We start from the raw sequence: 226,885 nt of genomic DNA, 5'->3' as shown, positions 1-226,885 counted from the left end.
ATGTGCCAGCGGTTGTCTGAGGCCGTGCCGCCCGCGAGCTCCGCGAGACGGCGCGCCAGCCGGTGACGATCCTCGGCCGGGCGGAATTTACGCAGGGCCGCGTCCAGCTCGGACGCGAGACCGGTGAGCTGTTCGAGCCGTGCCTGCGCCCGGTCGCGCTCGGAGACGCGGGAGCCGTGCTCCCGCTCCGCGTGGTCGTGCTCGCCCGTCAGGACGGGCAGATCCGGGGCCTCCTCCCGCGCCGCCGCCACCAGCTCCGGATCGGCGAGCACGCTCTCGACCGTGGCCCGCTCGGCGTCGAGGTCCCGCAGCCGCTGGGCCATGGCCTCGCGATCCTCCCGCATCCGGACGGCCGCGGCGGCGTGCTCCACGCCGGCGAAACCGGCCTCGGCCGCGGCTCGCTCGGCCTGTTCGCGGGCCGTCGCGCTCTCGGCGGCGGCGACGGCGGCGGCCCTGGCGGCGTCGGCGGCCTCCCGGATGAGCGCGACCTCGTCGAGCAGCCGGTCGAGCCGGGCGGCCAGCGTGGCGTCCCGGCCGCGCGCCTCGTCCACGATCGCGGCCAGCCGTCGCTCGTCGGCCACGAGACGCTCCCGGCGGGCGCGCACCTCGGCCAGGTCGAGCGCGACCCGGCCGCCGCGGGACGTCAGCTCCTCCATCTCGGCCGCCAGCCGGCCACGCTCGGCGACCAGCGACTCCTCCCGCGCCGCCAGGGCCCGGGCCTCCGCGAGGCGCCGCTCCGCCCGCGCGACCAGCGCCCCCTCCCAGCCACTCTCGTCGTCCATGTGCTCGGGCGCTGCCTCGATACGGTCGGGGTCCGGGCCGTCGACGAGGGCGCCCGCTTCGGGATCGACGTCCCGCAGGGCCGCGGCGAGGCGGGCCCGCTCCGCGTCCAGGGCCTCGACATGGGCGCGGGTCTCGGCGATCCGGCCGGCGGTCTCCGTGGCCCGTTCGCGTGCCGCCTCCAGGTCGGCCGCCAGGCGGTCCGCGTCCGCGGCGAGCGCCGGCTCCTCGTCCGCGGCCGCGCGCAGGGCGTCCAGCTCCGCGCCGGCCTCGGCGAGCGCCGTGGCAGCGGCCTCCTGCGCCAGCCCGCCGGCCTGACCGGCGGCGCCGTCGAGCCGCGACGACAGTCCGGCGACCCTCGTCTCCGCCTCCTCGCGGGCTCGCTGGGCGGCCTCGAACGCCTCCTCGGCGGCGTGCTCGTCGTCGGCCGTGGGGGCGCTCTCGGCGGGCTCGGCCGGGGCCGGGTGGTCGACCGAGCCGCAGACGGCGCAGGGCCGGCCCTCCGCGAGCCGCGCCGCAAGCTCGGCCGCCATGCCCTCGATCCGGCTCTGCCGGACCGCCTGGAGCCCGTCGCGACGCTCCTGGGCCACGTCGACGGCCGTTCGGCGGGCCTGCTCCGCCTCCTCCAGCTCGGTTGTCAGCGCGTCGCGCAGCTCGGCGGCCGCCAGCCGCTCTGCCGCGGACCGGCACGCCGCCTCCAGCGCGGGGATCCGGGCCGCGCTGTCCCGCGCGCCTCTCACCCGCTCCTCGGCCGCGGCCAGCAGGGCGGGCAGCTCGGCCTGGGCCGCGAGCGCCGCCCCCTCCGCCTCGGCCAGCCGTTCCAGCTCCGCCTGAAGGGCCGCCGCCCGCTGGGCGGCCTCGCGCAGGCGGACGGCGGCGTCGCGCGCGGACGTCAGGCCGGGGACGGCCGCCGCGGCGAGCCGGGCCTCCTCCAGCCGTTCCTCGGCCCGGCGGCGCTCCTCCGGCAGGACGGCGAGGCGCTCGGCCAGGCGCGCCTCCTGCTCGACCAGGCCGGCCAGCGCGGTCGCCGAGGCGTCGAGCTCCTCGCGCATCTCCCGCAGCCGGGACTCCTCGGGGAGGACCTGCCGCACCCGGCCGATCTCGTCGCGCCGCTGCCGCTCCAGCTCCGCCAGCAGCCCGGCCAGTCGTTCGCCCTCCGGCCGTCCCACGTCGCCCTGGCCGTCCTGGCCGCCGAGGTCCGCGCGGCCGCCGGAGGCAGCGGGGGCGCCCGAATCCCCCGAACCGTCCGCGCCGTCCATGCCGGCGCCGGCGATACCCGGCCCGTGTCCTCCCACCAGCCCGCCCTCGTACGGCCATCCGCTCGCCGAGGAGGCGACGTCAGGCCCGGCGACGCCGTACCCGTAACGTTCGGATCCCGCACTCGCGACGCCCGCACCCTCGGGGCCCGGGCGGTGGCCGGCGGGGAGGGCACGCTGCGCTGCGTCGGCGGCGAGGCTCCTCGCCTTGGCCGCGGCCTCGGCGCGCTGCTCGGCCTGGCGGATCAGCGGGAGCACGCGATCGGCCCGGATCGCCTCGTCGAGGATCGTCTCCAGGTCGGCGCGTTCGTCGGCGGCGGCGTCGAGCTCCTGGCGCCGGGTGAGGGCGGCGGCATGGCGTCTGCGCCGGTCGGCCAGCGCCTGACCGTCGGCGAGGCGTGCGCGGGCGACGAGCAGCGCCGTCTGGCTGGCCGCGGACGCCTCGGCGGCGCGGGCGAGCTCTCCCTGCGCGAGGCCGAGCACGGCGTCCGCCCAGGCGGCGGGGTCGGCGGCGTCCTCGGGCAGCGGCAGGCCGGCCCCGGCCGCGCCGCGCATCCGGTCGAGGACGGACTCGACGCGCTGGCCGAGCTCCTGGCGCTCACGCCCGGTCTGGGTGCGGTGCTCGGCGAGCCACTTCTCCACATCCGTGAAGATCTTGACGGAGAACAGCTTCTCCAGCAGCTTCCGCCTGTCGTCGCCGTCGGCCCGCAGGAAACGGGCGAACTCGCCCTGCGGCAGCATCGCCACCTGGCAGAACTGGTCGGCGTTCATGCCCATGAGGTCGCCGATCAGGTGCCCGGCCTCGTCGCTGCGCGTGCTGCGGGCCGTCCAGGCGCCGGTGAACTCCTCCAGCAGGACCTTGGCCTTCTCCTCGACCAGGCCCTCGCCCCTCAGCTTGGGGCGCATCCAGGCGGGCGAACGGGTGACGCGGAAGCGCCGCTCGCGGATCGTCACCTCCAGGACCACGGACGGCCCCCGATCGGGGGGCGCGTGGTCGCACCGCAGCGACCGGGCGCTGTCGCGCTGCCCCGGCACCTGGCCGTACAGGGCGTAGCAGACGGCGTCGAGGACGGTGGTCTTGCCGGCGCCGGTCGGGCCGTGGATGAGGAACAGGCCCGCCTCGCCGAGCGCGTCGAAGTCCACCTCCTCGGTGCCGGGGAAGGACCCGAAGGCGGTCAGCCGCAGCCGGTGCAACCTCACGTGGCCTCCCTAGCCGCGCTCACGCGCTCTCCCTGATCCTGCAGGCCTCGACGGCCTCTCTGAGCAGGCGCGTCTCGGCCTCGTCGGCCTCCTCGCCGCGGACCTCTCGGACGAAGTCGACGGCCACGTCGATCTCGGCGCGCCCGGCGAGCGGGACAAGACGCGCCGCCTGCGCCGTCGCGCCGTCGGGCTCGAACGCGAGCGCCAGCGTATGGGGGAAGCGCCCGCGCAGCCGCTCCATCGCCTCCCGGGGCCGTACGGGATCGGTGAGCGTCACCTGGAGCCAGTGGTCCTCCACCCCCGCGTGGCGGGGGTCGGACAGCAGGTCGTCGATGCGGCCCCGCAGCCTGCTCACCGGCCGGGGCACGGGCGCGGGGACGAACTCGACGCCGTTCGCGTCGAGGTCGACGAGCCACGACCCCTTGCGCTGGCCGGCCTCGGAGAAGGAGTACGCGATCGGGGAGCCCGAATAGCGCACGGTCTCGCTCATCGTCTGCCGCCCGTGGAGGTGGCCGAGGGCCGCGTAGTCGACGCCGGAGAACGCGGCGAGCGGCACGTGGGCGACGCCTCCGACGCTGATGTCCCGCTCGCTGTCACTGGCCTCGCCTCCGGTCACGAACGCGTGGGCCAGCACGACCTTCCGCCGGGCGGGATGGGCTCTGACGCGGTCCATGGCGTACGTCAGGGCGGCGGTGTGGCTGCGCTCGGCGAGCTCCCACGGCCCCTTGACGATCTCGGGCTCGAGGTAGGGGATGCCGAAGAACGCGACGTCGCCGACGACGACGGGCACCCATGCGCGGCCGGGGTCGGTGCGCAGGTGCACCCGCTCCATGAGGTCGGCCCCGAAGCCGAGCCGTACGGCGGAGTCGTGGTTGCCGCTGATGAGCACGGTGTGCACGCCGAGCGCCTTGAGACGGGCCAGCGCCTCGTTGCAGAGTGCGACCGCGTCGACGGGCGGCAGCGCGCGGTCGTAGACGTCGCCGGCGACCACGACGACGTCGACCCGCTCCTCCCGCGCCGTCTCCACGAGGTGGTCGACGAACGCGGCCTGGGCGCTCAGGAGGCTCTCCCGGTGGAACGACCGGCCGAGGTGCCAGTCGGAGCTGTGCAGGACGCGCATGTCGCAGGAAGCTAACAGGTCCCTCCGACAAAAGTGGTCCCAATGATCCCACTGGCGGTCGCGATCCCGATCGAGTAATGACTTAGCCTGGATTCGGTAAACGGATGAGCCATGGGGGGCGGCCTCATGAACGTCGGCCGGGGCGCTCTCGGCGTGATCGCCGGTGTGCTGATGGTGACCCTTGCCGCGCTCGGCCACCTGCTGTCGCCTCCGGCCTTCGACCCGCCTCCGCTGTCGGCCTCGCCGGCGTTCCGGTCCCTGCCGGCACAGCCGCCCGCCGAGGTGCGGCACGTCGACGCCTCGGCGAGGTTCCGCACCGAGACGCTGACGGTCCCGGCGCGCGACGAGACGCTGAAGGCCACGGTGCGCACGCCGCTCACGCCGGGCCGGCATCCCGCGATGGTCTTCGTGCAGGGGTCGGGCTCCGGCGACGGGGCGGAGTTCACGCAGCAGGCCGAGTGGCTGGCCGGGGCGGGCATCGCGACCATCGCCTACGACAAGCGCACGGTGGGCTACAACTTCCGCAACCGCGACTTCTCGCTGCTCGCCGACGACGCGCTCCGGATGCTGGACGTGCTGCGGCGGCGGCCCGACGTCGACCCGTCCCGAACGGGCCTGTGGGGGGTCAGCGAGGGCGGCTGGGTCGTCCCCATCGCCGCCGCCGAGGACAAGGACGTCCGGTTCGTCGTCCTCGTCTCCTCGCCGAACGTCTCCCCCATGCGGCAGGTGGCCTGGGCGCTCAACGAGCAGTTGCTGCGGCTCCACGCCCCGACCGGCGTGCGCGACCTGCTGACCCGGGCCATGGGCGGCGTGGGCTTCGACTTCCTGCGGTACGACGGGGTCCCGGCGCTGCGCGGGATCACCCAGCCCGTGCTCGCGCTGTACGGGACGATGGACCCGAGCATCCCGTTCGTCGAGAGCACCGAGACCCTGACCGGCGCACTCGACGAGGGCGGCAACCCCGACTACACGATCCGGTACCTCGCCGGCGCCAACCACGCCATGCGCCTGAACGGCGGGGCGTTCGCGCCCGGCTACCTGCCGACGCTGGCCAACTGGATCGGGGGCCTGCCGGGCACCGCCGCCCCGTCCCTGCACCTCGCGGGCGAGACGCCGGTGCAGCGGTTCGAGGCGGCCGACGTGCCCGCCGCGCCGTGGTGGGGCGAGAGCACGTTCCTGTGGCTGACGCTCTGCCTGGCCGCGGTCGGCTACGTGGCGGCGCCGGTGACCGAGATGGTCGTCCGGCTGCGCGGGCGCGACCTGCGGCTGCAGACGAACGCCCACCTGTGGCCCGCGATCCGGCGGCGGCTGCGCCGCATGGCGTGGACGGGCCTCGGCGAGTTCGCCGCCGTCATGGCGTTCATCACGCTGATCGTGCTGTTCTCGGTCAACCAGGCCGGCGCGTGGCCCGCCGTCCAGGCCGGGTGGCTCGTCGTGCGGATGCTCGCGGTCGTGATGCTCGTGCAGGAGGTCACGACCGTGGCGGCCGTGCTGGCCGGGCTGCGGGACGGGTGGCAGCCCAGCCGCTGGGAGAAGACGGTGCTCACCGGGGTCCTCGGCGGGACCGGGCTGCTGCTGGTGACCGCCGCCTACTACGGCCTGTTCGGCATCCCCTGGTGACGTCTTCCCTGCGGCGCGCCCCGGGGACGGAGGACGCCGCGGCGGCCTGAACCGGCGTACGCCGGGCGGCCGCTCCCCCGCTACGGCGATCGGCGGGTCAAATGCCGGTATGGACTCGCCCCGGTCCCTCCAGTGCGCGGCCCCGCCGGGCGGCCGCCCTCTTCAATTGCGACATGGTGACCGTGTCGACGAGAAGGGCGGCCGCCCTGCTTGGCTGGGTGGGGCTGTCCGTGGTGCTGCCGGGCGCCGCGCACCTGCGGGCCGGATGGCGGCGCACCGGGCTCGTCCTGATGGGCTCGTACCTGACCGTCCTCGTCTGCCTGGTCGCGGTGTCCGCGGGGGCCGACGCCGGCCTGGCGGGACGCGTGCTCGGCTGGCTGACCCAGCTCGCCGTGGCCGCCCTGGCCTGTGCCCTGGCCTGGTTCTGCCTCGTCGTCCACTCGTACGCGGTGCTGCGTCCGGGGAGGCTGCCGCGGATCGGCCAGGTGCTCACGGGCGCCGTCGCGGGCGTCCTGGCCGTCGCCGTCGCGACGCCCTTCGCATTCGCGGCGCAGTACCTCGCCGTCTCCCAGCGCACCCTCGACGCGGTCTTCGCGGGGCGGGACCGCGCCGCCGGCGGGACGGGGGACCCCTGGGACGGACGCGACCGCGTCAACGTGCTGCTGCTCGGCGGCGACTCGGGCGCCGACCGGGTCGGGATGCGCACCGACAGCATCAACGTCGCCAGCGTCGACGTCCACACCGGGCGCACCGTGCTGCTCGGCCTGCCCCGCAACCTGGAGCACGTGCCGTTCCCGCCGGGCAGCCCGATGGCCCTGCGCTTCCCGTACGGGTTCACGCTGCCGGAGTACAAGCCGGGCTGGCGGGAGGACCTGCTGTTCTCCGTCTGGCAGTACGCCGAGGAGCACCCCGAGCTGTTCGGCGGACGCGAGCACATGGGCGCCGAGACCCTCAAGGAGACGATCGGCTACATCCTGGGCATGCGGATCGACTGGTACGCGCTGGTCAACATCGGGGGCTTCGCCAAGATCGTCGACGCCCTGGGCGGGCTGGTCCTCACGGTCGACCGGAACATCGTGTACGGCAAGTACGACGAGGGCGTCGTGCCCGCGGGCACCCGCAGGCTGACCGGAGCCGAGGCGCTCTGGTACGCCCGCTCCCGCACCTACAGCGACGACTTCTCCCGTATGCGGCGGCAGCGCTGCGTGCTCGGGGCGCTCGTCAGGCAGGCCGACCCCGGGACCGTCCTGAGCCGTTTCACGCAGCTGGCCGCCGCGACCCGGACCATCGTGCACACCGACATCCCCCGCCCGATGCTGGAGGCCCTGGTGCCGCTCACGGCCAAGGTCAAGCAGGCGGGGGTGACGAGCCTCCAGTTCATCCCGCCGGTGATCAACACGGCGTACCCCGACTGGGACCGCATCCGCCTGCTGACCGCCCGGGCCATCCGGCAGTCGGAACGGCCCGGCCAGCGGCGGCACCGTCTCGACCCGGGCACCGAGCAGGCCGAGCCGACCGCCACCCCGGTGGACGAGGGCTGCGGCGCGGTCTGACACGCCTCTCAAGGCCCGGCGCGCGTCGGGCACGGTTCGAGGGCTTCGGACGCGGAACGGGACCCGTGGGCGTCGGGCACGGTTCGGGGGACGCGTTTGACGCGGTCGAGGGTCAGACGCGGAAGGACTCGCGGGCCAGGCGGCGCACCCGCGTCTCGTCGACCGTGTGGCCGAGGCCCGGCTGGGTGAGCGGCACGGCGACCACGCCCCCCGAGGCGTCCACGGGCGGGAGGACGACCTGTGCGCTGCGGGGCGGCTCGGCCACGTCGCTCGGCAGCGTGCACCCCGGCAGGCTCGCCACGGCCACCGTGGCGGCCCTGGCCAGGCCCGCGCCGAGGCCTCCGGCGCAGACGATGTCCCAGCCCGCGTCCACGGCCCGGTCGTGGGCCCGGCGCACCGCGCCCAGCGAGCCGAACACGGCCGGGCGCAGCAGCAGCGCGCGGCCCGCCTTGAGGCCGACCGCCTCGTCGAGCTCGCCGACCGTACCGACCTCCACCGCGACGGCGGCCGAGACCCGGTCCTGCAGGTCGGCGCTGGTCAGCAGGTCCTTGAACGGGCGCTCGATGGCCACGACGCCGTACGCGTCCAGGGCCTCGAGCTGGTCGATGTCGGTGTAGGCGCCGCGCCCGTCCACGGCGATGACGAGGCCGGGATAGGCGGCCCGGACGGCCCGTAGCGGCTCGACGTCCCACCCGGGGTGCACGTCGAGCGTGACGTGGCCGTACCCCGCGCAGACATGCCGGTTCACCCGGGCGACCATGCTCTCCAGCGAACGGTCGGCGCTCAGCCGGACCGTGGCGATCAGCGACGTGCGGGTCCCGCCGAGGGCGTGGGAGAGCGGGACGCCGTTCATCCGGCCCCACAGGTCCCAGCAGGCCATGTCGCCCGCGGCGCCGCCGGGGATCGCCCCCAGCTCGGACGGGTGCTCCCAGTCGACGCCCACCAGGGCGGGCAGCTCGCCCTCCAGCCGCTCCCCGTGTCCCGGCTCGACGACCTCGCCCCAGCCCACCATGCCGCCGTAGTCAGTGATCTTGACCAGGACGGTCTCCGGACGCCTGCCGTACGGCAGGGTCATCCTGAAGACCTCGAGCTCCCGGACACGCGGCAATGGATCCCCCTTGTGGCTAGACCTCCATGGTGCCCGGTGCCCGGCGATGCTCAAAACGCCCGGCGGCGACCGTGCCGGTCACGGCCATGAGGACGAGGAGGCCGAAGCAGGTCAGATAGACCACGGGGGTGCCGCCGAAGGCGGCGAACAGCGCGCCCGTCAGCGCGACCGCCACGATGGAGAACACCGATTCGCCGATGCTCAGCGAGGCGCTGTTCTTGCCCTCCTCGCCGGGGGCCGACAGCTCCAGGACCAGCACCGACAGCGTGGGGAAGACCAGCCCGATGCCGAGCCCGGCCACCATCCATCCCCCGAACGCCACGAGGATCGGCACCTGGTGGAACACGGTCGTCGCGGTGACCGCGATGCCCGCCGCGATCAGGGCGGTGCCGAGGCGCAGGGTGAGCACGCGGGCGTCGGGGCGGCGCCCCTGGATCCAGGAGCCGAGCGACCAGGCGATCGCGCCGCCGGTGAGCGCGAGGCCCGACTGCGCCGTGGTGAGGCCGCGCTGCTGGGTGAGCGTCAGCGGCACGAACACCTCGGCGGCGAAGAACGCCCCCGCCGCCAGGCCGCGCAGGGCCACCACGGCGGGCAGCCCGCGCGCGATCCGGAGCGCGCCGCCCGGCAGCAGCCTCGGCAGCGCCAGCGCCAGCACGGCCAGCCCGGTGACCACGAGGGGAAGCCCGGTGGCCGGAGTGCCGCTGCCGTACTGGAGCAGGGCGGCGCCGACGGCGGCCAGCGCGCCCCAGGCGAGGCGGGGCAGGAAGGCCCTGCCCATGCCCTCCCGGGACGGCGACCCGCCCGAGGGCATGCCGTGCCACATGACCAGGGCGGCCGGCGCGGCGAGGACGGCGACGCCGAGGAAGATCAGCCGCCAGGTCCACCGCTCGGCCACGATCCCGGTGATCGCCGGGCCGACGACGGACGGCAGCACCCACGCGGCCGCCAGCAGCGAGAACACCCGCGGGTGCATCGCCGCCGGGTACACCTGGGCGACCAGGACGTACAGGGCGACGTTGAACAGGCCGCCGCCGAGGCCCTGGAGGAACCGGCCCGCCAGGAACACCTCCATCGTCGGCGCGAGCCCGGACACGGCCAGCCCGGCGATGAAGCCGCCGACACCCGTCCACAGGGACGAGGCCGGGCCTCGCGCGTCGCTCCAGCGGCCGCCGACGACGGTGGCGATCACGTTGGCCGCCAGGCCGCCGCTGAAGGCCAGGCCGTACAGGTGGTATCCGTGCAGCTCCCGGCCGACGAGGGGCATGGCCGTGGCCACCGCCAGGTACTCGAACGCGACGAGCATGACGAGGGCGACGATGCCGACGCTCATGGCGCGGTACCGGCTGGCGAAGACCGGAGGAGCGGTCACTACCGAAGTCACGTTTCGGACCTTACGGATCAGGACCCGCGCGAGGCCATCGGAATTTGGTCGTAGGACCTCCGTTCGATCGCCGCCGCCATCAGGTCGGGGAACGCGTCCGGCGTGCAGGCGAACGCCGGGACGCCCATGGCCGCCAGCGCCGCCGCGTTGTCGTGGTCGTACTGCGGCGTCCCTTCATCGGACAGGGCCAGCAGCACGATCACCTGGACGCCCGCCGCCGTCATCGCCGCGACCCGGCGCAGCATCTCCTCCCGCACGCCCCCCTCGTACAGGTCGCTGATGAGCAGGAAGATCGTGTCGGCCGGCCGGGTGATCAGGCCCTGGCAGTACGCGATGGCCCGGTTGATGTCGGTCCCGCCGCCGAGCTGGGTGCCGAACAGGACGTCCACCGGGTCGGTCAGCTGCTCGGTGAGGTCGACGACGGCCGTGTCGAAGACGACGAGCGAGGTCCGCAGCGAGCGCATGGACGCGAGCACCGCCCCGAACACGCTCGAGTAGACGACGGAGGCCGCCATCGAGCCGCTCTGGTCGACGCAGAGCACCACCTCCCGCTGCACGGCCTGCCGGCGCCGTCCGTAGCCGACGAGCCGGGACGGGACGAGCGTGCCGCGATCGGGCAGGTAGTTCTTCAGGTTGGCGCGGATCGTGCGGTGCCAGTCGATGTCGGCCGCCCGCCGGGGCCGGTGCGTCCTGGCCGACCGGTCGAGCGCGCCCGTCACGGCCGCCCGGGTGCGCCGGGCCAGCCGCGCCTCCAGTTGGGCGACGACCCTGCGGACCACGGCCCGCGCGGACTCGCGGGCGCGCTCGGGCATGAGGCGGTTCAGCGACAGGAGCGTGCCCACGAGGTGGACGTCGGGCTCGACGGCCTCCAGCATCTCCGGTTCGAGGAGCAGCCGGGTCAGGTCGAGCCGTTCGATGGCGTCCTGCTGCATGACCTGGACGACGGTCGAGGGGAAGAACTCCCGGATGTCCCCCAGCCACCGGGCCACCCTCGGGGCGGACCCGCCGAGCCCGGCGCCGCGCTCGCCCCCGCCGTCGTACAGGGCGGCGAGCGCCGCGTCCATCCGCGCGTCGGCCCCCTCCAGGCCGCCCGCGGCGGCGCCGCCGAGCACCAGCCGCCACCGCCGGGCCCGCTCGTCACGCTCCGGCTCGCCCATCACGCCCTCCTCCGTCGGCCGTTGTCCACGCGCGTCCGCCCGTGCCCGTCGTCATGCCTTCCCCAGGATCTCGAGGACCGTCCGCACAGCGCCCGCAGCCAGGTCGTCGTCGTACGCTGCGGTCTCCGGGTCGGGCGCGACCGGGCCGGACCGGACGCGGTCGCCGATCATGCGCCTTTCGGGCGGTGCGAAGGCCCCGAACGTCCGCCGCAGCAGGGGCAGCACGTCGACGAACGCCTCCGGCGAGAGCCCGGTGAGCCACCCGTCCACCGTGGCCAGCAGGCGGGCGTCGTGCACGAGCAGCAGGCCCCCGCCCGACAGGAAGCCCTCCATCCAGGACGCCGCCCGCGCGGGCGGGTTGCCCGGCGACATCGCCCGCGCCATCCGCGTGGCCACGTCGTCGCCCTCCGGGAGCGCGCCGGCGTCGAACAGGATCCGCACGACGCGGCCTTCGACGAGGCCCGGCAGGCCGGCCCGGCCCGCGATCCCCGCCAGGGTCGGCAGCCAGCGGTCGGTCTCCATGAGCGCCACGGCGCCGTGGACCCCGTCGATCAGCGCGAGCATCTCCCGCGCCGAGTCGTCGTCGAGCCCGGTCAGGGCCGGGGACAGGCCCGCGCAGATCCGGGCGAGCAGCGACTCGGCGATCGGGCCCAGCCCCTCGGTGCCGCGAACGTCGCCGTACCGGTGGGCCCGCACGAGCGCGGGCAGCGCCGCCATCAGGTGGCGCACCTCGCTGTCGAGCGCGGCCCTGTCCTCGATGGCCCGCAGGACCCGGGGCAGCGCGTCGGGCAGGTGCGCGAGCAGGCAGCGCTCGACCAGCGCGGTGAGCTCGTTCAGGTGGGGCGAGGCCGACAGGTCGCGGGCGCGCGCCGACGCCGCGCCCTCGACCGTGGTCCCCCAGGCGGCCGCCTCGATCAGCGCCACGTCGAACTCGGGACGCCACTCCAGCGTCCACGACTCCCGGAACGTGCCCTTGCCCCGCGCCTGCCGGGTCGTCCCCCACGGGACGCCGAGCATGCCGAGGCGGTGCAGCAGGCGGCTCCGTTCGAGGTCGAGGGGCTTGCGCAGGTCGAGGTCGTGCTCGCGGGACAGCGCCTCGGGCTTGAGCCGCACCCGCCGCTGCTCCTCCCGGAGATGCCGCTGCAGCGGGACCATCGGCGTCGAGTCGGGGACGTGCCCGAGCCGCTCGCCCACCACCATCCGGCGCCCGATCAGCTCCACGGCCAGGTCGTCGCCCTCGCACAGCACGGCCCTGGCCGCCTCGGTGACCTCCGAGAGACCGGCGAGCGGCCGGCCGCGCAGCGCGGCCAGGCTGACAGCCAGCCGCACCGCCTCGATGACGTGGGCGGACGAGACCGGCAGACCCTCCTCCCGCAGGACGTGGGCGGCCCGGGTCAGCCACCGCTCGATGGGGCGGCGCGGGCTGGCGAACAGGTGGTCGTACCAGCCCGGGGAGGCGACGCCCGCGCCGTAGCCGCCGGCGGCGGCCAGCCTCCCGTGCGTCCACGGCACCCAGGTCATCGCGACCTTCACCTTGGGCAGGCCGCGCAGCAGCCGTTCGTCCCGCGCGGCGGGCGGCAGTTCGGTGAGCGCCGGCAGGTGCCAGGCGCCGCAGACGACGGCGATGTTCCGGTGGCCGTCCCGCACGGCCTTCCTCAGGACGGACCGCATGTACGCCTCCCGGAGCGCCTCGGTGCCGTCCGCCACGTGACCCTCGCGCACGGCCGTCATCGCCTCGGCGACGACGTCGAGCGTGCCGGTCTCCCCCCGATGCTCGACCAGGTCCTCCCACCACCGCTCCGGGTCGTCGTACCCCGCGGCCTCCGCCAGCTCGCCGATGGGGTCGCGGAGGACGGGGTCGGCGTCGAGCGCCAGAGTGTGGGCGGCGGGCAGGTCGCAGAAGCGGACCTCGACCCCGGCCTCCACCGCGTACGCGATCGCCTGCCATTCCGGGGAGAAGACGGCGAACGGCCAGAAGGCGGCCTTCGACGGGTCTCCCGGCACGTGGGCGAGGAGTGCTACCGGCGGCCGCATCTCGGGGTCGGCGGCCAGCGGCACGAGGGCGTCCGCCTCCGGCGGCCCCTCGATGAGCACGACGTCCGGCCGCAGCCGTTCGAGCTCCGCTCGGACCGCCCGGGCCGAGCCCGGACCGTGGTGGCGCACGCCCAGGACCGCGATCGCGGGCTCCTCGCCGCCCGCCCGCCTCGCCCCCGCGACGCCCCGCACCCGTCCGCCACCCTCCGCGTCAACGGCATCGGTGGCGGTGGCGCCGGCCGCGGGGGTGGTCACGGCGGCGGCTATGGGAGTGGCCGCGGCGTCGGCGGCCAGGGTCGGCACGCCGGTCCTGGCCGGCGCGAGCGTCGCCGGGGGTGAGTCCGTCCCCTCAGGTGCCCGCGTCTCCACGGGCGAGTCCGTCCCAGCTGGTGCGCCGGTTCCGTGGGGGACGGCGGCGTCAGCTCGCATCGCGGCAGGCCCGGTAGAAGTCGCGCCAGTCCTCCCGGTCGCGGACGACGGTCTCCAGGTACTCCTGCCAGACCACCCGGTCGGACACCGGGTCCTGCACGACGGCGCCCAGGATGCCGCCCGCGACGTCGGCCGGCCGCAGCACGCCGTCCCCGAAGTGCGTGGCGAGCACGACGCCGCTGGTCACCACCGAGATCGCCTCGGCGGTGCTGAGAGTGCCGCTCGGCGACTTGACCTTGGTCCGGCCGTCGGCGGTGACGCCGGAGCGCAACTCCCTGAAGACGGTCACCACCCGGCGGATCTCCTCCAGCCCCGCGACGGCGTCGGGAAGCTCGAGCGACCGGCCGAGCTGGGCCACCCGGCGGGCGACGATCTCGACCTCCTCCTCGGCGCTGGCCGGGACCGGCAGGACGACGGTGTTGAAGCGCCGGCGCAGCGCGCTCGACAGGTCGTTGACGCCGCGGTCGCGGTCGTTGGCCGTCGCGATGACATTGAAGCCCTTGGCCGCCTGGACCTCCTCGCCCAGTTCGGGAATCGGCAGCGTCTTCTCCGACAGCACGGTGATGAGCGCGTCCTGCACGTCGGACGGCATCCGGGTCAGCTCCTCCACCCGGGCCAGCCGTCCCTCGGCCATGGCGCGCATCACCGGGCTGGGGGTCAGCGCCTCGCGGGAAGGGCCCTCCGCGAGGAGGCGGGCGTAGTTCCACCCGTAGCGGACGGCCTCCTCCGCCGTGCCGGCCGTGCCCTGGACGAGGAGGGTCGAGTCGCCGCTGACGGCCGCCGCGAGGTGCTCCGACAGCCACGTCTTGGCGGTCCCCGGCACGCCGAGCAGGAGCAGGGCCCGGTCGGTGGCGAGCGTCGCCACCGCCACCTCGACGATGCGCCGGGGGCCGATGTACTTGGGGGTGATCTGGCCGCCGTCGCCGAGGACGTACGTGGTCACCGCCCAGGGCGACAGGCGCCAGCCGGGAGGGCGCGGCCGGTCGTCGGTCTTGGCCAGGATCGCCAGCTCGTCCGCGTACTGGTCTTCCGCGTGCGGGCGCAGAACGGTGGTCACGAAAGCTCCTTCGTCATGTCGAAGCGGAACCGCAGGATCGCGGCCAGCTCGGGGACCTCGTGGGCGCGGGCGTGCACAGCGGGGTCGAGCCGCTCCCCGGCCAGCCTGATCAGCTCACCGGCGTTCCACGGCTGCGTCTCGGCCGTCTCCACGATCTTCTTCAGCACGGCCTTCGTCAGCTGAGGCCCCCAGGGCCGCGCCACGCCGCCCAACATCATGATCATCTGGCCGTCGACCTGCTGCCCGCGCACCAGCTCCGCCGCGCGGTTCGACTGCTCCTCGGGCGGCAGGACGGCCAGCAGGTCGGTGAGCGGCTCGGCCTCGAACAGGGCCCGGGCCCACTCGGCGTCGCGCTGGAGGATGGCCGCCCTGGTCCAGCCCATCCTGACCTCGCGCGCCCAGTCGCCGAGCGGGAGCCGGACGACGGCGCCGGGGGCGAGGCCGACGTGAGCCCTCCAGAAGGACAGCGGGGTGTGCGCCACCACCTGCTGGAGCCACCACCCGCGCTGCGCCATCCCCGCCGGCGGCCGGGCCCGGACGCCGTCGCGCTCCATCGTGCTGTCGCACGCCTTCGGCGGCTCGGCGCGCAGGCCCCGCCCCTCCGGCCGTACGAGGCGGCCGGCCCGCTCGGACATGCGCCGTCCGAGACGCGAGCCGGGCAGCCGGGTGAGCAGGTCGGCCGCGGCCTGCCTCACCTCCCGGCGGCGGTCGTCGAGCGCCGCCTCCAGGAACGGCTCGTCGTCCATCGTCAGTCCGGAGGCGAGGATGGCCACGAACGCGGCGCGGTCCTCCGGCGTCTCGGCAGGCCAGCCGCGTCCGAGCAGGTCCCGGGCGGCGCCCGGGTCCCGCTCGCGCAGCGCGGCCAGGAACGCCCGGCGGTCGCCGCTCGTGCCGAACTCCCACACCTCCGCGGGCGGCACGTGGGCCGCCTCCTCCAGCAGGTAGGCCCACGCATCGTTGAGCCCGGCCAGCCAGCGGCCACGGGCGCCGGTCACGGCCGCGAGATGGGACCTGACGGACCGGTCGCGGGCACCGAGGTCGAGCAGCCCGGGGATGAGCCGTGCCGGGACCCGGACGCGACGCGAGGCCGCGACCTCCAGCCATTCCGGCAGCAGCCGGGCCTGCTCGCCCGCCAGCATGCGGGCCAGCCGGTCGCCCGCCTGGGCCGACACCGCGGGCAGCGTCTCCTCCGGCGCGGGCGCCGGCGGCCGGCCCCCACGCGGCCGCCGGCCTGCCCGCATGCGCACGGTCTGCACGGCGGCCTGCTCCAGCAGGTCCTCCGGCGCGACCCCGCGCCTGTCGGCGCCCACCAGCGCGGTGGACACCAGCTCCTCCCACGGCATCCGTGCGCCGCCGGACCCCGCCGCCCCTGCCGGACCGCCCGGCCCCGCCGCTACCGCCGCGACCGGCGCCGCATCCCCCGCGGGTCTCTCCCGCTCGCGGCCTGCCCCGAGCGCACCGACCGGCCCCGCCGCTACCCGCGCCGCGCCCTCCGCGGGTCCTTCCGGCTCGCGGCCTGCCCCGAGCGCGCCGGCGGCGGGCGGGGGCGCCGATTCCTGCTGTGAGGTCGTCATAACCGCACCACCTGGCCCTCGTCGTCCCATGTCGCGAGCGGCCGCAGCCCTCGCGGCGTCCATTCGGCCGCCACCGTCAGCGGGTGGCCGCCGGAGACGGCCATCAGCCGCCAGGGGGCCCCGGCAGAGGGGTGCAGCGGCAGCAGGTCGCCCTCGTCGCCCACGAGTCCCTCGGCGGACGGGACGACGTCGGCCAGCACCACCGGCCAGGAGTCGGCCCACGGGTCGCCCGCGAGCACCTCGGCGATCAGCGCCGGTATCCCGGCGACCTTGGTCCCCGGCGGCGGCCCGGCCGCCACCCGCCCGTACCGCTCCGCCACGAGAGCCCGCAGCGGGGACGACCCGGGGTAGAACGTGAGGTCGGCGTCGATCGTCGTGCCGGGGACGAGCGAGGCGTCGAGCGCCTGCCCCACCGGCGCGAACGACAGGACCAGCGCCATCCGGCCGGTCCCCCGACCGGCGAGCCAGACCCTGCGGGCGACGAGGCGGTCCTGCTCCTCGTCACGGCTTCCGACGACGTCCCAGTGGTCACGGACGGGCGGCGACGCCAGCACGCTCTCCCGGGACACCGGGAACCCGACGCGGGAGCGGACCGTATCCCGCAACCCCCCGGGTAGCGCCTCCGCGCGGCGGTGCGCCACCGCGAGCAGGTGGAGCAGCGCGTACTCCTGCAGGAGCAGCCCCGGCCACTCCTCGCGCGCGAGCACCCGTGACAGGCGGGCGACGACGCCGGCGGCGCCGGGCGCCTGTGCGTCGACGAGCCGCCGGGCCAGGCCGTCCCACTCCGCGAGCCCCGTCTGCGGGGTCTGCGCGACGCCCTGGGCGATCTGGTCGCGCAGCCACCGCTCCAGCTCCGACAGCCCGGCCGCGACCCTGCTCTCACGCTGCTCGGCCGTGCTCCGTCTCGCCGCGGCCGCCGCGCCCCCGCCCCGGGCCTCGCCCGCACCCGGCCCGGACGGCACGACGGCCTCCGCGTCGTCCGCGGTGTCCGCGGACGCCCCGGCATCCGGGGGCGCGGGCTTCTTCTCCGCCCGGGCGCGGCGCTGGTCCAGCCATTCGGCGACCCACGCGGTGGGCTCGTCCGCCTGGGGGACGCCGTCCGCCGACCACAGGAGCAGCAGCCCGAGCGCGTGCTTGCACGGGAACTTGCGGCTGGGGCAGCTGCACCGGTAGGCGGGCTCGCCCAGGTCGACACAGGCCCGGTACGGCGTGGCCCCGCTGCCCTTGCACTCCCCCCAGACGACGCCCGGAAGGGCGCCCGCGCCCGACCACTTCCCGGGCGCGCTCACACCGGCGGCCGCCCGCTGCGACGCCGCGTCGGGCACCAGCGCGAGGACCTGGTCCCGGCTCCACCGTTCGATCACGCTCCGCACACTAGCCAGCCGCTCCGACAAAACCCTTTCCCCCAGGTCAACGCCATGACGAGCGGTCTTGTCGGTGCCTGCTGACATGCTTGTCCCATGACTGAGATCCCCTCCGACAACTACTCCCCGCAATGGCAGGGCGGCTCCCGTCTGGAGCTTCCGCTCGTGGGCGACGAGCGCGAGATCCTCACCGCCTTCCTCGACTGGCACAGAGAGACGTTCGCGGGCAAGTGCGCGGGAGTGCCGCCGGAGCGGCTGTCCGACAAGAGCGTGCCGCCGTCGGGCCTGAGCCTGCACGGTCTCGTCCGCCATCTGGCGGGCGTGGAGCGGTGGTGGTTCCGCATCCAGTTCGCGGGAGAGGACCTGCCCCTCCTCTATTACTCCGACGACGATCCCGACCAGGACTTCGACGACCTCGGGGGCGACGTCGACGAGGCCTTCGCGGTGTGGCGGGCCGAGTGCGAGCGGTCACGGGAGATCGTCGCCGCGACGCCGTCCCTCGACGCCACTGGGGTCCAGCGGGCGACCGGACGGCCCATCTCCCTGCGGCGCATCCTCGTCGCCATGATCGCCGAGTACGCCCGGCACAACGGCCACGCCGACCTGCTCCGCGAGCGCGTCGACGGGAGGACGGGCCAGTGACGGAGGGCCGCGGGGGCGCAGGAAGGCCGGGAGGCCGTATCGGTGCCGCGTGACATACTCACCAGCGTGATGGCGCGAAGCGCGCAGAAGGTGCTGATCGGGCGGTCTGGTGAGCTCGACCGGCTGCTGGGCGTGCTCGACGCCGCGGCCGGCGGTCTCGCCGGTGTGGCGCTGGTCGGCGGCGACGCGGGGATCGGCAAGACCCGCCTCGTGGGCGAGCTGTGCGACCTCGCCCAGAGGCGGGGAATCGTCACGCTGATCGGCCAGTGCGCGGAGCTGGGCGACGCTTTGCCGTACCTGCCGCTCGCGGACGCCCTGCGCGGCGCGGCGGCCGATCCGGGCAACCCGGTCGGCCGGGCGGTCGAGGCCCGGCCCGTGCTGCAGCGCCTGCTGCCCGGCGGCGACCCCGGGCCGGCCGACGCGACGGCGGGCGCCCTCGCGCAGCAGCGGCTGTTCGGCTCGGTGCTCGACATGCTCGCCGAGGTCGCCGCCGACCGTCCGGTGCTGTTCGTGTTCGAGGACCTGCACTGGGCCGACCGCTCCACGCGCGACCTGCTCGTCTTCCTCACGCGCATGCTGCAGCGGGAGCGGGTCTGCCTGGTCGGCACCTACCGCACCGACGACCTCCACCGGCGTCACCCGTTGCGCCAGGTCCTGGCGGAGCTGCAGCGGCTGCCACTGGTCACCGGCATCGAGCTGCGGCCGCTGGGCGACGACGAGATGACGGAGTACCTGTCCCTCCTCAGCGACACCTTCGGCAGCGAGGGGAACGACGGGATCCCGGTCGGCGGGGTGGTCGAGCGGGCGGGTGGCAACCCGTTCTTCGCCGAGGAGCTCCTGGCCGCCGCCGAAGACCACACGCGGCTGCCCGGCACGCTCGCCGACCTGCTGCTCGCCCGGGTCGAGACGCTCTCCGACACGGCCCGCCAGGTGCTCAGAGTGGCCGCCGTGGCGGGCCGCCGGGTCGACCACGACCTGCTGCGCGCCGCGAGCGGTCTGGCCGACCTCCCTCTGGAGGAGGCGCTGCGCGAGATCGTCTCGCGCCGCCTGCTCACGACGGGCCGCGACGGGTACGCCTTCCGCCACGCGCTGCTGCAGGAGGCGGTCTACGACGACCTGCTGCCCGGAGAGCGCACCCGCCTGCACACCGCGTTCGCCGAGCTGCTCGCGGCCGAGGGCGGCTCGCCGGCCGAGCTGGCCCACCATTACCTCGCGAGCCACGACCTGCCCGCCGCGCTGCGGGCGTCGGTGGAGGCGGGCCGGCTGGCCGTGGAGCTCGGCGCGCCTGCGGAGGCCCACCGGCACTTCGAACGCGCCCTGGAGCTGTGGGACAAGGTCCCGGACGCCGAGTCCCTCGCACGCGAAACCCGGCCGCGGATCGCGCTGGCCAGCGCCGCCGCCGCGGCCGACAGCGGCGACTACCATCGGGCCGTCGCCCAGCTCCGCCGCCTGCGCGAGCACCTCGACGACCCGGCCCTGCTCGCCCGCACCAACGAACGGCTGGCCTACTACCTGGCGGACGCCGACGGCGACCGGGAGGAGATGACCCGGGCCGCGCGGGACGCGGTCGGGCTCGCGTCGGAGAGCCCCCTGCTTGCCCAGGCTCTCGCGACCTATGCCCGCACGCTGTACTACCTGTACGAGGTCGGCGAGGCCCGGGCCACGGCCGCCCGTGCGCTGGAGGTCGCCAGGGCGACGGGCGCCCCCGACGCCGAGACGAGCGCGCTGGTGTCGCTCGGGCTGATCGAGGAGGAGACCGGCAGCGCCGCCCGCGCCGAGGAACTGCTGGCCCGCGCGACGGTCCGTCTGTCCGGAGACCTGTCGATCGACCTGCGGGCCCGCTTCAACCACGCCCGCGTGCAGTACGAGCGGGGGGAGCTGCGGGCCGCGGCGGAGATCGTGGAGGCGGGGGTCGAGCTCGCCCGCGAGACCGGGCTCACGTGGAGCACCTTCGGGACCGACATGCGGTTCCTGCAGTACCTCATTCATTACGCCGACGGCGACTGGGACGCGGCCGAGCGGCTGGCCGCCGGTTTCGGTGTGCGCGTCGGCACCCGCGCCGAGGCCACCTTGTCGTCCTTCGCCCTGTTCGTCGAGGTCGGGCGGGGCCGCCCCGGCGCCGACGAGCGGCTGCGCTGGCTCTCCCGGTTCTGGTCCGACGAGCTGGTCACCTACATGGCCCGTGCGATGGCGGCCGAGCTGGCTCTGTGGCGGGGCGACCCGGACACCGCGCTGGAGCACGTCGACGCGATCATCTCGGTGCTGGAGCCGTTCGACCCGGGGCTGATCCGGATCGCGGCGACCGGGCTGTGGGCGCTGGCCGACGCGGGACGGTCCGGTGAACGCGCGGACGACCTGCTGCGACGGGCCCGCTGGGCGGCGGCGAACGGCCTCGGCGGCCCCCGCGCGGAGCTGGGCCCGGAGGGCAGGGCGTGGCTGGCCAGGGCCGAGGCCGAATGGCATCGCGCCGCCGGCACGGCCGTGCCGGGCGTCTGGCGCAGGTGCGTCGAGGCCTTCGGATCCGGCTTCGTCTACGAGGAGGCCCGGTCGCGGTGGCGGCTGGCGCAGTCCCTGCTGGAGGCCGGCGACCGCGACGAGGCGCACAGCGAATGGCGGCGGGCCCTCGCGGTGGCCGACGCGCTCGGCGCCGAGCCGCTGCGCGGGGCGCTCACCGAGCTGGGGCGCCGGGCCCGCTTCACGGAGCCGGGCGACGACGCGTCCCCCCGGCCGCTGGCCGCCCTGACCAGCCGGGAACGGGAGGTGCTGGCGCACGTCGCGGCCGGCCTGCCCAACCGGGAGATCGGCGAACGGCTGTTCATCTCGCAGAAGACGGTCAGCGTGCACGTCTCGAACATCCTGGCCAAGCTCGGCGTCACCAGCCGGGGCCAGGCGGCGGCCGTCGCCCACCAGGAGGGCCTCACCGCCACTTCCCCGGACGGCCAGGCCCCCGCGAGGCCCGGCCGCCGCGCGTCGCGATGACCGGCGCTCACGCCGCCGGGCACCGCGGGGGAAAATGCTGTGTAATCGAGACGCCAGACAGAAAACATTGCGGAGGTCAACGGTGACTCGGCAGATCGTTTCCGTCGTCGGGGGCGCGGACGCCGCCTCCGGCGCGCCCTACTCGTCGATCAACCCGGCACGGCCCGCGGAGACCGTCGCGACCGTCCTGCTCGCCGGCGCCGACACCTTCGCGTCCGCGTGCCGTACCGCCGCCGCGGCGCAGCGGGAGTGGGCGCGCGTGCCGGCGCCGGTGCGCGGCCGGGTGGTCGCGTCCATCGGGCGGCTCGTCGAGGCCAACACGGAGGCGCTGGCCCGGCTGGTCACCGAGGAGATCGGCAAGCCGTACGCCGAGGCGCTGGGCGAGGTGCGGGAGATCGTCGACACCTGCGACTTCTTCCTCGGCGAGGGCCGCCGCCTGTACGGGCAGACGGTGCCGTCGGAGATGCCGGACAAGAGCCTGTTCACGTTCCGGGTGCCGGTGGGCGTCGCGGCGATCGTGACGGCCGGCAACTTCCCGGTCGCGGTCCCCTCGTGGTACCTGGTGCCGGCCCTGCTGTGCGGGAACGCCGTGGTGTGGAAGCCCGCCGAGTACGCCGCGGCCTCCGCCCACGCCCTCTACCGGCTGTTCGCGGCGGCCGGGCTGCCCGACGGCGTGCTGAACATCGTGTTCGCCGACGGCCCCGCCACGTACGAGGGGCTGGACCGCGCGCTCGGCGAGGGCACCGTGCAGAAGGTGGGCTTCACCGGTTCCAGCGCGGTCGGCAGGGCCGTCGGCGAGCTGTGCGGGCGGCACCTGCAGTCGCCCTGCCTGGAGCTCGGCGGCAAGAACCCCATGGTCGTCATGCCCGACGCCGATCTCGACCTCGCGGTCGAGGGTGCCCTGTTCGCCGGGTTCGGCACGGCCGGCCAGCGGTGCACGTCGCTCGGCACCGTCGTCGTCCACGAGGACGTCCACGACGCGTTCCTCACCCGGTTCGCCGAGGCCGTCCGCGACGCGAAGATCGGCGACCCCAACGGCGACGTGCTCTACGGCCCGCTGCTCGACCACAAGTTCGCCGAGCGCTACGAGGAGTACCTGGGCTGGATCCAGCCGCACCACACCGTCCTGCCGGGGCCCACCGGCCGGATGGACGGCGACGGCCTCTACTACCACCCGGTGATCGTCGACGGCCTCCGCCCGGACGACCGGCTGTTCCTTGAGGAGACGTTCGGCCCGATCGTGGGCGTGACGACGTTCCGCGACCTCGACGAGGCCATCGAGCTGGCCAACCGTCCCGGGTACGGCCTGTCGTCGTCGATCTACACCTCCGACCCCAAGGCCGTGTTCCGGTTCAGGGAGGGCGTGTCGGCCGGCATGGTCAGCGTGAACAACTCGACGTCCGGCGCCGAGGCCCATCTGCCGTTCGGCGGGAACGGCAAGTCGGGCAACGGGAGCCGGCAGAGCGGGATGTGGGTGCTCGACCAGTTCACCCGCTGGCAGGCCATGAACTGGGACTACTCCGGGCGGCTGCAGAAGGCCCAGATGGACGTGGCCGACATCACCCCCGACCTCGGCTTCCGGCTCTGACGACCCACCCGAACGGAGCCGACCCGCGACGACGGCGGCCGGGGGGCGCCCTCCCGCGGCCCCCGGCCACGGGAACGGCCGCGGACATGGAAGAAGGCCCCGGATCGCTCTGAAGCCCGGCCCCGTGAGGGGCGCGGTTCCTCGGAGCGTCCGGGGCCTGTGCTGAGCCGCCCCTGCGCACGGGGCGTCCCGTCGGTGCGTGCGGGGCTGCGCGGCCTGATCCGCCGCGCAGCCCGCCGCCACCATCTGGGTCAGGAGGGGTCGGGCCCTCGCCGGCCGTCGTACCCGAGCAGCCGCATCGCGACCTCCGGGTCCATCGCGGCCGCCAGCAGTTGTGCCCGCTCGGCAGCCCGGTCCCTGGCCTCCTCGGCCTGCCGGCGCCCGGACTGGTGGGCCCGCACCAGCAGCACGGCCACCACGATGCCGCCGACGACCGCGACCAGCGCGAGCGTCAGGACGATCGCCGGGCCGGTGGGCACGCCCTGCGCCGCGCCCGTGGCGGACGAGCCGTGGGCGCCGCCCAGGATCGCCAGCCCGACAAGCACCAGCGCCACGACCGCCACGACGACCCCGACCACGGCCCACAGGACGCCGCGCGACCTGCGGCGTGGGCGCGCGGGAGGCGGCCCGAGCAGCGGCGGCGGAGGCGGCGGGGTTCCCGCGCCGCTCCAGGGGATGAAGTCCGGCGGGACCGGCTGCATCGGCTGGATGACGTGGCCGCCGCCGTTGTACGAGCCGTTCGGCTGGGCCGGGGCGAAGACGGGCGGGCCGCCGACCGGCGCCACCACGACCGCCGCCTCGACCGCGCGCTGCGCGGGCAGCGGCAGCTCGATCGGGACCGTGCTGTGGCTGCGGTGCGCCTCGACCGCGGCCGTGTGGTAGGCCTCGATCTCCTCGTAGAAATCGTCGGAGTTGTAGACCGTGCCGTCGATGAGCGGGCCGACGCGGCCCTCGATCACGGCCACCACGTCGTCGCCGTTCAGCGTCTTGTGCTGTTCGAGGGCGTGCGCGACCGTCAGCACGGACCGCCGGTTCTCCCTGATCAGCTCGGCCGTCTTCTCCAGCAGCTGGGCGAGGTTGAACTCGATGCGCTCGGGCAGCATGTCCGGCACCATCTCGTCGCGCCGGGCCGCGGGGCTGCCGGTGAAGCCGGTCCCGCCGCCGCCCGGCTGCGGCTGGGACGCCTTGCCCTCGCGCAGCCCGAGCTCCTGCAGCGCGGGCAGCGACGCCACGCCGATGCCCATGCCCCAGACGGCCTCCATCAGGCCGGTGATCATGGTGGCGGACTGCAGGTCGCCGGAGACGCCCGAGGAGTTGTCCTCGCCGAAGAACATCCGCTCCCCGGCGAGTGAGGCGAGGGACACCATGATGTCCGACTCGTACTCCGACTTCCACCGGGTGAACTGGTCCTCCGGCTTGATGCTGGCGACCATGCCGAGGTAGTCGGCGCCCTTCTCGATCGTCGCGAGGTCGATCTCCAGGTGCTGGCGCGTCCGGTAGGCGACCACGGCGTGGCACGCCTCGTGCACGGCCACGGCGTGCCGCTCACGCTCGATGTACTCGACGTCCTCCGGCGGCCCGAGCTGCTTGAGCCGCTTCGCCCGCATGACGTCCGACCAGGTGATGACGTCCCGGCCGTCGCGGATCGCGGTGATCAGGGACTCGTTGACGAGGTCCTTGATCGTCGCACCGGTGGCGTACGGCGTGATGGTGGCGAGCTTGTCGATCTGCTCGTCGGTGAGATCGTGCCGAACCTTGTCGAAGTACCCCTTGTACGTCCGGATCCGGCCCGCCTTCGACGGGTAGCCGACCTTGTAGATGCGGTCGATGCGGCCGGGGCGCAGCAGCGCCTCGTCGAGGGCCTCCGGCAGGTTGGTGGCCATCATGATCAAGATGCGGTACTTCGGCGGCGGCTTGGGCCGCATGCCGAGCAGTCGCCGCACGTGCCGGTTGATGAACCCGCGGGGCTTCTTCAGACCGGAGATCTCGGTGAGCAGGGCCTCCAGCGTGCCCATGCCGCCACCGCCGCCGCCCATCCCCCCGCCGTACACGAGCCGGTTGACGAACGCGCCGGTGCGGGAGACCCCGGGCGACGCCGGGGCGGCGGCCGCCGTGGCCCGCTGCCCGAGGACCCGCCGGGTGTGCGGGTCGAGGTAGGCGAAGCCGTTGCAGCCCGCGTCCTCGAACGGCGCGGGGACGGAGCGCCCCCAGCCGCCGGGACCGCCCTGGGCGAGGGCGCCGCGGTTGCCGAGCGAGTCGGCCTCGTCGAAGAACACGATCACGCCGCCGTACCGGAGGGCCAGCTTGCGCAGCTTGCGGAACAGCGACTTGACCTTGAGCACGCCGACGCCGAAGAACATGTTGATGAACGCGCCCGGGTCGACGAACACGTACGGCTTGCCGGTGGACCCGGCGACGGCCTCGGCCATCAGGGTCTTGCCGGTGCCGGGCGGGCCCCAGAGCAGGATGCCGCTCGGCACGTAGCCGCCCTTGGCCTCGATCTCGTCGGGCTTCTCCAGGAAGACGATGTTCTCCTTGACCCGCTCGACCACGTGGTCCTGGCCCCACACGTCGGAGAAGCGGGTCTTGATGTCGTCGGGGAAGTAGACGTCGACGCCGCCCCGCGAGAGGAACCAGAAGATCGCGACGAACTGGCCCACGGCCAGCAGCATGAGCAGCACGACCTGCAGGAGGGTCGGGAGGAAGCCCCAGACCGTGGCCGGCACGTTGAACAGCGCCTCGAGAGGCGAGACGCTCTGCACCTTGCCGAGCACGAGCGCGATGACGACGATCGCGACGGCCCACTTGATGGCCCGCGCGATGCGGTACCGGTTCCAGTCGTTGAAGCGGCGGTGCGTCCAGCGGTTCCAGCCGCCGAAGACCCCGTGGGTCCAGAAGCGGTGGTAGCCCGCGGAGCGCTCGCTGATCAGGAAGTGGATCTGGCGGACGACCTCGAGGCCGGCGAGGCAGAGGATCCAGGACGAGTCCCGCACGGTCAGCAGGAAGGCGTCCGACAGCGGGATGATCCCCTGATAGGTGGCCGTGGTGTTCCACACCAGCACGCCGAAAGCGACGGCGAGCAGGATCAGGAACTTCGTCCTGTCCCACAGCGCCAGTCGCTTTCTGGTGAAGGAATCGCGGTCCTCAGGTCCGGACCCCGGCTCACGAAGCCCCTCAGGGTGGTACTGCGGTGGGAGGGCCGTGCTCATATAAGGGGCTCCTTCATTGGTTAAGAAGGCGCTTGACCTTGAAGGACTGCGCGATGTTGTCTATTTCGGTGGCCCGCTGGCGGTAACACGTCGCCGAGCAGCGGATCAGGAGCGTGGAGATCTGGGTGCCGTCCGCGGACAGGTAGGCGGTCTCGTCGAACGTCTGCACCGGGCCGTCGAGGAGCTGGAAGTTGAAGACGCTCCGGACGCCGCGAACCCCCTCCTGTGCCGGGAGAACCTGGTCGGCGAGCAGTTCGAAGTTCTTGAACGGGTTCTCCGGGTTCTCCTCCAGTTGCTGGCGGTCGGTGTCGGACATCGCCACCGGAAGCCCGATCGAGTTGCGCAGCACGTTCAGCGAGACCTGGTTCTGCTCGCTCTCGCTGAGCTTGTGCACCTTGGCGAACACGAACGGCTGGTCCTCGGTGCCCGACGACCCGCTCAAAAGGTGGTCGACCGACGGCTCCGCGTGCGCGTCGAAGGCGACGATCCAGTTCGACTGCTTCTGCGCCTGCGCCGTCGCCGAGTCCGGATCGCCGAAGAGCTTCGAGTCGAGCGTCTTGCGGTCGATCTCGCGCCACGCCGCGGGCACCTTGAAGTAGGTCTCCCCGTCGTCGTCGCGCACGTATGTGTATTGAGGGCCGGCACAGCCGGAGAGCACGAGGGCGGCCACGACCGTACCCATGGCGGCTCCCACCACCCCGGACCTTACCCGCGGTCTTTCCACTAGGGCGCAACCTCCGCTTTGCGGGTCTACGAGGTAGTAGTGCCCGTTTTCCAAGTATCCATCTCACGGCAACCCGACGCCATCTTGGAAAACTTGACCAAATCTTGCCCGAATACTGGCTCGTTTTGTTACACGATCACGGAATCGCCGTCAAGTTTGGCACCGAATGCTTGACTTCTCAAGAAATGACAGGTTGATCATAAACCGGGTCCCGCCCGGAGCGCAGCGACCCGCGTCCGGCGCGCCGCGCGGCCCGGACGTCCGCACGCCCCGGCGGCGGCGGCGCGGGCGCGCCGCCAGAAGTCCAGAGGTGGCCTCCCTGTCCGCCGTTCCGTCCCTACAAATTACGCGCCCCCGCGAGGTGGTGACCTCGTCACCGATGCCGATACCCATCCCTGCGGCGGGGAAAAGCGTTCGCGCCGCATCCAGCACGTACGAAGAGAATCGAGAGCCCGTTCCGGGGTCGTCGCCCCTCGGGCCGGCTGTCGCGTCTGTAACGAGTTGCTGCGTGGAACACGACATCTTGATGCAACTCGTCAGGAACATCGCGATCGACCGACGCGGAGGGCAGGAGAGCATGAAGCAGGTCTTCGGGGGAGACGGCACCGGCGAGCGACCGGACGGCTTCTTCGGAATGACGATGGAGCGCATGTTCTCCGAGGTCTGGTCACGAACCGTGCTGTCGATGCGGGAACGCCGGCTGCTGCTGCTCGGCCTGCTGGTCGGCGAGGGCCTCGACGACGTGATCGAACTGCACCTCGACACCGCGCTGCGGAACGGGGAGCTCACCCCGGACGAGCTGCGGGAGGCCGTGGTCTTCCTTACGCTCTACACCGGCTGGCCCCGGGCCGCCAGGCTCAACGCCCAGGTCGAGGAGCTGATCGCGCGCACCGCCCGCACCTAGCGGCGCGCCACCGCCCGCACCTGGCGACGCGGATCGGTACGCTCCCGGCATGCCCACCGCACTCGTCACCGGCGCCACGGCCGGGATCGGCGCCGCCTTCGCCCGGCGCCTGGCCGCCGACGGCGTCTCGCTCGTCCTCGTCGCCCGCGACCGGGAGCGGCTCGCCTCCTCCGCGGAGGCGCTGCACAAGCGCTACGGCGTCGAGGTCGAGACCCTGCCGGCCGACCTCACGCTGGACGAGGGCCTGGCCGCCGTCGAGGAGCGGCTGCGCTCCGGCGTGGACCTGCTGGTGAACAACGCGGGCTTCGGTCACCGCGCCGGCTTCCTCGACGTCCCCGTGGCCGACGAGCTGCGGATGCTGCGGCTGCACTGCGAGGCCGTGCTGCGGCTGACCCGCGCCGCGCTGCCGTCCATGATCGCGAAGGAGCGCGGGTACGTCGTGAACGTCGCCTCTGTCGCCGCGTTCTTCACCCGCGGCACCTACAGCGCCTCGAAGGCCTGGGCGGTGAACTTCAGCGAGTCCGCCGCGGCGGAGCTCGCCGGGACCGGCGTACGGGTGATGGCGCTGTGCCCGGGGTTCGTGCGGACCGAGTTCCACGAGCGGGCCGGCATGGACGTGTCGGGCATCCCGCGCTTCCTGTGGCTGCGGGCCGACCGGGTGGTGGACGAGGCGGTGCGCGACCTCGCCCTCGGCCGGTGGGTGAGCGTGCCGTCGGCGCGCTACAAGCTGATCACGGGCGTCGGCAGGTACGTCCCCCGCCGGCTCGCCGGCGCGGTGTCCCGCCGGATCGGCCGCCGCTGAGGGTCGTGCTCGCGGCGGCCGTCCTCACAGCCTCTCCACGTTGGCGCCGCGGCAGCGGTCGCGGGTGTCGAAGACGAAGCGGCTCGCCCGCTGGACCCGGTCGTAGTCGAAGCAGTCGTCCCCGCTGAGGACGACGACGGCGTCCGCCCGGGCGAGCTCGGCGTTGGCGGGCTCGACCAGCTCGATGCCCGCCGGCAGCAGGAGGTCGGCGGCGCCGGGGTCGGCCGCCCGCACCCGGGCGCCGAGGCGGCACAGCGCCTTCGGCACCTCGATCGGCGTCAGCCCGAGCAGGAGGATCCTGCTGCCCCGGATCGAACGGCAGCGGCGGTTGAGCGCCCGGCCGAGCCGGGCCACGACCTCGTCGGCCATGTGCTCGTTGACGTCGTTGGCCAGCTCCACCAGGCGGAAGGTCCGGTCGCCGCCGCGGCGCACCCGCCAGGGCAGCAGGGAGGCGTCCAGCGGCAGGCAGGGGGCGTCGAGTCCGGGCGAGGGCGCGAACCGCAGGTAGCCGAACGGCCGGGTCGAGGCCGCCTCCACCGCCTCCCAGGCGTCGACCCCGAGCTGGGCCGCGAACAGCGACACCTCGTTCGCGAGAGCCGTGTTGACGTGGGTGAACACCGTCTCCAGGAGGCCGGCGAGCTCGGCCGTCCGGGGCGAGGAGACCGGGACGACCTCCCGCACCAGCCGTCCGTAGAAGGCGGTCACCCGCTCCAGCGCGGCCGGGCCGACCCCGGAGACGAGCCGGGGGATGTTGGCCAGACGCCAGCGCGGGTTGCCCGGCTCGCGGCGCGCGGGGCTGTAGCCGAGGTGGAAGTCCTCCCCCGGCGCCAGGCCCGACCCGTCCTCCAGCAGCGGCCCCAGCCACTCCTCTGTGGTGCCGGGGTACGCGGTGGACTCCAGGACGACGGTGGCGCCGGGGCGCAGCAGCGGGGCGATCCGCTCCCCCACATCGGTCAGGGCGTCCAGGTCGGGCGCGCCGCCGCGCATCCGCACCGGGACGGTCACCGCGCACACGTCGAAGTCCGCGGCGTCGGCGTAGCCGGCGGTGGCGGTGTAGCGGCCCGAGGCGTGGGCGGCGGCCAGGGCCGACTCGTCGGCGCCGTCGCAGGGCTCCCCGGCGTTCAGCCGTTTGACGAGCCACTCGTCCGCGTCGACGCCCACGACCCGGAACCCGGCCTCGACCGCACGCATCGCCAGGGGCAGCCCGGCCGCGCCCTGGCCGACGACCACCAGCTTCTCCGACATGGGGACGACTGTAGGGACGCGGCGGCGGCGCGGCCCTCATTGCCCGACTCGCCGGGTGTAAGGCTTGGGCACGGATAGGGAAAAGTCTTTCCCGTCGGGGTCCGGACGCCCGGTGGCGGGTCGTACGGCGGGCTAGCTTCTGCCACATGATCAGGGAAGAGCCTGCATGAAACCGGACGACCGGATTCGTGTCATGGAGATAATCGCCCGGATGAACGTCGGTGGCTCCGCCACCCAGGTCGCCGGGCTCTGTGAGCGACTCAACCCGGACGAGTTCGACCACCGTCTGTACACCGGGCACGTGGACGGCGGCGAGGGCGACCATCTGCGGCTGCGCGACACGGCCATCCCGGTCCACCACATACCGGGCCTCGGCCGGTCGATCCGGCCGATCGACGACTACCGGGCCCTCCTGCGCCTGGTCAGGGCCATGCGGGCGTTCCGGCCCCACATCATCCACACCTGGACCACCAAGGCCGGGGCCCTCGGCCGTGTCGCGGCGCGCGCGTCCGGCGTCGGCGCGGCCCGCATCCACGCGTTCCACGGCCACCAGTTGCACGCGCACGTCCCGGGGCTGCGGCGGCGGGTCTACGTCCGCGCCGAGCGGCTCCTCGCGCCCATGACCGACCGGCTCGTCACCGTCGGGGCGCAGGTCCGCGACGACCTGCTCGCGGCCGGCATCGGCCGTCCCGAGCAGTACGTGGTGATCCCGCCGGGCGTGCGGCTCGGCCCCCTTCCCACCCGCGCGGCCGCGCGGGAGGCGCTCGGCCTTCCGCTGGACGCGCCCGTCGTCGCGTACGTCGGGCGGCTGAAGAAGATGAAGCGGCCGGACCGGTTCGCCGAGGTGGCCGCCGAAGTGCTGGAGCGCGTGCCCGGCTGCCGGTTCGTCGTGTGCGGCAGCGGCGCGCTGAAGGAGGACATGGAGCGCGCCGTCATGCCGATGTGGGACTCCTTCCGCCTCCTCGGATGGCGCAGGGACGTCGAGACCGTGTACGCGGCGGCCGACGTGGTGCTGCTGACCGGTGACAACGAGGGGACCGCCGTGTCGCTGGTGGAGGCCGGCATGGCCGGGGTGCCGGTCGTCGCCACCCGGGTCGGGAGCGTCGCGGAGATCGTCCAGGACCGGCGCACCGGGCTGCTCGCCGGCCCCGACGTGGAAGAGCTGGCCGGGCACACCGTCCAGGTGCTGCTCGACCCCGGCCTCGCCCGGCGCATGGGTGAGGCCGCCCGGCGGTGGACCACCCGGGCGTTCGGGGTGGACCGGCTGGTGGCCGACACCGAGGCGCTCTACCGCTCGCTGCGGGGGGCCGCCCGGGCCGGGGTGGGCAGCCGATGACGGTCCTCGCCGCGGCGGCCGTCGCCTTTCTGCTGGCCGCCCGGTTCGCGGGCGCCGCGCGCCGCCGGGCGCCCTATCTCGCGGGGACCGCGGCCGCCGCCTCGGCCGCGCTGGCCCCCACGGCCGTCCTCGCCGCGGCGGGGCAGGCCGACCGCAGGGTGACCGCGATCGCGCTGGCCGCGGGCGCCGTGGCCGCGCTCGGCGTCATCTGCGAGGTGGGCGGGCTGCCGCTCGCCGTACGGGTCATCGTCGAGTCGGTGGCGGCGGGCGGCGTCGTGCTGTGCGGCGTGCAGGTCACGTTCACCGGCGACTGGTGGGACGGACCTGTGACCGTGATGTGGCTGGTGGGGGCGACGAACGCGTTCTGCCTGCTCGACCGGGTCAGGGGCGCGCTCACGCCGGTGACCGCGGTGACGGCCGCCTTCCTCGCCGGGACGGCGCTCGTGCTGGGCGACCCGGGCCCGGCCGCGCTGCTCGCGGCCCTGTGCGGCGCGTGTCTCGGGTTCGCCGTCCCGCGGGGCGCCGGGGCGCGCATGGGCGCGTCGGGGGCGCTGTTCTCCGGGTTCGTCCTGGCCGCGGGGGCGACGGCGCTGACCGCGGGCCGCGACGCCGGCACGATCGCCGCCGGGCTGCTGCTCCCCGCGTTCGTGGCGATCGTCGGCGCGGGCGCGTACGGCACCCGCCGGCTGAGCCGGGCGGGGCTGGGACCGCGGACGGTGGCGGCCGTGCTGACCGGGCTGTCGGCGGTCACGGGGACGGCCGGCCTCGCGGTCGCGCTGGGCGTCCTTCCCGCAGGGGCGGCCGCGGCGGCCTGCGCGCTCGGCGGGGCGGCCCTGGTGGCCGTGTGGCGGGCGGCGGGAGCACGGCGCGGGCCCGCCGGGAGCCCCGTCCCCACGCTCGTGAGGAGGGGGTGAGCTCCGGGCGGGCCCGCGTCCCGTCGTGAATCAGCGGCCGACGTTGGCCTCGTGGCCGATCGACAGGCCCGAGTCGACGTCGAAGAAGTGCAGGTTGTGGGTGTCCACGACCAGCTCGATGTCCTGGCCGGGACGGACGTGGCTGCGCGCGTTGACGCGGGCGGTCCACAGCGACTTGTCGCCGGTCAGCGGCAGCGTCGCCTCCTCCTCGTCTCCGTCGTGCGCGGCGGCCACGGTGTCCTTGTGCTCGACCGGCGGGGCGTCGATCGTGAACAGGACGTTGATCTCGGAGCCCAGCTCCTCGGTGACGTTCGCGCGGACCGGGATGCGCACCCAACCGCCGGAGTTGCCGTTGGCGGAGGTGGAGTCCTCGAAGTCGGACGGGCGGATGCCCAGGATGATCTTGCGGCCGACGTAGCGGTCGAGGCCCGGCTTCTCGGCGAAGGTCGAGTCCGGCACGGGCAGCTTGTAGCCGGCGAAGGCGACGGCGGCGCCGCCGTTGTCGCGGACCAGCTCGGCGTAGGTGAAGTTCATGGCCGGGGAGCCCATGAAGCCGGCGACGAACAGGTTGACCGGGTCGTCGAACAGGTTCTGCGGGGTGTCCACCTGCTGGAGCACGCCGTCGCGCAGGACGCAGACGCGGTCGCCGAGGGTCATGGCCTCGACCTGGTCGTGGGTGACGTACACCGTGGTGACGCCGAGGCGCTCGTGCAGCTGGTTGAGGGAGGCGCGCATGGAGACGCGGAGCTTGGCGTCGAGGTTCGACAGCGGCTCGTCCATGAGGAACGCCTGGGGCTCGCGGACGATCGCGCGGCCCATCGCGACACGCTGGCGCTGACCACCGGACAGGGCGGCCGGCTTGCGCTTGAGGTACTGCTCCAGGCCCAGCATCCGGGCGGCGTCGTTGACCCGCTTCTGGATCTCGGCCTTGGGCATCTTGCGGAGCTTGAGGCCGAACGCGAGGTTCTCCTCGACCGTCATGTGGGGGTACAGCGCGTAGTTCTGGAAGACCATCGCGATGTCGCGGTCCTTGGGCGGGAGGTGGTTGACCACCCGGTCACCGATGAGGATCTCGCCGCCGCTGATGTCCTCCAGGCCGGCGATCATCCGCAGGGCGGTGGACTTGCCACACCCTGACGGGCCGACCAGCACCATGAACTCGCCGTCCTTGATCTCCAGGTTCAGGCCGTTCACGGCCTTCACCCCACCCGCGTAGATCTTGTCGACGTTGTTCAGAACGATAGAAGCCATGCCAGTCCTTCGCACTTCCGGAACAGGGGGAAGGTGGATACGTTTTCAGAACTTTCCCCCCAAGTGCCATCTACTGTCAAGATTCCGGTGGCGCGAGCGATGGAACTCTGCTGGAATCGTTTCCATGAGCGGTCCGATCTCACGCAGGGTCACCATCAAGGACGTGGCGGAGGCGGCGGGCGTGGGTGTGGCGACCGTGTCCCGGGTGCTGTCCGGGGGCTCGGCGAGCGCGGAGACCCGCGAACGGGTGCTGGCCGCCGCGGCCCGGCTCGACTACCGGCCGAGCGCGCTCGGGCGCAACCTGCGCCGGCAGCGGACGGGCGGCATCGGCCTGCTGGTCCCCGACGTCACCGACACGTTCTACGCCCGCCTCGTCGACGGCGTGCTGTCGTGCGCCCGCTCGTACGGCGAGCCGGTGACGGTGGGGGTGACCGGGGACGACCCCGAGCGGGAGGCCGAGCTGATCGGCACGCTCATCGAGCACAGCATGGACCGGGTGATCGCGGTCCCCTCCGGCGACGGGGAGACGTGGGCGCCCGCCCTGCGGTCGGGGCTCAACCTGGTCTTCGCCGATCGCCGGGTGCGGGCCGACGTGCCGAGCGTGGTCGCCGACGACCGTTCCGGGGTCCTGACCGCGGTGGAGTACCTCGTGGGCCTGGGACACCGGAGGATCGCGTTCCTGGCCCGGCACGGGCAGTCGCAGCGGGTGGCGGCGTTCACGGGCGCCCTCGCGGCGCTCGGGCTGCCGGCCGACCCGGAGCTGGTCGTGCACGCGCGGGCCAGCCGCGACTCGGCCTACGCGGCGGCGGCGGGCCTGCTGCAGCACCGGCCGGACGTCACCGCGGTGCTGGCCGGCGGCAACGTCCTGGGAGAGGCGGCCGTGCTCGCGGCCCGCGAGCTGGACGTGCGGATACCGCGGGACGTGTCCCTCGTGATGTTCGACGACGTGCCCTGGGCCGAGCTGTGCTCCCCGCCGCTGACGGTGATCGCGCAGCCCGCCCAGGACATCGGCTACCGCGCCGCCGAGCTGGTCTTCCGGCAGGGACGCCGGCCGCCGACGGTCACGCTGCCCACCGAGCTCGTCGTGCGGGCGAGCTGCGGGCCTAGGAGATGACCTTCTCGACGGCCTCGACGACCTCGGGGTCCTCCGGCTCGGTCCTCGGGCGGAACCGGGCCACGACGTCGCCGCCGCCCGACAGCAGGAACTTCTCGAAGTTCCACTGCACGTCGCCCGCCTCGCCCGAGGCGTCGGGGACGGCCGTCAGCTCGGCGTAGAGGGGATGGCGGCCCTCGCCGTTCACCTCGGTCTTCTCCAGCAGCGGGAAGTCCACGCCGTACGTCGTGGAGCAGAACTGCTGGATCTCCTCCGCGGATCCGGGCTCCTGTCCGTAGAACTGGTTGCACGGGACGCCGACGACGGTGAACCCGCGGCCGGCGTACGTCTGCTGCAGCCGGACGAGGCCGGCGTACTGAGGGGTGAGGCCGCACTTGGACGCGACGTTGACGATCAGGGCCGCCCGGCCGCCGAGAAGCGTGCCGAGGGTGGTCCGCTCGCCGTCCAGGGTGGTCACCGGGATCTCCAGAGCGCTCATGGCGCGACTCTACCCATCGGTAAACGGAGGGTCGCCACAAGGGCCGCCCCCGGGGCGCGGACGGCAAAGAACTGTCCGGGAGGCGTCGCCGTTGCGGCGCCGGAGCCGTCCCGGCGTATTTCAATCCGGCCAGAGGACCCGTCGCGGCGCCTCCCGGAAGTTCATGTGATCCGGTGCAGGCCGAGCGGGCGGCCGCGTCCACGCCATGGACGCGTCACCGCCGCGGCGGGCGCGTGCGCGCGCCCGCCCCCGCACGCGACCCGACGACAAGGACCGATTTGGACAGCAGAAGCGTTCTACGCGGCACCGTCGCGACCGCCATCGCCTGCGCCCTCGGCGGCGCCGGGAGCGTCGCGGCGTGGGCCGGGGCGTCGGCCGGACCGGCCACGCACCTCGGCGTGTGGAAGATGCGCGTCACGCCGGTGACCCAGAAGATCCGGCGGGCCCCTACGAAGGTCCGCAACAAGGCCTACGCCTTCCGGATGGTGACCAGGCGGGCGTGGTCGGGCGACCAGTTCCAGTGCCTGGACAGCCTGTGGACCAGGGAGAGCAACTGGGACCACCGGGCCTTCAACGAGGGGTCCGGCGCCTACGGGATCCCGCAGGCGCTGCCGGGCAGCAAGATGGGGTTCGTGGCCCGGGACTGGCGCTTCAACCCGCAGACCCAGATCAGGTGGGGGCTGCGGTACATCAGAGGCCGCTACGGCTCGCCGTGCGGCGCCTGGGGCCACTTCAGGTCCCACAACTGGTACTGACGCGGGAGGCGCCCGGCGCTCAGGCCCGGGCGTCTCCCCTGCCGGCGCGCTTCGCCGCCCGCACGGACATCGCCTGCACCAGCAGTTCGAGCCCGAACTCGAACTCCTCGTCGTGGTCGCACTCCACCAGGTACGGGGAGAGCTCCCCGACCACCGGGAACAGCGCGGGGTCCACCTCCGCCACCGGGACGTCGGGCCGCACCGGGGCGAACGTCGGCGTGACCCCCACCTCGCGCAGCAGCGACCCGACGACGTACGCGATGAACATGCGCAGCATCTGGACCGCCTCCCTGCCGTCGAACCCGGCGTCGAGCAGCGTCGACAGCGCCCGCTCGACGGGAAGCAGCCCGGCCGTCGACCGCAACTGCCGGCTGACGACGACCATCGTGGAGCGCGGGTAGTGGTGGGCGATCTGCCGGAAGGCCCGGGCCTGGATCCGCACCCGTTCGGTCCAGTGGGCCGCCGGGTCGTCGGTGAACTCCACCTGGGACAGGACGGACTCGGCGACCGCGTCCAGCAGGGCCGACTTGTTCGGGACGTGGTTGTAGAGCGACATCACCCCGACGCCCAGGTCGGCCGCGATCCTGCGCATGGAGACCGCGTCGGCGCCCTCCCGCTCGATCAGGTCGATGGCCGCGTCGACGATCCGTTTCCTGCTGAGCATGACGAGATTCTCCCCCACCTGTTGACGCACGTACAGCGTACGTGCCACGCTCGCAGGTGAACGTACGGTGTACGTCTAGGAGGTCCCGTGTCGACGCACGAGCTCTACACGATCCCGGCCGAGCTGTCCACGTGGGACGTGTCGATGACCGGCGCGGCCCGCTTCACCTGGGAGTACGACGACGGCCGGGACCGCATGCTCGCCCTGTACCAGAAGGGCAAGGACAAGCAGTGGGACTCCGTCAAGCGGATCGACTGGGGCCTCGAGGTCGACCCGTACGACGTCCTCGGCATCCCCGACACCACCATCGCGATCTACGGCACGCCGCTGTGGGACCGGATGGACGAGCGGCAGCGCAAAGACGTGCGCAGGCACGGCGCGGCCTGGCAGTTCTCCCAGTTCCTGCACGGCGAGCAGGGCGCGATGATCTGCTCGGCCCGGATCGTCGAGTCGGTGCCCGACCTCGACGCGAAGTTCTACGCCGCCACCCAGACGATGGACGAGGCGCGGCACGCGGAGACGTACGCCCGGTTCCTGCAGGAGAAGGTCGGGCTGGCCTACCCGATCAACGAGCACCTCAAGGCGCTGCTCGACAGCACGCTCGGCGACTCGCGCTGGGACATGCCCTACCTCGGCATGCAGGTGCTCATCGAGGGCCTCGCCCTGGCCGCGTTCGGCGTGATGCGCGACATCACCACCAAGCCGCTGCCCAAGCAGATCCTCGCGTACGTGATGCAGGACGAGGCGCGGCACGTCGCCTTCGGGCGCATGGCGCTGCGCGACTACTACCGGAACCTGTCCGAGGGCGAGCTGCGCGAGCGCGAGGACTTCGTCATCGAGGGCTGCTACCTCATGCGCGACCGGCTGCGCGGGCGGGAGACCTGGGAGAACCTCGGCCTGTCCCGCCCCGAGGTCGACGAGGCCATGGAGTGCGTCGACCGGTCGGAGTACCTGCGGCTGTTCCGGTCGCTGCTGTTCAGCCGCATCGTGCCGTGCGTCAAGGACATCGGGCTGTGGAGCCCCCGGCTGCAGAAGGCGTACGCCGACATGGGCGTGCTCGACATGGCCGGGCAGAGCCTCGACGCGCTGATGAGGCAGGACGAGGAGATCGCCGAGACGATCGACGCCGAGCGCTTCGCCCAGGAGGAGCGGGAGCGCCGCGAGGAGGTCGCGGAGACGATCGCCGCGGCGCAGGACACCTCCTCCGCCTGAGCCGCGACCGCGTCCCGGCCGGCTCAGGACGCCAGCGTGATCACGAGCACGAGGGCGCCGGCCGCCACGCAGAGCGCGCCCAGCCAGGCGAGCCGGACGTCGAGCCCCGGGTCGAGCGTCCTCCCCTCGACGAGCGCCCGCTCCACATGGCGGTAGCGGACGCCCGTGCGCACCAGCAGGACGGCGCCGGACAGGGCCGCCAGCACGAAGGGCACGGTCACCGCGCCCGCGACTCCGTGGCGAAACGCCGCCCCGGCCGCCCCCAGCCCGCACCCGGCCAGCGCGGCGGCCGCGCGCACCCAGGCCAGGCGGGTCCGCTCACTGTGCAGGCCGGGCCCGCCAGGGGTTCCGGGACGCGTCCGCGGACCGGTCATTTGGACAGCAGGATCAGGACGAGGGCGAGGACGGCCACCCCCGCCACGCCGTACCCGACCATGGGCGCGAGGGCGGGCGGCGGGAGCGGCTCGTCCCGGCGCAGAGCGCGCTGGATGTGCCGCCAGCGGGGGTACGCCGTGGCCGCGGCGACGGCCGCCAGCAGCACGAGCACGACGGCCAGCAGCGTGCGCACCCAGGGGACGAAGACGGTCGCGGGGACCACCGCCATCGCGATGCCGCCCGCGCTCAGGGCGAGGGAGGTGCTGATCCAGGTGAGGAACGTGCGCTCGTTGGCCAGCGTGAACCGAGGGTCCGGCTCGTTGCCTTCCATAGCGGAAGGTTAGATTCGCCCCTTTACCCCTAGATTTGGCGGGTTGCCGCAACCCGTGGGCGGATCAGATGCAGGCGTCGCTCACCTGCTTGAGGTAGCGGGCGCCGTCCGTGGCCACCCGCTCGGCGGCCTGGGCGGCCGACTCCGCGTCGCGCACGTCGAGCTTGCCGAGCCGGTCGGACAGGCCCTGGAGGGCCTCCTTCAGCGAGGTGTCGGCGGCCTTGGCGGCGATGTCGTCCAGCTTGGCCGCGCCGTCCTTGAGCTTCTGGCGCATCGCCTCCGGGTCGTTCACCGTCGCGCCGATGTCCTTGATCGTCTGGGTGACGGCCCTCGTCGCCTCGGCGCAGGTCTGCGCCTTGTCGGCGGTGGCGCAGCCGGAGACGAGCAGCGCGGCGGTGGCGGCGACGGCGGCGAGCGGGAGGAGTCGCATGGCCGAAACCCTACCCAACCCACGGCAGGCCGGAGCGGTGCTCGCAGGCCGTAGCATCGGCGACATGGGGATCTGCGAACACATGGTCAACACCGCCGAACCGGAGCCGCGCACGCCGGAGGGCTGCGAGGAGTGCCTGCGGGCCGGCACGCGCTGGGTCCACCTGCGCAAGTGTCTCGACTGCGGGCACGTCGGCTGCTGCGACTCCTCTCCGGGCCGCCACGCCACCGCCCACTTCAAGGAGGCGGGGCACCCGGTGATCCGCTCGTACGAGCCGGGCGAGGAGTGGCGCTGGTGCTTCGTGGACCAGCGCCTCGGCTGATCCACCGGCATGCACAGGTTTGATCCAACAGCCCGCGCGGGCGTGATCCACCGACATGCACAGGTTTGATCCAACGGCCCGCGCGGGCCTGATCCGCCGGCCCGCGCGGGGGCCGGTCACCGACCCGTTTTCGCCGTGCGGGGGTCAGCCGCGTTCGAGCGTGGCCTCCTCGAAGTCGAGCTCCTGCATCACCCGGTGGAGCACCTCGTCGTCGATGCGCCGCTCGTCGCGCAGGCGGACGAACACCTCGCGCTCGGCCGCCAGCATCTCCCTGCGGAGCCGCCGGTAGAGGCTGGCGGGCGTCTCCTCCCCCTCAGGGCCGGTGCCGCCTCCCAGCCGCTCCCAGGCGTGCATCGCCCGGCGCTCGGCGCGGGTGCGCAACTGGTCCACGACCTCCTCGTGCACCTCGTGGACGCCCTCGGCGGTCAGCTCGTCGAGCCGGGCCAGCGCGGCGGCCGCCGCGGCCTGCTGCGCGCCGGCCTCGGCCAGGTCGTCGGCGTACCGTTCCCGGGCCGTCGACACCCCGACCTTGCGGATGAGCCAGGGGAACGACAGCCCCTGGACGATCAGCGTGCCGATGACTATCGCGAACGTCAGGAACAGCAGCAGGTCGCGCTTGGGGAAGTTCTCCGGGAGGCCGAAGGCCGCGGCGAGCGACACCACGCCGCGCATCCCCGCCCAGCTCGTCAGGACCACGTTCTGCCAGGGCGGCGTCTTCGGCTCCCGCGCCCGGACCCGTTTGGACAGCATCCGGGGGAAGTAGATCGCGGGTGGCACCCAGACGATCCGCAGCAGGACCACCAGGAGGAACAGCACGACCGCGTAGGTGACGACCGTTCCCAGCGGCTCGGCCGTGAGCCCGCCGATGACCGGGCGCACCTGGAGGCCGATGAGCGCGAAGACGATCGACTCCAGCACCAGGTCGACCACCTGCCAGACCGCCCCCGACAGCAGCCGCGTGCCGTACGACGTGCGGCTCAGCTCGTGGCCGAGGTAGATCCCGACGATCACGACCGAGATCACGCCCGAGGCCCCCGCCGCCTCCGCCCCGAGATAGGCGGCGTACGGCACGAGCAGCGAGACGCCGTTCGCGATCAGCGGATCGGTCAGGCGGCGCAGCACGGCCCCCGTGACGTACGCGACGGCGAGGCCGATCGCGACGCCGGCGCCGGCCGCGACGACGAACTGCCTGCTCGCGTCGAGCAGGTCGACCGCGCCGCCGAGGAGGGCCCCGACGGCCACCCGGTAGGCGGTGAGCGCGGTGGCGTCGTTGAACAGGCCCTCGCCGACGAGGACGGTCAACGCGCGGCGCGGAAGCCCGAGCTTGCGGCCCACGGCCACGGCCGACACGGCGTCGGTCGGGGCCACGATCGCCCCGAGCGCGAACGCCGCCGCCAGCGGCAGCTGCGGGATCAGGGCGTGGGCCGCGAAGCCCATGGCCACGGTGGTGAACAGGACGAGCCCGACCGCGAGCAGCCCGACCGGCCGCCGCGCGTCGCGCAGCCGCAGGTAGGAGCTGTCCAGCGCGGCCGAGTAGAGCATCGGCGGCAGGAACACCGACAGGACGATGTGCGGGTCCAGCCGGTAACTGGGGACGCCCGGGACGTAGGACGCGACCAGGCCGGCCAGGACGAGGAGGAGCGGAGCCGACCAGCCCCGCCATCGTGCGACGCCCGCGACCGCCAGCGCGCCGGCCGGGAGCAGGAGGAGCTGTAACGCCGTTGACGTGTCCATCAATCGACGAGATTACTTACAGCTGAGACCCCAAATGTCCCCGGCCGGGTCCCCGGCGCGCCGGGCGACGCTGTCCATCCGGCTCGGCGGCGCGCCAGGCGACGCGGATCCGGCGGGCTTATCGCGCAACCGCCGGCCGTGGATCCGGCCGGCGGCGTCCGGCTGGGTCACCAGCCGCGCGCGTCCTCCCACGTCTCCGCGCGGTGGTCGGCCCACTGCTCGACGGGCTGGTCCACGGGCGGCTCGACCCGGTGCTCCCTGCGGGGCTCCGGCCGGAGCCGCTCGCCGGTGCTGTACATCGGCTCCTGGACGTACGGTCTGACCTGTCCCAGGCCGAGGGGGTCGCTGGGGTCGACATCGGCCCCGCCCGCCGGCTGGTGCTGGGGGGCCCACTGCCCCTGGGGAACCTGCTGCGGCGGCGCCACGGGCCGGCCCGGCTGCGGCGCGCTCCGCGGCCCGGCCTGGGGGACGCCCTGGCCGTCCATCGGGCCGTACTGGGCGTTCTGCGGAACCTGCTGAGCCGCCGAGGACGCGACGAGACGGTCCTGCACGGGGGCCCCGCGGGCGACGAGGACGTCGTTCGGGCCGAGCGTGGCGGCCGCGGGCTGATACGGCTCGGCGTACGGCTCCTGGGGATAGGACTCCATCGACGGCGCCGGAGCCGGGACGGGCGGCCGGGCGTACTGCCCGGTCCCCGGATAGTCCGGATAGTCGGGGTAGTCCTGATAGTCGGCGTGGGCCGGACGGGCGTAGCCCTCCCGCTCCTGGGCGTACGGGTCGTGGACCTGCGTCGCGTACTCCTCGGGGGCCTGGGCCGCCGGGTAGTCGTCCTGCACGGCGTACCCGTCGTGCCCCTCGCGCGCCTGGTAGACGCCCTCGGGAGCGGGGAACGGGCCGGTCCCGGCGTCCTCGTCCTGGAGGTGGCCGCCGGCCTCGTGGAATCCCTCGTCCAGGGTGTCGATCAGGCGTCCCACATCGCTCATGGGCATACGGAAACTCGCCGTGCACATCTCGCCCCGCCACAGGCTCAGCACCAGCGTGCCGTCGTGCCAGGTGACGCGGAGCACGCGGTCTTGCCCGCGCGCGTCGAAGAACACCTCACCGAACGATGGCAATGGGACAACTTCCGACATGGCAGACATAGTGCCTTTACCTGCCCTTATCCGTCCACTCGACCTCGGGGAAACCCTTGCGAAAGTCCGTTTCGTACCTCTTTGCCGTTTTATCCGCGGATCGCCGTTGACCAAATGCGCGTGACATTCAGTGTGCCATGTGCGGCAGGCGGGGGTTCCTGGAACGCCAGGATGTGGTGGGACGGTCACGCACCGGTTGTCGGTGCCAGCGGGTAGCGTTCTTCCGTGCCCAAGGACCGTCCGGAGCTTCCGCCCGTCGAAGAACTGCTCACCGCCGCGGTGACCGGGCTCGGGGGGGCCGAGCGCCCCGGGCAGGTGAAGATGGCCCAGGCCGTGCGCGACGCGATCGAGTCCGAGGAGCATCTGGCCGTCCAGGCCGGCACCGGCACCGGCAAGTCCCTGGCCTACCTGGTCCCGGCGATCCGGCACGCCGCGGATCGCGGCAAGGCCGTGGTGGTGTCGACCGCGACGATCGCGCTGCAGCGCCAGCTCGTCGACCGCGACCTGCCCAGGCTGGCCGACACGCTGGAGGGGCTGCTGCCGCACCGGCCGGAGTTCGCCATCCTCAAGGGCCGCCGCAACTACCTGTGCCGGCACAAGATGAGCGCGGGCATGCCGGAGGACGAGGACGACCAGCTCTTCGACCCCCGCGAGGTGAGCGCGACCGGGCGGATGGTGCAGCGGATCCAGGAGTGGGCCAACGACACCGAGACCGGCGACCGCGACGAGCTGGTGCCCGGGGTGAGCGACCAGGCGTGGCGGCAGTTCTCGGTGACGGCCAAGGAGTGCCTGGGCGCCCAGCGGTGTCCCAGCGGCGCCGAGTGCTTCGCCGAGCTGGCCCGCGAGCGCGCCGGCGAGGCCGACGTCGTGGTCACCAACCACGCGCTGCTCGCGATCGACGCCATGGAGGACCTGCTCGTCCTGCCGGAGCACGACGTCGTGGTGGTCGACGAGGCCCACGAGCTGACCGACCGGGTGACGTCCGTGGTCACCGACGAGCTGTCGGAGTCCACCGTGGGGCTCGCGGTGCGGCGGGCGGGGCGGCTCATCGAGCAGGGCCTCGCCGACCGCCTCCAGGAGGCGGGCGAGGATCTCCAGGCGTTGCTGGCGGTGGCCCCGGCCGGACGCGTCGACGAGCTCCCCCAGTCGCTGGGGCTGACGCTCGCGCTCGTCCGCGACGCGGCCTTCGCGTGCATCACCGCGCTCGGCCCGCGCAACAAGGACCGGGGATCGGGCGCCGACGACGTGGAGAACGCCGGCCTGCGCAAGGCCGCCTTCACGGCCCTCGACGAGGTCCACGACACCGCGCAGCGGATGCTCGACGCCTTCGGCGCGGAGTCCGAGGTGGACCGGGCCGAGGTGGTGTGGCTGGAGGCGGCTCACCAGCAGGGCCGCGTCCGCGTCCCTCCCACGCTGCGGGTGGCGCCGCTGTCGGTCGGCGGCATGCTGCGCGACCGGCTCTTCGGCGACCGCACCGTGATCCTGACCAGCGCCACGCTCGCGCTCGGCGGCACCTTCGACGGCATGGCCCGCCAGTGGGGTCTCGGCAAGGACGGCTGGACCGGCCTCGACGTCGGGTCGCCGTTCGACCATCCCCGGCGGGGCATCCTCTACGTGGCCTCGCACCTGCCGCAGCCCGGCCGGGACGGGCTCCCGGAGGCGTACGTCAACGAGATCGCCGAGCTGATCGAGGCGGCCGGAGGCCGGGCGCTCGGGCTGTTCTCGTCGATGCGGGCCGCCAAGGCGGCGACCGAGGCGCTGCGGGAGCGGCTCGACGTGCCGCTGCTGTGCCAGGGCGACGACTCGACGTCGCTGCTGGTCAAGCAGTTCGCCGCCGACCCGGCGACCTGCCTGTTCGGCACGCTGTCGCTGTGGCAGGGCGTCGACGTGCCCGGGCCGTCGCTGACCCTCGTCCTCATCGACAGGATCCCGTTCCCGCGGCCCGACGACCCGCTGGCCTCGGCCCGGCAGCGCCACGTGGCGGCGACCGGCGGCAACGGCTTCATGTCGGTGGCCGCGACGCACGCGGCCCTGCTGCTGGCCCAGGGCGCCGGCCGGCTCCTGCGCTCGATGGACGACCGGGGCGTGGTCGCCGTGCTCGACCCGCGCCTCGCCACGGCCCGCTACAGCGGCTTCCTGCTGAGCTCCCTGCCGCCGTTCTGGCGGACCACCGACCCGGCCAAGGTCCGCGACGCCCTCCGCCGTCTCGGCGCCGACGGCTGAGCGGTCAGGGCAGGGCGGTCACGGGGTCGCCGACGGACACCACGCCGGGGGCGCGTGGGACGAGCCGGATGCCGAACCAGGTCTTGCCGTCCCACCGGCGGTGCCGGGCCAGGGTGCGGATCGGCTCCTTGCCCTTCACCGCGGTGTCCGGGTCGATGGTGGTGACGGCGCAGCGGTCGCAGATCTCCGACACGCGGAACTCCACCTCGCCGATGCGCACCTCCTTCCACTCGTCCTCCCGGTACGGCTCGTCGCCGTCGATCACGACGTTGGGGCGGAACCTGGCCATGGCCAGCGGCTCGGGGGCCTCCTCCCCCCGTTCGGCGGCGCCCTCGGCGATCCAGTCGTTCAGCAGGCGCAGCGAGGCCCGCGTGGTCAGCAGCAGCGGGGCGTCCCAGGCGAAGCTGACGATCTCGCCGGGAAGGCCGCCGTGAGCGGGGTCGATGGACCGGCGGCGGGGGTCGTCCAGCCACACGAGCCGGGCGGGCACGCCGAGCAGCCGGGTGAACCAGTCGTCGGCCGCCGGATCCGCGCTCACGGCCCGGTCGAGCCCGGAGAAGCCGACCGGCACCGTGTCCCCCGCGGCCGGCGGAACGGTCAGGCCGGGCATCCCGGGCGCGGTGAGCGACAGCCCGCCGTCGTCGAGGTTGCGGGCCGTCACGGTGACCATGCGCGGGTACTCGCCCAGCCACAGGTTCTCGCCGTCCTCACCGATCACCGCCCATCGACGGTCGCCGTCGAGCCCCCACGGTTCGACACGGACCCGGTCGGCCGGTAGGCCAGCAGCCGACTTGAGCGGATAAATCCGGATATCGGTGAGCTGCATGATCCAAGGATACGGCGCGAGGCCTTTCTGTGAGAGCGCTCACACAGGTGGCGGACGACTCCACAACCCCCTGCACGTCCGCGACGCCCCCGGCCAGGAGGCCGGGGGCCACGGCTCCGGGGGAAGCCGCCACGGACGCCCGCCCGAGCCGGCCGCGCCCGCGGACGGCCGGGCCTTAGGCATGAGGTGAGGGGCAACCGCCCGAGTCAGCCGCGCTCGCGGGTGGCCCGCTCCCAGGGCGTGAGGTGGGGACGCTTCGGGTCGAGGCCGTCGCCGGAGGAGGTGCCGCGGATGCGGCGGCCGATCCAGGGACCGAAGTGCTCCCTGAACCACTGGGCGTCCTCGCGCAGCTTGGCGCGGGGGTCGACCCGCTCGCGCGGCGGCCAGGTCATCCGCCAGTCGTCGTCGCCCGGAACGCCGAGGACGTGGAGGACCTTGGCGGCGACCAGGCGGTGGCCGACCTCGTTCATGTGCAGCCGGTCGCCGCTCCACGCCCGCCAGTCGCGCAGCCCCTGCATCGACCACATGTCCACCAGGTGGCAGCCGTACAGGTCGGCGATGGACCGGACGTGCATGAAGAAGACGGCGAACTTGCCGCGGGCCCGCCGCATGATGGGGGTGTCGCGGGGGTCGGTGCCGGTGAACAGGACGACCTCCGCGCCGCTCGCCCGCAGCTCGCGCACGGCGGCGGCGACCTTCTTCGCCATCCGGTCGGGGTCGCTGCCCGGCCGGATGAGGTCGTTGCCACCCGCGCAGAAGCTGATGAGGTCGGGCTTCATCTCGACGGCCAGGGGCACCTGGTCCTGCACGATCTGGTCGATGAGCTTGCCCCGGACGGCCAGGTTGGCGTAGCGGAAGCCGGGCTCCGTTAAGGCGAGGCGCTCGGCCACCCGGTCGGCCCACCCCCTGAACCGCTGGACCTCACCCAGGCCCCCCACCGGCCCGTCCACGGGCGGGTCGTTGAGACCCTCGGTGAAGCTGTCCCCGACCGCCACGAACGACGTGTAACCCATCGACCCCGCCTTGCCTCGAACGATGCTCTGTTACTCCCCAGTATCCGCGATGGCCCTGAGAGCCAGCTCATAGGACCGCAGTCCGAAGCCCGCGATCGTCCCGGTCGCCACCGCGGCCACGACCGAGGTGTGGCGGAAGGTCTCCCTGGCGTTCGGGTTGGAGATGTGCACCTCGACCAGCGGCGCCGTGCGCTGCGCGATCGCGTCCCTGAGGGCGTACGAGTAGTGCGTGAACGCGGCGGGGTTGAGGACGACCGGCGTGCGGGTGTCGGCCGCCTCGTGGATCCAGCCGACCAGCTCGGCCTCGTCGTCGGTCTGCCGGACCTCGACGGACAGGCCGAGCTCGCGCCCGGCCTCGCGGCACAGCGCGGACAGGTCCTCGAAGGTCTGCGCGCCGTACACGTCGGGCTCCCGGCTGCCGAGCCGGCCCAGGTTGGGGCCGTTCAGCACGAGCACGGGCCTCATCGGGCCACCTCCCGGAAGGCGGTCTCGAGCAGCTCCTCGGACGGGTTCTCCAGGCGGCCCGGCTTCCCGACGCCGTCCAGCACCACGAACCGCAGCACCGATCCCCTCGCCTTCTTGTCGACCCGCATGTGCTCGCGCAGCTCGGGCCAGGCCTCCTTGCGGTACGCCGTGGGCAGGCCCACGGCCTCCAGGATCCAGCGGGTGCGGTCGACGACGTCCCTGCCCACCCGGCCGTCCAGCCGCGACAGCTCGGCGGCGTAGACCAGGCCGATGGCCACGGCCTCGCCGTGCCGGATGTGGTAGTCCTCGACCCGTTCGATCGCGTGGGCCAGCGTGTGGCCGTAGTTGAGGATCTCGCGCAGCCCGCTCTCGCGCAGGTCGGCGCCGACGACGTCGGCCTTGACCTGGATCTTCCGCTCGATGAGCTGCCGGGTGTGCTCGCCCTCCGGCGTGCAGGCCCCGGCCGGGTCGTCCTCGATCAGCATGAGGATGGTGGGGTCGGCGATGAAGCCGCCCTTGATGATCTCCGCGAGCCCGGCCACGTAGTCGGGACGCGGCACGCTCACCAGCGTGGCGAGGTCGCAGAGCACGCCCGCGGGCGGGTGGAAGGACCCGACGAGGTTCTTGCCCTCGGGGGTGTTGATGCCGGCCTTGCCGCCGACCGCGGCGTCCACCATGGCCAGCAGCGTCGTCGGCACGTGGACGACCTTGACGCCGCGCAGCCAGGTGGCGGCGGCGAAGCCGGCCAGGTCGGTGGTCGCCCCTCCCCCGACGCCGACCACGGCGTCCGACCTGGTCACGCCGTACCGCCCGAAGGCAGACCACAGCTCGGCGGCCACCTGGACGGTCTTGGCGGCCTCGCCGTCGGGCACGGGCAGGGAGACGACCTCGTAGCCGGCGGCCTCCAGCGCCCCGCAGACCGGGCGGCTGATCTCGGGCAGCCCGGCCGGGTGGACGACGGCGACGGTCCGCACCCCCGGGCCCAGCAGGCCGGGCAGCTCCGACAGCACGCCGGTGCCGACGACCACGTCGTAGGGGCTGTCGCCCCGCACGGGGATTCGCGTGGCGGTCACAGCGCGGCCGCTATCTCTGAGGCGACGTCCGCGGGGTCGCGGTCGTCGGTCGCGACGGTGATCGCCGCCAGGCGCTCGTAGATGGGGCGGCGCTCCTCCATGAGCCTGCGCAACTGGCTGCGCGGGTTGAGCACGAGCAGCGGCCGGGCCGAGGCGAGGCCGACGCGCTTGACGGCCTGGTCGAGCCCGACCTGGAGGTAGACGACCCGGCGCCCGGCGAGGAGGTCGCGGGTGGCCTCGTGCAGGATCGCCCCGCCGCCCAGCGACAGCACGCCCTCGTGGGTGTCGAGCGCGGTCCGCACGGCCTCCGCCTCCAGCTCGCGGAACCTGGCCTCGCCGTCCTCCACGAACACGTCGCTCACCGGCTTGCCGGCGACGGCCTCGACGTCGCCGTCCGTGTCGCGGAACGGCACGCCGAGGCGCTCCGCGAGGAGCCGCCCGACCGTGGACTTGCCCGAGCCGGGCGGGCCGATGAGCACCGCGGCCGGGCCTTGAGACGCCGATTGCATGATCACAGACCTTATTACTTGATGACCAGGGACGAGAGGTAGCCCGCCAGGTTGCGCGCCACCTCCTCGACGGAGTCGCCGCCGAACTTCTCCACCGCCGCGTCGGCCAGCACCAGGGCCACCATGGCCTCGGCGACGATCGCCGCCGCGGGCACGGCGCACACGTCGGACCGCTCGTGGTGGGCCTTGGCCGCCTCCCCCGTCAGCACGTCCACGGTGGACAGCGCGCGGGGCACGGTCGAGATCGGCTTCATCGCGGCGCTGACGCGCAGCGGCTCGCCGTTGGTCATGCCGCCCTCGATGCCGCCGGCGCGGTTGGTGATGCGGCGGACGCCCTCCGGCGTGTTCTCGATCTCGTCGTGCGCCCGGGACCCGGGGCGGCGGGCGGTCTCGAAGCCGTCGCCCACAGCGACGCCCTTGATGGCCTGGATGCCCATGAGCGCGGCCGCGAGGCGCGCGTCGAGCCGCCGGTCCCAGTGGGTGTAGCTGCCGAGGCCGGGCGGGAGGCCGTAGACGACCACCTCGACGACGCCGCCGAGCGTGTCGCCGTCCTTGTGCGCCTTGTCGATCTCGGCGACCATGGCGGCGCTCGCCTCCGGGTCCACACAGCGCACCGGATCGGCGTCCACGGCGGCCATGTCTCCGGGGCCGGGCAGCACGTCGCGCGGGGCCGTCGCCTCGCCGATCGCGACCACGTGGCTGACGACGTCGACCCCGAGCGCCTGCTTGAGGAAGCTCCGCGCGACCTGCCCCAGCGCGACCCGGGCGGCCGTCTCGCGGGCGCTGGCCCGGTCGAGCACCGGGCGCGCGTCGTCGAAGCCGTACTTCTGCATGCCGGCGAGGTCGGCGTGGCCGGGACGGGGGCGGGACCGCGGCGCGTTGCGCGCCACGCCCTCCAGCAGCGCGGGGTCGACCGGGTCGGCCGCCATCACGGTCTCCCACTTGGGCCACTCGGTGTTGCCCACGCGGATCGCCACGGGCGAGCCGAGCGTGCGGCCGTGCCGGACGCCCCCGGAGATCGTCACCGCGTCCTGCTCGAACTTCATCCGCGCCCCGCGGCCGTAACCGAGCCGGCGGCGGCGCAGCGCCTCGTCGAGCTGGGCGGTCGTCACCTCCACCCCGGCGGGCAGGCCTTCCAGGATCGCGAGGAGCTCGGGGCCGTGCGACTCCCCGGCCGTCAACCAGCGCAACATGGTGACAAGTCTTCCATGCGTCCCCCAGTGCGGTGTCCCCCTGACACTCCCGTCATCACCCCTGAACGGGCAGCAGCACACCCGCGAGGGCGCCCGCGAGCATGAACGGGCCGAACGGGAACTCGCTGGTCCGGGTGCCCCGCCCGGTCAGCAGCAGCCCGACCGCGTAGACGGCGCCGAGGACGTAGCCTCCGATCCCGGCGACGACGGCGGCCTGGACCCCGACCGCCCCGGTGAGCAGCCCGACGAGGCCCGCGAGCTTCACGTCGCCGAGGCCGAGACCGGTCGGCCTGATGAACCACAGCACCGCGTAGAGCGCGCCGAGCACGCATCCGCAGGCCAGGGCGGTGAGGAACCGGCCCGACGGCGCCAGCAGGGCCAGCACGACGGGGTAGGCCGGGAGCGTGACCGCGTCGGGCAGCCGCCAGGTCCGCACGTCGATGACGGCGAGCGCCGCCCCCGCCGCCACGGCGCAGAACCAGGCCGCGAGGACCCATCCGCCGGGCACGCGCCAGGCGACCAGCCCCGCGGCCGCCGCCGTCGCCCCCTCCACCAGGTAGGGCGGGCGGGGCAGCGGCACGGTCGCGGCCGCCGCGCGCAGGGCGTCGGCGGCCTCGCGCCGGTGGTCGCCGGGGTCGGCCCCGAACCCGGCCGCGAACGCCCGGGCGTACGACCCGGCCACGAGCCCGAGGACGACGGCGGCGACGATGAGGAAGGCCACGCGCCCGACCCTAGCCCCCTCCCGGCGAGCGGAGCCGGGCCCCGCTTCCGCCTGTGGACAACTTCCCCGGGCCGGTCCTTCGCTGCTCGGGGCGGAAGATCGTCAGGCGCACGGCGCGGACCGTCCATCGCCGCTCGGGGCGGACCGTCAGGCGCGGCGACGCAGACCTGCGGCCTCGGGGTAGAGGGCCGTCAGGCCTGGCGACGCGGACCTGCGCGCATCGGGGCGGAGGACCGTCAGGCGCGGCGGCGCGGCCACCAGGCGCGCCGGCGCCCTCCCGCCGCCTCGCCCGCCTCCGCCTCGCCCGGCTCCGCCGGGACCTCGCCGATGCGGGCCACGGTCACACCGGGGGCCGAGGCGACGAGCCGGTCGAGGGCCGCCGGGTCGCGCCTGGCCTCCTCGACGGCCGCGAGGGCCTCCAGCATGCCGCCCTCGACGACGAACGGCACGGGCCCGGCGACGTCGATCACGACCGCCGCGGCGTTCTCGTGCCGGGCGGCCTGGCACACCTGTGGCGTGGTGACCTGCACAGGACGGGCGTCGGGACGCCACCGCGCCATGGCGCCGGCCCCCGTGAAGGCGATCACCGCCTCCCGCCCGTCCCTGCCGACGAGTTTGGGGAGGGCCATCTCGCTCTCCTTCTCCTGCCGCAGGCCGTGCTCCCCCACCTCGGACTCGGTGAGGAGCGCGACCACCGGCACGAGCAGCCGGGTCCCCGCGAGGGCGGCCAGGACGTCGGCGGCCCCCGCCGTACCGGCCTGGAAGGCGGACAGGGCCGCCGCGACCGCCGCGTCGGCGGCGCCGTCGTCGTCGGGTCGCAGGGGCTGCGGTATGGCCGGCACGTTCCGCGAGCCTACCCTCTGAGGACGGCGGGCCCGCCCGCGGCGTCAGCCCAGGTCGGCGATGGCGATGACGGGGCCGCCGCCGGACGGCCCCTGGTGCACGGCGGCCACCGAGACGAACACGGCCGGGTCGCCCGTCACGGACGCCGCGACGCCGCCGACCGTCGCCTTGATCTGGCGGTGCCAGTGGACGTCGGAGTCGTCGAGCATGATGTTGCGGCGGCCGCGCACCCGGCCCGAGGGGTCGGCCTCGCACTTCATGAACAGGTTGACCAGCCGGCCGCCGAGGTCGCTCGGGTGCGGGCGCTCGGGCAGCTCGATCCCGGAGTCCCGGACGGCCTCCCAGATGCCGTCGGCGTCCAGGGCGTCCTTCATGACGGAGTGCCCGGCGCGGTAGCGGCCGCCGATGCCGCGGACGTTGCCCACGACCACGATCTGGGCGCGGTCGAGCTCGACGCCGCTGGAGCACGAGGCGACCGACGAGTAGAGGGACAGGTCCTTGTGGATCTGCTCGGCCGCCGGCATCTCGATCTCGCCGAGCGCGACGGCGATGCCGAGGGCGGTGGTCGAGTTGGAGATGTCCATCGACTTCAGCGTGTCCTCGGTGACCACGGTCCGGCCGCGCTCCTTGGCGTCCGTGATGGTCGAGAGCGTGAGCAGCGGGGTCTTCGTCTGCACGTAGTGGACGTCGGCGGGGTCGTCGATCCCGGCGATCTTCATGGCCTCCCGCACCCCGGCGGCCACCTTCTCCACCATCGCGGGACGGCCGATGTCCTCGGGGAGGATGACCTCGCTCATCGCCACGCCGACGCTCAGCCGCGGCTCGTCGGTACGGACGGCCTGGGCCGGGTCGACGGTCGCGAAGATCGTGGCGTGCGGGCTGAGGACGCCGTCGGTGCCGCCCGACCAGACCAGGGGCACCTGCTTGACCTCCTCGGGCGTGCGCGTGCCCTTGGCCAGGAGCACCTCGCGGAAGGCCCGGTCGGCCAGGATCCGCGTGTAGTCGTTCACGCCGCCGTTGCCCTCGGTCTTGCCGATCACCGCGAGAACGCGGTCGGCCTCGATCACGCCGTCGTCGATGAGCTTCGCGAGCCCGGAGGCGTCGGTCACGCTCTCGATGGCGACCTTCCGCACCTCGATCGGATCCGGCATCTAGTTCTCCACCCCTCTGAATACCCTTGTCCCGATATTTCCTGATAGCGCCTCGCCGATGTGCTCCAGCGAGGTGATCACGGCCCGCTCCCCGCCGTCCTCGGCGAAGCGCAGCGCGGCCTCCACCTTCGGGCCCATGCTCCCGCTCGCGAAGTGCCCGGCCGCCTGCAGGGCCCGCAGCTCCGCGACCGTGACCGCCTCGATCGGCCGCGCACCGGGCGTCCCGAAGCCGGCGACCGCGTTCGGCACGTCGGTCGCGATCACGAGGTCGGTCGCCTGTACGGCTCTCGCCAGCGCGGCGGCCGCCAGGTCCTTGTCGACGACCGCCTCCACCCCCTCCAGGGCGCCGTCCGCCCCGCGGACGACCGGCACTCCCCCGCCGCCCGCCGCGACGACGGTGTACCCGGCCTCCATGAGGGCGATCGCGGCGGAGGCGTCCAGGATCTCGACCGGGGCCGGGGACGGCACCACGCGGCGCCAGCCGCGCTCGAACCGCCGCCAGGTCTGCCCCTGCCGTTCGGACCGGCGCGCCTCGTCCTCGCCGAAGTACTGCCCGATCGGCTTCACGGGGTCCTGGAAGGCGGGGTCGCCGGCGTCCACCAGGGTGCGGGTGACGACGGCCGCGACCCGCACGGGCTCGGGCGCGAGCGCGCGCTCCAGCGCGTTCATCATGAGCGTGCCGAGCGTCCCCTGCGTCTGCGCGACGCACCAGTCCAACGGCACCGGCGGCACGACGTGGGCCGCGAGCTGGTTCTTCAGCAGGATGTTGCCGACCTGGGGCCCGTTGCCGTGCGTCAGCACCACCTCGTGGCCGGCCCTGATCAGGCTCGCGACGTGCTCCATCGCCCGGCCGATCGCCCGATGCTGGTCGTCGGGGGACGCGCTCCCGTCGGGAGCCGTCATGGCGTTGCCGCCCAGTGCGATCAGTACGCGTCCGCCCACACCGCGAAGCTATCCAGCCGCCACGGCGCGTACATTGGCGACTGTCGCCCACCCCGTCCCGTTTCGTCGGCAACAATCACCAAGGCGCCCGCGACCGGGCGAGATCACCGATGTGGACCTTTTCCCGCCCGGGTATATCGCCCGGCCCCCCGGAGGCGGCACAATCTCCGCGTGCCCCCCGAGAAGCTGGAACCCGACGAGATGGGCGCCGCCTTCGCCGCCAGGCGTGAGCTCGGCCCGCAGTACGAGCTCGAGCTCGCCGAGTCGCTGGTCGAGCGCGTCAACGCGGTGATCGACGCGCGGCTGGCCGAGCGGAGGACGCGCCGCCCGCCGCTCGACTGGGCCCAGATGACCCTCGGCCTGGGCTCGCTGGCCCTGTCGGTGCCCCTGGTCGCGATCCTGGCCACCCAGGGCGGCGGCACGATCGGGTTCATGATGGTCTTCGGCGTGGTCGCCTTCGTCAACCTCGCCTACGTCCTGACCCGCGCGCTGCACCGGCGGGACTGACCGCGCCGCCATGATTCGCCGCTCCAGGAACGGCGGGCCCGCCGCGTGATCGACCCTCCCGTCGGCCAGGACGTCGGCGCGCCCGAGCCACGCGTGCGCCCCGGGCTCACCCACGAACGCGTCGGCGTGTTCGCCGACGCCATCTTCGCCATCGCCATCACGCTGCTCGCGCTGGAGCTGCCCCGGCCGGAACGCGAGGACTACGCCCGGCTGGGGGCGTTCCTCGGCGACCACGCCAACTCGTTCGTGGCGTTCGCCATCGCGTTCCTGATGCTGTGGTTCACCTGGAGGGCCCACCACAGCCTGTTCGACCAGATCACCCGGGTGTCGCAGCGGGTGCTCGCGCTCCACGTGCCGCTGCTGTTCTTCGTGGCGTTCCTGCCGTACACGACGTCGGTGTTCGGGGAGGCGACGGGGCTGCCGGACGAGGCGGCGGGGGGCCGCGCCCTCGCCATCGCGCTGTTCGCCGCCAACGAGGCGATCCTCATGCTGTGCCAGGGCGCGATGATCGCCGTCGTGCTGCGGCAGGGCCTCCAGCGGCCGGACGCGAACCTCAGCCGGCTGCGGACCGAAGGCTGGGTCGACTGGGTCGGCGGCGTGTACTGGTTGCTGACGGCCGCCGTGAGCGGGCGGGCGGCCGAGTACGTGCCGTTCCTGTGGCTGGCGACCCCGCTGATCGCCTTCGGCGTCGCCCGCGTCGTCGTCGTCCTGCGCCGGCGCCGCTGACGGCCGCAGGCCTCAGCCGCGGAGAGCGCGCAGGCGGGCGGCCGCCTCGTCGATGACCTCGTCCCGCTTGCAGAAGGCGAACCGCACGTACGCGCGGCCGCGAGAAGGGCGGTCGTAGAAGACCTGCGTCGGGATGGCGACCACCCCGGCCAGCCCGGGCAGCCTCCCGGCCAGGTCGAGCCCGTCCTCGAAGCCGAGCGGCCGGATGTCGGTCTGCACGAAGTAGGTGCCGGACGGGCGCAGCACGCCGAACCCGGCCTCCTCCAGCCCCGCGACGAGCCGGTCGCGCTTGGCCTCCAGCGCCGCCCGCTGCCGTGCGACCCACTCCATCTCCTCGCGCAGCGCGTACGCCACGGCGGTCTGCCAGGGCGCGCTCGAGGTGAACGTGAGGAACTGCTTCACCGCCTGCACGGCGGCGACCAGCGGCGCCGGCCCGCAGACCCAGCCGGTCTTCCACCCGGTGACGCTGAACGTCTTGCCCGCCGAGGAGATCATCACGGTCCGCTCACGCATGCCGGGCAGCGTGGCCAGCGGGATGTGCTCCACCCCGTCGAACGTGAGGTGCTCGTAGACCTCGTCGGTGATGGCGATCAGATCGCGCTCCCGGCAGACCCGGGCCACGGCCTCCAGCTCCTCGCGGGTGAAGACCGTCCCGGTGGGGTTGTGCGGGGAGTTGACGAGGATCGCCCTGGTGCGGGGCCCGATCGCGGCCTCCAGCTCGGCCGGGTCGAACGTGAAGCGGCCGGCGTCCACCCGCAGCGTGACGGGCCGCCGCACGGCCCCGGCGAGCGAGACCGCCGCCGCGTACGAGTCGTAGTACGGCTCGAACAGGACCACCTCGTCGCCCGGCTCGCACAGGGCGAGGACCGCCGCCGAGATCGCCTCGGTGGCGCCGACGGTGACCAGCACCTCCCCGTCCGGGTCGTAGGCCAGGCCGTACCACTGCTTGCGGTGGTCGGAGACGGCCTGCCGCAGCTCGGGCAGGCCGGGGCCGGGCGGGTACTGGTTCAGGCCGCCCCTGACGGCCTCTGCGGCGCGCTCCAGCATGCGCTCGGGCCCGTCGGTGTCGGGGAAGCCCTGGCCGAGGTTGATGGACCCGGTGTCCACGGCCAGCTTGGTCATGGTGGCGAACACGGTCGTGCCGAACTCCCGCATCCGCCGCACCAGCGGCCCGCCGCCCGCGTCCGCCCCGGTCGCCTCGCTCAGCTCGCTCACGTCCGTCACCTTATCCGGCGCCCCGGCGGGCTCCCGTCAATGGACCGGCCGCCCGTGATCGTGGTGGACTTGCCCGCATGGACGGACCCCCGCCGCCCGGCCGCATCCGCTCGCTCGACGCGCTGCGCGGCTTCGCGGTGTGCGGGATCATGCTGGTGAACACCTGGCAGCACACCGTCCAGGCCGGGGGACGCACGTCCATCGACTGGGCGATGGACAACCTCGCCCAGAGCCGCTTCTACCCCATCTTCTCGTTCCTGTTCGGGGTGGGCTTCGCGCTGTTCCTCCAGTCCGCCGGGCGGCGCTCCGACCGGCCCCGGCTGGTGCTGCTGCGGCGGCTCGCGGTGCTGGCCGTCATCGGCCTCGCCCACCGGATGCTCGACCCCGGCGAGGTGCTGCTGCCGTACGCGGTCCTCGGGGCGGTGCTCCTGCTCCCGGCGAGCCTGCTGCCCGCGCCGGTCGTCCTGCTGCTCGCGGCGGGGGCCACCGTCGCCGCCCTGCTCGGCGGGGAGCCGTACGTGCTGATCGCGGCCCTGTTCCTGCTCGGCCTGGCCGTCGTCGGATACGGCAGGGCCGAGCGGCCGGCCGGTGGCGGGGTGTTCGCGGCCGCCGCGGCGGGCGCCGTCGCCTTCACCTGGTGGTGGAACCACGACCCGCCCGGCGGGGGCGTCTACCAGGCGGCGGCGCTGTGCGGGGCGGCCGCCTACGCGACCGGCCTCCTGCTGCTCGCCCGCCGGGCCGCGGTGCTGGAGGCGCTCGGCCGGATGGCGCTGACCCACTACCTGACCAGCACGTTCGTGATCCTGGCGGCCATGCCGCTGCTGCTGGCCGACTCGTCGGGGGCGGCCGTCCTGACCGTGACCGCGGCGACGCTCGCGGCGCAGGCCGTCTTCAGCCGCTGGTGGCTGGCCCGCTACCGCTACGGGCCCGTGGAGTGGGTGTGGCGCCGCCTCACCTGGTGGGGTCCGGTCCCCAACCGGCACACTGGGAGCCGTGACACGCGTAGCGCTCTGCCAGATCCCAGTGGCCCACGACCCGAAGGCGAACCTCGAGGCGGCGCGTGAGGCGCTCGCCCGGGCCCGCGGCGCCGACCTCGCCGTCTTCCCCGAGGCGACGCTCACGAGGTTCGGCCGGGGGGTCGCGGAGGTGGCCGAGCCGCTCGACGGGCCGTTCGTGACCGGGCTGGCCGAGGCGGCGCGCGAGCACCGGATCGCGGTCGTCGCGGGCGTGTTCGAGCCCGCCGGGGACGGAAGGGTGGCCAACACGGCGGTCGCCCTGGAGGCGGACGGGTCCCTCGCCGCGGCCTACCGGAAGATCCACCTGTTCGACTCCTTCGGCGCCGCGGAGTCGGCGCTGGTCACCGCCGGGGACACCCCGGTCGTCGTCCCGCTCGCGGGCCTGCGGCTCGGGCTCATCACCTGCTACGACGTGCGGTTCCCCGAGCTCGCCCGCGCGCTGGTCGACCAGGGGGCCGACGCGTTCGCCGTCATCGCGGCCTGGGGCTCCGGCCCGATGAAGGAGGAGCACTGGACGACGCTCGTGCGCGCCAGGGCCGTCGAGAACACGACGTGGACGGTCGCCGTCGGCCAGGCCCCCAACCCCGAGGCGCCGGACGGGTTCGGCATCGGGCGCAGCATGCTCGTCGACCCGATGGGCGTCGTGCGCCACGACCTGGGCCCCGGCCCGGCCGTGCACGTGGGCGAGATCGACCCGGCGGTGACCGAGAGCGTGCGGCGGACCCTCCCGTCTCTCGAACACCGCCGGCTCGGAGTCCGCAGATCGTAAACTTGCCCCCATGAACGAGCGAGGCGAGCGAGGCGGCGGGTGCCGCGCCGCGTCCGCCCCCGCCCCGTCGGCGCGGCCCCGCTTCGGGCCGCCGGGCCGGGAGGCGGCATGAGCGAGCCGGGGCACAGGACCGAGATGCAGAAGGTGATCCCGCCGCGGCTGCTCGTGCCGTACCTGTCGGGCAAGCGGACGATCATCTCCGGGTACGTGTACCGCGTGCAGGACTGCGGGGGCCTCGCCTCGCCGGCCGCGCTCGTCGAGGCCCTCGACCTGTGCTTCGAAGGATCGGAGCTGACCCCCGAAGTGCCCGAACTGTACGTCCTGCGGTGGTTCGCCCGGGACATCGACACGTACGTCGTCCCCTACGGCCCGCACATGGGCGGGGATTGGAGCGATTCACCGCCGTTCACCGGGAACGGGTTCACGGCGTCGCGCGAGCAGGTGGTCCCGCAGTTCCACACGATGCCGATGCCGATCCCGGCGGGCGCGCGGATCGTGCACCTCACCGCCGCGGGTGAGCGGCCCTTCGCCGGGTACGACGGCCTGACCTGGCGGCGCGCGTCATGAACGAGGCCGAGCCCGTGGGGCTGGGGTTCATCGCCCGCTACCGCGACCAGACGTACGCCGCGGCCGTCGGCCCGGACAGCGACGACGTGGTGCTGTTCAGCGAGTCGCCGGAGGCGGGCTTCGCCAAGGCCGGCGGCTACTGGCGGCTCCGGGTGCGGCGGACCGACCTGGAGGGGCTGACGCTGCTGCGCACCGTCGGGGCGTTCGGCGGCGAGCCGTGCCTCGTGCTCGACGAGGACGACGCCGACGGCCTGCACATCGCCTACACCGGCCACAGCGGCATGAAGGCCGAGGCCCTCGGCTACTGGCTGGTCGACCACGGGGCGTACGAGGTCGTCGTCCCCCGCGAGGAGGTCCACTCCATACGGGTGGAGCGGATCCCGGTGCCCACGTCGCGGGATCAGGACCCGAGCGACCTGTAACGGGCGAACCGGGCGGCCAGCCGCTCCGCCGGGTCCCGGTCGAGCAGGCCGATGATCTCGTACTCGAGCGTCCTGGCCACCCGGGCGCAGAACTCCTCCGGCTCGTACGCAGCGTCGGGGCGCTCGGGGACGACCCGGTCCACGATGCCGTCGCGCCGCAGGTCCGCGGCCCTGACCCCCTGGGCCGCAGCGATCTCCGAGGCGAAGTCGACGGTCCGGTAGAGGATGGCCGAGGCGCCCTCCGGCGGCAGCGGCGACAGCCAGGCGTGCTGCGCGCAGACCACCCGGTCGGCCGGCAGCAGCGCGAGGGCGGCGCCCCCGGCGCCCTCGCCGAGCAGCAGGCACACCGTCGGCGCGTCGAGCATCACGAGGTCGGCCAGGCACCGGGCGATCTCGGCGGCGAGGCCGCCCTCCTCGGCGGCCCTCGACAGCGCGGCGCCCGCCGTGTCGATCACCGTGACGAGGGGCAGGCCGAGCTCGGACGCCAGCCGCATGCCGCGGCGGGCCACCCGCAGCCCCGCCGGGCCGAGCGCGTTCCCGGCCCGCTGCCGCCGCCGGTCCTGACCGAGGACCACGGCGGGCGCCGCGCCGAACCGCGCCAGGGCCAGCAGGAGCCCGGGGTCGTCCTCCCCGGTCCCCGTGCCGTGCAGCGGGGTGACGCCGGTCGCGCCGAGCTTGAGCAGGCTCCGCACGCCGGGCCGGTCGTCGCGGCGCGAGCGGGAGACGGCCTCCCAGGCCGGGACGTCGTCGGCGGACTCCTCGGGCTCCGGCCCGCGCTCCAGGCCCCTCCGCGGGGCGCAGAGCACCGACAGCGCCCGGATGGCGATCTCGCGGGCGTCCTCGGCCGACACCACGGCGTCCACCAGGCCGTGGGCGAACAGGTTCTCCGACACCTGGACGCCGCGCGGGAACGAATGGCCGTACAGGGCCTCGAACACCCGCGGGCCGAGGAAGCCGATGAGCGCGCCCGGCTCGGCCGCGGTGACGTGGCCGAGCGACCCCCAGGACGCGAACACCCCGCCCGTCGTCGGGTGGCGCAGGTAGACGACGTACGGCAGGCCGGCGGCCCGGTGCGCCCCGACGGCGGCGGTGATCTTCACCATCTGGGTGAAGGCGAGCGCGCCCTCCTGCATCCGGGTGCCTCCGCTCGCGGGGGCCGCGAGCAGCGGGAGGTGTTCCGCCGTCGCCCGCTCCACGGCCCGCACGAGCCGCTCCGCCGCGGCGACCCCGATCGACCCCGCGAGGAACGAGAACTCGCAGGCCACCACGGCCACCCGGCGGCCGTCCAGCAGTCCCTCCCCGGTGACGACGGACTCGTCGTAGCCGGTCCGGGCGCGGGCGGCCGCCAGGTCGGCGGCGTACGCGGAGCCGGGTTCCGCCCGGTCCGCCGGCGGCTCGTCCCACGACAGCCAGGAGCCGGGGTCGAGCACCGTCGCGATCAGGTCGCGGGCGCCCGGCCTGCTCATCCCGGGTGCTCCGGCGCGCCGGCGGCCGTCCTCACGCCGGCCGCTCCCGCTCGGCCAGCCAGGCGAGGACGGCGGCGGTGTCCTGGCCGAGGCCCGGAGGCGGCGTGTGGCCCTCACCGCCGCCGCTGTCGCCTCCCTCGAACCGCAGCGGGGGGCCGGGAAGCTCGATGGGCCCGAGGACGGGGTGGTCGACGCTCACGACCAGGCCCTGCGACCTCACCTGGTCCCAGGCGTAGACCTCGTCGATCGACCGGATGGCCCCCGCAGGCACGCCGAGCTCGGCCAGCGCGGCCAGCCAGTGGCCCCGGTCGTGGACGGCCAGCGCCTTCTCGATGTCCGCGATCAGCTCGTCCCGGTGGGCGAACCTGTCCCGGTTCGTCGCGAACCGGGGCTGCTCCGCGTCGATGCCGAGCAGCCCGGCCACCTTGCGCCACTGCCCCTCGTTGGCCACCGCGAGCTGGATCATCCCGTCCGCGCAGTGGAAGGCCCCGTACGGCGCGATCGATGCGTGGTGGTTGCCGCCGGCCTCGGGCACCTTGCCGCCGACCGTCCAGGCCGTCCCGTGGTAGGAGTGCACGCCGACGACCGAGGCGAGCAGCGACGTCCGCACCACCGTCCCCCGGCCGGTGCGCTCGCGCTCGTACAGGGCCGCCGCCACGCCGTACGCGCCGTGGATGCCCGCGAGGAGGTCCGCGATCGAGGCGCCCACCCGGTACGGCTCCTCGGGCGAGGGCCCGGTCAGCGACATCAGGCCCGCCTCGCCCTGGGCGATCTGGTCGTACCCCGGCCGGCCGCCCTCGGGGCCGTCGTGGCCGAAGCCGGTGATCGAGAGGATCACCAGCCGGGGGTTCAGCTCGTGGAGGCGCTCGACGGGGAAGCCCAGCCGGTCGAGGACGCCGGTGCGGAAGTTCTCGACGAGCACGTCGCTCTGCCGGACGAGCCGCTCGACCAGGTGACGGCCCTCATCGGACTTCATGTCCACCGTGATCGACCGCTTGTTGCGGTTGGCCGCCAGGAAGTAGGTGGAGATGTCGTGGCCGGGGCCGACGAACGGCGGCCCCCACCCCCGGGACTCGTCCCCCTCCGGATGCTCCACCTTGATCACGTGAGCGCCGAGGTCGCCGAGCATCTGCGCGCAGTGCGGCCCGGCCAGCGCCCGGGACAGGTCGAGGACGACGATTCCGCTGAGGGGTCCCTGCACTGCCGGCCTCCTGGAGTCCGTGAACGAGCGCCCTTCGCTCTTCACGGCAAGCCTGCCAGGTCAGGCCGCCGGACGGCACCCTCGGTACGGGGTTCCGATCACCATCGGAACCCCGTACGCCCTCCGTCACACGTCACGGTGACGGGTCCCCGCGCGCCGCCCGCGCCACTGGTCCATCAGCCGGTGGACCCGCTCCCGGTTGCGAGGGTCCCGCGCCATCGTCTTGACGCGTTCGACGCCTTCACGGCCCTTCTGGCTCTGGAAATACTCCTTGATGCGCTGGACTATCGACGCCATCTGTCCTTCACCGTCCCTTTTCGCCGGTTATGTAATCCGGCTACCCGCCTGAGGGACGGCCAATCATCGGCGTATCCGGGCGTGTGCGGTGCGTGGCGGTTACCGTGGGTGTCGCGGCGGCGATCGGAGGGGACACGGGCGTGGGAGCAGTGGCACCAGGCACGGGACCGCTCTCGCCCGGCTTCTCCGGCATCTCCCCCGAGCCGATGAGCCGCTTCGTCGCCGAGGTGGAGCACGCCCGGGGCGTCATCGGGGAGCGCGCCGAGGCCGTCCGCCGGGTCCTCGCCGCCCGGGGACTCCCGGCCGCCTCGCTCGGCCCCATCGGCGAGGCCGAGCGGTGGCTCGACGAGCGGCTGCCCGACCTGCGCAGGCGGCGGGAGATCGCCGCCGGCATGGCCCGCCTGCCGTCCTGGTCCCCCGGCGCCCTCCTGCCGTACGAGGAGGGGGACCTGCCCTCCCCCGTGGAGGCGCGGCGCCTCGGCGGCGAGCTCGCCGTGGCGTACCGGGCCGTCGACTCGGGCGCGCTGTTCGACCCCGGGCTCGACGAGAAGTACGCGAAGATCGTGCGGACCCTGGCCGAGCACGTCGACGACCCCGAGTTCACCGCGGCCTTCTTCGCCGCCATCGGCGCCCGCCGGACCGTCGAGCTGCCGGGGCGGCTGCGCCGGGGGCTGGAGGAGGGCGTCGAGGAGGCGGTCGCCACCGTGAGCCGCGCCCTGGGCTCGGCGGTGAGCGGCGGGGCGGCGGTCCCCGGCTTCGCGGCAGTCGCGCGGGCCCTCCAGGTCACCGCCGAGGGAGACGACGACCGCCGGGGCGTGGGCGACCTGCTGTCCGGCGGCCGCTTCCCCACCGAGTGGGTCGCCCAGGTCGTGGCGGCCCAGGCGTTCCTCCCGCACGGAGGCCCCTCCGGCGCGGCCCTCGCCCCGTACCTCGACGCGCTGGCCCGCCACCCCGCGGCCGCGCGGCTCGCGATGTGGAGCGTCACCCGCGACGCCCCGCGGCCGCCCGACGCCCTGGGACGGCTGCTGTCCCCAGTCCCCGCGCTCGCCCGCGTCGACCGCCGGCCCGACCTGGTGACGTTCCTCCGTGAGCTCGACGCCCGGGCCGGGCGGGACGACGCCTCCGCCGCCGCGTTCGGGCGGCTGCTCGCCGCGGCGTCCGGCGCGTACGACGAGAGGGACGGCGCGCACAGCGACGTCGCCGCCCGGTTCGCGTTCGCGGTCATCACCGGCGCGGCCCGCTTCCCGTTCGCGCCGCCGGCTCGCGTCCACCTGGCCGAGATCGCCGGGTCGTACGCCACCGAGATGACCGAGGGCGCCGACCTGGGCGACGACAACCAGTTGCTGCCGAGCGCGTTCGGGCCCGTGCGCTCGCGCATCCCCGGCCTGCGTCCCGCGTTCCGGCTCAGCCCTGAGGACACGTTCCGCTTCCTGCTGACCTTCGCCGGCGACGCCGCGGCCAGGGCGCCGTTCGACGCCGGCATGGGCGACCTGACGCTGCGCCTCGTGAAGGAGGGCGTCCCGGCGATGCGCGCGGCCGGGGACCCCACCCGGCTGGACGACCTCTTCGCGGCGCTGGGCAACGTCCGCGGCTTCGAGCTCGGCGCCGCGGAGAAGCTCGGCCGGCCGATCGACGACCGCGCCCAGGCCGCCCGGAGCGACTGGAGCTTCGGCTACGGCAGCACGCTGGGCATGGCAGGGCTGGCCGTGCCGGGAGGCATGTACGGCGCCATAGCGTGGACCGCCCTCAGCATGGGATGGTCGCTCCTCGACACCTACCAGGACGACCCGCCAGGCGAGGTCGGCAAGCTCCGGGACATGGACGACCGGGAGACCCTCGGCCGCCGGCATTCCGTCGCTCAGATGCTCATGGACGCCGGCTTCCCGGCGAAGGTGCCGCCCACGGAGTTCCAGGCCTCCCTTCCGCCCGGCGTATCCGTTGCCGACTCGGACGGCCGCCTGCGCCCCTTCGTGGACATCCTCCAGTCCGGCCCCCGCTCCCTCCGCGCCCTCGACCAATGGTTCATCACCAACGGCATGGGCAGCCAGGACAACAATTCGCTGGGGAAATCGGCCAAGCGCCTCGCAGACGTCTTCAATGGAGGAAAGGACACCAGCGAGGTTCGGGCGCGCTACCTCAGCTAGGCATCACCGGCTCAACCGGAGGCAATCAGTCTCGCCAGTAACAGAGTAGATGCCCCTTTGGGGCGAATCCAGAATAAGGTGCGTCCGGCTTTCAGCGTCGGCGGCCCGAATAGGTTCACCCGGCCGTGGTTCGCCAACAAGCTGGTAATGGCCCACCTTGTTCAGCGCGCCCACCATGGCGGTGCGGAGAATGTAGGAGCTCGTGCTCCCAGCGGTGTCCAGCCCGGTCGCCGCGAACGTCCGCCTAGCCCTGCCCTCGCCGCAGGCGACGTCCTTTCCGCCCGCATCGGTAACTCGGACATCTACTGCGTCCCGTTCCTTCAATAGTTGGAGAATGTGATTTTTCAGTGTTTGGCCGGCTTGGGCGGCGGTGGGGGTGTCATCTTCGGTACAGGCGACCGGTGCGAAAGACACCAATGCCAGTACGACGGCGATACGGCGAAGGCGCACGGAAACGGACAGGCCGGGCATCGTCTTCGCCTCCATGTCTGGCCGGCATCATCTTGAGCACACATAATCTCAAGGAGAACCCGCGCGCCACCATTATTCGCCGCCGCAATGGAGGAGTACCGGCTTGGCCACTCACGACGACCTGGTGCCGAATCCACGGCGTCGGGAGCTGGAGGCGGCGCTGGCGGCGGTACGCGAGCACCTCCACGTCCTGGAGACAGCCCTCGACGCCGCCTGCGCGCAGTTCGGCGGCGAGGCGGTGTGGGTGGGGCCTGCCGCCCGGGCGTTCGGCGACGAGCTGCAGGGCAGGCGCGCCCGGCTCAGGGCCGCCGCACGACAGGTGCTCGCCGAGCTGGAGGCCGAGCTTCGCGCCGCTCCCAGCCACGTGCCCAGAACGGCGGCCGCCGCCACAACCGGCTGGGCCTGACCACCTCCCGACGAGGGCCCGCATACCAAGCCCCAAGCCGCTCTGCATGCCACGCCCCACGCAGGCTGGGCACGCCGAGGCCCCTGCCGCTCTCCTCGCCGCGTAGGCCAGGGAGGCGGCTGGGGGCGCCTCACCAGCCGGCGGGGCGGGGAGGGTCGGCGGGCTGAGGGCGTGCGCGCAGCCACCGGAAGAGCGATCGGGCCGCTCTGCGCGGGTCGGTGTGGATCTCGCGCCGGAACTCCAGTTCAGGGGGGTCGCGGAAGACCACCGCGTACCGGTTCTCGCCCCACAGCGACACGGAGGCGTGCCACTGCGCCTGCTCGCCGCGAGGCCGGACGATCATGTAGGTGTTGTCCGCCGGGTGCAGCTCCTCGACCAGCACCGCGAGGGCCACTCGCGAGGGGTCTGCGACCCGGTACCCGTCCTGAGTCCGGGCACAGTACTTCGCCGCCGCCATCCCATCGGCCCCTTCTCGAGTCGGGCAGCGGCTCAAGCATGACGTAGGAGCTCCTGGTCCGGAGGCCGTTATCGCAATCTTCCGGCCCCACGAGGGCGGCGGCCTCTTAGGATCGGTTTCGAAGTCCACTATCTGACGATGTGTCGCACCCGGACGTGCTGTGAGGTCTCCAGTGAAGGGTTCATCGATCGCGAAGAACCTGAATACCGGAGACTTCGTGGCCACCTCATCGGTGACGAGGCGGTCGACCTTACCTATGCGCAGTGGGCGCGGCTGGAGCCGCTGCTGCCTGCGCCGAGCAGACCAGGGCGGCCGTCGAAGTGGACCAAGCGGCAGCTCATCGACGAATCCGGTGGCGGGTACGGGTCGGGGCTCCCAGGGTAGGACGTTCCGGAGTACTACGGCTGCTGGCAGGCCCGGCCGACGCCACCAAGCTGATCAGCAGGCAGGTCGGAGTTGAGTCCACCATCGTGTGGTGCCCACCAGCACGCGGCAGGCGCGCGCCGCGGGGGTACCCGCCGGCCGACGCCGGGCGGAGTGAGCATTGCGTAGCCGTGGGATCAGGCACCATCCCGAACCTCGCCGATCGCTTCGCCGCGCGTCTGGGCGCGACCAGGTACGACAAACTCCCCGTCCGCTATCAAGCCCGCCCTTTTCATAACCGCGATCAGGCTTTGAGTCAGGCCCTACAGCAGGTCGACATCCGCGTGGGGGGCGCCGCCGGAGAGGGTGGGATAACCGGCGCCGCGGTCGAAGAAGGCGGCCGGACGGGCCGCGCGCAGCTCCGCCCGCAGCTTCCCGGTCGCCTCGGCGTCCACCTGGGGGTCGCCCGCCGGGCCCGTCAGGACGACGCCGTAGTCCTCACGCGCCCCCTCGGGTGAGACCTTGCCGTCCCGGACGTCGGCGGCGACCTTCTCGGCCGGCCGGTCGTACGGGGAGCCCCAGCCGCCGCCCCCGGTCGTCCGGACCCGGATGATCTCGCCTGCCCGCACCGGGAAGTCGTCGACCAGGCCCTCCATCTCCTCGCCGTTCACGGTCACCTGGAAGGGGCGCCCGGCTCGGCCACCGTTAACGCCCCAGCACGACAGGATCGACCGGTCGGCGATGGACATGAAGGACGCGTCCCGCAGCATGCGGATGTGCTTGTCGTACCCGAGCCCGCCGCGGAACTCCCCCGGCCCGCCGCTGTCGACGGCGAGTCCGAGCCGCTCGACCCGGAACGGCCAGCGGGCCTCGGCGAACTCGACCGGGATGTTGCGGGAGTCGGGGACGATGTGGATGGTGTCCTCGCCGTCGGCGTACCAGCGGCCGCCGGAGCCGCCGCCGAGGACCTCCCGCATGAGGTACGGGCCGTCGTCCGACTCGCCGTACACGCCGGTGTAGCGGATCGTCTCCTGGTCGGCGGGCATGCGGCCGCCGGTGGCCTTGGCCAGTACCCCGGCCAGGACGCCGAGGAGGCGGAGGATCACGAACGTCCGGGCGTTGGTGGGGGCCGGGAAGATCGGGGTGAGCAGCGTGCCCTTCTCCGGGAACACCGTCGTGATCAGCGGCACGACGCCCTCGTTGACGTCGAGCTCCGCCATCCGAGCCGGAGTGTCGGCCAGGTTGCGCAGGATCGGGGCGAGCCACTTCTTCAGGAAGACCCCGTCGGCGTAGTCGCCCGCGTGGTTGATGGGCCCCTTGGCCTGCGGCGAGGTGCCGGTGAAGTCGATGGTCAGCGGCGGGTCGGCCGCGTGGTCGACCGTGAGGGTGATCCGCTGGGCGTGCAGGCGGGGATCGTCGACGCCGTCGTGCTCGGCGTAGTCCTCCCAGACGTGCACCCCCTCGGGGATCTTCGACAGCAGCTCCCGGCGGAACGTCTCGGTGGTCTTGGCGATGATCGCGTCGAAGCAGGACTCGACGGCCTCGCGGCCGTACCGGTCGAAGAGCTCGCCCAGCCTGCGGGCCCCCATCAGGCAGGCCGAGCACTCGGCGTCGAGGTCGCCGGCGAGCGAGTCGGGCATCCGGGAGTTGCGCGTCATGATCGTCAAGGCGGCCCGGTTGGGCACGCCCTGGTCCCACAGCCTGATCGGGGGGACCATGAGGCCCTCCTCGAACGCGCTGCGCGCGTGGGACGGCATCGACCCGGGGACGGCGCCGCCGATGTCGTCGTGGTGGCCGAACGCCTGCACGAACGCCACGACCTGCCCGTCGTGGAACACGGGCACGGTGACGCACAGGTCGGGCAGGTGCCCGATGCCGCCCTCCGACAGGTAGACGTCGTTGTGGAAGAAGACGTCGCCGGGCCGCATCGTGCCGATCGGGAAGTCGCGGACGACGGGCTGCACCAGGGCCGAGTACGACCGGCCGGTCAGCTTGCGCAGCCGGACGTCGTGGATGCCCGCGCGGAAGTCGTGCGCGTCCCGGATCATGGGCGATCGGGCGGTGCGGGCGATGGCGGTCTCCACCTCCATCTCGACGGAGGCGAGGGTGCCCTCGACGATCTCCACCAGGATCGGGTCGACGGTGCTCATCGGTCGCTCACCACCACGAGGTTGCCGTAGTCGTCCATGGTCGCGGTGAAGCCGGGATGGACGGGGAGGGTGGAGCCGTACTCCTCGACGACCGCCGGGCCGCGGACGACGGCGCCCGCGCCGAGGTCGCCCCGGCGGTAGACGACGGTGCGGCCCCACTGCTCGTAGTACACGTCGCGGGTGGCGACGGGGCTGGGCTCGTCCGCCTGCGGCGTCCTCCGCGCGATCTTCGGCCGGCTGATGGGCCCGACGCCCGACACCCGGAGGTTGACCCACTCGACGGCGTGCCGGGGGTCGCCGCGGTAGCCGTACCCGTAGAGCCGCTCGTGCTCCCGGTGGAAGCGCTCCTCCACGACGCCGCGCCACTCCGTGTCCAGGGGGCCTTCCGGGGCGGGGACCCGCACCTCGTACGCCTGGCCGTAGTAGCGCAGGTCGGCGCTGCGGACGTACACGTGGCGGGCGAAGCCCTCACGGTCGAGAGCCGCGGCGGCCTGGGCCTCCAGGTCGGCGAAGATTTCGGCCAGCAGGCCGGGCAAGGGGTCCCGGGAGACGTGCGTGCGCACGTAGTCGTTCTTGACGTCGACCGTGAGCAGGCCGAACGCCGAGACGTTGCCGGGGTCGGGCGGCACGATCGCCGCCGGCAGCCCGAGGATGTCGATGAGCCGGCAGGCGAGCAGCGGCCCCGATCCGCCGAACGCGACGAGCGGGAAGTCCCGCACGTCGAGGCCGCGCTTGACCGTGATCTGGCGGATCGCGTTCGACTGGTTGAACGCGCTGATCTCCAGGATGCCGGTCGCGCACCGCTCGGGCGTGAGGCCGAGCTTGCCGGCCAGCGCCTCGACGCCGGCCCGGGCCGCGGCGACGTCGAGGGGGATCTCGCCGCCCAGCAGGTGCGGGGGCACCCGGCCGAGGAAGACGTGGGCGTCGGTCACCGTGACCTCGGTGCCGCCCCTGGCGTAGCAGATCGGGCCGGGGTCGGCGCCGGCCGAGCGGGGGCCGACCTTGAGCGTCCCCTCCGGGGAGATCCAGGCGACCGACCCGCCGCCGGCCCCCACGGTCACAATGTCGATCATGGGGATCTTGCACGGATAGCGGCCGATGCTGCCCTCGGTGGTCAGGGACGGCTCGCCGTCCACCACCACGGCCACGTCGGTCGAGGTGCCGCCGCCGTCGAGCGTGATCGCGCTCGGCCGTCCGGCCGTACCGGCGATCATGGCGGCGCCCAGGGCGCCCGCCGCCGGGCCGGACAGCACGGTGGTGATCGGCTGGTTGACCACCTCGGCGGCCGACAGCACGCCGCCGTTGCTCTTCATGACCGAGAACCCGCGGCCGAGCCGCTCCGACAGGTTGGCGATGTAACGGCGCATGACCGGCTTGACCGCGGCGTCGACGAGGGTGGTGACCGACCGCTCGTACTCCCGGTACTCCCGCAGGACGTCGCTCGACAGCGAGACGACGGCGCCGGGGTGCTCACGGGCCAGCACGTCGCGCATGCGCCGCTCGTGCTCGGGGTTGGCGTAGGAGTGGAGGAAGCAGACGCCGACGGCGGTGATCCCGCGTTCGGCGAACCAGCGGGCCACCTCCACGGCTCCCTCCTCGTCGAACGGCCGGACCTCGCGGCCCAGGTGGTCGAGGCGCCCGCCCACGGTCCGCACCCTGCCGACCGGCACGATCCGCGGCGGCTTCACCCAGAAGTACGAGTTGCCGTACCCGTCGGGCACGCTCTGCCGGGCGATCTCGAGCACGAACTCGAAGCCCTCGGTCGTGACGAACCCGAGATGGGAGGTGCCGCCGGGCCGGTCCTCCAGCAGCTGGTTGGTCGCGACCGTGGTGCCGTGAACGATCGCGGACACCGCGTCCACGCCGAGCGAGCCGCCGTGGGCCTCCAGCACCTTGTGAACGCCTGCCATGAACCCGTCTGCCGGGTTGGCAGGAGTCGAGGGGGTCTTGGTCGTGACGATCTGACCGGTCTCCTCGTCGACGAGGACGACGTCGGTGAACGTGCCCCCCGTGTCGACCCCGATGCGGACGCTAGGCATGCTCCTGTTTACCGAGGCCGGCCGAGGGGCCGAACCGGCGCACTCTGCCGAAGAATCGCCATGCCGTCGTCAGACCCTGCCCACAGTGGCGACCGCACGGCGGGCCGGGTCAGCGCCGGCGGGAGGCGCGGCCGAGGAGCCAGCCGATGGCCGCGCTGCCGAGGGCGACGGCGGAGCCCATGCCGAAGGCCGCGAGCATGGTCCACGCGGGCACGCCCTGGCGGGCGGCGGCGGCCGGCTCGGGACCGCGGGTGTAGATCGCGGGCGCGACGGGCCCCTGCGCCGCCTGACCGGGTACGCCCTGGGCCTGCGCCGGCTGACCCTCTGCGGCCTGGCCCTGAGCGGCCGCCGCGGCGGGGGCGGACAGCAGGTGCCGCTCGACCGCCGCGAAGAACTCTCCCGCCGTCTTCTTGGCGACCGAGCCGAGCATCCGCTGGCCCACGCCGCCGATCATGCCGCCCACGACGGCCTCGGCGTCGTAGTCGACGCGGGTGCCGCCCTCGGCGTCGCTGAGGCGCACCCGCACGGTCGCGTCGACCGTTCCGGGAGCGCCCTGGCCGCTCGCTTTGAGCACGAACCGATCCGGCTCCTCCGGGTCGGAGAGGGCGACCTCGCCCAGGTAGAGGCCCTTGATCGAGGCCACCCCGGCGGTCACCGTCATCTTGTAGACGTCAGGGCCGACCGCTTCCAGGCGCTCGCATCCGGGGATCGTGCGCACCAGGACGGCCGGGTCCTGCAGGGCGTCCCACACCCGCTTGCGCTCCGCTGCCACCAGCGCGTTCCCGACGACCTTCATGGGCCACCTCCGATGCCGAGCACCTTAGAGAATCACCGCGGCGGGGAGAACGGCAACATGTGCCCTTCGGCATGCCGGTGATGGTGCACAAGTTACATCGGCGGCGCCCCCTTGGGGGCGGCCGGCGTCACCCCGGCGGCGTACGGCCGGATCAGCCGCGCGGCGGACGCCCTTTGACCCCGTTTCGCCCACCATTGGTGTCATGCCGCCGAGGAGGGCGGCGCCGCACGGCGCGGGAATCCCGCCCGGGCGGCGTCACGGCAGTCAACGGCAGGACGACGCTCGGAAAGGGCGCCGCGAACCGGGATCGGGGGGCCTCGTCCCGGTGTGACGAAGATCGCACCTCGTCGCGGCTCCGCACGCTCCCATTGCTCTACAAGCCGTAGTACTACTGGAGATAGAACTACAGGCTGTAGAGCTCCGGCACCCGCGAGGGGGACATGGACGCGCTGGACCTGGCACGGTGGCAGTTCGGGGTCACCACCGTTTACCACTTTCTCTTCGTACCCCTGACGATCGGGCTCGGCGTCTTCGTGGCCGGGCTCCAAACCGCCTGGAACCGGACCGGCAAGGAGCACTACCTCACGCTCACGAAGTTCTTCGGGAAGCTCTTCCTGATCAACTTCGCGATGGGCGTGGTGACCGGTCTCGTGCAGGAGTTCCAGTTCGGGATGAACTGGAGCCAGTACTCGACCTTCGTCGGCGACGTCTTCGGGGCGCCGCTGGCGTTGGAGGCGCTGCTCGCGTTCTTCCTGGAGTCCACCTTCCTCGGCCTGTGGATCTTCGGCTGGGACCGGCTGCCGAAGCGGCTCCATCTCGCCTGCCTGTGGGCCGCCGTCATCGGCTCGAACCTGTCGGCGTACTTCATCCTCGCGGCCAACGCCTGGATGAAGCACCCGGTCGGGTACGAGGTGGTGGACGGCCGGGCCCGGATGACCGACCTGTGGGCCGTCCTGACCAACTCCACCGCGCTCGCCCAGGTGCCCCACGTCGTGGCCGGGGCGTTCGTGGTCGCGGGCGGTTTCGTGATCGCCGTCAGCGGCTACCGGATCCTGCGCGAGCGCGGTCTCGCCCTGGTCCCCGGCCGGGGGCCCGGCCCGGACACCGCGACGCCGACGCCGCAGCGGACCGGCATGTGGCGCACCAGCCTGCGGGCGGCGCTCGTCATGACCGCGCTCGCGGGCGTCGTCGTCGCGGGGACCGGCGACACGTCGGGCCGGCTCCTCGCCGAGCAGCAGCCGATGAAGCTGGCCGCGGCCGAGGGCCTGCGCCACGACACGGCGGGCGCGTCGTTCTCGATCGTCCCCGGCGTCGAGGTGCCCCGCCTGCTCAGCCTCCTGTCGGCGCACGACCCGGGCGCGACCGTCCAGGGCATCGACGACATCCAGGCGCGGTACGAGAAGACGTTCGGGCCGGCGGACTACCGGCCTGACCTGCCCGTGGTCTTCTGGTCGTTCCGCGTGATGATCACTTTCGGGATGGCGACGGTCGGGCTGTCGGTGCTCGGCCTCTGGCTGACCCGGGGTGGCGCGAGCCGCCGCGGGAGCCGCCGCGGAGGCCGTCGCGGCGCCCGCGCCGGACGTCCAGTGCCGGCGTGGTTCGCGCGGGCCTGCGTGCTGGCGCTGCCGCTGCCGACCGCGGCGATCGTGGCGGGGTGGCTGCTCAGCGAGATCGGCCGCCAGCCGTGGACCGTGCAGGGCGAGCTCATGACGGCCGCGAGCGTCTCCCCCGGCGTGAGCCTCGCCGAGGTGGGAATCACCCTGGCCGTCTTCACCGTCCTGTACGGCGTGCTGGCCCTGGCCGAGGGCGCGCTGCTGCTGCGCCACGTCAAGGCCGGTCCCGAGGCGCCCGCCCCGGCCGGACCCGCCCCCGCCGAGCCGGACGAGGCCCGGCTCGCCCCCACCCTCATGTACTGAGGAGCTTCGCGATGACGACGTTCTGGTTCCTGGTGATCGCCTTCCTCTGGACGGGCTACTTCGTGCTGGAGGGCTTCGACTTCGGGGTTGGCGCCCTGCTGCCGCTGCTGTCGCGGTCGCAGGCCGACCGCAGGCAGGTGCTCGGCACGATCGGGCCCGTGTGGGACGGCAACGAGGTCTGGCTGATCACGGCGATCGGCGCGATGTTCGCCGCCTTCCCGGCGTGGTACTCGGGCCTGCTGAGCGGCTACTACCTGCCCCTCTTCCTCGTCATCGCCGGCCTCGTGGTGCGCGGCGTCGGCCTGGAGTGGCGGGGCAAGGTCCGCTCCCGCCGGGAGGTCGCCCTGTGCGACGCCGGCATCGTGACCGGCAGCGTGCTCCCCGCGTTCCTGTGGGGAGCCGTCTTCGGGAACCTCCTGTACGGCACGCCTCTGGCCACCGTGCTCGGCGGCGCGCTCTCGCTGTCGGTCGCCGTCCTGCACGGCGCGGTGTTCGTCGCGCTCAAGACGACCGGACCGGTCCGGGACCGGGCGCGCCGGGCCGCCGCACTGGCCGCGGCCGGCGCGGTCCCCGCCGCGGTCGTCGCGCTGCCGTCGATCGCGGGCGACCACGGCCGGGCCTGGACGTGGGGGGTGGCCCTGCTCGCCATGGCCGCACTGTCGGCCGGGGCGGCCCTGTCCTGGCGGCGCCGCGAGGGCTGGGCCTTCGTCGCGACCGCCACGGCGATCGCGGCGACCACGGCCGCCCTGTTCGGCGCGCTGTGGGCGGCGCCGCTCCCCGGGCTGACGCTCGCCGAGGCGGCCTCCGCGCCGTACACGCTGCGGGTGCTCACCTGGATCGGCCTGGTCGCGCTGCCCGGCGTGATCGCCTACCAGGCCTGGACCTACTGGGTCTTCCGCCGGCGCGTCTCCGCGCCGGCGCAGCCCGCGCCCGAGAGCCCGGGGCAGGTCCTCACGGGGCGCCAGGCGTGATCCCGGCGTCGCGGGCCTGGCGCAGGGCGTGGAGGTCGGACGGCGAGATGGGCATCCGGTCGACGACGATGCCCTCGGCGTCCTCCACGGCGGCGGCGATGACGGCGGAGACGGGGATCACGCCGGCCTCGCCCGCGCCCTTGATGCCGAGGGGGTTCAGCGGCGAGGGCGTCTCCAGGTGGGCCGTCTCGATCCGGGGGACCTCGGTCGCGTAGGGCATCAGGAAGTCCATGAACGAGGCGTTGAGCAGCTGGCCGTGCTCGTCGTAGACCATCTTCTCGTAGAGCGCGCCGCCGACGCCCTGCGCCACCCCGCCGTGGATCTGCCCCTCGACGATCATGGGGTTGATCAGGCGCCCGCAGTCGTGGACGACGGCGTACCTCAGGATCTTGATCTCGGCCGTCTCGGGGTCGGTCTCGACGACGGCGGCGTGCATGCCGGAGGCGAACGTCGACCGGACGGGCGAGTAGTAGTCCCTGCCCTCCAGGCCGGGCTCGTCCCCCTCGCTCACCGGCGGCCGGTCCGGGGAGGACGACCCGGCGAACTGGGTGGCCCGCTGCGTCTCCTCGTCGAAGGCGTACCGCAGCGGGTTCGACAGGACGGCGACCGTGGCCAGCGGGATCGAGGCCGAGGGCGTCCCGACGACGTGGACGAGGCCGTCGCTGATCTCCAGGTCGCGCGGGTCGGCCTCCAGGGCGTCCGCGGCGATCCTGAGGGCCTTCTCCCTGACCTTGCGGCAGGCCAGGGCGATGGCGCTGCCGCTCATGACGGCCGCCCGCGAGGCGAACGTGCCCACGGCGTACCCGAACCGGCGGGTGTCGCCGGTGACGACGGACACCTTCTCGATCGGCACGCCCAACTCGGTGGCCGCGATCTGGGCGAATACGGTCTCGTGGCCCTGCCCCTGCGAGGTGAGGCCGGTGGACACGTGCACCCGGCCGTCCGAGGTGATCTGCACGTGGCCGCCCTCGTACGGCCCGACTCCCGTGCCCTCGACGTAGCAGCCGATGCCGATGCCGATCCTGCGGCCCTCGGCCGCCGCCCGCGCCCTGGCCTCGGGGAAGGCGTCCCAGCCGATCAGCTCCTTGAGCATCCGCAGCGACTCGGGGTAGTCCCCGCTGTCGTAGATCAGCGGCCGGCCGTCCTGGAACGTCAGCCCCTGGTCGTAGGGGAACTCGCCGGGCTGGATGAAGTTGAGTGCCCTGACCTCGGTGCGGTCCCTGCCCAGGAAGGCCGCGATCCGGTCGATCGTGCGCTCCATGCAGAACACGCCCTGCGGCCGCCCGGCCCCCCGGTACGGCGTGACCTGCACGGTGTTGGTGTAGATGGAGGAGAACTCCACCCGGTAGGCGCCCACCTTGTACGGCCCGAGGAGCTGGGTCGAGGTGATGATCGGCACGATGATCCCGTACGGCGTGTAGGCGCCGTGGTCGTGCAGGATCGTCACGTCGAGGCCGAGGAGGCGGCCGTCGTCGTCGAAGCCGACCCGCACGTACTGCACCTGGCCGCGCTCGTGGGCCGAGGAGACGAAGTGCTCGCGCCGGTCCTCGGTCCACTTGACCTCGCGGCCGAGCAGGCGGGCGGCCCACGGCACGAGGACCTCCTCCGGCCACGGGTGCACGATCTTCACGCCGAACCCGCCGCCCACGTCGGGAGCGATCACCTCGACCTTCGGCAGCGGCAGGCCCAGCTTGGTCGCGATGGCCATCCGCACGCTGGTCGAGGTCTGCGTGGAGGAGTACACCCGCAGCGATTCGTCGTCGGCGTCCCAGCGCGCGTACACGCCCCTCCCCTCCAGGGGCGTGCTGGCGCTGCGCTCGATGTCGAGCCGGAACGCGAGCGTGTGCGGCGCCGCCTCGATGGCCTCCCGGGCCGACAGGCCGGACGGCGAGGGCACCTCCTGCACGAGGTTGGCGCCGACGTTGCCCGGCACGTCGTCGTGGACCAGGTGGACGCCCTGGGCGGCCTCCTCCACCCCCACGACCGGCTTGAGGATCTCGTAGTCGACGCGGATGAGCGCGCAGGCGTCCTCGGCCAGGTAGCGGTCGCGGGCCACGACCATGACGACCGGCTCGCCGACGTGGCGCACGACCTCCCGGGCGAGCGGGTACGCCGTGCGGCCGTGGGTGAGCGCGGGGTGGGGGATCAGCAGCGGCAGCGGCTCGGCGAGGGCGCCCGGCAGGTCCTCCCAGGTGTAGATCGCGACCAGGCCGTCCACGTCGACGGCGTCGGAGACGTCGACGTCGAGGATCCGGGCGTGGGCGTGCGGGGACCGGACGAACGCGGCGGCCAGGGCGTCGCGTCCGTGGTCGTCGAGGTAGCGGCCCTGGCCGGTGACGAGCCTGGCGTCCTCCCTCCGCCGGACGGGCTCCCCGAAGAGCTTGGTCGTCATGCGCTCACCCGGCCTCTTCCGCCTGGATCTCGGCGGCGCGGTGGACCGCCTTGACGATGTTCTGGTACCCCGTGCACCGGCAGAGGTTTCCCGAGATCGCCTCCACGACCTCCTCGTGGTCCGGCGCCGGGTTCTCCCGGAGGAACGCGGTGACCGTGCACAGGAAGCCGGGGGTGCAGAAGCCGCACTGCAGGCCGTGGCACTCGGAGAAGGCCCGCTGGACGGGCGACAGCCCGCCGCCGGACGCCAGCCCCTCGACCGTGGTGATCTCGTGGCCGTCGACGGTGACCGCGAACGTCAGGCACGAGCGGACCGGCTCGCCGTCGAGCAGCACGGTGCAGGCCCCGCAGACGCCGTGCTCGCAGCCCACGTGGGTGCCGGTGAGGCCGAGGTCGTGACGCAGGCAGTCGGACAGCAGCCGCCGCCCCGGGACCGTCACCTCCCGGACCACCCCGTTGACCGTGAGCGTGATGGCGTGGTTCACGCCCCCTCCTCTCCCTCGGACGCCTCGGAGGCCTCGGACGCGTCGGACGCGTCGGACGCCTCGGGGTCCTCGGACGCCTCGCGCGCCGCGTCGCGCAGCGCCCGCACGGCGAGGACGCCGGTGAGGTGCCGCCGGTACTCCGCCGTCGCGTGGATGTCCGCCTCGGGCTCGATCCGGTCGAGGACGGCGGCGGCGACCGCGTCCCAGTCGACCGAGGCGGCCGGGCGGGGCCCGCAGGCGGCGGTCACGTCCACCACCACGGGAACCGGGCCCACGCTGACGCACGCGACCCTGGCCGCCGCGATGCGGAAGTCGTCGTCGAGGGTGACCGCGGCGGCCACCCCGGCCATCGCGTAGTCGCCGTGCCGCCGGGCCAGCTCGCGGAACGCCGTGCCCGACCGCCCGGGCAGGGCGGGGAAGAACGCGGACACCGCCATCTCCCCCGGCAGCAGCGCCGACTCCATGGGCCCGGTGAAGAACTCCTCCGCCGGCACCTCGCGCTCGCCGCCTCGTCGCGCGAGTCGTACGGACCCGCCGAGGAGGGCGAGGACGGCCGGCATCTCGGCCGAGGGGTCGGCGTGCACGAGGCTGCCGACCACCGTGCCCCGGTTGCGGATGACCGGGTGGGCGACGAGCCGCAGCGCCTGCCCGAGCAGGGGCTGGACGGCGGCCGCCGCCGCGGAGCGCTCCACGGCGGCGTGCCGGGCGAGCGCGCCCACCCGCACGCCGCCGGGCCCGGCCTCGATCGTGTCGAGGCCGGGCAGACGGTTGATGTCGACGAGGTGGGCGGGAGCCGCCAGCCGCATGTTGAGCAGGGGGATGAGGCTCTGCCCGCCCGCCAGCACCTTGCCGTCGGGCCCGGTCTCGGCGAGGACGCCGAGCGCCTCGTCCAGGGTGACCGGGCCGTGGTAGTCGAACGGGGGCGGTTTCACGAGCGCGGGACCCGCCGGTCAGCCCGTCGCGTCGCGCTCGTATCCGATCTCGCCACCGGAGACCTCCTTCGCGGATCTGCCCGCGATCGCGCGGAGCAGGTGATATCCAGCAAGTACCACGATCGTGCCGAGCGCGATGCCCGCGAGCGAGAAGTCGTGGGTGATCTGGTGGGTCACCGGGCCGATGGCCAGGATGATCCCGGCCCCGATCGGCACCATGTTGACCGGGTCGGAGAAGTCCACCCGGCTCTCCACCCAGATCTTCGCGCCGAGCAGACCGATCATGCCGTACAGGATGACCGTCACGCCGCCGAGGACGCCGCCGGGCGTGGCGGCGACGAGCGCGCCGAACTTCGGGCACAGCCCGAACAGGATCGCGATGACGGCGGCGACGTAGTAGGCGGCGGTCGAGTACACGCGGGTCGCCGCCATGACGCCGATGTTCTCGGCGTACGTCGTGGTGGGCGAGCCGCCGACGGCCGTGGCGACCGCGGTGCCCACGCCGTCGGCCAGGACGGCGCGGCCGATCAGCGGGTCGACGTCGGCGCCGGTCATCTGGCCGACCGCCTTGACGTGGCCGACGTTCTCCGCGATGAGGGCGATCACGGCGGGCAGCACGAGCACGACCGCCGACGCCTGGAAGGACGGCGCGTGGAAGTGGGGAAGCCCGATCCAGGCGGCGTCCCCCACGCTCTGGAAGCTCACGCGGGGATGGGTGTCGATCTTCGAGGTGGCCGCGTTGAAGGCCGTGATGTTCCCGAAGACCTTGTCGGCCAGCCAGGACACGACGAACCCGAAGATCAGCCCCAGGAGGATGCCGATGCGGCCGAGGAAGCCGCGGAACAGCACGATGAACACGAACGTCGCGACCATCGTGATCAGGGCGATCCACGGGTCCTGCGGCCAGTACACGTCGGCCACCACGTAGGCGAGGCCGAAGCCGATCAGCATCACGACCGCGCCCGTCACCACCGGCGGGAAGATCCGGTGGATGATCTGCACGCCGAGCACGTGGACGGCCACGCCGCACAGGGCGAGCACCAGGCCGGCGACGAGGATGGCGCCGGTGACCACCTTGTCGGCGGCCGGGGTGTCACCGCCGAACGCCGCCCGGATCGCGACGACGCCGCCCACGAACGAGGCGCTGGTGCCGAGGTAGCTCGGGATGCGGCCCTGTGTGATCAGCAGGAACAGGATGGTCGCCACGCCGGACATCATCACGGCCGTGTTCGGGTCGAGCCCCATCACCAGGGGGAACACGAACGTGGCCCCGAACATGGCGATCACGTGCTGGGCGCCGATCCCGATCGTCCGCGGCCAGCTCAGCCGCTCGTCCGGCTTCACCACCTCGCCGGGCGCCAGACCCGCGCCGTCGCCGTGCACCGTCCATCTGAAAGCCATTTGAGCCCCTTTTGCTAACGGGCCGTGGGCCGGTAGCCACCCCGCAGGCGTCCCTCCGCGGCGCTTCCTCAAGCGGTCGAGCCTGACCGTTTGGGGCACTTTAGGACTGGCGCCGCCGCGAGACATGGGCATGATCTGCCAAAGCGGCGCGGGCCGGGGCGTCAGACCACGTGGATCTCGAACCCGTCTCCGCTGACGACCTGCCCGGCGCGTATCTTCCGGGCCTTGCGCAGCTCCACCTCGCCGTCCACCCGCACGTTGCCCTCGGCGATGAAGTGCTTGGCGGCGCCGCCGCTCTCGGCTATCTGGCAGTACTTGAGCAGGTCGCACAAGGGGATGTGCTCGCTCTCCAGCTCGAACTCTTCCTTCACCGCGCCAGCATAGGCACGCGGGGTCAGATGCCCCGCATCCGCAGTACATGCAGCGCGAGCGTGAGGTTCAGCCGCAGGTGCGCGTCCTCCGTGAAGTTGCCGAGCAGGCGCTCGAGCTTCCCGATGCGGTAGCGCAGGGTGTTGTAGTGGAAGTGCAGGCGCCGGGCCGTCTCCGCCACGTTGAGGTTGGTCTCCAGCAGCACCTGGAGGGTGCGCCGCAGGTCGGCGTTCTCGGCGTCGTCGTCGCCCGCCAGCGAGCCGAGCGTCTCCCGGACGAACGCGTGCAGCTCGTCGGTGTCGTTGACGAGCGACAGCAGCCGGTAGACCCCCAGTTCGTCGAAGTGGGCGACGGCCCCAGCGCCGTGGAGCTGCCGCCCCACCCGGGCGGCCTTCAGGGCTTGGCCGTACGCGCCGGGGAGCGCGTCGACGCCGGTGGCGACCCGGCTGAGGCCCGTGGAGAACGAGCCGTCGGAGATCGCGGCCAGCGCGTCCCTGGCCACCCGTGGGGCGTCGGCGCCGGCCCCCACGACGGCGACCACCTCGTGGGAGAACCCGGCCACCGCGCCCTTCGGGTCGTGCTTGCGCACCGACGCCTGCCACGCGGCGAGCATGCGGTCCTGGACCGACCGCTCCTCGACGTCGGGGTCGATCTCGGCGACCAGCACGGCGACCGGCCGTTCGAGGTCCCAGCCGAAGGCCCGGGCGCGCTCGGCGACCCGCAGCCCGCCCCGGCCGGTGAGGACGTCGCGCAGGAAGTCGGCGCGGTACTTGCTCTCGACGGCGGTGACGGCCTCCTGGCGGGTGATGACCAGGGCCGCCACCGTGGCGGCGCGCTCCAGGATGCCCACGTCGCTGGGGTTGAGGGTGGCGTGGGCGCCGAACGCGACGATCCTGCCGTGGTGGTGGCCGCCCGCGACGACCGGGACGGCGACGTAGTGCCCGTCCGCGCCGGTCACCGGGGTGAGGGAGGTGGCCGGCGTCCGGCCCGCCGTGGTGTGGACCTCGCGGAGCATGGCGACCTGCTCGGCCTCGCCGGCCGTGGCCAGCACCGCCCCTGAGGCGTCGACCGCGGCGACCGCGACGTGGAGCAGCCCGGCGACCTCGGCCGTCACCTCCCGCATCCCTCCCCCGGCGAGCACGATCTGCACCAGCGCCCGGTGGGCCTCCTCCGTACGGGCGAGGATGGCGGCCTGCCGGTTCAGGATGTCGGTGAGCACCTGGTTGAGGATGTCGTCGAAGCCGACGTCGTTCGGGAGCAGGATCAGCGGGAACCCCAGCCGGTCGGCCTGCTCGACCATCTCCCCCGGCAGCTCGTCCAGGTAGCGCCCGAGCTTGATCGCCAGGGCGGCCAGGCCGCGCTCGTCGAGGTCGGCCACCAGCCGGTCGAGCGACTGCGGCGTGTTGCGCAGCGGGTAGCCCGTGGTCAGCAGCAGCTCGTGGGGCTTGACCCACGCCAGGATGTCCGGCACCTCCATGACGTTGAGCCGTTGGACGATGCGGTCGAGGCCGCTCTTGCCGGCGATGAGCCGGGCGTCGGCCAGCGTCGACACGCCCAGCACCTCGCCGACCGACACCCCGTGGAGGATCGTTCCAGTGCTGGCCAGCCGCATGGCCGGGGGTGCCGGGTCGTTCGTCATGATGTGCTCCGGTGGTCCCGAGGTTCAGGACGTATCAGGAAGATTGTGCCTGAACGACCTTCCTGTCAGGAAGAGCCAAGCTTTGGGCCGACTGTTGGCAGCTTTCTCCGTACGGAGGGTCAGGGCCGCGCTCTACCGTCGGCAAGGACTGGCTTCAGGAGGTCCGGTGACTGTTGGCACGCGTCCGAGAGCCCCCAGAGCACGGCGGGAGCCGGCGTCCCGGGTCCCGCCGAGCCCCGCGTTCGTCAGCGGCGCCGCCAGCGTCGCGCTGCGCCCCGCGCTGGAGTCGCCCCGCCGCCCGGCCCGCGTGCTGGCGGCCTTCCCGCTCGCCGTCTACCTGGAGGTCAGGAGCGAGACCGAGCCCCACGTCATCGCGCTGGTGACCGGCGAGGGCACCCGGCTGCCCAACGCCGTCGTGCTGGGCGAGCCGCTGGACGGCTTCTCGGCCGGCGACGACGGCTGGGTGGGCGACGGCGGGATCGAGATCGGCGGGCTCGGCATCACCGTCCGGCGCTGGTGGGACCCGGCGCCGCCGCTCGCGCCCGCCGACCCGGACCGCACGGCCGAGGCCGCCGACCGGCTCGCCGCGCTCCGCGAGGCGTCGCCGCGGCAGCCCGGCCTCGTCCCCGGGGGCGCCCCGGCGCTGCTCGCGCAGGGCTGCCTGTCGGGCCGTCTGGTCGACGCCGTCACCGCGGCGGAACGGCTGATCGGGCTCGGGCCCGGGCTGACTCCCAGCGGGGACGACATGCTGGCGGGCCTGCTCGTCGCGCTGCGGCACCTCGGGCGGGCGGCCGGCGCCCCCCGCGCCGTGTGGCTGGCCGACTGGCTGGCCGCCACCGTGACGTACGACGCCCGCACCCGCACCACGCCGATCTCGGCGACCCTGCTGCACTGCGCGGCCCGGGGCGAGGCCAGCCCCGAGGTGACCGGCGTCCTGAGGGGCGTCGCCGGGCACCAGCCGCTGGAGGCGGCCGTCACCCGGCTGCTCCACCTCGGCCACACGTCGGGCGCCGACATGGTGTGGGGCGTCCACATCGGCCTGTCCGCCGTCCTGTCCCTGAGGGAGCGCCCGTGAACGATCTGGTCGACGTACGCGCCGGGGTCTACCGCGACTCGGTGAGCCTGATGCGGGTGAGCCAGTCGCTCGCCGCCCGGCCGGGCGTGGCCGTCGCCGTCGTCGCCATGGCGACCGAGCTCAACGTCGGGCTGGCGCGCGACCTCGGCTTCGACGTCCCGGCGGCCACCCCGGGCGACCTGCTCGTGGCGGTCCGGGCGTCGTCGGAGGCCGAGCTCGCCGAGGCGCTCGCCGAGCTGGAACGGCAGCTCGCGGCGCGCGAGCCGGCGGGCGGCTCCGGGACGCGCGAGGCGGCCCCGCGCACCACGAGGTCCGCGGCCCGCGGCTGGGACGCCGACGTGGTGCTCGTCAGCGTGCCGGGCGAGCACGCCTTCGCCGAGGCGATGGACGCCGTGGAGGCCGGGCTCTCGGTCATGGTCTTCAGCGACAACGTGCCGGTCGAGCAGGAGATCCTGCTGAAGGACCGGGCGCTGGAGAAGGGCGTGCTCGTGATGGGCCCCGACTGCGGCACGGCCGTGGTCGGCGGGGCGGGGCTCGGCTTCGCCAATGTGCTGCGGCCCGGCCCGGTCGGCGTGGTCGCCGCGTCCGGCACCGGCGCCCAGCAGGTGACGAGCCTGCTCGACCTCGCCGGGGTGGGCGTCAGCCATCTGCTCGGCGTCGGCGGGCGGGACCTGTCGGCCGCCGTGGGCGGCCGCTCCGCCGTCCAGGCGCTGCGGGCCCTCGACGCCGACCCGGCCACCGAGCTGATCGTGCTGGTCTCCAAGCCGCCCGCGCCCGAGGTGGCCCGGGCCGTCCAGGCTCTGGACCTCGGCACGCCGGTCGTCGCCGCGCTCCTCGGCCCCGGCGAGGACGACCTGACGGCGGCCGCGGAGAAGACGCTGCGCGCGCTCGGCCGCGACGTGCCCGAGTGGCCCTCATGGCCGGCCGGGGGCGGCCGGGAACCCGGCGGCGGCCCGCTGCGCGGGCTCTACTCCGGCGGCACCCTGTGCACCGAGGCCGCGCTGATCGCCGGCACGGGCGAGTTCACCGACTACGGCGACGACGAGTACACCCGCGGCCGGGCGCACCCGATGATCGATCCCGCCCTGCGCCTGGAGGCGCTGGCGGGGGTCCGCGAGGGGGTCGCGCTGCTCGACGTCGTCCTCGGCCACGGCGCCGACCCGGACCCGGCGGCCAGGCTCGCGCCCGCCGTCGAGGAGGCCCGCGCCCGCGGGGTGGCGGTGGTCGTCGCGCTCATCGGGACCGAGGGCGACCCGCAGGGCCTGCGCGGCCAGGCGGAGCGGCTCGGCGCCGCCGGGGCGGCCGTGTTCACCTCGAACGCGGCGGCCGCCCGCCACGCACGCTCGCTCGCCACGGGCTGACCCCCGCCGGCCACCCGGCGCCGTCACCGAACCGCCGCCCCCAGCCGAACCGCCGCCCACACCCGCACCGCCGCCCACACCCGCACCGCCGCCGACCACGAGCGGCCCGTTCGCGGGGCCGGCGGGGACCGCCGCCGATCGGTCCCCTGCCGGCCCACCGTCCGACCCAAGGAGCCCGATGACCCTCTCGATGCTGAACGGCGAGCCACGCGTGATCACGGTCGGCGCCGAGCTCCTCGGCGAGGCCCTGGACCACCAGGCCGTGCCGCGCCGGGCCGTCGACTGGCGCCCGCCGCTTCCCGGCGCCTCCACGGCCCTCGCGGCCGTGCTGGCCGACCCGCGCCGCGCGCGGGCCAACGAGGTCGCCGTGGGACGGCTCACCTCCGCCCGCCCCCGGCTCGTCGGCGTACGGCCGGCCAGTGAGGCCCTCGGCCTGGAGAAGGGCACGTTCTTCCACGCGGGGCCGCCGATCGACTGGGAGCGGGCGTCCGGCCCGATGCGGGGGGCGCTCATCGGGGCCATGCTGTTCGAGGGCCTGGCGACCACCCCCGAGGAGGCGGAGGCCCGGCTCGCGTCCGGGGACGGCATCACGCTCGACCCGTGCCACCACCACCGGACGGTCGGGCCGATGGCGGGCGTGGTGAGCCCGTCCATGTGGATGCTTGAGGTCGCCGACGCCGAGCACGGCGGCACCGCGTACTGCTCGCTGAACGAGGGCCTCGGCAAGGTCCTGCGGTACGGCGCGTACGGCCCCGAGGTGGTCGACCGCCTGCGCTGGATGGGCGAGGTGCTGGGGCCGGTCCTGGCGGCGGCGCTGGAGCGCACCGGGCCGGTCGACCTGCGCAACCTGATCGCCCAGGCCCTGCAGATGGGCGACGAGCTGCACAACCGGAACCGGGCGGCCACCTCGCTGCTGCTGCGCGAGATCGCCCCGGCCGTGGTCGAGGCCGCGCCGGACCGGGCGGCCGAGGTCCTGCGTTTCGTCAACGGAAATGATCATTTCTTCCTGAACGCGGGAATGGCGGCGGCGAAAGTCAGCGCCGACGCCGCGCGGAACGTTCCGGGATCGAGCCTCGTGGTGGCGATGGCGCGCAATGGAACGGAATTCGGAATCCAGGTGTCCGGCCTGGGGGACCGCTGGTTCACCGGGCCCGCCGGGGTGCCCGACGGCCTCTACCTCGGGGGGTACGGCCCGGACGACGCCAATCCGGACATCGGGGACTCCACGATCACCGAGACGACGGGGCTCGGCGGCTTCGCCATGGCGGCCTCGCCGGCCATCGTGCGGTTCGTCGGCGGCGACGTGTCGGACGCCGTGGCGGCCACCACCTCGATGTACGAGATCACGCTGGCCGAGCACCCGGCGTACCAGATCCCGGGTCTCGGGTTCCGCGGCACGCCCGTGGGGATCGACGTGACGCTCGTGGCGCGCACCGGGCTGCTGCCGGTCGTCAACACCGGCATCGCCGGCCGCGTCGCCGGAACCGGCCAGGTCGGAGCGGGTCTGGTGAGCCCGCCGGCCGAGGCGTTCACCGCCGCGCTGGAGGCCTTGGCTGCAGGATGAATTCCCTTTGACCGCCGTTTGACCCTAATATCGGTGGCCGACCTCAGATATCCGATGGAATTCGCACGATCCGTTCGGGGGATCTTGCGGATCGCGCGCGAATTGGGGACCTTTCTATGACGACCGATCGCCTGCTCGGTATGGTCCCCCCTATGCCGGAGGGTCAGGGCCACATGGGAGGCGTACCGGGCGGAGCGGCTCCCGAGGGGCAGGGACGGCTGGTGGGCCGCCGGTACCGGCTGCTGTCGCCCGTCGGCCGCGGGGGCATGGGGATGGTCTGGCACGCGCACGACGTGCTGCTCGACCGGGACGTCGCGGTCAAGGAACTGCTGCTGCCGTTCGGCCTCGACAACGCCGGCGCCCAGGCGGCGCACCGGCGGATGCTCCGCGAGGCGCGCTCGGCGGCCAGGCTCAGCCACCCGGGCATCGTGACCGTCCACGACGTGGTCGAGGAGGACGGCCGTCCCTGGATCGTCATGGAGCTCGTCCGCGCCTGGTCGCTGGAGCAGGCCGTGCGGCAGAGCGGGCCGCTGCCCGTCGTGCAGGCCGCCGAGATCGGCATCCGGGTGCTCGACGCGCTGCGCCACGCCCACGCCGCCGGCATCCTGCACCGCGACGTGAAGCCCGGCAACGTGCTGCTCACGGCCGACCGGGTCGTGCTCACCGACTTCGGCATCGCCGCCATCGAGGGCGACGTCACGATCACCCAGACCGGGCTGCTGATGGGCTCCCCGGCGTACATCCCGCCGGAGCGGCTGCAGGGCCGCCCGATCACACACGCGGCCGACCTGTGGTCCTTCGGGGCGACCCTGTACGCCGCCGTGGAGGGCCGCCCGCCGTACGAGGGGCCGGACGCCGTGGCCGTGCTGGGCGCGGTGCTCACGCAGGAGCCCAACCGGCCGCAGCGGGCCGGCGCCCTGCTGCCGGTCATCGAGGGCCTGCTCCGCAAGAACCCGGCGGACCGGCTCCCGGCCGCCCAGGTGGCCGACATGCTGGAGCGGCTCCTGCACACCCACGGCGCCGGCGTGCCGGGCCGCGGCGCGCCCTCCTCGATGCCCACGCCGCACGACTCGACCCCGGCCGGGCTGCTCCCGCCCCTGGACATCCCCTCGGGGCCGCTGCCCTCGCGCATCATCGAGACGCCCTCGGGGCCGGTCCGGGTGCCGTACGCGCCGGACGGCCGGGCCGCGGCGCACCCCCTCGCCGGTCCGCAGACCGTCTCCGGCCCGCACCCGCTGGCGGCGCCGTCCGCCGTCACCGGGCCCCAGGCCGTGCCGGCCGCCTTCGACGCCCTCGCCTCGCCCTCCGGCTCGTCGCACGCGCCGGAGCGCCGCGACGGCATGTGGCCGGCCCCCGCGCCCGGCGACCTGCCCGGCGACCTCGGCGCCGGCGCGCCGGGCGCCGAGTGGGGCGACGGCGCGCGCGACACCGGCGAGCACACCGTGGGTGGCCGCCCGCGGCCCCGCCCGTCGCGGCACTCGACCCCCGAGCCGCCGGAGGCGGCGCGGCTGGGCGGGCGGAGCCGGCGGGCGCACCACGACCCGCCGCGCGAGCGGGACTCCCGGTCGACGATCCTCCTGGCCGTCGCGGCCGTCGGCGTCATCGGCGTGCTCGTGACGGTCCTGCTCGTGCTGCTGCCCGGCGGCGGGGACGAGTCCCAGGAGCCGGTGGCGGCCTCGGGCCGTCCGGTGACCACCACGCCCAAGGTCGCCGCGCCGTCCGCGCAGCCGCTGGCCGCCGCGGAGGCCCCCCGCGGCTACCGCGTACGGTCCGAGGGCGGCGTGTCGATCGCCGTGCCCAAGGAGTGGACGGTCTCGAGCCAGAACGGCGCCGTGCTCTACTCCGGGCCCAAGGACAGCGCCCAGCACATCAAGATCGAGAAGATCGCCGACGGCAGCCTCTCGGCGCTCCAGGCGGCCGAGCAGAGCCTGAACATCAAGGACTACCCGGACTACACCCAGATCCAGCTGCGCCAGGCGAGCTACAAGTGGCCCGCGGCCGACTGGGAGTACACCTACACCAACTCCAGCCAGGTCACGATCCACAGCGTGACCCGGTACGTCGAGGCGGACGGCCAGGCCTACGCCGTCACGTTCACCTCCCCCGACTACGACTGGAGCGAGTCGGCCGCGGCGGTGCGGCAGACCCTGTTCGCCACGTTCGCCCCCGCCTGAACCCGTCTGAATCCCGGCCTGAAACCCGGTCTGACCCCCGGCTGAACCCCGGCCGGCTCGCGTGGGCCGTGGAGCGTCACCTGGCTCCAGTCACCAGGCGGCGGTCACCTGGCCATGCTCACCTGGAGACGGTCACTTGGCGTCGGCGTAGCAGCGGACGGCGACCGCCTCCATCGGGAACCGGACCGGGGTCGCGCCGAACAGCAGCCGGGTGGCCTCCTCGGCCGCCCGGGCGACGTCCGCCCGCACCTGCCCGGCCAGGTCGAGCGGGCAGTGCACCATCACCTCGTCGTGCTGGAAGAACACCAGCCGCGCCGGGTCGGGCAGCAGGCCGCGCAGCACGGCCATCAGCGTCGTCGCCCACTCCGCGGCGGTCGCCTGCACCACGAAGTTGCGGGTGAACCGGCCGCGGTCGCGGGCCGCCCGCGCCCCCTCCGGCCCCGACACCAGCCGCCGCCAGCGCTCCGACGGCGGCGGGCTCGTGCGGCCCAGCCACGATCTGACCAGCCGCCCCTCCTCCCCCGCCCGGGCCGCGTCCTCCACGAACGCGTACGCCTGCGGGAAGCGCTGCCGCATCACGGCCAGCAGCCGTGGGGCGTCGCCGCTGGTGCCGCCGTACATGGCGGAGAGCATGGCGATCTTGGCGGCGTCCCTGGCGCCGCCGAACGCCTGGGCGAGGGCGGCGTACAGGTCGATCTCCCCGGCGGCCCGCGCGAGCCCGCGGTCGCCGGACATGGCGGCCAGCACGCGCGGCTCCAGCTGGGCGGCGTCGGCCACGACCAGCGTCCAGCCGTCGTCGGCGACCACGACCCTGCGCATGACCTTCGGGATCTGCAGCGCTCCCCCGCCGCTCGTGGCCCACCGGCCGCTCACCACGCCGCCCACGACGTACTCCGGCCGGAGGCGGTGGCCGCTGACCCACTGGTCGGCCCAGGCCCAGCCGTGGAAGCTGTACAGGCGGGCCAGCTCCTTGTACGCGAGCAGCGGCGCCGCCGCCGGGTGCTCGACCGTCTTGACGACGTGGGACCGGGTGGACGGGATCTCGATGCCCACCGCCTTGAACGCCCGCACGATCTGCTGCGGGGAGTCGGGGTTCACCGCCTGGCCGAGGGCGGCGGAGACCTCGTCGGCCAGCGCCTGGAGCCGGGCCGGCCGCAGGCCGTGGGCCGGGCGCGGCCCGAGCAGCTCGGTCAGCAGCGCGTCGTGCACGTCCTCCCGCCAGGGCATGCCGTCGTGGCCCATCTCGCCGGCGATGAGCGCCCCGGCCGACTCGGCGGCCACCAGGAGCCGGAACCGCGCCGGGTCGGCCGTGCGGGCGATCCGGCGCCGCTGGTCCTCGAAGACCTCGGCCACGAGGTCGGCCTCCGGCACGTCCGGGCCGGGCCGCACGGGCTCGAAGAGACTCTCCTGGGCGCCCTGAGGGCGCTCCTGCGCGTCCTCGGGCACCGGGAGGCCGTGGAGGCGGGCGTAGGCCGCTCCGGCCTGTCTGGGCTCGCCGTAGCGGCCCTCAGCGGCCAGCAGCAGCCCCTCGGTGAGCGCGAGGTCGTGGCAGCGCGACACCCGGACCCCCCGGGCGAGGAGCGAGGGGTAGACGCGCCGCGCGTCGGCCCACACCCACCGCGGCCGCCCGGCGTCCGGCCACCGGTCGGGGACGTGCCCGGCCTCCAGGTCCCGCACGGCGGCCGCGAGGTCGGGCACCCGGGTCGCGCGGCCGCCGAGGGGGCGGATCGTCCCGCCCCCCTCCGGATCGGCCGCCACCACAACGTGCACGCCCCCAGCCTGCCAGTCCGCACCGACAACACCGCGCCCCGCCGAGCAGGCCCGCCGGCGCGGGCCGGCCGAGCGGGCCGAGTCAGAGCGGGATCTCGACCTCGTCCTCCAGCGGCGGGTCGATCTCCTGCGGCAGGCAGCCGGTGGCCGCGAAGCACCGCACCTTGAGCAGGCCGCCGGTGACCGACAGGTGGAGGAAGCTCTTGAAGAACGGCGGGGTGTCCCAGTCGGACAGCTCCGAGATCCACCTGTGGAAGGTCCGCCCGACCGGCAGGTGGAACGGCATGGGCCAGCCGCCGAGCAGCCGGGCGGCCCACTTGGTCCTGGCCGTGACCGGCGCGCCGGGCGTGGGCCGCGGCGGGGTGTTGCCGATCTGCCGCGACATCAGCTCCAGGCCCTCCTCGGGCGTGATGTAGAGCCACCGCATGCGCAGCCGGCGGCTGTAGAGCAGGCTGTAGAAAGACAGCGAGTCGCCGCGCAGCGGGTAGCAGCGGAAGTCGTCCTCCCGCACCCCGGCCACGTCCACCCGGGGGATCGTGTGGGTGGCGTGCATGAACGCGCCGCCCCCGCCCGACACGATGTACTGGATCACCCGGCCGTCCACCCGGACCGGGTAGCGCTCGTAGTTGTGCACGTCGCCGCCGATCGCGGCCACGTAGTTGTTCGCCGGGTCGCGGACGATCTCGTCGACCGTCCCGCCGCCCTCGATGGCGCACGGGTGGTACTCGTTGCGCACGTAGATCGGCTTCCCGGTGATGAGGATCTTGGGCCGGGGGTCGGCGGACACGCGGCGCAGCCACTCGCCCTGCTCGCGGTCGATGTCGCCCGCGATGCCGGTGTCGATGCCGACCAGCAGCAGCCGTCCGGCGTCGATCACCCAGTACGGCGCGGGCAGCATCGCCTGCTGCTCGGGCAGCGACCTGAGCGTGCGCGCCTCGGCGAGCGCCGCCTCGTCCACGACGTCGGGCTTCTTCCACAGCAGGCCGCGCAGCCCGGACGGCGACAGCCGGAACCCCTGCCGCTCGATCTTGAGCGCGTGGGCCTCGCAGAAGACGCGCATGAAGCCGCCCAGGCCGTCGTACCAGTCGTGGTTGCCGGGGACGGCGTAGATGGGCGCCCGGTAGTCCTTGTAGGGGCGGAAGAACTTGTCGCCGTACTCGTTGCCCGACCCGGTCGGGTAGATCACGTCGCTGGCGACGACCGCGAACGCCGTCCCCTCACCGATCTTGAGCAGGCCGGGCACCACCGCGTACTGCGAGGCGTCGCCCTCGCCGGTGTCGCCGAGGACGAGGAACGAGAAGTCGTCCCCGGGCTCGATCCGGATGCGGAGGTCGGGGTCGGCGCCGTGCTCCCGCTGGGCCGCCACCCACCGGCGGCGCACCTCCTTGGACGGGTCGCCGAACAGCTGGGAGAGGATCTCGTTGCGGGAGCGCCACAGCGTCCGGGGCGACAGCCAGGTGAAGGAGTCGCGGTTGGGCCGGAGGCGTTCGAACGTCCCGATCTCCTGGCAGTTCCACCCCGCGCCCTCCTCCGAGACCCGGGACGAGACCTGCTTCCCCCGCGCGGCCGCCGCGCCCACATCGACCATGGGGACAATCTTGACGTTTCTAGGGGATCAGCACACCCGGGTTGAGGATCCCGGCCGGGTCGAGCCGCTCCTTGATCCCCCGCAGGATCTCGCCGCCCAACTCGCCGATCTCCAGCGCGTACGCCGGCCGGTGGTCGCGGCCCACCCCGTGGTGGTGGGAGACGGTCCCGCCCGCCCGCACGATCGCCTGGGTCGCGGCCCGCTTGGCGGCCGCCCACTGCCCGATCGGGTCGCCGGTCTGGGCGGTGACGACGGTGAAGTACAGCGAGGCCCCCGTGGCGTACACGTGGGAGACGTGGCACATGACCAGCGGCGACCCGAGCGCGCCCGCGAGGGCCAGCCGTACGGCGTCGTAGAGGCGCGGCAGACCCGACCAGAAGCAGGCGGTCTCCAGCGTCTCCACCGTGGCCCCGGCGGCCAGCAGCGCGTCGCGCAGGTAGGGCGCGGAGTAGCGGCCGTAGGCCCAGGCCTCGCCCGGCTCCGGGCCGAGGAAGACGCCGCCGGCCGCGGCCAGCACGGCGGCGGCCCGGTCGCGGCGGTGGGCGACGTCCCCGGGCCCGCCCTCGTAGCCCGCCACGAGCAGGCAGCCGGAGTCGGACGACAGGCCGCCGCCCAGCTCGGTGGGCCTGGCCAGGCCCACCATCGTCTCGGCCTCGTCCGACAGCCGCAGGACGGTCGGCGGCGGACCCTCCTGGGCGAGCCTCCGCACGGCGTCCACCCCCGCGGCGAAGCCGTCGAACCGCCAGCCCTCGTGCACGCGGACGGCCGGGGCCTCGCGAACGCGCAGCCGCAGCGACGTGATCACGCCGAAGGCGCCCTCCGAGCCCAGGATCACCTGCCGCAGGTCGGGGCCGGCGGCGGACTTGGGCGCCCGGCCGAGGTCGAGCGTCCCCCGGGGGGTGGCGACCGTCATCCCGACCACCATGTCGTCGAAGCGGCCGTACCCGGCCGACGCCTGGCCGCTCGACCTGGCCGCGGCGAACCCCCCGAGCGTCGCGTACTCGAAGGACTGCGGGAAGTGGCCGAGGGTCAGCCCGTGCCCGGTGAGGAGCTGCTCGGCCTGGGGGGCGCGCAGCCCGGGCTCGAACTCGGCCACCATCGACACGCGGTCGACCGACACCAGGCGGTTCAGCCGGGCGAGGTCCAGGGCCACGACCCCGGAGAAGCCCCGCCGGGAAGCGACGAGCCCGCCGACCACGGAGGTCCCCCCGCCGAACGGCACGACGGCCACCCGGTGCGCCGCGCAGAGCCGCAGCACCTCGGCCACCTCCTCGTGCGACCCGGGGAGCACGACGGCGTCGGGCGCGTCCGAGCCGTCGCCCGCCCGCATGAGCAGCAGGTCGGGGGTGGACTTGCCGCGGGTGTGCCGGATGCGGGCGTCGTCGTCGGACCGCACGTGCGGGGCGCCGACGACGCCGGCCAGGGCGGACAGCACAGGGGGCGGCAGCGCGGACGCCGGCAGGCGCACCTCGCCGAAGGTGGCGGCCGGCGCGGCGGGCTCCCGTACGCCGAGCAGCTCGTGCAGCAGCTTGCGCACCGGGTCGGGCAGGTCCACGGCCTTGGCCGGGTCTCCCCAGCCGGACCAGAGCATGGGTTCCGCGGGGGTCAACGGGGTTTCCACGTCGTGCACGCCTCCAGATAGGTTACCCAAGAGTAATGCGGAAGTCTGGAGAGGGCATGAACTCCTCCCTCAACGCGGCGCGGCGCGCCCGTGAGCTCCAGGAGGCGCGCGACGCCGTCCTGGACGTCCTGGTGGTCGGACTGGGGGCGACCGGCGCCGGCGCCGCGCTCGACGCGGCCTCCCGCGGTCTGTCGGTGGCCGCGATCGACGCCCACGACCTGGCCTTCGGCACGTCCCGGTGGAGCTCGAAGCTCATCCACGGCGGGCTGCGCTACCTCGCCAAGGGCCAGGTCGGCGTGGCCCGCGAGAGCGCGGCCGAACGGGGCCTGCTGCTCGGCCGCACCGCCCCCCATCTCGTCACGGCCCAGCCGTACCTGCTGCCGCTCACGCCCGGGGTGGGCCGGGCGCAGGCGGCCACCGTCATGGCCGGCTACCGGCTCGGCGACGCACTCCGCGCCGCGTCCGGGACGCCGCGGCGGACGCTGCCGGGCCCGGCGCGGGTGCCCGCCGCGCGCGCCCTCGCGCTGGCCCCCGCCCTGCGGGCGGAGGGCCTGCGCGGCGCGCTGCTGTCGTGGGACGGGCGAGTGGTGGACGACGCCCGGCTCGTGGTCGCGCTCGCCCGCACGGCCGCAGGCCACGGCGCGCGGATCCTCACCCGCTGCCGGGCGCTCGCGCTGTCGGGGGACGGCGCCCAGGTGCGCGACGAGCTGACCGGGGAGGAGTTCGGCCTGCGGGCGCGGGCGGTGGTCAACGCGACCGGGGTGTGGGCCGGGGGGCTGGTGCCGTCCGTGGCGCTGCGGCCCTCCCGCGGCACCCACCTGGTGCTGCGGCCGGGCGCCCTGGGCGGGCTGCGGGCCGGGCTGCACGTGCCGATCCCCGGCGAGCGCAACCGCTACGCCCTCGTGCTCCCGCAGGCCGACGGGCGGGTCTACGTCGGGCTGACCGACGAGCCCGTGGACGGTCCCGTCCCCGACGTCCCCGAGGCGCCGGAGAGCGACGTGGCGTTCCTCCTGGAGGTGCTCGGGACGGTCCTGGAACGGCCCCTGGAGCGCGCGGAGGTCGCCGGGGCGTTCGCGGGCCTGCGACCCCTGATCGACGCCCCTGGGGGCCGTACAGCCGATCTCTCGCGCCGCCACTCCGTGCTCCGCTCCCCCGACGGGGTCGTCACCGTCGTGGGCGGCAAGCTCACCACCTACCGGCGGATGGCCGAGGACGCCGTCGACGCCGCGTGCCCCGGCGCCCCGGCGAGCCGTACGGCCCGGCTCCCGCTGGTCGGCGCGGGGACCGCCGACGGGGCGCCCAGGCGTCTCCTGGAGCGGTACGGCGCCGAGGCGGCGGCCGTCCAGGCGCTGGCCCGGGAGGACCCGGCCCTGGCAGAGCCGGTCGTCCTCGGGGTGACCAGGGCCGAGCTGGTCTGGGGGGTGCTGCACGAGGGCGCCCTCGACGCGGACGACCTGCTCGACCGCAGGACCCGCGTCGGCCTGGTGCCCGAGGACCGCGAAAGGGCCCTGCCCGCCGCACGGGAGGCGTTCGAGGCGGCCTCCCGGGGGCATCGGGACGCGTGATCCCTGCGGGGCGCTTGACGTAGTTGCTAAGGTAAGACTTACCTAACGGCACAGGGAGGGCGGGACCGGATGGCCAACGGCTGCGAGCATCCGCGCTCCTGCCATAGCGGCGAGGCGCCGATCCTGGCGAGCGCGACCGTCGGCGCGCGCTTCTGGCTGCTCGTCGAGCACGACGGGCCCTGGGCCGCGTCCGTCGGCGAGTCCCGCCTGCCGGACGGGATCCGCGCGCTCGTCGACCGGGCCGCCTCGCTCGGGATCAGGCCGCAGCTGATCCGCCGCCCCGGCAGCCGCAGGGCGGGAGGGGCGCAGGCGCTGCACGTCTTCGTGGCCTCCTCCACAGGGGACGCGCCGTGGCTGGCAGAGGCTGTCGTCGGGCACCCCGACGATCTTGACCTGGGCTCTCTCGTGGACGGAGTGGTTCCGGAGTCCTGCATACTGGTGACGGAGCCGATGTTCCTGGTCTGCACGCACGGCAAGCGCAACGCGTGCTGCGCCCGGATCGGCCTTCCGCTGGCCCGGTTCCTTGGTGAGAACCTGCCCGGCGAGGTGTGGGAGACCACACATGTCGGCGGCGATCGATACGCCGCCAACCTCGTGTGCTTGCCACACGGGCTTTACTACGGCAGCATGTCTCAGGCTGCTGCGATCGCGGCGGCAAACGCGTACCGGCACGGCGAGGTCGTCCTCGACCGTTTCCGGGGACGCGCGGGCATCCCTGAGCCACTGCAAGCCGCCGAGCACTTCGTCCGGTCCCAGACCGGGGAGCTCTCGGTCGGCGGGGTGGCCGTGGAATCCTCCCGGTCGGAAGGCGACGCCACGGTTTGCGTCGTGCGCTGCACGACGCGGCGTGGGACGTCGCGATTTCGGGTCGTGGTCGAACCCGCGGTGGTCACGGCACCGTGCGGAACGGTCTGCGCCGACGAGATCACGACCTACAGGTTGGCCGAGCTGAGGCAGCTCACGCCGGCGTTGACCTGAGCCGTCCGGGACGGGAACACCACGGCCCTTCCCTGCGTTGGCACAAGGGACGCCACAAGCGTCCAAAGCGGCACAAACACGAAATACCTCTCACCAAAGGTGGTTTCTCATGTCTCAGGTACGTCGGCAGCTCGCCCGCCCGCGCCCCAGTTGGGGATGGCAGGATGATGCCGCGTGCCGGGGAGAGGACCTTGTGCTGTTCTTCGGTCCTGACGGTGAGCGTCAGCCGGAGCGGGACATCCGCGAGCGCAAGGCCAAGGCCATCTGCGCTCAGTGTCCCGTGCGCGCCGAATGCCTCGACTACGCCCTCTCGCGGCCGGAGAAGTACGGCACCTGGGGTGGTCTGAACGAGGACGAGCGCGCCTCCGAGCGTCGTCGCCGCATGCGCCGCGCGGCGAGCGCCGGCATCAGCGCCGTCGCCTGAGCCGCTTCCCCCTTCCCCCGACACGCGCTTCAGCCGAGGGTGTCCCGCTCAGCGGGGCACCCTTTTCGGCGTCCCCGGGCCGGCGCCCGCGCCCCCTTCGCCCGCCCCTGCCCGGCGTTCCCCAGGCCCGCGGCCGTCCCGTCAGCCCCCGGGAGGCGGCGCGGCCAGCAGGGCGAGCACGTCCGCATCCGTGAGCTGGTCGAACAGCTCGTACCACTGGCCCACCGCCCGGAAGCCTCCGGGCGTCGCCAGCACCACGACCTCGTCGGCCTCGTCACGCATGTCCTCGGCCGTGTCCGCGGCGGCCACCGGCACGGCCAGCGTGACCCGGCCACGCCCGCCCTGCAGGGCCCGTACGGCCCGCAGCGCGGCGCGGGCGGTCCCGCCCGTCGCGAGGCCGTCGTCCACGACGATCACCGTGCGGCCGGCGAGGTCTGGCAGCGGCCGCTCCCCCCGGTACACCCGCACCCGCCGGGCGAGCTCGCGCCGCTCCCGCCGGACGACGGTCTCCAGGTCCTCCGGCCCCATGTGGAGCCGGCCGAGCATCCTCGTGTCGAACACCGGCTCGCCGCCCTCGGCGATCGCCCCCACCCCGAGCTCCGGCTGCCCGGGGAACCCGATCTTCCGGGTGACCAGGACGTCGAGGGGGGCGCCGAGCAGATCGGCCACCGGGGCGGCCACCGCCACCCCGCCGCGCGGGAGCGCCAGCACCACCGGGTCCTCCGGGTTCGTCTCCCGGAGGGCCTCGGCGAGCAGCGCCCCCGCCTCCGCGCGGTCGAGGAACGGCAGCCGCACCCGGGTGGGGCTCATGAACCCGGCATACCCGGCATCATTCGCCTTCTAGCCTTCCCCCGGTCACGGGCGGGACCGGCCGCGCATCTCCTTGTGGATGACCTTCCACTTGCGCCGTTCCTCGCTGCGCAGGCGCGCGTCGCTCCGCCGGGCCATCCAGGCGGCCTCCCGCTGGAGGCGGTTCCAGCTCTCCAGCCGCCGTTCGGGCAGGTCGCCGGACGCGACCGCGGCGAGCACGGCACACCCGGGCTCGTCGGCGTGGCCGCAGTCGGAGAACCGGCAGTCCGCGGCCAGTTCCTCGATGTCGGCGAAGACCAGGTCCACGCCGTCGCTCATGTCGTACAGCCCGACCCGGCGGATGCCGGGGGTGTCGATGACGATGCCGCCGCCGGGGAGCGGGATGAGCTGCCGGTGGACCGTGGTGTGCCGGCCGCGCCCGTCGGCCGCCCGCACCTGCTGGGTCTCCATGACCTCCGCGCCGGCGAGGGCGTTGACGAGCGTGGACTTGCCGGCGCCGGACGGGCCGAGGACGACGGCGGTCCTCGCGCCGTCGAGGTAGGAGCGGACGAGGTCCACCCCCTCCCCCGCGGCCGCGGACACCGGGTGCACGTCGACCCCCGGCACCGCGTCCGCGACGTCGGCCAGCAGGTCGGCCAGGGCGGCGCCCGCGGACGCCTCGAACAGGTCGGCCTTCGTGACGAGGACGACGGGCGTCGCGCCGCTCTCCCAGGCCAGCGCCACGAGCCGCTCGATCCTGCCGAGGTCGGCGAAGTCCGTGGCGTGCATGGACGGCTCGGCGACGAACACGACGTCGACGTTGGCCGCGAGGACCTGGCCCTGGCCGTCGCCCGACAGGCCGCCGCGGGAGTCGCGGCTGACACCGCCCCGGACGAACGCCGTACGGCGCGGCAGGACCTCGGCCAGTTCGTAGCGCCCCTCGTCGAGCGGGGCGAGCGCCGCCCAGTCGCCCACGCAGGGCAGCGCCACGGGGTCGGACGCGGCGGCCCGCCGGACGCGCGCGCCGTACCTCGCCTGGTGGCGGCCGTCGGCGGCGACCACCTCGGCGGCGCCCCTGTCGACCCGCGCCACGCGGGCGGGGACCGTGCCGCCGGGGAGCGCGGCGGCGAGGCCGTCGTTCCAGCCGAGAAGAGAAAGATCGTTTGACGGATACATCGCTGAGTCGGACACCCTTCGGAGACCGGGTGTCCCGCGAGATCGTCTAGGCGGGCACCCGGAAGTGGACGGACGGCACGGTCGTCAGAAAGACCCGCATAGTCGTCACCTCCCCATCCCGTGAGCCGCCCTCGCGGCGGCGATGGCGAAACCGTACCGCGCCCGGGGCCGGTCCGCGCAACCCGATTAGCGGCCCGATCGACGGAACCCGGTCGACGGCCGGCTTCCGGCGGTGTGCCCGTGACGCGCGCCGGCCCCGCGGCGGAGACGTCCGCCGCGGGGCCGGTGTGAGCCGGGTCAGGACAGGCCGGGCGCCGGGAACTTCCCGGTCAGCTCGGTGACCTCCTGGTGCACGCGGCCGATCACGTCCTCCGCGTCGCCCTTCGCGACCGCGGTGACGACCTCGTCGATCCAGGCGCCGATCTGCCGCATCTCGGCCTCGCCCATCCCGCGCGAGGTGACCGACGGCGTGCCGATCCGGATGCCGGAGGGGTCGAACGGCTTGCGCGGGTCGAACGGCACGGCGTTGTAGTTGGTCTCCAGCCCCGCCCGGTCGAGTGCCTGGGCGGCCGGCTTGCCCCCGACGCCCTTGGACGTCAGGTCCATCAGGATCAGGTGGTTGTCGGTGCCGCCGGAGACCAGGTCGAAGCCGCGGGCCAGCAGCTCCTCGGCGAGCGCCCGGGCGTTCTTCACGATCTGGGCGGCGTACTCCCGGAACTCCGGCTGGGCGGCCTCGTGCAGCGCCACCGCGATCGCGGCCGTGGTGTGGTTGTGCGGCCCGCCCTGCAGGCCCGGGAAGACCGCCTTGTTGAGCGCCGTCGCGTGCTCGTCCGACGTGGCCATGAGCATGGCGCCGCGAGGACCGCGCAGCGTCTTGTGGGTCGTCGTGGAGATCACGTCGGCGTGGCCCACGGGCGACGGGTGCGCGCCGCCCGCCACGAGGCCGGCGATGTGGGCGATGTCGGCCGCGAGCACGGCCCCGACCTCCCGGGCGATCTCCGCGAACGCCGGGAAGTCGATGGTCCGCGGGATCGCCGTGCCGCCGCAGAAGATCAGCTTGGGCCGGTGCTCCAGGGCGAGCGAACGGACCTCGTCCATGTCGATGCGGCCGGTGTCCTTGCGCACGCCGTACCGGACGGCGTTGAACCACTTGCCGGTGGCCGAGACCGACCAGCCGTGGGTGAGGTGGCCGCCGAACGGCAGGCCCATGCCGAGCACGGTGTCGCCCGGGCTGAGGAACGCCAGGTAGACGGCGAGGTTCGCGGGCGAGCCCGAGTACGGCTGGACGTTGGCGTGGCCCACCCCGAACACGGACTTGGCCCGCTCGATCGCGAGGGTCTCGATCTGGTCGATGACCTGCTGGCCCTCGTAGTACCGCTTGCCCGGGTAGCCCTCGGAGTACTTGTTCGTCAGGACCGTCCCGGTCGCCTCCAGGACGGCGCGGGAGACGTAGTTCTCCGAGGCGATCAGCTTGACGGTGTCGGCCTGGCGCCGCTCCTCCGCCCTGATCAGCGCGGCGATCTGGGGATCGACGTCGGTCAGCGATTTCTCGGTCATGGCGCCTTCCTTCTCCATCGACGGCGGCGGCGACCCAGGCGCACGGCCTCCGCGTTTTCGCTCCCCGGTGGTGCCCCACCTAGCGACGCGCCCGAGAGCACGTCAGCGCCAGTCGCGACGTCTCACTTTATCCGAGCGGCGCCGCTCCCCGGGGGGCTTGGATCACGATCCGCCGTGCGGGTGCCGATGGTGGTGGCGGCCGACGCCGTTCAGCGGCCACAGCCGGTCGATCTCGGCGTTCAGCGTCGCCCCGATGAGCACGGCGAGGGCGGTGATGTACAGCCACAGCAGCACGGCGATCGGGGCGGCGAGCGAGCCGTAGATCGACAGCGGCGTGAACCAGGCGGCCAGCACCTCGCGCAGCACGGCGGCGCACAGGATCCAGATGACCAGCGCCAGCGCGGCGCCGGGGATCTCCCGCCACCAGCGGGTGCGGCGCGGCACGCTGACGTGGTACAGCAGCGTGAGCATCAGCACCGAGCCCACCACGACCACCGGCCAGTAGAAGACGGTCACGAACACGGCGTAGCGCGGCAGCGCGTTCGACAGCAGGGTGGGCCCGACGACCAGGATCGGCATGACCACCAGGCCGCTCAGCAGGGCGGCCACGTAGAGCGCGAACGACAGCACGCGGGTGCGGATGATCCCCCGGGTCTCCCCCAGGCCGTACGCGATGGAGATCAGGTCGACGTACACGAACAGGGCGCGCGAGCCTGACCACAGCGACAGCAGGAAGCCGACGGAGATCAGCGACACCTGGCCGCCGCTCAGGACGTCGGCCAGCAGCGGCCTGACCACCCGCTCGACCGTGTTGTCGGTGAACAGCAACTCCGACTGCTCGATGACCCACTGCTTGATCTCGCCGACCGTGCTCTGCCCCAGCAGCCCGCTGAGGTGGCCCATGACGCCGAGGAGCCCGAGCACGAACGGCGGCAGCGACAGCAGCGCGAAGAACGCGGCCTCGCCCGCGAGGCCCGTCACGCGGTAGTTGATCCCCGCCATCGTGGTGGCCTTCGCCAGCGCCCACAGGCCGGTCTCGCCGATGCGGTTCAGGCGCGCGCGGGCAAGCTCCATCCCACGGCGCGAGATGTGCCGCGATCGGCGCGTCGGCGCGTCCGTGGAGGTCATGGCACCCAACCGGTCATGAGAACAGTGCACTACCCGCTGCCGCGGCGGATAGTACGGACCTGCGGGGCGGATCGTCGCTGCCCAGGATAGGGGTGTGCGGAGCGTGCTCGCGAGGTCCCGCGCCAAGCTGTCGGAAGCCGTCAAACCGGATGTCGCCGGCGGGTCCGGAGAACGTAACGCCGGTGACATCTCCGGGTGACGCGCCACTCATCCGGCCGTGACCGGGGGGAGCATGGAGACATGATCTGCGAAGCGTGCGCCGGCCGCCGGCACGAGGAGTGCCGCGGCGGCTCCTGGTGCGACTGCCAGCACCAGGAACCGTGGGAGACGGGCGAGGCCGAACCTCCGGAGAACTGGGTCAGGCAAGGATGACGTAAAGAGGATTTGTCCGGTTAAAGCCTCGTTACAGTCCCGCATCGTGGACACGAACTTGGACATCCAGGATCTCCGGGGTATCGTTTGGGACATGCCAGCGGACCCGTTGCTCGTCGTGCGACGCCACGTCGATCTCCTGCGTGTCCGCAGCGCGATCTGTACTGACGCCGGCTGACCGTCGCCCTCCGCTGTTCAACTCGGGCGCGCGGCCTGGCGTCTTTTTTGTGCCCTCACACTCGACGGCGAGGTGAGAGGCCGCCTGCGCCGGGCGCCCGACGACCGATCCTCAGACCGATCCTCGGAGAAGGACGTGCCCATGAGCACCCCGGCCCGCCCGGCGAACCGCCACCACAAACGCCCGCGCGGCGAAGGCCAGTGGGCTCTCGGTTACCGTGAGCCGCTGAACAAGAACGAGGAGAACAAGAAGAACGACGACGGGCTCAACGTCCGTCAGCGGATCATCGACGTCTACTCCAAGCGGGGCTTCGACTCGATCGACCCCGCCGACCTGCGCGGCAGGTTCCGCTGGTTCGGGCTGTACACGCAGCGCAAGCCCGGGATCGACGGGGGCAAGACCGCGATCCTGGAGCCGGAGGAGCTCGACGACCGCTACTTCATGCTCCGCGTCCGGATCGACGGCGGGCAGCTCAGCCTGGAGCAGCTGCGGGTCATCGCCGACATCTCGAACACGTACGCCCGGGGCACGGCCGACATCACCGACCGGCAGAACATCCAGCTCCACTGGATCGAGATCGAGGCCGTCCCGCACATCTGGGCCCGCCTCGAGGCGGTCGGCCTGTCGACGACCGAGGCCTGCGGCGACACCCCGCGCGTCATCCTCGGGTGCCCGCTCGCGGGCATCGACGCCGACGAGGTGATCGACGGCACGCCGCAGATCCGCGAGGTCAACGAGCGCTACATCGGCGACCAGGCGTTCTCGAACCTGCCGCGCAAGTTCAAGACCGCCATCGGCGGCTGCCCGGCCCACTGCACCGTCCACGAGATCAACGACGTGGCTTTCGTGGGTGTCGTGAACGAGCGCGGCGAGCCGGGCTTCGACGTCTGGGTCGGCGGCGGCCTGTCGACCAACCCGATGTTCGCCAAGCGCCTCGGCGCGTTCGTCCGTCCCGAGCAGGTCCACGAGGTGTGGGCGGGCGTCTGCGGGATCTTCCGCGACTACGGCTACCGGCGGCTGCGCCACCGCGCCCGCATCAAGTTCCTGGTCAACGACTGGGGAGCCGAGAAGTTCCGGCAGGTCCTGGAGACCGAGTACCTGAAGTACGCCCTCCCGGACGGCCCGGCCCCCGAGACGCCGCGCGGCGGCCGCCGCGACCACGTCGGGGTCCACCCCCAGCGGGACGGCAACTTCTACGTCGGCTTCGCCCCCAGGGTGGGCCGGGTGGACGGCGACACGCTCCACCGGATCGCCGACATCGCCGAGCGGCACGGCTCCACCCGGGTCCGCACGACGGTCGAGCAGAAGATGGTCGTCCTCGACGTCGCGCCGGACCAGGTGGACTCGATCGTCCGCGACCTCGAGGCGGCTGACCTGCGGGTGACGCCGTCCACGTTCCGCCGGCAGACGATGGCGTGCACCGGCATCGAGTTCTGCAAGCTGGCGATCGTCGAGACCAAGGGGACGGCCTCCGGCCTGATCGAGGAGCTGGAGCGGCGCCTGCCCGACTTCGCGGAGCCGCTCACCATCAACGTCAACGGCTGTCCCAACTCCTGCGCCCGCATCCAGGTGGCCGACATCGGGCTCAAGGGCCAGCTCGTCGTGAACGACAAGGGCGAGCAGGTGGAGGGCTACCAGATCCACCTGGGCGGCTCGGTCGGCCTGAACCCGAGCTTCGGCCGCAAGGTCCGCGGGCTCAAGGCCACGGCGGAGGAGCTGCCCGACTACGTGGAGCGGGTCGTGCGCAACTTCGAGAAGCAGCGCAACAACGGCGAGACGTTCTCCGAGTGGGTCCAGCGCGCCGACGAGGCCGACCTCAAATGACCGAGCGGGCGGCGCCCTTCTACTGCCCGTACTGCGGCGAGGAGGACCTGGAGCCGTACGTCACGGAGGAGGAGAGCCACGGATGGTACTGCCGGTCCTGCGCCCGCGCCTTCCGGGTGAAGTTCCTCGGCCTCGGCGTCCGCTCCTGAGCCCCCCGCCCGCCTCCGATCCCACAACCCCGAAGAACCAGACGAACGATGCCTGAGGAGTAACGATGTCATTGGTGGAGATAGAGGCAGGACTGGAGCGCCAGCGAGTGACGCTCGACCTGCAGGGGATCGTCGAGTCCGCCGCCGAGTTCCTTGAGGACGCGCCCGCCCGCGAGATCATCCGCTGGGCCGCGGCCACGTTCGGCGACCGCCTCTGTCTCACCTCCTCGATGAGCGACGCCCTGCTGATCGACCTGGTCAGCCGGGTGAAGCCCGGCGTGGACGTGCTGTTCATCGACACCGGCTACCACTTCGCCGAGACGATCGGCACCCGGGACGCGGTCGAGGCCGTCTACAAGGTGAACCTCATCAACATCACCCCGTCCCGTACCGTCGAGGAGCAGGACCGCGACCTCGGGCCGCGGCTGCACGGGCGCAACCCCGACCTGTGCTGCTACCTGCGCAAGGTGGAGCCGCTCAACCGGGCCCTCGAGCCGTACCTCGCCTGGATCTCCGGCATCCGCCGCGACGAGTCGCCCACCCGGGCCGGCACGAAGGTCGTGGAGTGGGACGCCAAGCGGCAGATGGTGAAGGTCAACCCCATCGCCCGGTGGACGCAGGAGGAGGTCGACAACTACATCGCCGACAACGGCGTGCTGATCAACCCGCTGCACTACGACGACTACCCGTCGATCGGCTGCGCCCCCTGCACCCGCCGCGTGGCGCCGGGCGAGGACCCACGCAGCGGCCGCTGGGCCGGGCTCGGCAAGATCGAGTGCGGCATCCACCTCTGAACCCGCCCATCGGACCGTCCGCCGTGACCACCGCCCGTCCGCGCATCCGCCCGCACGGCGCCCCGCCGCTCATCGCGGTGGCGCACGGGTCCCGCGACCCGCGCGCCGCCGTCGCGGTGGAGGCGCTGCTGGAGGGTGTCCGGCGGGCGCGGCCCGGCCTCGACGTCCGCACGGCCTACCTCGACCACGCGGCGCCGGCGCTGCCGCAGGCGCTGTCGGGGCTGGACGAGGCCGTCGTCCTGCCGCTGCTGCTCACGGCGGCCTACCACAGCCGGGTGGACATCCCCGCGGCGCTGCGGGAGTCGGCCGCCCGGCGCCCGAGGCTGCGGGTGGCGCTCGGCGCGACGCTCGGGCCGCACCCGCTGCTGGTCGACGCCCTGGAACGGCGCCTGGCCGAGGCCGGGGTCCCGCTCGGCGACCCGGACACGGCCGTGGTGCTGGTGTCCGCGGGGTCGAGCGACCGCCGGGCCAACGCCACCGTCGGCGGCGTCGCCCGGACGTGGGCCCGGCGGCGTCCCTGGTGGTCGGTGACGCCCGCCTACGCCTCGGCCGCCGCCCCCACCCCCAGGGACGAGGTCGTACGGCTCACGCGCGCCGGAGCCCCCCGCGTCGTGGTCGCGCCGTACCTGCTGGCGCCGGGCCTGTTCGCGGACCGGGTGGCGGGCGACGCCCGCGAGGCGGGCGCCGAGGTGGTCGCCGACGTCCTCGGGCCGGCCCCCGAGATCGCCCGCATCCTCCTGGAGCGCTATGACCAGGCCCTCCACCGACCGGAGGCCGTCGCCACCGCCTGACCGGCGCCACGCGGCCCGGGACGGCACGCCCGGCCGAGGCCGTCGCCGAGAGGGCACGGCCGCGACGCCGCCGTCACGAGGGGGACGGGCCGTCCCCCGGGAACGGGATCCCCGGCTGGAGGTCGCACCACGACGAGTGCACCTCCTGGCCGTTGCCGTTACGGATCACCACGTCTCCGCGGCAGTTCTGAGGCATGCCCACACCGGTCACGGGCCACGCCTCCCGTACGGTGAGCCGGGCGGAGACCGGGTACCGGCCGGTCGCGCCGAGCAGGGCGGCGACCTGGTCCCTGGTGAGCGCCGCCTGCCGGTCCTGCCCCACCCGCTCCGCCGGCACCACGGCCACGCCCACCTCGTGGCGGCCCTTCAGATCCCGGCCCGAGTGGTCCGTCCAGGAACGGAGGCGGTCCACGTGATCGCTCTGGATGCCGCACGGGCCCTGGTCGATCAGGTCGCCGTCCAGCCACAGGAACACGTAGGACGGCACGCGGCAGGCGACCTGGACGGTCGCCGGCCCGCTGCCGCCCGTGTACGGGTACGTCCGCACGAGCCCCCCGGTCCCGATCTCCTCGTCCAGCACCACCCTGCCGTCCGGTATGTACATCACCGAGGGGGTGGGCGCCGGCGAGGCCGGGGTGGCGATCCAGGTGTCGTCCGCGGCCACCGGGATCGTCCTCGGGGCGAGCGCCACCGCGGCCACCCCCGCGGCGAGCGCGACGCCCGCGGCCGCGCGGCGGCGGCGCATCCGGCGGACACGGCGGCCGACGTCCGCCACGGTCACCCGCCCCGGCGGTCCGGCGGAGTCCCCCGCCAGCAGGTCGCGCAGCTCGGTCTCGGTCATCGTCATGTCAGCCCTCCAGGCTCATGGCGGAGCGGGCGGCGGGATCGACGCGGAGCCGCGCCAGCGCCCTGCTGGCCTGGCTGCGGACGGTCGCGGGCGTGCAGCCGAGGATCTCGGCGATCTCGGGATCCCCGAGATCGGCGAAGTAGCGCAGAACGATCACCGCTCGCTGACGCGGCGGCAGGCAGGCGAGGGCCTGCCGTACGGCGGCCCGGGAGCCGAGCGCGTCGGCGGCGTCGGCGACGGCGGGCTCTGGCGGCGAGGCCGTCGGCTGCTCGCCGCGCCAGCGTCTGCGCCACCAGGTGGCGTGGGTGTTGGCCAGGATGCGGTAGACGTACGGGTCGGGGTCGTCGCCGACCCTGCGCCAGGCCGTCCACGCCTTGGCCAGGGCGGTCTGCACCAGGTCCTCGGCGGTGGCCCAGTTGCGGCACAGCAGGTAAGCCGTCCGGAGCAGGCGGTCCGAGCGCTGCTCGACGTAGCGTTCGAAGTCGGCCCGGTCGCGCATGGGAGCCCCTCGTCGATCGGTGAACGGTCACCGATGACTACTCTTCGGGCCCGCGCCCGTGTTGCCGCGCGGAGGGGATTCGCCGGGAAGACGTCAGGGGAGGTAGCGGCCGCGCTCGTGGCCGAGGCCGTGGCGGCGCTCGCGCCACCACTCGCTCCAGGCGAACCAGTCCCGCTTGATCGGCCCGGCCTGCGAGTCGCCGATGATCTTCACGTCGCCCATGAGGACGAACGCCTTGACCCGGACGACCGGGGCGTTGTGGCCGGGCGGCGCCTCGACGACCCTGACCTTCTTGTCCCCCATGATCGTCACGCCGGACAGCTCGACGTCGACGCCGTCCGGGACGATGACCTTGATGTCACCCATCACGCAGGTGGCGAGGATGTCCACCTCGGGCGTGCGCACCTCGGCCTGGCGCAGGTCGAGCGTGACGTCGCCCATCACGGACACGGCGGCGATCTCCTGGTCGATCCGCCACTTGCCGTGGCGCTTCGCGTCGCCCATGACCGCGACGATCCAGGTCCGCACCTTGCCCGGCTGACGCTGCGGCAGGGCCGAGGAGGGCTGCGGCGCCGGCGGCGCGACGGGGGCGGCGCCCGGCAGGTCGGACGTGAGCTGGGCGAGCTCGGCGTGGGTCTGGGCCAGGTAGGCCGCCTCGGTGCGCTCGGTGAGCTCGGCGAGCGTCAGCCGTCCCTCGACGGACGCCTCGCGGAGCCGCTCCACGACGGTCTCCCGCTCGGCGTCGGAAGCACGCATACCACCCGGATCATTCACGACGTCTACCGTAACGCGTGATCGGCGCCCGACCCATCCTCCCTGGGAACGAATCCCCTCTCCCCCGGACGGGCTTCCCTGACCGCTGTGTGAGCATGGAGAAGTGACCCGCAGCAAGCTTCTGGAGGCGATCGCGGGAGGGGACCTGTCGCGGGTGGCGGCCCTGCTGCACCCGGACACGGCCCTGAACCCCGCCCAGGGCAGCACGCCGCTGTACCGGGCGGCGATGCGCGGCGACCAGGAGATCGTGCGGCTGCTGCTGGAGTACGGCGCGGACCCCGACCAGCCGAGCGGCGGCGACGAGGAGGGGCTGCCGCTGTGCGCGGCGGCCTGCTGGAACCACGCCGAGACCGTCCAGGCGCTGCTCGACGGCGGCGCCGACCCCGACGCCCGGGAGGCCGGGGGCTGGACGGCCCTGCTGTGGGCGGCCGCGAACGGCAACCTGGCGTCCGCCGACATCCTGCTCGACGCGGGAGCCACGCCGGACCTGGCGGACGACGAGGGCGACACCCCGCTGACGCTGGCCGCCCGTTACGGCGCGTACGGCATCGTGTGGTCGCTGCTGGAGCACGGGGCGGACCCCTCCCTGCCGGGGACGGACGGCGCGGCCCCGCTCGAGATCGCCCGCCGGTGGGCGGCGGCCGACCTGGAGGCGGCCCTGCGCGCCGAGGCGGCCGCGCAGGTGGAGGGCGAGTGCACGCTGCTCGTCGGGAGGAGCAGGGCCGCGGACGGCACCCAGCTCGTCACGGTCGAGGCCAGGCGGCCCGACGGGTCAGGGTACGGCCTGACCCGGCAGCTGGGCCACGCCGCCGTGGCCACCGTGCTGGAGACGGCGCTGGGCGTCCGGCCGTCCGCCGGGGAGCTGCTGCGGCGGGTGCTGCCGTACCGGGAGCTGGACGGGGAGGACGAGACCTGGTGGGCCGCCGTGTACGCGCTGCGGCAGCGGCACGACGACGAGACGTTCGCCGCGGCGGCCCGGCTGTGCGAGGGCGACGACCCCGTGGGCCGCGAGTTCGGCGCCGACGTGCTGGCCGAGTTCGGCCAGGAGGGACGCGGCTCCTACCACGAGCGCACGCTGCCGCTGCTGCGGGAGATGGCCCGGCGCGAGGACGACCCGCAGGTCCTCGACGCGGTCCTGCACGCCCTGGGCCACCACGCCGACGAACGGGCGCTGCCCGAGGTGCTGGCGGTCGTGGAGCGGCCCGGCCGCCGGCCGACCGTGAGCGACGCCATGGCGCTCGCGGCCGTCCTGCCGCCGGACGACGACGAGGGGCTGGCCGCGCTGGTGCGGCTGAGCGAGTGCCCGGACGACGAGGTGCGCGACTGGGCCACCATGGCCGTCGCCGGGCTGGCCGCCGACACGCCCCGGATCCGGGAGGCGCTGGCCGCCCGGCTCGGCGACCCCGACCCGGCCACGGCGGCGGAGGCGGCGCACGGGCTCGCGGCCCGGGGGGACAGGCGGGCCATCGAGGGCATCCACCGGGTGCTGTGCGAGACGCGCCGCCTGCCCGGCGACCAGTCGTACGCGCGGGAGCTGGCCCTGGAGGCGGCCCAGGAGCTCGGGCTGGAGATCTCCGGCTCGTGACCGCCGCGACCCGGGTGTTCCAGCCGTGCGCGGGGAGTGCTGAGATGGAGTCCGGACGGCGACAGGAGGACCCCCCGTGACCCACGACGTGACCAACCAGGTGCCCCCGCTGACCGGCCACGACGTGGCCGCCGACCCCGCGCTGCTGGAGGGCCTGGCCAGGGAGGGCGCCGACTGGGCCGTGGGGGAGCTGCGCCAGCTCGGCCTGCTGGCGGGCTCGGCGCGGGCGCAGGAGTGGGGCCGGCTGGCCAACGAGCACCCGCCGGTGCTGCGCACGCACGACCGGTACGGCCACCGGATCGACGAGGTCGAGTTCCACCCGGCCTGGCACGAGCTGATGTCGGTCGCCGTCGAGAACGGCCTGCACGCGGCCCCCTGGACGTCCGCCAGGCCCGGCGCGCACGTCGCCCGGGCGGCCAAGTTCCACGTCTGGTCACAGGTGGAGGCGGGGCACGGCTGCCCGATCTCCATGACGTACGCGGCCGTCGCGGCGCTGCGGCACTCCCCCGCGCTGCGGGCCGAGTGGGAGCCGCTGCTGGCCTCCCGGACGTACGACTTCGGGCTGCGGCCGCCGCTGGACAAGCGCGGCGTGCTGGCCGGCATGGCGATGACGGAGAAGCAGGGCGGCTCCGACGTGCGGGCCAACACGACCCGGGCCGAGCCGCTGGCGGACGGCACCTTCGCTCTGACCGGGCACAAGTGGTTCAACTCGGCCCCGATGTGCGACGCGTTCCTGGTGCTGGCCCAGGCCCCCGGCGGGCTGTCGTGCTTCCTGCTCCCCCGCGTGCTGCCGGACGGCACCCGCAACGCGATGCGGCTGATGCGGCTGAAGGACAAGCTGGGCAACAGGTCGAACGCCTCCGCCGAGGTCGAGTACGAGGGCGCGGTCGCCCACCTCGTCGGCGAGGAGGGCCGCGGCGTCCGCACGATCATCGAGATGGTCAACATGACCCGGCTCGACTGCGTGATCGGCTCGGCCGCCGGCATGCGGTACGGCCTCACCCAGGCCCTCCACCACGCCCGGCACCGCAGGGTATTCGGCAGGGAGCTGGCCGACCAGCCGCTCATGCGGGCCGTGCTGGCCGACCTCGCGCTGGAGTCGGAGGCCGCGACCGCGCTGATGACGCGGCTGGCCGGGGCGACCGACCGGGCGGTCCGCGGGGACGCGGGCGAGGGCCTGTTCCGGCGGTCCGCGCTCGCCGCCGCCAAGTACTGGATCTGCAAGCGGGCGCCGGTCCACGCGGCCGAGGCGCTGGAGTGCCTCGGCGGCAACGGGTACGTCGAGGAGTCGCAGATGCCGCGGCTGTTCCGGGAGTCGCCGCTGAACGGCGTCTGGGAGGGCTCGGGCAACGTGGCGGCGCTCGACCTCATGCGGGTGATGGCGCGCGAGCCGGAGGCGGTGGACGCCTTCTTCGCCGAGGTGGCCCTCGCCGGCGACCGCCGGGTGGCGGACGCCTCCGAGCGCCTGCTCAAGCGGCTCGCGTCGGCGGGCGAGGCCGACGCCCGCCGGGTGGCCGAGGAGATGACCCTGGTCCTCCAGGCGTCCCTGCTGGTGCGGCACGCGCCCGCCGCCGTGTCCGACGCGTTCTGCGCCTCCCGCCTGTCGGGCGACTGGGGGCGGGCGTTCGGCACGCTGCCCGCCGGGCTCGACCTGGAGGCCGTGATCGAGCGCGCCGGGCGGCCCGGCGTATGAGGGCCGGCGGGCGACGGCGCGGTGAATAGGCGGTCACCGGACGGCTACACCCGCGACATCCGGAGGAAACAGCCCAGCGCTGTCATGAAGGGGACTCACCGCCCGGCGGTGGGGCGCACCTAGGGTTCCGTTCGGCTGGTCCGAGAGGTGCAGGCGGCCGGCGACGGCCGCTCCACGGCGGGACAAAAGCCCGGGAGGCCGCGGTCCCTGGACCCGGCGACCGTACGCGGACAGTCCGCGGACGCGTTCACGGGCATGGGATCGCACGCAGTCGAAGAGCCGCCGCCCGCACGGGCGGCGGGAGACCGCACGCCTCCCTGGCTGAGGCCTTCCCTACAGGAGTGCCGTGGGACACCTCCACAGCAACTACGGTCCCGAAGCCCGCTACGCCGTCGAGCGCGAGGCCGAGCTCCCCACCACGATGCACGAGCGCGAGATCCGGCGGGGTCTCGAGCTCGGCCTCCAGGGGGCCGACTCGATCGTCGACCGGAGCATCCCGACGTTCTCCCGCGGCGAGCTGCCGCACTTCGCCGGGATCAACACCTTCCTCAAAGCGCCGTACGTCGAGGACGTGCGGCGCTGCGGGGAATACGACGTGGCCGTGCTGGGCGCGCCGTTCGACGGCGGCACCACCTACCGCTCCGGCACCCGGTTCGGCCCGCAGGGCATCCGCAAGATCTCCGCGCTGTACGGCCCCTACAGCTTCGAGCTGGGCGTCGACCTGCGGGAGTCGATCACGATCTGCGACCTCGGCGACATCTTCACCATCCCCGGGAACATCGAGAAGACCTTCGACCAGATCAGCAAGGGCGTCGCGCACGTCTTCGAGAGCGGCGCCTTCCCCGTGGTGCTCGGCGGGGACCACTCGATCGGGTACCCGACCGTCCGCGGCGTGGCCCAGCACGTGCAGGGCAACGTCGGGATCATCCACTTCGACCGGCACGTCGACACCCAGGAGACCGACCTCGACGAGCGGATGCACACCACGCCGTGGTTCCACGCCACGGACATCCCGAACGTGCCGCCCAAGAACCTCGTCCAGATCGGCATCGGCGGCTGGCAGGCCCCCCGCCCCGGCGTCAAGGTCGGCAGGGAGCGCGGCACCACGATCATGACGGTGACCGACTGCGTCGAGATGGGCATCGAGACGGCCGCCGAGCGGGCCCTCGACGTGGCCTGGGACGGCGCCGACGCCGTCTGGCTCTCCTTCGACGTCGACTGCCTCGACGCGGCCTTCGTCCCCGGAACCGGCTGGCCCGAGCCCGGCGGGTTCCTCCCCCGCGAGGTGCTCAAGTTCATCCAGCTCATCGCCGACGCCCGGCCGCTCGCCGGGATCGAGGTGGTCGAGTGCTCCCCGCCGTACGACAACGCGGAGATCACCTCGCTCATCGCCACCCGCGTGATCTGCGACACCCTCGGGTGCCTGGTCCGCGCGGGCCATCTCCCCAAGAAGAAGGGGGCCGCCTCATGACGCCCCGCCGTCGCCTCACCGCCGTCCTCACGCTCGTCCTCGCGCTCGCCCTGGGCGCGGGGTGCGCCTCACCGGCGAGAACGCCGGCCGCCTCGCCCGGAGGCGCGATCACGCTGGGCTTCAGCGCCTGGCCCGGCTGGTTCCCCTGGCAGGTGGCCGAGGAGCGGGGCCTGTTCCGCGCGAACGGGGTGAACGTCGAGCTCAAGTACTTCGACAGCTACACCGACTCGCTCAACGCCCTGGCCACCGGGAAGATCGACGCCAACAGCCAGACGCTGAACGACACGCTCGCCTCGGTCGCCGGGGGCGCCAAGCAGAGCATCGTGCTGGTCAACGACAACTCGACCGGCAACGACCAGATCATCGCCAGGTCCGGGATCTCCTCGCTCGCCGACCTGAAGGGCAAGACGGTGGCGGCCGAGCAGGGCACGGTCGACCACTACCTGCTCCTGCTGGCGCTGAAGAAGGCCGGGCTCACCGAGGCCGACGTGAAGTTCCAGCCGCTGGCGACCGACGCGGCCGCGGCCGCCTTCGTCGCCGGCCAGGTGGACGCCGTGGGCGTGTTCGCGCCGTTCACCACGACGGCGCTGAAGCGGCCCGGCAGCAGGGCGATCGCGACCTCGGCCGACTTCCCCGGCGCGATCCCCGACCACCTCGTGGTCACGCGGGACCTGCTCGGCCGTGACCCCAAGGCCGTCCAGGGGCTGGTGAACACCTGGTTCGACACGATCGCGTGGATCAGGGACCACCGGGCCGAGGCCATGGAGATCATGGCCAAGCGGGCCGGCGTGGGCGTGCCCGACTACGAGTCGTACGACAAGGGGACGACGATCTTCACGCTCGACCAGAACCGGGCGGCGTTCGGCGGCGACCTGACGGCAAGCGCGCGGCAGATCTCGGACTTCCTGGTGGCGTCCGAGCTGGTGGACGCGCCGCCGCCGCTCGACGGCCTGTTCGCCCCCCAGTTCGTCCAGGCGGTGCAGCCGTGAGCCGGGCCGAGCCGATGGTCGCCGAGGAGGGCCGTCAGGCCGCCGAGACCGGGGTCCAGGGCGGGCCGCCCGAGCCGCCGCTCCCCCCGCCCGCCCGGATCCGGCTGCTCACCACCTCGGTCTCCCCCCGTACGGCCTGGATCCTGCGGGCCGTGTCGATCCTCGGCCCGGTGACGGCGTGGTGGGCGCTGAGCGCGACCGGGATGGTCGACCCGACGTTCCTGCCGTCCCCCTCGGCCGTCTGGTCGGCCGCGGTGGACATGGCGGGCACCGGCGACCTGCCGTCCGACCTGCTGGCGAGCCTGGGCCGGATCGGGGCCGGCTTCGGCCTGGCCGTGCTGATCTCCGTGCCGGTCGGGTTCGCGATGGGGACGCTCGGGTGGGCGCAGCCGCTGCTCGAACCCGTCATCGGCATCCTGCGCTACCTGCCCGCCTCGGCGTTCATCCCGCTGCTGATCATCTGGCTGGGCATCGGGGAGCCGTCCAAGATCGCCCTGCTCGTGCTGGGCGTGGTGTTCTTCAACACGCTGATGACCGCCGACGTGGTGCGGCAGGTGCCGCACCGGCTGCTGGAGGTCTCGGCGACCCTCGGCGCGTCGCGGCTGCGGGTGGCGTCGCGGGTCGTGCTCCCCCACGCGCTGCCGGGGATCATCGACGCGATGCGGGTGAACGCAGCCGCGGCCTGGAACTTCGTGGTGGTCGCCGAGCTGGTGGCCGCCACGTCCGGGCTCGGCTACCGGATCACCCGGGCCCAGCGGTTCCTGCAGACCGACCGGATCTTCGCGATCCTCGTCGTCATCGGGCTGATCGGGCTCACGATCGACGTCGCGCTGCGGCTGCTGCGCACCCGCGTGGGGAGGTGGACGCGGTGACGGCCGGGCTGCGCGTCGAGGCGCTCGGCAAGGAGTTCGTCCCCGGGCGGCCGGTCCTCCAGGACGTGGACGTCTCGGTGGCGCCCGGCGAGTTCGTCTGCGTGGTCGGCGCCAGCGGCTCCGGCAAGTCGACGCTGCTGTGCCTGATCGCCGGGCTGTCGCGGCCCTCGACCGGGCGGGTGCTCCTCGACGGCCACGAGGTGCTGGGGCCCGGACCCGACCGGGGTCTGGTGTTCCAGACCGCGTCCCTGTTCCCCTGGCGGGACGTGGCCCGCAACGTCGCGTTCGGGCTGGAGGCGCTTGGCGTGCCCAGGGCCGCCCGGCAGGAGCGGGTGCGGTGGCTGCTCGACGAGGTGGGCCTCGCGCACCTCGCGGGGGCCCTGCCCGGCCGCCTGTCCGGCGGGCAGCAGCAGCGCGTGTCGATCGCCCGCGCGCTGGCCTGCGCGCCGCGGGTACTGCTGCTCGACGAGCCGTTCGGCGCGCTCGACGTGCAGACCAAGGAGGACATGCAGCTGTTCATCCGCCAGGTGTGGCAGGACGTGCCGAGCGCGGCCGACGGCGCCGCCACCGGCCCGGCCCGGCGCTCCACGGTGGTCATGGTCACCCACGACGTCGAGGAGGCCGTCTTCCTCGGTCAGCGGGTGCTCGTGCTGTCGAGCGACCCCGGGCGGATCAGCCAGGACATCGCCATCGACCTGCCGGAGCCGCGCTCGCTGGAGGTCAAGCGGACCCCGGAGTTCCTGAAGATCAAGGCCGCGGTGGAGGACCTGGTCAGGGCCGAGCACCGCGCCCACCAGGCCCGCCTGTCCCCGTGACCGGCGCCCGCGAGCGGCCCGGGGCCGCTCGCGGGCGTATGGAGGGCCTCAGAGGGCGCGCGGGGGTCTGAATGGCGTCGGGGGGGCGTCGGGGGGCGTCGTTCACCGTGCCTCCTCCGGACGGCGCTAGGGTCGTCGGTGGATATGGCTCACTAGTGAAGGGAATCGCCATGGCGACCACTCGTACCGCGACGACGCAGTGGAAGGGCGCGCTGCTCGACGGCTCGGGCGTCGTGTCGCTCGACACCTCCGGCGTCGGCACCTTCGACGTCTCCTGGGCGTCGCGTGCGGAGCAGGCCAACGGGAAGACCAGCCCCGAGGAGCTGATCGCCGCGGCCCACTCGTCGTGCTTCTCGATGGCGCTGTCGCACGGCCTCGCCCAGGCGGGCACGCCGCCGCAGTCGGTCGAGACCCGGGCCGACGTGACCTTCCAGCCCGGCGAGGGGATCACGGGGATCGTCCTCACGGTCCGCGCCCAGGTGCCCGGGATCTCCGCTGAGGACTTCCAGCAGGCGGCCGAGACGGCCAAGGCCAACTGCCCGGTCAGCAAGGCGCTCGCCGGCACCACGATCTCGCTGAACGCCGAACTGATCGGCTGATCGGCGCACGGGCCCCCGCCGGGACGCGGTTCCGGCGGGGGCTTCGACGTGCTCGCCCGGTACGACCCGGCATCCTCCCAGGTGCGCGAATGGCCCGGGGGGTGGAGAATGATGTCACATGCGTGAAGTTTGGCCTGGAGAGCCGTACCCACTCGGCGCCACCTGGGATGGTGTGGGCACCAATTTCTCGGTGTTCTCGGAGGTGGCCGAGCGGGTCGAGCTGTGCCTGTTCGACGACGCGGGCGAGGAGACCCGGGTCGACCTGCCCGAGGTCGACGGGTTCGTCTGGCACGGCTACCTGCCGGGGATCATGCCCGGCCAGCGGTACGGCCTGCGCGTGCACGGGCCGTACCAGCCCGACCACGGCCACCGCTGCAACCCCGGCAAGCTCCTGCTGGACCCGTACGCCAAGGCCATCGAGGGCTCGGTCCGGTGGAACGAGTCGCTGTTCTCCTACCAATTCGCCGACCCGGGGCGGCTGAACACCGACGACTCCGCCCACTACATGCCGAAGAACGTGGTCGTCAACCCTTTCTTCGAATGGGGCAACGACCGCCCGCCCCGCATCCCGTACCACGAGACCGTGATCTACGAGGCGCACGTGCGCGGCCTCACGATGCGCCACCCGCAGGTGCCGGAGGAGCAGCGCGGCACGTACGCCGGGCTCGCCCACCCGGCGGTCGTCGAGCACCTGCAGTCGATCGGGGTGACGGCGGTCGAGCTGATGCCGGTCCACCAGTTCGTGCCGGAGCACTTCCTGGTCGCGCGCGGGCTCACCAACTACTGGGGCTACAACACGATCGCCTACCTGGCCCCGCACAACGCCTACTCCAGCGCCGGGCAGCGGGGCGAGCAGGTCCAGGAGTTCAAGGCGATGGTCCGGGCGCTGCACGAGGCGGGGATCGAGGTCATCCTCGACGTCGTCTACAACCACACGGCCGAGGGCGACCACATGGGCCCGACCGTGGGCTTCCGCGGCATCGACAACGTCGCCTACTACCGGCTGCGCGACGAGGACCGGCGCTACTACCTCGACTACACCGGCTGCGGCAACTCGCTGAACGTCCGCTCGCCCCACGCGCTCCAGCTGATCATGGATTCGCTGCGCTACTGGGTGCAGGACATGCACGTGGACGGCTTCCGCTTCGACCTCGCCGCGGCCCTCGCCCGTGAGCTCCACGACGTGGACCGGCTGAGCGCGTTCTTCGACCTGATCCAGCAGGACCCGGTGATCTCGCAGGTCAAGCTCATCGCCGAGCCCTGGGACGTCGGCCCCGGCGGCTACCAGGTCGGCAACTTCCCGCCCCTGTGGACCGAGTGGAACGGCAAGTACCGCGACTCGGTGCGCGACTTCTGGCGCGGCGACGGCAGGACGCTGCCCGAGTTCGCCTCGCGCCTGACCGGGTCGAGCGACCTGTACGCCACCAGCGGCCGCCGGCCGGTCGCCTCGATCAACTTCGTGACCTGCCACGACGGGTTCACCCTCACCGACCTCGTGTCGTACAACCGCAAGCACAACGAGGCGAACGGCGAGGGCAACCGCGACGGCACGGACGACAACCGCTCGTGGAACTGCGGCGCCGAGGGCCCGGTGGAGGACCCGGCGATCGTGGGGCTGCGCAGACGTCAGCGGCGCAACTTCCTGACCACGCTGTTCGTGTCCCAGGGCGTGCCGATGCTGCTGGCGGGCGACGAGTTCGGCCGCACCCAGAACGGCAACAACAACGCGTACTGCCAGGACAACGACATCTCCTGGACCGACTGGTCGCTGCTGCGGCAGGAGCGGGACTTACTGGACTTCGTCCGCCGCCTGAGCGACCTGCGGCGGCGGCACCCGGTCTTCCGCCGGCGCCGGTTCTTCCACGGCAGGGAGAAGGACGGCACCCGCGACATCGTGTGGCTCACCCCGTCGGGGGCGGAGATGACCGACGGCGACTGGCACACGGGGTACGCCAAGTCGCTGGCGGTGTTCGTCAACGGCGACGCGATCAGCGAGCCCGGCCCGCGCGGCGAGCGGATCAGGGACGACTCGTTCCTGCTGCTGGTCAACGGCCACCACGAGAACCTGACCTTCGCCCTCCCCGGGCCCGAGTACGGCCCGGGCTGGCGACCCGTCCTCGACACCGCGGACGAGCGGGTCCGCGACGATCCGTACGCCGACGACGCGCTGACGGCCGGGGCGAAGGTGACGGTGACCGACCGCTCGATGCAGATCCTGCGCCGCATCGGGTGAGCGGGCCCCCGCGCGAACGGGCCCGGCACTGGCGGGACCCGCGGCTGCCGGACGTGGACCTGCTCCGGGCGACCTACGTGCACAAGACGTTCGCCCGGCACACCCACGACACGTTCGTCATCGCCGGGGTCGCGGAGGGGGTCGACGAGTTCCTCCACCGGGGCTCGCTCGAACGCGCAGGGCCCGGACAGGTCGCGCTGGTCAACCCGGACACCCCCCACACCGGTCACGCCGGGGTCCCCGGCGGCTGGCGTTACAGCGTGCTGTACCCGTCACCGGATCTGGTCGCCGCGATCGCCGCCGAGACGACCCGCGTCCGGGGGACGCCCGGCTTCGCCGTCCCGGTGGCCGACGACCCGCAGGCCGTGCGCCTCATCACGCGCGTCCTGGCGGCGGTCGAGGCCCGCAACCCGCTCGCGGCCGACACGCTGATGCGGCTCGCCGTCACCCGCCTGCTGCGCGCCCACGGAGCGCCGCTTCCCGCCAGGGCCGTGCGCGGCGCCGGCGCCCGGACGGCCGAGCGGGCCAGGGCCGTCCTGGAGGCGCGCCTCGCGGACCCGCCGTCCCTGGAGGAACTCGCAGCCGCCCTCGGCACCGGCCCCTTCGCCCTGATCCGCGCCTTCAAGCAGGCGTACGGCATGCCGCCGCACACGTGGCTGATCGACGCCCGGGTCCACCGGGCCTGCCGGCTCCTGGCGGAGGGGACGACGCCCGCCGACGCCGCCGCGGCCGTGGGCTTCACCGACCAGCCGCACCTGAACCGGCACTTCACCCGGATCGTCGGGGTGACCCCGGGGGCGTACAGGCGGGAGCGCAATTCCGTACAAGACGGGCCCGCGGCGGGGGCCTAGCCTCGGCCGGGTGACGACGGCACCGGTGGAGACGGGCCGTGCGGGACGGCCCCGCGCGGCGGTCGTGCGCGACGCCCTGGGAGTGGGGGTGGCGGTCGGCCTGTCCGGGTTCGCGTTCGGCGTGACCTCGGCGGGATCGGGCCTCGCCCTCGCGCAGACGTGCGCGCTGTCGCTGCTGGTGTTCACGGGGGCGTCGCAGTTCGCCCTGGTCGGCGCGCTGGCCGGAGGCGGGAGCCCCGCCGCGGCCGTCGCCGGCGCGCTGCTCCTGGGCGCGCGCAACGCCCTCTACGGCCTGCGGCTGGCCGGGCTCCTGCGCCTGCCGGGCGCCGTCCGTCCGCTGGCGGCGCACTGGGTGATCGACGAGACGACCGCCGTCGCACTGGCGCAGCCGGGCCGGGACGCCGCCCGGCTGGGGTTCACGGTGACGGGCGTGAGCCTGTTCGCCGTCTGGAACCTCTCGACGCTCCTCGGCGCGCTGGGCGCCTCCGCCCTCGGCGACCCGGCGGCGTGGGGGCTCGACGCCGCCGGGCCGGCCGCGTTCCTGGCGCTGCTCGGCCCGATGCTCCGCGGCGCGGACCGGGGGCGCGAGCGGGCCGCGGCCGCCCTCGCCGTGCCGGCGGCGCTCGTCTGCGTGCCGCTCCTGCCGCCCGGGGCGCCGGTGCTGGTGGCCGTGCTCGCGGCCCCCGCCGTCCTGGTCGTCTCCCACCTGCGCGCCCGCCGCGCCGGTGAGCGCCGCGCCGGCCCGGATGCGGGAGATCCGCGAGATTCGCGGAATTCGCCAGATTCCCGGGATTCGGGAGAGGAGGCGTCGTGAGCGTCTGGATCGCGATCGCCGTGACAGCGGCGGGGTGCTACGGGTTCAAGCTGCTCGGCCTGTCGGTCCCGGCGGCCGCGCTGGAACGGCCGCTGGTGCGCCGGATGGCCGCGCTCGTGCCCGTCGCCGCCCTGGCGGCGCTCGTCGCGCTGCAGGCCTTCGCCCACGGGCGCTCGCTGACCGTCGACGCCCGGGCCGCCGGTCTCGCCGCGGCCGCCGTGGCGCTGCTGCTGCGCGCGCCCTTCCTCGTGGTGATCGCGGTGGCCGTCGCCGTGACGGCCGCCGTGCGCGCCCTGGCGGGCTGACCGCCGCCCGGCCCTACTTCGCCAGGATGTCGTCGAGCTCGTAGACGACCGGCCGTTCCAGCTGCTCGTACGTGCACGAGGACGGCTCGCGGTCGGGCCGCCAGCGGCGGAACTGGGCGGTGTGGCGGAACCGGTCCCCCTCCATGTGGTCGTAGGCGACCTCGATCACGAGCTCGGGCCGCAAGGGGATGAACGACAGGTCCTTCTTGGCGTTCCACCGGGACACGGCGCCGGGCAGCCGCTGGCCCTGCGCGCCGCCCCCGGCCACCTCGGCCCAGTGGCCCCAGGGGTGGTCGCCCAGGTTCTCCAGCCGGTAGGGCGCGAGCTCCTCCACCAGCTCCTCGCGCCGCTTCATCGGGAACGAGGCGGCCACGCCCACGTGGTGGAGGCGGCCGTCCGGCGAGTAGAGGCCGAGCAGCAGCGATCCGACGATCGGGCCGGTCTTGTGCTCGCGGTAGCCGGCCACCACGCAGTCGGCCGTGCGCTCGTGCTTGACCTTGAACATCACCCGCTTGTCCGGCGTGTACGGCAGGTCGCCCGGCTTGACCACGATCCCGTCGAGGCCGGCGCCCTCGAACATGTCGAACCACTCGCCCGCCCGGCCCTCGTCCCGCGTGATCGGGGTGAGCCGCACCGACCGCCCGGCCCCCGCCATGACCTCCTCCAGCCGGGCGCGGCGGGCCGAGAACGGCGCCTCCATCAGGTCCTCGTCGCCGATCGCCAGCAGGTCGAAGGCCACGAACGACGCCGGCGTCGTCTCGGCCAGCATCCGCACCCGGGACGCGGCGGGGTGGATGCGCTGCTGCAGCGCGTCGAAGTCGAGCGACTGGCCGCGGATCAGCACGATCTCGCCGTCCACGACGCACTTCGGGGGCAGCTCGGCCTTGACCGCCTCGACCAGCTCGGGGAAGTAGCGCGTGAACGGCCGCTCGTTGCGGCTGCCCAGGTAGACCTCGTCGCCGTCGCGGAACACGATGCAGCGAAAGCCGTCCCACTTGGGCTCGTAGTAGAGCGAGCCGTCCTGCCGGGGCATCGCCTTGACCGCCTTGGCGAGCATGGGCGCGACCGGCGGCACGACCGGGAGGTCGAGCGCCTCCTCTGGGGCGGTCTCAGGCGGTGTGGTCATCGCGCGTCTCCCTGACGTAACGGCAGAACAGGAAGCCATCCTCCTCGATGACCTGGGCGAGCGCCATCGGAGTGAGAGAGGCCACGCCGTTCAGGATGCGGGCGGCGTCGCCGCCCACGAGCAGCGGGCTGACCGTCAGGGCGAGCTCGTCGACCAGCCCGGCGGCGGCGAGCTGGGCGTTGACCCGGGGGCCGCCCTCGCACAGGATCCTGCCGAGCCCGCGCTCGCGAAGCTCACGGACCGCCAGTGCCAGGTCGACGCGGTCGTCGCCCGCCACGATCACCTCCGCCCTCCTGCCCGCCTCGTCGCGGCGGTCCTTGGGCGCCGACTCCGTGGTGACGACGATCGTCCGGGCGTACGGCTCGGTCTCGGTGAACAGGGGGCCGCCGAGGTCGAGGTCGAGCCGCCGGGTGACGACGGCGATCGGCGGGGCGGGCGGCCGGCCCTCCCGCAGGGCCCGCCACGACTCGCGCGGCCGGGCCGGGCCGTACCCCTCGGTGCGGACGGTCGCGGCGCCGGCCATCACCACGTCGGAGAGGCCGCGCAACAGCCCGAAGATCCGCTTGTCCCCCTGGCTCGACAGGCCCTCGGAGCGGCCCTTCAGCCAGGCGGCGCCGTCGGTGCTCGCCACCATGTTGAGCCGGAGCCAGGCGTCCCGGGGATAGGCGTAGGCGGCGGCGAGATCGGGCTCGTCCTCGACGTCGGGGTGTATGCGGCGCACGCTCTCTACATTGGCACACGCCCCCGACAGACCGTCGCAGGCCTGTCAGGCCCGGCGGCGGCTCCACTCGTCCGCGGCGGACCTGGCGATGCGCTCCTGCTCCTCGATGACGGCCCGCAGCTCCGCCAGGTCGTCGCCGTCGACGGTTCGCGCGGCGCCGGCGGTCTCGGCGGCGTGCCCGAAGGGGCGCTCGCGGGTCGCCCACAGGCGTCCGGCGTCGCTGCGCAGGATCCGCCAGCCGTGAGGCGGGACGGAGTCGGATACTGCCCTCACGGGACAATTGCATCCGGTAATGATCACGGCCGCAACGCGGGGAGTGGTTTCTCCCCCGCGACGCGGCCTTCCGGGAGATCATTCACCCCACTCGGGTGGAAGATCCTTATACGCGGCTTCAGTCCGACGACGGCCGCGCCCTCGACGGCTGGACCCGCATCGGCTCGCCGGACATCTTCGGGATGCCTACGGCATGAGCGCTGTGCTGCCCTAGGAGCGTGGGGCCCCGCAGAGCGGGGTCCCACTTTCCTGGCTCGACAAGGCGGGACTACTGCCAACCCGTCCAGCCGCCCCCGGGGCTTGTCTGCCACTTGTAGTGCCACATGTTGTCGGGACCGTAGACGGCGATTCCCAGCTCCCCGTTGCCGCTCGTGGAACACCAGACCCCATTGCCGGAAGCGATGAGGCCACCCAGGCTGGCCCAGCCACTCCAGGAGCCGGCCGGCTTCAACTGCCATATGTGGTTGACATCCCCGCCGCGGGCCTTGACGAAGATCTCCAACCGGCCGTCCTTGTTCCGGTTGCCGCACCAGCCGTCGTGGATCTCTCCGCCGAGGCTCTGCCACGGGGACCAGGATCCGTCGGTGTTCTCCCACCGGTGCCAGAGTGCGCCGGGGTTGGTGGAGTACGTGGTCGCCGTGCCGACACGGAAGATCTCCGGCCCGCCCGCCCAGAATATGTTGTCCAGGGTCAGGTCCTGCCCGGACGTGGTGCACCAGGAACCGCTACAGTAATTGTCCGCAGTTGCCGGTGTCGCCTGCACCAGGCAACAGAGCAGGACAGCGGTGACCGCGACCGCCACACGTCTGCGAAGCATCTCCACTCCATTCGTTGGCATGGAGCCGGGAACGGCTCGGGCAGAGCATCGCGGACGTCGGTATAGGGCAGGTATAGGCCAGCCATATGCGCAGGTAGAACCGCTGTCACGAGTGGTTGCGCCAGCAGCGAGAGCCCGACCTATTGGTGTGCGTCCGTCGCAGGCGTTGAAGCGGTCTCGGCAAGCGGGAGTCGCAGGACGAACCGGGCACCTCGCGGGCTGTCCTCGATCCCCAGGCTTCCCCCGTGCATCTCGGCGATCTGCCGGGCGATTGCCAGGCCCAGTCCGCTGCCGGCGAGGTCCCGGGCGCGGGCAGCGTCGAGCCTGGTGAAGCGGTGGAACACTTTCTCACGCTGGGTCGGATCAATACCGGCGCCGTCGTCGAGCACCTCGAGCACGGCGACACCATGCCGGAACCGTTGATCGAAGGAGTCGCCGCTCGACTCACGCCGCACGCTGATCGTGACAACCGATTCCGCGTGCCGGAAAGCATTGTCGACGAGGTTGGTGAGGAGCCGACACAGCCGGGACTGGTCCCCGATCACCATGACTCCCGGTTCGAGCATGCACTCGATCGTCTTCGCCGCATGCCGAATCCGGCATTCTCGCTCGGTGAATTGGGCTAGATCGAGGCGTTTCTGAGAAAGTTCCGCTCCTGCATCCAACGCCGCCAGCGTCAGCAGGTCGTTCAGAATGTCCCAGATCCGGTCCAGGCTGCCCAGGAGGGTCGATCCCAACGCGGTCACGCTGGTCTCCCTGGGAGCGGCCAGTGCGACCTCTACCTGAGTGCGCATGGCGGTGATCGGAGTGCGCAGATCGTGAGAGACGTCGGACACCATCTGGCGCTCGCGTTGCAGCGCCGCCTCCAGTTGGCTCAGCGTGCGATTCACGCTGTCGGCCAGATCCTGAATCTCGTCATCGGTGCGCGGCACCGGCACCCTTCGGCCGGGACTGGTCGCGTTGATCTCATCCAGTTCTGCTCTGATGGCGATCACCGGTCGGAGCGAGACGGCGGTGAGCCGTCGGCCGAGCAAGGTGATGCCCGCGGTGAGCAGGACCGCGCCCCCGCCCACTACCGCGGCGAGTTGCGGATCGACCCATGGAGGGATCACCGGAGAGGCACTGTAGACGACGAAGGTGTCCTGGCCGTGATGGGCCCACTGCGCCGCCACGATGTTGCACTGGCCGTTGAAGACACCGTTACAGACGATCGAGGTGGCGACACGCTGATCGTGGGGGGTAAACCGCGCCATGGCCGGCTGCCCCTTCATTTGGGGGGTCGAGGCGACGACACGGCTCCGTGCGTCGACCACTTGCACATTGCGAGACGGGTGCAACGCCAGGGGGTACCCCACGATCTGGCCCCGCTCCACCTGCATCGCCACACGGCCACCCGCGACCACGAGTTCCTCGGTGAGCCATCGCGTGGCAAGACGCTGGACGGCGATCATGAGCAGCGCAGCCAGCAACGTCGACAGCAATGTGGCCACCCCAGCGGCGAACAGAGTGCTTCGCCGCTTGATCGACAACTGCCTCGCGCCCATCTCATGGCCCCTGAACACAGTGGACCACATGACCCGCGAAACGACGTGGATCGGGTCCTAATGGGGACATCAACCGCCGCTGGCACTGAAAGCCCGCATACTGACCGGACCGTCCGCGGCCTCCTCGCCGACGCCCGTCACTCGTTACGGAAAGCCGGAATTGGCGGGAAGATCACGACATCGATCGCGCTCACGGAGGAGCTACACCTTCTCCGACATCATTTCCCCCGCTAGAGGGCCTCGCCCTGCTGGGCTGCACGCGCATCGGCTCGCCGGGCATCTTCGGGATGCCTACGGTATGAGCGCTGTGCCGCCCCAGGAAAAGGCAGGTCACCTCGCAGCGGCAATCGCTATCTGGTGAGTATCACGCCGCCTCCGAGAGGACCCCCCGATGTCCGCCCCCGCACCCTACGCCTCCGGTCAGGTCCGGCCTGACCTCCGCCCGGGTCAGGTCCGGCCTGACCTCCGCCCGGGTCAGGTTCAGCCTGACCCCGAAACCACGAACAGCGCCCCAGCGACCACCGCCCCCGCCCAGGCCCCCCGCCAGCGCGACAAGCGCGTGACCGAGCCTGCCGAGCTCGCCGCGAACCTCGCCCGGTTCTTCAACCGGCTGGAGGACCACGCCGCCTCCGACCCCGCGAACCTCGTCCTGTTCGACGAGCTGCAGGCCTACCTCCGCGACTGCAAGCTCCGCGCGATCGCCCGCGCCGCGCGGGCCTGAAGTTGCGACGCTTCCTGCGAAAGGGCGGGGCCTGTGAAAGACGCTAGCACGACCGTCGGACAACGTCTCCGATCACTCCGCAACGAGCGCGGCTACAGCCAGGCCGAGCTCGCCCACCGGGCCGGCGTCAGCGTCGACCTCGTCTCGCTCCTCGAGCGGGACGTCCGCGAGTCGATGTCGTGGGCGTCCATGGTCAAGCTGGCCCGCGCGCTCGACGTCGACCCCGGTGTCATCGCCGGGAAGTCGCCGCAGCTCGACCCCGTGCCCGGCGCCGCGGTGCTCACCGTGCGGGACGCCGTCATCAGCCCTGACCTGTTGCCGGGCCTTCACCCGGACCACGACGGCGAACCCGCTTCCTCCGAGGACGTGTGGCGGCTGGTCGAGCGGGCGTACGGCGCGTACTTCGACGGCGAATTCGGGGTCCTGGCCGCCGACCTGCCGAACCTCATCAACGAGTGCCGGCTCCTGCAGACCGTCGACCCGGGCGCCGCCGCCGGGCCGCTGTCGCACGCCTGGCAGCTCGCCGGGTCCGTGCTCGTGCACACCGGCCGCGACGACGCCGCGGCCATCGCGGCGCGGCCCCTCTCCCGTAGAGCTGGGGAGGGGCCGCCTTCCGGAGCTGGCCCCGAGGTCTGACGGCGCTCACCTCGGGGCCACCCTCGTGCGGCCTGGCGTCGTAGCGTCGACCGTGATCCCTTTCCGGCATCGAAGTAAAGACAGTTAAGGTCAGAGGCATAACGTGCGTCCCCTGGGGCAGCATGTGCGCACGAATGTGCCGTTTGTATCCCTACCTTGACCCTGTAGGTGATCTAGCCTTATGCCCGATAGCGTGCCCGCGTTGATGGAACAGGTCCGGGCTGACCTCACACGGGCAGGATTCCACCTCCTCGGCGATTCACCGGACCCAGAAGGGGGGTGGGACGGTCTGCACGTGCGGGAGATCGACGACGGCGTGTCGATCAGGTGGCAGCCCTCCGACGGATTCGCCGCGCTCGCGTGCGAGCCGCCGGGGCCGGTAGCCAAAGAGCGCGTCGGAGACTTCGCCCTGCAGGATGCCGTACGGCTGGCGCTTGCGACCAGGCTCACCGAGCTTGGGTACACCGTGGCTGTTCGCCGCGACACAGGCGATCTTGTGATCAGCCGGGACCGGCCTCTTGCCGGAACCGGGTCAGCTCAGCCCGGACAGGATCGCGCCGAACACGACGCAGAGCAGCAGGATCACCCCGACGGTGATCACGATCGGGATCAGCACGTTCTTGCTTAAGCCCTTGAAGTTCGACGCCCACTCGTCGAAGTTGCGCGGGTCGCCGTCGCCGCCTTCGAGATCTTCGATTCTGCGGAACATCCTCTACCTCCTCGTGGGTCGTCGCCTCACGGTCCCACCGTTCGACGCCCACGCAAAGGATTCGGTGCACAATGCGTATCCCTGGCGCTCCAGCGCGTAGATCACGCAGTACGGCAGCCGTGCTCGTGCGAGCCTGATCACCACCTCGGCCCGTCAGGAAGGGGACGGGCCGAAGCCCACCTCCATGGAGACGGCCATCAGGACACCCAGCAGGTCCGCGATCAGCGCCGCTGTCTCCGGGTCCGGCTCGTGCCCGAGGTCGATCCGGCCCCGCGCCATCTCCAGCAGCTCGACGCCGCTCTCCTTGAGCCAGGTCTGCCAAGTAACGCCCTCGACGAACTGCTTGACGATGGATGCGACCTGCTCACGACCGATCCGCTCGGCCAGCCTCTCGCCAGCCCCCAGGAGGCGGGGGCCGATATCCGGCAGCGGGTCGTCCATGTCTGCGGACGGTGCTCGCCGCCATGCGGAATGACCGCGAAACGAGCGACTCGTTATGGTTAGGGGTAGATGTTCCAGCGCTGGTTCCAGTCATCGGTGCAGGTCCAGACCCACAGCAGCGCGCCGTTGGAGTAGTTGAAGTTCGAGAGGTCAAGACAGAGATTCGGGTTCTGCAGACTCCTTAGCGTGACCCACTTGTTCCCATTCACGACCGGTTTTGCGATCCAGTGCTGATTGGCACCGCCGTTGCAGTCCCATTGCTGGACGCGGGTACCGTCTCCTATCGCCCCGTCGGCCGCCATGTCGAGGCACTTAAAGGAATTCTTGTTGATGAGATGGAAGTAGTCATACCCGTAGTACGTGCCGTCCCACAACACCGCCCAGGCCTGCTGCAGGTTGCCGTTACGTAGCCACAGCTGAGCCCGAGCCCCGTTCGCCTGGGAACCGTCCTTGATGTCGATCACATACGGACCGATGCTCCCATTCGGACCCAGATTGCTGATGTACGGGACGGTCCAGCTAGCAGGATTAGGCGCGGCGTTCGCGGGTGCAGGGCCCACGAACATAGCCGCCAACGCGACGAGGCTCGCAACCGCAGCCGCAGCGAACTTCCTTGTACGACGCTTCATGATCGCCTTTCTTCCCGTATCGGTCCCACAACGCCCGGTTCGTTCGCCGACGCGGGCGGGGACTGAGCCGGCATTGGCTCACATGGAGGATCGGCTTTGCTGGTATAGGCGTGGTATAGGCGCAGGTAGAAGCGCAGATTCGAAGGTAATGGATCTTCAGCAAGTCCACAAGATCATGACAGCGAGGGGACAGTCGTAACACCAAAACCGGCCCCGGCCCTCCGTAGAGGACCGGGGCCATGTGAGAACGAGCTCGACGTCGACCAGGCCGCCATGCAGCTGATTCCGATGTAGTGCCTCGACGAGGCGCATGCGGCGACGCCCGCCTTCCCTGGGCGAGGGAGGGCGGGCGTCCTGTGCTGCTCCGAGATCAGTACGCGCGCTTCCAGTGCCAGCGGCCGTCGCTGCTGTAGTAGCTGCACTTGTACCGCCGCTTGGTGACCTTGGCGTACCCGTACTTGCCATGCGCGGCCGCCGGGCAGTAGGCGCCCGGGGTGATGCAGTTCCAGTGGTTGCCCACCCGCGTGTAACAGCTCGCCGCCGCGCTGGCCGAGTGGGCGGCCGAGAGCGAGACGGCGCCGGCCGGGGTCGCGGCGACGGCGGGGGCGACGAGAGCGGACGCGACGAGCGCGCCCGACACGAGGAGACGACGGAGCACGTGCTCTCCCTAGAGCTGGGGGATGTTGGCTCATAAGAGACTCACCGACGGTTCACCCGGTGATAGCCCTCTGACCCCAAGAAGCCCTGGCCTCCCCCCTCAAAGGCCAGGGCGATCACAGCCTCGCAGGGCTGTTGGGGTACACGAGGAGATCGAGATCCTGGGACGCCATCTCGTACGGCTACCGCTGGAGAGTGACGACCTCCACGAGGTCTGCAAGGTCGACGTGGCGGGCAACAGGTCGTAGGCGTGCAGGACCTCGCCGGTGGCGGGGTGGCTGACTGTCCAAGTGACGGTGTGCTCCGGGTGGGCCTTGGCCAGCGCCGTGACCTGCTGCATGAACCGGAAGATCGGCGAGCTGCGCCCGGAGGGCAGGATCCTCGGCCACGCGATCGAGAACCGGTACGCGTTGAGCCATCAGGGCGACGTCCTCGGGCCAGCGGTGATAGTGATCGCAGGCCACGTCGCCGGTGTGCCCTTCCCGGATCCGTCCGGGCTCGTGGGAGAAGGTGTCCCAGATGGACGGGCCCCGGCCGTCCTCCGTCACGGCCCCCTCGATCTGGTATGACGCCGTGGCCGTGCCCCAGAGGTCGCGAAGCACCCCCGGCCCGGCGGCTGATTCGCTCTGCTGTGCCTTCCACCACACGTCGGCGACCGCGAGATGAATATCTCTCTGGCTCCCTCGGTGCCGAGATGATGGCGACGGCGGCTGATTGATCGGCGATTTCGGCGGGCGGAGAACGCCCGATCAGCGCGTGCGCCGACAGTGTTGTGGCTGTTGACCCGAAGTGGCGGCGGGAAGATTTCAATCACCATGCAATCGGATTTGCGGCGATATTACTACATGGTGGTTGAATAGGTTGTTTGCCGAGAGATAATGACGTATAAGTCCTAGGATCGGACGGGCAAAGAAGGTGAGCTGAAGTGCTGAGAAAGGCAATCGCCGCCTGCGGCCTGGCGACCGCCGCGATAGCGGCTCCGCTGCTCGCAACGTCGCCCGCGTTCGCGCAGGGTAACGTCATGGCCACGCAGTCTCATGTCGCGTATATAGGAACTTTCGTCCCGCAGGATGACGATGATTCCTACACGTCGGTCTCGGATCAACCCTTAACGGTAAATCCGGAAGCACCTCCCCCTCAAGGAGGAGTCGACATAACCGAAACCGGGCAAAGCGTAGTTTCGTCTGAACTCCCTGAAAGTACCACGGGATCGGGGTACCAAGAGGACAGCGGTGGCTCCTACTTCCTTTACTGAGGCGGAGGGGCCGCCGCGGGCGACGCCGCATACATGGTCGCGCGTACGGGTGCACATGGATGCGCGCACCCCGCTTATCGATCCTGCTCGGGCCTGCCACCTGGGGTCCCATGCCCCTGCGGGTGCCACGCGTGGGTGCCACAGGGTGCGACGGAGGGGTGCCACGACCGTGGCACCCTTCCTGATCTGTAGCCCTCTCCCCAATGGTGTACGGCGGTGGGATTGAGCTCCCGGACCGAGGCGCAGTACGACGTGGTGGTCGAGACGCGTGGGGCCGGCTGGCCGGCTCCAGCAGGTTGCTAGTGATGCTAGCCAAAAATTGGCTAATGTCTTAGACGACATCGAACGACGGGCCTAGGTTGCGAGCTATGCGAACTCCCTTCGAAGCGATCCTCGACCAACCCGACATCGTCGAGAACCTTGACGACCTCGAGGTCGAGTCCACCACCTACCACGCCACCGCCACCCGCACCGGAAGGCAGTGGACCGTCACCGTCAACGACCTCCCCGAGGGACGCGCCGTCCAGGCCCAAGGCGCCACCTGGACCGACGCCGAACAGAACGCACTCACCTGCGTCATCGACCTGCTTCAGGCTGAGCCCCACACGGTAAACATCCACCTCGCCCCCAATGACGAGGAAGCCGCGGCCGCCCTGGCCGCCGTGACCGAAGCGCGCGTCGCACGCGCCTATGCCGAGCAGGCCGAGCGGGACGCGGTCCGCCAAGCCGCGCGCATCCTGACCGATAAGGGGTGGACCACCCGCGACGCCGGCGGTGCGCTCCGCCTGTCGCACCAGCGGATCTCTCAGTTGGCTCCGCGCACCACTGCATGAACTGCAAGCGTTCTACCGTGCGGAGTGGACACACCGCACCTCTCGGGCTGGTTACCTCACACAAGGGGGCTGGTGTCGGCCCCCGGCTGCTCACGCCGCCGGGGAGGCCTTTGCGTTCCGGTCGCGTCTGCCGCCGGTTGCTGTTGCGCCTCCCACCATTTGTCCGAGACAGTCCGGAGCGCGGCCCGGGAGTAGATGACTGCGGTGTGGTACGTACGCAGCAGGTCGGCCGACCGCCAGAGATCATCGTGTGCCAGGTATCGCCGACCCGGGGACCAGGAGTACAGCATCGCCGCCGCCCAGGTGTCGTCGTCCATGAGGACCTCGACCGGCCGCGGCGACTGGACCGGGGTGTAGGTGTCGACCCGGTATGGGCTGCCGGGGGGCGGGGGCGAGCATCGGCCGGTATCGAACACCTGATGGAACACGATGAAGCGCCCCTCTAGTTTGCAGGGGAGCGGGGCGCAGAAGGGAGCGGGTCACCGCCATGCCAGATTGCCCGGATCCTCGCCCCGGGCGGTCCACTCGGAGGCGGGGCGTGCTTGCTGACAGTGCTCAGGCCCCTCCTGAACAACCCGATGCCGCAAAGCGAAGAGCGGCCCCGGCCCTCTGAAGAGGACCGGGGCCATGCGCTGCCCCTTAGGCCGGAGCTCATGCGCCACGGGCGCGCTCGATCGGGGCGATCGAAGCCAGCGGCCAGGCTAGCGGCGCAACCGCGCGGCCGCCCGGAGCGTGATCCGCGATCGCGTCGACGGTGAGCCTCCAGGGAACGCCCATCACCTGTTCGAAGTCCGGAGAATCAGGTCAGGCAGGAATTGTCGGCCGGCTCGTTACTGGTTGCTGATCCAGCCGAATGCTGAAGGCCCGCAATTGTACAGTTGCATCCAGTAAAGACCGTAGAGCCCGTTAATCTGCCCGCTACCGTGCCGGAATGCGCCTATTCTCCCCGACCCGACGAGAACGCCGGTCTGATAGTCCCATACCTCCCAGCTACAGCCTATTCCTGAGACGCTGGAATCGAGATTCCATTTGATGTAGTTCCGCCCAACCCACGAGGGGATGATGGCCGTGCTGCAGTAGCTGGTGGTTACGGTGCAGCTCGTGCTGTCCGCGCTCGCCGGTAAGGCAGCGACCGTGCTTACGCCCGCTACCAATGCCGCGACACTTGCACCTCGGACCAGGGTCTTGAATAGTTTATTCATTCTTCCCCCATTGCTCTGCGGAACGCGTGTGGATCAAGCATGCGACACGCTGGCATTGGGCGCAAGAGGGAAAATTCGGATTTCAGCGTGCGGGCTCCCCATCAGCGAGTTTGGGCGGAATTTGCTCTCCTAAAGCCCGACAGGCCCAACTGGCCCCGGGCACAGCGACGCCCCCGCCCTCCCGGGGGAGGACGGGGGCGTGCGTGTCCCTGGGCGCTCTCACGGTACGGCGGGGAGCGCCCAGCGGCTACGGGCGCGTGCGCGATGACGGGTCGGACTGAGCGGCGTTGGGCACGACGTATGCGATGCCGAGCGCCCCGAGCACGGCCAGGCCGATCGTGACCCACTCGCCCTGCGAGACGACGTTGTCGCCCATCGCGGTGACGAACGCCGCGAGGCCCGCGGACGCCGCGGACACGATGGCCTTCGCGCAGGAACCGATCTTCATGTGCTACCTCCGTTGGAGGGCAGGGCCGCCGATCCAACCGGCGGCCACGTCTCAGGTGATCGGGGCCTCCCACGCGACCCGCCAGGTGTGCTCACCGACGACGCCGTCGACGTCGAGGCCCTTCTCGGCCTGGAACCGCATCGCGACGTCGCGGGAGTCCGGGCCGTACATCCGGTCGGCCTCGATGTCCCAGCCGCGGCGGCGCATCTGCTGCTGCCAGGTCTGCACGTCGTCGCCGACGGTGAGCGGCGGGTACTGCGGGAGCCGGCCGGGCCACGGCGGCGCCGGCGGCTCCGGGGGCGGGTCAGGATCACCGCCGGGGCGAGGGGCGCCGGCCTTGACCCAGGCGTACAGCTTCGGGCCGGGGCAGTCGGTCGAGTAGCCGTCACGGTGGCCCTTGATCTCGTGCCCGGCGGCGCCCTCACGGCGCAGCCAGGCGATCGGGTCGAGGATCCCGAGCAGCATGGCGTCGTTCGGCTCCACCAGGCCCGCGTTGCCGACGAGGCCGAGCACGGCGTAGTGGCCGGAGTTGAGACAGGGTCCGTTCGCTGCGGGGAGGTGGTGCGGCCGCGGCCGACGAACACCTTCCGATGCGGGTAGCCGATGTCGAGCCATGCGGTAGCGAGTGAGTACGGTTCCGGGCGCCTGCGACTCCTTGAGTTCGGCCAGCCACGCGGAGATCGCGCCTTTGGTCAGCACGAAAGACGCGGCTAAGTAACCCAAGCGCCGGGAAACAACCGGTCTGGGTTATCGGGCGAGTGAGCGCTGTGCTAGAAGGTACGACAGGTCATCCGACATCATTTCCCGTGCTAGAGGGCCTCGCCCTGCTGGGCTGCACGCGCATCGGCTCGCCGGGCATCTTCGGATAGTTCGGCGGGTACGGCATGTCGCCCCGCTCGTCGGCCTGGAACCACTCCAGCAGCGTGTCGATCGCGTACGACCGGTCGTCGATGGCCCGCTGCACGTCGCCCAGCTTCGCGAAGCGCGCGGGCATGGTGCGGAGGTCGAAGTCGCGGGGATCGCAGTCGGCCAGCTCCTCCCAGGTCACGGGCGCGGAGACCAGGGCGTCCGGCCGGGCCCGCACCGAGTAGGCCCCGGCGACCGTGCGGTCCCTGGCGTTCTGGTTGAAGTCGATGAAGACCTTCTCCCCGCGCTCCTCCTTCCACCAGGCGGTGGTCGCGAGGCCGGGGGCCCGCCGTTCGACCTCCCGGGCGAACGCGATCGCGGAGTACCGGACCTCGGTGAACGTCCACCGGGGCTCGATCCGCACGGTGATGTGGATCCCCCTGTTGCCGGAGGTCTTCGGGAAGCCGGTCATGCCGAGCTCGTCGAGGACCTCCCGGGCCGTGAACGCCACCTTGCGGGCCTCCTCGAACGAGGTGCCCGGCTGCGGGTCGACGTCGATCCGCAGCTCGTCCGGGTGCTCCAGGTCGGGGCGGCGGGCGTGCCAGGGGTGGAAGTCGATCGTCCCCAGGTTGGCGCACCAGGCGAGCCCGGCCACCTCGGTCGGGCAGAACGCGTCCGCGGACCGCCCGCTGGGGAACCGCACGGTGACGGTCTCGATCCACTCGGGGTGCTTGGGCATGCGCTTCTGGTAGATGGCCTCGGACTCCACCCCGTCGGGGTGCCGCTTGAGGTACGTCGGCCGGTCCCGCAGCGCGCGCAGCGCCCCCTCGCCGACGCTCACGTAGTACTCCACCAGGTCGCGCTTGGTGGCCCCGATGGCCGGGAAGTAGATCTTGTCCGGGTTGGTGACCTTGACGACCCGGTCGCCGACCTCGAGTTCGATGTAGGGCGAAGCCATGATGAGGACCCTACCCGTGAAGTCGTGGCCCGTCCCGGGCTGCCAACGGCGGCCGGACCGGGAGCTCCCACGAGGGCGCCCGATGTCCGGCGCCGTCTCGTGGTCGCGGGCTGGCGGCGGCGCTGGCGCGCCGCCCCGCGACGGAACGGACCACGACGAGGCCGCGCTCGCGCGGCGCCCCCAGCCGCCGGGCGGGCGTCCAGCACGGGTCGGGTGCATCGCCGCGCCGACGGCGGGACGGGCCGACCCCTCCCTCACGGAAGGACGATCTGCCTCCTCACCTGAGAAGACGCAGGAAGACCGGCGAAAGGATGCCTCGCCGGGGAAGAAGTCCCCCGGGAAGATCCCACGCGGTCCGGCGGTTCCCGTTACGTAATCCCCGAGAGGGGCCCCGTGCTTAGGCTGGTGGACATGGACAAGGTCATCAAGAGCGACGCCGAGTGGCGGGTCCAGCTGTCGCCGGAGGAGTTCCGCGTCCTGCGGCTGGCGGGGACCGAGCGGCCCTTCAGCGGCGAGTACGTCGACACCAAGACGGTGGGCGTGTACTCCTGCCGCGCCTGCGGCGCCGAGCTGTTCCGGTCGGAGGCGAAGTTCGACTCCCACTGCGGGTGGCCGTCGTTCTTCGAGCCCAGCGAGTCGGACGCGGTGACGCTGCTCGAGGACGACTCGCTCGGCATGCGGCGGGTGGAGGTCCGCTGCGCGCGCTGCGATTCCCACCTCGGGCACGTCTTCCACGGCGAGGGCTACCCCACCCCGACCGACGACCGCTACTGCATCAACTCGGTCTGCCTGACGCTGCGGCCCGCCGAGTGACGCGGCCGGGTCACCTGGGCTTGGGGTGGGTGACCCGGCAGTCGGAGTCGTCCGGGCCGAGGACGTTGGCGAGCACCGGGTTGCCGTTCTCGCCGAACTTGGCCTGGACGAACACCACGGGGTTGGCCTCCCCGCGCTCGGACAGGTACTCCAGCCCCCGCTTGCACAGCGTGATGGCGTCCTTGGAGTTGCCGGCGTCCTCCGGCAGGTTCGTGTAGATCCGCAGGTAGCGGCCGGTGGTGCGGATGTCCTTGACCCGCTTGGACGCGTGGTCGTTCCACCTGCCCCTGAAGTAGGCGGCGGCCGTCGCGTCGGTGTACCTGGACGGGCCCGACGCCTTCTTCTCGTTCTTGACGGCCTTCCCGGCGTCGGCGGAGTCGGCCTTGGCGCCCGTCTCCACGCTCGCGACGGTCAGCTCCCCCGCCGGGCTCGGCTTGGGAGCCGCGACCAGACGGGACGGCCCGGCGTCCCGGTGGGTCAGCGGACCCGCCACCGCGAGGGCTCCGACCGTGAAGGCGGCCACCCCCAGGGACACCTCGACGACGCGTGGACGGGCCCGCCTCCTGCGGCGGCGCCCCCTGGAACGTGCCAGTCGGCTCGACACTCTGCCTCACAAAGACCTTGATGCGTGGTCACAGTATGGCAAAGAACGGCGGCCATCAAAGCCGTTTCCGACATTTCGCGCACGGTTCGCCGAGATGTCCGGATTCCCAGCGGTTACGGCAGGGCCGCCACGAGCTCCGCCACCGGCTTGCGGGTGCCGGTGTAGAAGGGGATCTCGACGCGGGTGTGCCGCCTCGCCTCCGCGCCCCGCAGGTGACGCATCAGGTCGACGATGCGGTGCAGTTCGTCGGCCTCGAAGGCGAGCATCCACTCGTAGTCGTTGAGCGCGAAGCAGGCGACCGTGTTTGCCCGCACGTCGGGGTAGTCGCGGGCCATCTTCCCGTGCTCGGCGAGCATGGTGCGGCGCTCGGAGTCCTCCAGCAGGTACCACTCCAGCGACCGGACGAACGGGTAGACGCACACGAAGCCCCTCGGCTCCTCCTCGGCCAGGAAGGCCGGGATGTGCGACTTGTTGAACTCGGCCGGCCGGTGCAGGGCCATGGCCGACCACACGGGCTCGGCGGCGCGGCCCAGGGCCGTACGGCGGAACCGGGTGTAGACCTCCTGCAGGTCCTCCGCGGAGGGGGCGTGCCACCAGAACATGAAGTCGGCGTCGGCGCGGAACCCGGCGACGTCGTAGCAGCCCCGGGTCACCACGTCCTTGCCGGCCGACTGGGCGAGCAGTTCCTCGACCTCGGCGGCGACGCCCTCGCGTCCCTGCGGCAGCTGGTCGCGCAGCCGGAACACCGACCACATCGTGTAGCGGATCACCTGGTTCAGGTCGCGTGCCTTGGGCCTCGGGGTGCGCTCGGTCATGGCTCCATTGTGCCCGTACGGGCGGCCGGTCCGCCGCCCGGCCTGGCCGCGGGGGCCTCCAGAACGCTCCAGGAGGCCACGCCCGTCAGGGGCCGCCGAGCTGGTCAGGCGGAGGCCGCCGCGAGCCCCTCGAGGTGCTCCAGGACGCGCAGGGCCGCCGTACGGCCGGTGGCGACGCAGGCCGGGATGCCGAGGCCGTCGTAGGCGGCCCCGCAGACGGCCAGGCCGGGGTGGCGGGCGATCTCCGCGCGGACCCGCGCGACGCGGTCGAGGTGGCCGACGTCGTACTGCGGGAGCGAGCCGCCCCACCGGGTGACCCGGGTGTCGAGCGGCAGCCCGCGCACCCCCATGACCTCGGTCATCTCGTTCATCGCGAGAGCCACGAGCTCGGCGTCGTCCCGCTGGAGCACCTGCTCCTCCCCCAGGCGGCCGATGGAGCACCGTACGACGACGAGGTTGCGGTCCGCCTCCGCCAGGTGGGGCCACTTCACCGTGCTGAACGTCGCGGCCTTCACCGGGCGGCCCTCGACCGGCGGGACCAGGTAGCCGCTGCCGGACGGCGCCTCGGGGAAGGCCGTCCTCGGATAGGCGAGCGTGACGATCGCCACACTCGCGTACTCGATCCGCGCCAGCTCCGCGGCCGCCTTCGGAACTTCGCGGCTCAGCAGCCGGGAGGCGGGGCGGGCGGGCACGGCGAGGACGACGGCGTCCGCGTCGACGACCTCCTCGTCCCGAGTGGGGCCGGTGACCAGCCGCCAGCCCTCCAGGGTGCGGACCAGGTCGCGCACGGTGACGCCCGTGCGGACGTCGGCGCCGGACGCCTTCGCCACGGCGGGCGGCAGCGCGCCGAGGCCGCTCCTGACGGTGGTGAAGACCGGCCCGGCGTCCGCGGGCGCGTCCGCCACGATGGCCCGGGCGGCCCCCAGCAGCGACCGCTCCGTCCGGGCGGCGGCGGCGACCCGGGGCATGGTCGCCTCCAGCGACAGCTGGTCGGACCGGCCGGCGTAGACCCCGCCGAGCAGCGGCTCGATCAGCCGGTCGACGATCTCGCCGCCCAGCCGCGCCCGGACGTACGCCGCCACGGAGACGTCCGTCGTGATCGGCGACGCGGGCAGCACCTGGTCGAGGGCGGCCCGGGCGACGCCGGCCGGGGAGATCACGCCCGACCTGGCGAGCGCGAGCAGGTCGGACGGGACGCCCATCACCTGGCCGGCCGGCATCGGGTGCAGCGACCCGCGCGACAGGACGGAGGCCTGGGTGGTGCCCGGGTCGGCGAGCTCGTCGCCGAGGCCCACCAGCCGCGCCAGCTCCTTGCCCTCCGGCCGCCGGGCCAGCATCGACTCCGCGCCCTCGTCGACCGGCACGCCCGCGACCTCGGTGATGTGCAGCTTGCCGCCGATGCGGGAGGCGCCGTCGAGTACGGTCACCCGCGGGCCCGTCCCCCCGCGCCGGAGATGCAGGGCCGCGGCCAGTCCCGCGATGCCCGCGCCCACCACGACGACATGACGACCAGAGATCCCGTCCATACCCAGAGAAGTTACCGGCCGGTCTCCGCGGTCGCCGCACCGGCGGGCCGTGCCGGCGCCGGCCGCCGCGCGGACGCCCCGGGCCGGCCGTGCGGCGTCCGTGCCGACCGAACCGCGGCGCGCCAAGCGCCTCCGCCGGCGGGACGTCGCCGCTCGTGACGGCACCGTGACGGCATCGTGATCGCGGGGGCGAACTCTGGAGGCGTGGCGACCCGTGTTAAGTACATGACTCGATTCCGGTACGGCGTGGCGGCGCTGGCCGCCCTCGCCCTCCTGACAGCCGGCTGTGGAGGCCCGTACGAGCAGGCGGACTCCGCCGGCTCCTCCGGAGGCACGGCCGCCGGGGCCGCGGCCCCGGAAAAGCCCGAGGCCGCCGCGTCCGCCGCCTCCGCCGCGGACGCGGGCGGACGGCAGGCGGACGCCCAGGTCACGATCGCCCCGGCGCAGCGGTCGGTCGTCTACACGGCCGAGATGTCGATCAGGGCGAAGGACGTCGCGGCGGCGTCCGACCGGGCCAAGGCGATCGTCACCGGCGCCGGCGGCTACGTCTCCGAGGAGCGGAGCAGCGCGTTCGACGGCGGCGACCAGGCGGTGATCACGTTCAAGATCCCGCCGGAGCGCTACTCCGACGTGCTCGCCCAGCTGGGCCGGGACCTGGGCAAGCGGGTGTCGGTCCACCAGGGCGCCCAGGACGTCACCCAGGAGGTGGCGGACGTCGACAGCCGGGTGAAGTCGGCGCAGGCCACCCTCGACCAGTTCCGCACGCTGCTGTCGAAGGCCACCAAGATCGGCGAGATCATGGAGATCGAGCGGGAGATCTCCAGCCGGGAGGCCGACCTGGAGTCGCTGCAGGCCAGGCAGAAGGCGCTGGCGGCGCAGACGGGGATGGCCACGCTGACGCTCACGCTGCTCGCGGAGCCCAAGCCGAGCGCCAGGCCGTCGGAGCCGCCGTCGGGCTTCCTGGCCGGCCTGCGGTCCGGCTGGCGGGCCCTGACGACGTCGACCCAGATCGCCCTGACCGTGTTCGGCGCGCTGCTCCCCTGGCTCGTGCTGATCGCCGTGGTCTGGGTCGTCACGCTGGTCCTGTGGCGCCGGCTCCGCCGCACGTCCCCGTTCGCGCCTCCGCAGCCGCCCGGTCATCCCGGGGGCCGGCAGGGCCCGCCGCCCCCGCCCGGTCATCCGGCGGGCTGGCAGGGCCCGCCGCCCCCGCCGGTGCCGGTCGGCGCCCCGGCGGGCCGGGGCGGGCCGGACTCCCCGGAGGAGCCCCCGCCGGCCGCGTGACCCCGCCGGTCAGGGCCGGGCTCCCCGCAGGAGCCCTGCCCGCCGCGCGGCCCGGGTGGGTCAGCGCGCGGACGCCTCGTGGACGAGGTCGGTGAGCCGGGCGAGCTGGTCGGGGTCGGTCGAGGGGAGCACGCCGTGGCCGAGGTTGAACACGTGCCCCTCGGCCACCCGGCCGCGCTCCAGCACCTCGCGGGCGCGCTCCTCGACGACCTCCCAGGGGGCGAGCAGCACGGCGGGGTCGAGGTTGCCCTGCAGGGCCTTCCCCGCGCCCACCCGCAGGGCGGCCTCGTCGAGGGGCACCCGCCAGTCGACGCCGACCACGTCGGCGCCGGCCTCGCCCATGACGCCGAGGAGCTCGCCCGTGCCGACGCCGAAGTGGATCCGCGGCACACCGAGGTCGGCGAGTCCGGCGAAGATCTTGGCGGTGTGGGGCAGGACGTACGTCCGGTAGTCCTGCGGCGCGACGGCCCCGACCCAGGAGTCGAACAGCTGGACCGCCGAGGCGCCGGCTTCCGCCTGCACCCGCAGGAACGCCAGCGTGATCGCGCCGAGGCGGTCCATGAGCTCGTGCCACAGCTCCGGATCGCCGTACATCATGGCCTTGGTGCGGTCGTGGTTCTTCGACGGCCCGCCCTCGATCAGGTACGACGCCAGCGTGAAGGGCCCACCGGCGAACCCGATCAGCGGCGTCCCCCCGAGCTCCTTGAGCAGTGCCTCCACGGACTCCGTGACGTACGGCACGTCGCCGGGCTCCAGCGGCCGCAGGACCGCGGCCCCCGCGCGGTCGCGGATCGGGGTGGCGACGACGGGGCCGACGCCCGGCTTGATGTCGAGGTCGACGCCGATCGCCTTGAGCGGGACGACGATGTCGCTGAAGAAGATGGCCGCGTCGACGCCGTACCGGCGGACGGGCTGCATGGTGATCTCGACGACCAGGTCCGGCGTCGCGCAGGCGGTGAGCATCTCGACGCCCTCGCGGGCCCGCCGGTACTCGGGGAGCGAACGGCCCGCCTGGCGCATGTACCAGACCGGGGTGTGCGGGACGGGCTCGCGCCGGCAGGCGCGGACGAAGACGGAGTCGGCCAGCTGGGGATTCACCCTCCCAGCGTGCCATGCCGGGACACCCCCCGGCACCACGCGCCGACCTGGAGTCCCTGAATCGAGCGGGCACGGCCCTCGTGTCGGTATGGTGAATCCCTCCCCTTCGCGTGAGTGTTCTCACAGCTCGGCAATGTGTTCGCCAATCGGCGTCCCGGCATCGATTCCAATGCCACTTTCGAGACACGCCGAGCGCGTTGCGGGGAAATGTCGGCGGGACGTGCCAACGTCGGATCAGTCCCGAGCTACCGACACGACCGTGGATCCGACGAGAGGCCCCGGAGCGATGACTTCGATGTGGAGTTCCCCCGAACGCCGCACTGAGCTCGAACGCCGCGCCGCGCAGCGCGCCGGCGGCGCCGAGCGCGGCTTCGCGCAGCCGTCCCGTCCGGGCGGCCGCGACGACGGTCCGGGATGGGCGCGCGTGGACCGCGGATCAGCCCCGCTGTCTGTGACGGCCACGGCTTGACGACCACCCATGCCCCCCACAGCCATCCCCCTGCTTCGTGCCATCCCGAATCCGACCTACGCTTCGGTCATGACCCTCGGTGAGCCGCCCGCCCCTCCCGCCGCCTTCCGGCGCGCGCTGGAGACGCTGCGCCCCGCCGAGGTGCGGCCGGAGATCGAGCTCGAGGACATTCCGGCGCCCCAGCGCCTCGCCCCCTACTCGGGCGCGGTCGGGGCCTCGGTCTACCGTGACGACGACGAGCTCGCGGTCGGCCGCCTGATCATGCTGTTCGACCCGGACGGCCAGCGCGGCTGGGAGGGGCCGTTCCGCCTGGTCGCCTACGTCAGGGCCGACATGGAGCCGGAGATCACCACGGACCCGCTGCTCGGGCCGGTCGCGTGGAGCTGGCTCACCGAGGCCCTCGACGCGCACGGCGCGACGTACGCGGCCGTGGGGGGCACCGTCACCCGCGCGGTGTCGGAGGGATTCGGCGACAAGGCCGACGACCCCGTCACCACCGAGCTGGAGCTGCGTGCGTCCTGGTCCCCGCTGGACGAGGACCTGACGGCCCACGTGGCGGCCTGGTGCGACCTCATGTGCCTGGCGGCGGGCATCCCGCCGCTGCCCCCGGACGTCGCGGCGCTGCACCCGCGCCCCGTCCGCCGAGAAGATCCGAAAGTCCCTTAGCCCGTGACAGAACCCGAAGTCAAGCCGCTTTTGGAGCCGCGCGAGGGTATACCGGCAGTCATCGAGGACCCGGCGGAGCTCGCGACCGCCGTCGAGGCCTTCGCCCGGGGCGCCGGGCCCGTCGCCGTGGACGCGGAGCGCGCCTCCGGCTACCGCTACAGCGGCCGCGCCTACCTCGTCCAGCTGCGGCGGGCGGGGTCGGGCACCGCGCTCGTCGACCCGGTCGCCTGCCCCGATCTGAGCGCGCTCGACGCCGCCCTCGACGGGGCCGAGGTCGTGCTGCACGCCGCCAACCAGGACCTGCCGTGCCTGGCGGAGCTGGGCTTCCGGCCGCGCCGGCTGTTCGACACCGAGCTGGCCGGACGGCTCCTGGGCTACGAGCGGGTCGGGCTCGGCACGATGGTCGAGGTGGTCCTCGGGCTGCGGCTGGAGAAGGGCCACTCGGCCGCCGACTGGTCGACCCGGCCGCTGCCGGAGGCCTGGCTGCGCTACGCGGCGCTCGACGTCGAGGTGCTGGTGGAGCTGCGCGACGTCCTCCACGAGGAGCTGGCCGCCAGCGGGAAGCTCGAGTGGGCCATGGAGGAGTTCGCCGCGATCCTGGCCGCCCCGGCGCTGCCGCCGCGGAACGACCCCTGGCGGCGCACCTCCGGCATCCACCGGGTGCGGACGCTGCGGGGGCTCGCCATCGTGCGGGAGCTGTGGACGCTGCGCGACGAGATCGCGCGGGAGGCCGACCTCGCCCCGGGCCGCGTGCTGCCCGACGCCGCGATCGTGCAGGCCGCGCTCGACCAACCGCGCACCACGAAGGCGCTCACCGAGATCGCCTCGTTCACCGGCCGCAGCGCCCGCCGGCACCTGCGCGACTGGCTCGCCGCGGTGAACAGGGCGCGCACGATGCCGGAGGCGGCGCTGCCGCAGCCGGTGGGGCCGGGCGACGGCCCTCCCCCGGCCAACCGGTGGGCCGACCGCGACCCGGCCGCCGCCAAGCGGCTGTCCGCGGCCCGCGCCGTCGTCGCCGCGCTCGCCGACGAGCACCGCATGCCGACCGAGAACCTCGTCCAGCCCGACGCCATACGGCGGCTCACCTGGGAGCCCCCGGCCGAGATCACCGAGGAGACGGTCGCCGCGCGGCTGCGCGCCCTCGGCGCCCGCGAATGGCAGATCGGGCTGACCGCCCATCCGCTGGCCAAGGCCCTCGAACGGCTCGAGATCAAGGGAGAGGTCTGAGGTGGCCGATCAGGGGTACGGCCCGAACGTCGTCTCCCCCTTCGGGTACGGCCTGCACCACGTCCAGCTCGCGATCCCGCCCGGCTCCGAGGACGCCTGCCGGGCCTTCTACGTCGGCGTCCTCGGCCTGACCGAGATCCGCAAGCCGCCCGAGCTGGCCGCGCGCGGCGGCCTGTGGGTGCGGGCCGACACGCTGGAGATCCACCTCGGCGTGGAGGAGGACTTCCGCCCCGCGCGCAAGGCGCACCCGGGCATCCTGGTGACCGGCCTCGACGACCTCGCCGCGCGCCTGGTGGCCGCCGGCGTCGAGGTCGCCTGGGATGCGCACTTCCCGGGCCACCGCCGCTTCTACGCCCACGACAACGTCGGCAACCGGCTCGAATTCCTCTCCCCGGAGACCTGACCGGCACGTACGACCAGCCCTCCACCGCTACGTGAAGCTCCTGGACGTACGCGACCCGGCAGCGGCCGGCGTACGTCCAGGAGCCTCCTCTCCCGGCAGGGGTGTCTCTACCGCGCGGCCATGGGCCGCTCGTGATCAGACCGCATCGTCGTCGGTCACGACGAGCCGGGCGAAGCCGTTCCCGATCGTCGCGTTGACCGGCACCGAGGCGACCACCTGGTACGACTGCGGCGCGGACGCCACCGCGGTGTCGCCGTTGACGGGCACCTGGAAGGTCGCCTGCGGGGACCCGGCCGGGATGACGACCTCCTGCGCCGCCGAGGCGACCACCGGGGCGCCCCCGGTCGCGATCGTCTGGATCTGGACCGTCACCGGCGTGGCGCTCTTCCTCGACAGCCGCACCGTCATCGTGGCCGTGCCCGGGCCGTCGCCCTCGTCCACCGTGGCGCCCTCCACCGACACCTGCGGCAGCCTGTCGGTGCGGGCCTCACCCGCGGCCTCCGTGGTGAACGCGACGTCGGCGAGGTAGACCGCGCCCGTCTGAGTCGCACCCGAGATCCGGATCTCGCTGATCTGCTGCGGCTTGACGCCGGTGAGCGAGCTCAGCGGGACGCGCACCGTGCGCAGCCAGGTCTTGGGCAGCGGCGAGGCCGTGCCGGGGAACGCCGTGAGCGCGTCGCTGACCTCGGACACCTTGACCGTGCGGGACGCGCCGTGCTTGTCGACGATCTCGACCGCGAGGTCCACGTCGCCGGTCGCCGTCTCGTCCCTCGCGGTGCGGAAGGTGAGCGCGTCGTACTGGGAGACGTTCTGGTCCCGCTTGTCGAGCGGCACCGTCACCGTGCCCGTGGGGTCGCTCCAGGAGAACCGCAGCACCGGTGTCGAGGCGACGTTGTTCGCGTACGTCGCGGGCGTCCAGGACGGCGCCTGCGCGGTGGTCAGCGTGGAGGCGCAGGACGGCAGGCCGCTCTGCGGCGAGCGGTCCAGCATCCCGGCGCAGACGGCCGCGGTGGCCGAGCCGGAGACCGACGGCGCGAGCGACGTGAAGGAGGCCACGTCGAAGCGCTTGCCGGCGGGCGCCTGGGCGACGGCGTGCACGACGGCCCGCCCGGCGGAGGCGGTCGTGCCGCCGCTGCCGTCGAACAGCGGCAGCAGGCCCTGCTCGCCGCCCTGGACCAGGCGGAAGAACCCCGCGATGTACGCGGTGCCGACGGCGTACTGCTCGGCGGCGGTCAGCCGCGACGGCGCGGTGCCGCCGCAGACCGGGTCGTTGCGGTTGGACCAGTCGTCGGACGCGGGCGCGTGCGCCACCCCCGGGGTCCACTCGGTGTTGAAGAAGTTGTGGTCGGCGCCCATGACCATCAGCGAGGAGCGGAAGGCCGGGTCGTCGTCCTCGGCGTATCGGGAGTCGTCGTAGAAGTGCTGGCCCTGCTGGTTGGAGACGTCCCCGTCGCAGTAGGGCAGGATGACGGCCATCGGCGTGCCGGGCAGGGTCGCCCGTGCGAAGTCCGTGGGCGCGAGCGGGAGCACCGCCTTGATCCCGTACGGCTTGGCCCGGCCCGCGTTCATCAGTGCGGCCTTGACGACGCCCTCGCCTCCGCGCGAATGGCCCATCAGGCCGACGTCGGCCATGTCGAGGCGGCCCTTGAACAGGCTCACGAGCTTCGCGTCGCCCACGCCCCGGTCGGCGTCGGCGAGCAGGTCGAGGTGCCGCATGACGACCTCGCCCCGGGCCAGCGCGCCCCGGTCCTCGCTGTAGGGGTTGTCGGCGGCGTTGACGCCGTTGGCGCTGACCGACACGACGACGTACCCGTGGCTCGCGAGCACGTCGGCGGGGCCGTCGTAGCCCTGGTAGCTGGCGATGGGCTGCTGCCCCGCCGGGCAGGGCCACTGGGTGTTGGACGTCGTCCAGGCCGTCGGGTTGTAGCAGGCCGAATGGCGGCCGTGCAGGAAGACGACCAGCGGGCGCTCGCCGCGGGCGCCGTCCGGCAGGTAGACCTTCGCCCGGATCTCGGCCGGGCGGCCGCCGAGCCCCTCCAGGGTGATGGCGGTGTCGCCGAGGTCGTACTCGTCGTGGGTCACGGCGTACGGACCGGGCGCGGCGGGGTCGACCGGCGCGGGATCCGGCTTGCCCGGCTTGCCGGGCGGATCGGCGGGCGGGTTGCCGGGCTTGGGCGCGGCCTTGCCGGCGGCCGCCGCGGTGGCCTCGGGCACCTCGCCGTTCCAGGCCACGCCGACGGACGACGCCGTGGCGACGGCGGGGTCGGGGGTGACGAGGGTCAGCGTCATGCCGTCGGGCGACTCCTCGGCCGGGCCGAGCGAGCGGCCGTCCGCCGCGAGCTCGGGGACGGCGTCGCGGACCGGCAGCGGCTTGCTCAGATGGAGGGTGACCCGGTGGCCGCCGCCGACGGGTTCGACGGTCCAGGCGCCGTCCTCGCCGGACGAGCCGATCGAGCCGGGCGGGGCGGCGTACGCGGGTCCCGCGAGGAGGGGGGTGGACAGGGTCGCGGCCGTGACGGCCGCGGCGAGCGCCTTGGTCCAGGCGCGCACAGGGGAGCGCATTGGTTCTTTCTCCGAGTGCAATGTCCCAAGAAATCCGCTGGCGGGAGCTAGAGGAGTGATTCTTGGGATTTGAGGGGTTGCATCCCGAATAAGATCGTCGCCGGGGACCTGTACTGATTCACCCGAGTTGCCGGCCGGTTAACGATCATTCACACGTACGGCGGGACCACTGATCCCAGTACCGGTTACCGGCCAGTAGCATAGAGAGCCGGAAGCTACCGACCAGTAGGAGCGAACCCGTGCCTGCGTCCCGTGAAGTCGTCTTCGTCGACGGCGTTCGGACGCCTTTCGGCAAGTCGGGCCCGAAGGGCCTGTACGCCGAGACGCGTGCCGACGACCTGGTAGTCCGCGTCATCCGCGAGCTGATGCGGCGCAACCCCGGCCTCCCCCCGGAGCGGGTGGACGAGGTGGCCGTCGCGGCCACCACCCAGATCGGCGACCAGGGCCTGACCATCGGCCGGTCCGCGGCGGTGCTCGCCGGCCTGCCCAAGTCGGTCCCCGGCTACGCGATCGACCGCATGTGCGCGGGCGCGATGACCGCCGTGACGACGGTCGCGGGCGGCATCGCGTTCGGCGCCTACGACGTGGCCATCGCCGGCGGCGTCGAGCACATGGGCCGCCACCCGATGGGCGAGGGCGTCGACCCCAACCCGCGGTTCCTGTCCGAGCGGCTGGTGGACGGGTCCGCCCTCGTGATGGGCATGACGGCCGAGAACCTGCACGACCGCTACCCCACGATCACCAAGGAGCGGGCGGACGCGTTCGCCGTGGCCTCCCAGGAGAAGGTCGCCAAGGCGTACGCGGACGGCAGGATCCAGCGCGACCTGGTGCCGGTGGCCACCCGCAAGGCCGCCGAGGGCTGGGGGCTCGCCACCGCCGACGAGGCGCCCCGCCCGGGCACCACGCTGGAGGGCCTGCGGACGCTCAAGACGCCGTTCCGCGCCCACGGCCGGGTCACGGCGGGCAACGCCTCCGGCATCAACGACGGCGCCACCGGGTGCGTCGTGGCCGCGCGGGACGTCGCCGAGGAGCTCGGCCTCACCCCGCGCATGCGGCTGGTCTCCTACGCCTTCGCCGGGGTGGACCCCGAGGTCATGGGCGTCGGGCCGATCCCGTCGACCGAGCGGGCCCTGCGCCTGGCCGGGCTGACGATCGGCGACATCGGCCTGTTCGAGATCAACGAGGCCTTCGCGGTGCAGGTGCTCGCGTTCCTCGAGCACTTCGGCATCGCCGACGACGACCCCCGGGTGAACCCCTACGGCGGCGCGATCGCGTTCGGCCACCCCCTCGCCTCGTCGGGCGTGCGCCTGATGACCCAGCTGTCGAGGGAGTTCGCCGAGCACCCGGACGTCCGGTACGGGATCACCACGATGTGCGTCGGAATGGGCATGGGCGGCACCGTCATCTGGGAGAACCTCGCATGAGCAACGTCGCGAACTGGAAGTCCGTCCTCGCGGGCGCGAACGCCGACGAGGTCGTCACCAGGGCCCTCGTCCGGGACGTCGAGCTGCCCTACGGCGCGGGCACGATGGCCCTGGTCACGCTCGACAACGGGCACGACCACACGAAGCCCAACACGTTCGGCCCGCACGGCCTGCTGGCGCTGGACGAGGCGCTCGACGGGATCGCGGCGCGCACCGACGTCGTCGCCGTGGGCGTGACGGGCAAGCCGTTCATCTTCGCCGTGGGGGCCGACCTCAAGGGCGCGGCCGCCGTGTCGTCCCGCGAGGAGGCCACGGCCATCGGCGCCCTCGGCCACCACGTGTTCCGGCGCCTCGGCGAGCTGCCGGTGCCGTCGTTCGCGTTCGTGAACGGCGCGGCGATGGGCGGCGGCCTGGAGATCGCGCTGCACTGCACGTACCGCACGATCTCGTCGGGCGTGCCGGCCGTCGCGCTGCCGGAGTGCTTCCTCGGGCTGGTCCCCGGCTGGGGCGGCACCCAGTTGCTCCCCCGGCTGGTCGGGCCGGAGAAGGCCCTGCGGCTCATCGTCGAGAACCCGCTGTCGCAGAACCGCATGATCAAGGGCCCCGACGCGTACGAGCTGGGCGTCGCGGACGCGATGTTCGAGCCGGCCGACTTCCTGGAGGAGTCGCTGCGCTGGGCGGCGCGGGTGCTGCGCGGCGAGGTGGCGGTGGAGCGCCGGGCCCACGTGGAGGACGACTGGACGCCCGCGATCGAGCAGGCGCGCGCGCTCGTCGACCTGAAGCTGCGCGGGGCCTCCCCCGCGCCGTACCGGGCGCTGGATCTCGTGGCGCTGGCCCGCACGGCGTCCCGGGACGAGGGCTTCGCGGCGGAGGACGAGGCCCTGGCCGGCCTGCTGATGGGCGACGAGCTGCGTGCCGGGTTGTACGCCTTCGACCTGGTGCAGCGCCGGGCCAAGCGGCCGGCGGGGGCGCCGGACAAGGCGCTGGCCCGCCCGGTCACCAAGGTCGGCGTCGTCGGCGCCGGGCTCATGGCCTCCCAGCTCGCGCTGCTGTTCGCGCGCCGCCTGGAGGTCCCGGTCGTGCTGACGGACCTCGACCAGGCCCGCCTCGACAAGGGCGTGGGCTACGTGCACGGCGAGGTCGGCAAGCTGCTCGCCAAGGGCCGCGTCACCGCCGACCAGGCCAACCGGCTGAAGGGCCTCGTGACGGGGTCGCTGACGAAGGACGCGTTCGCCGACGCGGACTTCGTGATCGAGGCCGTGTTCGAGGACATGGGCGTCAAGCAGAAGGTCTTCGCCGAGGTCGAGGAGTTCGTCTCCGCGACCTGCGTGCTGGCCACCAACACCTCCTCGCTGTCGGTCACCGAGATGGCGTCCGGGCTCCGGCACCCCGAGCGGGTCGTCGGCTTCCACTTCTTCAACCCGGTCGCCGTGCTGCCGCTGCTGGAGATCGTCCGGGGCGAGGCCACCGACGACGCGACGCTGGCGACGGCCTTCTCGGTCGGCAGGACGCTCAAGAAGTCGTCCGTGCTGGTGAAGGACGCGCCCGCGTTCGTCGTCAACCGCCTGCTGACCCGGTTCATGGGCGAGGTCACGGCCGCCGCCGACGAGGGCACCCCGCTGGAGGTCGCCGACCACGCGCTCGACGGGCTCGGCCTGCCGATGACGCCGTTCGCGCTGCTGCAGCTCGTCGGCCCGGCCGTGGCGCTGCACGTGGCCGAGACCATGCACGCCGCGTTCCCGGGCAGGTTCGGCGTGTCGGAGAACCTGGCCAAGCTGGTCGCGGCCGGCAAGCCGGGGCTGTACGGCCCCGACTTCCAGATCGACCCCGAGGCGCGGGCCCTGTTCGAGGGCGGCACGCGTCCCTCCAGCGGCGAGGAGGTCCGGCTGCGCGCGCTGCGGGCGCTGGCCCAGGAGATCCGGCTCATGCTCGACGAAGGCGTCGTCGCGGCGCCCCAGGACATCGACCTGTGCATGATCCTGGGCGCGGGGTGGCCGTTCCACACGGGCGGCATCACGCCGTACCTCGACCGGACCGGCATCGCCGAGGAGGTGACCGGCTCCCGCTTCCTGGAGCCCGGCGTGGCCTCCGTGCCGGCCTGACGCACCGGCTCGCCCGTGCGCGCCGCAGGCGATCAGGCTCGTCCGGATCGTTGACGAGCCTGACCGCCTGCGCCGTACGGCGGGTACCGGCCTGATGCGGCGCGGGCCCCGGGTCAGCGCTTGAACAGGCGCGGCGCCAGGTCGATGAGGTTCTTCTGCCACACGTCCCAGCCGTGCGGTCCGGGGGTGACCCCGTCGAACTCGTAGTGGATGCCGAGGCCGTCCAAGGTGGGCAGGGACGCCATGAAGAACGGCTGCACGAAGTCGGTCTGGTCGCCGACGTACAGGCGCAGCATCTTCGTCCCCTTGTTGATCGCCTCCGCGTCGACGCCGTCGCCGCTGCCGAACCAGGCCGAGAAGGCCGCGACGTAGGCGAACCTCCCGGGGTACGCCTTGAGCAGCCCGAGCGTCTGCACACCGCCCATCGAGAGGCCGGCGAGGGCCTGCCGGGACGGGTCGCCGGAGATGTTGTAGCGGGCGCGAGCCGCCGGAACGATGTTGTCCAGCAGTTCCTTGTTGAAGTCGGACACGTTGCCGTTGCCCATCACGACCACCATCGGCACCAGGTCCCCGTCGAGGGACTCGTGGTCGAGGATCTGCTTGGCGCGTCCCATCTCCACCCAGTCCGTGTAGCTCTGGCCGCTGCCGTGCTGGAGGTAGAGGACGGGATACGGCTCCGCGCGGCCGGCGTCGTAGCCGGGCGGGGTCCACACCAACGCGGTCCGGTCCTGATTCGCCACCGTGCTCCGGTACGTCAGGCTCTCGACCTTCCCTCCCTGGCCGGCGGGAACGTCCGAGAGCAGGCGTGACCTCTCGCCCGGGATGAAGAAGGAGCTCCAAGTCGGCTCGGAGGTCACCTTCGTCGGGTTCGACGTGTCCTTGACCGAGACCCCGTCGACGATCCACTGGTAGTAGTAGAACCACGGGTCCAGCGGACCCACGGTCACCCGCCACCGGTCGCCCTCACGGGACATCGGGACGCGCAGCCAGCTCCCGCCGGGAGCGTCGTTCGCCCACACCGTGACGTGCCTGGCGTCCTTGAGGTCCGTCGTGGTCTCGAAGGTGACGAAGCCGTCCTTCACGAACGGCGTCGGGGTGGTACCCGCCGGCGGCGGGGCGAACTCGCCCTTCAGCGGCCGGTGACCGGCGCTCGGACCGTGATCCGGCACGTCACGGAACAGCCTCGGCACGAAATCGATGAGATTCTCCTGCCAGGCGTTCCAGTTCCCTCCCGCGTCGGGGTTGACCCCGTCGAACTCGTACCTGACCCCGGCGCGCTTCAGCGCCCTCGTGAGGCGGACGGTCGCGTTGTACGCGGGATCGGTCACGTTCCCGGTGTACAGACGCAGCAGCTTGACGCCTTTGGCGTTCGCCCGGTCCACGCCGTCCAGCAGACCCGAGAAGGAGCCGGCGTAGGCGAACCGGCCCGGAGCGCTCAGCGCGGCCCGCAGCGCCCGCGTCCCGCCCTCGGCCGCACCGGCGATCGCCTGGTGCGCCGGGTCGCGCTGGACGCGGTAGTGGTCCGCGGCCGCCTTCCGGAGGTCCTTCAGGTCCTTGTCGTCATCCGGCCCGTCGCCGATCACGACCACCATCGGCTCCATGGCGCCCTGGACCGACAGGTTGTCGAGGATCTGCCTGGCCCGGCCGAGGTCGAGCCAGTCGGCGGCCCTCCCGCCGGACTGCAGGAACAGCACCGGGTAGGTCTTCGGGCCCGTGGCCGCGTATCCCGGCGGCGTCCACACCAGCGCCGACCGCTCCTTCTGCCCGGTCCGGTAGGTCAGGGTCCCGACCGTGCCGCCCTGCCCCTGAGGCACGTCCGCCAGCAGGCGCGCCGAGCCGCCCGCGACGAGGAAGGTGCTCCACAGGGGCTCGGACGCCACGCCGGCGCTGTTCGTCGGATCCTTGAGACCCTTGGTGACGTCGCCCGTGACCTGGTAGGAGTACAGCCCCGGCTTGAGCGGGCCGAGGGCCCCCCACCAGACGTCGCCCCGGCGGGTCAGCCCGTACTCCGCCCAGGCGAAGGAGGGACCGAAGTTCCCCTCGACCATCACCTCCGACACCGGGCCCACCGTGGCCTCGATGGAGGCCGCCGGGATGCTGATCGACACGTAGCCGTCGTCCGAAACCACCAGCCACGGCGTGTCCGCCACCGCCGGCCGGGGCGCGACCAGAACCGCCGCGACCGCCACGACTCCGGCGGTGATCACCGCGGAGAGCCGGCGCAACCCCGTGGGGGGCACTCCGCCGTGATGGAATAACGTCATACCGAAACTCCCCTAATGGTCGGCAGCGGTCGATCCGACAAACAGATCTGACTCGTCGGCGGAAAGCGCCATGGATACCGCGCCTGGACCACCGTCGCCACGGGCGCATTCACTCTCATTTACCCGCGAGCGTTAGAGCCGCGATTTCACGAGTCAAGGTACTTGATACCTTTTGGAAACACAAGCCTCTTTCGACCTCGTGGCCGGCCGGCCGTACGCCCGGAAAGGACGCGGCCGAATCGCGGCGAACGGCCAGGATGACGTGGTTCTGCCGGCGCGCGCTCGGGAGGCATGCCGCCATGAGAGCAGGGCGGACAAGGCGTCGCTGGGCGCGCGGGCGGCCTCGCGCCTGTCCGCTTTCCGGTGACGGGCGCGTGGTGCCCGGCGCATCACGCGAACGGCGATGGAGCGCTCTCCTCACGGCGACATAACCGGCGAGGTTTACCGGGCAACCGTTTCCGGTGCTTGACCGGTCTCTCCTTCAGAGGCGTATCGGCAGCTCAATCAGGGAAATAGTTGCGGGAAAAGTTTCGGCGATTCGGCCGGGGCCGGCGAACCGCCGTCCGGTCACGATGGGTGCGTCGCGGCGATAGCCTCTCGTGCGGACGGAACGGGAGGTTGCAGGCGTGCCGGAACTGCTCATGGGGCTCAGCCTCGGCCTGGGCGCGGGCGTCACGCCGGGGGCGCTGCTGACGCTCGTCATCACGGCCAGCCTGCGCGGCGGATTCCGGGCCGGGATGCGGCTCGCCTGCGTTCCCCTGCTGTCCGACCTGCCGGTCGTCCTGCTCAGCGTGACCGCCGTGGGCGCCATGCCGGCCGCCGCCGTACGCGTCCTGTCCGTCGTCGGCGGCCTGTATGTCGTCTACCTGGGCGTCTCGACGGCCCGGGAGGCCCGGACGGCCGAGCCCCCACGGCCGGGGGCGGACGCGCCGACGTCGGCGGCCGACGTGCTGCGCGGGGTCGTGGTCAACGTGCTGAACCCGCACCCCTGGCTGTTCTGGATCGTGGTGGGCTCGCCCCTCTTCGTGGCCGCGTGGGGACGGGCCCCGGCGTCCGCGCTGGCGTTCCTCGCCGGCTTCTACGTGGTCCTCGTCGGCTCCAAGCTCGTGCTCGCCTGGGCCGTGGGCGCCGGCCGGCACCGGCTCACCCCCCGCGGCTACCGGCTGCTGCTCGGCGGGAGCGGCCTGCTGCTCGCCGGCGTGGGGGCCGTGCTCACACTTCGAGGACTGCTTCCGTCCTAGCCGCCACCCGGCTGCGCCGGTGGCCGTACAGGAAGTAGATCCCGGTGCCGACGAGCATCCAGACCAGGAACCGGATCCACGTCTGGACCGGCAGGTTGAGCATCAGGTAGACCGAGGCCAGCGCCGACACGACCGGCACCACCGGCACGAACGGCGTGCGGAACGCGCGGGGCAGGTCGGGCCGGGTCCGCCGCAGGATCACCACGGCGATCGCCACGACGACGAACGCGAACAGCGTGCCGATGTTCACCAGCTCCGCGATGGCGCTCAGCGGGATCAGCGCGGCGAGCAGCGCCGTCGCGCCGCCGATGAGCATCGTGATCCGGTACGGCGTGCGGTACCGGGGGTGGACCCGGGCGAGGGGCCGCGGCAGCAGGTTGTCGCGGCACATGGCGAACAGCACCCGGCTCTGGCCCAGCATGAGGATCATCACGACCGTGGTGAGCCCGGCGATGGCGCCGACGCTGATCAGCGTGGCGATCCACGACTCCCCCACCGACTGGAACGCGTCCGCGAGCGGCGCCGACACGCTCAGCGACGAGTAGTGCTGCATGCCGACGACCACGAGCGACACGGCGACGTAGAGGACCGTGCAGATGACCAGCGAGGCGATGATGCCGACCGGCAGGTCGCGCTGCGGGCGCCTTGTCTCCTCGGCCGCGGTCGCCACCACGTCGAACCCGATGTACGCGAAGAACACGAGCGCCGCGCCGGTGAAGATGCCGAAGACGCCGTACGCCACGGGCGTCACACCGAAGAGCACCTGGATGAGCGGGGCCTGCAGGCCGCCCTTGCCCTCGATGAGATGGGAGGGCGGGACGAACGGCCGGTAGTTGGCCCCCTTCACGAAGAACATCCCGGCGACGATCACGAGCATGACCACGCAGAGCTTGATCGCGACCATCACGGCGTTGAAGCGGGCCGACAGCTTGATCCCGGCGACCAGCACGCCGGTCAGCAGCAGCACGATCACGGCCGCGGGGATGTTGAAGGTCGCGTGCTCCCCCGCCAGCGACTCCGGCAGGTCGATCCCGAAGTTCTTCAGGAGGGAGGCGAAGTATCCCGACCATCCGGAGGCGACCACGGCCGCGCCGAGGGCCATCTCCAGCATCAGGTCCCACCCGATGATCCACGCGGGGAACTCGCCGATCGTCGCGTAGGCGAACGTGTAGGCCGAGCCGGCCACCGGCACGGTCGAGGCGAACTCGGCGTAGCAGAGGGCGGCCAGCGCGCAGACGATCCCGGCGACCACGAAGGACAGCGCGACCGCCGGCCCCGCCGTGTTGCGGGCGGCGACGCCCGTGAGCACGAAGATGCCGGTTCCCACGATGACGCCGACGCCGAAGACGGTCAGGTCGAGCGCGCTCAGGCTGCGTCTGAGCCGGTGCTCGCCGCCCTCGGCGTCCTGGATCGACTGCTCAACCGACTTCGTCCGGAAAAGGCTCATCCGCAGCTCCCTCAATGAGGTCGATGACCTGCAGACTTCCCCGGCGCGCCGGTATTACTCCCGGTTTGTCAGTCGGTTGGCTGAACCTGTCGGACGGGATGGCTCTCCAGCACCGGCGTGCGCCGGGCGACCGCCTCGGTGATCTGGCGGGCGAGGTCCTGCCCGGTCAGGCCGATGTCGCTGAGGATCTTGGCTCGCTTGGCGGGGTCGAGGAAGCGCTGCGGGATGCCGTACGTGCGGACCGGGACGTCCACGTCGGCGTCGCGCAGCAGCCGCGCCACGGCGTCGCCGACGCCGCCGACCCGGCCGTTGTCCTCCACCACCGCGACGAGCTTGTGCGCCGCCGCGGCCAGCACGAGGGCCTTGTCGAGCGGCCTGACCCAGCGGGGGTCGATCACCGTGGCCGAGATGCCCTGGGCGTCCAGGAGGCTCGCGGCGTCCAGGCACGCCTCCGCCATCGAGCCGACGGCCACGAGCAGCACGTCTCCGTCGCCCGCGCGCAGCACGTCCATCTCGCCCAGCCTGCCCACGGCCTCGATGTCGCGGGGCAGCGCGCCCTTGGGGAAGCGCACGACCGACGGGCCGTCCTCGATCGCCACGGCCTCGCCCAGCAGCTCGCGCAGGCGCACGCCGTCGCGCGGCGCGGCCAGCGCCAAACCGGGGACGACCTGGAGGATCGACATGTCCCACATGCCGTTGTGGCTCGGGCCGTCGTCGCCCGTGACGCCCGCCCGGTCGAGCACGACCGTGACCGGCAGGCGGTGCAGCGCCACGTCCATCAGGAGCTGGTCGAAGGCACGGTTGAGGAACGTCGCGTAGACGGCGACCACGGGGTGCACGCCGCCGAGCGCGAGGCCGGCGGCGCTCGTCAGCGCGTGCTGCTCGGCGATGCCGACGTCGTAGACGCGGTCGGGGTAGGCCTCGGCGAACGCGGCCAGGCCCGTCGGGTGCAGCATGGCCGCGGTGATCGCGACCACGTCGTCCCGCTCGGCGCCGATCTTCACCAGCTCCTCGCTGAACACGTTGGTCCAGCTGTGCGGCTTGGGGCGCTCCTCGCCGGTCAGCGGGTCGAACGGCTGCGGCGAGTGGAAGCAGTCCTCGTCGTGGTTCTCCGCGGGCGAGTAGCCGTACCCCTTGCGCGTGAGGACGTGGACGATGACGGGCCCGCGGAAGGCGCGGGCGCGGCGCAGGGCGGCCTCCACGGCCCCCTCGTCGTGGCCGTCGATCGGCCCGACGTACTTGAGCCCGAGGTCCTCGAACATGACCTGCGGCGCCAGGATGTCCTTCAGGCCCTTCTTGACGCCGTGCAGGGTGTCGTAGAGGGGCGGCCCGACGAGCGGCACCCGGCCGAGGTTGTTCTTGACCAGCTCGAGCGCGTGCTCGTAGCCCTGGGTCATCCGCAGGGACGACAAGTGGGAGGCGAGCCCGCCGATCGTCGGCGAGTAGGAGCGGCCGTTGTCGTTCACCACGATGATCAGCGGGAGGTCCTTGCGGCCCGCGATGTTGTTCAGGGCCTCCCAGGCCATCCCGCCGGTGAGCGCGCCGTCCCCGATGACGGCCACCACCGTGCGCCCGGTCTCGCCGCGCAGCGTCAGCGCCTTGGCCAGCCCGTCGGCGTAGGAGACCGCGGTGGAGGCGTGGGAGTTCTCGATGAAGTCGTGCTCGGACTCGGCCCGGCTCGGATACCCCGACAGGCCGCCCTCCTGCCGCAGCGTGCCGAACGCGCCGGCCCGCCCGGTGAGCATCTTGTGGACGTACGCCTGGTGCCCGGTGTCGAACAGGATGGGGTCGCGCGGCGACTCGAAGACCCGGTGGAGGGCGATCGTGAGCTCGACGACCCCCAGGTTGGGGCCGAGGTGACCCCCGGTGCGGGCGACGGAGGAGACCAGCAGCTCCCGGATCTCCGCGGCCAGGCGCGGCAGGTCGGCCGCGTCGAGGCGCTTCACGTCGAGCGGGTCCTTGATCGTCTCCAGAATCCCCACCGCTCATCCTCTCCCGCTCGCCATCGAACAGACCGAGTGTAGTTCGCTTACCGCGCCGCCCTTCCAGGGGCTGCACTGAACCTCGACATACGTTCTCACGAACCATTTGCATTCTGCTTTACCCGTCGCTTACTTCTGCCCTACGCTCCTGATCTCGTGCGGAAAACCCTGATTACGGTGTGTTCGGGTTGTTCGGCACGTTTCCGATGACACTCTGTGCGCTGGGGATGCCCACTCATGATTCGCGTAAGCCTCCGCACGATGGCCGTGGCCGTCGCCGCGGCGGCCACCGTCCTCTCCCTCACCAGTACGGCAGGGGCCTCGTCCGCGGCCGCATCCGCGCCCGCAGCCGCCCGGCCGGTCCCCAAGGGAACGGGAGCGCTGACCAAGAACCCCATCTACAAGACGGGGGAGTTCGACTTCACGGAATGCAAGGAGCTCGACCGCCAGCCGGACGACGTCGACTCCTACAAGCTCTACCTCGACCACCTGCTCGACTGCCTGAACCTGTCGTGGGGCGAGGAGTTCCGGCAGGCCGGGCTGACGTTCGCCAAGCCGAAGGTGAGGTACATCACCCACTCGGTCAGGACGGGCTGCGGCAAGTACCCGGCGAACTACGCGGCGGGGATCTACTGCGAGATCGACGAGACCATGTGGATCATGATCTCGAAGTACCAGCTCGCCGACCCGTCGGAGTTCGAGCTGTTCCAGGTGATCGCCCACGAGTACGGCCACTTCGTCCAGGACCGTGTGGGCATCCTGCCCGCCGTGGACAGGCTGACCCGGCACGCGGGCAAGGCCACGATGTACGCGTACAGCCGGCGGATCGAGCTGCAGGCCGAGTGCTTCTCCGGCGCGTTCATCGGCAGCGTCTGGCACTCCCTGGGGCGCGACCAGTTCGACTGGGACGACCTGCTCGACTACAAGGTCGGCGACGCGCTGCACGGCAAGCGCAAGAGCATCGTCTACTGGCTCAAGCGCGGCTGGTACGGCAACGGCCCGAAGTCGTGCAACACGTTCACCGCGGCCAGGTCCCTGGTCGCCTGACCACGCGCGAGCGCCCCGCGCCCCGTCCGATGTGGACGGGCGCGGGGCGCTCGCGTAGAGGCCGTCAGTTGGCGACGCGGGACAGGGCCTCCAGGGGGTCGGCGAGGACCCGCGCGAAGGCCATCTCGGCCGCGCCCATCAGGGTGGCGTCGTCCCCGAGGGTGGAGGTGCGCAGGCGCACGTGCTCGCGGGTCGCCGCGAGGGTGCCGGTCGCGATCCGGCTGCGCACCTGCGCCGCGGACCCGAGGTAGATCTCCCGCAGCATCCCCCCGAAGATCACCATCTCGGGGTTGAAGATGTTGACGAGGTTGGCCACCCCGAGGCCGAGCCAGCCGCCGACGCGCTGGAGGGCCCCCTGGGCCACCACGTCGCCCCGGTCGGCCGCGTCGACCACGTCGCGGACCCCGTCCCTGCCTCTGCCCTCGCCGTACCGGCCGGCGTGCTCCATCAGGGCCCGCTCCCCCACCTCGGCCTCCAGGCAGCCGCGGGAGCCGCAGCCGCAGGGCCGGCCGTCGGGGTTCACGATCATGTGCCCGACCTCGCCGCCGTACCCGCCGTGGCCGCCGAGGAGCTGGCCGTTGACGATCACACCGCCGCCGATGCCGACGTCCCCGTGCAGGTAGACGAGGTCGCGGCAGTCCATGCCGACGCCCCGGGTGTGCTCTGCGAGCGCCCCGAGGTTCGCGTCGTTGCCGACCGAGACCGGCAGGCCGAGCTGGAGCCGCCGTGACAGCTCCTCCGCGAGGGGGACCTCCTCGGCGCCGATGTTGGGACCGCTGCGCACGAGGCCGTCCGACTTGCGCACGGCGCCGCAGAAAGCGGCGGCCGCGCCCACGCACACGGTGTCGTCGCGGGTCCTGCGCCGCATCTGCCGGGCGAACCCGGCGAGCGTCCCAACCACCTGCCCCATGTCGAACGGGCCGCGCTCCCGCACGATCTCACGCCGGTCGAGGATCACCCCGCCGAGGCCGATGCGGGCGGCGGCCAGCCGGTCCACCCCCACCTCGAACGCGAGCACGTAGACCCGGGCGGTCTCGGGCCGCACGACCAGCGAGGGGCGTCCCGCCCGGCCGGTGTCCCTGGGCAGCTCCTCCCGCACCAGGCCCGCCGCGGTCAGGTCCGCGGTGAGGGCCATGATGGTGCTCCGGTTGAGCCCCATGAGAGAGGTCAGCTCGGCCCGGGAGGTCGGGCCCCCGAGGTGGACGTGACGGAGCAACGTCCCGAGGTTGTGCTTGCGGATCTCCTCCTGTGAGGGACCTGCGCGCATCATCGGGCAGCCTCGGATTCCGTCGGGGGGTCGGGGGGGCGGAGATCACCATACTGGAGCGGCCGAGATCATCTTCGGCCGGTCGACGCCGCCCGCTTCCTCGACAGCGCGTCCACGCCCGCGGCCAGCAGCAGCACCAGGCCGGTCACGACGAACTTGACGCCGGCGCTGTAGCCCATGAGGCCCATGCCGTTCTCGATGACCGCGACGACCGCGCCGCCCAGCAGCGCGTCGAGCGCCCGGCCCTTGCCGCCGAAGAGGCTGGTGCCGCCGATGACGGCCGCGCCCACCGCGAACAGCAGCACGTTGCTGCCGCCCGTGTTGGGGTCGACCGAGTTGGCCCGCGACGCCGCGATGATGCCGCCGAGCGAGGCCATGAAGGAACAGATGACGAAGGCGGAGATGCGGATGCGGTCCACGTTGATGCCCGCCCGGCGTGCGGCCTCGGCGTTGCCGCCGACCGCGTAGATGTGCCGGCCGTACGCCGTGCGCCGCAGCACGAAGGTCCAGACGATCAGCAGGATCACGATCAGCGGGACGACGATCGGCACGCCCTTGAGCGACACGAGCGCCGCGTTGCGGCTGCGCTCCAGGTTGAGCACGTACACCGCGACCCCGGCGACCACGGCGAGCGTCACGACCCGGGCGGCGATGACCGCGACGGGGGTGGCGACCAGGCCGCGGGCCACGCGGCGGCGCGCCTGCACGAACTGGATGGCGGCGTACACGGCGACGCCCACGATCAGCGCCGCCCAGCCGGCGGCCGGCGGGACGTTCTTGTTCGCGATCGCGAGGATCGTCTCGTCGCGGATCGAGATGTTGGTGCCGTCCTTCACCAGCAGCAGCACGACGCCCTGGAAGGCCAGGAACGCCGCCAGCGTGACCACGAAGGACGGGATGCCGAGCTTGGCCACCAGCGACCCGAGCACCAGGCCGATGATCGCGCCGGTGACCATCGCGGCCAGGACCGCGAGATACCAGGGCCAGCCCTGCAGGGTCAGCAGCACGGCGAGCACCGCCGCGCAGACGCCGCTCGCGAAACCGGCGGACAGGTCGATCTCGCCGAGGAGGAGCACGAAGATCAGGCCCATGGCGATGACGGCGACCGCCGCGCCCTGGGTGAACAGGTTGGCGAAGTTCACCGCCGACAGGAAGGCCGGGCGCAGGACGGAGAAGACCACGCAGAGGATGACGAGGCCGAAGACCGCGGGAAGCGCCCCCAGCTCACCGCCCCTGACGCGCTCGAAGTAGCCCTTGACGTGCCCGCCGAGCGCGGACTCGGCGTTCTCCTGCTTGGGGAGCGTTTCGGTTGTCATGATGCCGCTCCGTTGCCGTTCTTGAGGCCGAGCTCCCCGCTGCGCCCCGAGGTGATCAGTTCCACGATCTGCGCGTGGGTCACTTCGGACGTCTTGACCTCGGCCGCCATCCGGCCCAGGTACAGCGCCGCGATCCGGTCGGACACGGCGAAGACGTCGTTCATGTTGTGGGAGATGAGCACCACCGCGAGACCTCTGTCGGCCAGGCGGCGGACCAGCTCCAGCACCTGGGCGGTCTGCGCGACGCCGAGGGCGGCGGTCGGCTCGTCGAGGATGACGACCTTGCTGTTCCACAGCACGGCCTTGGCGATCGCCACGGTCTGCCGCTGACCGCCGGACAGGCTGGAGACGTGCTGACGCAGCGACTTGACGGTGCGGACCGACAGGCCGGCCAGCGTCTTGGCCGCCATCTCCTCCATCGTGTCCTCGTCGAGGACCAGCCCGCTCTTGCGCTCACGGCCCAGGAACATGTTCTGCACGATGTCGAGGTTGTCGCAGAGCGCGAGGTCCTGGTAGACGATCTCGACGCCCAGCACCGCGGCGTCCCGGGGCCCGCTCACGTGGACGCGCTCGCCCTCGAAGAGGTACTCGCCCGAGTCGATCGGGTGGATGCCGCCGATGCACTTCACCAGCGTGGACTTACCGGCTCCGTTGTCGCCGACAAGTGCCGTCACCTCTCCGGGATACACCGAGAAGGCGACGTCGTGAAGGACCTGCACGGGGCCGAAGCTCTTGTTGATGCCGCGCAGTTCCAGGATCGGTCCCTGGGACACGATGGGCTACTCCATTGTTCAAGGGCGGTGGACGGCGCTCGCGGCGCCCCGCGTCATCCGCGCCGATGCGGGGCGCCCTGGCGCGGGCGCCCCGCATCGGCGCGCGGAGCGCCGGTTCCGCCGGACTCACCCGGCGGGTTGAGGACTTAGCTGACGCCGGCCTTGGTGCACAGGTCGGCGAAGTCGCCGGTGCACAGCTCGTCCTTGCTCACGAACCCGTCGGCCACGACGTCCTTGACGTTGTCGAAGTAGATGGCCTGCGGCTCGAGCAGCACCGACGGGACGTCACGGCCGGACTCGGGGTCCTTCACCGTGGCGCTCGCCGAGGGCTTCTCGCCCTTGGCGAGGGCGATCGCGAGCTGGGCGGTGGCGTCCGCCTCCTTCTTGATCGCCTTGTAGACCGTCATGCACTGGTCGCCGGCGAGGATGTTCTGCAGGCCCTGGACGGTCGCGTCCTGGCCGGTCACCGGCACCTTGCCGTTGAGCTTCTGCTTCTTCAGCACCGAGATGGCCGCGTTGCCGAGGCCGTCGTTGGCGGCGAGCACGCCCGCGATCTTCGGCTGCTGGGTCAGCATCTGCTCGAAGATCGTGCCGGCCTGGGTGTTGTCCCAGTCCGGAACCGACTGGTCCGGGCCCTTCACGTAGTCGCCGGAGTCGTACTTCGGCTTGAGGACGCTGTCGTACCCGTTCTTGAACAGGGTGGCGTTGTTGTCCGTCGGCGAGCCGTTGAGCTCGGCGATGATCGGCTTGTCCGCCTTCTTGTCGGTCAGGCACTTGGAGAGGCCCTCGCCCTGGAGCTGGCCGACCTTCGTGTTGTCGAACGACACGTAGTAGGAGGCGCTGCCGCCGAGCGTGAGGCGGTCGTAGTCGATCGTGGCGACGCCCTGCGACTGGGCCTTGTCGAGGACGGCCTTGCCGGTGCCGCTGTCCAGGTTGACGATGACCAGGACGGTCGCGCCGTTCGTGATCATCTGGTCGGCGATCGTCTGGAACGCGTTCTTGTCGCCCTGGGCGTTCTGGATGTCGTTGGCGATGCCGGCGGCGTCGAACGCCTCCTTGAGGTACTTGCGGTCCGCGGTCTCCCACCGGGCGGAGGACTTGCTGTCGGGGAGGATGACGCCGATCTTGCCGGGCTTGGCGGCCGCCGCGGACGACGGGGCGCTGCTGCCCTGCGCGGTGGTGTCACCGCTGTTCCCCCCGCAGGCGGTGAGACCGAGGGAGAGCGCCGCGGCTGCGGCACCGATGCTGAGGATCCCCTTGCGCATTTGGCGTGGGTCCTTTCTCTGGCTGGGGGTCTATGTGGGGGTGCGGCCGAGCTCGTGGCCACCCGGTACGGCAGAGCCGGGTCACGGCGTTCACCGCTCCAGGGAATGTTGTTTGAGACAACGTAAGCCCAAAGCCAAAGTGGTGAAAGACACAGGACGGTAACGTTTGTTGTGCGGGGTAACAATGAAGAAACATACCCCCAATACGGGCGCCACCAGGCGGATCCCGCGCCGGCCCGAGTCGAACGATGATCGTGACGCGTTCGTGACCCCGCCCCTCCTACTGTCGGCAGGGACGCCCCCCGCGTCCGCGGCGGGGCCGGCGATGCGGAGGCCGGCATGTCCCAGCCCGTCCTGTCCTGCCAGTCGCTGAGCTGCCGGGTCGGCGGACGCGAGGTGGTGGCGGACCTGTCGCTGGACGTCGGGCCCGGCGAGCGCGTCGCCCTCGTGGGCCCCTCGGGCTCGGGGAAGACCACCCTCCTCACCACGCTCGGCGGCCTGCTGCGGCCCGCCGCCGGCCGCGTGCTCGTGGGCGGGGTGCCCCTCGACGAGCGCCCCGGCCTGCGCCGGGAGACCGCGCTGATCTTCCAGTCGTACGGCCTGCTGTCGCTGCTGACCGCCGCCGAGAACGTGGAGGTCGCCCTGCGGGCCGCCGGCCGCGCCCCCGGCGAGGCGCCCGGCGAGGCGGCGGAGGCGCTGGAGCGCATGCGGCTCGGGCCGTACGCCGAGCACCTGGTCGAGGAGCTGTCCGGCGGCCAGCAGCAGCGCGTCGCGGTCGCCCGCGCCCTCGCGCTGCGGCCACGGGTGCTGCTGGCGGACGAGCCGACGGCCGAGCAGGACAAGGTCAACCGCGCGCTGGTGCTTGAGGCCCTGCTCACGGCCCCCGCTGCGCTGGTCGTGGCCACGCACGACCCGGAGGTGGCCGCCCGCTGCGACCGCGTCGTCGAGCTGCGGACGGCGGTGGGCCGCCGGTGACCCCGACCGCGCCCGCCGTGCGCTGCGACGGCGTCGTGCAGATCTACAAGACCCGGGAGGTCGAGGTCGTCGCGCTGCGCGACATCGACCTGGTCGTCGAGGACGGCGAGAGCGTGGCGCTCCTGGGCCCCTCGGGCGCCGGCAAGACCACGCTGCTCTGGCTGCTGGCGGGGCTGCTGCGGCCCAGCGCCGGGCGGCTGTGGCTGGGCGGCGCCGAGGTCGGCAGGCTCGGCCCCCGCGCGCTGGACCGGCTGCGGGCCGCCCAGATCGGCGTCGTCCTGCAGAACCCGGCCCGCAACCTCGTCCCGTACGCCTCCGCCGCGCAGAACGTCGCCTTCGCCCAGCGGGCCGTCCGGCGGCGGTCGCGGCAGCGGACGGACGACCTGCTGGAGCGGGTGGGCCTGGCCCCGCTGCGAGACCGCCCGGCCGGGCTGCTGTCCGGGGGCGAGCAGCAGCGTCTCGCCGTGGCGGTCGCGCTGGCCAACCGCCCCCGGCTGCTGCTCGCCGACGAGCCCACCAGCCAGCTCGACGCCGGCTCGGCCGCCGCCGTGGTCGAGCTCATCAAGGAGATGGGCCCGACGTCCGTGGTGGTCACCCACGATCCCGGGGTCGGCGAGGCCATGAGCCGCACGGTCACCATCAGGGACGGGCGGATCGGCGCCGAGGGCAGGGACGGCGAGGACTTCGTGGTGATCGGGCGCGAGGGCGCCGTCCAGCTGCCGCCCGAGTACCACGGGCTGCTGCCCCCCGGGTCGATGGCCCGCGTCGAGCCGGTCCGCGACGGCGTGATCCTGAGGAGGGCCGAGCCGTGATGCTCCGCGGGCTCTGGCGGCGCAGGTGGCTGTCGCTGGCGCTGCTCGTCGTGGCCGCCGTCACGGTGGCCTCCGCGTCCCTCGGCCCCCTCTACGCGCAGGCCGCCCGCACCGCCGTGCTGCGCAACGCGCTCGACGGCGTGCCGCCGGACCAGCGGGGCTGGCGCGTCACCTCCGTGCACGACGACGCGGCCGACCTCGCCCGCGCGGTGTCCGCGCCGTACCTGCGGCCGCCCGTCCTCGGCGCCGAGCTGCTGAGCCCCGACCCCCGGGGCGACCGGACGTACCCGCTGATGTGGCAGGACGGGCAGTGCGGCCACGTGACCCTGATCAAAGGACGCTGCCCGCGCTCGGCCATGGAGATCATGGTGACGCGGGCGTCGGGGTTCCGGATCGGCGACGGCGTGAAGCTGACCTCCATCAGGACCCGCGTCGGGACCGAGGACCGCCTCGTGCCGCTGCGCGTGGTCGGCGTCTACCGGGCCGACCCCGGCGACGACTTCTGGTTCGGCCGCAACCTCTTCACGCAGACCGCCGGCGTCAGCGAGGGGAACGGCGACCCCCTGCTGACCGTCCCCGAGACGCGCGCGCTGTCGGGCCTGCCGCCGGGTCAGCGGGCCTCCGACGCCGCCTCCGGATCGGCGTGGACCGGCTACGCGATCGTCTACACCGATCCGGCGGCCCTCACCGGGGCCGACCTGGACGGGCTGGAGGCGGTGCACGCCAGGCTCGCGGCGATGGGGCGGAGCGGCGACGTCGTCACCGTCTTCACCCGCATGGCCGACACGCTCGACGCCGTCCGGCGGCAGATCGGCTCCCTGTCCGTGCCGGTGACCCTCGTGACCCTGCAGCTCGTGGCGCTGGGCTGGCTGCTGCTGTTCCTGACCGTGCGCGACCTCGCGGCCGCCCGCGCCCCGGAGACCGCCCTGGCCCGGCTGCGCGGCCTGGGCACCGCCCGCATGTGGGCGTTCGGCCTGTCCGAGCCGGTCGCGCTGCTCGTCGCGGCCCTCCCGATCGGCCTGGCCGCCGGCTGGGCGGTGGCCGCGCGGATGGCCGCCGAGTTCCTGCGCGGGGACGTCCCCGTCACGCTGGACGGGCCGAGCCTCCTGTACGGCCCGGCCGCCGCGGCGGGCGGTCTGCTCGCCGCCGCTGCCGCGGCGCGCGGCGCGGTCACGCGGCCCGTGGTGGAGCAGTGGCGCAGGACCCCGCGCGCCCGGCGCCGCACCTGGATCCCCGAGGCCGTGGTGATCGCCGTCGCGGCCGTCGGGCTCGTCGAGCTGCTCGCGGGCGGACCGCTCAGCGGGTCTCCCGGCGGGGGCGCCGGGGCGCTCCTCGCGCCGGGCCTGCTCGCGGTGGCGTTCGCGCTGCTCGCGCGGCGGCTGCTGCCGCTCGCGTGCGCCGCGCTGTTCCGGCTCACCCGGTCGCGCGGCGGGATCGCCCCCTTCCTGGCCGTACGGCAGATCGCCCGCGGCGGCGCCACCGGCAGCACGGTCATCGTGCTCGGCGCGGGGCTCGGCCTCGCCGTCTTCGCCGTCGCGGCCTGGTCGGTCACCTCGCGCAACTTCGACGAGGTCGCCCGCGTGCACAACGGCGCCGAGACCGTGTACGTCGTGCGCGCCACCGACGCGGCGGCGCTGCGGCGGATGTCCGACGGCATCCCGGACAGCGCGCCGGTCGTCCGGCTGCCGGGGCCGCCCGCCATGCTGGCGACCGACCCCGCCCGGTTCGCCGCCGTGGCCCTGTGGCGTCCCTCCTACGCCGGAGGCCACGCGCTGGAGGACCTCGTGCCGCGCCTGGCCGCCCCGGTCGCCCCCCGCGTCCCGCTCACCGGGGAGCGCATCCGCGTACGTGTCCTGGGTGGGGAGCTCCCCGCCGGCTGGACGGCGGTCCTCTACGCGAGCGTCCGGGTCCCCGGGCAGGCCCTGCTCTCGGAAATCCCCCTCGCCCGGCCGCGGCCCGGCCGGGCGACCTACGAGTGGGGGCTGCCGCGGGCCTGCCGTACGGGCGGCTGCGAGCTGCGCGGGCTCCGCGTCGAGACCACCCCGGCCGGCACCGTGGATTACGAGCACCAGCCGGGCGACCTGCTGGTCACCGGGCTCGACGTGCGGCACGGGGACCGGTGGACCCCCGTCGACGCGGGTCTCGGCGACCGGGCCCGCTGGCGGCCCGGCGTCGCCGGCGGGCCGGGGCTCGTCCTGTCGATGTCCCTGTGGGGAGGGCCCTCCGCGGCCGTGCCCGCCACGTTCCCCGACCCGCTGCCCGCGCTGGCCAACGGCACGCCGGGCAACCGGAAGCTGCCCGGCCTCGACGACGCCCACGGCGTGGGGTACGCCGCCACGGTGTCCGCCGCCGCCGTGCCCGGCCTCGACGCCCCCGGCGGCCTGGTGGACCTGGAGCTGGCCGACCGGGCCGCGTACGGGTACTCGGAGAAGGCCGAGTTCCAGATCTGGGCGGCGCCCGGACGCGCCGCGCCGGTGCTGCGGGGGCTGCGCGCGGCGGGGGTGCCCGTCCTGGCCACCCGGACGGTGGACGGCCTCCGGACGGGCTTCGCCGGCCAGGGTCCGGGCCTCGCGCTGATCCTGCTCGTCGTGGCCGCCGGGGCGGCCGCGCTGCTCGCGCTCGGCCGCGCCGTCCTCGCCCTGTACGTGGCCGCGCGCCGGCGCACCCTGGAACTGGCCGCGCTGGAGGCGGCGGGGGCGCGCACCGGCCCGCTGCGGCGGGCCCTGCTGATCGAGCAGGCCGTGACGCTGACGTGGGCGAGCCTCGCCGGGGTGCTCGCCGGCGTGCTGGCGGCGCGGGTCGCGCTGCCGCGGATGCCGGAGTTCACCGAGCCGCCCTCGACGCCCGCGCTCGTGTACACGATCATCCCGGGTCCGGTCGTGCTGGTGGGCGCCGCCGCCCTGGTCGCCTGCCTGGTCGCCGCCGCCGTCACCGCGGAGCTGCTCCTGCGCGGGGTCCGGGTCGATCGCCTCCGTGAGGCGCCCGCCTGATCCCCGGGCGCGTCCGGGCTCAGCGCGCCAGGCTCGGGCTGGGGCTGGCCGAGTCATGTCGAGATCGGCCCCGAAGCCGGTCTGGACAAGCCCAGTTGGGCGATGGTGGAACAGTTCCGCTCCCTGCCGGTGCGACGGTTGCGGCGCGGGATCGGCTCGGTGGACGAGCAGGCGCTCGCCGGGATGGGCGGCGCGCTGCGTCATCCGATGAGGCCGTAGAAGCGCGACGGCCGGCGCCGGGGACGCGTGGGTCCCCGGCGCCGGCCGCCGGCTCGTCGCTCAGCTCTTCGCGATGAGGGAGCGCAGGACGTACTGCATGATGCCGCCGTGGCGGTAGTAGTCGGCCTCTCCCGGCGTGTCGATGCGCACGACGGCCTGGAACTCGACGTCGCCCGCCCGGACGGTGACGGTGGCCGGGATGGCGCCCTTGTTCAGCTCCTCGACGCCGATGATGTCGAAGGTCTCCTCGCCGGTCAGGCCGAGCGAGGCGGCGTTCTCACCCTCGGGGAACTGCAGCGGCAGCACGCCCATGCCGATCAGGTTCGACCGGTGGATGCGCTCGTAGGACTCCGCGATCACGGCGCGGACGCCGAGGAGCGCGGTGCCCTTGGCGGCCCAGTCGCGCGAGGACCCCGAGCCGTACTCCTTGCCGGCCAGGACGACCAGCGGGATGCCGGCGGCCTGGTAGTTCTGCGAGGCGTCGTAGATGAACGACTGCTCGCCGCCCTGGGTGAAGTCGCGGGTGTAGCCGCCCTCCACGCCGTCCAGCAGCAGGTTCTTGAGCCGGATGTTCGCGAACGTGCCGCGGATCATCACCTCGTGGTTGCCCCGGCGGGAGCCGTACGAGTTGAAGTCCCTGACCTCGACACCGTTGTCCCGCAGGTAGCGGCCGGCGGGAGAGTCGGCCTTGATCGACCCGGCGGGCGAGATGTGGTCGGTGGTGACGGAGTCGCCGAGCCTGGCCAGCACGCGGGCGCCGCGGATGTCGGTCACCGGCTCGGGCGTGGCCGGCATGCCGTCGAAGTACGGCGCCTTGCGGACGTAGGTCGACGCCGGGTCCCACTCGAAGGTGTCGCCCGTCGGGATCGGCAGCGACTGCCAGTGCTCGTCGCCCTTGAAGACGTCGGCGTAGTCGCGCAGGAACATGTCCTGGCCGATCGACTCGGAGACGACGGCCGCGACCTCCTCAGGGGAGGGCCAGATGTCGGCCAGGAAGACCGGCTTCCCGTCCGAGCCGGTGCCGAGCGGCTCGTTGTTGAGGTCGACGTCCATGGTCCCGGCCAGGGCGTACGCCACGACGAGCGGCGGCGAGGCCAGGTAGTTCATCTTGACGTCCGGGTTGATCCGGCCCTCGAAGTTGCGGTTGCCCGACAGGACGGCGGTGACCGCGAGGTCGGCCGACTGGATCGCCTCGGAGATCTCCGGGTCGAGCGGCCCGGAGTTGCCGATGCAGGTGGTGCAGCCGTACCCGACCAGGTTGAAGCCCAGCTTGTCGAGGTACGGCTGGAGGCCCGAGCGCTCGAAGTACCCGGTGACGACCTGCGACCCCGGGGCGAGCGACGTCTTGACCCACGGCTTGCGGGTCAGGCCGCGGTCGACCGCGTTGCGGGCGAGCAGGGCCGCGCCCAGCATGACGTACGGGTTCGACGTGTTGGTGCAGGACGTGATCGCCGCGATCGTCACCACGCCGTGGTCGATCTCGAACGACGTGCCGTCCGACAGCGTGACGGGGGTCGGCCGGTGCGGGCGGTCGCCGTTGTGCGGGGCCGGGTGCGGCGCGTCGCCGTTGCCGGAGTGCGAGATGGCCGGGGAGTCGGACGCCGGGAACGACTCGGCGGACGCCTCGTCGGCCGGGCCCTGCACACTGTCGCCGGGAGCGTAGTCACGGACGGCCGCGCGCCAGGCGGACTTGGCCTCGGCCAGCGCGATCCGGTCCTGCGGGCGCTTCGGCCCGGCGATGGACGGCACCACGGTGGCCAGGTCGAGCTCGATGTACTCGGAGAAGACGGGCTCGGGGGCCGACGGGTCGAGCCACAGGCCCTGCTCCTTGGCGTACGCCTCGACGAGCGCGACCTGCTCCGGCGAGCGGCCGGTGAGGGTCAGGTAGTCGATCGTCTGGCCGTCGATCGGGAAGATCGCGCAGGTGGAGCCGAACTCCGGGCTCATGTTGCCGATCGTCGCCCGGTTGGCCAGCGGCACGCTCGCCACGCCCTCGCCGTAGAACTCGACGAACTTGCCCACCACGCCGTGCTTGCGCAGCATCTCGGTGATGGTGAGCACGAGGTCGGTCGCGGTCGCGCCAGCCGGCAGCTTGCCGGTGAGCTTGAAGCCCACCACGCGCGGGATCAGCATGGAGATCGGCTGGCCGAGCATGGCCGCCTCGGCCTCGATGCCGCCGACGCCCCAGCCGAGCACGCCGATGCCGTTCTCCATCGTGGTGTGGGAGTCGGTGCCGACGCAGGTGTCGGGGTACGCCTTGCCGTCCCTGGTCATGACGACGCGGGCCAGGTGCTCGATGTTGACCTGGTGGACGATGCCGGTGCCGGGCGGGACGACCTTGAACTCGTCGAACGCCGTCTGCCCCCAGCGCAGGAACTGGTAGCGCTCGCGGTTGCGCTCGTACTCCCGCTCCACGTTGCGCGTGAAGGAGTCGGGGTGGCCGAAGAAGTCGACGATGACCGAGTGGTCGATGACCATCTCGGCCGGGGCGAGCGGGTTGATCTTCGCGGGGTCGCCCCCGAGGTCGCGCATCGCCTCGCGCATGGTGGCGAGGTCGACGACGCACGGCACGCCGGTGAAGTCCTGCATGATCACCCGGGCCGGGGTGAACTGGATCTCCACGCTCGGGGTGGCCGCCGGGTCCCAGCCCGCGATCGCGCGGACGTGGTCGGCGGTGATGTTCGCGCCGTCCTCGGTGCGGAGCAGGTTCTCCAGCAGGATCTTCAGGCTGTACGGGAGGCGCGCCGACCCCTCGACGGCGTCCAGCCGGTAGATCTCGTACGACGCGTCACCGACGCGCAGCGTGTCACGGCTGCCGAAGCTGTTCGCGGACACGAAAGTCGCCTCCCCAGGTTTCCGGGCTTGTCCAAGTTTCGCGGTATGCATCCTGCCGCACTTGAGCGGCACTCCAGGTAATTAGGCTCGCCTAACACACCGGTGGGATGTCTCGATGTCAAGATATCGCCCCGGATATCTCGACATCAAGTTACTCGTGGGTAGACCGGCGGACATGCGCCGCCGGCGGCAAAGATCGGGATTTTTCGGGTTTTGGGAAGTGCCCGCGAGTCAGGCGGGCATCAGCCGCAGGCAGAGCAGGGCCAGCACGAGGATCGACAGGGCCGGCCCGAGGATCTGCTTCTCGAACGTCTTCCCCGTCTTGATCCCGATGTCGAACGGCAGCAGCCACCGCCCCTTGATGGGCCATAAGACAGGACAGCCGCGCTCGGTCAGGCAGTCGCCGATCACGTGGACGAGGCAGCCGATGCCGATGGCGAACGCGATCCAGGAGTAGGTCACGCCCAGCATGAGGAAGGTCAGGTACAGCGCGGCCGTGAGCACGATGTTGACCACGGCGGACGTGATGGTTTTGCCCGGCACGCCGATGCCCACGGCCCGCAGGGCCAGCCCGATCATCAGGACGACCAGGATGTCGCGCGCGACGCTGTAGCGCTCGGACAGGAAGTACGTGCCGAGGCCGGCGGCGACCGCGAACAGCAGCGAGTGGGTCGCGTGGCGGTGCCCCCCGCTGATGGCGTTGACGCCCTTGCTGAGCAGCCAGGTCGCCGGGCCGAAGGTCTGCGCGATGGTGGCGCTCGGGTGGTCGAGGTCGGGCAGCATCGCCGCGCCGGCGCACACGACGGCGCCCGCGACGAGCTCGGACGGCGTGAGGATCGGCCCGGTCAGCGTCGCCAGCTCGGGCGAGACCACGCCGGGAAGCGCCACCAGGGCCGGCGCGACCGCCAGCCACACCGCCGCCCCGCTCAGGGCGTGCGAGTGCCCCATCATGACAAGATCACGCTTGGAAAGCGTACGGCAAACGACCGACAAAATCCGCGAAGCACCCACGCGTGTCGCCCCAGGGGGTGGGGCAGGCCCAGGCGGCGATCCTGCGCCCGAAAAGCAAAGACGGGATCGTCCCGCTCCAAGAGCACCCCCCAGCCCTCTCAGAGCAGAACAATCCCGCCTTCGCACGAGATAACGCGGGGGTCTCGGCACATGTTCCCCCGACCAGGAAAAGTTTCCCGTGACCTATGTCACGCTCACGACTCCGCCAAGGAGGGGTTGTCTCTAGAACACTGTCGATATATCGTTGAGCCATCGAGAACAGATCGCAGAAGGAGGGAACGGCATGAGTTCCACGTACGCAGAGGGAGGGCCGTGGGCCCACCCCCACGAGATGCGCCGCCACTTGCGGCGCGCGCTGTACGGCACGATCCTCAGGGGGGCCGCCATGTGGCAGGAGCAGAGCGACGCCGGGCCGCGCGAGCACCGGCACAGGGGCGGCCGCGGTCGCGGGCCGTGGCCGGGCTTCGGCCCGGGAGGCCCGTTCGGGCCCGGCTTCGGAGGCGGGCCGCTCGGCCCCCTCGGCGGCCGGGGCTTCGGCCGGCCACGCAAGGCCAAGCGCGGCGACGTCCGCGCCGCGATCCTCGCGCTGCTGGCCGAGGAGCCGCGCAACGGCTACCAGATCATCCAGGAGATCGCCGAGCGCAGCCAGGGCGGCTGGAAGCCGAGCCCGGGCGCCGTCTACCCGGCGCTCCAGCAGCTCACCGACGAGGGCCTGGTCCGGTCGGAGGAGAGCGACGGCCGCAAGACCTTCCAGCTCACCGACGCCGGACGCACCTACATGCAGGAGCACCCGGACGAGGTGCACGCCCCCTGGGAGGAGATGACGCCGGACATCGGGGACGACGTCCACGAGCTGTTCCACCTGTCCCGCCAGGCGGCGTCGGCCCTGTTCCAGCTCGCGCAGACCGGCTCGGACGGCCAGATCAGGCAGGCCAAGCAGGTGCTGACCGAGACCCGGCGCAAGCTGTACCAGATCCTCGCCGACGGCGACCCCGCGGAGGAGTGACCCCGATGGCCTCTGGGGACGACCTGCGAATCGGCGACGCGGAGCGCGACGAGGTGACCGCCCTGCTGCACGACGCGTTCGCGCAGGGGCGGATCACCCGCGAGGAGCTCGACGAGCGCCTCGACGCCACCCTGTCCGCCCGCACCGCCGGTGACCTGCGGCGGGTCACCGCCGACCTGCCGGGCGCCGACGGCGCCGGCGCCTGGCACGGGCCGTACGACCTGCCCGCCGGCCGCCCAGCCCGCGCGGCGGGGGGGCCATGGGGCCCGGGCCGGTACGGCGTCCCGCCGTGGGACGGCCGGCACGGCGACCTGGCCACATGGGGGTGGCACGTCGCCGAGGCGCGGAGGCGGACCGCCGCCGGGCGGCGCCGCGGGGGCGCGCCGCGCGCGCTGTTCGTCATCCCCGCCGTGCTGCTGGTCGCCGCCCTGCTCGGCACGGCGTGGCCGCTGTTCCTCGCCGTCAAGGTGCTGTTCTTCCTGTGGCTGGCCGCGGCGGTGTTCGGCGTGTCCCGGCACCGCCACCACCACGGTCACCGGCCCCGGCGTTAGCCGTACCGCGCGTTCGGGGTCTTGATCGAGGTCTCCTCCGGTGATGGCGTGTCAGGTGGGACCGGGCGCCGTCCGCCGTCCGTCTCCGGCCGCGACCCGCGCGCACGGAGTGCCGGACGGCGGCGTCCGCCCGTCCCGTCCGGCCGTCCTCCGAGGAGATCGCACGTGACAGAGCACAGGGTGTTCGCGGCCGTCCGGGACGCCGAGGGCGAGTTCCTCGCGCTGGACGACTACCAGGCCGAGTCCGACGAGGTGTACGGCGCGGCGCAGGGGGAGGTCTGGAAGCTCGAGCGCGCGCAGCACTTCCACGAGCCGTCCGTGCCGAGCTGGCTGGCGGCTGACGAAGGGGACTGGCCGCGCGCCCTCGATGTCATCTAGGGCATGCGCGCTCCGCTCACGCGGGTGTACCGCGAGCATCCCTCGGCGTTCCTGCGCCTGCGCGTCGTCGAGACGCCCCTGACGCCCTACCTGCGGTGGGAGGCGCACATCTTCGCCGTGCGAGTGGCGGCCGGCGAGCGGATCAGGGTCCTCCCGGCCGCCGTTGCCGCTCCCCGCTCCGGCCGGGCTGTCCCGTCCCGGTGCGAGATTTGGGTCTTGACCGCGGGTCGGGCACGGCGAACCATCGACCTGTCGTCCTCGGGAGAGCGGTCCGCGGACCCGCCGGCGACGGAGTGCGGACGTAGCAGCCAGGCGAGCCAGAGCCCGAGGTGGTGCAGGAGAGCCAGAGCAGGGCGCGAGCGACGGCGGTCGACGGCGATCGTCAGCCGGTCGCCGGACACGGCGGAGACGGCCGTGTGCGGCTGCCCGACGGGACGCCGATCCGCCCGCACATCCAGACGAACGTCAGTGCGCCCCGTCCCTCGATCCGGGCGGGGACCGGGCGCCGCCTCGACCACCCAATGGCCGAAGGAGGCCCCGATCCATGCCCGGAGATGCGTTCGAGCACGTCAGACACACCGCGGGAGTGACTCTCCCGGTGCGGGACTACCAGACCGAGTTCTACGGACACCTCCGCTCGCACGAGGGAGTCGTGTGGAAGCTCGAGCGCGCCCAGCACTTCCACGAGCCCGACGTCCCCAGCTGGACGGCCATGGTGAACGGCGACTGGGACCGCGCCGTGGCGCTCATCCGGGAGTCGCGGTTCGCCGGCGACCTGCCGCCCCGGGCCGAGCTGCGGCGGCTGCGCGTCGTGGAGACGCCGCTCACGCCGTACATGCAGTGGGAGATCGTCCTGCTGGCCGCCCGCACGCGCGCGGGCGAGCGCGTCCGCGTGCTGCCGGCCGAGTACGTACGGCACCTGGAGTGCGGCGGGCCCCTGCCGGAGATGCTGATCCTGCGCGGCGACCTCATGTACGAGGTCCTGTACGACGAGATCGGCGCCCACACCGGGGGCCGCCGGATCACCGATCCCACGGTGATCGAGCCGTGCGCCCGGATCATCGCCGACCTGTACGGCCGGGCGGAGGACGTCATCGCCTACCACGACCGGGAGGTGGCGCCGCTCCCCCCGCCCGAGGTCAGCCGGATCCCGTCCTGACCCCGTCGGGGGAGGTCCGCGGGCGGAGCCGGGCCATCTCGGCGGCGATCGCCTCCAGCGTCCAGTGGGCGTTGAGCCCGCTGGGGTTGGGCAGCACCCGGACGGCGACGCCGCCGACGGTCTCCTCCTGCGGGCCGATGCGCGCGCCGGGGCGGCCGAAGGCGACGCGGTAGGCGGAGACCCCGGCGACGGCCAGCGTCCCGGGCCGCACCTCGCGGACCAGCCGGGCGAGCCGCGCCCCGCCCTCCCGGATCTCCTCCGGAGTCAGCTCGTCGGCCCGGGCCGTCGCCCGGGCCACGATGTTCGTGATGCCGAGGCCGTACGACGGAAGCAGGTGCTGCTCGGCCGGCGCGAGCCGGCGGGGCACCAGGCCCGACAGGTGCAGGGCCGGCCAGAACCGGTTGCCGGGGCGGGCGAAGTGGTGGCCGGTGGCGGCGGAGTACAGGCTGGGGTTGATCCCGCAGAACAGCACGTCGAGGCCGGGCCCCAGCACGTCGTCGATCGTCGCGTTCCTGGCCGCCTCGAGGTCGGCCTTGGTGGGGGCCATGCCCGCGATGCTAGCCGCCCCCGCGCGGCCCCCGTCAGAGGCGGGGGTCGACCGGTTCGGACTCCAGGGCGAGGACGGCGAAGACGGCCTCGTGGATGCGCCAGAGCGGCTCGCCCTGCGCCAGCCGTTCGAGCGCCTCCAGGCCGAGGGCGTGCTCGCGCAGCGCCAGCGACCGTTTCCTGCCGGTGAAGCGCCGCCGCAGCACGTCGAGCGCGTCGGTGTAGTCGGGGCCGTAGATGATCCTCAGGTACTCGCGGCCACGCACCTTGACGCCGGGCTGGACGCGTCCGGGGGTGTGCCCGGCCGGCTTCACGACCATGCCCTCGCCCCCGGACGCCGTCAGCGCCTCCCACCACGCCACCGCGGCGGCCCGCTCGTCCGGCGAGTCGAGGGAGACGAAGACGTGCCGGGTCGGCGTGAGGATCCCGGCGTCGAGCCGCCCGAGCAGGTCGAGGTGCCATTCGTGCGGCTCGGTGACCGCCGTCGCCCGGCCCTCGCAGGCGAGGATATGGAACGGCGCCAGCCGTACCCCGTCGAGACCGGAAACCGGCCAGCAGTAGCGGGCATAGGCGTCGCGGAAAAGGGAAGCGTTGGCAGCACGGCGGCGGGTGCGGTCGAGCAGAGCGCCTACATCCAGGCCGCGCCCCGCCGCCGACTCCAGCGCGGCGAGGGCCGCGGGCAGCGAGGCCGCGGCGGCGGCCCCCACCGAGGCGTACTGGTCCCGGATCAGCCCCTCCGCCTTCGCCGACCAGGGCAGCAGCTCACAGTCGAGCACCACCCAGTCGGTGTTCAGCTCCTCCCAGAGCGGGGTCACGGCCGCGCGCAGCCGGTCCACGAGCGCGGCCGTGCGGTCGCCGAAGAACGGCCGCCCGGTGCGGGTGAAGACGCTGCCTGCCGAGCCGTCGGCGACCCCGAAGCGCTTCGCGGCCACCTCGGGCGTGCGCGCGAGGACGGCGATCGCCCGCGACCCCATGTGCTTCTCCTCGCACACGACCCGGGTGACGCCGGTACGGGCGAACTCCTCGAACGCCTCCGCCGGGTGCTCCAGGTAGCCGTCGAGGCGGGACGTCTCGGGCGGCGCCATCGTCGGGGGGAGGTAGACGAGCCAGCGCGGGTCGACCGCGAAGCGGCTCATGATCTCCAGGGCGGCCCGGGAGTTCTCCTCGGCCACCTTGATCCGGCCGCCGTGCCGGGTCTCCACGAAGCGTGTGCCGTCCACGTCGCCGATGTCGAGCACCCCGGGGTCCCGGGCGGCGCGGCCGGTCCGGGGCTCCAGTGGCCGCGACGGCTCGTACCAGACCCGCTCGGCCGGCACGGACACCAGCTCGCGCTCGGGGTAGCGCAGCGCGGTCAGCCGGCCGCCGAAGACGACGCCGGTGTCCAGGCAGATCGTGTTGTTGACCCACTCCGGCTCGGTGGTCGGGGTGTGGCCGTAGACGACCGTCGCCCGTCCCCGGTAGTCGTCGGCCCAGGGATAGCGGACGGGCAGGCCGTACTCGTCGGTCTCGCCGGTGGTGTCGCCGTACAGGGCGAAGGCGCGCACGCGCGCGGAGGCCCGCCCGTGGTAGGCCTCCTTGAGCCCGGCGTGCGCCACCACGAGCCGGCCGCCGTCGAGACGGTAGTGGCTGATCAGGCCGTCCATGAACGCCCTCGCGGCGGCGCGGAACTCCTCCGGCTCCGCGGCGAGCTGCTCCAGCGACCGCTCCAGGCCGTGGGCGACGCGGACCTTGCGGCCGTCGAGCGCGCGGACGAGCTTCTGCTCGTGGTTGCCGCACACGACGAGCGCGGTCCCGGCCGCCGCCATGCCCATGACCAGCCGCAGCACGCCGGGCGTGTCGGGGCCGCGGTCGACGAGGTCGCCAACGAACACGGCGGTACGGCCCTCGGGGTGGGTCGCCCCGGTGGGCGTCACACTCCAGCCCAGCTCGCGCAGCAGCGTCTCCAGCTCCGACCGGCATCCGTGGACGTCGCCGACGAGGTCGAACGGCCCGGTCAGCTCGGTCCTGTCGGTCCACGCCTTCTCGTACGTGACGACGGCGCCGTCGATCTCCTCACCCCGCAGGACGTGGACCCGGCGGAAGCCGTCCCTGGCGATCTTGGCGAGCGACCGGCGCAGGTCCTTGCGCTGCCGGACGACGACGTGCGGCCCGAAGGCGCGGTCGGGCCGGGCGGCGTTGCGCGCGACCGCGACCTCCTCGGGCACGTCGAGCACGATCGCGTCGGCGAGCACGTCGTGGGCGCGGGCCAGCTCGATCAGCTTCTTGCGGGCCTCCCACTGCACGTTGGTGGCGTCCACGACCGTGAGCAGCCCCCGCCTGAGCCGGGTGCCGACGATGTGGTGCAGCAGGTCGAACGCCTCGGGCGTCGCCGTCTGGTCGTTCTCGTCGTCGGCCACCAGCCCGCGGCAGAAGTCCGAGGAGATCACCTGGGTCGGGCGGAAGTGCCGGGCCGCGAACGTCGACTTGCCGCTGCCCGAGATGCCCACGAGGACCACCAGCGACAGCGCCGGCACGCTCACCTCTGTCATCGCGCGCCTCCCTTAGCGAGCGTGAAGACGGCCATCTGGGTGGGCGGCCCGACCTCGGGGTCGTCGCCGCCGACGGGACGCAGGACCACCTCGTAGCCGTACCGTCCGGCGACCCCGGACGCCCACGCGCCGAACTCGTCCCGCGTCCACTCGAACCGGTGGTCGGGGTGCCGCACGGCGTCCGGGCCCAGGAACTCGTAGCGCACGTTGTACTCCACGTTGGGGGTCGTCACGATCACGTGGCCGGGCCGCGCGGCGCCGAAGACCACCCGTTCGAGGGCGGTCAGCCGGGGCGGGTCGACGTGCTCGACGACCTCCATCAGCACGGCCGCGTCGTACCCGGCGAGCCGGGCGTCGGTGTAGGTGAGCGAGCCCTGGAACAGCTCCAGCCGGGACCTGCCGGCCTCCGGCATGCGTTCGGGACGCAGCCGGCGGGCCGCGAGCGCGAGCGCGCGGGCCGACACGTCCATGCCCGCGACCTTGACCACGGACGGCCGGGTGAGCAGCACCGCGACCAGCTGTCCCGAGCCGCAGCCGAGGTCGATGACCGTGCGCGCCCCGATCTCCTCCAGGACGCCGACCACCGCGTCCCGGCGCAGCGTGTTCAGCGGCGTGCGCCCCTCGCCCTCGCTTCCGCCCTCGCCTTCGCCCTCACCCGATTCCGCCTCGCCCGGGACACCGGCCGGGACCGCGGCCGGAAACGCCTCGTCCGGGACCGCGCCCGCCGGGGATGCGCCTCCCGGGAACGCCTCGCCCGGCGCCGGGCCGGCCGTCGCGTCGTCGGTGAACGGCTCGCCGCCCTCGTCCCGGCCGAGGGGGCCGGCGACCTCCTCCTCGACCGGCGGCTCCAGGGCCTCCTCGACGTCGTCGCCGACCTCGGCCAGACGTGCGAAGGCCGTACGGGTGAGGCCGCGGCGCCGGCCGAGGAAGCGCCGTGTGATCAGCCCCTTCTCCGGATGGGCGGCCAGCCACCCCTCCCCCGCCCTGATCAGCTTGTCGACCTCGTCCCCGGCCACCCAGTAGTGCTTGGCGTCGTCCAGGACCGGCAGCAGCACGTACAGGTGGTTGAGCGCGTCGGCCAGGCGCACCTCGCCCCGCAGGGTGAGCCGCACGTACCGGGAGTCGCCCCATTCGGGGAAGGCGGGGTCGAGGGGCACGGGAGCGGCGTCCACCCGCCACCCGAGCGGCTCGAACAGCCGGTGGGCGAGGTCGGGGCCGCCGCGGCACGGCAGCGCCGGGAGGCCGATCTCAAGCGGGATCGGGGAGTCGGCGAGCTCCTGCCGGGACGCGCACCGACCCGCCCTGGCCGTGCGGAACACGTCGGCCAGCGCGACGGCCAGCAGGGAGGACGCGGCGTACGGCCGGTCGTTGACGTACTGGCCGAGCGAGAAGTCCGGCGAGGAGGAGCCGCGGGAGCGGGCGAGCCGTACCGGGTCGATCTCCAGCAGCAGGGCGGCCGTGCACCGCTCCTGGGACGCCTCGGGGTAGAAGACCCGGGCCGTGCCGAACGAGCGGCCGAACTCCTGCACCCGGTCGGGATGCTTGTGCAGGAGGAAGCCGAGGTCGGTGGCCGGCCGCAGGGTCGTCGAGATCGTCAGGAGCACCCGGCACAGTGTGCCGGATGCCCCTTTTTGTCGGCCAGTGATTTCAGAGGTGCGGCAGGATCTCGGCCGCGATCAGCTCCAGGTGGTCGAGGTCGCCGAGGTCGAGGACCTGGAGGTAGACCCGCTCGGCGCCGAGCTCGGCGAACCGGCCGATCTTGTCGAGGATCTCCTGCGGGGTGCCGGCGAGCCCGCCCGATCGCAGCCCGTCCGGGTCCTCGCCGATGGCGGCCGCGCGGCGGGCCACCTCGGCCTCGTCGGACCCGGCGCACACGGTCTGCGCGACCGACAGCACGATCGGCTCGCGCCCCGCGGCCGCGCACGCCTCCCGCACGCGGGAGAACGCCGCGCCCGTGTCCTCCACGCTGCGGAACGGCACGTTGTACTCGTCGGCGAACCGGGCCACGAGCGCCGGCGTCCTGCGGGCTCCCGTGCCGCCCATGATGATCGGCGGGCGGGGCCGTTGGACCGGCTTCGGCAGCGCCGGGGAGTCGATCAGGCCGTAGTGCGCCCCCTCGTAGGAGAACGGCTTGGCGGACGCCCACAGCCCGGTGATGATCTCCAGCTGCTCCTCCAGCCGCGCGAACCGCTCCCCGACCGGCGGGAACGGGATGCCGTACGCGTGGTGCTCGTCGTCGAACCAGCCCGTGCCGAGGCCCAGCTCGACCCGGCCGCCGCTCATCTGGTCGACACCGGCGACCGTGATCGCGAGCGGCCCGGGCAGGCGGAACGTGGCGGGGGTGACGAGCGTCCCGAGACGGATCCGGGAGGTCTCCCTCGCGAGACCGGCGAGAGTGATCCAGGCGTCGGTGGAGCCGGGCCCGGGCTCGCCGGGACCGATGCGCTGGTAATGGTCGGACCGGAAGAACGCGTCGAAGCCGAGCCGCTCGGCCGCCTGCGCGACGGCCAGCAGGTCGTCGTACGTGGCACCCTGCTGCGGCTCAGTGAAGATCCTCAACTTCATGCGCCCATTATCGCCTCCCCTGGTACGGAAGGTTGCTAAAGTGCAGACGGCCTGTGCGCACAGTGACGGCAAAGCGACTCGGGGTGATGAAGGTGGAGTCGGCACGTCATGCCCGCGGTGCGGGAAACCCGCCCCGGTCGCTCGTGGCCCTGGCGGCGGTCGCGCTCGCCGCGGGAACCGGGGCCGCCCTGTGGCTGCTGCCGGGCGCCTCGGGCGCCGGCTGGACGGCGTCCGCCCACCTCCCGTCCGGCCGCCCGCCGTCCGCGCTCCCCTCCTCCGCCGAGACGCTCCTCGCCGCCCGGCAGGCGTCGTCCGTGGGGACGTCCCCGGCGCCCTCGCCGTCCGGGATCGCGCTCCCGCGCCCTCCGGCCGGCCCCGCGGTCGCCGCGAGCGCGGGGCCGGCCTTCCGGCAGTTCCTCGACCTGGCCCGCACCCCGGGGGCGGCACATCGCGTCCACCCGGGCGGCTCCTACCTCGTCGGCCACGTCATCGCCGGGCCCGACGGGTGCACGCCCCGCTGGAGCGGACCGGTGACCGGCGCCGTCACGCGGCTCGCCCGGATGCGGCTGGCGGGCGGCGACCTGCGGCCGGCGTTCGGGGGCCCCGACGGGCCCGAGCCGTCCGTCACCTGCGTGAGCGAGGCCAGGCTGGCCGCCGCCTACCGCACCGCGATCGAGGCGCTCCGCGCGGGCGGGATCGACTTCGAGGTGCGCGGCTCGGCGGGCCGGGCGGCCACGCTCCGCCGCGCCGCCGCCGTCGTCCGCCTGCAGCGGGCGGCCAGGGACCGGGGACGGCCGCTCGCCCTCACGTTCACGGTCCCCGCCACCCCCGACGGCCTGGCCCCCGGCGACCTGGAGATGCTCCGCACGACCCGGGCGGCCGGCGCCGACATCGAGGCCGTCGAGCTGCTGGTCGCCCTCACGCCCGGCGCCGGCTCGCCCGGCAACCTGCACCGCCTGGCCCTCGCCGTCCGCGCCGCCCGCCCGCAGATCGGGGAGGCGCTGGGCGTGGCCGGGCCGGACGTCTGGCGGCGCATGGCCCTGACCCCGGTGCTGTCCGCCGCCGGCGACCTCGGCCCCGAGGAGGCCGGGCGGCTGGCCGCCTTCCGCGCCAGGACCGGCCTCGGCTGGCTGTCGCTGCGCGGCGCGGACCCGGCCCCCGGCGTCGTCGAGGCCCTCACCCCGATCTAGCCCGTGACGTCCTCGGCCCGCGACCTGACCAGCAGGGCCACGCACTCGACGTGGGCGGTCATGGGGTACTGGTCGTAGGCCCGCAGATCGGCCAGCTCGTAGCCGTGCGGGGCGAACCAGGCGATGTCGCGGGCCAGGGTCGCGGGGTCGCAGGAGACGTACACGATCCTGGACGCCTCCAGCGCCGCGACCCGGTCGACGACGGGACGGCCGAGCCCGGCCCGCGGCGGGTCGGCCACCACGAGGTCGGCCCGCTCGATGTCCAGCCGGTCGAGCGCCTCCTCGACCCGGCCCCGCTCCACGCTCGCCTGGGGCAGGTCACGCAGGTTGAACCGGGCGTCCTGGACCGCCTGCGGCTCGGACTCGACGCCGAGGACGGCCCCCTCGGGCCCGACGGCCTCGGCGAGCCCGGCGGCGAACAGCCCGGCCCCGCAGTACAGATCGAGCGCCCACTCCCCCGGCTCGGGCCGTCCCAGCTCGATCACCGCCCCGAGCAGGGTCGCCGGCGCGCCGGGATGAACCTGCCAGAACCCACTGGCGGTGACCCGGAAGTCCCGGCCGGCCACCTGCTCGACGAGTGAGGCCCGGCCGCTCAGCGCGCGGGTGCCGCGCCTGCCCTCGTCGAGCAGGACGGAGGCGTCGACGTCGGGCAGGTCGGCCCGGCGCCGCGGCAGAGGCTCGACGATCACCGCGCGGTCGCCGCCCGAGGAGGCGACGACCTCGACGGCCGCGGCACCCCGCCAGTCGCGGCGCTCCGCGCCCACCTCCTCGACCCCCGGATGCGCGATCGGGCAGTGGTCGACGTGCTCGATCTCATGGGAACGGTGGCGGCGCAGCCCTAGTGAGCCGTCCCTGTCGGCGGCGAACTGGACCCGGGTGCGCCAGCCGAGACCACCGGGCGCCCCCGGGACCTCCTCCACGACCACCTTCCGGTCGATCCCGGCCAGGCGGTGCAACTGCTCGGCCACCACCTCGGCCTTGAGGCGGCGCTGGGCGTCCAGGGAGGCATGCTGCCAGTCGCACCCCCCGCAGCGGCCGGGGCCGCTGAACGGGCACGGCGGGCTCACCCGGTCGGGCGAGGGCTCCAGGATCTCCACGGCGTCGGCGCGCAGGAACCGCGCGGTCTCCTCGGTGATCTCCGCGATCACCCGCTCGCCGGGGAGGGCGTGGCGGACGAACACGACGCGCCCCTCGTGCCTGGCCACGCACCAGCCGCCGTTGGCGACAGCGCCCACCGTCATCTCCACCCGCACCGGGGCCTCCTTCTCGCCCTGCGGCGTCGTCCGGGTCGGCATGCGGTCCATCATGCCTTGATCTGCTCGTCCTTCGGTGCCGGCTGGCGGTACGGCCGCCGTACGGCGCCGGCCGCGGCCGGGTAGGCGCGCCGCTTGAGCCGATCGGACGAGGCGAGCTGCCACGGCACGCTCGTCACCATCACCCCGGGCTTGAACAGCAGGCGCCCCTTGAGGCGCAGCGCGCTCTGATTGTGGAGCAGGTGCTCCCACCAGCGGCCGACCACGTACTCGGGGATGTAGACGGTCACGACGTCGCGCGGCGAGCGGCGGCGCAGCGACTTGACGTAGTCGAGGATCGGACCGGTGATCTCCCGGTACGGCGAGTCGAGGATCTTCAGCGGCACATCGATGCCACGGCGGTCCCACTCCTCCTGGAGCCGGGCGGCCTCCTCCGCGTCCACGCTGACCGTCACCGCCTCCAGCTTGGACGGCCGGGTGGCCCGGGCGTAGGCGAGCGCGCGCAGGGTCGGCTTGTGGATCTTCGAGACGAGCACGATCGCGTGGTTGCGGGCGGGCAGCATCGACTCGTCGACCTCGCCCTCCTCCGGCGCCGCGAGTTCCTCCGCCACCCGGTCGTAGTGGTGCCGGATGCCCTTCATCATCAGGAAGAGCAGCGGCATCGCGATGCAGACGATGTACGCGCCGTGGGTGAACTTGGTGGCCAGCACGACGACGAGCACGATGCCGGTCATGACCGCGCCGAAGCCGTTGATCACCCTCGAGCGGATCATGCGGAAGCGCACCCTGGAGTCGGTCTCCGTCTTGAGGTGCCGTGTCCAGTGGAGGACCATGCCGATCTGGCTGAGCGTGAACGAGACGAACACGCCCACGATGTACAGGTTGAGCAGCTTGCTGACGTCGGCGTTGAAGGCCCAGATGAGCAGGCAGGCCCCGGCGGCGAGGATCACGATGCCGTTGCTGAAGGCCAGGCGGTCGCCGCGGGTGTGCAACTGGCGCGGCAGGTACCGGTCCTGCGCCAGGATCGAGCCCAGCACGGGGAAGCCGTTGAACGCCGTGTTGGCGGCCAGGAACAGGATGAGGGCGGTCACCGCGGCGATGACGACGAACAGGACCGACCCGTCGCCGAAGACGGCCGAGGCGACCTGGGCGATGATCGGCTGCTGGTAGTAGCCGGCCCCCGCGGGGTGCCCGTTGATGATGACGTCGCGGGCGACGCTGGCGGGGTCGGTGACCTTCACCCCGGCCTTGAGGCCGAGGAAGATGATCCCGCTGAACATCGTGACCGCGATCAGGCCCATCATCAGCAGGGTCGTCGCGGCGTTCTTGCTCTTGGGCTTGCGGAAGGCCGGGACGCCGTTGCTGATCGCCTCGACGCCGGTCAGGGCGGCGCACCCGGAGGAGAAGGCGCGCAGGACGAGGAACGCCAGGGCGAACCCGGCGAGGTCGCCCTGCTGCGCGATGATCTTGAAGTCGGCGGTGGGGGCCCGCAGGTCGTCTCCGAGCACGACGAGCCGGAACAGGCCCCAAAGGATCATGCCGATGACCGCGGCCATGAACGCGTACGTGGGGACGGCGAACGCCACGCCGGACTCCCTGATGCCGCGCAGGTTCATGATCGTCAGCAGGATGACGATGGCGATCGCCACCACGGCCCGGTGCTCGGCCACGAACGGGATCGTCGCGCCCACGTAGTCGGCGCCGTTCGCGACCGACACGGCCACGGTGAGGACGTAGTCGACGAGGAGGGCGCTGGCCACCGTAAGGCCGGCGGTCGGGCCCAGGTTGGTCGTGGCCACCTCGTAGTCGCCGCCGCCGCTCGGGTAGGCATGGACGTTCTGCCGGTACGAGGCGACGACCACGAGCATGACGAGCACCACGGCCGCCGCGACCCACGGGCTGAAGCTGTAGAAACCCGCGCCGGCGATCGACAGGATGACCAGGATCTCCTGCGGCGCGTACGCCACGGAGGACAGGGCGTCGCTGGCGAAGACCGGGAGTGCCACGCGTTTGGGCAGCAGCTGGTGGTGGAGCTGGGTGCTTCTGAGAGCCCGCCCCACGAGAAGCCGCTTGACAAGATCTGTCACCTTTGACACGTCTGTTGAGCCTAGTCCTTCGGGGCCCCGCCCGGGTCACGTGGTGGCACGCAAGCGCGACATACTGTCTGCGATAGGAGTCCGCCACAACGGCACGGCGGGGGAGCATGCATATCGTGATCATGGGATGCGGGCGGGTCGGGTCGACTCTCGCGCACATCCTGGAGGACAACGGGCACTCGGTCGCCATCATCGACCGCGATCCCCAGGCCTTCCGCCGGCTCCGGGCCGGCTTCCGCGGACGGCGGGTGACGGGCATCGGCTTCGACCGCGACGTGCTGGAGGAGGCCGGCATCAGCTCGGCCGCCGCCTTCGTCGCCGTCAGCAGCGGCGACAACTCCAACATCATCTCGGCGCGCGTGGCGCGGGAGATGTTCGGCGTGGACAACGTCGTGGCCCGCATCTACGACCCCCGCCGGGCGGAGGTCTACCAGCGGCTGGGCATTCCCACGGTCGCCACGGTCCGCTGGACGGCCGACCAGATCCTGCGCCGGGTGCTTCCCGAGGGCGCCGAGCCGCTGTGGCGCGACCCGACCGGCACGGTGATCCTCGCGGAGGTCGCCTTCCACCAGGGCTGGATCGGCACCCGGGCGCGGGCGATCGAGGAGGCCACGGGCGCGCGGCTGGCCTTCGTCAACCGGATGGGCGAGGCGCTGGTCCCCAAGGACGACACCGTCATCCAGGAGGGTGACCTGATCCACCTGGTCGCCGCCGAGAACGACATGGACCGGATCAACAAGGTGCTGTCCGGCCCGCCATCCGACGAGGAGCACTGATGCGCGTCACCATCGCCGGCGCCGGAGCCGTCGGCCGCTCCATCGCGGCCGAGCTCCTGGAGAACGGCCATGAGGTCCTGCTCATCGACATCGACCCGCGCGCCATCAAGATCGAGAGCGTCCCGCGCGCCGAGTGGCTGCTGGCCGACGCGTGCGAGATCTCCTCGCTGGACGAGGCGGGGCTGAACAGCTGCCAGGTCGTCATCGCCGCCTCCGGCGACGACAAGGTCAACCTCGTCGTCTCGCTGCTCGCCAAGACGGAGTACGGCGTGCCGCGGGTCGTGGCGCGGATCAACCACCCCAAGAACGAGTGGCTGTTCAACGAGTCGTGGGGCGTCGACGTGGCCGTGTCCACGCCGCGCCTGCTGTCGGCCCTGGTCGAGGAGGCCGTCAGCGTGGGCGACCTGGTGCGCCTGATGACGTTCCGCCAGGGCCAGGCCAACCTGGTGGAGCTGACGCTCGCCGAGGACGCCCCCGTCGTCGGCCAGCGGGCCGGGTCGGTGCCGTGGCCGGTCGACGCCGCGCTCGTCGCGATCCTGCGCGAGGGCCGGGTGCTGGTCCCCTCGGCCGACGACCCGCTGGAGGCCGGCGACGAACTGCTGTTCGTGGCGAGCCAGGAGGTCGAGCAGCAGCTGTCGGCACTGCTGTCGGCCCACTGACACCCCGCACGCGAAGACGGCCCCGGACCTGGCGAGGTCCGGGGCCGTCTCACGTCGGTGCGGCCGTTCAGGCCGGCTGCTCCGGCCCGTACGGCGGGTCGGCCGGCTGGATGGGGGTGCGCCCGCGGGCGAGCACCCACACCATGGCGGCCAGGCCGGCCACCTGGAGCGGCCAGCCGAGCGCGATCTTGGCGATGCCGAGTGCGGCAACCTGGTTCGCCCAGTACAGCGGGAGCTGGACGACGACGCGCAGCAGGCACGGCAGCATCAGCAGCCACGTCAGCCGTGAGCACAGGCGCACCAGGGCGGGATCGGAGTGCCAGGCCGTCGGGTCACCGGTGACCGATCCGATGAGGAAGCCCACGATCGGCCAGCGGACCGCGATCGACAGCAGCATCCCGGCGGCGTACGCCCCGTTGTAGAGGATCCCCGGCAGGAAGACGTCCTTGGCGTCGCCGGTCCGGGCGGCGAAGAACGCGCCGATCCCGATGCCGACCAGGCTGTTGAGCACGAACTGCGGCGTGGTCCGCTGCGCGATCCGCAGGAGCAGCAGGATCACCGCCGAGCCGATGCCGATCACCAGTGACGGCTTCAGCTCACTGGTCGCCACGAAGGCCACCGTGAACGCGATGGTGGGGACCGCCGCCTCGACGATCCCCCTCCTGCCACCCAGCGCCTTGCTCATCTGGGCACGGACGGCCGCCTCGACGGTCGCGTGCGCCGCCGGCGCGGCCGCCATGTCCGCTGTGCTCATACGGTCTCCTGAGAGATCACGGGCCACCAGCCGGACGCAGCTCGTAGCGGGGATTGAACATCACCTTACGGCCGTCCTGGACGCTCACCAGGCCCTCGGCCTTGACCACCCGGCCGGGCTCGATGCCGACGATCTTGCGGCGGCCGAGCCAGACGAGGTCGATAACGTCGGATCCGTCGTACAGCTCCGCCTCCAGGGCCGGCGCGCCTCCGCGCGGCCGGAGGGTGACGGTGCGCAGCGTACCCGCCACGCAGAACCTCTGCCGGCCGCCGCACCGGGCGATCGGCGTCGCGCCTTGGCGCCCCAGGTCCTCCTGAAGCTCAGCGGCCTCCAGCTCGGCCTGACTCGTCGTCAGCCGGTGGAAGAAGCCCCGCAGTCCGCCGCGTTTGGCAGGCTCCGGCGTGCCCATCGGTCGCTCACCCAGCTTCCTCGTCCGCGGTTCCCGCGGACCGTGGTCGTGCCGTCTCAAGGTTAGGGGACGGTTCCCCCGCAGCATACGTGAGGCGTCCCCCGGCCAGAAGGACGGGAAAGGGCACGGCTTGCCCCCGGCATGTTCAACGTGCGGAGGACCGGGAGGTCCCCCGCGCGCTCAGCGGGTCTCGGTGATCTCCGGACCCCGCTCGAACGGCCGGAACTCCTCCTGCTCGGCCGCCTGCTGCTCGACGGCCTGCCGGGCCTCGGCCGGCAGCCGCAGCTGGATCGGCTCCTTGGGCGGCATCGGGTCGTCGCCCCGGACGACCACGACCCCGCGCACCACGTCCTCCAGGACGGCCGCGGCCGCCTCGTCGAGCGCGGCCCGTCCGCTGATCACGGCCCGCAGGAACCACCGCGGCCCGTCCACCCCGAGGTACCGGACAGGCTGGAGCCCCTGCCCCTGCCCCTGTGCCGGGACCTGCGCGGCCAGCTCGGGGCCGAAGGGGCCCTCCTGCTCCCGCGCCGTGCCGCCCGCGGCCCCGACCTCGCGCGCCAGCTCGGCCCGCACCTCTTCCCAGATGCCGCTCCGCTTGGGGGCGGCGAACGCGTGCAGCTGGAGGGCGCTCTCCTCCACGAGGACGACGGCGCCGTCGATGTGCTCGCCCGCCATGCTGAGCTGCACCTCGAATCCCGGTCCGATGGGCAGCAGCAGGCCGCCCAGGTCGACCCGCTCGGCCTCCGGGTATCCCTCCTGCGCGTCCCACGGGCCGTTCTCACGGGCCGGGTCCGGGGCGGGCCTCTCCTCCCGCGCGACGACCGGTGCCGTCTCCTCCTCCGCGCGTCGCCGGCGTCCGAACACTTCCTTCACTCTCCTCATGTCTGCGGCTCACCCGATCGAGGGGCCGCCGGCGGCCTTGCCCCGGCGCTCCCCCGCCCGGTCAGGCCCCTGTCGAGCCGAAGCCGTTCGCGCCCCGGACGGAGCCGGGCAGGCGGTCCACCTCGTAGAAGGCGGCCCTCTCCACCCGCTGGATCACCAGCTGGGCGATGCGGTCGCCGCGCCTGAGCCGTGCCGCGTTCTTCGTGTCGGTGTTGAGCAGCGTCACCCGGATCTCGCCCCGGTAGCCCGCGTCCACCGTGCCGGGGGCGTTCACCAGCGTCACGCCGAACGCGGCGGCCAGCCCGGAGCGCGGGTGGACGAACGCGGCGTAGCCGTCCGGCAGCGCGATGGCCACGCCGGTGCCCACCACGACCCGCTCGCCGGGGAGGAGCTCCACGTCCTCCACGGCGTACAGGTCCGCCCCGGCGTCGCCGGGATGGGCGTACGACGGCAGCGGAAGCCCCGGGTCGAGCCGGTGGATCAGCACCTCGACGCCCGCTTCCACGTTACGCTCGCTCACGAGGCAAGACCCTACCTGTTGCGGTGGGGCGAGACCGCCTCTCCGGCCGTCGCCGGAGAGTGTGCCGCGTCAGGCTCGGGCTCGGGCTGTCCCGGTTCGTCCGGAGATGCCGCAACCGCCGGCGGCACCTCCTGCCCGGTGAGCTCGTCGGACGGCTCGGGCGGCGCCGGCGCGTCGGGATGCTCGGCCGCCGGGAGTGCCTGCTGGTCGCGTCGCAGCTCGGGCAGGGCGCGGTAGATGACCGCCGTCAGCGGCACGGCCACCACGGCGCCCGCGATGCCGCCGAGGACGCCGCCGACCGCGAGGACGAGGATGATCGCCAGCGGGTGGAACGCCAGGGCCCGGCCGACGATGAGCGGCTGGAGCACGTGGTTCTCCAACTGCTGCTCGACCACCAGGATGCCCACGAAGATCAGCGCGTAGAACCAGCCCTGCGAGCCGAAGGTCACGAGCGTCGCGAGGCCGCCCGCGAAGAGGATGCCGACGATCGGGATGAAGCTGGCCAGGAAGACCAGCACCGCCAGCGGCGCCCACAGCGGCACCCGCATCCCGGCCAGGACCACGCCGATCACGATCCCGTGGATGGCCGCGACGGCCACCGTGCCGTGCACGTAGTGGGAGATCGTCGCCCACGCCGCACGGCCCGCCCGGTCGACCCGGGGCGTTGCGCGGCCGAAGGCCCGCAGGAACCAGGTCCAGATCCGGTCGCCGTCCTTCAGCAGGAAGAAGGTGATGAACAGGATCAGCACGATCGAGGTGAGCACCTCGACGACCGCTGTGGCGCCGGTCAGCAGCGTGCTGGTGATCTGGCTGCGCTGCTGGTTGACCTGGCTGCTCAGCTCGTCGACGAAGTCGGCGATCTGCGCCTCCTTCAGGTGGAACGGTCCGTGCAGCAGCCAGTCCTGGGCGTTGCGCGCGGTCTGCTGGACCTGCGCCACCAGACGCGGGAACTCCTCGTTGGCCCGCAGGCCGATCATGAAGCCGATGCCCACGATCAGCGCGAGGCCCAGCAGCATGGTGATCCAGGTGGCGTATATGGGCCGCAGGCCGGCTGTGCGCAGCCGCCTCGTCAGCGGGTACAGCAGGGCGGTCAGCAGCAGCGCGACCGCCACCGGCAGGACGACGAAGCTGAGCCGGCCGATGATCAGCGAGACGACGTAGATCATCGCGCCGAGCAGCAGCAGGCGCCAGCTCCACGCGGCCATCGTGACGAGAGCCGGAGGGACACCCTCGCTCTCGCGTCGGTTAGACGAGATCACCTGTCCAGCCTGGCATGTCCGCGCTCCAAACGCGCAGCCGTTTTACCCGGCGTCCACCGCGGGCGGGGGACCGCGACCCGCGTCCGGGAAAGTCCTTGCCAGGACTTTGCCCGGACGGGGTGTCGTACCCGTGCTCCGTGCCTCCGTACGGGTCAGGCCCCCAGCGTGGCGGTCACGGTCAGCGGGGCGTCCGCGTCCGCCGCGGCCTCGGCGGGCGCCTCCAGCACGAACTCCTCCACGTTGCCCGCGGCGCACAGGTCGTCCTGCGCCTGGCGCACCAGGCCGGCCTGGGCGCCGCTGACGACGAGCCGGGAGACCTCGGCGCGCATCGAGAGCCTGGCCTCGGACTTGGCCCGGCGGACCTGCCGCAGGACCTCTCCGACCGCGTCCAGCACGGCCGGGTCGCCGTCCGCGCCCGGCGCCAGGTCGTCCGGGGAGGGCCAGGCGGCGCGGTGCACCGACCCGGCGCGCCACCACGACCAGACCTCCTCGGTCACGAACGGCAGGAACGGCGCGAACAGCCGCAGCAGCACGTCGAGCGCCTGCCGCAGCGCCGCCACGGCGGACGGGTCGCCGTTGTACGCCCTGGCCTTCACCAGCTCGACGTAGTCGTCGCAGAAGGCCCAGAAGAACCGCTCGGTGCGCTCCAGGGCCCGCGTGTAGTCGTAGCCCTCGAACGCCTCGGTGGCCTCGCCCACCACGGCGCGCAGGGCCGCCAGCATCGACCGGTCGACCGGCTCGGTGACCTCCGGCGTCCCGCTGGGCTCGAAGCCCAGCACGAACTTCGACGCGTTGAGGATCTTGATGGCCAGGCGGCGGCCGATCTTGATCTGGCCGGTGTCGAAGGCCGTGTCGGTGCCCGGCCGCCCGCTGGCCGCCCAGTAGCGGACGGCGTCGGAGCCGTACTCCTCCAGCAGGCTCACGGGCGTGACGACGTTGCCCTTGGACTTCGACATCTTCTTGCGGTCCGGGTCGAGGATCCACCCGGAGATCGCGGCGTGCCGCCACGGCAGCCCGCCGTGCTCCAGATGGGCCCGGACGACCGTGGAGAACAGCCAGGTACGGATGATCTCGTGCGCCTGGGGCCGCAGGTCCATCGGGAAGACCCGGCGGAACAGGTCGTCGTCCCGCTCCCAGCCGCCCGCGATCTGCGGGCTCAGCGAGGACGTCGCCCAGGTGTCCATGACGTCCGGGTCGGCCACGAAGCCGAGCGGCTTGCCCCGCATGTCCTCGGTGAAGCCGGGAGGCGTGTCGGACGAGGGGTCGACGGGCAGCGCCGACTCCGGCGGCGTGATCGGCGCCTCGTAGACGGGCTCGCCCTCCGCGTCGAGCGGGTACCACACCGGGATCGGCACGCCGAAGAAGCGCTGCCGGGAGATGAGCCAGTCGCCCGCCAGGCCCTCGACCCAGTTCTCGTACCGGACCCGCATGTGCGGCGGGTGCCACACCAGCTCCCGGCCCCGATCGAGCAGCGCGGCCCGCAGGCCCGCGTCCCGGCCGCCGTTGCGGATGTACCACTGGCGGGTGGTGACGATCTCGAGCGGGCGGTCGCCCTTCTCGTAGAACTTCACCGGGCGCCGGATCGGGCGGGGCTCGCCGTCCAGGTGGCCGGACTCCCGCAGCATCTCCACCACGCGCTCGCGCGCGCCGTGCACGGTCCTGCCCGCCAGCTCCCCGTACGGCTCGGCGGGGACGCCCTGGGGCGGCTCGGGGAGCAGGCGGCCGTCCCAGCCGATGATCGGGCGGGTCGGCAGGTCGAGCTCGCGCCACCAGGTGACGTCGGTGACGTCGCCGAAGGTGCAGATCATCGCGATGCCTGAACCCTTGTCCGGCTCCGCGAGGTGGTGGGCCACGACGGGCACCTCGACCCCGAAGACCGGGGTGCGGACCGTCGTGCCGAACAGCGGCCGGTAGCGCTCGTCGTCCGGGTGGGCGACCAGCGCCACACAGGCCGGGATCAGCTCGGGGCGGGTCGTCTCGATCCACACGCGGTCGCCGAAGCCCCTGTCGCGCTGCCCGGGGGACAGGTCGAAGCCGATCCGGTGGAAGGCGCCGGGCCACTCCCGGTCCTCCAGCTCCGCCTGGGCCACCGCGGTGCGGAACGTGACATCCCACAGCGTCGGGGCCTCCGAGACATACGCCTCGCCACGGGCGAGGTTGCGCAGGAACCCTCGCTGGGACGCGGCCCGCGCGCCGTCGTCGATGGTCGCGTAGGTCATCGACCAGTCGACCGACAGGCCGAGGCGGCGCCACAGCTCCTCGAACGCCTTCTCGTCCTCGGCGGTGAGCCGCTCGCACAGCTCGATGAAGTTCCTCCGCGAGATCGGCACCTGCCGCTTGGGGTCGGGCCGGTCCGGCGGGACGAACTCCGGGTCGTACGGCATCGAGGGGTCGCAGCGCACGCCGAAGTGGTTCTGCACGCGGCGCTCGGTGGGCAGGCCGTTATCGTCCCAGCCCATCGGGTAGAAGACCTCGCGCCCCCGCATCCGCTGGAACCGGGCGATCGTGTCGGTGTGCGTGTAGGAGAAGACGTGACCCACGTGCAGGGACCCCGACACGGTGGGCGGCGGCGTGTCGATCGAGTAGATCTCGTCCCTGCTCCGCGTCCGGTCGAACCGGTAGACGCCCCCGGCCTCCCAGCGCTCTACCCATACCGCTTCCAGGCCGTCGAGTGCGGGTTTCTCGGGCATGGCTGCGGGGAGTCGCTGTTCGGTCATGCCTCCACATGGTATGGCGTGCGCCGACTCCCGGCGTGGAGACACTAAGGTCGTTATCGAGGAGGAATCATGGCGGACATGGCGCGGGAGGCCCGGCGGGAGCTGGGCGCCTCGGAGAAGCCGGACATGCAGTGGCGGCTCGTCGGCGGGCTGCTCGGCCTGGTGGTGGGGTTCGCCTCGCGCAAGGTCCTGGCGTTCGCGTGGGAGAAGGCCACGGGCCGGAAGCCGCCGGCGAGCGCCGACTCCCCCGACATCAGCCTCGGCGAGGCGATCGCCTACGCCGTGGTGATGGGGCTGGGCATGGAGGTCACCCGGATCGTCGCGACCCGGGCGGCCGCCAAGAAGTGGCGCTCCTGGAAGGACGCCGCCAAGGACCTCACGCCGTAAGCTGCTCCTCCGCGACGCCCTCCCCCGACTCCAGGGCCGTGAGGAAGTCGCTGGCCCACTTGTCGACGTTGTGCGTGGCCACCCGGCGCCGCAGCGACCGCATGCGGCGCGCCAGCTCGTGCGGGGTGGCCCGCATCGCGGCCAGCATGGCCCGCTTCAGGCCGTCGATGTCGTACGGGTTCACCAGGAAGGCCTGGCGCAGCTCGTCGGCCGCCCCGGCGAACTCGCTGAGGACGAGCGCCCCGCGGAGATCGTGACGGCAGGCGACGTACTCCTTGGCCACCAGGTTCATGCCGTCGCGGAGCGGGGTCACGACCATGACGTCGGCCGCGCAGTACAGCGCCGCCAGCTCCTCCTTGCTGTACGACTGGTGGAGGTAGGAGATCGGCTGGCGGCCGATCACGCCGTGCTCGCCGTTGATCCGGCCCACCCGCAGCTCGATGTCGTTGCGCAGCCGGCGGTACTCGTCGACGCGCTCGCGGGTCGGCGTGGCGACCTGGACGAACACCGCCTCCCCCGGCTTGATCGCGCCGTCGTCGAGCAGTTCGCCGAACGCCTTGAGACGCTGGCCGATGCCCTTGGTGTAGTCGAGCCGGTCCACGCCGAGCAGCACGTGCTCGGGGTCGCCCAGCTCGGCGCGGATCTCCTTGGCCCGGCGCAGCACGCGCGGCTCGCGTACGAGCTGGTCCAGCTCGCCGAAGTCCACGGAGATGGGGAACGCCTCGGCGCGGACGGTCCGGCCCTCCATCAGGATCTCGTTGCGGTGGTTCTGCAGGCCGAGCAGCCGGCGGGACAGCCGGACGAAGTTCGACGCGCCGCCGGGCCGCTGGAAGCCGACCAGGTCGGCGCCGAGCAGGCCCTCCAGGATCTCGTTGCGCCACGGGAGCTGGTTGAACAGCTCGGCCGGCGGGAACGGGATGTGCAGGAAGAAGCCGATCTTGAGGTCGGGGCGCAGCTTGCGGAGCATGGCCGGCACGAGCTGCAGCTGGTAGTCCTGCACCCAGACGACGGCGCCGGGGGCGGCCGCGTCGGCGGCGGCCCGCGCGAAGCGGTCGTTGACCGCCCGGTAGGCGTCCCACAGGACGCGGGAGTAGGTCGGCTTGGCCACGACGTCGTGGTAGAGGGGCCACAGGGTGGCGTTGGAGAACCCCTCGTAGTACAGCTCGACCTCGAGCCCGGACAGCGGGACGGGGATGAGGTGCATGCCCTCGTGGTCGAACGGCTTGAGCTCCTCGCCCGCCGCCCCCGTCCAGCCGAGCCAGGCGCCGTCGCGCCGCTGCATCACGGGGGCGATGGCCGTCACGAGCCCGCCGGGGCTGCGCCGCCACTCCTTGTCCCCCACCCGGTCCACCGGGAGGCGGTTCGCGACGATCAGAAACGAGCTGGTGCCACGCATTAACCCTCCAGGGTCGCCTGTGACCACCAAACGGAAAGCCACCAAGGCCACCCATACCCGTAAGGACGTGCACAATTCACGCTCTGACGTGTGAGGATGATCTCATCGGCGTCACCCGAGGTCTCCAAGCGTCGGACCTGCGGGTGACAGTTCCCTACCCCCCGATGGGGTCGGCCCGGAGGCCCCGATTCGGCCCGGCGAGATCACGACGAGCCCCCTCGCCGGAGGCGAGGCAGGCAAACAGCGAGGGGCGCGGCCGTGTCTGGACTGAGGAGCGCGCGGGAGCGCAGCGACCAGAGCGCGACGAAGGAAGTGCTCATGGCGCGCCTCCGGCACGACCCGCGGCCTGAAGCGCGCCCCGAGCCCGCCTCGCCGGAGGCGAGGCAGGCAAACAGAGCGAAGGGTTCAGGCGGGGGGCAGGGCGCGCTGGTGGCGAAGGTCGGCCCGTACGGCCTCGGCGAGCTTGCGGGTGGCGGCCCGGTTGAGGGCGCCTCCGGCGACGGCGCCGGTGAGGAAGGGTCCGAGGGTGGTGAGGTGGCGGCCGAGGGTGCGCATCAGGCGGTTGCGCAGGGCGGTCTTGGCGGCGGTGCCGAGGGCGAGGGTGGCCGAGCCTGGCGCGAGGGGGGTCACGCCGCGTTGCTTGGACCAGGCGAGGGCGAAGGCGGTCGCCCTCTGGGAGCCGTTCCCGGGGACCTTCACGCCGTACACCTCGTGGAGCTCCGCGAGGAGCTTGACCTCGATCGCGGCGACGACGAGGGTCTCGGCGACGATCTGGGCGGGGGCCGACAGCAGGAGCGGCGGCGCCGCGAACTCGGCAGCGGCGAGCGCTCCGCCGACCGCGCCGACCGCCATGGTCGCCTTGCCGGCGGTGCGGACGAGGTCGTCGGCGAGTTGCTCGCCGGTCAGCCCGTAGTGGTGCTCCTGCAGGGTGGCGTAGTCTCTGACCGGTAACCGCGGGGCGATGTTCATGAACACGTCGGCGAGCCATCGTCCCCGTCCCGCCCCCGACGCGCGCGCCTTCCTCGCCGATTCCGCGAGCGCTCCGCTGAGGCGGCCGAGCAGCCGACGCCGCTCGGCCCCGTCCGTCTCCCCAGGGGCCACGAGCTTGCCGACCAGGTCGGCCACCTCGTCGTTCGATCGATCCGCGTCTGAAGTCAACGGATCCTCCTATGGGTCTCCTAGGCGGCGCACTCCCGGCACACCTGCTGGCCGTTCTTCTCTGAGGCCAGCTGGCTGCGGTGGTGCACCAGGAAGCACCGCGAGCAGGTGAACTCGTCTGCCTGCCGAGGAATCACCCGCAGCGAGAGCTCCTCGTTCGACAGGTCCGCCCCCGGCAGCTCGAGCGACTCGGCGAGGTCGGTCTCGTCGATGTCGATGCTGCCCGACGACTTGTCGCTCCGTCGTGCCTGAAGCTCCTGAAGGCTGTCCTCGCTCAGGTCGTCGTCGGTCTTACGCGGGCTGTCGTAGTCGGTAGCCATCTGCGTACTCCATCCCCCTCATCTATCTGCCTGCGCCTGTGTCGCGCGTCTTCAACGCTCGGGAGGCCGTCGTTGTGCCCGCGGGGGCCGGGAAATTGTGCAATCGGTACCCGCTTGGACGAACGATGAACCTTCCGGCACGGGAGGGGTATGCCGCCTAAGGCTCTGGTTAGCCAAATATGGCGCAAACCACAGTATCGACGGTATGACCCCACCGTGTTCGACGGCACATCCAACCACATGTGCGGCGCGCACGCTCCATCAGCGCGCCGACTGCGGCAACCCAGGAGTCACCCCGGTTCCCGATAGACGTACCGTCACCACGAGCCCCCCGCCGTCTCGGGGAACGGCGGCCACGCGGCCCCCGTGCGCGCGCACGATCGCGCGCACGATGGACAGCCCGAGACCCGCGCCCTTGGCGGATTGCACCCGGTCGGCGTTCAGTCGCCGGAACGGCTCGAACAGGCTCTCCACCTCGTACGCGGGAACATGCGGTCCCGTGTTCGCGACCTGAACAACGGCACCCCCGTCGACAATTCCCGAACGGATCCAGACTTTTCCGGATGCGCCGATGTTGTGCTTAATACCGTTCTCGACGAGGTTCGAGACACACCGTTCGATGAGAACGGGATCTCCTGTCGTCGCCGCCGGATGAAGGTCGTATTCGACCGTGACCCCTTCCTCCTCGGCGAAAGGCGTCAGCTGCTCGACCGCGGTCCGCGCCACCTCCTGGACGTCCACCGGCTTGCGGACCGACAGCTCGCGCTCGCTGCGGGCGAGCAGCAGCAGTCCCTCGATCAGCCTCTCGTTGCGGGCGGTGGTGCCGAGCAGGGTGCGGCCGAGCACCTTGAGGTCCTCGGACGCCTCCGGGTCGGACAGCGCCACCTCCAGCACGGTCCGGTTGATCGCGAGCGGGGTCCGCAGCTCGTGGGAGGCGTTGTCGACGAACCGCCGCTGGGCGTCGAAGGCGGTGTTGAGCCGGGTCAGCATCGCGTCGAAGGTGTCGGCCAGCTCCTTCAGCTCGTCGTCCGGGCCCTGGAGGTCGATCCGCTCGTGGGCGAGCGAGGTCTCCGACAGCTTGCGCGCGGTCCCCGTCATCTTCTTGATCGGCCGCAGCGCCCGGTCGGCCACCACGTACCCCAGGATCAGCGCCAGGATTCCCACCCCCAGCAGCGCCATGAGGCCTCGTGTGATCAAACTCTGCAGGACGGTGTCGGTGACCGAGGCGTTCCTGACCGTGATCTCCTGGTTCCAGTAGTCGATCAGCCATTGGGGCGTGTCGTCCGGAACCGAGAGGCGCACGTGCAGCGCGGTGTCGAGGACGGGCCGCACCAGGAGGTACATCACGAAGAGCAGCAGCGCGCCGGCGACGAAGAACAGGGCGCTGTAAGTGAGCGTGAGCCTCCATCGCACGCTCATGCGATTCGACAGCGCCTTGATCTCGTCGAGGAGATTGGCGCGCTGCATGGGGTGGGCCGTGAGGGGCGGGGGGCCGTCCCAGGCGGGCGGGCCGCTCGGCGGCGGCGGGACCTGGCTGCGGTACGGGCCGGTGCCCATGGCCGATGCCATGCGCCGGCCCGAGCCGCCGGGCTGCGTGTCGTCCCCGCGCCACTCGGACGTGGGGGCGGGCAGGATCTGGGGCGCGGTGGGCCCCTCGGGGCGCCCCGACGACCGGTCGCGCTGCTCGCCCCGCTCGCTCACGTCCCCACCTCCCGGCATCCGCAGGTACGAATCACAATCACAGTCGGTACCCGACTCCCGGCACGGTCTCGATCACCTGGGGCTCGCCGAGCTTCTTGCGCAGCGTCATCATCGTGACCCGGACGACGTTGGTGAACGGGTCGATGTTCTCGTCCCACGCCTTGTCGAGCAGGTCCTCTTGGCTCACCACGGCGCCCTCGGCGCGCATGAGCTCCTCCAGCACCGCGAACTCCTTCTTCGTGAGCGGCACCTCGTTGCCGTCCCGCGTCACGAGGCGCTTGCCCGGGTCGAGCCTGATGCCCGCCCGTTCGAGGACGGGCGGCAGGGGCGGCGCGGAGCGGCGGCCGAGCGCCCGCACCCGGGCGACCAGCTCCATGAACACGAACGGCTTGGCGAGGTAGTCGTCGGCCCCCAGCTCCAGGCCCTCGACCTTGGCGTCCACGTCGCCGGCGGCCGTCAGCATGATGATCCGCGACGCGGAACGCTGCGCGACGAGTCGGCGGGCCACCTCGTCGCCGTGGACCCTGGGCAGGTCGCGGTCGAGCACGATCACGTCGTAGTCGATGTACCCGGTCTTCTCCAGCGCGGCGGCGCCGTCGTAGGCCACGTCCACGGCCATCGCCTCACGGCGGAGGCCGGTGGCGATCGCGTCCGCGAGCACCCGCTCGTCCTCCACCACTAGCACACGCATCGAAGTCCTCCTCATCAGGCACAACGCCTTCATTGTGGCCATATTCGACGTAAGACGCCGGTAAGCGGTTCCGGCGCTCTACGTGAGGTAGAGCACAGGAATTGGGTGGTTTGAGGCAAGCCCGAAGGTGGGTAGGCCCGGGGCTACACCTCATTGTCGTGTGCCGGGGAAGGGCGCGCTCTCTCCAGGATCCGCGTTCGGGGACCACGCACGGCACATTCGCCCCCTGAGAAAGAAGGTGAGATGGGCGAGTTCACGACCACGATCGAAACCAGGCTCGACCAGGCCTACAAGGGTCTTGAAGAGGCCACGACGAGCGGGGACGACTTCCTCGCCGACACCCTCACCGCCGAGATCGAGGATCTGCACCGCCTCGCGGAGGATCACGGCATCCCGATCCAGCGCTGACCATTCGTGACTGAGGGGGCCCGCCGCGACGGCGGGCCCCCTCAGCCGTGTCCGGAGCCGTACCGGCCCGGGCGGACGGTCAGTCGCGTTCGGGGTCGAGGGGCACGAGCAGGTCGTGCAGGTCCTCGAACAGGCCCGGCGCCGCGCACAGGAGCATGTCCACGCCTACCGGCCTGCCGTTCAGCCCGCCGACGCGGGCGCCGGCCTCGGTGGCGACCAGCCCGGCCGCCGCGTGGTCCCAGTAGTTGGCGCCGCGCTCGTAGTAGCCGTCGACCCGGCCGGTCGCGACCGCGCACAGGTCGAGGGCGCAGGAGCCGATCCTCCGGATGTCGCGCACCCGCGGGAGCACCTGCGCCACCACCTCGGCCTGGACGCGGCGGCGGGCCACGCCGTACCCGAACCCGGTCGCGATCAGGGCCCGGTCGAGCGGGACGCCGGTGTTGCAGCTCAGCCGCTCACCCCTCAGCCAGGCCCCGCCGCCCTTGGAGGCGGAGAACAGCTCGCCCCGGGGCACGTTGTGCACGGCCCCGGCGACGATCTCCCCGTCCACCTCGACCCCGATGCTCACGGCCCAGTCGGGCAGGCCGTACAGGAAGTTCACGGTGCCGTCGATCGGGTCGACCACCCACTTCACGCGGCCCGTGCCGGGCGTGTCGCCGCCCTCCTCGCCCAGGATCGCGTCGTGCGGCCTGGCCTCGCCGATGCGGGCGCGGATCAGCTCCTCGGCGGCCCGGTCGAGCGCGGTCACCACGTCCGTGGGGCTGGACTTCGTGGCGAGCACCTCGGGCCGGTCGGGCCGCTTGGCGAGGAGCATCTCGCCGGCCTCCTCGGCGATCTCCACAGCGAGCGCCAGCAGCGTCTCCCTGTCCGGCGGCTCCGCCTCGTCCCGTTCCGGTCCCTGTCCGTACTCGGCCACTCCGACCGCCCCCTCCTCGTCCGATTCGCACCACATCCTGCCAAACCGGGGTGAACGGAAGGTCACCCGGGCGATCAGCGGAGCGACGGCCGCCCGCCGTGCGGCTCCGCGCCCATGCAACGGTCGGCAGGATCGGGCCGGCCCGAACTTCACGACGCATTCGCGCGTCCCATGCTCCATGAGCCCCCGTGCGTTGCCCGCTCCGGCGCTGGCGGTCGCCGCCGCCGTGGCCGTGCTGACCGCCGCCTGCGCCACGCCGCACGCCCGCGAACGCGGGTCCGCGCGGCCGCCGGCGACCGCCTCGGCCACCCCGGGGACGGGCTTCCGGGGCGCCTGGGACTATCTGTATCCCGACAATCCGCCGGCGGAGCACCGGCCCGTGACGGTCCCGGCCGACGAGTCGGGACCGTGGCGGCTGCGCGTGCTCGCCGACTACGGCGTCTTCGACGAGATGACCTGCGTGGTGGCCACGGCTCCCGGAGCGGCTTGGGCGTTCGGGGTCACAGGGACGCAGCGCAGCCATCCGGTCGCGCTGCGCTGGGACGGAGCCCGCTGGACCAGGTACGACCTGGCGCAGACGACCGCCGCTCCGGTGGCCGCGGCCGCCTCGGGGCCGGACGACGTCTGGCTGATGCTGCGGGCGGGACGTCACGGCGGCCAGGTCCTGCACTGGGACGGGGCGCGGTGGTCGCCGGCCGGCGACGGGTCGTTCGCCTCCCTGGGCTCGGCGGGCCGGGGGCAGGCATGGGCGCTGAGCGGCGAGGACACCGCGGTCTGGCTGTCCGAGGGCGGCCCCTGGCGGTGGATGCCGGGACCCGGGGCGCGCCTGGCGGTCCAGGCGCTTTCCGTGCCGCCGTCCGGGACGTACTGGGCGGTCACGAAGGACATGCGGCGCTGGGACTCGGGGCTGTACCGGCGTCCGCCCGGCGGCCGGTGGCAGCCGGTCGGGTTCGGGGGGGCGCTGCCGGCGGACACCCGTGAGAACTCGCTCGACCTCCAGGGGGTGGTGGCCGCCTCGGACGGCGACGTCTGGGCGTACGGCACGTACGGACGGCGCCCCGATCCGGAGGGGGACGGCGACCCGGTGAGGGACCCGATCGCCGCGCACTGGGACGGGCGGGCCTGGCGGGCCGTGGCCGTGCCCGAGGGCTGGCGGTTCACCGGCGCGGCGGTCGTCGACGGGCACGGCGGGCTGCGGGCCGTGGTGGCGAGCACGATCGGCGACGAGGACGCGGTCGCGGCCGACACCGCCGTGCTGACCCTGACGCCCACCGGCCCCGCCACGTCGGCCGAGCCGCCGATCCCGGGCGGGCGGGTGGTGCTCCGGGGGCTGGCACGAGTCCCGGGGACCGGCCGCTTCTGGGCGGTGGGCGCGGCCTACCCGGCGGCGCCGGACATGTCCGCGTCCACCTCCGTCGTCTACGGCTGGCGGCCCTGATCCCGGCTCTGAGGGATCAGCCGAGGGACGGCGGCCTCACCCACTCCTCCTTGAGGACGTGCTGGGCGAGGAAGGCCAAAACCGTCTCGTACCACGCCACGGCGTTGCCGGGCTTGAGCACCCAGTGGTTCTCGTCCGGGAAGTAGAGGAACTTCGACTCGACGCCGGACCTCTGCAGGTCCCACCACAGCCGCAGGGCCTCGCCGATGGGCACCCGGTAGTCCCGGTCGCCGTGGATCACCAGCATCGGCGTCCGGATCTCCTCCAGCGAGCGGTGGGGCGACAGCCGGGCGTACCGCTCCGACCCGAGCACGCCGAACTCCCGCTGCCAGTAGTTGGCCCCGTCGGTGGTGCCGGCGAACTGGTCGAGGTTCCACAGGGAGGCGTGGGTGACGATCGCGCGGAAGCGGTCGGTGTGCCCCGCGATCCAGTTGGCCATGTAGCCGCCGAACGAGCCGCCCATCGCGGCGACGCGCTGCTCGTCGATCTCCGGCCGCTTGAGGCAGGCGTCGGTGATCGCCATGAGGTCGGCGTGGGTGACCGGGCCCCACTCGCCCCAGCCGCGGTCGATCATCTCCTGGCCGTACCCGGTGGACAGGCACGGGTCGGGCAGCAGGACCGCGTAGCCGTGCCTCGCCATGATCCACGGGTTCCAGCGCCAGCTCCAGTCGTTCCAGCTCGACAGCGGGCCGCCGTGGACCCACAGCAGGAACGGCGCCGGGCTCTCGGCCGACGCGCCGGCGGGCAGGACCAGCCAGCCGCGGATCTCGGTGCCGTCGTCGGCGGTGGCCGTGACCTCGGTCAGCGTGCCCGGCAGGTCGAGCGGCGGCGTCGGCGAGGGCAGCGGCGTCACCGCGCCGTCGGGGGCCACCCGCACCGGCGCCGGGGCCGCGTCCACGGCGCCGCGCAGCGCGTAGACCGAGCCGTCGGGCGCCGGGCACAGCTCGGCGTACGCGCCGTCGTCGCCGGTGAGCCGCGCGGCGGGCCCGTCGAGCGGGACGCGGAAGATCGGCCGGCGGCCCTGGTGGTCGGCGGCGACGAACAGCTCCCGGGACGAGGGCGCCCAGGCGACGAACGCGGGGAAGACCCGCTCCATGACCGCCCGGCCCTCGCCGGTCTCCAGGTCGACGACCCACAGGTCCACCTCGACCGGCACCTCCTCGGTGCCGTGCCGCTCCCGGGTGCAGGCGACGTGCCGTCCGTCCGGCGACACCACGACGGGGCCGCCGAAGTCGTGCGCGTCGGACGAGCCGAGCGTGCGCCGGGAGCCGTCCGCGACGTCGAGGGCGACGAGTTCCTCGCGCACCTCGCCGTTGGGCAGCCGCACCCGCCACGTGGTGACGACGGCGGAGCCGTCCGGGGTGACGTCGAACGACAGGTGGTCGCTCAGCGCGCCGTCCGTGTCGGGCGTGAGGTCGCGCTCGTCCTCCAGGCCGTCCCGCACCTGACGGGCGGCGAAGAACCGGGTGCCGGCCGGGCCCAGGTCGTGGTCCCAGTAGCGGACCGGGTAGCCCTCGTGGAGGATGGCGGAGACCCCCGCCTCCTTGCGGCCCTTGCGGCGCTCCTCCTCCGTGGCCAGGTCGCCCGGCAGCACCTGGGCCGCGTACACGACCGTGTCCCGCGCGGTCCGCACGGCGCCGACGCCGCCGGGACGGCGCGCGATCCGCACCGGCTCGCCACGCTCGGGCAGCAGCCACAGCGCGGGGACCTCCTCGCCGGAGTCCTTGACCGTCTCGTCAGGGCGGCGGGAGACGAACAGCAGGCTCCCGTCGGGGGCGAACTCCGCGCCCGCCTCGCCCTTCGACGACCGGGTCAGCCGCCGCGGCTCGCCCCCGCCGTCGAGCGGGATCTCCCACAGTGCCGTGCCGTACGACGCCCCGTCCGGCAGAAGGGACTGGACGACGGACACGAGCCGCGTCCCGTCGGGCGACAGTCGCAGCGACTGCACGCGCGGCAGAGCGACGTACTCACGGATGTCAGGAAAATCAGTCACCGGTCGAACCTATCGCCATCCAGCGGAGGAGCCCAAGGGGCCGCCGTCACGCGCCGGACCGCCGGTCAGCCCGCGTAGGGTGTGGGGACATGGGGAGCACAAACGGGTACGACGCCCTGCTCGTCGTCTCCTTCGGAGGGCCGGAGAAGCCCGGCGACGTCATGCCGTTCCTGGAGAACGTGGTGCGCGGCCGGGGGGTGCCCCGCGAACGGCTGCTCGAGGTCGAGGCCCACTACCAGGGCTTCGGCGGGGTCAGCCCGATCAACCGGCAGTGCCGTGACCTGATCGCGGCCCTCGACGTCGACGTGCCCGTCTACTGGGGCAACCGGAACTGGCACCCGTTCCTGGAGGACACGGTCCGGCGGATGACGCAGGACGGGGTCCGCAAGGCGGCCGCGTTCGTCACCGCGGCGTACAGCTCCTACTCGAGCTGCCGGCAGTACCTCGACGACATCGCGCGCGCCCGCGCCGCAGTGCCCGGCGCGCCCGAGATCGTGAAGCTGCGGCACTACTACGACCACCCCGGCTTCGTCGCCGCGATGGCCGACCACACGCGCGAGGCGCTCGCCCGGCTGCCCGAGGGCGTGCGCGACGACGCCCGGCTCGTCTTCACCGCGCACAGCATCCCCGTCTCCATGGCCCGTACGGCCGGCCCCACCGGCGGGGCGTACGAGGCGCAGTTGCGGACGGCCGCGGCGCTCGTCACGGAGCAGGTGGACCCCGGCCGGTCGTGGGACCTGGTCTGGCAGAGCCGCAGCGGCCCCCCGCACGTGCCCTGGCTGGAGCCCGACGTCTGCGACCATCTGGAGGCGCTGCACGGCGAGGGGGTCCCGGCGGCCGTGCTCGTGCCCGTCGGGTTCGTCTCCGATCACATGGAGGTCGTGTACGACCTCGACGTCGAGGCGGCCGCCACCGCGGACAAGCTCGGCATGCCGCTGACGCGGGCCGCGACCGCCGGCGTCCACCCGAGGTTCGTCTCGATGGTCCGCGAGCTGCTGGAGGAGCCGGAGCCCGCTCCGTGCGCGGCGACCTGCTGCCCCGCCCCGGTCCGGCCGGCCCGTCAGGAGTAGGTGCGGGCGTAGGCGTCGGCGAGCGACAGGACCTTGTCCACGTAGTCCCAGGAGTGGTTGTAGAACCACACGGCCTTCCTGAGCTTGTCGCCGCCCTGGCCGGCGCCGTTCGCGCACAGGTACTTCGCGGCCGTCGGGACGGCGTCGTAGGCGCTCCAGATGTCCGCGTCGCCGTCGCCGTCGCCGTCCACGCCGTACGCCTTCCAGGTGGCGGGCATGAACTGCATGGGCCCGAGGGCGCCGGCCGACGAGGGCCCGTTGTTGCGCCCGTGGCCGCTCTCCACCTGGCCGATGGCCGCCAGGACCGTCCACGACAGGCCGGGGCAGACGCCCGCCGACCGCTGGTAGAGCTCCAGGTAGCTCTCGGGCCGGCCGACGAGCGCCTGGGCCGGCGGCGCGGACGGCGTGGGGGCGGCCGCCCGGCGTACGGCCGCGCCGACCCTGACCACCTGGGCCTTCGGGCCGAGCAGGCGCGCGACGGCGTGGGCGTCGAGCGAGGGCGAGTCGCCGTGGACGAGCACCACGACCGCGGAGGAGAACCCGAGCCGCCGTCCGAGGTCCTTGCCCACCAGGCCGTCCACCCCCGGCAGGCCGAGCGAGGCCGAGGCGGCCACGCGCAGCCGGGGGCCGCCGTCGAGCTGGTACTCCGCGCCCAGGACCATGCCCAGCCGCTTGATCGTTCCCCCGTCGGCGACGAACTCGTCGCGCGCGAGCGCGCTCCACACCTCCGGATGCTCGGCGACCGCCTTGGGCGTCCACGACCGGAACTGGGCCGGGTCCACGGCCAGCAACTGCAGGGCGGTGCCCGACACGCGCACCGTGCCGCCGTCGGCCGCCGCGACCTTCTGCACGTGGCGGAGCTTCGCGATCTTCCGCAGCGTCCTCATCGACACGGCGGCCGGGCTGATGGCCATCAGGTCCGGCGGGGTGACCTGGATCCCCGGGCCGCCGATGACCGGCGAGTTCGACGGCAGCGTGGGGTCGGGCCGCAGCCCGCCGGCCGCCGCCGGGTCGCCGTCCTGCTGGATCGTCGCCGCCGGCCGTCCGTCCTCCGTCACGAGGACGAGGCTGCCCAGGGCGATCACGGCGGTGATGAGTGCGGCCAGTCCTGCCACGAACGTGCGAAGCGTCGCGGCGGGAAGAGTGGGCACGCCGCTCACGTTAAACCCTTCACCCCAAAGACGGAAAAATCACTTGCCACACCTTAGGCATGTGCGTCAGGGTCAAACTGGAAAAATCGCAGTCCGCGTGCCCCGGGAAGCAATGACCCCGTGGCCGCCGAGCTCCCCCAACGGCCGGCCCGGACAGCTCAGGCGCCGAAGGGAACGCGTGATGGTCGGGCCGTATCGAGGGCTGTTCGGCGCGCCAGGAACCAAGGGGTTCGTCGTCGCGGGATTCGTCGGGCGGATGCCCATGTCCATGCTGGGCATCGGCGTCGTGCTGCTCGTCTCCGCGCTCACCGGCTCCTACGCGACCGCCGGCGCCGTGGCGGCCGTCGTGTCGCTCGCGTACGCCGTGGCCGCGCCGCTGTCGGGCCGCCTGGTGGACCGGTTCGGCCAGGCCCGGGTGCTGGTGCCGTTCGTCTTCCTGCACGCGGCCTCGCTGTCGGGGCTCCTGCTGTGCGCGCACGCCCACGAACCGCAGTGGACCCTGTACGCCACGGGCGCCGCGGCCGGCGCCACCGCCACCTCGCTGGGCTCGATGGTCCGGGCCCGGTGGTCCCACGTGCTCCAGGACCCCTCCCGGCTGCACATCGCGTTCTCCTTCGAGTCGGTGGCCGACGAGGTCGTCTTCGTGAGCGGCCCGGCGTTCGTGACCGCGCTGACGACCGGGGTGAACGTGTACGCCGGGCTGATCGTGGCGATCGTCCTCACGGTGGGCGGCACGCTGGCGTTCGCCGCGATGCGCTCCACCGAGCCCCCGGTCGTGCGCGAGCGCGGGACGGCGGGGTCGCCGATCGCCATCCCCGGCGTCGCGCTGCTGTCGGCCGTGTTCCTCGCGATGGGCGCCGTCTTCGGCTCGGTCGACACGATCTCGGTCGCGTTCGCCGACGAGCACGGCAGCAAGGGCGCGGCCGGCCTGCTGCTCGCGTCGATCGCGTGCGGCAGCATGGTCTCGGGCCTGTGGTTCGGCTCCCGGCACTGGAAGATCACGCTGCGCAGCCGGTTCGTGCGCGCGCTGTCGCTGTTCGCCGCCGGGCTCACGCCGGTGCTGCTGGTGGACGACATCCGGTTCATGGCGGTCGCCCTCTTCTTCGCGGGGCTGTCGATCTCCCCCACCCTCATCACGGGCTTCTCGCTGATCGAGCGGCTGGTCCCGGCCCGGCAGCTCACCGAGGGGATGTCGTGGATCTCGACGTCCATCGGGTTCGGCGTGGCGATCGGGGCCTGGGCCGGCGGCCGGCTCACCGACCTCTACGGCGCGTCCAACGCGTACGGGTTCGCCTACGCCAGCGCGCTGCTGGCCGTGGCGGTGGGACTGGGCGGCTCGGCGCTCGTCCGGGCCCGGCACAGCGCGCGCTGACGCGCCGCTTCATGAGCACTGTTCATGTTCCCTTCCGGCCCATAGGGTGGGCCGCAGGCGGAGGATCCGCGACAGGCCTCCGCGAGGAGGAGCATGGACGCCTTCGTGAACTGGGCGCGCAACCAGTCGGCCGCGCCCGCGGAGGTCCGCACGCCCGCGTCGGCCGGTGAGGTCGCCCAGGCGGTCCGGGACGCCGCGAAGACCGGCCGCCGGGTCAGGATGATCGGCTCGGGGCACTCGTTCACGGGGGTGGCGCTCACCGACGGCATCCTGCTGCGGCCCACCGCGCTCACCGGCGTCCTGGACGCGGGCGAGGGCTGGGTCAAGGTCGCCGCGGGGACGCCGATCAGGACCCTGAACGAGGAGCTCGACCGGCGCGGGCTGGCCCTGGCCAACATGGGCGACATCACCGCGCAGACGGCCGCCGGGGCGATCCAGACCGGGACCCACGGCAGCGGGCGCCACGTTGGCGGCCTGGCCGACCAGGTCCTCGAACTCGACCTCGTCCTCGCCGACGGCTCGGCGGCGACCGTGCGCGAGGGCGACCTGTTCGACGCCGCCCGCGTCGGCCTCGGCGCCCTCGGGATCATCACGGCCGTGACGTTCCGGGTCGAGCCGGCGTTCCTGCTGCACCACCGGCGGGCGCCCATGGCGTTCAGCGCGATCCTCGACTCGCTCGACGAGCTCACGGCGGGCAACGACCACCTCGACTTCTTCTGGCTGCCCCACACCGACACCTGCCTCGTCAAGCGGAACAACCGCACACCCGGCCCCGCCCGGCCGCCGGCCGCCGTCAAGCGGTGGCTCGACAACGTCTTCCTGGAGAACACCGTCTTCGGCGCCGCCTGCGCCGTCGGCGCCCGGCTCCCCCGCACCGTCCCCCGGATCAACGCCCTGTCGGCCCGCGCCCTCGGGGCGTCCGAGTGCGTGGACACGTCGTACAAGGTCTTCACCTCCGTGCGGGAGGTGCGGTTCCTGGAGATGGAGTACGCGGTCCCGCGCGAGCACCTGGCCCGCGCCCTGCGCGAGACCCGCGACCTCATGGAGCGCTCGGGCTGGCCGGTCACGTTCCCGGTCGAGGTCCGCGTGACGCCGCCGTCCGACGCCTGGCTGTCCACCGCGTACGGCCGGTCCTCGGCGTACGTCGCGTGCCACATCTACCGGCCCACGCCCAACCAGGCCTACTTCGACGGCGTGGAGGAGATCATGCAGCGGCTGGAGGGCCGTCCCCACTGGGGCAAACTGCACACCTGCGACGCTTCCTACCTGCGGACCGTCTACCCGAGGTTCGGCGACTTCGTCGCGCTGCGCGACACGCTCGACCCGGACGGGGTCTTCGCCAACGATTACCTGGACCGGGTGCTCGGCGCGTCGCGGGAGAGCTGAGGCCAAGGCCGCGTAAAGTCCCTCTCCACGGTCCTGCGCCGTGCGCGTGTCGCGTTGCCCGCGCCGGCCTGTGGGCGGGCACAGTGCGGGGCACGGGCACTCCTGAGCCCGGCGCGCCACTCGAACCGAGGGAGCAAGCAGAGGATGAGACCCTCCCCCAGGTACGGCACGACCGTCCACGCCGCGGCGACGCCGGCGCCGGACGGACGGGCCGCGGGCGCGCGTCAGACGAGAGGACACGACCCTCGCTCTCGCCTCCTGAGCCGTCGTCCCCGCTTCGGCGGGGTCCGGCCGCACAGGATGGCATCCGGAAGCAGGCCGCTCACACATGTCCGGCGGGTAGCGTAAAGGTGAACGCCAGAAATGTGACCGGCGTCACAACACCTGCCGCGCCCCCGGGCGAGGCGATGTTCGGACATGCCGGGTACGGTGCTGGCAGGCAACCGGTTCACGCGAGAGACTCAAGGGTCCGGGGGAAGACAGAGCACGACGACGAAGGGACTCGCATGCAGGAGCTCCGTCTCGTCGCGGTCAGTGAGGACGGCACGTACCTCGTCCTGGCGACGGCCGGGCGGGGCACGCGGTTCACGCTCCCCGTCGACGACCGGCTCCGTGCTGCCGTCCGCGGCAACTTCTCCCGTCTCGGCCAGTACGAGATCGAAGTGGAGAGTCCGTTGCGTCCCAAGGAGATCCAGGCGCGGATCCGCGCAGGCGAGACGGCGGAGGAGATCGCGGCCACCGCGGGCATCCCGGTGGAACGAGTCCGCTGGTTCGAGGGGCCCGTTCTCCAGGAGCGCGAGTACATGGCCCAGCAGGCCCAGCGGGTGTCCGTCCGGATGCCCGGCGAGACGACCCCCGGGCCCACCCTCGGCGAGCTGGTCGCCGAGCGCCTCACCAGGCGCGGCGTCCCCGCCGACGAGATCGACTGGGACTCCAGCAAGCGCGACGACAACCTGTGGCGGGTCAGGCTCGGCTTCGTCTGGAACGGCCACACGCGTCACGCGGAGTGGCTGTTCGATCCCCGCCGCCGCCACATCACCCCGAACGACGACGAGGCGATGCGCCTGTCGGCCGCCGAGTACGTCGATCCCGGGGCCGACGACGCGACGGTCCGCCCGTTCGTGCCCCGGCTCGCGTCCAAGCTCGCCCCCGTGCCGTCGCTGCCCGAGGACCCCTACCGGCGCGCCGAGGCCGACCTGCCCTCCGTGCGGCAGGAGCCCGCCGCCCTGGCCGAGCCCGCGGGCTACCGCCCCGAGCTGACCCCGGTGCCGTTCCGGCTGCCCGACCCCCTCGCCCGTCCCGGTGACGTCCCGGACTACGAGCGGGACGCGCGCGCCGAGGACGCGGCCCGGGAGGCGGCGGAGCGCGAGACGGCCGCCCGGCAGGCGCGGGAGGCCCGCGATGCCGCCGAACGGGAAGCACGCGAGACCGCCGAGCGCGCGGTTCGCGAGCAGGCCGAACGGGAGGCCCGCGAAGCGGCGGAACGCGCCACCCGGGAGGCTGTCGAGCGCGAGGCCCGCGAGACGGCCGAGCGTAAGGCCCGGGAGGACGCCGAACGCGCGACCCGAGAGGCCGCCGAGCGCGAGGCACGCGAGACAGCCGAACGCGAGGCCCGCGAGACGGCCGAGCGTAAGGCCCGGGAGGACGCCGAACGCGCGACCCGAGAGGCCGCCGAGCGGGAAGCCCGCGAGACAGCCGAACGCGAGGCCCGCGAGACGGCCGAGCGTAAGGCCCGCGAGGACGCCGAACGCGAGGCGCGGCGGGCCGAGGAGGCGGCCGCCGCGGCCGCCGTTTCCGCGGCGGACCGGGCCGCCACCGGCTCGGCCGAGACCGACGGAGCGGCCGTCGCGACCACCGGCGCCGGCACTGCGGCGCGCACCACCTCCGACGGCACTCCGGCCCAGGCCGAGGCCGACGGCTCGCAAGCCCAGGACACCGACGGCGCTCCGGCGGGTGCGGGTGCGGATCGGCCCGAGAAGGCCGCGACCGCGCGGGCGGGGAACGCCGAGGCTCCGGACACGGACGTCACCGCCGGGGTGAAGACCGGATCGGACGAGGCGGAGACGTCCACGGCCGGCCCGAGCGCGACGGACACCGCCCGCGACGCGAGCGCCGCACCCGCACGCGAGCAGTCCCAGCGGCGGCGCGACGAGGACACCCCGTCGGCTCAGCCGGCCGGGGCCGACGCGCGCCCGCCCGCGGGACGGGAGACGGCCAAGCCCGTCCCGGTGACCGTTCCGAGCGCCCGGCCCGCGACCGAGGACGCCGCCGCGCGGCCGACGGCCGACAGCGGACGGGACAAGGAGACCCGGGAGACTTCCGCTCCCGCCGGACGCCCGGCGCCGTCGCGGGACACGGGTGAGCGGGCCCCGGGCGGACCTGCGACGCCGGCTCCCGCCGCGCCCACGACGACGCCGGCTCCCGCTGTGCCACCGGCTGCCGCTGCTCCGGCGGCGCCCACGCCTGCGGCGCCGGTTCCGGCGGCGCCCGCGCCGAAGCGTCCCGCGGTGGCCGCCACGACCGAGGGACCCAAGGACGCGCCGAAGGACGGCAAGCCCGAGACACCCGCCCCGCCCGTTCCGAAGCCCGCTCCCCCGCGTCCCCGCAAGTCGCGCGGGCGCCGGGCCTCGGTGCCGACGTGGGACGAGATCATGTTCGGCGCGCGCAAGCAGGACTGACGACGATCGGTGATGGCGGGGGCCTTCGACCCCCGCCATCACCGTCTCCGCGCCCGTGTGAGCCGGCCACCTGTCCCGGGCGTCGCTCTCAGGGACGTCCCCGCCCCGGCCGGCGGGAGGGCGGTCAGAGGAAGTAGTTGAGGTTGGCGACGGCCCAGAGGATCACGGCCGCGACCAGGCCGACCTTGACCATGGCGCGCACACCGCCCCAGGCCGCCGTACGCCGAGCCGGAACGTTCTTGACGGCCTGCCGCCACGTCCGCCACAGGTCGGCGGAGCGCTGCCACTGGCGACCTGCCGCGAACACCGCGAAGGCGACGACGATGAACAGCAGGACCCGTCCGTTCGCGTTCACGGGGCCACCTCCACGGGGGCGGGATGCACCAGGGAACCGCAGATCACGCTAGCCGTGATCACGATAGGTGGCCAGACGTACGCGGAAAGTGGGCATAAATCTCTCGCGCCGGACCGTCGCGCGGCGGGCGGGAGCACGGCTGAAACACGGCGAGCGCCACCCGCGACGCGAGCTGCGCCAGGAGCGGGAAGCCAAAGGCCCGACGACGGCGAGCGGGGCCAAGCCGGTGAGTCAGGAAGCCAAGGGCCGGACCACGGCGAGCGGGGCCAGGCGGGTGACGCCAGGGGGTGGGTCAGGAAAGCGGAAGGCTGGACGAGGGCGGGCGGGCGAGGAACGGAGTGATCCAGTCGGGGGTGACCTCGGCGGCGAACGCGACCCCCTGGTCCTCCCCCGCGTCGACCGCGGCGTAGCCGCCGCTGCCCGCGCCGACGCCCGCCACCACCGTCACGAGGCCCGACCTCCTCTGGAACACGGTCTGCCTGATCCGCCACCCCACGAGCGCCGGGCGTTCGACCACCGCCTGGGCACGGCGCAGGGACCCCGACCGGACCGAGAGCCGCAGGCCGTCGTACCCGTGTCCCAGGCTCCGGTAGCGGTCGAACGCCAGCGGCACGCCCAGGACGGCCGGCACGAGGGCCGCGACCGCCACCACCCGCCAGCCGAGCGCGAGTGCGACGGCCGCCACCGCGAGCCAGGGCGCGACCGCCCGGAACAGCCGCCGGCGCAGCGCGGGCCGGGGGTGGGACCGCAGCGGACCCGGAACGGGCCCGGCCACCTCGGCCGCCACCCGCTCGGCGTACGCCCGGGGCGTCACCGGCAGAAGCTGGCCGCGGGTCGCGGAGTCGCCGAGCCCCGTCACCAGCGCCCACAGCCGGACGACGCCGGCCCACCGCTCCACCAGACCGTCGGCCAGCTCGTACCCGCGGATCCTGCGGCGCTCCAGCGACACGGCGCGGCGGGTGAGCAGCCCGCGCTCGGCCACCAGGTAGCCCTCACGGGAGCGGAGCGTGAAGTTCCAGTTGAAGATCGCGTAGGTGAGTCCGCCGGCCACGGGCATGGCGAGCACGAGGAGGACGACGGCGGCGAACAGCAGGGTGGGGTGCTCCCACACCCAGCCCGCGGCCCGCCGGGCCGTACGGCCGGTCAGCCCGAACTCCTCACCCCATTGCAGGACGAACCCGGCCGCGCCGGCCGCCAGCGCGAACGGCGTCAGCAGGTAGGCGCCCGACAGCGGGCCGTACCGCAGCCAGGACGGGGGGACACGCGCGTGCAGCCGTTCAGGCGGCCCGGCGGCGGCTCCGGTGACCCCGGCGGCGGCCCCGGCGGCGGCCTCCGTGGTGATCGCGGCGCCGGGAGCCCGGCGGGCCAGCAGGACGCCACGGAGCGTTTCCGCCTCACGCGCCGTCACGGCGTCGAGCACACCTTCCTGCTCGTCGCCGCCCGCGCCCGTGTCGAGCTTCAGGACGGCGAGCCCGAGCAGCCGGTGGAGAGGCGACGCCGTGACGTCCACGCCCCGGATGCGGTCGAGGGGGATGGTCCGGACCGAGCGCCCGACGAAGGCGCGGGTGAGTTCCAGGCGGTCACCGTGGACGCGGTACGTGAAGGTGGCCCATCGGACGACCGCGTAGACGACCGACCCCGCGACGCCGATCGCCGCCCAGCCGAACGACCGGGGTGAGAACCCCCCGGCCAGCAGCACGCCCGCGAGCGGGAGCAGAAGCGACGGCAGCGTCCGTATCGGGTCGATGAGCAGGACCCGCGGGCTCAGCCGGCACGGTCTCCCGTCGTACGGCGAGGGGGCGGGGCGTGCGGGGCCGCTCATGTGGCGTCGTCCCTCAGCAGTTCCGCGCGGCGGGCCAGTTCCTCGGCCAGCCGGCCGGCCACCTCCGCGTCGAGCCCCTTGATCGTGGACGAGCCGGCGTGGGAGGCGGTGCGGATCCGCACCGTGGCCAGCCGCAGCGCCCGCTCGAACCAGCCCTGCGCCGTGTCCACCGTCTGGATCCGGCCGACGGGGACGAAGACCCACTCCCTGCTCAGCCAGCCGGACCGGGCGTACACGACGTCGCCGGACAGCTCCCACCGGTGGACGGCGTACCGGAGCAGCGGCTCCAGCACGACGAACGGCAGCATCACGGCCCCGACGGCGACGGGCAGCGTCCAGGCGTGCCGCGACAGCCATCCCGCGACGCCCGGCAGGGCGGCGCCGTCGATCCACAGCGCGGCGGCGGCCGCGCCGCCCACCAGCAGGACGAACCCGATCAGAGCCTCGACCAGCCACAGCGCGATCGCCCGCCGCGAGACGCGGTGGGCCGGATCCCGGAGGGGGCCTGTCACGCTCCCCACCCTAGGAGCCCGGCGCCTTCCGCGGTATGTCAGCGATCTGTCAGCGGACGGCGGTGGCCTCGGGCGTCGCTCAGCGAAGTGTCAGTGGCGTGGTCCACGGTGGGGGGTGACGCGAACTGAGGAGAGTCGATGACGCACGCGATCCAGGCACGGGACCTGGCCAAGCATTACGGGGAGACGAAGGCCCTCGACGGGGTGGATCTCGAGGTGCCGCAGGGCCGTCTGCTGGGGGTGCTCGGTCCCAACGGTGCGGGCAAGACGACGGCGGTGCGGATCCTGGCGACGCTGCTGCGTCCGGACGGGGGCCGGGCGCAGGTGTGCGGGTTCGACGTGGTCAAGCAGGCGCACCAGGTGCGGTCGCTGATCGGGCTGACCGGCCAGTACGCCGCGGTCGACGAGACCCTGACCGGCGTGGAGAACCTGGTGATGATCGGCCGCCTGCTGGACATGCCGCGCGCGGACGCCAGGCGCCGGGCGGCCGAGCTGCTTGACCGGTTCGGCCTGACCGACGCGGGCGGCCGGGCCGCCAAGACGTACTCGGGCGGCATGCGGCGCCGCCTCGACCTCGCGGCGAGCCTCGTCGGCAGGCCGCAGGTGCTCTTCCTGGACGAGCCGACCACCGGGCTCGACCCCCGCAGCCGCACCGAGCTGTGGGGCGTCGTGCGAGCCCTGCAGAGCGACGGAGTGACGGTCCTGCTCACCACGCAGTACCTGGAGGAGGCCGACCAGCTCGCCGACGACATCGTGGTGTTCGACCACGGCAAAGTCATCGCCGGCGGCACGCCGGACGAGCTCAAGGCCACGGCGGGCGCCCAGGTCCTGGAGGTGCGGCCGGCCGAGAAGGCCCACCTCGACCTCGTCGAACGGGTCGTGGGCGAGCTGCTCGGCGTCCCCCCCGAGGTGACGGGCGGGCTGGTGACGGGCTCGGTGCCCGATCCCGCGATCGTCCCCGCGATCGTCCGCCGCCTCGACGACCTCGGCGTGGTCGCCGCCGAGCTGTCCCTGCGCAAGGCGAGCCTCGACGAGGTCTTCCTCGCGCTCACCGGCCACCGCGCCGAGGAGCCCGGCGAGCAGGGCGAGGCCGCCGCGTGACCACCGTACGGCGACCGGCATCCCCGACATCTGAGGAGAGACCATGACGACGATCACGCGGACCGCGCCTGCGGTCGTCGCGTCCCCCCGGGTGCGGCCCGCGGCCACCGCCCGCCACGTGGCGACGCTGGCGTGGCGCAGCCTCGTGCAGATCAAACACAACCCGATGGAGCTGCTGGACCTCAGCGTCCAGCCGATCATGTTCCTGCTGCTGTTCACGTACGTGTTCGGCGGCGCGATCGCCGGGTCCACCGGGCAGTACCTGCAGTTCGCGCTGCCGGGCCTGGTCGCGCAGAACATGCTGTTCGCCAGCATGACGACGGCGGTCGGGCTGAACACCGACATCACCAAGGGCGTGTTCGACCGGCTGCGCACCCTGCCGATCGCGCGGTCGGCGCCGCTGGCCGGGCGGATCGTGGCCGACACCCTGAAGCAGGTGTGGGCGTTCGCCCTGTTCCTGGGCCTCGGGCTGGTCCTCGGGTTCCGGGTGCACACGGGCGTCGCCGGCGTCCTTGGGGCGCTGGCGCTGCTGCTGACGTTCGCGCTGGCGATGTCGTGGGCCGCCGTCCTGGTCGGGGTCACCGCGGCCGACCAGGAGAAGGTGCAGATCATGATGTTCTCGCTGATGATGCCGATCACCTTCACCAGCAACGCCTTCGTCCGCACCGACACCATGCCGTCCTGGCTGCAGAAGTGGGTGGAGATCAACCCGGTCAGCCACCTCGCCGACGCGGTGCGCGGGCTGCTCAGCGGCGGTCCGGTGGCCTCCGACGCCGTCACCTCGCTGTTGTGGGCGGCGGGCATCACGGTCGTGTTCGCCCCCCTCGCCGTCCGCGCCTTCCGCACCCGCATCTGACCCCCGGGCCGTGGTGGGGGCAGGTGCGGCGGGCGGCGCGGGCGGGGATCCCGCCGCGTCAACGGTGAGGGGTCAGGTGCGGCGGTCGGCGAGGGCGAGGATCTCGTCGCGGACCATGGCGCGGCCGCGCTCGTGGCACCGGGAGAACTCCTCAGGGCCGAGCGCGGCCGTCGCCGCGTCCACCACCCGTTCGTGGTCGAAGCCCACCACCTCGACGAACCCCCGGATCGTCCCGGCCCCGCCGAGCAGGGCGGCCGCGGCCGCGTGGTCGCCCTCCCGGGCCGCCAGCGCGGCGGACGCGACGACCACCTGCGCGAGCACCGGCCCGTCCTGGGACTCGACGGCCAGGTCGAGCGCCTCGCCCTGGAGCCTGCGCGCCCGGGCCGCGTCGCCCTCCTGCTCCGCCAGCAGGGCGAGGGACGAGCGCAGGACGGCGGCGAACTGCGCGGGCAGCGCCTGGGCGCCGGGCGCCCCGCCCACGCCGTCCGCCAGCTCCAACGCCCGCAGGTAGTGGCGCCGCGCGGCCTCCAGGTCGCCGTCCGCGCGGGCGAAGTCCCCCCGGATGTGCGTCACGCCCGCGACGCCCATCAGGTCGCGGGTGTCCTCGCACAACCGCTCGGTCTCGTCGAGCGCCGCGAGCGCGGCCTCACGCCGGCCGCACGCGTCGAGCGCGAGCGCCATGCGGGTCCGCATGTACGGGGTGTCCTCCACGGCTCCGACCTCGGTGACGAGGGCGATGGCCTCCTCCATCACGGGGACGGCCTCGGCCGGCCTGCCGCGCATGGTGCTGACCTCGGCCAGGGCGGCGAGCGAGTTGCCGACGCCCCACCGGTCCCCCACCTGGCGGAACAGGTCGAGGGACGTCCTCAGGTGGAGCTCCCCCTCCTCGGTCCGTCCGGAGTTGAAGCGCAGGTGGCCCCGGAACATGTGGGCGGCCGCCCCCACCCAGGGGTCGGGGTGCTCCAGCAGCTCCACCAGGTGCGCCTCCGCCTCCGGCTCACCGCCCACGAAGAGCGCGAGGATCGGCCTGGCCAGCGCCACCAACGGGTGCGGCGGGGGCCCGTCGTCCTCGGCGGCGATCCGGAGTGCTGCGGCGAGGCTTTCGCCCGCCTCCTCCAGTTGCATGGCGCCGCCGCGCAGGATGCCGTGCACCGCGTACGCGAGGGCGAGCCGCCGGGGGTCGCCGTCCCGTGCCCGCCGGACGACCTCGGCGGCCCGCTGGGCGCCCTCCAGCCGGTGGCCCACCAGCCACCAGTACCAGCCCATCGCGCCGACCAGGCGCAGCGCGAGGTCGACCTCGCCCTCCTCGGTCGCCCAGCGGAGCGCGGCGGAGAGGTTGTCGTGCTCGGCCGACAGCCGGGGCAGCCACTCCACCTGCTCGGTCCGCCGCAGGTACGGCTCGGCCGTCTCGACGAGGCCGGCGTGGAACAGGGCGTGCGCGCGCCGCATCCGCCGTTCCTCGCCCGACTCGGCCAGCCGTTCGGCGGCGTACGCGCGGATCGTCTCCAGCATCCGGTAGCGGCCCGCCTCGAACACCACGAGGGACTTGTCCACGAGCCTGCCGAGCACGTCGATGTCGCCCTCGCACACCAGCTCCGCCGCGTCGAGGGTGGCGCCGCCCGCGAAGACCGCCAGCCGCGCCGCGAGCGTGCGCTCGTCCTCGTCGAGCAGGTCCCAGCTCCACTCGACGACGGCGCGCAGCGTCTGGTGGCGCGGCATGGCCGTACGGCTGCCTCCGGTGAGCAGCCGGAAGCGGTCGCCGAGCCGGTCGGCGATCTGGGCCGCGGACAGGGCGCGCAGCCGGGCCGCGGCAAGCTCGATGGCGAGCGGCATCCCGTCGAGCCCGCCGCAGATGCGCTCCACGGCGTCCCGCTCGTCCTCGACCCGGTAGCCGGGGCGCACGGCCCGTGCGCGGTCGGCGAACAGGCGGACGGCCGGGCCGAGGTCGAGCGGCCGGACGGGCCAGAGCGTCTCGCCGGTGATGCCGAGGGGTTCGCGGCTGGTGGCGAGGACGCGCACGTTCGGGCACTCGGCCAGCAGCCGGTCCGCGAGCGCGGCGGCGGCGCCGATCACGTGCTCGCAGTTGTCCAGCACGATCAGCAGCGTGCGCGGCGCGGCCCAGGCGACGAGCCGGGTGGCGGCGTCGGCCTCCCCCGCGTGCTGCTGCGCCGCCCGGACGGCCACCAGGCCGGTGTCGCGCAGGCCGAGCGCGGCCAATACGGTGCGGGGCACCTCCTCCGGGTCGCGGACGGACGCCAGCTCGACCAGCCAGGCGCCGTCGGCCATCCGGGACGCGAACGCCTCCGCCGACTCGACCGCGAGCCGCGTCTTGCCGGCGCCGCCGGGGCCGAGCAGCGTGACGAGCCGGGTGGACGCCAGCAGCTCGCCCGCCCGCGCCACGTCCTCGTCCCGGCCGACGAAGCTGGTCAGCCGCGCCCTCAGGTTGCCCCGGCGCGCGACGTGGTCCTCGCCGTCCCTGTTCTCCCCGGTACGGCTCAGGGGGACGGCGTCGGCCGCCCCCTGCGAGAGCCGTACGGGAGGGGCCGCGGACGGCGGCGCCGCGTGCCCGGGGACCCGCATCTCACCGGAGGCGGGCGCGGGGCCGGAGGCCTGGTCGGAGACGGACGCATGGCCCGGCGCGGCGGCGTGCTCCGGGGCGGTGGGCGCGCGGCCCGGGGCAGGGGCGTGGCCGGAGGCCTGGCCGGGGCCGGGCGTGTGCTCGGGGGCAGGGGCGTGGCCGGAGGCGGGGGTGGGCGGGTCGGCGGCGGTGGGGTGGGCCGCGGACGGCGTGAGCAGCGCGGGGTCGCGGCGGAGCATCGCGAGGTGGAGCGCGGACAGAGCGGGTGAGGGGTCGGTTCCGAGCCTGTCGGCGAACGCCTCCCTCGCCTCCTCGTACGCCGCGAGCGCCTCGACGTGCCGTCCCGAGCCGTACAGGGCCCGCATGAGCTGGCCGCGGAGCCGCTCGCGCAGCGGGTGGGCGGCGGTGAGCAGGGACAGCTCGGGGACCAGGTCGCCGTGCCGCCCCAGCAGCAGGTCGGCCTCGACGCGGTCCTCGGTGGCCGTGACGCGCAACTCCTCCAGGCGGGCCACCTCGACCTCGCCGCCCGGCAGGTCGGCCAGCGGCGTCCCCCGCCACAGCCCGAGCGCCTCCCGGAGCGCGGCCGCGGCCCGGCCCGCCTCCCCCGCGGCGAGCGCGCGGCCGCCCTCCCGGGCCAGGCGCGTGAAGACGTGCACGTCCACCTGGTCCCGCGGGACGGCCAACCGGTACCCGGACGGCCCGCCCACCACGAGGTCGCGGTCGACGACCGCGCGCAACCGGGAGACCAGCGCCTGCAGCGCGTTGCCGACGCCGCTCGGCGGGCGGTCGTCCCACACGCCGGCGACCAGGGCGTCTGTGGAGACGACCCGGCCCGCGTCGAGCAGCAGGAGCGTCAGCAGGGCGCGCACCCGCCGCCCGCCGATCTCGACGAGCCGGCCGTCCTTCGCGCGCACCTCGAGGGGGCCGAGCACGGCGAAGCGAACCCGCGTGTCCAGCGTCGCCCCCTCCATGCCTCGATTGTGGCGGAAGCAGGGCCTCCCCCGCGTTCACAAGGGCCACCCGGCCTCATGACCGGCCGAATCGCCCGGACGAAAGGGACGAAAGTCCTCCCCATGGCAGTATGTGCAGGTGGCAGAGCTGGAGGGGCGTAGATAACCGTACGGATCGGCGCGATCGGGTCGGGGCACCATTCTGATCCGCGTAGCATCATCGAGCATGGGGTGGCCGAGAAAATCAGCGGTCGCGCGAGGCGTCATCGCCCTGACGACGGTGACGCTCGCCGCGTCGGGGTGTGGAATCCTCGGCGGCGGATCGCCGAGGAACCTCGACGTCATCAGTGTGTCGAGCCCCCGGTTCCGGGACGGCACCCCACTGCCGCACGACTACTCCTGCAAGGGAGGGCAGGGCAACCCGCCCCTCCGCTGGTCGGGAACGTCGGGCGCCAAGTCGGTGGCCCTCGTGGTCGACGACAACAACCCGCGAACGGGCTCGGAGGTCCACTGGGTGGTGTTCAACATCGACCCCGACACCACGGAGCTCGCCGAGAACGACGTCCCCCGGGGCGCCAGGCAGGGCATGACGACGGACGGCAAGATCGGCTATGCGCCCCCATGCGAGACCGACGGCAGCTACCGTTTCACCGTCTACGCCCTCAACGTCAAGCTGAACCTCCAGCAGGGAGCCTCCCTGGCCAAAACGCTGGAGGACATCGCCGACCACACCATCGCTCGCGGACGCCTCACGGCGTCCACCATCGAGTGACATGCTGGACACCGGAGGTAGTCGTGCTACACCAATCTTCACCTACTGTGTGACAACGGTCATTGTGGTCGAGCAGAATCGGATCCAATTGCTGAGCGCAGGTGGTCAAAGGGGGCAGGTCGCGTCGATGGCCGCGCGACCTCACCGGCGCCGCAGGAAGGCCATGGCCTTGAGGGTGGTGCTATGACTGCGGTCATTATGGGTCTTGTCGCCGTCGTGCTCCTTGTGCTGCTGGTCGTGGCACTGGGCATGCGGTCGATGAACCGCAGGGAGAGTGCGCTCTCGGCCGAGCGGATCAAGGCGATGGCGGAGAACAAGGGCCCCAAGCCCCGGCGGCCCGCCGAGGAGACGTTCTTCGAGAGCTTCCCCAAGGGGTTCGACGCGTTCGAGGAGCCGGCCGAGCGCGGCGCCTCCAAGCAGCGCTCCGGGGCCGCCCGCCCCGCGGCCCGGCCGGGCGGCCGTCAGGCCCGGCCCGCCCAGCGCGGTGGCAAGCAGCAGCCGGCCGCCGCCCGTGGACGCCGCGGCGTCGACGAGTGGGGCGAGCCCGACGACTACGACGACGACTACTGGTCCCGCGTGCGGGCGGACGAGGGCGGGTTCGGCGGCAGCATCGCCGCCCGGGTCGGCGCCCCCCGGCCCGTGTCCCAGCCCGACCGCCCCTCGGCCGCCGGCCGTGACGACTCCCCCGCCGGGGCGGACGCCGACGCGGTCACCGTGCAGGCCCCCCTGCCCCCGCGGCCCGTGGCCGACCCTGCCGAGACGACCCGGCCCAGCGCCGCCTCACTGGCCGACCAGAAGACCGTGACGTTCTCCGCGCCCACCCCCGACCTCCTCACCTCGCTCGGCTCCCCTGACCCCCTGACCCCCTCCGGCGCCGCCCCGGCCTCCCCCGCCTCCGGCCTGTTCGAGACCGGCTCGTTCGAGGCGTTCGACGCCGGGTCCTCCGGCCGCCGTACGACGGGGACGTCGAGCGGCTCCTTCGAGGCGCCGCCGCCACCCGCCGCCGACCCCCTCACCGGGCCGCGCCCGGCCCGCTCCGGCCGGTCGAGCCGCTCCTCCCGCGCCGCGTCCCGTCGCGCCGCCTCGGCCTCCCCGGCCTCGTCCGCGTCGTCCGCCTCGCCGCTGGACGCGGACCGCACCAACGGCGCGTTCGACGCCGGCCGCGCCGGCGGCTCGTTCGATGCGGTCCGCGGGACCGGTCCGTTCGACGCGACGACCCGTGGCACCGGCCCCTTCGAGGCCGCCTCGACCGGTTCGTACGGGACAGGCGCCTATGACGCCGGGGGCTCGTTCGAGTCCGCCCGCGGCACCGGGTCCTTCGACGCCACCGCCCGGGGCACCGGCCCGTTCGAGGCGGCGCGGGGCACCGGGTCCTTCGACGCCACGACCCGGGGCACCGGCCCGTTCGACGCGCCCGCGTCCCCGGCCACGTCTCCCTCGCTCTCCGTGCCCGACCCGCTCGCGACCCCGGGGACCGACGCGCTCGCCCCCCGGAGCACCGGCGGCTCCTTCGACAGCTGGAACGCCTACGACGCGCCGCGGGCCGACGCGTTCGACGCGACGCGCGGCTCGACCGGACCGTTCCCGGCGGCCGACACCGGCCCCTCGTACACCATCCCGTCCTCGACCAGCGTGTCCGGGACGGCGGCCGCTCCGGCCGCCGAGCCCGGCTGGCCGGTGAGCGGCAGCTATCCGCCCGTCCCCGCCGCCTCCACCCCGGCTGGCGGCTGGCCGGCGGCCCGCGACGTCCTCGACGATCCGGAGCCGCCGCGCGGCGCGTCCTCCTGGCCCAACGCGGAGACCTACCAGAGTCCCTCGTACGACGACTACTCGTCGACGTACTCGGGCACCGGCGGGTACGGCTCCCCGGCGTCCCCGCCCGCGCCGTCCGGCTCCACGTCGTCCCCGTCGTCTTCGGCCTCCTCGTCGTACGAGGTGAGCGCCGGCTGGGCGACCATCGACGACTCCGACAGCGCGGCCGGGCCGGGCTCCGGCACGCCGACCGGCTCCGGACGGGCGGTCTCCGCCTACGAGTCGGCCGGGTACGACGTGCCGTCCGGGCAGAGCTACTACGGCTACGACCAGCAGGCGAACGGCGCCGGTGGCGGCGACGCCCAGCAGGCGGCGTGGCCCCAGGAGGGCGCCGGGGCGGGCTGGCCGTCCTACGACGAGCTGTACGGCGACGCCTCCACCTCGACCGCGCGCCGTGGGAGCCACCGCACCCCCGACACCGACTATCCGGACTACTACCGCTGATTTTCCTCCGGCTTGCCTGAAGCCCGGGCGGCCGCTGTCGTAGGGTCGCGACATGACTGTGCGTAGTCACGCGATCTCACACGGTGTGTTGACCTCGATGCTCAAGCACGACGTGCCCGCCTCGCTCGTGGTGTTCCTGGTGGCGGTCCCGCTGTCGCTCGGCATCGCGCTCGCGTCCGGCGCGCCGCCGGCCGCCGGGCTCGTGGCGGCCGTCGTCGGAGGCGTCGTCGCGGGAGCCCTCGGCGGCTCGGTCGTCCAGGTCAGCGGCCCCGCCGCCGGCCTGTCGCTGGTGGTGGCCGAGCTGGTCGACACGTACGGCTGGCGGGCCACGTGCGGCATCACGCTGATGGCCGGGGTCGTCCAGCTGCTCCTGGGCGGCCTGCGGGTGGCCAGGGCGGCCCTCGGCGTCTCCCCCGCGGTCGTGCACGGCATGCTGGCCGGGGTCGGCGCGGTGATCGCCCTGTCGCAGCTGCACATCGTGCTCGGCGGCACCCCTCAGCGCTCGGCGCTGGAGAACATCGTGGAGCTCCCCGGGCAGATCGCCCGCAACCACAGCCACGCCGTGATGGCCGGGACGCTGACCATCGCCGTTCTGATGGCCTGGAGCCGGATCCCGCGTCTCAAGGTGGTGCCGGCGCCCCTCGCGGCCCTGGTCGTCGCCACGGTCGTCGCCACGCTCCTGGGCTGGGACCTGACCAGGGTGGACCTCGGCGCCGGGTTCTCCGGACTCCAGGGGCCCCTGCTGCCGAAGGGTGACTGGCACGCGATCGCGGGGGCCGTGCTGCTGGTCGCGCTCCTCGCCGGGGTGGAGTCGCTGCTCACCTGCGTCGCCTCCAACCGCCTCCACGACGGCCCGCGGGCCGACCTCGACCGCGAGCTGACGGCGCAGGGCGCCGCCAACCTCGTGTCCGGCGCCCTCGGAGGGCTTCCCGTGGCGGGCGTCGTCGTCCGCACCACCACCAACGTGCGGGCGGGGGCGCGCAGCCGCTGGTCCGCCGTGCTGCACGGCGTGTGGGTGCTGCTGTTCACCGCGGCGTTCGCCTGGATGATCGCGCTGATCCCCCTGGAGGCGCTGGCCGCGCTGCTGCTGTTCATCGGCGTGCAGATGGTTAACCTCGCCCACGTGCGCAACCTGCGGGGCCACCGGGAGGTCCCGGTGTACGTCGTGACGATGGGCGGGGTGGTGTTCATCGGGCTCGCCGAGGGCGTCGCGATCGGCCTCGGCCTCGCCGCGCTGCTCGCGCTGCGCCGCCTCGCCTGGGTGTCGGTCGACGTGCGCGACACGGGCGAGGGCCGCCGCCGGGTCGCCGTCACCGGGTCGCTCACGTTCCTCGGCGTGCCGCGCCTGACCGAGGCGCTCGCGGCGGTGCCGCCGGGAGCCGGCGTCGAGCTCGACCTGCACCTCGACTTCATGGACAACGCCGCCTTCGAGGCCCTGCACGCGTGGCGGCTGGAGCACGAGCGGGGCGGCGGCGCGGTCGACGTCGACGAGGTGCACGGGGACTGGTACGCCGCCGGGGTCAGCGGAGCCCGCATGTTCCCCGCCCGCATCCCGCCGCGCCACGAGCGCTGGTGGCTCCCCTGGGCGTACCGGCGGACCGCACGGCCCCCACTCCCGGCGGGCGGGCACGACGCCGCCGTCCACCCGGACGTGCCGATGCCCGATCTGCTGCACGGGACGCGCGAGTTCCAGCGCCGTACGGCGCCGCTCGTGCGCCCGCTGCTCCACCGGATGGCCCGTGGTCAGACGCCGTCCCACCTGTTCGTCACCTGCGCCGACTCGCGGATCGTGCCGAACATCATCACGGCGAGCGGGCCGGGCGACCTGTTCACCGTGCGGAACGTCGGCAACTTCGTGCCCCGGGCGCCGAGCGCGCCGCCGGACGACTCCGTGGCCGCGGCTGTCGAGTACGCGGTGACGGTGCTGGGGGTGCGGACCATCACCGTATGCGGCCACTCGGGCTGCGGCGCGATGGCGGCCCTGCTGGGCGAGGTCCCCGACCTGCCCGCCCTGCGCAGCTGGCTGCGGCACGGCCGCCAGAGCCTGGCCCGGTTCGTGGCCCACCCCGGCGACGAGGACGACGCCGGTCCGCTCGACCGGCTCTGCCGGGTCAACGTCATCCAGCAGCTCGACAACCTCCGGACGTACCCCTTCGTGGACGCGCTCGTCCGCTCGGGCGACCTGGAGCTCGCGGGGCTCTACTTCGACATCGGCGCGGCGCGGGTCCACCTGCTCGACCGGGAACGGTTCACGCCGGTCCCCGAGCTCAGCGGGGGCTGACCGGGGGCGCCGCCTTCGCTCTCAGCGGATCACGTCCGCCGACCGTGAAACCCCGCAGACGGCGGCGCCGCCCGCGCGAAGGATGGCGGCATGAGAATTCTGGTAATCGGCGGTTCCGTCTTCCTCGGCCGGGCCATCGTCGAGGACGCGCTGGGCCGGGGCCACGAGGTGACGACGTTCAACCGGGGCAGGAGCGGGCCCGACCTGCCGGGGGTGGAGGCCGTGCACGGCGACCGCGAGGTCGCCGCCGACCTCGAACGCCTGGTGGACGGCCGGCGATGGGACGCGGTCGTCGACGTCTGCGGGTTCACTCCCCGGGTCGTCCTCGACTCGGTGCGGGCGCTGTCGGGGCACGCCGCGCAGTACACGTTCATCTCCAGCATCTCCGCGTACGCCGACTGGCCGGGCAAACCGGGCGTCACCGAGGAGTCCCCCCTGTTCGACTGCCCACCGGACGCGGAGGCCGGCTTCGGCGAGTACGGCGTCCTTAAGGCCGGGTGCGAGCGGGCCGTGGAGCAGCACTTCGACGGCGCCGCCCTGATCGTCCAGCCGGGCCTGATCCTTGGCCCCCACGAGAACGTCGGCCGCCTGCCCTGGTGGCTCACCCGCATCGCGAAGGGAGGCCGGGTCCTCGCCCCGGGCGATCCCGGCCTGCCGATCCAGCTCATCGACGCCCGCGACATCGCCGCGTTCACCGTCACCCAGGCGGCGAACGGCGCGGCCGGCCGCTACATGACGGGCGGGGTGCCGGGCAACGCGACGTTCGGGAGCTGGCTCGGCGCCTGCGTCGAGGTCACCGGCTCCGACGCCGAGCTGGTGTGGGTCGACGACCGGTTCCTCCTGGACCGGGACGTGCAGGAGTGGACCGAGCTGCCCCTGTGGGCCACGTCGCAGTCCGGCGCCGGCGTGTGGTCGCACTCGTCGGCCAAGGCGCTGGCGGCCGGTCTCACCTGCCGTCCGGTCGACGAGACGGTCAGGGACACCTGGGAGTGGCTCAAGGACGTCCCCGAGGAGCGGCGCAGCTTCGGCTCGCAGCGGCTGCGCCACGGGATCGACCCGGACAAGGAGGCCCGGATCCTGGCGGAGTGGGACGCCCGCTCCTGAGATTTGTCGGCGGCGGGTCCTAGGCTGACGGTCATGCTGTGGATCGGTCTGATCGTGGTCGCGCTCGTGCTGCTCGCCTGCGTCGGCGGCGCGCTTCTCCGTCGCTCCGCACCGCGCCGCCGGCCGGGGCGGTCCGGCGACTCGCCCGGCCGGGGCGACGGCTCGCCGGCTCGGAGAGGCGCGCGGCGGCCTCCCGCGGGACGCGGGAGCGGCCGCCGGAGCGTGACGCGCGACGGGCGGTCCGGCCGTGACCGGCGGCCGGACGCGGGGCCCGAGACCCGGGGGTCGCGCGACGAGCACGCGGGCGGTGGACGGCGACCCCGCGGCCGGGCGGCGGCGACAGGCGAGGCGCCGTCCCGCACGTCCGCGCGCGGGCCGGCGGCCGGGCACGCCGGCGCGCCGGAGGAGGCCGCGGCCGGCCCGCGGCCCGGCGAGATCTGGTGGGCGGACGTGCCGTTCGAGGACGGCCCCGGGTCCAAGGTGCGTCCCTGCCTCGTGCTCCGGACCCACCGCGGCGGGGCCGAGGTGCTGAAGATCACCAGCCAGGACCAGAGCCGTCGGTCCGACCACATCGAGATCCCCACCCGCGCCTGGGACCGCGACGCCGACCACAACAGCTTCCTCGACCTCACGGGCCCGATCCGGGTGCCCGCCGCCTCCTTCGACGACAGGGCGGGCACGCTGGACGCGCACATCTGGCAGCGGGTCTGCGAGCTCCACCGGATCCCCGTCCGCTGACCCCCGCGGCCGCCGGCCGGGCTACGGCACGGGCGGGGTGCCCGGGCGGGGAAGGCGGGCGGCGATGCCGTCCAGGAGGCGGTCGAGGCCGTAGGCGAACCGCTCGTCGGCGTCGACGAGCTCCCGGCCGCCCTCGGTCGTCATGCGCAGCAGCATCGGATAGCGCCCGGTCGCGATCTGCGACTGGATGTACGGCAGCTGCGTCGTCATCCACTCCTGAAGGGTGAGCCCGGTGCGCCGCAAGGCCTCGGCGTCGGCCAGCTCGCTCTGGACGAAGCCGTTCAGGTAGGCGAAGACCCCGCCGACGATGGTCAGCATCTCGTCGACGCCCAGGCCGAGGCCGTCCAGCATGCCGAGCGCCGTCTCCATGAGCCGCAACCGCGTCGGGCTGGCCTGCTGGCGGCTCGCCGCGAGCGGCGCGAGCCAGGGATGGCGCAGCATGGTCCGCCTCGCCTGCCAGGCGAGATCGCGCAGATCGCTCGCCCACTCCCCAGTGAGGGTCGTCTCGCCGGGCAGGTACTCGCCCACGACGAGGTCGATCATCAGCTCGATCACGTCGTCCTTGCCGGAGACGTACCGGTAGAGGGACATCGTCCCCGCCCCGAGCTCGCCCGCGAGCCGCCGCATGGAGATCGCGTCGAGGCCCTCCGCGTCGGCGACCTGGACGGCCACCTCGGCCAGGCGGGCGCGGCTGAAGCTCGGCCGCGGCCCCCGCGCGGGCCGCTCCGGCCGCATCCAGAGGTTCTCGCGACCCGTCATCGCCCTTCGTCCCGTCTCGGCAGCGGTATTGCGTACACCGTACCGGGCGGGTTAGGGTCGAGGGCACAAACCGAGTACGTCGTACCCAGTTTTGTCACGCCCGGACGAGGGGACCCTCATGCCCGCGATCCTCGCCTCAGACGTCTTCACGCCTCCCGACGTCGGCCTGTTCGACTTCCCCCCGCTCTGGTCCGGCGCGCCGTACTGGCTGACGAAGCCGGTCGTGCTCGGCCTTGCCGGGGTGGCCGTGCTCTGCGTTCTCGCCTGGGCGGCGTTCGCCCGCCCCGCGCTCGTCCCCCGCGGCCTGCAGAACGCCGGCGAGTACGGCTACCCGTTCGTCCGCGACCAGGTGGCCCGCCCGTTCCTGGGCGCGGACGCCGACCGGTGGATGCCCCTGCTGCTGAGCCTGTTCCTCCTGATCCTGCTGTGGAACCTGTTCGGGGTCGTCCCCGGGCTGCAGTTCCCGGTGAACGCGCGCATCTCGTTCCCGGTGGTGTTCGCCCTGATCGTGTACGTCATCAAGATCTATCTGGGCGTGCGACACCAGGGTCTCAAGGGCTACCTGACCGGCCTGATGTTCCCGCCCGGGCTGCCGAAGCCACTCGCCATCGCCCTGTTCGCCCCGCTCGAACTGCTGTACACGTTCGTCACCTCGCCGTTCACCCACGCCGTGCGGCTGTTCGCGAACATGTTCGCCGGACACCTGCTGCTGGCGTTCTTCAGCGCCGTCGGGTTCTGGTTCGTCGTCGAGCATCCGACCCTGCCGGGGGTGCCGGTCGGCATCCTGAGCGTGGTCATGGCCGTCCTGATGACGGGACTGGAGATCTTCATCCAGTTCCTCCAGGCGTTCCTGTTCACCATGCTCGCCGCCATGTTCATCGGCGGGTCCCTGCACCCCGACCACTGACGTACTCACCGCGTTCTGAGTACGCGCGCTCACGCGCCGTCCGCGCCGTTTCCCGAGCATGGGTGCATGACCCAACCGGTGAAGACGACCACCACCACCGCGTTCTACGTTCAGTCCGTCATCTCGTTCGCGCTGTCGCTCGGCGCGCTGGCGGTCGCCATCGCGTACCTGCCCGTCACGGCGTGGGTGCGCGCGTTCCTCGCCCTCGGGCTGATGTACGTCGTCACCTCGGCGTTCACGCTCGCCAAGTGCGTGCGCGACCGCCACGAGGAGGAGTCCGTCGTCAGCCGGGTCGACCAGGCCAGGCTCGACAAGCTGCTGGCCGAGCACGACCCGTTCCGCGTCGACTGAGCCGTGAGCGGGGCGGGGGCCCGCTCACCGGCCGGATCCGCGGCGGATCTCCTCCAGCGAGCTCCGCATCAGGTCCGTCGCACGCGTGAACCAGTCGGCCAGCACGCCGACCTCGTCGGGGGTGTAATCGGCGAACAGGCCGGCGAGCCGCCCGTAGAACGGCTCGTACACGGCGGACACCCGCTCGGCCGCCGTCGGGTCGGCGACGACCCGCACGCGCCGCCGGTCGCCGGGGTCGGCCTGCCGGCGCGCGTAACCGGCCTGTTCCAGCCGGTTGAGCACCCCCGTCACCGCGCCGGTGGTCAGGCCGGCCAGCTCGGCCAGCTCACCCGCCGTCAGCGGGTCGTCCGCGGCTCCCAGGATGTGACCGAGACAGGTCAGGTCGGTGATGTTGAGGCCCAGCCGCTGGGCGATGTCATGCTGGCCGACCAGGCTGAGCGCGATGAGCCGGTCCATCCCCGCCATCGCCTCCCGGGCCGACGCCCGCGGACGCGGTTTGCCCTCCACGCGCATTCTCCTTAGCATCTAAGATAATTAGTACGTGAGATAAGTATCTCACCGGAGCGAGGAGAACGATGAGCGCGCTGCATGACGACGTCGACCTGGGGCACACGGTCGCGGGATGGGCGGGGTGCGCCATCGCCCTCGCCGGATTCGCCACGGCCGGGGCGGCCCTGTGCGCGGGCCGGCCGGCCGGGATCTGGCTGGGGGCCGGCCTGGTCGTGTTCGCCGGCCTGGCGACCTGGGCGTTGCACCTGATGGGCTGGGGCAAGCCGAGCGGCGTCCGCCCTGCGGAGGAGTGGGACTGGCGGGTGCGGGACCCGATGACGGGCCACCGCGACTGCCTCGCCTGCCGCCTGGCGGGCCGGCGCGCGGCCGAGGCCGCGGAGGCCGCGGAGACTGCGGAGGCCCTCGCCCCCGTTCCGGCCGGACGGTGAGTGGAGGACAATGTCGCCCGTGCTTCCCGCCCTCCGCCGGTCCCAGGACACCGGGCTGGACTACTACCTCGTCCTGCCCGAGGGCGGTCCCCACGGTTCGTCCGCGTCGCGGGTGGAGGGGATCGTCGTCGAGGAGTTCGACCTGGCCGGCGACTTCACGACGACGGCCCTCAACGGCGCCGGGTGGACCGCCGCGGACGGCGAGTGGTGGAGTTCGGCCGCCTTCGGCCGTGAGATGCGCCGCGATCCCCGGTTGCGCTCCCGGGTCGTCGCGGCACGCCGCCAGGAGGCCGAGGCGGCGTACCGCCGGCTCGGCGGCGGCGACCTGCCGGACGAGACCGGCCTGCGAGCCCGCTTCCGCGACCCTCAGCCGCTCCCGGTCGCCCCTCCCCTGCGGTTCGGCCCGGCGGACGTGCCCGAGGGCTACCACGACAGGCGGGTCTATCGGCTGCTGTTCGCCGGCGAGCCGGACGACGGCTGCCCGGGACGCCTCCGCGGCCTGTGGGGCATGACGCCCCCGGACGACCGCGCCGATCCGGGCGTGGCCGGCCGAGCCGGGCGCCGCACGGCCCGGGACGCGTTCACCTGGGACCTTCGCCGGATCGGCCCCGGCGTCGCCTGGTCGCTCGACCTGACGGCCTGTCTCGGCACGTCATCCGACGCGGCCCTCGGCCCCCTCCTGCGGGAGCTGACCACGACCATGCGTCACGAGGGCCTGATCCCGGTCACCGTCGAGCGCTTCTCCTGATGCGACCTCGCGTCAGCCGGTGAGTCCGGGGGGCTGCTCCTGCGCGAAGGTGATCACGATGTACCGGCCGTTGGCGTAGCTGACCACGGGCCGCTGAAGCATGTCCCCCACCCTGCGGGCGACGTTCTGGAACAGCTCCACCATGTCCGGGGTGTCGGCGCTCACCCTGAACCGCCCGTCCGTCTGGAGGTGGTGGGCGACCAGCGTGGAGAAGGTCGCCTCGGCCCGTGCCGCTTCGTCCCCGTCGAGAGGGGTGCGCCGGGGTACGGGGTGGGTGCCGAGGGGCTGGGTCATCGCGGATCTCCTCCTGATCGCCGTCGGACCAGCATGCCACAGGCGGGGGGCGTCATCGGACCGGCGGCCAGTTCCTGAGGACGGCGTCGAGGGCGTCCAGAGTCCTGGACCAGGAGGCGTCCACCTCGCGCGGGTGCCGGCGGAACCCGCCCGCCGTCTCCAGGCTCACGTACCCGTGGAACGTGCTGTGCAGCATCCGCACCGCATCCGTCTGATCGGGCTCCGGCAGCTCGTAGCCGCGCAGGATGGCCCGCGTCATCTCGGCGTGCCGCCGTGCCGCGCTGGCGAGCGCCGTCTCCAGGTCGAGCTCGGTCTGCATCGCCGCGTACCTCCCCGGGTGCCGTTTCGCGTAGCTCCGGTAGGCGTTGGCGAAGGACACCAGCGCGTCCTTGCCCGCGCGACCGGCGAGCGCGGCGGCGGCGCCGTCGGCGAGTTCCGCCAGGGCCAGGACCGCCACCCTGACCCGTACGTCCTGGACGTCCTTGACGTGGGAGTACAGAGCCGCGGGCTTGACGCCGAAGCGTCGCGCGAGCGCCGAGACGGTCACGTTGTGGAAGCCGATCTCGTCGGCCAGATCCGCCGCCGCCTGGGTCACGAGTTCCGCGGTGAGCCCCGCACGCGCCATGCGCCACCCTCTCTTACTTACAGCTTTTAAGCAGTTGCCTACTAGCCTTAAGGAAGGCTAGCCTCCCCGGCCATGAGACCGGTAACCGAGCAGGACATCCGCACGTCGTTCGTCAACTGTTCCAAGGGTGAGGCCAAACGGCTCGGTCTTCCCAGAGATCTCGCCGATCAGCCGTGGGACGACCTCGACTTCCTCGGCTGGCGAGATCCGGGGGCGCCCGGACGCGCCTACCTGGTCGCCGAACGCGACGGCTCCCTCGTCGGCCTCGCGCTCAGGGCGACGTCCGGGACGGCACGCGGC

General features: G+C 73.2%; 196 protein-coding genes, 3 pseudogenes and 2 riboswitches (2 of these 201 only partly in view). Of the genes and pseudogenes, 89 read left to right on the top strand and 110 right to left on the bottom strand.

The features are described from left to right. Both Mco01_RS39735 and Mco01_RS06890 read right to left on the bottom strand, forming a co-directional pair. Nucleotides 1–3,236 carry the 5' portion of an AAA family ATPase gene (locus tag Mco01_RS39735; RefSeq protein ID WP_204055997.1) on the bottom strand. The gene continues 490 nt to the left of window position 1, outside the view, so the window shows 3,236 of its 3,726 coding nt (coding positions 1–3,236); it begins with the start codon at nucleotides 3,234–3,236; its stop codon lies beyond the left edge, outside the window. A gap of 19 nt (nucleotides 3,237–3,255) precedes the next feature. Further along, nucleotides 3,256–4,356: an exonuclease SbcCD subunit D gene (locus Mco01_RS06890; protein WP_204055996.1), complete on the bottom strand. Its 1,101-nt coding sequence runs from the start codon at nucleotides 4,354–4,356 to the stop codon at nucleotides 3,256–3,258. Nucleotides 4,357–4,467: 111 nt separating this feature from the next. Here Mco01_RS06890 and Mco01_RS06885 point away from each other — a divergent pair, with 111 nt between their 5' ends. Continuing rightward, complete coding sequence (locus Mco01_RS06885; RefSeq protein ID WP_239103392.1) at nucleotides 4,468–5,976, top strand: alpha/beta hydrolase family protein; 1,509 nt, start codon at nucleotides 4,468–4,470, stop codon at nucleotides 5,974–5,976. Between the two features lie 173 nt (nucleotides 5,977–6,149). After that, nucleotides 6,150–7,529: an LCP family protein gene (locus Mco01_RS06880; protein ID WP_239103391.1), complete on the top strand. Its 1,380-nt coding sequence runs from the start codon at nucleotides 6,150–6,152 to the stop codon at nucleotides 7,527–7,529. 112 nt (nucleotides 7,530–7,641) lie between these two features. On the opposite strand, the gene Mco01_RS06875 is transcribed toward Mco01_RS06880, so the two are convergent. The 7 genes from Mco01_RS06875 to Mco01_RS06845 all read right to left on the bottom strand — a co-directional run bounded on the left by Mco01_RS06875 (nucleotide 7,642) and on the right by Mco01_RS06845 (nucleotide 17,633). Next, complete coding sequence (locus Mco01_RS06875) at nucleotides 7,642–8,637, bottom strand: enolase C-terminal domain-like protein (protein ID WP_204055994.1); 996 nt, start codon at nucleotides 8,635–8,637, stop codon at nucleotides 7,642–7,644. Between the two features lie 16 nt (nucleotides 8,638–8,653). Continuing rightward, entirely contained in the window at nucleotides 8,654–10,018 is a 1,365-nt protein-coding gene (locus tag Mco01_RS06870; protein WP_239103390.1) for an MFS transporter, read from the bottom strand. Nucleotides 10,019–10,035: 17 nt separating this feature from the next. Then, the gene (locus Mco01_RS06865; RefSeq protein WP_204055993.1) at nucleotides 10,036–11,175 is read right to left on the bottom strand and encodes a VWA domain-containing protein; all 1,140 of its coding nucleotides are present in this window, start codon (nucleotides 11,173–11,175) and stop codon (nucleotides 10,036–10,038) included. Between the two features lie 51 nt (nucleotides 11,176–11,226). Further along, on the bottom strand, nucleotides 11,227–13,401 hold the full coding sequence (locus Mco01_RS06860) for a DUF5682 family protein (protein WP_204056141.1): 2,175 nt from the start codon (nucleotides 13,399–13,401) through the stop codon (nucleotides 11,227–11,229). A 226-nt stretch (nucleotides 13,402–13,627) separates the two neighbouring features. Then, nucleotides 13,628–14,695 carry an ATP-binding protein gene (locus tag Mco01_RS06855; protein WP_204055992.1) on the bottom strand — a complete coding sequence of 356 codons (1,068 nt, stop codon included), beginning with the start codon at nucleotides 14,693–14,695 and terminating at the stop codon, nucleotides 13,628–13,630. Beyond that, nucleotides 14,692–16,020, bottom strand: coding sequence for a DUF5691 domain-containing protein (locus tag Mco01_RS06850; RefSeq protein ID WP_239103389.1), 1,329 nt, complete (start codon nucleotides 16,018–16,020; stop codon nucleotides 14,692–14,694). The genes Mco01_RS06855 and Mco01_RS06850 overlap by 4 nt, the downstream gene beginning before the upstream one ends. 245 nt (nucleotides 16,021–16,265) lie before the next feature. Then, complete coding sequence (locus Mco01_RS06845) at nucleotides 16,266–17,633, bottom strand: SWIM zinc finger family protein (protein ID WP_204055990.1); 1,368 nt, start codon at nucleotides 17,631–17,633, stop codon at nucleotides 16,266–16,268. Nucleotides 17,634–17,729: 96 nt separating this feature from the next. Here Mco01_RS06845 and Mco01_RS06840 point away from each other — a divergent pair, with 96 nt between their 5' ends. The 3 genes from Mco01_RS06840 (at nucleotide 17,730) to Mco01_RS06830 (ending at nucleotide 22,842) form a co-directional block, all read left to right on the top strand. Continuing rightward, nucleotides 17,730–18,275: a DinB family protein gene (locus Mco01_RS06840; RefSeq protein ID WP_204055989.1), complete on the top strand. Its 546-nt coding sequence runs from the start codon at nucleotides 17,730–17,732 to the stop codon at nucleotides 18,273–18,275. Between the two features lie 69 nt (nucleotides 18,276–18,344). Then, nucleotides 18,345–21,254 (top strand): helix-turn-helix transcriptional regulator, encoded by a 2,910-nt coding sequence (locus Mco01_RS06835; protein WP_204056140.1) that lies wholly within the window; start codon nucleotides 18,345–18,347, stop codon nucleotides 21,252–21,254. 82 nt (nucleotides 21,255–21,336) lie between these two features. Then, the gene (locus Mco01_RS06830; RefSeq protein ID WP_204055988.1) at nucleotides 21,337–22,842 is read left to right on the top strand and encodes an aldehyde dehydrogenase family protein; all 1,506 of its coding nucleotides are present in this window, start codon (nucleotides 21,337–21,339) and stop codon (nucleotides 22,840–22,842) included. A 251-nt stretch (nucleotides 22,843–23,093) separates the two neighbouring features. Here Mco01_RS06830 and Mco01_RS06825 read toward each other — a convergent pair whose 3' ends face one another. Then, on the bottom strand, nucleotides 23,094–26,051 hold the full coding sequence (locus Mco01_RS06825) for an AAA family ATPase (RefSeq protein ID WP_204055987.1): 2,958 nt from the start codon (nucleotides 26,049–26,051) through the stop codon (nucleotides 23,094–23,096). A 13-nt stretch (nucleotides 26,052–26,064) separates the two neighbouring features. Next, entirely contained in the window at nucleotides 26,065–26,733 is a 669-nt protein-coding gene (locus tag Mco01_RS06820; RefSeq protein WP_204055986.1) for a hypothetical protein, read from the bottom strand. Between the two features lie 550 nt (nucleotides 26,734–27,283). Between Mco01_RS06820 and Mco01_RS06815 the strand changes: the two genes are divergently transcribed. Together Mco01_RS06815 and Mco01_RS06810 are read left to right on the top strand one after the other, a co-directional pair. Further along, nucleotides 27,284–27,679 carry a carboxymuconolactone decarboxylase family protein gene (locus Mco01_RS06815; protein ID WP_232326673.1) on the top strand — a complete coding sequence of 132 codons (396 nt, stop codon included), beginning with the start codon at nucleotides 27,284–27,286 and terminating at the stop codon, nucleotides 27,677–27,679. A 49-nt stretch (nucleotides 27,680–27,728) separates the two neighbouring features. Beyond that, complete coding sequence (locus tag Mco01_RS06810; protein WP_204055985.1) at nucleotides 27,729–28,481, top strand: SDR family NAD(P)-dependent oxidoreductase; 753 nt, start codon at nucleotides 27,729–27,731, stop codon at nucleotides 28,479–28,481. A 24-nt stretch (nucleotides 28,482–28,505) separates the two neighbouring features. On the opposite strand, the gene Mco01_RS06805 is transcribed toward Mco01_RS06810, so the two are convergent. Beyond that, the gene (locus Mco01_RS06805) at nucleotides 28,506–29,726 is read right to left on the bottom strand and encodes a nucleotide sugar dehydrogenase (protein ID WP_204055984.1); all 1,221 of its coding nucleotides are present in this window, start codon (nucleotides 29,724–29,726) and stop codon (nucleotides 28,506–28,508) included. Nucleotides 29,727–29,937: 211 nt separating this feature from the next. Here Mco01_RS06805 and Mco01_RS06800 point away from each other — a divergent pair, with 211 nt between their 5' ends. Continuing rightward, a complete protein-coding gene (locus Mco01_RS06800) occupies nucleotides 29,938–31,062 on the top strand; it encodes a glycosyltransferase (protein WP_239103388.1) in 1,125 nt (374 codons plus the stop codon). Beyond that, the gene (locus Mco01_RS06795; RefSeq protein WP_204055982.1) at nucleotides 31,059–31,976 is read left to right on the top strand and encodes an MraY family glycosyltransferase; all 918 of its coding nucleotides are present in this window, start codon (nucleotides 31,059–31,061) and stop codon (nucleotides 31,974–31,976) included. Before Mco01_RS06800 ends, Mco01_RS06795 begins: the two co-directional genes overlap by 4 nt. Before the next feature lie 30 nt (nucleotides 31,977–32,006). Here the strand turns inward: Mco01_RS06795 and Mco01_RS06790 are convergent, their stop codons facing one another. Then, nucleotides 32,007–33,227, bottom strand: coding sequence for an ABC transporter ATP-binding protein (locus Mco01_RS06790; protein WP_036330083.1), 1,221 nt, complete (start codon nucleotides 33,225–33,227; stop codon nucleotides 32,007–32,009). Between the two features lie 124 nt (nucleotides 33,228–33,351). On the opposite strand from Mco01_RS06790, the gene Mco01_RS06785 reads away from it, so the two are divergent. Continuing rightward, the gene (locus Mco01_RS06785; RefSeq protein WP_204055981.1) at nucleotides 33,352–34,341 is read left to right on the top strand and encodes a LacI family DNA-binding transcriptional regulator; all 990 of its coding nucleotides are present in this window, start codon (nucleotides 33,352–33,354) and stop codon (nucleotides 34,339–34,341) included. On the opposite strand, the gene Mco01_RS06780 is transcribed toward Mco01_RS06785, so the two are convergent. Beyond that, a complete protein-coding gene (locus Mco01_RS06780; protein WP_204055980.1) occupies nucleotides 34,331–34,819 on the bottom strand; it encodes a glutathione peroxidase in 489 nt (162 codons plus the stop codon). The two genes, Mco01_RS06785 and Mco01_RS06780, sit on opposite strands and share 11 nt — an antisense overlap. A gap of 278 nt (nucleotides 34,820–35,097) precedes the next feature. Between Mco01_RS06780 and Mco01_RS06775 the strand changes: the two genes are divergently transcribed. Then, nucleotides 35,098–35,574, top strand: coding sequence for an aggregation-promoting factor C-terminal-like domain-containing protein (locus Mco01_RS06775; RefSeq protein ID WP_036330086.1), 477 nt, complete (start codon nucleotides 35,098–35,100; stop codon nucleotides 35,572–35,574). A 19-nt stretch (nucleotides 35,575–35,593) separates the two neighbouring features. Here Mco01_RS06775 and Mco01_RS06770 read toward each other — a convergent pair whose 3' ends face one another. Then, nucleotides 35,594–36,238, bottom strand: coding sequence for a TetR/AcrR family transcriptional regulator C-terminal domain-containing protein (locus Mco01_RS06770; RefSeq protein WP_204055979.1), 645 nt, complete (start codon nucleotides 36,236–36,238; stop codon nucleotides 35,594–35,596). An 87-nt stretch (nucleotides 36,239–36,325) separates the two neighbouring features. Between Mco01_RS06770 and Mco01_RS06765 the strand changes: the two genes are divergently transcribed. Continuing rightward, the gene (locus Mco01_RS06765; RefSeq protein ID WP_204055978.1) at nucleotides 36,326–37,450 is read left to right on the top strand and encodes a ferritin-like domain-containing protein; all 1,125 of its coding nucleotides are present in this window, start codon (nucleotides 36,326–36,328) and stop codon (nucleotides 37,448–37,450) included. Nucleotides 37,451–37,473: 23 nt separating this feature from the next. Here the strand turns inward: Mco01_RS06765 and Mco01_RS06760 are convergent, their stop codons facing one another. The 3 genes from Mco01_RS06760 to Mco01_RS06750 all read right to left on the bottom strand — a co-directional run bounded on the left by Mco01_RS06760 (nucleotide 37,474) and on the right by Mco01_RS06750 (nucleotide 38,586). After that, a complete protein-coding gene (locus Mco01_RS06760; protein WP_204055977.1) occupies nucleotides 37,474–37,824 on the bottom strand; it encodes a DUF202 domain-containing protein in 351 nt (116 codons plus the stop codon). Continuing rightward, entirely contained in the window at nucleotides 37,821–38,156 is a 336-nt protein-coding gene (locus Mco01_RS06755) for a YidH family protein (RefSeq protein ID WP_204055976.1), read from the bottom strand. The genes Mco01_RS06760 and Mco01_RS06755 overlap by 4 nt, the downstream gene beginning before the upstream one ends. Nucleotides 38,157–38,220: 64 nt before the next feature. Then, nucleotides 38,221–38,586, bottom strand: coding sequence for a DUF8711 family protein (locus Mco01_RS06750; protein ID WP_204055975.1), 366 nt, complete (start codon nucleotides 38,584–38,586; stop codon nucleotides 38,221–38,223). Nucleotides 38,587–38,650: 64 nt separating this feature from the next. On the opposite strand from Mco01_RS06750, the gene Mco01_RS06745 reads away from it, so the two are divergent. After that, a complete protein-coding gene (locus Mco01_RS06745; RefSeq protein ID WP_204055974.1) occupies nucleotides 38,651–38,908 on the top strand; it encodes a ubiquitin carboxyl-terminal hydrolase 14 in 258 nt (85 codons plus the stop codon). Between the two features lie 144 nt (nucleotides 38,909–39,052). On the opposite strand, the gene Mco01_RS06740 is transcribed toward Mco01_RS06745, so the two are convergent. Both Mco01_RS06740 and Mco01_RS06735 read right to left on the bottom strand, forming a co-directional pair. Further along, nucleotides 39,053–40,642, bottom strand: coding sequence for a Na+/H+ antiporter (locus Mco01_RS06740; RefSeq protein WP_204055973.1), 1,590 nt, complete (start codon nucleotides 40,640–40,642; stop codon nucleotides 39,053–39,055). A gap of 167 nt (nucleotides 40,643–40,809) precedes the next feature. Beyond that, nucleotides 40,810–41,757, bottom strand: a complete 948-nt coding sequence (locus tag Mco01_RS06735) for a hypothetical protein (RefSeq protein WP_204055972.1) — start codon at nucleotides 41,755–41,757, stop codon at nucleotides 40,810–40,812. 243 nt (nucleotides 41,758–42,000) lie between these two features. Between Mco01_RS06735 and Mco01_RS06730 the strand changes: the two genes are divergently transcribed. Continuing rightward, complete coding sequence (locus Mco01_RS06730; RefSeq protein ID WP_204055971.1) at nucleotides 42,001–43,998, top strand: ATP-dependent DNA helicase; 1,998 nt, start codon at nucleotides 42,001–42,003, stop codon at nucleotides 43,996–43,998. Nucleotides 43,999–44,002: 4 nt separating this feature from the next. Here Mco01_RS06730 and Mco01_RS06725 read toward each other — a convergent pair whose 3' ends face one another. The 10 genes from Mco01_RS06725 to Mco01_RS06680 form a co-directional block, all read right to left on the bottom strand. Next, the gene (locus Mco01_RS06725) at nucleotides 44,003–44,824 is read right to left on the bottom strand and encodes an MOSC domain-containing protein (RefSeq protein WP_204055970.1); all 822 of its coding nucleotides are present in this window, start codon (nucleotides 44,822–44,824) and stop codon (nucleotides 44,003–44,005) included. Between the two features lie 206 nt (nucleotides 44,825–45,030). After that, on the bottom strand, nucleotides 45,031–45,837 hold the full coding sequence (locus Mco01_RS06720) for an SGNH/GDSL hydrolase family protein (protein WP_204055969.1): 807 nt from the start codon (nucleotides 45,835–45,837) through the stop codon (nucleotides 45,031–45,033). 30 nt (nucleotides 45,838–45,867) lie between these two features. Beyond that, nucleotides 45,868–46,302: a type II 3-dehydroquinate dehydratase gene (gene aroQ / locus Mco01_RS06715; protein WP_036330096.1), complete on the bottom strand. Its 435-nt coding sequence runs from the start codon at nucleotides 46,300–46,302 to the stop codon at nucleotides 45,868–45,870. After that, nucleotides 46,299–47,375, bottom strand: a complete 1,077-nt coding sequence (gene aroB / locus Mco01_RS06710) for a 3-dehydroquinate synthase (protein ID WP_204055968.1) — start codon at nucleotides 47,373–47,375, stop codon at nucleotides 46,299–46,301. The genes aroQ and aroB overlap by 4 nt, the downstream gene beginning before the upstream one ends. After that, the gene (locus tag Mco01_RS06705) at nucleotides 47,372–47,884 is read right to left on the bottom strand and encodes a shikimate kinase (RefSeq protein WP_204055967.1); all 513 of its coding nucleotides are present in this window, start codon (nucleotides 47,882–47,884) and stop codon (nucleotides 47,372–47,374) included. Before Mco01_RS06705 ends, aroB begins: the two co-directional genes overlap by 4 nt. 14 nt (nucleotides 47,885–47,898) lie before the next feature. After that, a complete protein-coding gene (aroC, locus tag Mco01_RS06700; protein WP_204055966.1) occupies nucleotides 47,899–49,077 on the bottom strand; it encodes a chorismate synthase in 1,179 nt (392 codons plus the stop codon). A 55-nt stretch (nucleotides 49,078–49,132) separates the two neighbouring features. Then, on the bottom strand, nucleotides 49,133–49,798 hold the full coding sequence (locus tag Mco01_RS06695; RefSeq protein ID WP_204055965.1) for a prepilin peptidase: 666 nt from the start codon (nucleotides 49,796–49,798) through the stop codon (nucleotides 49,133–49,135). Nucleotides 49,799–50,034: 236 nt separating this feature from the next. Continuing rightward, nucleotides 50,035–50,640, bottom strand: coding sequence for an SseB family protein (locus Mco01_RS06690; RefSeq protein ID WP_204055964.1), 606 nt, complete (start codon nucleotides 50,638–50,640; stop codon nucleotides 50,035–50,037). A 45-nt stretch (nucleotides 50,641–50,685) separates the two neighbouring features. Continuing rightward, the gene (gene bar / locus Mco01_RS06685; RefSeq protein ID WP_036330101.1) at nucleotides 50,686–51,792 is read right to left on the bottom strand and encodes a barbiturase; all 1,107 of its coding nucleotides are present in this window, start codon (nucleotides 51,790–51,792) and stop codon (nucleotides 50,686–50,688) included. Then, nucleotides 51,793–52,734, bottom strand: coding sequence for a carbamate kinase (locus tag Mco01_RS06680; protein WP_239103387.1), 942 nt, complete (start codon nucleotides 52,732–52,734; stop codon nucleotides 51,793–51,795). It lies immediately after the preceding gene. A gap of 171 nt (nucleotides 52,735–52,905) precedes the next feature. On the opposite strand from Mco01_RS06680, the gene Mco01_RS06675 reads away from it, so the two are divergent. Both Mco01_RS06675 and Mco01_RS06670 read left to right on the top strand, forming a co-directional pair. Further along, the gene (locus Mco01_RS06675) at nucleotides 52,906–53,241 is read left to right on the top strand and encodes a hypothetical protein (RefSeq protein WP_051458776.1); all 336 of its coding nucleotides are present in this window, start codon (nucleotides 52,906–52,908) and stop codon (nucleotides 53,239–53,241) included. A gap of 45 nt (nucleotides 53,242–53,286) precedes the next feature. Beyond that, entirely contained in the window at nucleotides 53,287–53,967 is a 681-nt protein-coding gene (locus tag Mco01_RS06670; protein ID WP_204055963.1) for a TMEM175 family protein, read from the top strand. Between the two features lie 12 nt (nucleotides 53,968–53,979). Here the strand turns inward: Mco01_RS06670 and Mco01_RS06665 are convergent, their stop codons facing one another. Next, nucleotides 53,980–55,122, bottom strand: coding sequence for a pyridoxal phosphate-dependent aminotransferase (locus tag Mco01_RS06665; RefSeq protein ID WP_204056138.1), 1,143 nt, complete (start codon nucleotides 55,120–55,122; stop codon nucleotides 53,980–53,982). Between the two features lie 137 nt (nucleotides 55,123–55,259). On the opposite strand from Mco01_RS06665, the gene Mco01_RS06660 reads away from it, so the two are divergent. The 4 genes from Mco01_RS06660 to Mco01_RS06645 all read left to right on the top strand — a co-directional run bounded on the left by Mco01_RS06660 (nucleotide 55,260) and on the right by Mco01_RS06645 (nucleotide 57,956). After that, nucleotides 55,260–56,246, top strand: a complete 987-nt coding sequence (locus Mco01_RS06660) for a DUF418 domain-containing protein (RefSeq protein WP_204055962.1) — start codon at nucleotides 55,260–55,262, stop codon at nucleotides 56,244–56,246. Further along, the gene (locus tag Mco01_RS06655; RefSeq protein WP_204055961.1) at nucleotides 56,176–56,967 is read left to right on the top strand and encodes a carbon-nitrogen hydrolase family protein; all 792 of its coding nucleotides are present in this window, start codon (nucleotides 56,176–56,178) and stop codon (nucleotides 56,965–56,967) included. The genes Mco01_RS06660 and Mco01_RS06655 overlap by 71 nt, the downstream gene beginning before the upstream one ends. A 108-nt stretch (nucleotides 56,968–57,075) precedes the next feature. Next, nucleotides 57,076–57,534: a hypothetical protein gene (locus Mco01_RS06650; RefSeq protein WP_239103386.1), complete on the top strand. Its 459-nt coding sequence runs from the start codon at nucleotides 57,076–57,078 to the stop codon at nucleotides 57,532–57,534. Then, on the top strand, nucleotides 57,531–57,956 hold the full coding sequence (locus Mco01_RS06645; RefSeq protein ID WP_204055960.1) for a UCP033725 family protein: 426 nt from the start codon (nucleotides 57,531–57,533) through the stop codon (nucleotides 57,954–57,956). The genes Mco01_RS06650 and Mco01_RS06645 overlap by 4 nt, the downstream gene beginning before the upstream one ends. Here the strand turns inward: Mco01_RS06645 and Mco01_RS06640 are convergent. The 3 genes from Mco01_RS06640 to Mco01_RS06630 all read right to left on the bottom strand — a co-directional run bounded on the left by Mco01_RS06640 (nucleotide 57,935) and on the right by Mco01_RS06630 (nucleotide 60,920). Continuing rightward, nucleotides 57,935–59,422 (bottom strand): carboxyl transferase domain-containing protein, encoded by a 1,488-nt coding sequence (locus Mco01_RS06640; RefSeq protein WP_204055959.1) that lies wholly within the window; start codon nucleotides 59,420–59,422, stop codon nucleotides 57,935–57,937. The genes Mco01_RS06645 and Mco01_RS06640 overlap by 22 nt on opposite strands. 31 nt (nucleotides 59,423–59,453) lie before the next feature. Next, entirely contained in the window at nucleotides 59,454–60,623 is a 1,170-nt protein-coding gene (locus Mco01_RS06635; protein ID WP_204055958.1) for a CaiB/BaiF CoA transferase family protein, read from the bottom strand. 126 nt (nucleotides 60,624–60,749) lie between these two features. Beyond that, nucleotides 60,750–60,920, bottom strand: a complete 171-nt coding sequence (locus tag Mco01_RS06630) for a hypothetical protein (protein WP_204055957.1) — start codon at nucleotides 60,918–60,920, stop codon at nucleotides 60,750–60,752. A 149-nt stretch (nucleotides 60,921–61,069) separates the two neighbouring features. On the opposite strand from Mco01_RS06630, the gene Mco01_RS06625 reads away from it, so the two are divergent. Continuing rightward, nucleotides 61,070–63,064 carry a hypothetical protein gene (locus Mco01_RS06625; protein WP_204055956.1) on the top strand — a complete coding sequence of 665 codons (1,995 nt, stop codon included), beginning with the start codon at nucleotides 61,070–61,072 and terminating at the stop codon, nucleotides 63,062–63,064. Nucleotides 63,065–63,067: 3 nt separating this feature from the next. Here the strand turns inward: Mco01_RS06625 and Mco01_RS06620 are convergent, their stop codons facing one another. Then, on the bottom strand, nucleotides 63,068–63,550 hold the full coding sequence (locus tag Mco01_RS06620; RefSeq protein WP_204055955.1) for a hypothetical protein: 483 nt from the start codon (nucleotides 63,548–63,550) through the stop codon (nucleotides 63,068–63,070). Between the two features lie 88 nt (nucleotides 63,551–63,638). On the opposite strand from Mco01_RS06620, the gene Mco01_RS06615 reads away from it, so the two are divergent. After that, complete coding sequence (locus tag Mco01_RS06615) at nucleotides 63,639–63,941, top strand: hypothetical protein (protein ID WP_204055954.1); 303 nt, start codon at nucleotides 63,639–63,641, stop codon at nucleotides 63,939–63,941. Nucleotides 63,942–64,071: 130 nt separating this feature from the next. Here the strand turns inward: Mco01_RS06615 and Mco01_RS06610 are convergent, their stop codons facing one another. The 4 genes from Mco01_RS06610 to Mco01_RS06595 all read right to left on the bottom strand — a co-directional run bounded on the left by Mco01_RS06610 (nucleotide 64,072) and on the right by Mco01_RS06595 (nucleotide 69,746). Beyond that, nucleotides 64,072–64,398 carry a hypothetical protein gene (locus tag Mco01_RS06610; protein ID WP_204055953.1) on the bottom strand — a complete coding sequence of 109 codons (327 nt, stop codon included), beginning with the start codon at nucleotides 64,396–64,398 and terminating at the stop codon, nucleotides 64,072–64,074. Nucleotides 64,399–65,084: 686 nt separating this feature from the next. Continuing rightward, nucleotides 65,085–66,911 (bottom strand): hydantoinase B/oxoprolinase family protein, encoded by a 1,827-nt coding sequence (locus Mco01_RS06605; RefSeq protein ID WP_204055952.1) that lies wholly within the window; start codon nucleotides 66,909–66,911, stop codon nucleotides 65,085–65,087. Then, nucleotides 66,908–68,950, bottom strand: coding sequence for a hydantoinase/oxoprolinase family protein (locus Mco01_RS06600; protein ID WP_204055951.1), 2,043 nt, complete (start codon nucleotides 68,948–68,950; stop codon nucleotides 66,908–66,910). Before Mco01_RS06600 ends, Mco01_RS06605 begins: the two co-directional genes overlap by 4 nt. Before the next feature lie 109 nt (nucleotides 68,951–69,059). After that, complete coding sequence (locus Mco01_RS06595) at nucleotides 69,060–69,746, bottom strand: SRPBCC family protein (protein ID WP_204055950.1); 687 nt, start codon at nucleotides 69,744–69,746, stop codon at nucleotides 69,060–69,062. 440 nt (nucleotides 69,747–70,186) lie between these two features. Here Mco01_RS06595 and Mco01_RS06590 point away from each other — a divergent pair, with 440 nt between their 5' ends. Both Mco01_RS06590 and cydB read left to right on the top strand, forming a co-directional pair. Further along, nucleotides 70,187–71,662 carry a cytochrome ubiquinol oxidase subunit I gene (locus Mco01_RS06590; RefSeq protein WP_204055949.1) on the top strand — a complete coding sequence of 492 codons (1,476 nt, stop codon included), beginning with the start codon at nucleotides 70,187–70,189 and terminating at the stop codon, nucleotides 71,660–71,662. 11 nt (nucleotides 71,663–71,673) lie between these two features. Beyond that, nucleotides 71,674–72,633, top strand: coding sequence for a cytochrome d ubiquinol oxidase subunit II (gene cydB, locus Mco01_RS06585; RefSeq protein ID WP_204055948.1), 960 nt, complete (start codon nucleotides 71,674–71,676; stop codon nucleotides 72,631–72,633). Here cydB and cutA read toward each other — a convergent pair. The 6 genes from cutA to Mco01_RS06555 all read right to left on the bottom strand — a co-directional run bounded on the left by cutA (nucleotide 72,614) and on the right by Mco01_RS06555 (nucleotide 79,850). Then, on the bottom strand, nucleotides 72,614–75,025 hold the full coding sequence (gene cutA / locus Mco01_RS06580) for an aerobic carbon-monoxide dehydrogenase large subunit (RefSeq protein ID WP_204055947.1): 2,412 nt from the start codon (nucleotides 75,023–75,025) through the stop codon (nucleotides 72,614–72,616). The genes cydB and cutA overlap by 20 nt on opposite strands. A 4-nt stretch (nucleotides 75,026–75,029) precedes the next feature. After that, nucleotides 75,030–75,509, bottom strand: coding sequence for a (2Fe-2S)-binding protein (locus Mco01_RS06575; protein ID WP_204055946.1), 480 nt, complete (start codon nucleotides 75,507–75,509; stop codon nucleotides 75,030–75,032). Beyond that, the gene (locus Mco01_RS06570) at nucleotides 75,506–76,441 is read right to left on the bottom strand and encodes an FAD binding domain-containing protein (RefSeq protein ID WP_204055945.1); all 936 of its coding nucleotides are present in this window, start codon (nucleotides 76,439–76,441) and stop codon (nucleotides 75,506–75,508) included. The genes Mco01_RS06575 and Mco01_RS06570 overlap by 4 nt, the downstream gene beginning before the upstream one ends. An 18-nt stretch (nucleotides 76,442–76,459) precedes the next feature. Continuing rightward, nucleotides 76,460–77,842: a uracil-xanthine permease family protein gene (locus Mco01_RS06565; protein ID WP_204055944.1), complete on the bottom strand. Its 1,383-nt coding sequence runs from the start codon at nucleotides 77,840–77,842 to the stop codon at nucleotides 76,460–76,462. 161 nt (nucleotides 77,843–78,003) lie between these two features. After that, entirely contained in the window at nucleotides 78,004–78,213 is a 210-nt protein-coding gene (locus Mco01_RS06560) for an RNA-binding S4 domain-containing protein (RefSeq protein WP_036330137.1), read from the bottom strand. Between the two features lie 23 nt (nucleotides 78,214–78,236). After that, on the bottom strand, nucleotides 78,237–79,850 hold the full coding sequence (locus Mco01_RS06555; RefSeq protein ID WP_204055943.1) for a PucR family transcriptional regulator: 1,614 nt from the start codon (nucleotides 79,848–79,850) through the stop codon (nucleotides 78,237–78,239). A gap of 166 nt (nucleotides 79,851–80,016) precedes the next feature. Here Mco01_RS06555 and Mco01_RS06550 point away from each other — a divergent pair, with 166 nt between their 5' ends. The 4 genes from Mco01_RS06550 to Mco01_RS06535 all read left to right on the top strand — a co-directional run bounded on the left by Mco01_RS06550 (nucleotide 80,017) and on the right by Mco01_RS06535 (nucleotide 86,024). Then, nucleotides 80,017–80,925, top strand: a complete 909-nt coding sequence (locus Mco01_RS06550; RefSeq protein ID WP_239103385.1) for an oxamate carbamoyltransferase subunit AllH family protein — start codon at nucleotides 80,017–80,019, stop codon at nucleotides 80,923–80,925. Next, on the top strand, nucleotides 80,922–82,286 hold the full coding sequence (locus Mco01_RS06545) for an AllF/FdrA family protein (protein ID WP_239103384.1): 1,365 nt from the start codon (nucleotides 80,922–80,924) through the stop codon (nucleotides 82,284–82,286). The genes Mco01_RS06550 and Mco01_RS06545 overlap by 4 nt, the downstream gene beginning before the upstream one ends. 178 nt (nucleotides 82,287–82,464) lie before the next feature. Continuing rightward, nucleotides 82,465–83,850, top strand: coding sequence for a YlbE family protein (locus tag Mco01_RS06540; RefSeq protein WP_204055942.1), 1,386 nt, complete (start codon nucleotides 82,465–82,467; stop codon nucleotides 83,848–83,850). A gap of 152 nt (nucleotides 83,851–84,002) precedes the next feature. Beyond that, complete coding sequence (locus Mco01_RS06535; protein WP_239103383.1) at nucleotides 84,003–86,024, top strand: serine/threonine-protein kinase; 2,022 nt, start codon at nucleotides 84,003–84,005, stop codon at nucleotides 86,022–86,024. Between the two features lie 132 nt (nucleotides 86,025–86,156). Here Mco01_RS06535 and Mco01_RS06530 read toward each other — a convergent pair whose 3' ends face one another. From Mco01_RS06530 to Mco01_RS06520, 3 genes are all read right to left on the bottom strand, one after another. After that, complete coding sequence (locus tag Mco01_RS06530; protein WP_204055941.1) at nucleotides 86,157–87,794, bottom strand: bifunctional 3'-5' exonuclease/DNA polymerase; 1,638 nt, start codon at nucleotides 87,792–87,794, stop codon at nucleotides 86,157–86,159. Nucleotides 87,795–87,876: 82 nt separating this feature from the next. Continuing rightward, the gene (locus Mco01_RS06525; protein ID WP_204055940.1) at nucleotides 87,877–89,382 is read right to left on the bottom strand and encodes a metallophosphoesterase family protein; all 1,506 of its coding nucleotides are present in this window, start codon (nucleotides 89,380–89,382) and stop codon (nucleotides 87,877–87,879) included. A gap of 19 nt (nucleotides 89,383–89,401) precedes the next feature. Beyond that, on the bottom strand, nucleotides 89,402–90,973 hold the full coding sequence (locus tag Mco01_RS06520) for an FAD-binding oxidoreductase (RefSeq protein ID WP_204056133.1): 1,572 nt from the start codon (nucleotides 90,971–90,973) through the stop codon (nucleotides 89,402–89,404). A gap of 86 nt (nucleotides 90,974–91,059) precedes the next feature. Between Mco01_RS06520 and Mco01_RS06515 the strand changes: the two genes are divergently transcribed. From Mco01_RS06515 to Mco01_RS06505, 3 genes are all read left to right on the top strand, one after another. Further along, nucleotides 91,060–92,568, top strand: a complete 1,509-nt coding sequence (locus Mco01_RS06515; RefSeq protein ID WP_204055939.1) for a glycerol-3-phosphate dehydrogenase/oxidase — start codon at nucleotides 91,060–91,062, stop codon at nucleotides 92,566–92,568. A 69-nt stretch (nucleotides 92,569–92,637) separates the two neighbouring features. Further along, on the top strand, nucleotides 92,638–93,546 hold the full coding sequence (locus tag Mco01_RS06510; protein WP_204055938.1) for a ferredoxin family protein: 909 nt from the start codon (nucleotides 92,638–92,640) through the stop codon (nucleotides 93,544–93,546). Nucleotides 93,547–93,655: 109 nt separating this feature from the next. Then, a complete protein-coding gene (locus Mco01_RS06505) occupies nucleotides 93,656–93,970 on the top strand; it encodes a WhiB family transcriptional regulator (protein ID WP_076434697.1) in 315 nt (104 codons plus the stop codon). A gap of 141 nt (nucleotides 93,971–94,111) precedes the next feature. Here Mco01_RS06505 and Mco01_RS06500 read toward each other — a convergent pair whose 3' ends face one another. The 4 genes from Mco01_RS06500 to Mco01_RS06485 form a co-directional block, all read right to left on the bottom strand. Next, nucleotides 94,112–94,780: a phosphoribosyltransferase gene (locus tag Mco01_RS06500; RefSeq protein ID WP_204055937.1), complete on the bottom strand. Its 669-nt coding sequence runs from the start codon at nucleotides 94,778–94,780 to the stop codon at nucleotides 94,112–94,114. 45 nt (nucleotides 94,781–94,825) lie between these two features. Beyond that, a complete protein-coding gene (gene rsgA / locus Mco01_RS06495) occupies nucleotides 94,826–95,935 on the bottom strand; it encodes a ribosome small subunit-dependent GTPase A (protein WP_204055936.1) in 1,110 nt (369 codons plus the stop codon). A gap of 297 nt (nucleotides 95,936–96,232) precedes the next feature. Beyond that, nucleotides 96,233–97,510, bottom strand: a complete 1,278-nt coding sequence (glyA, locus tag Mco01_RS06490) for a serine hydroxymethyltransferase (protein ID WP_425559996.1) — start codon at nucleotides 97,508–97,510, stop codon at nucleotides 96,233–96,235. 7 nt (nucleotides 97,511–97,517) lie between these two features. Continuing rightward, nucleotides 97,518–97,618, bottom strand: a riboswitch (ZMP/ZTP riboswitch). 36 nt (nucleotides 97,619–97,654) lie between these two features. Beyond that, nucleotides 97,655–98,566 carry a YihY/virulence factor BrkB family protein gene (locus tag Mco01_RS06485; RefSeq protein WP_204055934.1) on the bottom strand — a complete coding sequence of 304 codons (912 nt, stop codon included), beginning with the start codon at nucleotides 98,564–98,566 and terminating at the stop codon, nucleotides 97,655–97,657. A gap of 745 nt (nucleotides 98,567–99,311) precedes the next feature. On the opposite strand from Mco01_RS06485, the gene Mco01_RS06480 reads away from it, so the two are divergent. The 4 genes from Mco01_RS06480 (at nucleotide 99,312) to Mco01_RS06465 (ending at nucleotide 102,728) form a co-directional block, all read left to right on the top strand. Next, nucleotides 99,312–100,994, top strand: coding sequence for a nitrite/sulfite reductase (locus tag Mco01_RS06480; RefSeq protein WP_204055933.1), 1,683 nt, complete (start codon nucleotides 99,312–99,314; stop codon nucleotides 100,992–100,994). Further along, nucleotides 100,991–101,143, top strand: a complete 153-nt coding sequence (locus tag Mco01_RS06475; protein WP_030505394.1) for a hypothetical protein — start codon at nucleotides 100,991–100,993, stop codon at nucleotides 101,141–101,143. Before Mco01_RS06480 ends, Mco01_RS06475 begins: the two co-directional genes overlap by 4 nt. 65 nt (nucleotides 101,144–101,208) lie before the next feature. After that, a complete protein-coding gene (locus Mco01_RS06470) occupies nucleotides 101,209–101,937 on the top strand; it encodes a phosphoadenylyl-sulfate reductase (RefSeq protein WP_036330168.1) in 729 nt (242 codons plus the stop codon). A 23-nt stretch (nucleotides 101,938–101,960) separates the two neighbouring features. After that, nucleotides 101,961–102,728, top strand: a complete 768-nt coding sequence (locus Mco01_RS06465; RefSeq protein ID WP_239103382.1) for a sirohydrochlorin chelatase — start codon at nucleotides 101,961–101,963, stop codon at nucleotides 102,726–102,728. 73 nt (nucleotides 102,729–102,801) lie between these two features. Here the strand turns inward: Mco01_RS06465 and Mco01_RS06460 are convergent, their stop codons facing one another. The 3 genes from Mco01_RS06460 to Mco01_RS06450 form a co-directional block, all read right to left on the bottom strand. Beyond that, the gene (locus tag Mco01_RS06460) at nucleotides 102,802–103,575 is read right to left on the bottom strand and encodes a hypothetical protein (protein ID WP_204055932.1); all 774 of its coding nucleotides are present in this window, start codon (nucleotides 103,573–103,575) and stop codon (nucleotides 102,802–102,804) included. 1 nt (nucleotide 103,576) lies between these two features. Further along, nucleotides 103,577–104,074, bottom strand: coding sequence for a SigE family RNA polymerase sigma factor (locus Mco01_RS06455; RefSeq protein ID WP_204055931.1), 498 nt, complete (start codon nucleotides 104,072–104,074; stop codon nucleotides 103,577–103,579). A gap of 93 nt (nucleotides 104,075–104,167) precedes the next feature. Beyond that, nucleotides 104,168–104,830 carry a DUF1707 SHOCT-like domain-containing protein gene (locus Mco01_RS06450; protein ID WP_239103381.1) on the bottom strand — a complete coding sequence of 221 codons (663 nt, stop codon included), beginning with the start codon at nucleotides 104,828–104,830 and terminating at the stop codon, nucleotides 104,168–104,170. A gap of 121 nt (nucleotides 104,831–104,951) precedes the next feature. On the opposite strand from Mco01_RS06450, the gene Mco01_RS06445 reads away from it, so the two are divergent. The 11 genes from Mco01_RS06445 to Mco01_RS06395 all read left to right on the top strand — a co-directional run bounded on the left by Mco01_RS06445 (nucleotide 104,952) and on the right by Mco01_RS06395 (nucleotide 117,075). Beyond that, a complete protein-coding gene (locus Mco01_RS06445; RefSeq protein WP_204055929.1) occupies nucleotides 104,952–106,433 on the top strand; it encodes an ankyrin repeat domain-containing protein in 1,482 nt (493 codons plus the stop codon). 76 nt (nucleotides 106,434–106,509) lie between these two features. Continuing rightward, complete coding sequence (locus Mco01_RS06440; RefSeq protein ID WP_204055928.1) at nucleotides 106,510–108,126, top strand: isovaleryl-CoA dehydrogenase; 1,617 nt, start codon at nucleotides 106,510–106,512, stop codon at nucleotides 108,124–108,126. A gap of 108 nt (nucleotides 108,127–108,234) precedes the next feature. Then, nucleotides 108,235–108,325, top strand: a riboswitch (guanidine-I (ykkC/yxkD leader). A gap of 147 nt (nucleotides 108,326–108,472) precedes the next feature. Beyond that, on the top strand, nucleotides 108,473–109,597 hold the full coding sequence (locus tag Mco01_RS06435) for an agmatinase family protein (RefSeq protein WP_051458784.1): 1,125 nt from the start codon (nucleotides 108,473–108,475) through the stop codon (nucleotides 109,595–109,597). Further along, nucleotides 109,594–110,586: an ABC transporter substrate-binding protein gene (locus tag Mco01_RS06430; RefSeq protein WP_204055927.1), complete on the top strand. Its 993-nt coding sequence runs from the start codon at nucleotides 109,594–109,596 to the stop codon at nucleotides 110,584–110,586. The genes Mco01_RS06435 and Mco01_RS06430 overlap by 4 nt, the downstream gene beginning before the upstream one ends. Continuing rightward, nucleotides 110,583–111,458: an ABC transporter permease gene (locus Mco01_RS06425; protein WP_204055926.1), complete on the top strand. Its 876-nt coding sequence runs from the start codon at nucleotides 110,583–110,585 to the stop codon at nucleotides 111,456–111,458. Before Mco01_RS06430 ends, Mco01_RS06425 begins: the two co-directional genes overlap by 4 nt. Further along, nucleotides 111,446–112,273: an ABC transporter ATP-binding protein gene (locus Mco01_RS06420; RefSeq protein ID WP_204055925.1), complete on the top strand. Its 828-nt coding sequence runs from the start codon at nucleotides 111,446–111,448 to the stop codon at nucleotides 112,271–112,273. The genes Mco01_RS06425 and Mco01_RS06420 overlap by 13 nt, the downstream gene beginning before the upstream one ends. A gap of 170 nt (nucleotides 112,274–112,443) precedes the next feature. Beyond that, nucleotides 112,444–112,872, top strand: a complete 429-nt coding sequence (locus Mco01_RS06415; RefSeq protein WP_036330178.1) for an OsmC family protein — start codon at nucleotides 112,444–112,446, stop codon at nucleotides 112,870–112,872. Between the two features lie 118 nt (nucleotides 112,873–112,990). Continuing rightward, nucleotides 112,991–115,105 carry a glycogen debranching protein GlgX gene (glgX, locus tag Mco01_RS06410; RefSeq protein WP_204055924.1) on the top strand — a complete coding sequence of 705 codons (2,115 nt, stop codon included), beginning with the start codon at nucleotides 112,991–112,993 and terminating at the stop codon, nucleotides 115,103–115,105. Continuing rightward, on the top strand, nucleotides 115,102–115,956 hold the full coding sequence (locus Mco01_RS06405; RefSeq protein WP_204055923.1) for a helix-turn-helix domain-containing protein: 855 nt from the start codon (nucleotides 115,102–115,104) through the stop codon (nucleotides 115,954–115,956). Before glgX ends, Mco01_RS06405 begins: the two co-directional genes overlap by 4 nt. A 10-nt stretch (nucleotides 115,957–115,966) precedes the next feature. Beyond that, entirely contained in the window at nucleotides 115,967–116,770 is an 804-nt protein-coding gene (locus tag Mco01_RS06400) for an AzlC family ABC transporter permease (protein ID WP_239103380.1), read from the top strand. Then, on the top strand, nucleotides 116,767–117,075 hold the full coding sequence (locus Mco01_RS06395) for an AzlD domain-containing protein (protein ID WP_204055922.1): 309 nt from the start codon (nucleotides 116,767–116,769) through the stop codon (nucleotides 117,073–117,075). The genes Mco01_RS06400 and Mco01_RS06395 overlap by 4 nt, the downstream gene beginning before the upstream one ends. Before the next feature lie 13 nt (nucleotides 117,076–117,088). Here Mco01_RS06395 and Mco01_RS06390 read toward each other — a convergent pair whose 3' ends face one another. The 5 genes from Mco01_RS06390 to Mco01_RS06370 all read right to left on the bottom strand — a co-directional run bounded on the left by Mco01_RS06390 (nucleotide 117,089) and on the right by Mco01_RS06370 (nucleotide 121,556). Next, entirely contained in the window at nucleotides 117,089–118,201 is a 1,113-nt protein-coding gene (locus Mco01_RS06390; RefSeq protein ID WP_051458786.1) for an ATP-dependent DNA ligase, read from the bottom strand. Beyond that, entirely contained in the window at nucleotides 118,185–118,922 is a 738-nt protein-coding gene (locus Mco01_RS06385) for a pyrimidine reductase family protein (RefSeq protein WP_204055921.1), read from the bottom strand. Before Mco01_RS06385 ends, Mco01_RS06390 begins: the two co-directional genes overlap by 17 nt. Nucleotides 118,923–118,967: 45 nt before the next feature. Next, the gene (locus Mco01_RS06380; RefSeq protein WP_204055920.1) at nucleotides 118,968–119,195 is read right to left on the bottom strand and encodes a hypothetical protein; all 228 of its coding nucleotides are present in this window, start codon (nucleotides 119,193–119,195) and stop codon (nucleotides 118,968–118,970) included. 268 nt (nucleotides 119,196–119,463) lie between these two features. After that, nucleotides 119,464–120,012, bottom strand: coding sequence for a DUF8189 domain-containing protein (locus Mco01_RS06375; protein WP_204055919.1), 549 nt, complete (start codon nucleotides 120,010–120,012; stop codon nucleotides 119,464–119,466). 140 nt (nucleotides 120,013–120,152) lie between these two features. After that, nucleotides 120,153–121,556, bottom strand: coding sequence for a sensor histidine kinase (locus tag Mco01_RS06370; RefSeq protein WP_204055918.1), 1,404 nt, complete (start codon nucleotides 121,554–121,556; stop codon nucleotides 120,153–120,155). 559 nt (nucleotides 121,557–122,115) lie between these two features. On the opposite strand from Mco01_RS06370, the gene Mco01_RS06365 reads away from it, so the two are divergent. Further along, nucleotides 122,116–122,277 (top strand): hypothetical protein, encoded by a 162-nt coding sequence (locus tag Mco01_RS06365; protein ID WP_204055917.1) that lies wholly within the window; start codon nucleotides 122,116–122,118, stop codon nucleotides 122,275–122,277. A 33-nt stretch (nucleotides 122,278–122,310) separates the two neighbouring features. Further along, nucleotides 122,311–122,913 (top strand): helix-turn-helix domain-containing protein, encoded by a 603-nt coding sequence (locus tag Mco01_RS06360; protein ID WP_204055916.1) that lies wholly within the window; start codon nucleotides 122,311–122,313, stop codon nucleotides 122,911–122,913. Between the two features lie 532 nt (nucleotides 122,914–123,445). On the opposite strand, the gene Mco01_RS06355 is transcribed toward Mco01_RS06360, so the two are convergent. The 5 genes and pseudogenes from Mco01_RS06355 to Mco01_RS06335 form a co-directional block, all read right to left on the bottom strand. Next, the gene (locus tag Mco01_RS06355; RefSeq protein ID WP_204055915.1) at nucleotides 123,446–123,622 is read right to left on the bottom strand and encodes a hypothetical protein; all 177 of its coding nucleotides are present in this window, start codon (nucleotides 123,620–123,622) and stop codon (nucleotides 123,446–123,448) included. A gap of 153 nt (nucleotides 123,623–123,775) precedes the next feature. Beyond that, nucleotides 123,776–124,063 carry a hypothetical protein gene (locus Mco01_RS06350; RefSeq protein ID WP_204055914.1) on the bottom strand — a complete coding sequence of 96 codons (288 nt, stop codon included), beginning with the start codon at nucleotides 124,061–124,063 and terminating at the stop codon, nucleotides 123,776–123,778. Between the two features lie 59 nt (nucleotides 124,064–124,122). Next, nucleotides 124,123–124,527: an RICIN domain-containing protein gene (locus Mco01_RS06345; protein ID WP_204055913.1), complete on the bottom strand. Its 405-nt coding sequence runs from the start codon at nucleotides 124,525–124,527 to the stop codon at nucleotides 124,123–124,125. A 535-nt stretch (nucleotides 124,528–125,062) separates the two neighbouring features. Continuing rightward, nucleotides 125,063–125,350 (bottom strand): hypothetical protein, encoded by a 288-nt coding sequence (locus Mco01_RS06340; protein WP_204055912.1) that lies wholly within the window; start codon nucleotides 125,348–125,350, stop codon nucleotides 125,063–125,065. 360 nt (nucleotides 125,351–125,710) lie between these two features. After that, a pseudogene (locus Mco01_RS06335) lies at nucleotides 125,711–125,951 on the bottom strand (family 1 glycosylhydrolase); the annotation flags it as partial. 1,021 nt (nucleotides 125,952–126,972) lie between these two features. Between Mco01_RS06335 and Mco01_RS06330 the strand changes: the two are divergent. Beyond that, the gene (locus Mco01_RS06330) at nucleotides 126,973–127,437 is read left to right on the top strand and encodes a type II toxin-antitoxin system HicB family antitoxin (RefSeq protein ID WP_204055911.1); all 465 of its coding nucleotides are present in this window, start codon (nucleotides 126,973–126,975) and stop codon (nucleotides 127,435–127,437) included. Between the two features lie 1,449 nt (nucleotides 127,438–128,886). On the opposite strand, the gene Mco01_RS06325 is transcribed toward Mco01_RS06330, so the two are convergent. From Mco01_RS06325 to ligD, 3 genes are all read right to left on the bottom strand, one after another. Beyond that, nucleotides 128,887–129,087, bottom strand: a complete 201-nt coding sequence (locus Mco01_RS06325) for a hypothetical protein (RefSeq protein WP_204055910.1) — start codon at nucleotides 129,085–129,087, stop codon at nucleotides 128,887–128,889. Between the two features lie 51 nt (nucleotides 129,088–129,138). After that, a complete protein-coding gene (locus Mco01_RS06320) occupies nucleotides 129,139–129,600 on the bottom strand; it encodes a peptidoglycan recognition protein family protein (RefSeq protein WP_239103379.1) in 462 nt (153 codons plus the stop codon). A 274-nt stretch (nucleotides 129,601–129,874) separates the two neighbouring features. Beyond that, on the bottom strand, nucleotides 129,875–130,891 hold the full coding sequence (gene ligD / locus Mco01_RS06315) for a non-homologous end-joining DNA ligase (RefSeq protein ID WP_204055909.1): 1,017 nt from the start codon (nucleotides 130,889–130,891) through the stop codon (nucleotides 129,875–129,877). A 411-nt stretch (nucleotides 130,892–131,302) separates the two neighbouring features. On the opposite strand from ligD, the gene msrB reads away from it, so the two are divergent. Further along, complete coding sequence (gene msrB, locus Mco01_RS06310; RefSeq protein ID WP_204055908.1) at nucleotides 131,303–131,704, top strand: peptide-methionine (R)-S-oxide reductase MsrB; 402 nt, start codon at nucleotides 131,303–131,305, stop codon at nucleotides 131,702–131,704. A 10-nt stretch (nucleotides 131,705–131,714) separates the two neighbouring features. Here msrB and Mco01_RS06305 read toward each other — a convergent pair whose 3' ends face one another. The 3 genes from Mco01_RS06305 to hemG all read right to left on the bottom strand — a co-directional run bounded on the left by Mco01_RS06305 (nucleotide 131,715) and on the right by hemG (nucleotide 134,649). Next, complete coding sequence (locus tag Mco01_RS06305; RefSeq protein WP_157099772.1) at nucleotides 131,715–132,227, bottom strand: hypothetical protein; 513 nt, start codon at nucleotides 132,225–132,227, stop codon at nucleotides 131,715–131,717. Between the two features lie 194 nt (nucleotides 132,228–132,421). Beyond that, nucleotides 132,422–133,123, bottom strand: a complete 702-nt coding sequence (hemQ, locus tag Mco01_RS06300; RefSeq protein WP_204055907.1) for a hydrogen peroxide-dependent heme synthase — start codon at nucleotides 133,121–133,123, stop codon at nucleotides 132,422–132,424. 104 nt (nucleotides 133,124–133,227) lie between these two features. Beyond that, entirely contained in the window at nucleotides 133,228–134,649 is a 1,422-nt protein-coding gene (gene hemG, locus Mco01_RS06295; protein WP_204055906.1) for a protoporphyrinogen oxidase, read from the bottom strand. A 204-nt stretch (nucleotides 134,650–134,853) separates the two neighbouring features. Here hemG and Mco01_RS06290 point away from each other — a divergent pair, with 204 nt between their 5' ends. Continuing rightward, on the top strand, nucleotides 134,854–135,930 hold the full coding sequence (locus Mco01_RS06290) for a DUF4349 domain-containing protein (protein WP_204055905.1): 1,077 nt from the start codon (nucleotides 134,854–134,856) through the stop codon (nucleotides 135,928–135,930). A 60-nt stretch (nucleotides 135,931–135,990) separates the two neighbouring features. Here the strand turns inward: Mco01_RS06290 and hemE are convergent, their stop codons facing one another. Then, nucleotides 135,991–137,028, bottom strand: a complete 1,038-nt coding sequence (gene hemE, locus Mco01_RS06285; RefSeq protein WP_204055904.1) for a uroporphyrinogen decarboxylase — start codon at nucleotides 137,026–137,028, stop codon at nucleotides 135,991–135,993. A gap of 538 nt (nucleotides 137,029–137,566) precedes the next feature. On the opposite strand from hemE, the gene Mco01_RS06280 reads away from it, so the two are divergent. From Mco01_RS06280 to Mco01_RS06270, 3 genes are read left to right on the top strand one after another with little or no spacing between them, the layout of a single operon-like run. Then, nucleotides 137,567–138,163 carry a DUF3000 domain-containing protein gene (locus tag Mco01_RS06280; RefSeq protein WP_204055903.1) on the top strand — a complete coding sequence of 199 codons (597 nt, stop codon included), beginning with the start codon at nucleotides 137,567–137,569 and terminating at the stop codon, nucleotides 138,161–138,163. Between the two features lie 3 nt (nucleotides 138,164–138,166). Then, nucleotides 138,167–139,390 carry an HRDC domain-containing protein gene (locus Mco01_RS06275; RefSeq protein WP_204055902.1) on the top strand — a complete coding sequence of 408 codons (1,224 nt, stop codon included), beginning with the start codon at nucleotides 138,167–138,169 and terminating at the stop codon, nucleotides 139,388–139,390. A 1-nt stretch (nucleotide 139,391) separates the two neighbouring features. Then, nucleotides 139,392–139,793 carry a VOC family protein gene (locus tag Mco01_RS06270; RefSeq protein WP_204055901.1) on the top strand — a complete coding sequence of 134 codons (402 nt, stop codon included), beginning with the start codon at nucleotides 139,392–139,394 and terminating at the stop codon, nucleotides 139,791–139,793. A gap of 135 nt (nucleotides 139,794–139,928) precedes the next feature. Here Mco01_RS06270 and Mco01_RS06265 read toward each other — a convergent pair whose 3' ends face one another. Next, complete coding sequence (locus Mco01_RS06265; RefSeq protein ID WP_204055900.1) at nucleotides 139,929–142,355, bottom strand: poly(ethylene terephthalate) hydrolase family protein; 2,427 nt, start codon at nucleotides 142,353–142,355, stop codon at nucleotides 139,929–139,931. Nucleotides 142,356–142,594: 239 nt separating this feature from the next. On the opposite strand from Mco01_RS06265, the gene Mco01_RS06260 reads away from it, so the two are divergent. Together Mco01_RS06260 and Mco01_RS06255 are read left to right on the top strand one after the other, a co-directional pair. Continuing rightward, nucleotides 142,595–143,779 (top strand): thiolase family protein, encoded by a 1,185-nt coding sequence (locus Mco01_RS06260; RefSeq protein ID WP_204055899.1) that lies wholly within the window; start codon nucleotides 142,595–142,597, stop codon nucleotides 143,777–143,779. Continuing rightward, nucleotides 143,776–145,881, top strand: coding sequence for a 3-hydroxyacyl-CoA dehydrogenase NAD-binding domain-containing protein (locus Mco01_RS06255; RefSeq protein WP_204055898.1), 2,106 nt, complete (start codon nucleotides 143,776–143,778; stop codon nucleotides 145,879–145,881). Before Mco01_RS06260 ends, Mco01_RS06255 begins: the two co-directional genes overlap by 4 nt. A 113-nt stretch (nucleotides 145,882–145,994) precedes the next feature. On the opposite strand, the gene Mco01_RS06250 is transcribed toward Mco01_RS06255, so the two are convergent. After that, the gene (locus Mco01_RS06250) at nucleotides 145,995–148,145 is read right to left on the bottom strand and encodes an alpha/beta hydrolase (RefSeq protein ID WP_204055897.1); all 2,151 of its coding nucleotides are present in this window, start codon (nucleotides 148,143–148,145) and stop codon (nucleotides 145,995–145,997) included. A 626-nt stretch (nucleotides 148,146–148,771) separates the two neighbouring features. Here Mco01_RS06250 and Mco01_RS06245 point away from each other — a divergent pair. After that, nucleotides 148,772–149,386 carry a LysE family translocator gene (locus tag Mco01_RS06245; protein WP_204055896.1) on the top strand — a complete coding sequence of 205 codons (615 nt, stop codon included), beginning with the start codon at nucleotides 148,772–148,774 and terminating at the stop codon, nucleotides 149,384–149,386. Here the strand turns inward: Mco01_RS06245 and Mco01_RS06240 are convergent. Both Mco01_RS06240 and dxs read right to left on the bottom strand, forming a co-directional pair. After that, nucleotides 149,358–150,833 carry an amino acid permease gene (locus Mco01_RS06240; RefSeq protein ID WP_275410470.1) on the bottom strand — a complete coding sequence of 492 codons (1,476 nt, stop codon included), beginning with the start codon at nucleotides 150,831–150,833 and terminating at the stop codon, nucleotides 149,358–149,360. The two genes, Mco01_RS06245 and Mco01_RS06240, sit on opposite strands and share 29 nt — an antisense overlap. 68 nt (nucleotides 150,834–150,901) lie before the next feature. Then, complete coding sequence (dxs, locus tag Mco01_RS06235) at nucleotides 150,902–152,815, bottom strand: 1-deoxy-D-xylulose-5-phosphate synthase (RefSeq protein ID WP_204055895.1); 1,914 nt, start codon at nucleotides 152,813–152,815, stop codon at nucleotides 150,902–150,904. Between the two features lie 237 nt (nucleotides 152,816–153,052). Between dxs and Mco01_RS06230 the strand changes: the two genes are divergently transcribed. Then, nucleotides 153,053–153,862 (top strand): neutral zinc metallopeptidase, encoded by an 810-nt coding sequence (locus Mco01_RS06230; protein WP_204055894.1) that lies wholly within the window; start codon nucleotides 153,053–153,055, stop codon nucleotides 153,860–153,862. Between the two features lie 64 nt (nucleotides 153,863–153,926). On the opposite strand, the gene Mco01_RS06225 is transcribed toward Mco01_RS06230, so the two are convergent. The 4 genes from Mco01_RS06225 to Mco01_RS06210 all read right to left on the bottom strand — a co-directional run bounded on the left by Mco01_RS06225 (nucleotide 153,927) and on the right by Mco01_RS06210 (nucleotide 158,483). Then, nucleotides 153,927–155,132, bottom strand: a complete 1,206-nt coding sequence (locus tag Mco01_RS06225) for an ROK family transcriptional regulator (protein WP_372444783.1) — start codon at nucleotides 155,130–155,132, stop codon at nucleotides 153,927–153,929. A gap of 65 nt (nucleotides 155,133–155,197) precedes the next feature. Further along, nucleotides 155,198–156,445 carry a sugar ABC transporter permease gene (locus Mco01_RS06220; RefSeq protein ID WP_204055893.1) on the bottom strand — a complete coding sequence of 416 codons (1,248 nt, stop codon included), beginning with the start codon at nucleotides 156,443–156,445 and terminating at the stop codon, nucleotides 155,198–155,200. Next, a complete protein-coding gene (locus tag Mco01_RS06215; RefSeq protein WP_204055892.1) occupies nucleotides 156,442–157,218 on the bottom strand; it encodes an ATP-binding cassette domain-containing protein in 777 nt (258 codons plus the stop codon). Before Mco01_RS06215 ends, Mco01_RS06220 begins: the two co-directional genes overlap by 4 nt. Nucleotides 157,219–157,364: 146 nt before the next feature. Next, the gene (locus tag Mco01_RS06210; RefSeq protein ID WP_204055891.1) at nucleotides 157,365–158,483 is read right to left on the bottom strand and encodes a sugar ABC transporter substrate-binding protein; all 1,119 of its coding nucleotides are present in this window, start codon (nucleotides 158,481–158,483) and stop codon (nucleotides 157,365–157,367) included. Nucleotides 158,484–158,822: 339 nt separating this feature from the next. Between Mco01_RS06210 and Mco01_RS06205 the strand changes: the two genes are divergently transcribed. The 4 genes and pseudogenes from Mco01_RS06205 to Mco01_RS06190 all read left to right on the top strand — a co-directional run. Next, nucleotides 158,823–159,458, top strand: coding sequence for an ABC transporter ATP-binding protein (locus Mco01_RS06205; RefSeq protein ID WP_204055890.1), 636 nt, complete (start codon nucleotides 158,823–158,825; stop codon nucleotides 159,456–159,458). Continuing rightward, complete coding sequence (locus Mco01_RS06200; RefSeq protein WP_239103378.1) at nucleotides 159,455–160,270, top strand: ABC transporter ATP-binding protein; 816 nt, start codon at nucleotides 159,455–159,457, stop codon at nucleotides 160,268–160,270. The genes Mco01_RS06205 and Mco01_RS06200 overlap by 4 nt, the downstream gene beginning before the upstream one ends. Then, complete coding sequence (locus tag Mco01_RS06195; protein ID WP_204055889.1) at nucleotides 160,270–163,260, top strand: FtsX-like permease family protein; 2,991 nt, start codon at nucleotides 160,270–160,272, stop codon at nucleotides 163,258–163,260. The genes Mco01_RS06200 and Mco01_RS06195 overlap by 1 nt, the downstream gene beginning before the upstream one ends. Before the next feature lie 48 nt (nucleotides 163,261–163,308). Then, a pseudogene (locus Mco01_RS06190) lies at nucleotides 163,309–163,479 on the top strand (type II toxin-antitoxin system PemK/MazF family toxin); the annotation flags it as partial. Between the two features lie 60 nt (nucleotides 163,480–163,539). Here the strand turns inward: Mco01_RS06190 and Mco01_RS06185 are convergent. Next, the gene (locus Mco01_RS06185; RefSeq protein ID WP_275410469.1) at nucleotides 163,540–166,314 is read right to left on the bottom strand and encodes an aconitate hydratase; all 2,775 of its coding nucleotides are present in this window, start codon (nucleotides 166,312–166,314) and stop codon (nucleotides 163,540–163,542) included. 231 nt (nucleotides 166,315–166,545) lie between these two features. Continuing rightward, nucleotides 166,546–167,265: a metal-dependent hydrolase gene (locus tag Mco01_RS06180; protein ID WP_204055887.1), complete on the bottom strand. Its 720-nt coding sequence runs from the start codon at nucleotides 167,263–167,265 to the stop codon at nucleotides 166,546–166,548. A 343-nt stretch (nucleotides 167,266–167,608) separates the two neighbouring features. Between Mco01_RS06180 and Mco01_RS06175 the strand changes: the two genes are divergently transcribed. From Mco01_RS06175 to Mco01_RS06160, 5 genes and pseudogenes are all read left to right on the top strand, one after another. Next, nucleotides 167,609–168,331: a PadR family transcriptional regulator gene (locus Mco01_RS06175; RefSeq protein WP_204055886.1), complete on the top strand. Its 723-nt coding sequence runs from the start codon at nucleotides 167,609–167,611 to the stop codon at nucleotides 168,329–168,331. A 5-nt stretch (nucleotides 168,332–168,336) separates the two neighbouring features. Then, nucleotides 168,337–168,882 carry a DUF1707 SHOCT-like domain-containing protein gene (locus Mco01_RS06170; RefSeq protein WP_239103377.1) on the top strand — a complete coding sequence of 182 codons (546 nt, stop codon included), beginning with the start codon at nucleotides 168,337–168,339 and terminating at the stop codon, nucleotides 168,880–168,882. 165 nt (nucleotides 168,883–169,047) lie between these two features. Next, on the top strand, nucleotides 169,048–169,260 hold the full coding sequence (locus Mco01_RS06165) for a hypothetical protein (RefSeq protein ID WP_204055885.1): 213 nt from the start codon (nucleotides 169,048–169,050) through the stop codon (nucleotides 169,258–169,260). A 3-nt stretch (nucleotides 169,261–169,263) separates the two neighbouring features. Further along, nucleotides 169,264–169,470: pseudogene (locus Mco01_RS40145) on the top strand (DUF6879 family protein); the annotation flags it as partial. A gap of 334 nt (nucleotides 169,471–169,804) precedes the next feature. Further along, nucleotides 169,805–170,419, top strand: coding sequence for a DUF6879 family protein (locus tag Mco01_RS06160; RefSeq protein ID WP_204055884.1), 615 nt, complete (start codon nucleotides 169,805–169,807; stop codon nucleotides 170,417–170,419). On the opposite strand, the gene mug is transcribed toward Mco01_RS06160, so the two are convergent. Genes mug through Mco01_RS06140 form a run of 4 tightly spaced genes read right to left on the bottom strand, consistent with a single transcriptional unit; the run spans nucleotide 170,400 to nucleotide 176,058 of the window. Continuing rightward, nucleotides 170,400–170,966, bottom strand: a complete 567-nt coding sequence (gene mug / locus Mco01_RS06155; RefSeq protein ID WP_204055883.1) for a G/U mismatch-specific DNA glycosylase — start codon at nucleotides 170,964–170,966, stop codon at nucleotides 170,400–170,402. The two genes, Mco01_RS06160 and mug, sit on opposite strands and share 20 nt — an antisense overlap. Nucleotides 170,967–171,000: 34 nt before the next feature. Then, on the bottom strand, nucleotides 171,001–173,493 hold the full coding sequence (locus Mco01_RS06150; protein WP_204055882.1) for a polynucleotide kinase-phosphatase: 2,493 nt from the start codon (nucleotides 173,491–173,493) through the stop codon (nucleotides 171,001–171,003). Further along, nucleotides 173,490–175,097 carry a 3' terminal RNA ribose 2'-O-methyltransferase Hen1 gene (locus Mco01_RS06145; RefSeq protein ID WP_204055881.1) on the bottom strand — a complete coding sequence of 536 codons (1,608 nt, stop codon included), beginning with the start codon at nucleotides 175,095–175,097 and terminating at the stop codon, nucleotides 173,490–173,492. Before Mco01_RS06145 ends, Mco01_RS06150 begins: the two co-directional genes overlap by 4 nt. Nucleotides 175,098–175,140: 43 nt before the next feature. Next, nucleotides 175,141–176,058, bottom strand: a complete 918-nt coding sequence (locus tag Mco01_RS06140) for an LLM class F420-dependent oxidoreductase (protein ID WP_204055880.1) — start codon at nucleotides 176,056–176,058, stop codon at nucleotides 175,141–175,143. A gap of 92 nt (nucleotides 176,059–176,150) precedes the next feature. On the opposite strand from Mco01_RS06140, the gene Mco01_RS06135 reads away from it, so the two are divergent. Further along, on the top strand, nucleotides 176,151–177,248 hold the full coding sequence (locus Mco01_RS06135; protein ID WP_204055879.1) for a glycoside hydrolase family 18 protein: 1,098 nt from the start codon (nucleotides 176,151–176,153) through the stop codon (nucleotides 177,246–177,248). Here the strand turns inward: Mco01_RS06135 and Mco01_RS06130 are convergent. After that, the gene (locus tag Mco01_RS06130) at nucleotides 177,245–178,543 is read right to left on the bottom strand and encodes a class I SAM-dependent RNA methyltransferase (RefSeq protein ID WP_239103376.1); all 1,299 of its coding nucleotides are present in this window, start codon (nucleotides 178,541–178,543) and stop codon (nucleotides 177,245–177,247) included. The genes Mco01_RS06135 and Mco01_RS06130 overlap by 4 nt on opposite strands. A gap of 8 nt (nucleotides 178,544–178,551) precedes the next feature. Continuing rightward, entirely contained in the window at nucleotides 178,552–180,597 is a 2,046-nt protein-coding gene (locus Mco01_RS06125; protein ID WP_204055878.1) for an APC family permease, read from the bottom strand. A 107-nt stretch (nucleotides 180,598–180,704) separates the two neighbouring features. Here Mco01_RS06125 and Mco01_RS06120 point away from each other — a divergent pair, with 107 nt between their 5' ends. Then, complete coding sequence (locus Mco01_RS06120) at nucleotides 180,705–181,373, top strand: potassium channel family protein (RefSeq protein ID WP_204055877.1); 669 nt, start codon at nucleotides 180,705–180,707, stop codon at nucleotides 181,371–181,373. After that, entirely contained in the window at nucleotides 181,373–182,032 is a 660-nt protein-coding gene (locus Mco01_RS06115; RefSeq protein ID WP_036330271.1) for a potassium channel family protein, read from the top strand. Before Mco01_RS06120 ends, Mco01_RS06115 begins: the two co-directional genes overlap by 1 nt. A 67-nt stretch (nucleotides 182,033–182,099) precedes the next feature. On the opposite strand, the gene Mco01_RS06110 is transcribed toward Mco01_RS06115, so the two are convergent. From Mco01_RS06110 to valS, 6 genes are all read right to left on the bottom strand, one after another. Continuing rightward, complete coding sequence (locus Mco01_RS06110; protein ID WP_204055876.1) at nucleotides 182,100–182,786, bottom strand: DUF3159 domain-containing protein; 687 nt, start codon at nucleotides 182,784–182,786, stop codon at nucleotides 182,100–182,102. A gap of 16 nt (nucleotides 182,787–182,802) precedes the next feature. Then, nucleotides 182,803–183,195, bottom strand: coding sequence for an OB-fold nucleic acid binding domain-containing protein (locus Mco01_RS06105; protein ID WP_036330273.1), 393 nt, complete (start codon nucleotides 183,193–183,195; stop codon nucleotides 182,803–182,805). Between the two features lie 180 nt (nucleotides 183,196–183,375). Further along, nucleotides 183,376–184,077, bottom strand: coding sequence for a DUF3710 domain-containing protein (locus tag Mco01_RS06100; RefSeq protein WP_344056408.1), 702 nt, complete (start codon nucleotides 184,075–184,077; stop codon nucleotides 183,376–183,378). A 61-nt stretch (nucleotides 184,078–184,138) separates the two neighbouring features. Further along, nucleotides 184,139–184,597 carry a dUTP diphosphatase gene (dut, locus tag Mco01_RS06095; RefSeq protein ID WP_204055875.1) on the bottom strand — a complete coding sequence of 153 codons (459 nt, stop codon included), beginning with the start codon at nucleotides 184,595–184,597 and terminating at the stop codon, nucleotides 184,139–184,141. An 11-nt stretch (nucleotides 184,598–184,608) separates the two neighbouring features. Continuing rightward, nucleotides 184,609–185,856 (bottom strand): AI-2E family transporter, encoded by a 1,248-nt coding sequence (locus Mco01_RS06090; protein ID WP_239103374.1) that lies wholly within the window; start codon nucleotides 185,854–185,856, stop codon nucleotides 184,609–184,611. A gap of 152 nt (nucleotides 185,857–186,008) precedes the next feature. Further along, on the bottom strand, nucleotides 186,009–188,573 hold the full coding sequence (valS, locus tag Mco01_RS06085) for a valine--tRNA ligase (protein WP_204055874.1): 2,565 nt from the start codon (nucleotides 188,571–188,573) through the stop codon (nucleotides 186,009–186,011). 69 nt (nucleotides 188,574–188,642) lie between these two features. Between valS and Mco01_RS06080 the strand changes: the two genes are divergently transcribed. Then, nucleotides 188,643–188,960, top strand: a complete 318-nt coding sequence (locus tag Mco01_RS06080; protein ID WP_239103373.1) for a DUF4235 domain-containing protein — start codon at nucleotides 188,643–188,645, stop codon at nucleotides 188,958–188,960. On the opposite strand, the gene Mco01_RS06075 is transcribed toward Mco01_RS06080, so the two are convergent. The 5 genes from Mco01_RS06075 to Mco01_RS06055 form a co-directional block, all read right to left on the bottom strand. Further along, nucleotides 188,950–190,356, bottom strand: a complete 1,407-nt coding sequence (locus Mco01_RS06075) for an alpha,alpha-trehalose-phosphate synthase (UDP-forming) (protein WP_036330280.1) — start codon at nucleotides 190,354–190,356, stop codon at nucleotides 188,950–188,952. The genes Mco01_RS06080 and Mco01_RS06075 overlap by 11 nt on opposite strands. A 405-nt stretch (nucleotides 190,357–190,761) precedes the next feature. After that, nucleotides 190,762–191,514, bottom strand: a complete 753-nt coding sequence (locus Mco01_RS06070) for a hypothetical protein (RefSeq protein WP_204055873.1) — start codon at nucleotides 191,512–191,514, stop codon at nucleotides 190,762–190,764. Nucleotides 191,515–191,534: 20 nt separating this feature from the next. Beyond that, entirely contained in the window at nucleotides 191,535–191,834 is a 300-nt protein-coding gene (locus Mco01_RS06065; RefSeq protein WP_030454398.1) for a DUF4193 domain-containing protein, read from the bottom strand. Nucleotides 191,835–192,095: 261 nt separating this feature from the next. Beyond that, a complete protein-coding gene (locus Mco01_RS06060) occupies nucleotides 192,096–193,535 on the bottom strand; it encodes a sensor histidine kinase (RefSeq protein ID WP_239103372.1) in 1,440 nt (479 codons plus the stop codon). Between the two features lie 37 nt (nucleotides 193,536–193,572). Then, nucleotides 193,573–194,226, bottom strand: a complete 654-nt coding sequence (locus Mco01_RS06055; protein ID WP_204055872.1) for a response regulator transcription factor — start codon at nucleotides 194,224–194,226, stop codon at nucleotides 193,573–193,575. Between the two features lie 243 nt (nucleotides 194,227–194,469). Between Mco01_RS06055 and Mco01_RS06050 the strand changes: the two genes are divergently transcribed. Then, nucleotides 194,470–194,634: a hypothetical protein gene (locus tag Mco01_RS06050; protein ID WP_198167441.1), complete on the top strand. Its 165-nt coding sequence runs from the start codon at nucleotides 194,470–194,472 to the stop codon at nucleotides 194,632–194,634. Between the two features lie 79 nt (nucleotides 194,635–194,713). Here the strand turns inward: Mco01_RS06050 and Mco01_RS06045 are convergent, their stop codons facing one another. After that, nucleotides 194,714–195,550, bottom strand: a complete 837-nt coding sequence (locus Mco01_RS06045; protein WP_275410468.1) for an inositol monophosphatase family protein — start codon at nucleotides 195,548–195,550, stop codon at nucleotides 194,714–194,716. Nucleotides 195,551–195,728: 178 nt separating this feature from the next. Between Mco01_RS06045 and Mco01_RS06040 the strand changes: the two genes are divergently transcribed. Then, nucleotides 195,729–196,988 carry a hypothetical protein gene (locus tag Mco01_RS06040; protein ID WP_204055870.1) on the top strand — a complete coding sequence of 420 codons (1,260 nt, stop codon included), beginning with the start codon at nucleotides 195,729–195,731 and terminating at the stop codon, nucleotides 196,986–196,988. 16 nt (nucleotides 196,989–197,004) lie between these two features. Here Mco01_RS06040 and Mco01_RS06035 read toward each other — a convergent pair whose 3' ends face one another. Continuing rightward, nucleotides 197,005–198,981 (bottom strand): S9 family peptidase, encoded by a 1,977-nt coding sequence (locus Mco01_RS06035; protein ID WP_204055869.1) that lies wholly within the window; start codon nucleotides 198,979–198,981, stop codon nucleotides 197,005–197,007. 89 nt (nucleotides 198,982–199,070) lie between these two features. Between Mco01_RS06035 and Mco01_RS06030 the strand changes: the two genes are divergently transcribed. Next, complete coding sequence (locus Mco01_RS06030) at nucleotides 199,071–200,051, top strand: ferrochelatase (RefSeq protein ID WP_204055868.1); 981 nt, start codon at nucleotides 199,071–199,073, stop codon at nucleotides 200,049–200,051. On the opposite strand, the gene Mco01_RS06025 is transcribed toward Mco01_RS06030, so the two are convergent. Further along, nucleotides 200,042–201,202, bottom strand: coding sequence for a lytic transglycosylase domain-containing protein (locus Mco01_RS06025; protein ID WP_239103371.1), 1,161 nt, complete (start codon nucleotides 201,200–201,202; stop codon nucleotides 200,042–200,044). The genes Mco01_RS06030 and Mco01_RS06025 overlap by 10 nt on opposite strands. A gap of 181 nt (nucleotides 201,203–201,383) precedes the next feature. Between Mco01_RS06025 and Mco01_RS06020 the strand changes: the two genes are divergently transcribed. From Mco01_RS06020 to sepH, 3 genes are all read left to right on the top strand, one after another. Beyond that, the gene (locus Mco01_RS06020) at nucleotides 201,384–202,574 is read left to right on the top strand and encodes an MFS transporter (protein WP_204055867.1); all 1,191 of its coding nucleotides are present in this window, start codon (nucleotides 201,384–201,386) and stop codon (nucleotides 202,572–202,574) included. A 93-nt stretch (nucleotides 202,575–202,667) separates the two neighbouring features. Next, the gene (locus Mco01_RS06015; RefSeq protein ID WP_204055866.1) at nucleotides 202,668–203,960 is read left to right on the top strand and encodes a D-arabinono-1,4-lactone oxidase; all 1,293 of its coding nucleotides are present in this window, start codon (nucleotides 202,668–202,670) and stop codon (nucleotides 203,958–203,960) included. Between the two features lie 506 nt (nucleotides 203,961–204,466). Continuing rightward, nucleotides 204,467–206,638, top strand: a complete 2,172-nt coding sequence (gene sepH / locus Mco01_RS39730) for a septation protein SepH (protein WP_275410467.1) — start codon at nucleotides 204,467–204,469, stop codon at nucleotides 206,636–206,638. A 124-nt stretch (nucleotides 206,639–206,762) separates the two neighbouring features. Here sepH and Mco01_RS06000 read toward each other — a convergent pair whose 3' ends face one another. The 3 genes from Mco01_RS06000 to Mco01_RS05990 all read right to left on the bottom strand — a co-directional run bounded on the left by Mco01_RS06000 (nucleotide 206,763) and on the right by Mco01_RS05990 (nucleotide 209,327). Continuing rightward, on the bottom strand, nucleotides 206,763–206,993 hold the full coding sequence (locus Mco01_RS06000; RefSeq protein WP_204055864.1) for a hypothetical protein: 231 nt from the start codon (nucleotides 206,991–206,993) through the stop codon (nucleotides 206,763–206,765). A gap of 292 nt (nucleotides 206,994–207,285) precedes the next feature. Then, on the bottom strand, nucleotides 207,286–208,815 hold the full coding sequence (locus tag Mco01_RS05995; RefSeq protein ID WP_204055863.1) for a PH domain-containing protein: 1,530 nt from the start codon (nucleotides 208,813–208,815) through the stop codon (nucleotides 207,286–207,288). Beyond that, nucleotides 208,812–209,327, bottom strand: a complete 516-nt coding sequence (locus tag Mco01_RS05990; RefSeq protein ID WP_239103370.1) for a PH domain-containing protein — start codon at nucleotides 209,325–209,327, stop codon at nucleotides 208,812–208,814. The genes Mco01_RS05995 and Mco01_RS05990 overlap by 4 nt, the downstream gene beginning before the upstream one ends. Nucleotides 209,328–209,465: 138 nt before the next feature. Between Mco01_RS05990 and Mco01_RS05985 the strand changes: the two genes are divergently transcribed. Next, nucleotides 209,466–210,428: an ATP-binding cassette domain-containing protein gene (locus tag Mco01_RS05985; protein ID WP_204055862.1), complete on the top strand. Its 963-nt coding sequence runs from the start codon at nucleotides 209,466–209,468 to the stop codon at nucleotides 210,426–210,428. 43 nt (nucleotides 210,429–210,471) lie between these two features. Then, nucleotides 210,472–211,284: an ABC transporter permease gene (locus Mco01_RS05980; protein ID WP_204055861.1), complete on the top strand. Its 813-nt coding sequence runs from the start codon at nucleotides 210,472–210,474 to the stop codon at nucleotides 211,282–211,284. 72 nt (nucleotides 211,285–211,356) lie between these two features. Here the strand turns inward: Mco01_RS05980 and Mco01_RS38960 are convergent, their stop codons facing one another. After that, complete coding sequence (locus tag Mco01_RS38960; RefSeq protein WP_239103369.1) at nucleotides 211,357–214,833, bottom strand: AfsR/SARP family transcriptional regulator; 3,477 nt, start codon at nucleotides 214,831–214,833, stop codon at nucleotides 211,357–211,359. Between the two features lie 205 nt (nucleotides 214,834–215,038). Between Mco01_RS38960 and Mco01_RS05970 the strand changes: the two genes are divergently transcribed. The 5 genes from Mco01_RS05970 (at nucleotide 215,039) to Mco01_RS05950 (ending at nucleotide 221,963) form a co-directional block, all read left to right on the top strand. After that, the gene (locus Mco01_RS05970; RefSeq protein WP_204055860.1) at nucleotides 215,039–215,584 is read left to right on the top strand and encodes a YbhB/YbcL family Raf kinase inhibitor-like protein; all 546 of its coding nucleotides are present in this window, start codon (nucleotides 215,039–215,041) and stop codon (nucleotides 215,582–215,584) included. Between the two features lie 183 nt (nucleotides 215,585–215,767). Next, entirely contained in the window at nucleotides 215,768–217,840 is a 2,073-nt protein-coding gene (locus Mco01_RS05965) for a hypothetical protein (protein ID WP_204055859.1), read from the top strand. Between the two features lie 52 nt (nucleotides 217,841–217,892). Beyond that, nucleotides 217,893–220,121, top strand: a complete 2,229-nt coding sequence (locus Mco01_RS05960) for a SulP family inorganic anion transporter (protein WP_204055858.1) — start codon at nucleotides 217,893–217,895, stop codon at nucleotides 220,119–220,121. A gap of 90 nt (nucleotides 220,122–220,211) precedes the next feature. After that, nucleotides 220,212–221,225, top strand: coding sequence for an NAD-dependent epimerase/dehydratase family protein (locus Mco01_RS05955; RefSeq protein ID WP_204055857.1), 1,014 nt, complete (start codon nucleotides 220,212–220,214; stop codon nucleotides 221,223–221,225). A 33-nt stretch (nucleotides 221,226–221,258) separates the two neighbouring features. Next, complete coding sequence (locus tag Mco01_RS05950) at nucleotides 221,259–221,963, top strand: type II toxin-antitoxin system PemK/MazF family toxin (RefSeq protein ID WP_204055856.1); 705 nt, start codon at nucleotides 221,259–221,261, stop codon at nucleotides 221,961–221,963. Between the two features lie 21 nt (nucleotides 221,964–221,984). Here the strand turns inward: Mco01_RS05950 and Mco01_RS05945 are convergent, their stop codons facing one another. Then, a complete protein-coding gene (locus Mco01_RS05945; protein ID WP_204055855.1) occupies nucleotides 221,985–222,722 on the bottom strand; it encodes a TetR/AcrR family transcriptional regulator in 738 nt (245 codons plus the stop codon). Between the two features lie 118 nt (nucleotides 222,723–222,840). On the opposite strand from Mco01_RS05945, the gene atpB reads away from it, so the two are divergent. Together atpB and Mco01_RS05935 are read left to right on the top strand one after the other, a co-directional pair. Further along, complete coding sequence (atpB, locus tag Mco01_RS05940; RefSeq protein WP_204055854.1) at nucleotides 222,841–223,629, top strand: F0F1 ATP synthase subunit A; 789 nt, start codon at nucleotides 222,841–222,843, stop codon at nucleotides 223,627–223,629. Between the two features lie 66 nt (nucleotides 223,630–223,695). Then, a complete protein-coding gene (locus Mco01_RS05935; RefSeq protein WP_204055853.1) occupies nucleotides 223,696–223,980 on the top strand; it encodes a YiaA/YiaB family inner membrane protein in 285 nt (94 codons plus the stop codon). Between the two features lie 24 nt (nucleotides 223,981–224,004). Here the strand turns inward: Mco01_RS05935 and Mco01_RS05930 are convergent, their stop codons facing one another. After that, entirely contained in the window at nucleotides 224,005–224,487 is a 483-nt protein-coding gene (locus tag Mco01_RS05930; RefSeq protein WP_239103368.1) for a MarR family transcriptional regulator, read from the bottom strand. A gap of 68 nt (nucleotides 224,488–224,555) precedes the next feature. Between Mco01_RS05930 and Mco01_RS05925 the strand changes: the two genes are divergently transcribed. After that, a complete protein-coding gene (locus Mco01_RS05925) occupies nucleotides 224,556–224,918 on the top strand; it encodes an HGxxPAAW family protein (RefSeq protein WP_204055852.1) in 363 nt (120 codons plus the stop codon). Between the two features lie 19 nt (nucleotides 224,919–224,937). Beyond that, nucleotides 224,938–225,666 (top strand): hypothetical protein, encoded by a 729-nt coding sequence (locus tag Mco01_RS05920; protein ID WP_204055851.1) that lies wholly within the window; start codon nucleotides 224,938–224,940, stop codon nucleotides 225,664–225,666. Between the two features lie 12 nt (nucleotides 225,667–225,678). Here the strand turns inward: Mco01_RS05920 and Mco01_RS05915 are convergent, their stop codons facing one another. Next, a complete protein-coding gene (locus tag Mco01_RS05915) occupies nucleotides 225,679–225,960 on the bottom strand; it encodes a hypothetical protein (RefSeq protein WP_204055850.1) in 282 nt (93 codons plus the stop codon). A 52-nt stretch (nucleotides 225,961–226,012) separates the two neighbouring features. Beyond that, nucleotides 226,013–226,585, bottom strand: coding sequence for a TetR/AcrR family transcriptional regulator (locus Mco01_RS05910; protein WP_204055849.1), 573 nt, complete (start codon nucleotides 226,583–226,585; stop codon nucleotides 226,013–226,015). 72 nt (nucleotides 226,586–226,657) lie between these two features. Between Mco01_RS05910 and Mco01_RS05905 the strand changes: the two genes are divergently transcribed. Next, nucleotides 226,658–226,885, top strand: the 5' end (the start) of a protein-coding gene (locus Mco01_RS05905; RefSeq protein ID WP_036330325.1) for an FBP domain-containing protein. 270 nt of this gene lie beyond the right edge of the window; the window shows 228 of its 498 coding nt (coding positions 1–228); it begins with the start codon at nucleotides 226,658–226,660; its stop codon lies beyond the right edge, outside the window.

Source organism: Microbispora corallina, from assembly GCF_016863035.1.
Lineage (GTDB): Bacteria > Actinomycetota > Actinomycetes > Streptosporangiales > Streptosporangiaceae > Microbispora > Microbispora corallina.
Note: the sequence above shows the minus strand (reverse complement) of the source record. Positions and strands in the feature narration are given on the sequence as shown.

What these genes read in the sequence shown, in the direction of transcription:
- Mco01_RS06795 (WP_204055982.1), top strand. Translation starts at nt 31,059, where the DNA reads ATGACGGTCCTCGCCGCGGCGGCCGTCGCCTTTCTGCTGGCCGCCCGG.
- Mco01_RS06755 (WP_204055976.1), bottom strand. Translation starts at nt 38,156, where the DNA reads ATGGAAGGCAACGAGCCGGACCCTCGGTTCACGCTGGCCAACGAGCGC.
- Mco01_RS06065 (WP_030454398.1), bottom strand. Translation starts at nt 191,834, where the DNA reads ATGGCTACCGACTACGACAGCCCGCGTAAGACCGACGACGACCTGAGC.
- Mco01_RS06510 (WP_204055938.1), top strand. Translation starts at nt 92,638, where the DNA reads ATGGCCAACGGCTGCGAGCATCCGCGCTCCTGCCATAGCGGCGAGGCG.
- valS (WP_204055874.1), bottom strand. Translation starts at nt 188,573, where the DNA reads ATGACCGAACAGCGACTCCCCGCAGCCATGCCCGAGAAACCCGCACTC.
- Mco01_RS06390 (WP_051458786.1), bottom strand. Translation starts at nt 118,201, where the DNA reads ATGACCACACCGCCTGAGACCGCCCCAGAGGAGGCGCTCGACCTCCCG.
- Mco01_RS06455 (WP_204055931.1), bottom strand. Translation starts at nt 104,074, where the DNA reads ATGCGCGACCGGGCCGACTTCGAACGCTACGTCGAGCAGCGCTCGGAC.
- Mco01_RS06415 (WP_036330178.1), top strand. Translation starts at nt 112,444, where the DNA reads ATGGCGACCACTCGTACCGCGACGACGCAGTGGAAGGGCGCGCTGCTC.
- Mco01_RS06605 (WP_204055952.1), bottom strand. Translation starts at nt 66,911, where the DNA reads ATGAGCACCGTCGACCCGATCCTGGTGGAGATCGTCGAGGGCACCCTC.
- Mco01_RS06525 (WP_204055940.1), bottom strand. Translation starts at nt 89,382, where the DNA reads ATGGTCGATGTGGGCGCGGCGGCCGCGCGGGGGAAGCAGGTCTCGTCC.
- Mco01_RS06665 (WP_204056138.1), bottom strand. Translation starts at nt 55,122, where the DNA reads ATGCGGGAGTTCGGCACGACCGTGTTCGCCACCATGACCAAGCTGGCC.
- cydB (WP_204055948.1), top strand. Translation starts at nt 71,674, where the DNA reads ATGACGACGTTCTGGTTCCTGGTGATCGCCTTCCTCTGGACGGGCTAC.
- Mco01_RS06705 (WP_204055967.1), bottom strand. Translation starts at nt 47,884, where the DNA reads ATGCAATCGGCGTCTCAAGGCCCGGCCGCGGTGCTCATCGGCCCGCCC.
- Mco01_RS05960 (WP_204055858.1), top strand. Translation starts at nt 217,893, where the DNA reads ATGACTGTGCGTAGTCACGCGATCTCACACGGTGTGTTGACCTCGATG.
- hemG (WP_204055906.1), bottom strand. Translation starts at nt 134,649, where the DNA reads ATGGACGGGATCTCTGGTCGTCATGTCGTCGTGGTGGGCGCGGGCATC.
- Mco01_RS06450 (WP_239103381.1), bottom strand. Translation starts at nt 104,830, where the DNA reads ATGCGTGCTTCCGACGCCGAGCGGGAGACCGTCGTGGAGCGGCTCCGC.
- Mco01_RS05980 (WP_204055861.1), top strand. Translation starts at nt 210,472, where the DNA reads ATGACGACGATCACGCGGACCGCGCCTGCGGTCGTCGCGTCCCCCCGG.
- Mco01_RS06195 (WP_204055889.1), top strand. Translation starts at nt 160,270, where the DNA reads ATGCTCCGCGGGCTCTGGCGGCGCAGGTGGCTGTCGCTGGCGCTGCTC.
- sepH (WP_275410467.1), top strand. Translation starts at nt 204,467, where the DNA reads ATGCAGGAGCTCCGTCTCGTCGCGGTCAGTGAGGACGGCACGTACCTC.
- aroQ (WP_036330096.1), bottom strand. Translation starts at nt 46,302, where the DNA reads ATGAGGCCCGTGCTCGTGCTGAACGGCCCCAACCTGGGCCGGCTCGGC.
- Mco01_RS06030 (WP_204055868.1), top strand. Translation starts at nt 199,071, where the DNA reads ATGGGGAGCACAAACGGGTACGACGCCCTGCTCGTCGTCTCCTTCGGA.
- Mco01_RS06645 (WP_204055960.1), top strand. Translation starts at nt 57,531, where the DNA reads ATGAACGAGGCCGAGCCCGTGGGGCTGGGGTTCATCGCCCGCTACCGC.
- mug (WP_204055883.1), bottom strand. Translation starts at nt 170,966, where the DNA reads ATGGCCCCCACCAAGGCCGACCTCGAGGCGGCCAGGAACGCGACGATC.
- Mco01_RS06640 (WP_204055959.1), bottom strand. Translation starts at nt 59,422, where the DNA reads ATGAGCAGGCCGGGCGCCCGCGACCTGATCGCGACGGTGCTCGACCCC.
- Mco01_RS06330 (WP_204055911.1), top strand. Translation starts at nt 126,973, where the DNA reads ATGCGAACTCCCTTCGAAGCGATCCTCGACCAACCCGACATCGTCGAG.
- aroC (WP_204055966.1), bottom strand. Translation starts at nt 49,077, where the DNA reads ATGTTGCGCTGGTTGACGGCCGGGGAGTCGCACGGCCCCGAGCTCCTC.
- Mco01_RS06355 (WP_204055915.1), bottom strand. Translation starts at nt 123,622, where the DNA reads ATGTTCCGCAGAATCGAAGATCTCGAAGGCGGCGACGGCGACCCGCGC.
- Mco01_RS06475 (WP_030505394.1), top strand. Translation starts at nt 100,991, where the DNA reads ATGACCGAGCGGGCGGCGCCCTTCTACTGCCCGTACTGCGGCGAGGAG.
- glyA (WP_425559996.1), bottom strand. Translation starts at nt 97,510, where the DNA reads ATGGAGAAGGAAGGCGCCATGACCGAGAAATCGCTGACCGACGTCGAT.
- Mco01_RS06225 (WP_372444783.1), bottom strand. Translation starts at nt 155,132, where the DNA reads ATGATGCGCGCAGGTCCCTCACAGGAGGAGATCCGCAAGCACAACCTC.
- Mco01_RS06110 (WP_204055876.1), bottom strand. Translation starts at nt 182,786, where the DNA reads ATGAGCACAGCGGACATGGCGGCCGCGCCGGCGGCGCACGCGACCGTC.
- Mco01_RS06725 (WP_204055970.1), bottom strand. Translation starts at nt 44,824, where the DNA reads ATGCAGCTCACCGATATCCGGATTTATCCGCTCAAGTCGGCTGCTGGC.
- Mco01_RS06835 (WP_204056140.1), top strand. Translation starts at nt 18,345, where the DNA reads ATGGCGCGAAGCGCGCAGAAGGTGCTGATCGGGCGGTCTGGTGAGCTC.
- Mco01_RS06500 (WP_204055937.1), bottom strand. Translation starts at nt 94,780, where the DNA reads ATGAGCCCCACCCGGGTGCGGCTGCCGTTCCTCGACCGCGCGGAGGCG.
- rsgA (WP_204055936.1), bottom strand. Translation starts at nt 95,935, where the DNA reads ATGTATCCGTCAAACGATCTTTCTCTTCTCGGCTGGAACGACGGCCTC.
- Mco01_RS06170 (WP_239103377.1), top strand. Translation starts at nt 168,337, where the DNA reads ATGGCCTCTGGGGACGACCTGCGAATCGGCGACGCGGAGCGCGACGAG.
- Mco01_RS06505 (WP_076434697.1), top strand. Translation starts at nt 93,656, where the DNA reads ATGTCTCAGGTACGTCGGCAGCTCGCCCGCCCGCGCCCCAGTTGGGGA.
- Mco01_RS06720 (WP_204055969.1), bottom strand. Translation starts at nt 45,837, where the DNA reads ATGGGTTACACGTCGTTCGTGGCGGTCGGGGACAGCTTCACCGAGGGT.
- Mco01_RS06890 (WP_204055996.1), bottom strand. Translation starts at nt 4,356, where the DNA reads ATGCGCGTCCTGCACAGCTCCGACTGGCACCTCGGCCGGTCGTTCCAC.
- Mco01_RS06590 (WP_204055949.1), top strand. Translation starts at nt 70,187, where the DNA reads ATGGACGCGCTGGACCTGGCACGGTGGCAGTTCGGGGTCACCACCGTT.
- Mco01_RS06780 (WP_204055980.1), bottom strand. Translation starts at nt 34,819, where the DNA reads ATGAGCGCTCTGGAGATCCCGGTGACCACCCTGGACGGCGAGCGGACC.
- Mco01_RS05995 (WP_204055863.1), bottom strand. Translation starts at nt 208,815, where the DNA reads ATGAGCGGCCCCGCACGCCCCGCCCCCTCGCCGTACGACGGGAGACCG.
- Mco01_RS06480 (WP_204055933.1), top strand. Translation starts at nt 99,312, where the DNA reads ATGAGCACCCCGGCCCGCCCGGCGAACCGCCACCACAAACGCCCGCGC.
- Mco01_RS06075 (WP_036330280.1), bottom strand. Translation starts at nt 190,356, where the DNA reads ATGCGTGGCACCAGCTCGTTTCTGATCGTCGCGAACCGCCTCCCGGTG.
- Mco01_RS06210 (WP_204055891.1), bottom strand. Translation starts at nt 158,483, where the DNA reads ATGCGCAAGGGGATCCTCAGCATCGGTGCCGCAGCCGCGGCGCTCTCC.
- Mco01_RS06750 (WP_204055975.1), bottom strand. Translation starts at nt 38,586, where the DNA reads ATGCGACTCCTCCCGCTCGCCGCCGTCGCCGCCACCGCCGCGCTGCTC.
- atpB (WP_204055854.1), top strand. Translation starts at nt 222,841, where the DNA reads ATGCCCGCGATCCTCGCCTCAGACGTCTTCACGCCTCCCGACGTCGGC.
- Mco01_RS06115 (WP_036330271.1), top strand. Translation starts at nt 181,373, where the DNA reads ATGCGCGTCACCATCGCCGGCGCCGGAGCCGTCGGCCGCTCCATCGCG.
- bar (WP_036330101.1), bottom strand. Translation starts at nt 51,792, where the DNA reads ATGCCGGATCCGATCGAGGTGCGGAAGGTCGCCATCGAGAGCGTGACC.
- Mco01_RS06595 (WP_204055950.1), bottom strand. Translation starts at nt 69,746, where the DNA reads ATGAAGGTCGTCGGGAACGCGCTGGTGGCAGCGGAGCGCAAGCGGGTG.
- Mco01_RS06620 (WP_204055955.1), bottom strand. Translation starts at nt 63,550, where the DNA reads ATGGAGGCGAAGACGATGCCCGGCCTGTCCGTTTCCGTGCGCCTTCGC.
- msrB (WP_204055908.1), top strand. Translation starts at nt 131,303, where the DNA reads ATGGACAAGGTCATCAAGAGCGACGCCGAGTGGCGGGTCCAGCTGTCG.
- Mco01_RS06050 (WP_198167441.1), top strand. Translation starts at nt 194,470, where the DNA reads ATGGGCGAGTTCACGACCACGATCGAAACCAGGCTCGACCAGGCCTAC.
- Mco01_RS06370 (WP_204055918.1), bottom strand. Translation starts at nt 121,556, where the DNA reads ATGGGCGCGAGGCAGTTGTCGATCAAGCGGCGAAGCACTCTGTTCGCC.
- glgX (WP_204055924.1), top strand. Translation starts at nt 112,991, where the DNA reads ATGCGTGAAGTTTGGCCTGGAGAGCCGTACCCACTCGGCGCCACCTGG.
- Mco01_RS06745 (WP_204055974.1), top strand. Translation starts at nt 38,651, where the DNA reads ATGGGGATCTGCGAACACATGGTCAACACCGCCGAACCGGAGCCGCGC.
- Mco01_RS06265 (WP_204055900.1), bottom strand. Translation starts at nt 142,355, where the DNA reads ATGCGCTCCCCTGTGCGCGCCTGGACCAAGGCGCTCGCCGCGGCCGTC.
- Mco01_RS06325 (WP_204055910.1), bottom strand. Translation starts at nt 129,087, where the DNA reads ATGAAGATCGGTTCCTGCGCGAAGGCCATCGTGTCCGCGGCGTCCGCG.
- Mco01_RS06250 (WP_204055897.1), bottom strand. Translation starts at nt 148,145, where the DNA reads ATGACGTTATTCCATCACGGCGGAGTGCCCCCCACGGGGTTGCGCCGG.
- Mco01_RS06240 (WP_275410470.1), bottom strand. Translation starts at nt 150,833, where the DNA reads ATGAGCCTTTTCCGGACGAAGTCGGTTGAGCAGTCGATCCAGGACGCC.
- Mco01_RS06430 (WP_204055927.1), top strand. Translation starts at nt 109,594, where the DNA reads ATGACGCCCCGCCGTCGCCTCACCGCCGTCCTCACGCTCGTCCTCGCG.
- Mco01_RS06205 (WP_204055890.1), top strand. Translation starts at nt 158,823, where the DNA reads ATGTCCCAGCCCGTCCTGTCCTGCCAGTCGCTGAGCTGCCGGGTCGGC.
- ligD (WP_204055909.1), bottom strand. Translation starts at nt 130,891, where the DNA reads ATGGCTTCGCCCTACATCGAACTCGAGGTCGGCGACCGGGTCGTCAAG.
- Mco01_RS05935 (WP_204055853.1), top strand. Translation starts at nt 223,696, where the DNA reads ATGACCCAACCGGTGAAGACGACCACCACCACCGCGTTCTACGTTCAG.
- Mco01_RS06805 (WP_204055984.1), bottom strand. Translation starts at nt 29,726, where the DNA reads ATGTCGGAGAAGCTGGTGGTCGTCGGCCAGGGCGCGGCCGGGCTGCCC.
- Mco01_RS06180 (WP_204055887.1), bottom strand. Translation starts at nt 167,265, where the DNA reads ATGATGGGGCACTCGCACGCCCTGAGCGGGGCGGCGGTGTGGCTGGCG.
- Mco01_RS06255 (WP_204055898.1), top strand. Translation starts at nt 143,776, where the DNA reads ATGAGCAACGTCGCGAACTGGAAGTCCGTCCTCGCGGGCGCGAACGCC.
- Mco01_RS06105 (WP_036330273.1), bottom strand. Translation starts at nt 183,195, where the DNA reads ATGGGCACGCCGGAGCCTGCCAAACGCGGCGGACTGCGGGGCTTCTTC.
- Mco01_RS05910 (WP_204055849.1), bottom strand. Translation starts at nt 226,585, where the DNA reads ATGGCGCGTGCGGGGCTCACCGCGGAACTCGTGACCCAGGCGGCGGCG.
- Mco01_RS06350 (WP_204055914.1), bottom strand. Translation starts at nt 124,063, where the DNA reads ATGGACGACCCGCTGCCGGATATCGGCCCCCGCCTCCTGGGGGCTGGC.
- Mco01_RS06520 (WP_204056133.1), bottom strand. Translation starts at nt 90,973, where the DNA reads ATGCTCTGGTCCGGCTGGGGAGACCCGGCCAAGGCCGTGGACCTGCCC.
- Mco01_RS06865 (WP_204055993.1), bottom strand. Translation starts at nt 11,175, where the DNA reads ATGGGCGAGCCGGAGCGTGACGAGCGGGCCCGGCGGTGGCGGCTGGTG.
- Mco01_RS06810 (WP_204055985.1), top strand. Translation starts at nt 27,729, where the DNA reads ATGCCCACCGCACTCGTCACCGGCGCCACGGCCGGGATCGGCGCCGCC.
- Mco01_RS06100 (WP_344056408.1), bottom strand. Translation starts at nt 184,077, where the DNA reads ATGAGGAGAGTGAAGGAAGTGTTCGGACGCCGGCGACGCGCGGAGGAG.
- Mco01_RS05950 (WP_204055856.1), top strand. Translation starts at nt 221,259, where the DNA reads ATGCTGTGGATCGGTCTGATCGTGGTCGCGCTCGTGCTGCTCGCCTGC.
- Mco01_RS06740 (WP_204055973.1), bottom strand. Translation starts at nt 40,642, where the DNA reads ATGGACACGTCAACGGCGTTACAGCTCCTCCTGCTCCCGGCCGGCGCG.
- Mco01_RS06515 (WP_204055939.1), top strand. Translation starts at nt 91,060, where the DNA reads ATGAACTCCTCCCTCAACGCGGCGCGGCGCGCCCGTGAGCTCCAGGAG.
- Mco01_RS06840 (WP_204055989.1), top strand. Translation starts at nt 17,730, where the DNA reads ATGACTGAGATCCCCTCCGACAACTACTCCCCGCAATGGCAGGGCGGC.
- Mco01_RS05915 (WP_204055850.1), bottom strand. Translation starts at nt 225,960, where the DNA reads ATGACCCAGCCCCTCGGCACCCACCCCGTACCCCGGCGCACCCCTCTC.
- Mco01_RS06220 (WP_204055893.1), bottom strand. Translation starts at nt 156,445, where the DNA reads ATGACAACCGAAACGCTCCCCAAGCAGGAGAACGCCGAGTCCGCGCTC.
- Mco01_RS06120 (WP_204055877.1), top strand. Translation starts at nt 180,705, where the DNA reads ATGCATATCGTGATCATGGGATGCGGGCGGGTCGGGTCGACTCTCGCG.
- Mco01_RS06785 (WP_204055981.1), top strand. Translation starts at nt 33,352, where the DNA reads ATGAGCGGTCCGATCTCACGCAGGGTCACCATCAAGGACGTGGCGGAG.
- Mco01_RS06535 (WP_239103383.1), top strand. Translation starts at nt 84,003, where the DNA reads ATGCCGGAGGGTCAGGGCCACATGGGAGGCGTACCGGGCGGAGCGGCT.
- Mco01_RS06885 (WP_239103392.1), top strand. Translation starts at nt 4,468, where the DNA reads ATGGGGGGCGGCCTCATGAACGTCGGCCGGGGCGCTCTCGGCGTGATC.
- Mco01_RS06760 (WP_204055977.1), bottom strand. Translation starts at nt 37,824, where the DNA reads ATGACCGGTCCGCGGACGCGTCCCGGAACCCCTGGCGGGCCCGGCCTG.
- Mco01_RS06040 (WP_204055870.1), top strand. Translation starts at nt 195,729, where the DNA reads ATGAGCCCCCGTGCGTTGCCCGCTCCGGCGCTGGCGGTCGCCGCCGCC.
- Mco01_RS06020 (WP_204055867.1), top strand. Translation starts at nt 201,384, where the DNA reads ATGGTCGGGCCGTATCGAGGGCTGTTCGGCGCGCCAGGAACCAAGGGG.
- Mco01_RS06790 (WP_036330083.1), bottom strand. Translation starts at nt 33,227, where the DNA reads ATGGCTTCTATCGTTCTGAACAACGTCGACAAGATCTACGCGGGTGGG.
- Mco01_RS06080 (WP_239103373.1), top strand. Translation starts at nt 188,643, where the DNA reads ATGGCGGACATGGCGCGGGAGGCCCGGCGGGAGCTGGGCGCCTCGGAG.
- Mco01_RS05970 (WP_204055860.1), top strand. Translation starts at nt 215,039, where the DNA reads ATGGGGTGGCCGAGAAAATCAGCGGTCGCGCGAGGCGTCATCGCCCTG.
- Mco01_RS38960 (WP_239103369.1), bottom strand. Translation starts at nt 214,833, where the DNA reads ATGGAGGGGGCGACGCTGGACACGCGGGTTCGCTTCGCCGTGCTCGGC.
- Mco01_RS06140 (WP_204055880.1), bottom strand. Translation starts at nt 176,058, where the DNA reads ATGAAGTTGAGGATCTTCACTGAGCCGCAGCAGGGTGCCACGTACGAC.
- Mco01_RS05985 (WP_204055862.1), top strand. Translation starts at nt 209,466, where the DNA reads ATGACGCACGCGATCCAGGCACGGGACCTGGCCAAGCATTACGGGGAG.
- Mco01_RS06460 (WP_204055932.1), bottom strand. Translation starts at nt 103,575, where the DNA reads ATGACGATGACCGAGACCGAGCTGCGCGACCTGCTGGCGGGGGACTCC.
- Mco01_RS06150 (WP_204055882.1), bottom strand. Translation starts at nt 173,493, where the DNA reads ATGACAGAGGTGAGCGTGCCGGCGCTGTCGCTGGTGGTCCTCGTGGGC.
- Mco01_RS06055 (WP_204055872.1), bottom strand. Translation starts at nt 194,226, where the DNA reads ATGCGTGTGCTAGTGGTGGAGGACGAGCGGGTGCTCGCGGACGCGATC.
- Mco01_RS05955 (WP_204055857.1), top strand. Translation starts at nt 220,212, where the DNA reads ATGAGAATTCTGGTAATCGGCGGTTCCGTCTTCCTCGGCCGGGCCATC.
- Mco01_RS06820 (WP_204055986.1), bottom strand. Translation starts at nt 26,733, where the DNA reads ATGGGTACGGTCGTGGCCGCCCTCGTGCTCTCCGGCTGTGCCGGCCCT.
- Mco01_RS06660 (WP_204055962.1), top strand. Translation starts at nt 55,260, where the DNA reads ATGGACGGACCCCCGCCGCCCGGCCGCATCCGCTCGCTCGACGCGCTG.
- Mco01_RS06540 (WP_204055942.1), top strand. Translation starts at nt 82,465, where the DNA reads ATGACCCTCTCGATGCTGAACGGCGAGCCACGCGTGATCACGGTCGGC.
- Mco01_RS06880 (WP_239103391.1), top strand. Translation starts at nt 6,150, where the DNA reads ATGGTGACCGTGTCGACGAGAAGGGCGGCCGCCCTGCTTGGCTGGGTG.
- Mco01_RS06015 (WP_204055866.1), top strand. Translation starts at nt 202,668, where the DNA reads ATGGACGCCTTCGTGAACTGGGCGCGCAACCAGTCGGCCGCGCCCGCG.
- Mco01_RS06230 (WP_204055894.1), top strand. Translation starts at nt 153,053, where the DNA reads ATGATTCGCGTAAGCCTCCGCACGATGGCCGTGGCCGTCGCCGCGGCG.
- Mco01_RS06825 (WP_204055987.1), bottom strand. Translation starts at nt 26,051, where the DNA reads ATGAGCACGGCCCTCCCACCGCAGTACCACCCTGAGGGGCTTCGTGAG.
- Mco01_RS06800 (WP_239103388.1), top strand. Translation starts at nt 29,938, where the DNA reads ATGAACGTCGGTGGCTCCGCCACCCAGGTCGCCGGGCTCTGTGAGCGA.
- Mco01_RS06770 (WP_204055979.1), bottom strand. Translation starts at nt 36,238, where the DNA reads ATGCTCAGCAGGAAACGGATCGTCGACGCGGCCATCGACCTGATCGAG.
- cutA (WP_204055947.1), bottom strand. Translation starts at nt 75,025, where the DNA reads ATGACGACCAAGCTCTTCGGGGAGCCCGTCCGGCGGAGGGAGGACGCC.
- Mco01_RS06630 (WP_204055957.1), bottom strand. Translation starts at nt 60,920, where the DNA reads ATGGCGTCGATAGTCCAGCGCATCAAGGAGTATTTCCAGAGCCAGAAG.
- Mco01_RS06610 (WP_204055953.1), bottom strand. Translation starts at nt 64,398, where the DNA reads ATGGCGGCGGCGAAGTACTGTGCCCGGACTCAGGACGGGTACCGGGTC.
- Mco01_RS05945 (WP_204055855.1), bottom strand. Translation starts at nt 222,722, where the DNA reads ATGACGGGTCGCGAGAACCTCTGGATGCGGCCGGAGCGGCCCGCGCGG.
- Mco01_RS06375 (WP_204055919.1), bottom strand. Translation starts at nt 120,012, where the DNA reads ATGCTTCGCAGACGTGTGGCGGTCGCGGTCACCGCTGTCCTGCTCTGT.
- Mco01_RS05965 (WP_204055859.1), top strand. Translation starts at nt 215,768, where the DNA reads ATGACTGCGGTCATTATGGGTCTTGTCGCCGTCGTGCTCCTTGTGCTG.
- Mco01_RS06650 (WP_239103386.1), top strand. Translation starts at nt 57,076, where the DNA reads ATGAGCGAGCCGGGGCACAGGACCGAGATGCAGAAGGTGATCCCGCCG.
- Mco01_RS06565 (WP_204055944.1), bottom strand. Translation starts at nt 77,842, where the DNA reads ATGGCTTTCAGATGGACGGTGCACGGCGACGGCGCGGGTCTGGCGCCC.
- Mco01_RS06160 (WP_204055884.1), top strand. Translation starts at nt 169,805, where the DNA reads ATGCCCGGAGATGCGTTCGAGCACGTCAGACACACCGCGGGAGTGACT.
- Mco01_RS06130 (WP_239103376.1), bottom strand. Translation starts at nt 178,543, where the DNA reads ATGCCGACCCGGACGACGCCGCAGGGCGAGAAGGAGGCCCCGGTGCGG.
- Mco01_RS06555 (WP_204055943.1), bottom strand. Translation starts at nt 79,850, where the DNA reads ATGACGAACGACCCGGCACCCCCGGCCATGCGGCTGGCCAGCACTGGA.
- Mco01_RS05925 (WP_204055852.1), top strand. Translation starts at nt 224,556, where the DNA reads ATGAGCGCGCTGCATGACGACGTCGACCTGGGGCACACGGTCGCGGGA.
- hemQ (WP_204055907.1), bottom strand. Translation starts at nt 133,123, where the DNA reads ATGACCGAGCGCACCCCGAGGCCCAAGGCACGCGACCTGAACCAGGTG.
- Mco01_RS06280 (WP_204055903.1), top strand. Translation starts at nt 137,567, where the DNA reads ATGACCCTCGGTGAGCCGCCCGCCCCTCCCGCCGCCTTCCGGCGCGCG.
- Mco01_RS06485 (WP_204055934.1), bottom strand. Translation starts at nt 98,566, where the DNA reads ATGGAGCTTGCCCGCGCGCGCCTGAACCGCATCGGCGAGACCGGCCTG.
- Mco01_RS06470 (WP_036330168.1), top strand. Translation starts at nt 101,209, where the DNA reads ATGTCATTGGTGGAGATAGAGGCAGGACTGGAGCGCCAGCGAGTGACG.
- Mco01_RS06600 (WP_204055951.1), bottom strand. Translation starts at nt 68,950, where the DNA reads ATGCCTAGCGTCCGCATCGGGGTCGACACGGGGGGCACGTTCACCGAC.
- Mco01_RS06175 (WP_204055886.1), top strand. Translation starts at nt 167,609, where the DNA reads ATGAGTTCCACGTACGCAGAGGGAGGGCCGTGGGCCCACCCCCACGAG.